Source organism: Streptomyces incarnatus, from assembly GCF_001027185.1.
GTDB classification, from domain to species: Bacteria; Actinomycetota; Actinomycetes; order Streptomycetales; family Streptomycetaceae; genus Streptomyces; species Streptomyces puniciscabiei.
In genome coordinates this window covers 7,797,415-8,020,348 of the sequence record NZ_CP011497.1, presented here as the reverse complement: position 1 = coordinate 8,020,348, position 222,934 = coordinate 7,797,415, and the positions used below count along the sequence as shown (strand labels likewise).

Annotated in this window: 213 protein-coding genes, 1 tRNA gene and 6 pseudogenes (2 of these 220 running past the window's edge); 120 read left to right on the top strand and 100 right to left on the bottom strand. The window is 73.1% G+C overall.

Annotation, left to right across the window (positions count from 1 at the left end; genetic code table 11):
• Positions 1-3,019: the 3' portion of an amidohydrolase family protein gene (locus tag ABB07_RS36615; RefSeq protein ID WP_208902735.1), read on the top strand. The gene continues 143 nt to the left of window position 1, outside the view; the window shows 3,019 of its 3,162 coding nt (coding positions 144-3,162); its start codon lies beyond the left edge, outside the window; the stop codon is at positions 3,017-3,019.
• A gap of 68 nt (positions 3,020-3,087) precedes the next feature.
• On the opposite strand, the gene ABB07_RS36610 is transcribed toward ABB07_RS36615, so the two are convergent.
• Both ABB07_RS36610 and ABB07_RS36605 read right to left on the bottom strand, forming a co-directional pair.
• Complete coding sequence (locus tag ABB07_RS36610; RefSeq protein ID WP_208902734.1) at positions 3,088-3,531, bottom strand: DNA-binding protein; 444 nt, start codon at positions 3,529-3,531, stop codon at positions 3,088-3,090.
• A gap of 63 nt (positions 3,532-3,594) precedes the next feature.
• Positions 3,595-5,088 carry a long-chain-fatty-acid--CoA ligase gene (locus ABB07_RS36605; RefSeq protein ID WP_208902733.1) on the bottom strand — a complete coding sequence of 498 codons (1,494 nt, stop codon included), beginning with the start codon at positions 5,086-5,088 and terminating at the stop codon, positions 3,595-3,597.
• Between the two features lie 160 nt (positions 5,089-5,248).
• Here ABB07_RS36605 and ABB07_RS36600 point away from each other — a divergent pair, with 160 nt between their 5' ends.
• Positions 5,249-6,415, top strand: a complete 1,167-nt coding sequence (locus tag ABB07_RS36600; RefSeq protein WP_244189644.1) for a PucR family transcriptional regulator — start codon at positions 5,249-5,251, stop codon at positions 6,413-6,415.
• A gap of 79 nt (positions 6,416-6,494) precedes the next feature.
• Here the strand turns inward: ABB07_RS36600 and ABB07_RS36595 are convergent, their stop codons facing one another.
• Positions 6,495-7,238, bottom strand: coding sequence for a class I SAM-dependent methyltransferase (locus ABB07_RS36595; protein ID WP_208902732.1), 744 nt, complete (start codon positions 7,236-7,238; stop codon positions 6,495-6,497).
• A 419-nt stretch (positions 7,239-7,657) separates the two neighbouring features.
• Here ABB07_RS36595 and ABB07_RS41815 point away from each other — a divergent pair.
• From ABB07_RS41815 to ABB07_RS36570, 6 genes and pseudogenes are all read left to right on the top strand, one after another.
• Positions 7,658-7,756 (top strand): annotated as a pseudogene (locus tag ABB07_RS41815) (hypothetical protein); the annotation flags it as partial.
• Positions 7,757-7,850: 94 nt separating this feature from the next.
• Positions 7,851-7,958 carry a LamG domain-containing protein gene (locus ABB07_RS41200; RefSeq protein WP_244189838.1) on the top strand — a complete coding sequence of 36 codons (108 nt, stop codon included), beginning with the start codon at positions 7,851-7,853 and terminating at the stop codon, positions 7,956-7,958.
• A 77-nt stretch (positions 7,959-8,035) separates the two neighbouring features.
• Positions 8,036-8,995 carry a TIGR01777 family oxidoreductase gene (locus tag ABB07_RS36585; protein WP_208902731.1) on the top strand — a complete coding sequence of 320 codons (960 nt, stop codon included), beginning with the start codon at positions 8,036-8,038 and terminating at the stop codon, positions 8,993-8,995.
• Between the two features lie 78 nt (positions 8,996-9,073).
• Positions 9,074-9,988, top strand: a complete 915-nt coding sequence (locus ABB07_RS36580; protein WP_208902730.1) for a TIGR01777 family oxidoreductase — start codon at positions 9,074-9,076, stop codon at positions 9,986-9,988.
• Between the two features lie 178 nt (positions 9,989-10,166).
• A complete protein-coding gene (locus tag ABB07_RS36575) occupies positions 10,167-11,036 on the top strand; it encodes a class II glutamine amidotransferase (protein ID WP_208902729.1) in 870 nt (289 codons plus the stop codon).
• Positions 11,037-11,090: 54 nt separating this feature from the next.
• The gene (locus ABB07_RS36570; RefSeq protein ID WP_234357842.1) at positions 11,091-11,324 is read left to right on the top strand and encodes a hypothetical protein; all 234 of its coding nucleotides are present in this window, start codon (positions 11,091-11,093) and stop codon (positions 11,322-11,324) included.
• A gap of 19 nt (positions 11,325-11,343) precedes the next feature.
• On the opposite strand, the gene ABB07_RS36565 is transcribed toward ABB07_RS36570, so the two are convergent.
• From ABB07_RS36565 to ABB07_RS41605, 3 genes are all read right to left on the bottom strand, one after another.
• A complete protein-coding gene (locus ABB07_RS36565; RefSeq protein WP_244189643.1) occupies positions 11,344-13,047 on the bottom strand; it encodes an LCP family protein in 1,704 nt (567 codons plus the stop codon).
• A gap of 332 nt (positions 13,048-13,379) precedes the next feature.
• Entirely contained in the window at positions 13,380-13,742 is a 363-nt protein-coding gene (locus tag ABB07_RS36560; RefSeq protein ID WP_208902728.1) for an ArsR/SmtB family transcription factor, read from the bottom strand.
• A gap of 163 nt (positions 13,743-13,905) precedes the next feature.
• Positions 13,906-15,030 carry a TerD family protein gene (locus ABB07_RS41605; protein WP_208902727.1) on the bottom strand — a complete coding sequence of 375 codons (1,125 nt, stop codon included), beginning with the start codon at positions 15,028-15,030 and terminating at the stop codon, positions 13,906-13,908.
• 255 nt (positions 15,031-15,285) lie between these two features.
• On the opposite strand from ABB07_RS41605, the gene ABB07_RS36550 reads away from it, so the two are divergent.
• Both ABB07_RS36550 and ABB07_RS36545 read left to right on the top strand, forming a co-directional pair.
• Positions 15,286-15,552 (top strand): GlsB/YeaQ/YmgE family stress response membrane protein, encoded by a 267-nt coding sequence (locus ABB07_RS36550; RefSeq protein ID WP_208902726.1) that lies wholly within the window; start codon positions 15,286-15,288, stop codon positions 15,550-15,552.
• Positions 15,553-15,891: 339 nt separating this feature from the next.
• A complete protein-coding gene (locus ABB07_RS36545; protein ID WP_208902725.1) occupies positions 15,892-16,302 on the top strand; it encodes a hypothetical protein in 411 nt (136 codons plus the stop codon).
• 61 nt (positions 16,303-16,363) lie between these two features.
• Here ABB07_RS36545 and ABB07_RS36540 read toward each other — a convergent pair whose 3' ends face one another.
• Positions 16,364-16,606: a hypothetical protein gene (locus tag ABB07_RS36540; protein WP_208902724.1), complete on the bottom strand. Its 243-nt coding sequence runs from the start codon at positions 16,604-16,606 to the stop codon at positions 16,364-16,366.
• A gap of 408 nt (positions 16,607-17,014) precedes the next feature.
• Positions 17,015-17,617: an Rv1733c family protein gene (locus ABB07_RS36535; RefSeq protein WP_208902723.1), complete on the bottom strand. Its 603-nt coding sequence runs from the start codon at positions 17,615-17,617 to the stop codon at positions 17,015-17,017.
• Positions 17,618-18,072: 455 nt separating this feature from the next.
• Between ABB07_RS36535 and ABB07_RS36530 the strand changes: the two genes are divergently transcribed.
• Complete coding sequence (locus tag ABB07_RS36530) at positions 18,073-18,618, top strand: pyridoxamine 5'-phosphate oxidase family protein (RefSeq protein ID WP_208902722.1); 546 nt, start codon at positions 18,073-18,075, stop codon at positions 18,616-18,618.
• Here ABB07_RS36530 and ABB07_RS36525 read toward each other — a convergent pair.
• Positions 18,605-19,369, bottom strand: a complete 765-nt coding sequence (locus ABB07_RS36525) for a TIGR03943 family putative permease subunit (protein WP_208902721.1) — start codon at positions 19,367-19,369, stop codon at positions 18,605-18,607. The two genes, ABB07_RS36530 and ABB07_RS36525, sit on opposite strands and share 14 nt — an antisense overlap.
• Entirely contained in the window at positions 19,366-20,406 is a 1,041-nt protein-coding gene (locus ABB07_RS36520) for a permease (RefSeq protein WP_244189642.1), read from the bottom strand. Before ABB07_RS36520 ends, ABB07_RS36525 begins: the two co-directional genes overlap by 4 nt.
• A gap of 191 nt (positions 20,407-20,597) precedes the next feature.
• On the opposite strand from ABB07_RS36520, the gene ABB07_RS36515 reads away from it, so the two are divergent.
• On the top strand, positions 20,598-21,425 hold the full coding sequence (locus ABB07_RS36515) for a serine hydrolase (RefSeq protein WP_208902720.1): 828 nt from the start codon (positions 20,598-20,600) through the stop codon (positions 21,423-21,425).
• A 4-nt stretch (positions 21,426-21,429) separates the two neighbouring features.
• On the opposite strand, the gene ABB07_RS41600 is transcribed toward ABB07_RS36515, so the two are convergent.
• Positions 21,430-21,552, bottom strand: coding sequence for a hypothetical protein (locus tag ABB07_RS41600; RefSeq protein WP_279617412.1), 123 nt, complete (start codon positions 21,550-21,552; stop codon positions 21,430-21,432).
• A 70-nt stretch (positions 21,553-21,622) separates the two neighbouring features.
• Between ABB07_RS41600 and ABB07_RS36510 the strand changes: the two genes are divergently transcribed.
• Both ABB07_RS36510 and ABB07_RS36505 read left to right on the top strand, forming a co-directional pair.
• Positions 21,623-21,940, top strand: coding sequence for a sensor histidine kinase (locus tag ABB07_RS36510; RefSeq protein ID WP_208902719.1), 318 nt, complete (start codon positions 21,623-21,625; stop codon positions 21,938-21,940).
• Positions 21,941-22,130: 190 nt separating this feature from the next.
• A complete protein-coding gene (locus ABB07_RS36505; RefSeq protein WP_208902718.1) occupies positions 22,131-22,358 on the top strand; it encodes a response regulator transcription factor in 228 nt (75 codons plus the stop codon).
• A 96-nt stretch (positions 22,359-22,454) separates the two neighbouring features.
• On the opposite strand, the gene ABB07_RS36500 is transcribed toward ABB07_RS36505, so the two are convergent.
• A complete protein-coding gene (locus ABB07_RS36500; RefSeq protein ID WP_208902717.1) occupies positions 22,455-24,263 on the bottom strand; it encodes an alkaline phosphatase family protein in 1,809 nt (602 codons plus the stop codon).
• 247 nt (positions 24,264-24,510) lie between these two features.
• Here ABB07_RS36500 and ABB07_RS36495 point away from each other — a divergent pair, with 247 nt between their 5' ends.
• Positions 24,511-24,924: an SRPBCC family protein gene (locus ABB07_RS36495; protein WP_208902716.1), complete on the top strand. Its 414-nt coding sequence runs from the start codon at positions 24,511-24,513 to the stop codon at positions 24,922-24,924.
• Between the two features lie 199 nt (positions 24,925-25,123).
• On the opposite strand, the gene ABB07_RS36490 is transcribed toward ABB07_RS36495, so the two are convergent.
• Both ABB07_RS36490 and ABB07_RS36485 read right to left on the bottom strand, forming a co-directional pair.
• Entirely contained in the window at positions 25,124-26,698 is a 1,575-nt protein-coding gene (locus ABB07_RS36490; protein WP_208902715.1) for a hypothetical protein, read from the bottom strand.
• A 647-nt stretch (positions 26,699-27,345) separates the two neighbouring features.
• Positions 27,346-27,696: a DoxX family protein gene (locus ABB07_RS36485; protein ID WP_208902714.1), complete on the bottom strand. Its 351-nt coding sequence runs from the start codon at positions 27,694-27,696 to the stop codon at positions 27,346-27,348.
• A 61-nt stretch (positions 27,697-27,757) separates the two neighbouring features.
• Between ABB07_RS36485 and ABB07_RS36480 the strand changes: the two genes are divergently transcribed.
• The 9 genes from ABB07_RS36480 to hypA all read left to right on the top strand — a co-directional run bounded on the left by ABB07_RS36480 (position 27,758) and on the right by hypA (position 35,373).
• Complete coding sequence (locus tag ABB07_RS36480) at positions 27,758-28,654, top strand: LysR family transcriptional regulator (protein ID WP_208902713.1); 897 nt, start codon at positions 27,758-27,760, stop codon at positions 28,652-28,654.
• A 170-nt stretch (positions 28,655-28,824) separates the two neighbouring features.
• Positions 28,825-30,384 (top strand): hypothetical protein, encoded by a 1,560-nt coding sequence (locus ABB07_RS36475; RefSeq protein WP_244189641.1) that lies wholly within the window; start codon positions 28,825-28,827, stop codon positions 30,382-30,384.
• 93 nt (positions 30,385-30,477) lie between these two features.
• Positions 30,478-31,566 (top strand): NADH-quinone oxidoreductase subunit B family protein, encoded by a 1,089-nt coding sequence (locus ABB07_RS36470; RefSeq protein WP_208902712.1) that lies wholly within the window; start codon positions 30,478-30,480, stop codon positions 31,564-31,566.
• A gap of 63 nt (positions 31,567-31,629) precedes the next feature.
• The gene (locus tag ABB07_RS36465) at positions 31,630-33,423 is read left to right on the top strand and encodes a nickel-dependent hydrogenase large subunit (RefSeq protein ID WP_208902711.1); all 1,794 of its coding nucleotides are present in this window, start codon (positions 31,630-31,632) and stop codon (positions 33,421-33,423) included.
• A complete protein-coding gene (locus tag ABB07_RS36460; protein WP_208902710.1) occupies positions 33,416-33,976 on the top strand; it encodes a NifU family protein in 561 nt (186 codons plus the stop codon). Before ABB07_RS36465 ends, ABB07_RS36460 begins: the two co-directional genes overlap by 8 nt.
• Positions 33,973-34,569, top strand: a complete 597-nt coding sequence (locus ABB07_RS36455; protein WP_208902709.1) for a DUF5947 family protein — start codon at positions 33,973-33,975, stop codon at positions 34,567-34,569. Before ABB07_RS36460 ends, ABB07_RS36455 begins: the two co-directional genes overlap by 4 nt.
• A gap of 21 nt (positions 34,570-34,590) precedes the next feature.
• On the top strand, positions 34,591-34,797 hold the full coding sequence (locus ABB07_RS36450; protein ID WP_055704988.1) for a hypothetical protein: 207 nt from the start codon (positions 34,591-34,593) through the stop codon (positions 34,795-34,797).
• Complete coding sequence (locus tag ABB07_RS36445; RefSeq protein WP_244189640.1) at positions 34,794-35,009, top strand: hypothetical protein; 216 nt, start codon at positions 34,794-34,796, stop codon at positions 35,007-35,009. Before ABB07_RS36450 ends, ABB07_RS36445 begins: the two co-directional genes overlap by 4 nt.
• A 7-nt stretch (positions 35,010-35,016) precedes the next feature.
• Positions 35,017-35,373, top strand: a complete 357-nt coding sequence (hypA, locus tag ABB07_RS36440; protein ID WP_208902708.1) for a hydrogenase maturation nickel metallochaperone HypA — start codon at positions 35,017-35,019, stop codon at positions 35,371-35,373.
• Positions 35,374-35,396: 23 nt separating this feature from the next.
• Here hypA and hypE read toward each other — a convergent pair whose 3' ends face one another.
• The 10 genes from hypE to ABB07_RS36390 form a co-directional block, all read right to left on the bottom strand.
• Entirely contained in the window at positions 35,397-36,470 is a 1,074-nt protein-coding gene (gene hypE, locus ABB07_RS36435; RefSeq protein WP_279617411.1) for a hydrogenase expression/formation protein HypE, read from the bottom strand.
• On the bottom strand, positions 36,463-37,575 hold the full coding sequence (hypD, locus tag ABB07_RS36430) for a hydrogenase formation protein HypD (protein ID WP_208902707.1): 1,113 nt from the start codon (positions 37,573-37,575) through the stop codon (positions 36,463-36,465). Before hypD ends, hypE begins: the two co-directional genes overlap by 8 nt.
• Positions 37,572-37,862, bottom strand: a complete 291-nt coding sequence (locus tag ABB07_RS36425) for a HypC/HybG/HupF family hydrogenase formation chaperone (protein WP_208902706.1) — start codon at positions 37,860-37,862, stop codon at positions 37,572-37,574. The genes hypD and ABB07_RS36425 overlap by 4 nt, the downstream gene beginning before the upstream one ends.
• Before the next feature lie 3 nt (positions 37,863-37,865).
• Positions 37,866-40,283: a carbamoyltransferase HypF gene (gene hypF / locus ABB07_RS36420; protein ID WP_208902705.1), complete on the bottom strand. Its 2,418-nt coding sequence runs from the start codon at positions 40,281-40,283 to the stop codon at positions 37,866-37,868.
• Positions 40,280-41,002, bottom strand: a complete 723-nt coding sequence (hypB, locus tag ABB07_RS36415; protein ID WP_208902704.1) for a hydrogenase nickel incorporation protein HypB — start codon at positions 41,000-41,002, stop codon at positions 40,280-40,282. The genes hypF and hypB overlap by 4 nt, the downstream gene beginning before the upstream one ends.
• A 72-nt stretch (positions 41,003-41,074) precedes the next feature.
• A complete protein-coding gene (locus ABB07_RS36410) occupies positions 41,075-41,641 on the bottom strand; it encodes a hydrogenase maturation protease (protein WP_208902703.1) in 567 nt (188 codons plus the stop codon).
• Positions 41,638-43,344: a hydrogenase maturation protein gene (locus tag ABB07_RS36405; protein WP_208902702.1), complete on the bottom strand. Its 1,707-nt coding sequence runs from the start codon at positions 43,342-43,344 to the stop codon at positions 41,638-41,640. Before ABB07_RS36405 ends, ABB07_RS36410 begins: the two co-directional genes overlap by 4 nt.
• A 66-nt stretch (positions 43,345-43,410) precedes the next feature.
• Positions 43,411-43,779: a hypothetical protein gene (locus ABB07_RS36400; protein ID WP_208902701.1), complete on the bottom strand. Its 369-nt coding sequence runs from the start codon at positions 43,777-43,779 to the stop codon at positions 43,411-43,413.
• A 55-nt stretch (positions 43,780-43,834) separates the two neighbouring features.
• Positions 43,835-44,185, bottom strand: a complete 351-nt coding sequence (locus tag ABB07_RS36395; protein WP_208902700.1) for a phage holin family protein — start codon at positions 44,183-44,185, stop codon at positions 43,835-43,837.
• 118 nt (positions 44,186-44,303) lie between these two features.
• Positions 44,304-44,834 carry a hypothetical protein gene (locus ABB07_RS36390; protein WP_208902699.1) on the bottom strand — a complete coding sequence of 177 codons (531 nt, stop codon included), beginning with the start codon at positions 44,832-44,834 and terminating at the stop codon, positions 44,304-44,306.
• Between the two features lie 206 nt (positions 44,835-45,040).
• On the opposite strand from ABB07_RS36390, the gene ABB07_RS36385 reads away from it, so the two are divergent.
• Entirely contained in the window at positions 45,041-45,532 is a 492-nt protein-coding gene (locus ABB07_RS36385) for a DUF1360 domain-containing protein (RefSeq protein WP_208902698.1), read from the top strand.
• A 33-nt stretch (positions 45,533-45,565) separates the two neighbouring features.
• Here the strand turns inward: ABB07_RS36385 and ABB07_RS36380 are convergent, their stop codons facing one another.
• Positions 45,566-46,303 (bottom strand): MgtC/SapB family protein, encoded by a 738-nt coding sequence (locus tag ABB07_RS36380; protein WP_208902697.1) that lies wholly within the window; start codon positions 46,301-46,303, stop codon positions 45,566-45,568.
• A gap of 242 nt (positions 46,304-46,545) precedes the next feature.
• Between ABB07_RS36380 and ABB07_RS36375 the strand changes: the two genes are divergently transcribed.
• Positions 46,546-46,989 carry a DUF2267 domain-containing protein gene (locus tag ABB07_RS36375; protein ID WP_208902696.1) on the top strand — a complete coding sequence of 148 codons (444 nt, stop codon included), beginning with the start codon at positions 46,546-46,548 and terminating at the stop codon, positions 46,987-46,989.
• A gap of 202 nt (positions 46,990-47,191) precedes the next feature.
• Entirely contained in the window at positions 47,192-47,560 is a 369-nt protein-coding gene (locus tag ABB07_RS36370) for an ANTAR domain-containing protein (RefSeq protein ID WP_208902695.1), read from the top strand.
• Between the two features lie 53 nt (positions 47,561-47,613).
• On the opposite strand, the gene ABB07_RS36365 is transcribed toward ABB07_RS36370, so the two are convergent.
• Entirely contained in the window at positions 47,614-47,760 is a 147-nt protein-coding gene (locus ABB07_RS36365; protein ID WP_208902694.1) for a hypothetical protein, read from the bottom strand.
• Between the two features lie 270 nt (positions 47,761-48,030).
• Between ABB07_RS36365 and ABB07_RS36360 the strand changes: the two genes are divergently transcribed.
• Together ABB07_RS36360 and ABB07_RS36355 are read left to right on the top strand one after the other, a co-directional pair.
• Positions 48,031-48,717: a nitroreductase gene (locus tag ABB07_RS36360; RefSeq protein ID WP_208903772.1), complete on the top strand. Its 687-nt coding sequence runs from the start codon at positions 48,031-48,033 to the stop codon at positions 48,715-48,717.
• Positions 48,718-48,864: 147 nt separating this feature from the next.
• Entirely contained in the window at positions 48,865-50,034 is a 1,170-nt protein-coding gene (locus ABB07_RS36355) for an AI-2E family transporter (RefSeq protein WP_425264787.1), read from the top strand.
• Positions 50,035-50,194: 160 nt separating this feature from the next.
• Here the strand turns inward: ABB07_RS36355 and ABB07_RS36350 are convergent, their stop codons facing one another.
• On the bottom strand, positions 50,195-50,752 hold the full coding sequence (locus tag ABB07_RS36350) for a TetR/AcrR family transcriptional regulator (RefSeq protein WP_208902692.1): 558 nt from the start codon (positions 50,750-50,752) through the stop codon (positions 50,195-50,197).
• Between the two features lie 115 nt (positions 50,753-50,867).
• Between ABB07_RS36350 and ABB07_RS36345 the strand changes: the two genes are divergently transcribed.
• The 9 genes from ABB07_RS36345 (at position 50,868) to ABB07_RS36305 (ending at position 60,856) form a co-directional block, all read left to right on the top strand.
• Positions 50,868-52,025, top strand: coding sequence for an FAD-dependent monooxygenase (locus ABB07_RS36345; protein WP_208902691.1), 1,158 nt, complete (start codon positions 50,868-50,870; stop codon positions 52,023-52,025).
• A gap of 163 nt (positions 52,026-52,188) precedes the next feature.
• Positions 52,189-53,355: an aromatic acid exporter family protein gene (locus ABB07_RS36340; RefSeq protein WP_208902690.1), complete on the top strand. Its 1,167-nt coding sequence runs from the start codon at positions 52,189-52,191 to the stop codon at positions 53,353-53,355.
• A 430-nt stretch (positions 53,356-53,785) separates the two neighbouring features.
• Positions 53,786-54,421, top strand: coding sequence for a LysE family transporter (locus tag ABB07_RS36335; protein WP_208902689.1), 636 nt, complete (start codon positions 53,786-53,788; stop codon positions 54,419-54,421).
• 161 nt (positions 54,422-54,582) lie between these two features.
• The gene (locus ABB07_RS36330; protein ID WP_208902688.1) at positions 54,583-55,611 is read left to right on the top strand and encodes a 3-oxoacyl-ACP synthase III family protein; all 1,029 of its coding nucleotides are present in this window, start codon (positions 54,583-54,585) and stop codon (positions 55,609-55,611) included.
• Positions 55,608-56,348, top strand: a complete 741-nt coding sequence (locus ABB07_RS36325) for a glycosyltransferase family A protein (protein WP_208902687.1) — start codon at positions 55,608-55,610, stop codon at positions 56,346-56,348. The genes ABB07_RS36330 and ABB07_RS36325 overlap by 4 nt, the downstream gene beginning before the upstream one ends.
• Entirely contained in the window at positions 56,348-57,826 is a 1,479-nt protein-coding gene (locus tag ABB07_RS36320) for a class I adenylate-forming enzyme family protein (protein ID WP_208902686.1), read from the top strand. The genes ABB07_RS36325 and ABB07_RS36320 overlap by 1 nt, the downstream gene beginning before the upstream one ends.
• Entirely contained in the window at positions 57,823-58,596 is a 774-nt protein-coding gene (locus ABB07_RS36315; protein ID WP_208902685.1) for a glycosyltransferase family 2 protein, read from the top strand. Before ABB07_RS36320 ends, ABB07_RS36315 begins: the two co-directional genes overlap by 4 nt.
• A complete protein-coding gene (locus ABB07_RS36310; RefSeq protein WP_208902684.1) occupies positions 58,593-59,897 on the top strand; it encodes a cytochrome P450 in 1,305 nt (434 codons plus the stop codon). Before ABB07_RS36315 ends, ABB07_RS36310 begins: the two co-directional genes overlap by 4 nt.
• Positions 59,897-60,856: an NAD-dependent epimerase/dehydratase family protein gene (locus tag ABB07_RS36305; protein WP_208902683.1), complete on the top strand. Its 960-nt coding sequence runs from the start codon at positions 59,897-59,899 to the stop codon at positions 60,854-60,856. Before ABB07_RS36310 ends, ABB07_RS36305 begins: the two co-directional genes overlap by 1 nt.
• 131 nt (positions 60,857-60,987) lie before the next feature.
• On the opposite strand, the gene ABB07_RS36300 is transcribed toward ABB07_RS36305, so the two are convergent.
• The 4 genes from ABB07_RS36300 to ABB07_RS41190 all read right to left on the bottom strand — a co-directional run bounded on the left by ABB07_RS36300 (position 60,988) and on the right by ABB07_RS41190 (position 66,159).
• The gene (locus ABB07_RS36300; RefSeq protein ID WP_208902682.1) at positions 60,988-61,827 is read right to left on the bottom strand and encodes a lysozyme; all 840 of its coding nucleotides are present in this window, start codon (positions 61,825-61,827) and stop codon (positions 60,988-60,990) included.
• A gap of 87 nt (positions 61,828-61,914) precedes the next feature.
• Positions 61,915-63,771, bottom strand: a complete 1,857-nt coding sequence (locus ABB07_RS36295; protein WP_208902681.1) for a M1 family metallopeptidase — start codon at positions 63,769-63,771, stop codon at positions 61,915-61,917.
• A gap of 212 nt (positions 63,772-63,983) precedes the next feature.
• Positions 63,984-64,640 carry a maltokinase N-terminal cap-like domain-containing protein gene (locus tag ABB07_RS36290; protein WP_208902680.1) on the bottom strand — a complete coding sequence of 219 codons (657 nt, stop codon included), beginning with the start codon at positions 64,638-64,640 and terminating at the stop codon, positions 63,984-63,986.
• Between the two features lie 337 nt (positions 64,641-64,977).
• Complete coding sequence (locus tag ABB07_RS41190) at positions 64,978-66,159, bottom strand: hypothetical protein (protein ID WP_244189639.1); 1,182 nt, start codon at positions 66,157-66,159, stop codon at positions 64,978-64,980.
• A 383-nt stretch (positions 66,160-66,542) separates the two neighbouring features.
• Here ABB07_RS41190 and ABB07_RS36270 point away from each other — a divergent pair, with 383 nt between their 5' ends.
• Positions 66,543-67,460, top strand: a complete 918-nt coding sequence (locus ABB07_RS36270; protein ID WP_208902677.1) for an SGNH/GDSL hydrolase family protein — start codon at positions 66,543-66,545, stop codon at positions 67,458-67,460.
• Between the two features lie 142 nt (positions 67,461-67,602).
• On the opposite strand, the gene pgm is transcribed toward ABB07_RS36270, so the two are convergent.
• Positions 67,603-69,243: a phosphoglucomutase (alpha-D-glucose-1,6-bisphosphate-dependent) gene (pgm, locus tag ABB07_RS36265; protein ID WP_208902676.1), complete on the bottom strand. Its 1,641-nt coding sequence runs from the start codon at positions 69,241-69,243 to the stop codon at positions 67,603-67,605.
• 86 nt (positions 69,244-69,329) lie between these two features.
• On the opposite strand from pgm, the gene ABB07_RS36260 reads away from it, so the two are divergent.
• Together ABB07_RS36260 and ABB07_RS36255 are read left to right on the top strand one after the other, a co-directional pair.
• On the top strand, positions 69,330-69,719 hold the full coding sequence (locus tag ABB07_RS36260) for a hypothetical protein (RefSeq protein WP_208902675.1): 390 nt from the start codon (positions 69,330-69,332) through the stop codon (positions 69,717-69,719).
• A gap of 8 nt (positions 69,720-69,727) precedes the next feature.
• Positions 69,728-69,865 (top strand): hypothetical protein, encoded by a 138-nt coding sequence (locus tag ABB07_RS36255; RefSeq protein ID WP_208902674.1) that lies wholly within the window; start codon positions 69,728-69,730, stop codon positions 69,863-69,865.
• Between the two features lie 10 nt (positions 69,866-69,875).
• Here the strand turns inward: ABB07_RS36255 and ABB07_RS36250 are convergent, their stop codons facing one another.
• A complete protein-coding gene (locus tag ABB07_RS36250; protein ID WP_208902673.1) occupies positions 69,876-70,718 on the bottom strand; it encodes a chitosanase in 843 nt (280 codons plus the stop codon).
• A gap of 159 nt (positions 70,719-70,877) precedes the next feature.
• Positions 70,878-72,372 (bottom strand): annotated as a pseudogene (locus ABB07_RS36245) (MFS transporter).
• 230 nt (positions 72,373-72,602) lie between these two features.
• Between ABB07_RS36245 and mgrA the strand changes: the two are divergent.
• The 3 genes from mgrA to ABB07_RS36230 all read left to right on the top strand — a co-directional run bounded on the left by mgrA (position 72,603) and on the right by ABB07_RS36230 (position 74,683).
• On the top strand, positions 72,603-73,646 hold the full coding sequence (gene mgrA / locus ABB07_RS36240; protein WP_208902672.1) for an L-glyceraldehyde 3-phosphate reductase: 1,044 nt from the start codon (positions 72,603-72,605) through the stop codon (positions 73,644-73,646).
• A 162-nt stretch (positions 73,647-73,808) separates the two neighbouring features.
• The gene (locus tag ABB07_RS36235; protein WP_208902671.1) at positions 73,809-73,985 is read left to right on the top strand and encodes a hypothetical protein; all 177 of its coding nucleotides are present in this window, start codon (positions 73,809-73,811) and stop codon (positions 73,983-73,985) included.
• A gap of 74 nt (positions 73,986-74,059) precedes the next feature.
• Positions 74,060-74,683, top strand: coding sequence for a DedA family protein (locus tag ABB07_RS36230; protein WP_208902670.1), 624 nt, complete (start codon positions 74,060-74,062; stop codon positions 74,681-74,683).
• 143 nt (positions 74,684-74,826) lie between these two features.
• On the opposite strand, the gene ABB07_RS36225 is transcribed toward ABB07_RS36230, so the two are convergent.
• Positions 74,827-76,617, bottom strand: coding sequence for an MFS transporter (locus ABB07_RS36225; protein WP_208902669.1), 1,791 nt, complete (start codon positions 76,615-76,617; stop codon positions 74,827-74,829).
• Positions 76,614-77,036, bottom strand: a complete 423-nt coding sequence (locus tag ABB07_RS36220) for a MarR family winged helix-turn-helix transcriptional regulator (protein WP_425264786.1) — start codon at positions 77,034-77,036, stop codon at positions 76,614-76,616. The genes ABB07_RS36225 and ABB07_RS36220 overlap by 4 nt, the downstream gene beginning before the upstream one ends.
• A gap of 157 nt (positions 77,037-77,193) precedes the next feature.
• Between ABB07_RS36220 and ABB07_RS36215 the strand changes: the two genes are divergently transcribed.
• Together ABB07_RS36215 and ABB07_RS36210 are read left to right on the top strand one after the other, a co-directional pair.
• Positions 77,194-77,367 carry a CsbD family protein gene (locus ABB07_RS36215; protein ID WP_208902668.1) on the top strand — a complete coding sequence of 58 codons (174 nt, stop codon included), beginning with the start codon at positions 77,194-77,196 and terminating at the stop codon, positions 77,365-77,367.
• 266 nt (positions 77,368-77,633) lie between these two features.
• Positions 77,634-78,080 (top strand): ATP-binding protein, encoded by a 447-nt coding sequence (locus ABB07_RS36210; protein WP_208902667.1) that lies wholly within the window; start codon positions 77,634-77,636, stop codon positions 78,078-78,080.
• Between the two features lie 42 nt (positions 78,081-78,122).
• Here the strand turns inward: ABB07_RS36210 and ABB07_RS36205 are convergent, their stop codons facing one another.
• Entirely contained in the window at positions 78,123-78,887 is a 765-nt protein-coding gene (locus ABB07_RS36205) for a hypothetical protein (protein WP_244189638.1), read from the bottom strand.
• 561 nt (positions 78,888-79,448) lie between these two features.
• Between ABB07_RS36205 and ABB07_RS41185 the strand changes: the two genes are divergently transcribed.
• The 4 genes from ABB07_RS41185 to ABB07_RS36185 all read left to right on the top strand — a co-directional run bounded on the left by ABB07_RS41185 (position 79,449) and on the right by ABB07_RS36185 (position 83,389).
• Positions 79,449-79,724, top strand: coding sequence for a hypothetical protein (locus ABB07_RS41185; RefSeq protein ID WP_244189637.1), 276 nt, complete (start codon positions 79,449-79,451; stop codon positions 79,722-79,724).
• Positions 79,725-79,743: 19 nt separating this feature from the next.
• Entirely contained in the window at positions 79,744-80,760 is a 1,017-nt protein-coding gene (locus tag ABB07_RS36195) for a 4Fe-4S dicluster domain-containing protein (protein WP_208902666.1), read from the top strand.
• Complete coding sequence (gene nrfD / locus ABB07_RS36190; RefSeq protein WP_208902665.1) at positions 80,757-81,770, top strand: NrfD/PsrC family molybdoenzyme membrane anchor subunit; 1,014 nt, start codon at positions 80,757-80,759, stop codon at positions 81,768-81,770. The genes ABB07_RS36195 and nrfD overlap by 4 nt, the downstream gene beginning before the upstream one ends.
• 101 nt (positions 81,771-81,871) lie before the next feature.
• Positions 81,872-83,389: an MFS transporter gene (locus tag ABB07_RS36185; protein WP_208902664.1), complete on the top strand. Its 1,518-nt coding sequence runs from the start codon at positions 81,872-81,874 to the stop codon at positions 83,387-83,389.
• A 229-nt stretch (positions 83,390-83,618) separates the two neighbouring features.
• On the opposite strand, the gene ABB07_RS36180 is transcribed toward ABB07_RS36185, so the two are convergent.
• Positions 83,619-83,957: a hypothetical protein gene (locus ABB07_RS36180; protein ID WP_208903853.1), complete on the bottom strand. Its 339-nt coding sequence runs from the start codon at positions 83,955-83,957 to the stop codon at positions 83,619-83,621.
• A gap of 172 nt (positions 83,958-84,129) precedes the next feature.
• Between ABB07_RS36180 and fdh the strand changes: the two genes are divergently transcribed.
• Complete coding sequence (fdh, locus tag ABB07_RS36175) at positions 84,130-87,390, top strand: formate dehydrogenase (RefSeq protein ID WP_208902663.1); 3,261 nt, start codon at positions 84,130-84,132, stop codon at positions 87,388-87,390.
• Positions 87,391-87,410: 20 nt separating this feature from the next.
• Here the strand turns inward: fdh and selD are convergent, their stop codons facing one another.
• Positions 87,411-88,430 (bottom strand): selenide, water dikinase SelD, encoded by a 1,020-nt coding sequence (gene selD, locus ABB07_RS36170; protein ID WP_208902662.1) that lies wholly within the window; start codon positions 88,428-88,430, stop codon positions 87,411-87,413.
• Positions 88,431-88,467: 37 nt separating this feature from the next.
• On the opposite strand from selD, the gene ABB07_RS36165 reads away from it, so the two are divergent.
• Positions 88,468-88,560: transfer RNA gene (locus ABB07_RS36165), tRNA-Sec, on the top strand.
• A gap of 35 nt (positions 88,561-88,595) precedes the next feature.
• On the opposite strand, the pseudogene selB reads toward ABB07_RS36165, so the two are convergent.
• Both selB and selA read right to left on the bottom strand, forming a co-directional pair.
• Positions 88,596-90,338: pseudogene (gene selB, locus ABB07_RS36160) on the bottom strand (selenocysteine-specific translation elongation factor); the annotation flags it as partial.
• The gene (selA, locus tag ABB07_RS36155; RefSeq protein ID WP_208902661.1) at positions 90,338-91,816 is read right to left on the bottom strand and encodes an L-seryl-tRNA(Sec) selenium transferase; all 1,479 of its coding nucleotides are present in this window, start codon (positions 91,814-91,816) and stop codon (positions 90,338-90,340) included. The pseudogene selB and the gene selA, both read right to left, overlap by 1 nt.
• A gap of 132 nt (positions 91,817-91,948) precedes the next feature.
• Between selA and ABB07_RS36150 the strand changes: the two genes are divergently transcribed.
• Positions 91,949-92,335 (top strand): hypothetical protein, encoded by a 387-nt coding sequence (locus ABB07_RS36150; protein WP_244189636.1) that lies wholly within the window; start codon positions 91,949-91,951, stop codon positions 92,333-92,335.
• A 12-nt stretch (positions 92,336-92,347) separates the two neighbouring features.
• Here the strand turns inward: ABB07_RS36150 and ABB07_RS36145 are convergent, their stop codons facing one another.
• The 4 genes from ABB07_RS36145 to ABB07_RS36130 all read right to left on the bottom strand — a co-directional run bounded on the left by ABB07_RS36145 (position 92,348) and on the right by ABB07_RS36130 (position 96,099).
• Positions 92,348-93,382 (bottom strand): MASE1 domain-containing protein, encoded by a 1,035-nt coding sequence (locus tag ABB07_RS36145; protein WP_208902660.1) that lies wholly within the window; start codon positions 93,380-93,382, stop codon positions 92,348-92,350.
• A 145-nt stretch (positions 93,383-93,527) separates the two neighbouring features.
• Positions 93,528-94,358, bottom strand: a complete 831-nt coding sequence (locus ABB07_RS36140; RefSeq protein ID WP_208902659.1) for a PP2C family protein-serine/threonine phosphatase — start codon at positions 94,356-94,358, stop codon at positions 93,528-93,530.
• 120 nt (positions 94,359-94,478) lie between these two features.
• Entirely contained in the window at positions 94,479-94,799 is a 321-nt protein-coding gene (locus tag ABB07_RS36135) for a hypothetical protein (protein ID WP_208902658.1), read from the bottom strand.
• Between the two features lie 91 nt (positions 94,800-94,890).
• Entirely contained in the window at positions 94,891-96,099 is a 1,209-nt protein-coding gene (locus ABB07_RS36130) for a glycosyltransferase family 39 protein (protein WP_244189635.1), read from the bottom strand.
• 183 nt (positions 96,100-96,282) lie between these two features.
• Between ABB07_RS36130 and ABB07_RS36125 the strand changes: the two genes are divergently transcribed.
• A complete protein-coding gene (locus ABB07_RS36125; RefSeq protein WP_208902656.1) occupies positions 96,283-97,728 on the top strand; it encodes a glyceraldehyde-3-phosphate dehydrogenase in 1,446 nt (481 codons plus the stop codon).
• A gap of 73 nt (positions 97,729-97,801) precedes the next feature.
• On the opposite strand, the gene ABB07_RS36120 is transcribed toward ABB07_RS36125, so the two are convergent.
• The 3 genes from ABB07_RS36120 to ABB07_RS36110 all read right to left on the bottom strand — a co-directional run bounded on the left by ABB07_RS36120 (position 97,802) and on the right by ABB07_RS36110 (position 102,130).
• Complete coding sequence (locus ABB07_RS36120; RefSeq protein WP_244189634.1) at positions 97,802-99,763, bottom strand: collagenase; 1,962 nt, start codon at positions 99,761-99,763, stop codon at positions 97,802-97,804.
• Positions 99,764-99,911: 148 nt separating this feature from the next.
• Positions 99,912-100,865: a LysR family transcriptional regulator gene (locus ABB07_RS36115; protein ID WP_208902655.1), complete on the bottom strand. Its 954-nt coding sequence runs from the start codon at positions 100,863-100,865 to the stop codon at positions 99,912-99,914.
• Positions 100,866-101,206: 341 nt separating this feature from the next.
• Positions 101,207-102,130: an NAD(P)-dependent oxidoreductase gene (locus ABB07_RS36110; protein ID WP_208902654.1), complete on the bottom strand. Its 924-nt coding sequence runs from the start codon at positions 102,128-102,130 to the stop codon at positions 101,207-101,209.
• Between the two features lie 70 nt (positions 102,131-102,200).
• Here ABB07_RS36110 and ABB07_RS36105 point away from each other — a divergent pair, with 70 nt between their 5' ends.
• Positions 102,201-102,551 (top strand): winged helix-turn-helix transcriptional regulator, encoded by a 351-nt coding sequence (locus ABB07_RS36105; protein WP_208902653.1) that lies wholly within the window; start codon positions 102,201-102,203, stop codon positions 102,549-102,551.
• A gap of 531 nt (positions 102,552-103,082) precedes the next feature.
• On the opposite strand, the gene proS is transcribed toward ABB07_RS36105, so the two are convergent.
• Complete coding sequence (proS, locus tag ABB07_RS36100; RefSeq protein WP_208902652.1) at positions 103,083-104,495, bottom strand: proline--tRNA ligase; 1,413 nt, start codon at positions 104,493-104,495, stop codon at positions 103,083-103,085.
• A gap of 162 nt (positions 104,496-104,657) precedes the next feature.
• Between proS and ABB07_RS36095 the strand changes: the two genes are divergently transcribed.
• From ABB07_RS36095 to ABB07_RS36075, 5 genes are read left to right on the top strand one after another with little or no spacing between them, the layout of a single operon-like run.
• Positions 104,658-105,122 carry an alpha-L-arabinofuranosidase C-terminal domain-containing protein gene (locus ABB07_RS36095; RefSeq protein ID WP_208902651.1) on the top strand — a complete coding sequence of 155 codons (465 nt, stop codon included), beginning with the start codon at positions 104,658-104,660 and terminating at the stop codon, positions 105,120-105,122.
• Between the two features lie 12 nt (positions 105,123-105,134).
• A complete protein-coding gene (locus tag ABB07_RS36090) occupies positions 105,135-106,418 on the top strand; it encodes a glycoside hydrolase family 27 protein (protein ID WP_244189633.1) in 1,284 nt (427 codons plus the stop codon).
• A gap of 21 nt (positions 106,419-106,439) precedes the next feature.
• The gene (locus tag ABB07_RS36085; protein WP_425264785.1) at positions 106,440-107,600 is read left to right on the top strand and encodes a LacI family DNA-binding transcriptional regulator; all 1,161 of its coding nucleotides are present in this window, start codon (positions 106,440-106,442) and stop codon (positions 107,598-107,600) included.
• Positions 107,582-108,151 carry a TetR/AcrR family transcriptional regulator gene (locus tag ABB07_RS36080; protein WP_208902650.1) on the top strand — a complete coding sequence of 190 codons (570 nt, stop codon included), beginning with the start codon at positions 107,582-107,584 and terminating at the stop codon, positions 108,149-108,151. The genes ABB07_RS36085 and ABB07_RS36080 overlap by 19 nt, the downstream gene beginning before the upstream one ends.
• Before the next feature lie 23 nt (positions 108,152-108,174).
• A complete protein-coding gene (locus ABB07_RS36075) occupies positions 108,175-109,341 on the top strand; it encodes a GDSL-type esterase/lipase family protein (RefSeq protein WP_208902649.1) in 1,167 nt (388 codons plus the stop codon).
• Positions 109,342-109,357: 16 nt separating this feature from the next.
• Here the strand turns inward: ABB07_RS36075 and ABB07_RS36070 are convergent, their stop codons facing one another.
• The 3 genes from ABB07_RS36070 to ABB07_RS36060 form a co-directional block, all read right to left on the bottom strand.
• Complete coding sequence (locus tag ABB07_RS36070) at positions 109,358-110,092, bottom strand: class F sortase (protein WP_208902648.1); 735 nt, start codon at positions 110,090-110,092, stop codon at positions 109,358-109,360.
• Positions 110,093-110,295: 203 nt separating this feature from the next.
• Positions 110,296-111,090, bottom strand: coding sequence for a hypothetical protein (locus ABB07_RS36065; RefSeq protein ID WP_208902647.1), 795 nt, complete (start codon positions 111,088-111,090; stop codon positions 110,296-110,298).
• A gap of 179 nt (positions 111,091-111,269) precedes the next feature.
• Positions 111,270-112,154 carry an aminoglycoside phosphotransferase family protein gene (locus ABB07_RS36060; RefSeq protein WP_208903767.1) on the bottom strand — a complete coding sequence of 295 codons (885 nt, stop codon included), beginning with the start codon at positions 112,152-112,154 and terminating at the stop codon, positions 111,270-111,272.
• A 155-nt stretch (positions 112,155-112,309) separates the two neighbouring features.
• Between ABB07_RS36060 and ABB07_RS36055 the strand changes: the two genes are divergently transcribed.
• Entirely contained in the window at positions 112,310-113,188 is an 879-nt protein-coding gene (locus tag ABB07_RS36055; protein WP_208902646.1) for an SCO6745 family protein, read from the top strand.
• A gap of 173 nt (positions 113,189-113,361) precedes the next feature.
• On the opposite strand, the gene ABB07_RS36050 is transcribed toward ABB07_RS36055, so the two are convergent.
• Positions 113,362-114,573, bottom strand: coding sequence for a cytochrome P450 (locus ABB07_RS36050; protein ID WP_208902645.1), 1,212 nt, complete (start codon positions 114,571-114,573; stop codon positions 113,362-113,364).
• The gene (locus ABB07_RS36045) at positions 114,570-115,280 is read right to left on the bottom strand and encodes a cyclodityrosine synthase (RefSeq protein WP_244189632.1); all 711 of its coding nucleotides are present in this window, start codon (positions 115,278-115,280) and stop codon (positions 114,570-114,572) included. Before ABB07_RS36045 ends, ABB07_RS36050 begins: the two co-directional genes overlap by 4 nt.
• A gap of 188 nt (positions 115,281-115,468) precedes the next feature.
• On the opposite strand from ABB07_RS36045, the gene ABB07_RS36040 reads away from it, so the two are divergent.
• The 4 genes from ABB07_RS36040 to ABB07_RS36025 all read left to right on the top strand — a co-directional run bounded on the left by ABB07_RS36040 (position 115,469) and on the right by ABB07_RS36025 (position 118,657).
• A complete protein-coding gene (locus ABB07_RS36040) occupies positions 115,469-116,350 on the top strand; it encodes a fructosamine kinase family protein (RefSeq protein ID WP_208902644.1) in 882 nt (293 codons plus the stop codon).
• Between the two features lie 177 nt (positions 116,351-116,527).
• On the top strand, positions 116,528-116,719 hold the full coding sequence (gene tgmA, locus ABB07_RS36035) for a putative ATP-grasp-modified RiPP (protein WP_208030240.1): 192 nt from the start codon (positions 116,528-116,530) through the stop codon (positions 116,717-116,719).
• Between the two features lie 16 nt (positions 116,720-116,735).
• The gene (gene tgmB, locus ABB07_RS36030) at positions 116,736-117,716 is read left to right on the top strand and encodes an ATP-grasp ribosomal peptide maturase (RefSeq protein ID WP_208902643.1); all 981 of its coding nucleotides are present in this window, start codon (positions 116,736-116,738) and stop codon (positions 117,714-117,716) included.
• Between the two features lie 38 nt (positions 117,717-117,754).
• Positions 117,755-118,657: a Gfo/Idh/MocA family protein gene (locus tag ABB07_RS36025; RefSeq protein WP_208902642.1), complete on the top strand. Its 903-nt coding sequence runs from the start codon at positions 117,755-117,757 to the stop codon at positions 118,655-118,657.
• Positions 118,658-118,857: 200 nt separating this feature from the next.
• Here the strand turns inward: ABB07_RS36025 and ABB07_RS36020 are convergent, their stop codons facing one another.
• From ABB07_RS36020 to ABB07_RS36010, 3 genes are all read right to left on the bottom strand, one after another.
• Positions 118,858-119,703, bottom strand: a complete 846-nt coding sequence (locus ABB07_RS36020; RefSeq protein ID WP_208902641.1) for a lipocalin-like domain-containing protein — start codon at positions 119,701-119,703, stop codon at positions 118,858-118,860.
• Positions 119,704-119,789: 86 nt separating this feature from the next.
• Complete coding sequence (locus ABB07_RS36015; RefSeq protein WP_208902640.1) at positions 119,790-120,149, bottom strand: hypothetical protein; 360 nt, start codon at positions 120,147-120,149, stop codon at positions 119,790-119,792.
• 46 nt (positions 120,150-120,195) lie between these two features.
• Positions 120,196-121,104 (bottom strand): GNAT family N-acetyltransferase, encoded by a 909-nt coding sequence (locus ABB07_RS36010; protein WP_208902639.1) that lies wholly within the window; start codon positions 121,102-121,104, stop codon positions 120,196-120,198.
• Positions 121,105-121,376: 272 nt separating this feature from the next.
• On the opposite strand from ABB07_RS36010, the gene ABB07_RS36005 reads away from it, so the two are divergent.
• On the top strand, positions 121,377-122,483 hold the full coding sequence (locus ABB07_RS36005) for a PP2C family protein-serine/threonine phosphatase (RefSeq protein WP_208902638.1): 1,107 nt from the start codon (positions 121,377-121,379) through the stop codon (positions 122,481-122,483).
• 12 nt (positions 122,484-122,495) lie between these two features.
• On the opposite strand, the gene ABB07_RS36000 is transcribed toward ABB07_RS36005, so the two are convergent.
• Positions 122,496-122,936 (bottom strand): Lrp/AsnC family transcriptional regulator, encoded by a 441-nt coding sequence (locus ABB07_RS36000; protein WP_208902637.1) that lies wholly within the window; start codon positions 122,934-122,936, stop codon positions 122,496-122,498.
• Positions 122,937-122,978: 42 nt separating this feature from the next.
• Entirely contained in the window at positions 122,979-124,328 is a 1,350-nt protein-coding gene (locus ABB07_RS35995) for a transaminase (RefSeq protein WP_208902636.1), read from the bottom strand.
• A gap of 290 nt (positions 124,329-124,618) precedes the next feature.
• Here ABB07_RS35995 and ABB07_RS35990 point away from each other — a divergent pair, with 290 nt between their 5' ends.
• A complete protein-coding gene (locus ABB07_RS35990; protein ID WP_208902635.1) occupies positions 124,619-125,086 on the top strand; it encodes a hypothetical protein in 468 nt (155 codons plus the stop codon).
• 4 nt (positions 125,087-125,090) lie between these two features.
• On the opposite strand, the gene ABB07_RS35985 is transcribed toward ABB07_RS35990, so the two are convergent.
• Positions 125,091-125,318 (bottom strand): hypothetical protein, encoded by a 228-nt coding sequence (locus ABB07_RS35985; RefSeq protein ID WP_208902634.1) that lies wholly within the window; start codon positions 125,316-125,318, stop codon positions 125,091-125,093.
• Positions 125,319-125,613: 295 nt separating this feature from the next.
• Here ABB07_RS35985 and ABB07_RS35980 point away from each other — a divergent pair, with 295 nt between their 5' ends.
• Entirely contained in the window at positions 125,614-126,861 is a 1,248-nt protein-coding gene (locus ABB07_RS35980) for a serine hydrolase domain-containing protein (protein ID WP_208902633.1), read from the top strand.
• Between the two features lie 124 nt (positions 126,862-126,985).
• Here the strand turns inward: ABB07_RS35980 and ABB07_RS35975 are convergent, their stop codons facing one another.
• Positions 126,986-128,542: a helix-turn-helix domain-containing protein gene (locus tag ABB07_RS35975; RefSeq protein ID WP_244189631.1), complete on the bottom strand. Its 1,557-nt coding sequence runs from the start codon at positions 128,540-128,542 to the stop codon at positions 126,986-126,988.
• Positions 128,543-128,889: 347 nt separating this feature from the next.
• Here ABB07_RS35975 and ABB07_RS35970 point away from each other — a divergent pair, with 347 nt between their 5' ends.
• The 3 genes from ABB07_RS35970 to ABB07_RS35960 all read left to right on the top strand — a co-directional run bounded on the left by ABB07_RS35970 (position 128,890) and on the right by ABB07_RS35960 (position 131,732).
• Positions 128,890-129,510, top strand: coding sequence for an L-threonylcarbamoyladenylate synthase (locus ABB07_RS35970; protein WP_208902631.1), 621 nt, complete (start codon positions 128,890-128,892; stop codon positions 129,508-129,510).
• A gap of 113 nt (positions 129,511-129,623) precedes the next feature.
• Entirely contained in the window at positions 129,624-130,379 is a 756-nt protein-coding gene (locus tag ABB07_RS35965) for a dienelactone hydrolase family protein (protein WP_208902630.1), read from the top strand.
• 177 nt (positions 130,380-130,556) lie between these two features.
• Positions 130,557-131,732, top strand: coding sequence for a glycoside hydrolase family 64 protein (locus tag ABB07_RS35960; RefSeq protein ID WP_208903765.1), 1,176 nt, complete (start codon positions 130,557-130,559; stop codon positions 131,730-131,732).
• A gap of 47 nt (positions 131,733-131,779) precedes the next feature.
• Here the strand turns inward: ABB07_RS35960 and ABB07_RS35955 are convergent, their stop codons facing one another.
• Together ABB07_RS35955 and ABB07_RS35950 are read right to left on the bottom strand one after the other, a co-directional pair.
• Positions 131,780-134,185: a M4 family metallopeptidase gene (locus ABB07_RS35955; protein ID WP_208902629.1), complete on the bottom strand. Its 2,406-nt coding sequence runs from the start codon at positions 134,183-134,185 to the stop codon at positions 131,780-131,782.
• A gap of 430 nt (positions 134,186-134,615) precedes the next feature.
• Positions 134,616-134,903, bottom strand: coding sequence for a DUF1905 domain-containing protein (locus ABB07_RS35950; protein WP_208902628.1), 288 nt, complete (start codon positions 134,901-134,903; stop codon positions 134,616-134,618).
• A 93-nt stretch (positions 134,904-134,996) separates the two neighbouring features.
• On the opposite strand from ABB07_RS35950, the gene ABB07_RS35945 reads away from it, so the two are divergent.
• Together ABB07_RS35945 and ABB07_RS35940 are read left to right on the top strand one after the other, a co-directional pair.
• The gene (locus ABB07_RS35945; RefSeq protein WP_208902627.1) at positions 134,997-136,499 is read left to right on the top strand and encodes a metallophosphoesterase family protein; all 1,503 of its coding nucleotides are present in this window, start codon (positions 134,997-134,999) and stop codon (positions 136,497-136,499) included.
• 68 nt (positions 136,500-136,567) lie between these two features.
• Positions 136,568-137,596: an LLM class flavin-dependent oxidoreductase gene (locus ABB07_RS35940; protein ID WP_208902626.1), complete on the top strand. Its 1,029-nt coding sequence runs from the start codon at positions 136,568-136,570 to the stop codon at positions 137,594-137,596.
• Between the two features lie 24 nt (positions 137,597-137,620).
• Here the strand turns inward: ABB07_RS35940 and ABB07_RS35935 are convergent, their stop codons facing one another.
• The 3 genes from ABB07_RS35935 to ABB07_RS35925 all read right to left on the bottom strand — a co-directional run bounded on the left by ABB07_RS35935 (position 137,621) and on the right by ABB07_RS35925 (position 141,437).
• Positions 137,621-138,523 (bottom strand): NADP-dependent oxidoreductase, encoded by a 903-nt coding sequence (locus tag ABB07_RS35935; protein ID WP_208902625.1) that lies wholly within the window; start codon positions 138,521-138,523, stop codon positions 137,621-137,623.
• Between the two features lie 297 nt (positions 138,524-138,820).
• Positions 138,821-139,816 (bottom strand): TauD/TfdA dioxygenase family protein, encoded by a 996-nt coding sequence (locus ABB07_RS35930; RefSeq protein ID WP_208902624.1) that lies wholly within the window; start codon positions 139,814-139,816, stop codon positions 138,821-138,823.
• A 58-nt stretch (positions 139,817-139,874) separates the two neighbouring features.
• Positions 139,875-141,437, bottom strand: a complete 1,563-nt coding sequence (locus ABB07_RS35925; protein WP_208902623.1) for a glycoside hydrolase family 32 protein — start codon at positions 141,435-141,437, stop codon at positions 139,875-139,877.
• A 150-nt stretch (positions 141,438-141,587) separates the two neighbouring features.
• Between ABB07_RS35925 and ABB07_RS35920 the strand changes: the two genes are divergently transcribed.
• From ABB07_RS35920 to ABB07_RS35905, 4 genes are read left to right on the top strand one after another with little or no spacing between them, the layout of a single operon-like run.
• Positions 141,588-142,997 carry an extracellular solute-binding protein gene (locus tag ABB07_RS35920; protein ID WP_208902622.1) on the top strand — a complete coding sequence of 470 codons (1,410 nt, stop codon included), beginning with the start codon at positions 141,588-141,590 and terminating at the stop codon, positions 142,995-142,997.
• Positions 142,994-144,007, top strand: a complete 1,014-nt coding sequence (locus ABB07_RS35915; protein WP_244189630.1) for a carbohydrate ABC transporter permease — start codon at positions 142,994-142,996, stop codon at positions 144,005-144,007. Before ABB07_RS35920 ends, ABB07_RS35915 begins: the two co-directional genes overlap by 4 nt.
• Before the next feature lie 14 nt (positions 144,008-144,021).
• Positions 144,022-144,894 (top strand): carbohydrate ABC transporter permease, encoded by an 873-nt coding sequence (locus ABB07_RS35910; protein WP_208902621.1) that lies wholly within the window; start codon positions 144,022-144,024, stop codon positions 144,892-144,894.
• Entirely contained in the window at positions 144,891-146,291 is a 1,401-nt protein-coding gene (locus tag ABB07_RS35905; RefSeq protein ID WP_208902620.1) for a glycoside hydrolase family 32 protein, read from the top strand. Before ABB07_RS35910 ends, ABB07_RS35905 begins: the two co-directional genes overlap by 4 nt.
• On the opposite strand, the gene ABB07_RS35900 is transcribed toward ABB07_RS35905, so the two are convergent.
• On the bottom strand, positions 146,254-147,318 hold the full coding sequence (locus tag ABB07_RS35900) for a LacI family DNA-binding transcriptional regulator (protein ID WP_208903763.1): 1,065 nt from the start codon (positions 147,316-147,318) through the stop codon (positions 146,254-146,256). The genes ABB07_RS35905 and ABB07_RS35900 overlap by 38 nt on opposite strands.
• A 93-nt stretch (positions 147,319-147,411) precedes the next feature.
• Between ABB07_RS35900 and ABB07_RS35895 the strand changes: the two genes are divergently transcribed.
• Positions 147,412-148,242, top strand: a complete 831-nt coding sequence (locus ABB07_RS35895; protein WP_208902619.1) for an aldo/keto reductase — start codon at positions 147,412-147,414, stop codon at positions 148,240-148,242.
• Positions 148,243-148,256: 14 nt separating this feature from the next.
• On the opposite strand, the gene ABB07_RS35890 is transcribed toward ABB07_RS35895, so the two are convergent.
• Positions 148,257-149,132: a helix-turn-helix domain-containing protein gene (locus ABB07_RS35890; protein ID WP_208902618.1), complete on the bottom strand. Its 876-nt coding sequence runs from the start codon at positions 149,130-149,132 to the stop codon at positions 148,257-148,259.
• Positions 149,133-149,294: 162 nt separating this feature from the next.
• On the opposite strand from ABB07_RS35890, the gene ABB07_RS35885 reads away from it, so the two are divergent.
• From ABB07_RS35885 to ABB07_RS35870, 4 genes are all read left to right on the top strand, one after another.
• A complete protein-coding gene (locus ABB07_RS35885; protein ID WP_208902617.1) occupies positions 149,295-150,158 on the top strand; it encodes an oxidoreductase in 864 nt (287 codons plus the stop codon).
• Positions 150,159-150,244: 86 nt separating this feature from the next.
• Complete coding sequence (locus ABB07_RS35880) at positions 150,245-150,853, top strand: DNA polymerase ligase N-terminal domain-containing protein (RefSeq protein ID WP_208902616.1); 609 nt, start codon at positions 150,245-150,247, stop codon at positions 150,851-150,853.
• Positions 150,854-150,858: 5 nt separating this feature from the next.
• Entirely contained in the window at positions 150,859-151,869 is a 1,011-nt protein-coding gene (gene ligD / locus ABB07_RS35875) for a non-homologous end-joining DNA ligase (protein WP_208902615.1), read from the top strand.
• A 106-nt stretch (positions 151,870-151,975) separates the two neighbouring features.
• Positions 151,976-152,410 carry a cupin domain-containing protein gene (locus ABB07_RS35870; protein ID WP_208902614.1) on the top strand — a complete coding sequence of 145 codons (435 nt, stop codon included), beginning with the start codon at positions 151,976-151,978 and terminating at the stop codon, positions 152,408-152,410.
• A 96-nt stretch (positions 152,411-152,506) separates the two neighbouring features.
• Here the strand turns inward: ABB07_RS35870 and ABB07_RS35865 are convergent, their stop codons facing one another.
• The 4 genes and pseudogenes from ABB07_RS35865 to ABB07_RS35850 form a co-directional block, all read right to left on the bottom strand.
• Positions 152,507-154,837, bottom strand: coding sequence for a SpoIIE family protein phosphatase (locus ABB07_RS35865; RefSeq protein ID WP_208902613.1), 2,331 nt, complete (start codon positions 154,835-154,837; stop codon positions 152,507-152,509).
• Between the two features lie 105 nt (positions 154,838-154,942).
• On the bottom strand, positions 154,943-155,410 hold the full coding sequence (locus ABB07_RS35860) for a peroxiredoxin (protein WP_208902612.1): 468 nt from the start codon (positions 155,408-155,410) through the stop codon (positions 154,943-154,945).
• The gene (locus tag ABB07_RS35855) at positions 155,407-155,787 is read right to left on the bottom strand and encodes a DoxX family protein (RefSeq protein ID WP_208902611.1); all 381 of its coding nucleotides are present in this window, start codon (positions 155,785-155,787) and stop codon (positions 155,407-155,409) included. Before ABB07_RS35855 ends, ABB07_RS35860 begins: the two co-directional genes overlap by 4 nt.
• Positions 155,788-155,868: 81 nt before the next feature.
• A pseudogene (locus tag ABB07_RS35850) lies at positions 155,869-156,105 on the bottom strand (MarR family transcriptional regulator); the annotation flags it as partial.
• A gap of 172 nt (positions 156,106-156,277) precedes the next feature.
• Between ABB07_RS35850 and ABB07_RS35845 the strand changes: the two are divergent.
• The 3 genes from ABB07_RS35845 to ABB07_RS35835 all read left to right on the top strand — a co-directional run bounded on the left by ABB07_RS35845 (position 156,278) and on the right by ABB07_RS35835 (position 158,356).
• Complete coding sequence (locus ABB07_RS35845; protein ID WP_208902610.1) at positions 156,278-156,565, top strand: putative quinol monooxygenase; 288 nt, start codon at positions 156,278-156,280, stop codon at positions 156,563-156,565.
• Between the two features lie 177 nt (positions 156,566-156,742).
• Positions 156,743-157,354: an SH3 domain-containing protein gene (locus tag ABB07_RS41180; RefSeq protein ID WP_244189629.1), complete on the top strand. Its 612-nt coding sequence runs from the start codon at positions 156,743-156,745 to the stop codon at positions 157,352-157,354.
• Positions 157,355-157,540: 186 nt separating this feature from the next.
• A complete protein-coding gene (locus tag ABB07_RS35835; RefSeq protein WP_208902609.1) occupies positions 157,541-158,356 on the top strand; it encodes an XRE family transcriptional regulator in 816 nt (271 codons plus the stop codon).
• Positions 158,357-158,413: 57 nt separating this feature from the next.
• Here the strand turns inward: ABB07_RS35835 and ABB07_RS35830 are convergent.
• The 4 genes and pseudogenes from ABB07_RS35830 to ABB07_RS35815 form a co-directional block, all read right to left on the bottom strand.
• Positions 158,414-158,918: pseudogene (locus tag ABB07_RS35830) on the bottom strand (4-carboxy-4-hydroxy-2-oxoadipate aldolase/oxaloacetate decarboxylase); the annotation flags it as partial.
• A pseudogene (locus ABB07_RS35825) lies at positions 158,915-159,626 on the bottom strand (PIG-L deacetylase family protein). The pseudogenes ABB07_RS35830 and ABB07_RS35825, both read right to left, overlap by 4 nt.
• Positions 159,627-159,804: 178 nt before the next feature.
• Positions 159,805-160,455 carry a GntR family transcriptional regulator gene (locus tag ABB07_RS35820; RefSeq protein ID WP_208902608.1) on the bottom strand — a complete coding sequence of 217 codons (651 nt, stop codon included), beginning with the start codon at positions 160,453-160,455 and terminating at the stop codon, positions 159,805-159,807.
• Positions 160,456-160,544: 89 nt separating this feature from the next.
• The gene (locus ABB07_RS35815; RefSeq protein WP_208902607.1) at positions 160,545-161,402 is read right to left on the bottom strand and encodes a LysR family transcriptional regulator; all 858 of its coding nucleotides are present in this window, start codon (positions 161,400-161,402) and stop codon (positions 160,545-160,547) included.
• A 147-nt stretch (positions 161,403-161,549) separates the two neighbouring features.
• On the opposite strand from ABB07_RS35815, the gene ABB07_RS35810 reads away from it, so the two are divergent.
• The 3 genes from ABB07_RS35810 (at position 161,550) to ABB07_RS35800 (ending at position 165,082) form a co-directional block, all read left to right on the top strand.
• Positions 161,550-162,362 carry an EamA family transporter gene (locus tag ABB07_RS35810; RefSeq protein WP_425264832.1) on the top strand — a complete coding sequence of 271 codons (813 nt, stop codon included), beginning with the start codon at positions 161,550-161,552 and terminating at the stop codon, positions 162,360-162,362.
• Between the two features lie 662 nt (positions 162,363-163,024).
• On the top strand, positions 163,025-163,789 hold the full coding sequence (locus ABB07_RS35805) for an IclR family transcriptional regulator (protein ID WP_208902605.1): 765 nt from the start codon (positions 163,025-163,027) through the stop codon (positions 163,787-163,789).
• A gap of 99 nt (positions 163,790-163,888) precedes the next feature.
• Entirely contained in the window at positions 163,889-165,082 is a 1,194-nt protein-coding gene (locus tag ABB07_RS35800) for a PP2C family protein-serine/threonine phosphatase (RefSeq protein WP_208902604.1), read from the top strand.
• Here the strand turns inward: ABB07_RS35800 and ABB07_RS35795 are convergent.
• Positions 165,079-165,504: an ATP-binding protein gene (locus ABB07_RS35795; protein WP_208902603.1), complete on the bottom strand. Its 426-nt coding sequence runs from the start codon at positions 165,502-165,504 to the stop codon at positions 165,079-165,081. The two genes, ABB07_RS35800 and ABB07_RS35795, sit on opposite strands and share 4 nt — an antisense overlap.
• Positions 165,505-165,670: 166 nt before the next feature.
• On the opposite strand from ABB07_RS35795, the gene ABB07_RS35790 reads away from it, so the two are divergent.
• Positions 165,671-166,438, top strand: coding sequence for an IclR family transcriptional regulator (locus ABB07_RS35790; protein ID WP_208902602.1), 768 nt, complete (start codon positions 165,671-165,673; stop codon positions 166,436-166,438).
• A 44-nt stretch (positions 166,439-166,482) separates the two neighbouring features.
• Positions 166,483-167,997 (top strand): glycerol kinase GlpK, encoded by a 1,515-nt coding sequence (gene glpK, locus ABB07_RS35785; protein ID WP_208902601.1) that lies wholly within the window; start codon positions 166,483-166,485, stop codon positions 167,995-167,997.
• A 120-nt stretch (positions 167,998-168,117) separates the two neighbouring features.
• Here the strand turns inward: glpK and ABB07_RS35780 are convergent, their stop codons facing one another.
• Positions 168,118-168,774 carry a TetR/AcrR family transcriptional regulator gene (locus tag ABB07_RS35780; RefSeq protein ID WP_208902600.1) on the bottom strand — a complete coding sequence of 219 codons (657 nt, stop codon included), beginning with the start codon at positions 168,772-168,774 and terminating at the stop codon, positions 168,118-168,120.
• A gap of 268 nt (positions 168,775-169,042) precedes the next feature.
• Here ABB07_RS35780 and ABB07_RS35775 point away from each other — a divergent pair, with 268 nt between their 5' ends.
• The 5 genes from ABB07_RS35775 to hemC all read left to right on the top strand — a co-directional run bounded on the left by ABB07_RS35775 (position 169,043) and on the right by hemC (position 173,013).
• On the top strand, positions 169,043-170,020 hold the full coding sequence (locus ABB07_RS35775) for an ATP-dependent DNA ligase (RefSeq protein WP_208903761.1): 978 nt from the start codon (positions 169,043-169,045) through the stop codon (positions 170,018-170,020).
• Positions 170,021-170,162: 142 nt separating this feature from the next.
• On the top strand, positions 170,163-170,681 hold the full coding sequence (locus ABB07_RS35770) for a hypothetical protein (protein WP_208902599.1): 519 nt from the start codon (positions 170,163-170,165) through the stop codon (positions 170,679-170,681).
• Positions 170,678-171,154 (top strand): GNAT family N-acetyltransferase, encoded by a 477-nt coding sequence (locus tag ABB07_RS35765; protein WP_208902598.1) that lies wholly within the window; start codon positions 170,678-170,680, stop codon positions 171,152-171,154. The genes ABB07_RS35770 and ABB07_RS35765 overlap by 4 nt, the downstream gene beginning before the upstream one ends.
• Complete coding sequence (locus tag ABB07_RS35760) at positions 171,151-172,005, top strand: hypothetical protein (RefSeq protein ID WP_208902597.1); 855 nt, start codon at positions 171,151-171,153, stop codon at positions 172,003-172,005. The genes ABB07_RS35765 and ABB07_RS35760 overlap by 4 nt, the downstream gene beginning before the upstream one ends.
• A gap of 72 nt (positions 172,006-172,077) precedes the next feature.
• Entirely contained in the window at positions 172,078-173,013 is a 936-nt protein-coding gene (gene hemC / locus ABB07_RS35755) for a hydroxymethylbilane synthase (protein WP_208902596.1), read from the top strand.
• Between the two features lie 30 nt (positions 173,014-173,043).
• Here hemC and ABB07_RS35750 read toward each other — a convergent pair whose 3' ends face one another.
• From ABB07_RS35750 to ABB07_RS35735, 4 genes are all read right to left on the bottom strand, one after another.
• Positions 173,044-173,568, bottom strand: a complete 525-nt coding sequence (locus tag ABB07_RS35750; protein WP_208902595.1) for a hypothetical protein — start codon at positions 173,566-173,568, stop codon at positions 173,044-173,046.
• Positions 173,569-173,758: 190 nt separating this feature from the next.
• Complete coding sequence (locus ABB07_RS35745; RefSeq protein WP_208902594.1) at positions 173,759-174,619, bottom strand: ABC transporter permease; 861 nt, start codon at positions 174,617-174,619, stop codon at positions 173,759-173,761.
• Positions 174,579-175,427 (bottom strand): ABC transporter ATP-binding protein, encoded by an 849-nt coding sequence (locus ABB07_RS35740; RefSeq protein WP_208903760.1) that lies wholly within the window; start codon positions 175,425-175,427, stop codon positions 174,579-174,581. Before ABB07_RS35740 ends, ABB07_RS35745 begins: the two co-directional genes overlap by 41 nt.
• Positions 175,428-175,903: 476 nt before the next feature.
• Complete coding sequence (locus ABB07_RS35735; protein WP_208902593.1) at positions 175,904-176,389, bottom strand: MarR family winged helix-turn-helix transcriptional regulator; 486 nt, start codon at positions 176,387-176,389, stop codon at positions 175,904-175,906.
• A 263-nt stretch (positions 176,390-176,652) separates the two neighbouring features.
• Here ABB07_RS35735 and ABB07_RS35730 point away from each other — a divergent pair, with 263 nt between their 5' ends.
• Positions 176,653-177,444: an RNA polymerase sigma factor SigF gene (locus ABB07_RS35730; protein ID WP_208902592.1), complete on the top strand. Its 792-nt coding sequence runs from the start codon at positions 176,653-176,655 to the stop codon at positions 177,442-177,444.
• 47 nt (positions 177,445-177,491) lie between these two features.
• Here the strand turns inward: ABB07_RS35730 and ABB07_RS35725 are convergent, their stop codons facing one another.
• The gene (locus tag ABB07_RS35725; protein ID WP_208902591.1) at positions 177,492-177,806 is read right to left on the bottom strand and encodes an ANTAR domain-containing protein; all 315 of its coding nucleotides are present in this window, start codon (positions 177,804-177,806) and stop codon (positions 177,492-177,494) included.
• Between the two features lie 128 nt (positions 177,807-177,934).
• On the opposite strand from ABB07_RS35725, the gene ABB07_RS35720 reads away from it, so the two are divergent.
• A complete protein-coding gene (locus tag ABB07_RS35720; protein WP_208902590.1) occupies positions 177,935-178,744 on the top strand; it encodes a VOC family protein in 810 nt (269 codons plus the stop codon).
• Here ABB07_RS35720 and glgX read toward each other — a convergent pair whose 3' ends face one another.
• Positions 178,745-180,895: a glycogen debranching protein GlgX gene (gene glgX, locus ABB07_RS35715; RefSeq protein ID WP_208902589.1), complete on the bottom strand. Its 2,151-nt coding sequence runs from the start codon at positions 180,893-180,895 to the stop codon at positions 178,745-178,747.
• Complete coding sequence (locus tag ABB07_RS35710; RefSeq protein ID WP_208902588.1) at positions 180,892-181,437, bottom strand: pep a2; 546 nt, start codon at positions 181,435-181,437, stop codon at positions 180,892-180,894. The genes glgX and ABB07_RS35710 overlap by 4 nt, the downstream gene beginning before the upstream one ends.
• Before the next feature lie 330 nt (positions 181,438-181,767).
• Between ABB07_RS35710 and ABB07_RS35705 the strand changes: the two genes are divergently transcribed.
• The 6 genes from ABB07_RS35705 (at position 181,768) to ABB07_RS35680 (ending at position 190,665) form a co-directional block, all read left to right on the top strand.
• Positions 181,768-182,067, top strand: a complete 300-nt coding sequence (locus ABB07_RS35705) for a DUF5133 domain-containing protein (RefSeq protein ID WP_055708622.1) — start codon at positions 181,768-181,770, stop codon at positions 182,065-182,067.
• A gap of 106 nt (positions 182,068-182,173) precedes the next feature.
• A complete protein-coding gene (locus ABB07_RS35700) occupies positions 182,174-184,165 on the top strand; it encodes an alpha-1,4-glucan--maltose-1-phosphate maltosyltransferase (protein ID WP_208902587.1) in 1,992 nt (663 codons plus the stop codon).
• On the top strand, positions 184,162-185,880 hold the full coding sequence (treS, locus tag ABB07_RS35695) for a maltose alpha-D-glucosyltransferase (protein ID WP_208902586.1): 1,719 nt from the start codon (positions 184,162-184,164) through the stop codon (positions 185,878-185,880). Before ABB07_RS35700 ends, treS begins: the two co-directional genes overlap by 4 nt.
• A 31-nt stretch (positions 185,881-185,911) precedes the next feature.
• Entirely contained in the window at positions 185,912-187,276 is a 1,365-nt protein-coding gene (locus ABB07_RS35690) for a maltokinase N-terminal cap-like domain-containing protein (protein ID WP_208902585.1), read from the top strand.
• 4 nt (positions 187,277-187,280) lie between these two features.
• On the top strand, positions 187,281-189,482 hold the full coding sequence (gene glgB, locus ABB07_RS35685; protein ID WP_208902584.1) for a 1,4-alpha-glucan branching enzyme: 2,202 nt from the start codon (positions 187,281-187,283) through the stop codon (positions 189,480-189,482).
• Positions 189,483-189,576: 94 nt separating this feature from the next.
• Positions 189,577-190,665 (top strand): glutamate--cysteine ligase 2, encoded by a 1,089-nt coding sequence (locus tag ABB07_RS35680; protein ID WP_208902583.1) that lies wholly within the window; start codon positions 189,577-189,579, stop codon positions 190,663-190,665.
• Positions 190,666-190,761: 96 nt separating this feature from the next.
• Here ABB07_RS35680 and ABB07_RS35675 read toward each other — a convergent pair whose 3' ends face one another.
• A complete protein-coding gene (locus ABB07_RS35675; protein ID WP_208902582.1) occupies positions 190,762-190,995 on the bottom strand; it encodes a DUF6480 family protein in 234 nt (77 codons plus the stop codon).
• Positions 190,996-191,145: 150 nt separating this feature from the next.
• On the opposite strand from ABB07_RS35675, the gene ABB07_RS35670 reads away from it, so the two are divergent.
• From ABB07_RS35670 to ABB07_RS35650, 5 genes are all read left to right on the top strand, one after another.
• Positions 191,146-193,044 carry an AMP-dependent synthetase/ligase gene (locus ABB07_RS35670; protein ID WP_208902581.1) on the top strand — a complete coding sequence of 633 codons (1,899 nt, stop codon included), beginning with the start codon at positions 191,146-191,148 and terminating at the stop codon, positions 193,042-193,044.
• Positions 193,045-193,284: 240 nt separating this feature from the next.
• A complete protein-coding gene (locus ABB07_RS35665) occupies positions 193,285-193,719 on the top strand; it encodes an ATP-binding protein (protein WP_208902580.1) in 435 nt (144 codons plus the stop codon).
• 201 nt (positions 193,720-193,920) lie between these two features.
• The gene (locus tag ABB07_RS35660; RefSeq protein ID WP_208903759.1) at positions 193,921-195,294 is read left to right on the top strand and encodes an NAD(P)/FAD-dependent oxidoreductase; all 1,374 of its coding nucleotides are present in this window, start codon (positions 193,921-193,923) and stop codon (positions 195,292-195,294) included.
• Between the two features lie 59 nt (positions 195,295-195,353).
• Complete coding sequence (locus ABB07_RS35655; RefSeq protein WP_208902579.1) at positions 195,354-195,524, top strand: DUF4287 domain-containing protein; 171 nt, start codon at positions 195,354-195,356, stop codon at positions 195,522-195,524.
• A gap of 96 nt (positions 195,525-195,620) precedes the next feature.
• Positions 195,621-197,843 carry an FUSC family protein gene (locus ABB07_RS35650; protein WP_208903758.1) on the top strand — a complete coding sequence of 741 codons (2,223 nt, stop codon included), beginning with the start codon at positions 195,621-195,623 and terminating at the stop codon, positions 197,841-197,843.
• A gap of 19 nt (positions 197,844-197,862) precedes the next feature.
• On the opposite strand, the gene ABB07_RS35645 is transcribed toward ABB07_RS35650, so the two are convergent.
• Positions 197,863-198,717 (bottom strand): SigB/SigF/SigG family RNA polymerase sigma factor, encoded by an 855-nt coding sequence (locus ABB07_RS35645; RefSeq protein ID WP_208902578.1) that lies wholly within the window; start codon positions 198,715-198,717, stop codon positions 197,863-197,865.
• A gap of 235 nt (positions 198,718-198,952) precedes the next feature.
• Positions 198,953-199,384 carry an ATP-binding protein gene (locus ABB07_RS35640; protein WP_208902577.1) on the bottom strand — a complete coding sequence of 144 codons (432 nt, stop codon included), beginning with the start codon at positions 199,382-199,384 and terminating at the stop codon, positions 198,953-198,955.
• A gap of 123 nt (positions 199,385-199,507) precedes the next feature.
• Between ABB07_RS35640 and ABB07_RS35635 the strand changes: the two genes are divergently transcribed.
• Complete coding sequence (locus ABB07_RS35635) at positions 199,508-199,750, top strand: hypothetical protein (RefSeq protein ID WP_208902576.1); 243 nt, start codon at positions 199,508-199,510, stop codon at positions 199,748-199,750.
• A gap of 279 nt (positions 199,751-200,029) precedes the next feature.
• Positions 200,030-200,488, top strand: a complete 459-nt coding sequence (locus ABB07_RS35630) for a cyclic nucleotide-binding domain-containing protein (protein WP_208902575.1) — start codon at positions 200,030-200,032, stop codon at positions 200,486-200,488.
• 1 nt (position 200,489) lies between these two features.
• Here the strand turns inward: ABB07_RS35630 and ABB07_RS35625 are convergent, their stop codons facing one another.
• Together ABB07_RS35625 and ABB07_RS35620 are read right to left on the bottom strand one after the other, a co-directional pair.
• Entirely contained in the window at positions 200,490-201,788 is a 1,299-nt protein-coding gene (locus ABB07_RS35625) for an MFS transporter (RefSeq protein ID WP_208902574.1), read from the bottom strand.
• Between the two features lie 93 nt (positions 201,789-201,881).
• Positions 201,882-202,499, bottom strand: a complete 618-nt coding sequence (locus tag ABB07_RS35620; RefSeq protein ID WP_208902573.1) for a LysE/ArgO family amino acid transporter — start codon at positions 202,497-202,499, stop codon at positions 201,882-201,884.
• Positions 202,500-202,566: 67 nt separating this feature from the next.
• Here ABB07_RS35620 and ABB07_RS35615 point away from each other — a divergent pair, with 67 nt between their 5' ends.
• Both ABB07_RS35615 and ABB07_RS35610 read left to right on the top strand, forming a co-directional pair.
• Entirely contained in the window at positions 202,567-203,454 is an 888-nt protein-coding gene (locus ABB07_RS35615) for a LysR family transcriptional regulator ArgP (protein ID WP_208902572.1), read from the top strand.
• 355 nt (positions 203,455-203,809) lie between these two features.
• Positions 203,810-204,061: a WhiB family transcriptional regulator gene (locus ABB07_RS35610; RefSeq protein WP_055706487.1), complete on the top strand. Its 252-nt coding sequence runs from the start codon at positions 203,810-203,812 to the stop codon at positions 204,059-204,061.
• A gap of 152 nt (positions 204,062-204,213) precedes the next feature.
• Here the strand turns inward: ABB07_RS35610 and ABB07_RS35605 are convergent, their stop codons facing one another.
• The 5 genes from ABB07_RS35605 to ABB07_RS35585 all read right to left on the bottom strand — a co-directional run bounded on the left by ABB07_RS35605 (position 204,214) and on the right by ABB07_RS35585 (position 209,192).
• Entirely contained in the window at positions 204,214-204,666 is a 453-nt protein-coding gene (locus tag ABB07_RS35605) for a DUF6098 family protein (RefSeq protein ID WP_208902571.1), read from the bottom strand.
• A gap of 79 nt (positions 204,667-204,745) precedes the next feature.
• Positions 204,746-206,623, bottom strand: coding sequence for a sensor histidine kinase (locus tag ABB07_RS35600; RefSeq protein WP_244189627.1), 1,878 nt, complete (start codon positions 206,621-206,623; stop codon positions 204,746-204,748).
• Between the two features lie 140 nt (positions 206,624-206,763).
• Positions 206,764-207,468, bottom strand: coding sequence for a response regulator transcription factor (locus ABB07_RS35595; protein ID WP_208902570.1), 705 nt, complete (start codon positions 207,466-207,468; stop codon positions 206,764-206,766).
• A gap of 20 nt (positions 207,469-207,488) precedes the next feature.
• Positions 207,489-207,740: a hypothetical protein gene (locus tag ABB07_RS35590; protein WP_208902569.1), complete on the bottom strand. Its 252-nt coding sequence runs from the start codon at positions 207,738-207,740 to the stop codon at positions 207,489-207,491.
• 42 nt (positions 207,741-207,782) lie between these two features.
• Positions 207,783-209,192: a M1 family metallopeptidase gene (locus ABB07_RS35585; RefSeq protein WP_208902568.1), complete on the bottom strand. Its 1,410-nt coding sequence runs from the start codon at positions 209,190-209,192 to the stop codon at positions 207,783-207,785.
• A 170-nt stretch (positions 209,193-209,362) separates the two neighbouring features.
• Here ABB07_RS35585 and ABB07_RS35580 point away from each other — a divergent pair, with 170 nt between their 5' ends.
• Positions 209,363-209,719: a DUF488 domain-containing protein gene (locus tag ABB07_RS35580; RefSeq protein WP_208902567.1), complete on the top strand. Its 357-nt coding sequence runs from the start codon at positions 209,363-209,365 to the stop codon at positions 209,717-209,719.
• A 2-nt stretch (positions 209,720-209,721) separates the two neighbouring features.
• Here ABB07_RS35580 and ABB07_RS35575 read toward each other — a convergent pair whose 3' ends face one another.
• The gene (locus ABB07_RS35575) at positions 209,722-211,395 is read right to left on the bottom strand and encodes an FAD-binding dehydrogenase (protein ID WP_208902566.1); all 1,674 of its coding nucleotides are present in this window, start codon (positions 211,393-211,395) and stop codon (positions 209,722-209,724) included.
• Positions 211,396-211,412: 17 nt separating this feature from the next.
• Positions 211,413-212,039 (bottom strand): TetR/AcrR family transcriptional regulator, encoded by a 627-nt coding sequence (locus ABB07_RS35570; RefSeq protein ID WP_208902565.1) that lies wholly within the window; start codon positions 212,037-212,039, stop codon positions 211,413-211,415.
• A 103-nt stretch (positions 212,040-212,142) separates the two neighbouring features.
• Between ABB07_RS35570 and ABB07_RS35565 the strand changes: the two genes are divergently transcribed.
• From ABB07_RS35565 to ABB07_RS35555, 3 genes are all read left to right on the top strand, one after another.
• A complete protein-coding gene (locus ABB07_RS35565) occupies positions 212,143-212,772 on the top strand; it encodes an alpha-ketoglutarate-dependent dioxygenase AlkB (RefSeq protein WP_208902564.1) in 630 nt (209 codons plus the stop codon).
• 78 nt (positions 212,773-212,850) lie between these two features.
• Positions 212,851-213,597, top strand: coding sequence for an MBL fold metallo-hydrolase (locus tag ABB07_RS35560; protein ID WP_208902563.1), 747 nt, complete (start codon positions 212,851-212,853; stop codon positions 213,595-213,597).
• A 31-nt stretch (positions 213,598-213,628) separates the two neighbouring features.
• Positions 213,629-214,864, top strand: coding sequence for a DUF4032 domain-containing protein (locus tag ABB07_RS35555; protein ID WP_208902562.1), 1,236 nt, complete (start codon positions 213,629-213,631; stop codon positions 214,862-214,864).
• A gap of 1 nt (position 214,865) precedes the next feature.
• On the opposite strand, the gene ABB07_RS35550 is transcribed toward ABB07_RS35555, so the two are convergent.
• Positions 214,866-215,732 (bottom strand): universal stress protein, encoded by an 867-nt coding sequence (locus ABB07_RS35550; RefSeq protein WP_208902561.1) that lies wholly within the window; start codon positions 215,730-215,732, stop codon positions 214,866-214,868.
• Between the two features lie 240 nt (positions 215,733-215,972).
• On the opposite strand from ABB07_RS35550, the gene ABB07_RS35545 reads away from it, so the two are divergent.
• From ABB07_RS35545 to ABB07_RS35535, 3 genes are read left to right on the top strand one after another with little or no spacing between them, the layout of a single operon-like run.
• The gene (locus tag ABB07_RS35545) at positions 215,973-217,649 is read left to right on the top strand and encodes an NAD(P)/FAD-dependent oxidoreductase (RefSeq protein ID WP_208902560.1); all 1,677 of its coding nucleotides are present in this window, start codon (positions 215,973-215,975) and stop codon (positions 217,647-217,649) included.
• 16 nt (positions 217,650-217,665) lie between these two features.
• A complete protein-coding gene (locus ABB07_RS35540; RefSeq protein ID WP_208902559.1) occupies positions 217,666-219,135 on the top strand; it encodes an ATP-binding protein in 1,470 nt (489 codons plus the stop codon).
• A complete protein-coding gene (locus tag ABB07_RS35535; protein WP_208902558.1) occupies positions 219,132-219,494 on the top strand; it encodes a UBP-type zinc finger domain-containing protein in 363 nt (120 codons plus the stop codon). Before ABB07_RS35540 ends, ABB07_RS35535 begins: the two co-directional genes overlap by 4 nt.
• Before the next feature lie 49 nt (positions 219,495-219,543).
• Here ABB07_RS35535 and ABB07_RS35530 read toward each other — a convergent pair whose 3' ends face one another.
• On the bottom strand, positions 219,544-220,761 hold the full coding sequence (locus ABB07_RS35530) for an SGNH/GDSL hydrolase family protein (protein WP_208902557.1): 1,218 nt from the start codon (positions 220,759-220,761) through the stop codon (positions 219,544-219,546).
• Between the two features lie 58 nt (positions 220,762-220,819).
• Between ABB07_RS35530 and ABB07_RS35525 the strand changes: the two genes are divergently transcribed.
• On the top strand, positions 220,820-220,981 hold the full coding sequence (locus ABB07_RS35525) for a hypothetical protein (RefSeq protein ID WP_208902556.1): 162 nt from the start codon (positions 220,820-220,822) through the stop codon (positions 220,979-220,981).
• 235 nt (positions 220,982-221,216) lie between these two features.
• Here ABB07_RS35525 and ABB07_RS35520 read toward each other — a convergent pair whose 3' ends face one another.
• Positions 221,217-222,934 carry the 3' portion of a M4 family metallopeptidase gene (locus ABB07_RS35520; protein ID WP_208902555.1) on the bottom strand. It continues 67 nt past the right edge of the window, so 1,718 of the gene's 1,785 nt are visible here — the last part of the coding sequence; the start codon falls outside the window, past its right edge; its stop codon occupies positions 221,217-221,219.

Below are 222,934 nucleotides of genomic sequence, written 5' to 3'. Positions count from 1 at the left end.
CACCTACACCCGGATGACCGGGGGTTCGGTCACCGGCAGCCCCGTCGGCGGTGACCTGATCGCCGAGGTCCAGGGAGTGCTGTGGCGGGTGCCCCGGGACGGTGGGGCGGCCGTACAGGTGACGGGCTGGGAGCTGGAGGCGACGCGCCCCGCGCTGTCCTTCGACGGCAGGACGCTGGCGGTGTGCGGTTATCGCGAGGGCGGCTTCCGTCTGTGGTCGCTGCGGCCGGACGGCGGCGGGCTGCGCCGGTTGACGGACGGGCCCTGGGACGACCGCGGGGTCGCGTGGTCGCCGGACGGCACCCGCCTGGCCTTCTCCTCCGAGCGCGGCGGCGACGCCACGGCCGGTTCCTCCTACGGGCTGTGCGTACTGGACCTGGCCGACGGCCGGCCGCGCCGGCTCACCGGCGGGGACCACGAGGACTTCGATCCGGCCTGGTCGGCGGACGGGCGGTCGCTGGTGTGCGTGCGCGCCGCCCACACACCGGGCGGCGGCAACGACGGCGGGCTGTCGCTCGTCCGCGTGCCGCTCACGGGCGGCCGGGCCGAGGTCCTGCGCACGGTGACCGGGGGACGGCTGCTGTGCCCGTCCGTCTCGCCCTCGGGACGGGTCGCCTACCTGCACCTGACCGGCGCGAGCAGCCCCGGACTGCCGGCCGGCGCGGCCCGGCTGATGGTCGACGGTGAGGTCGTGACGGCGGAGGAGGACCTGGCGGCCGCCCCGCCGTGCTGGCTCGGCGAGGACGAGCTGCTGTACGTGGGTGACGGCCGGATCCGCGTCCGCTCCCTCGCCGGATCCTCCGTGCGGGAGGTTCCCTTCACCGCCCGGATGCCGGTGCCGGGTCCCTCCCGGGGCCCCCGACGGGCGCCGCTCGCACCGGAGTCGGCGGCCCCGGTGCGCGGTCTGCACCGGCCGGCCCTGTCCCCGGACGGCCGCAGCGTGGCCTTCGTCGCGCTGAACGCCCTGTGGCTGCGGCCGGCCGGCGGCACGCCGCGCAAGCTGCTCCAGGCAGCCGACGTGCACCTGGTGCAGATGCCGGCGTGGGCACCGGACGGGCGCAGCCTGCTGTACTGCTCGGACCGGGACGGGCTGGTGGCCGTACGCCGGCATCACCTCGGCAGCGGCGCCGACGAGCCGTTGACCGGGGGCGGCCGGCTGTATCCCGCGCTGTCACCGGACGGCTCGCGCCTGGCCTGCCAGGACGTGACCGGGAACCTGCTGCTGCGCACCCTGGCCACGGGCGCCGAGCAGGTGCTGGCCCGGCCGCTGGCCACCGACGGGCCGCCCGGCGCGCCCACCTGGTCGCCCGACGGCCGGTACGTGGCGTTCTGCGACCGCAACCGGCTCAACCAGCGGTTCCGCGAGGGGTACAACCTCATCCGCGTCGTCGACACCCGCACCGGCGGCGAACGCCGTCATCTGCCCGCCGAACACCAGTCGCTGTCCGACCGGGTCGCCTCCGGGCCCGTGTGGTCGCCGGACGGCCGCTGGATGGCGCTGGTCGCCGAGTCGGCGCTGTGGCTGCTGCCCGTGACGGCCGACGGCACCCCGGCCGGTCCGCCGCGCCGGCTCACCGACGAGCCGGCCGATCACCCCAGCTGGTCCGCGGACTCCGGCACGCTCCTGTACCTGTCGGAAGGCCGGCTGCGCCGGCTCTGCCTCACCACCGCACGAACCCACACGCTCCCGGTCCGCCTGACCACCGGACGCGGTGCGGGCCGGTCCGCCGAACCGCTGCGGATCCACGCCGGCCTGCTGTGGGACGGCACCGGCGCGCCGCCACGGCACGACGTCGACGTCCTCGTCACAGGCAAGCGGATCACCGCCGTCGAGCCACACCGTCCCCGCCGCCCCGGACACCGCACCCTCGACGCCTCCGCCCGGACCGTCCTCCCCGGCCTCGTCGACAGCCACACCCACCCGTACCCGGCCACCTACGGCGCCCGCCAGAGCCTGACCGCGCTCGCGTACGGCATCACGACCACGTTCTGCCTGGGCAGTCCGCTCTACGACGCGGTACGGCTGCGCGAGGCGGCCGGCGCCGGGGCCCTGCTCGGCCCCCGGCAGCTGGCCTGCGCCGAACTGATCGACGGCGCGCGCACGGCGTACAGCATGGGCCGCGCCCACCGCACCCGGGACGGTGTCCGGCGCACGCTGCGGCGCGCTGCCGCCCTGGACGTCGACTTCGTGAAGACGTATGTGCGCGCCCCGGGCGAGGTCATGGCCGAGGCGGCCGAGGTGGGCCACGCGCTGGGCGTGCCCAGCGGCAGCCACCTGTGCGCGCCCGGCCGGGCGGCGGGCCAGGACCTCACCACCCATCTGCAGGCCACCCAGCGCCTGGAGTACGGGCACGCCACCACCCCGCTCGGCCGCATCGGCGAGGATCTGGTGCAGCAGTACGCCGACGGCTCCTTCGCCCTGATCATCACGCCGTTCAGCGCGCAGATCCTGCTCGCCGCCGACCCCGGGCTCGCCGGGGATCCGCGCGTGACGCGCCTCATGCCGCCCTGGGACGTCGCCGTCGTCCGCACACACGCCCGGACCGCGCCCACGGACGCGCAACGGCAGGCCCTGGCCACCGAGATGGCGGACTACCGGCGGCTGGCCTCACACGGCGCCCGTATCGCCCTCGGCACCGACGCGCCCCTGGTCCCGGTCGGTCTCTCCCTGCATCTGGGCCTGCGTGCCCTGCACGCGCACGGCTTCACGGCCGCGGAGGCCCTGCACACCGCGACCGTGGAGCCGGCCCGCCTCCTCGGCCTCGACGCCGACCTCGGGACGGTGCGGGAGGGCAGGATCGCCGACCTGACGATCGTCGACGGGGACCCGTTCGCCGACTTCGGTTCGCTGATCCGCGTCCCGGTCGTCGTACGCGAGGGAGTCCCGTACACACAGGGCGACTTGACCTCGGCCCACCGGAGCGCCGTACCGCACGAGCCCCCCGGGAGGACGTCCTGGCTGGAGGTGGCCGAACGGCTCCGGCGGGGGGCGTGCTGCCATCCCGGCGCGGACGGGTGAGGCAGCCCGGCGGTGGCTCCCGAAGGCGCCGGCCGGCGGGTGCGGAGTCCGTGTCCCACCGGGCGGTGTCAGGCGTCCTCTTCGTCGGTGGCCGTGCGGTCGGCCAGCCGTTCATGACGCTGCCGGGCGGCCTGCGGAGTGCCGAGTCCGAGGCCGAAGGCGATCTCGGGCCAGGTCATGCCCCGGCCGCGGGCCATCTGCAGGAGAGAGGCCTCCAGTTCGTCCAGCTCCGCTCGCACCAGCGGCATGAGGGTCAACGCGGCCGTGATGTCGGCGCGGTCCACCTCCGGCTCGCCCTCCTCGAGCAGCGCGGCCCCGCTCAGCAAGAAGGTCACCAGCCGGACGGCCTCGTGCGGCGCGACGACCGACGGGTGGATCTGGCGACGCCGTTGCCCGTCGGTCGCCGCATGCCGCTCGGCGATGCGGAAGAGGGACGCGTGGACCCGCTGGGCGCGTGCCTGTTCCGGCCGCGGAGGGGTGAAGGGGTCGGTGTGATCGGCGGTGGATGACATGCGACAACGGTCGCGCTCAACACAACCTGTCGTCAACTGCTTATTGTGAACGGTCTGTTCACTTCAGCGAGCCGGCGCGGTGATCTCCCGCTTGAGGATCTTGCCGCTCGGGCCCATCGGCAGGGCGTCCGTCAGCCAGAGCCGGCGCGGGTACTTGTAGGCGGCCACCCGGTCGCGGACGAACCGCTGCAGCTCCTCGGTGTCCGCCCGGGCTCCCGGACGCAGGACGACCGCGGCGGCCACCTCCTCGCCGAGCCGTTCGTCGGGCACGCCGAGCACGGCGGCCAGCGCGACGTCGGGATGCTCGTGCAGCACCTCCTCGATCTCGCGCGGGTAGACGTTGTAGCCGCCGCGGATGATGAGGTCCTTCTTCCGGTCGACGATGTAGAGGTAGCCGTCCTCGTCCCGGCGGGCCAGATCGCCGGTGCGCAGCCAGCCGTCGGGGATGGCGGCGGCGGTCTCCTCGGGGCGGTGCCAGTACTCCTTCATCACGTTGGGCCCGCGCACGGCCAGTTCACCGACCTCGCCCGGCGCGACGTCCCGCCCGGAGTCGTCCAGCAGCCGGACCTCGACGTCGCGGACGGGGGTGCCGATGGATCCGGGCTTGCGCGGGCGGTCGGGGTGGTTGAAGGAGACGACCGGACTGGTCTCGGACATGCCGAAGCCCTCCAGCACCATGCAGCCGAAGCGCCGCTCGAACCCGTGCAGCAGCTCCACCGGCAGCGAGGCGCCGCCCGAGATGCACACGCGCAGGCTGGAGACGTCGGCCGCGGCGGCGCCCGGGTGCTGCAGCAGCGCCGCGTACATGGTCGGGACGCCCTCGAAGACGGTGGCGCGGTCGCGGGCGATGGCGTCGAGCACGGTCTGCGGCTCGAAGCGGGGGACGAGGGTGAGGGACGCCCCGCTGTGGACGGCGACGTTCATGGTGCAGGTCTGCCCGAAGATGTGGAACAGCGGCAGGCAGCCGACGATCACGTCGTCGGAGGTCAGCCGCTGCACCTCGGTGACGTTGACCTCGGTGTTGTGGCGCAGCCCGGCGTGGGTGAGCGCGGCGCCCTTGGGGCGGCCGGTGGTGCCCGAGGTGTAGAGCAGCACGGCGATGTCGTCGTCGGCGGCGGCCGTCACCTCGTACTCCGGCTCCAGGCGCGCCAGTTCGGCGGTGAAGGCAGCCGGCTCGACCGGCAGGTGCCGTACGCCGGCGGCGGCCGCACCCGCCGCGCCCCCACCCGGCGCCTGGTGCCACTCGAAGAGCAGCACCGCGCCGGAGTCCCGCAGGTGGTACTCGGTCTCGCGCTCCTTCAGCAGCGGGTTCATCGGCACCACGATGCCCCCGGCGCGCAGCACGGCGTAGTAGAGGACGACGAACTCGGGCACGTTCGGAAGCATCAGTGCGACGCGGTCGCCGGTGCGCAGGCCCTCGGTGCGCAGCAGCGCGGCGGCCTGGGCGCTGAGCCGGTCGAGCTCGGCGTAGCTGGTGGTCACGGTGCCGAGCCGCAGCGCCGGGCGCTCCGGCAGCCGTCGCGCCGTCCGGACCAGGAATTCCGCCAGATTGGCCATGATGCCTCCTCGCACGCATGCTCCCGCCGCGCTCACGGGTCCCGCCGCGAGCGCTCCCGGCATGGTCGCGTGCACGCTCGGGGCCGTCCATGGTGACGCCCACAGTTCGCCCGGGCCCGAGTTGTTCCCGGGAACAAACAAGTGGCCGTACGCTGCGGGTATGGGTCTGTCGAATGTGGGCGCGGCGTTGCGTGTGCGCCTTCCGGAGCTGGGCGTGCGGATGGCCGAGCGCATCCGGGCGGAGGTCGAGTCGTACGCGGACGACGCGCTGATCCCGTTCGCGTCGCTGAGGGAGTCGTGCGAGGGCAACGCCGATCTGCTCCTCGGGCGGTTCGCCCAGGACGCCGAAGCCGATGTGGGACCCGCTCAGCGGACCGGACGGCTGCGCGCCGAACAGGGCGTGCCGCTCGCGGACACGCTGCACGCGTACCGGGTCGGTTTCGAGCTGCTCTGGTCAGAGATGGTCGAGGAGGCGCGCAGGCACCCGGAGGTCACGGACGCGGAGCTGGTGGCCGGCTCCTCGGAGATCTGGGCGCTGTTCGGCCGGTACGCGGAGGCCGTCGCGGCCGCCTACCGCGAGGCCAGCGCGGAGCTGGCGCTGCAGCGCGAGGCCCGCCGGTCGGCCCTGGCGGAGGCGCTGTTCACGGGCGCCCTCGCCGATCGTACGACGCCGTGGGAGGCGGCCCGGCAGCTCGGCCTGCCGGAGCGCGGGCCGTACGCGGTCGTGGCCGCGGCGGTGCCGGATCCCGGCCAGGAGCCGCTGCCCGGGATCGAGGCGGCACTGCGCCGCTCCGGTGTGCCGTCGGTGTGGCGGCTGCTGCCGGACCAGCAGATCGGGCTGGTCTCGCTCGGGCACCGGGACGCGGAGACGGTGAGCCTGCGCGCGCTGCGCCGCCGGCGTGCCCGGGTCGGCGTCAGCCCCCAGTTCGACTCGCTGCGGGAGACGCCGCAGGCGCTGCGGTTCGCCCGGCTCGCCCTGGCCGGACCGCCCGGCGAGGGTCCGGGGGTCACCCGGTTCGACGACAGCCCGCTGGCGATGCTGGTGGCCGCCGCCCCGGCGGAGGCGAGCCGGCTGGTCGAGGTCGCGCTGGGACCGCTCCTCGGACTGCCGGAGGCGGAGCGGGCGCGGCTGCTGCAGACCCTCGGTCACTGGTTCACCGCGGGCGGGGTGGCCGCCGGGGCCGCGGAACGGCTCTTCGTCCACCCCAACACCGTGCGCTACCGGCTGCGTCGCATCGAGGAGCTGACTGGGCGTCCGCTCACCGACCCGATGGCCCTCGCCGACCTGGGCGCCGCGCTGTACGCGCTACAGCTGCTGCCGTCCTGACGGCGCCCCGGGCACCGGCCCGACCGGGGACGGCCGACCGCGCCTTACGGCGATGCCCGCGCGACGCGCCGCTCCCCGGCTAGCGCGGCACCGGCAGCCGGTACACCGAGACATGTGACCGCGACTCGGCGGTGAACTCGGTGCCGGACCAGTCGGCATGCCTGGACTCCCGCTGGAATCCGGCCAGTTGGGCCATGAGGTCGAGCTCGGACGGCCAGATGTAGCGGTGCGGGCTGCGGTACAGCCGGGCCTCCTCGGTCTCGTCGAAGCGGAAGTGGTGCGATACGACCCGCTGGTCGAGGATGTCGTAGGTGTCCAGCCCGATGTATCCGGAGTCGGTGCGCCACACGGTGGCCTCCTTGCCCGGGGGAAGCGTGCGCAGCTCCGGCACCCACAGCTCGATCACGAACCGGCCGCCGGGCGTGAGATGGCGGGCGGCGTTGCGGAAGCACTCGACCTGCTCGGCCTGTGTGAGCAGATTGGAGATCGTGTTGTAGACGAGGTAGACGAGGCTGTACGTCCCCGGGGCGCGGGTCGAGGCCATGTCACCCATGACGACGGGGATCGTGGCTTCGTCGGCCTTGGTCCGCAGTTGCTCCACCATCGGCCCGGACAGCTCGATCCCGGTGACGGGGACTCCTCGCCCGGCCAGCGGGACGGCGACGCGTCCGGTCCCGATCGCGAACTCCAGTGCCGCTCCGCCGTCCGCCAGCTCGGCGAGACGATCCACCGTGGGCGTCAGTACCTCGGGCGCGAACATGCCGGTACCGGGTGTGTCGTAGCGCCGGGCGGCGGCCGCGTCCCAGATCATTTCCTGCTCCATTCCCTCAACGCTGGCCCCGAGCAGAGAAGTTGTCCATCGAATTACCGCTTCGCGCTCCGCTTTCCCGGGTGCCTTTTACACCGGGAGACAGTCCTCGACTTTCTTCGACCGGTGGAGGCGACGTGGTGCTGGGCATGGGCGAAGGGGTCGAGGGCAGCCTGCCGATGCGTACGACCGTGCAGGCGACGCCGGACGACCTCGACGTGAAGGCCGTCCTGCACGGCCCGGTGGCGCCGGCCGGACCAACCAACCCGCTTCCCCGCCACCGGAGTTCGCCGCCTGGCACCGCTTCGACGAGACCTCCGGCACCGCGGTCGCGGACGCCACGGGCAACGGCAGGACGGCGACCCTGGCAGGCGGGGCCACGTGGACCAGGGGACACATCGGCGGAGCCGTGGCCCTCGACGCCGCGCTAGGCGATCACCACCGGCGGGGGCGGCGCCGGGCAGCGCATTGACGTCGGCCCGCTGCCCACCGACCGCTGGGTCCACGTGGCCGTCACCTACGGCTCCGGCACCGCCGTGGTGTACGTCGACGGCCGCGAGGCGGGCCGCGACACGGCGGTCACCGTCGAACCCCCGCCACTGCGGCAACCGCATCCGGGCCGCGTACGTGGGCAGGTCCCCGTACCCGGACCCGTACCTGAAGGCGGCGGTCGACTTCCGGGTCTGCGGCAGGACGCTGACCGCGGCCGAGGTCGCGGCCCTGGCCGGCTCCTGACGCCACGCCGCAGAACCCTGATTTTGAACGCGTTCAAATCTAGGGCTACCCTGAGGACTCCTGACCAAGGGGGCTCGATGAAGGTGGTTCTGCCGGGGGGAACCGGACAGATCGGTACGATCCTCGATCGCGCGCTGACGGCAGCCGGACATGAGGTCACCGTGGTGACCCGGCACCCGCCGGGTGAGCGGCAGGTCGGCTGGGACGGGGCCACGCTCGGCCGCTGGGCCGAGGTCGTCGACGGCAGCGATGTCGTCATCAACCTGGCCGGGCGCAGCGTCTCCTGCCGCTACACCGCCGAGAACCTGCGGGCCATGATGGATTCCCGGGTGGACTCGGCGCGCGCGGTCGGGCAGGCGATCGCCGCCGCCGCGCGACCGCCGCGCGTGTGGCTGCAGATGAGTACGGCGACGATCTACGCCCATCGCTTCGACGCGGCGAACGACGAGACGACCGGCGTGATCGGCGGCTTTGAGCCGGGAGTTCCCGGCTACTGGTCCTACAGCGTCGACATCGCCAGGAACTGGGAGCACGCCCAGGCCGAGGCGCCGACGCCGGCGACCCGGAAGGTGGCGCTGCGCTCGGCGATGGTGATGAGCCCGGACCGGGGCGGGGTCTTCGACGTCCTGCTGGGACTGGCCCGGCTGGGGCTGGGCGGCCCGGTCGCCGGTGGCGGGCAGTACGTCTCCTGGATCCATGACGAGGACTTCGTGCGCGCGGTGGAGTTCCTGATCGACCGGGGCGACATCGAGGGCCCGGTCAACCTGGCCTCCCCCGGCCCGCTCCCGCAGCGGGAGTTCATGCGGACGCTGCGCGCGGCACGGGGCGTCCCCGTGGGGCTGCCGGCGACCCGGTGGATGGCGGAGCTGGGCGCCTTCGTGCTGCGCTCGGACACGGAGTTGCTGCTCAAGAGCCGCCGGGTGGTGCCGGGCCGGCTGTCCGCGGCCGGGTTCGACTTCGCGTATCCCGAGTGGCGGCCGGCCGCCGTGGACCTCGTCGGCCGGGCCAGGCTGTCCCGGTCCCGAGCGGCCGGCTGACGTTTACTTGAAACTACAAGTAGTTGCTGTATCGTCCACCGTGGTTCAAATGTGAAGCGAGCTGCTCGGGAGGACGCCATGCGTGTCGCGATCACCGGATCCACCGGACTCATCGGCTCCGCCCTCACCCGCTCCCTCCTCGGGGACGGCCACCAGGTGGTCCGCCTGGTCCGCGACCGTTCCGCCGCCGCCCCGCACGACGGCAGCGAGTCCGCGCACTGGGATCCGGTCGCGGGCCGGGTCGCCCCCGGCGCGCTGGACGGCGTCGACGCCGTCGTGCACCTGGCCGGCGCGGGTGTGGGCGACCAGCGGTGGACGGCCGCCTACAAGCGGGAGATACGCGACAGCCGGGTGCGCGGCACCGACACCGTCGCGCGCGCCTGCGCCGTGTCCGCCGCCCCGCCGCGCGTCCTGATCTCCGCGTCCGCGACCGGCTACTACGGCGACACCGGCGAACGCACCGTCGACGAGAGCGAGCGGGCCGGGGACGACTTCCTCTCGTCCGTCTGCGTCGACTGGGAGGCGGCCGCCGACCCGGCCCGGCAGGCCGGCGTCCGCGTGGTGCACCCGCGCACCGGACTGGTCGTCTCCGCGCGGGGCGGGGCGTTCGGCCGGCTGTTCCCGCTCTTCCGCTTCGGACTGGGCGGCCGGCTCGGCTCCGGCGACCAGTTCTGGCCGTTCATCTCCCTGACGGACCACATCGCGGCGCTCCGCTTCGCCCTCGGCACCGAGGAACTCTCCGGACCCGTCAACTTCACGGCCCCCGAACCGCTGACGAACCGCGAGGTGACCCGGGCACTGAGCCGCGCCCTGCGCCGTCCCGCGGTCGCCGCCGTACCGGCCCTCGCCCTGCGCGCGGCGCTCGGCGAGTTCGCCGCGAGCATCACGTGCAGCGCCCGCGTCGTACCGGCCGCCCTGCACAAGGCCGGTTTCGCCTTCGCCCATCCGACGATCGGCGCGGCGCTCGACTCGGTGCTGCGACCGGCCGCCTGACGAGGCCGTCCGCAGGAGCGGAGAGCGCCGAGCGCGAGGCCGGATTCCGTCCGTGCCCGAGTGCGCGAACGCCCGGCGCACGGGACCATGGTCGTCCGGGCGGGGCGCGGGACCACGTGGCCCTGCGGACGGAACCGGACGACGTGGCCCGCGGACGACGGGTGACGAGGAGGAAGCCGTGTGCCGACTGTTCGGGCTGATCAGCTCCCCGCTGCGCACGCACGCCACGTTCTGGCTGCTGGACGCCCCCGACAGTCTCAGTGTGCAGAGTCGCCGCGAGCCGGACGGCACCGGGCTCGGGTTCTTCGACGCGGGCGGCAGGCCGGAGGTGCACAAGGCACCGATCGCCGCGTACGAGGACCGCGCCTTCGCCCGGGAGGCCCGGGAGGTGGAGTCGGCCACCTTCCTCGCGCACATCCGCTACGCCTCGACCGGCGGGCTGGACGTGCGCAACACCCACCCCTTCGAGCAGGGCGGGCGGCTGTTCGCGCACAACGGCGTGATCGAGGGGCTGGACGAACTGGACCGGCAGCTCGGCGAGGACCGTTCACTGGTGCACGGGGACACCGACTCCGAGCGCTTCTTCGCCCTCGTCACGCGGGAGACGGCGGCGCACGGCGGGGACGTGTCCGCCGGCATCGCGTCCGCTGCCCGCTGGGTCGCCGGGAACCTGCCCCTGTACGCCCTGAACATCATCCTCGTCACCGCCCGGGAGCTGTGGGCCCTGCGTTATCCCGCCACCCACGAGCTGTACGTCCTGCGGCGCCCGGCGGGCGGTCACCACGGATCGCGGCATCTCGACCACGCCGGCCGGCATGGCCACATGCGGGTGCGCTCGGCGCATCTGGGTGATCGTCCGGCGGTCGTCGTGGCCAGCGAGCCCATGGACGAGAGCCCGCACTGGCAGCTCATGGCGCCCGGCGAGTTGCTCCACGTCGACCCCGAGCTGCGGGTGACCTCCCGCATCGCCGTCGCCGATCCACCGGCCCACCCGCTGACCCTGTCCGACCTGCGCCCCGAGGCGGCCGCCTCCCAACGGCCCGCGTAGCGCGGTGACCGGGCTCACGAACTCGAAACTTGCGCAACCCGTAAACTTTCGGGCGTGGAGACTACCGAAGTGACGGGTTGGGAGACCGCCGTGCTCGAGGGCGGGCCGGCGGACGGGCTGCGGATGAAGGTCTCCGACCGGCCGCGCGTGATCCAGGTGACGTACCCCTGCCAGGTCGAGGCCGCACCGCCCGGCGGCGTACGCGCCGAGGCGGTGTACCTGTACCGCCGCGACTACGCCGTCACCAGCGAGCCCCTGCGGTACGGCTTCGACATCGCGAGCCCCTGACACACCGCGGGCCCACCGGTCAGGAATCGGAGTCGGGTGTGCTGCGCGCCGCCGCGTAGGCCTGGGCCGGGGTCATGGAGACGCCGTTGAGGCTGACCGTCCGGTAGGGGCTGACCTTGGCGCAGGTCTTGGCCTGGTCGGCGGTGGAGGCGTGGGCGCCTCCGACGGCGGCCTGGGTGTCGGCCGGCGCGGGCGAGGAGCTGCCGCCCGGGAAGGTGGTGCCGCTGGGCCAGTCGCTGCCGATCACCAGGGTCAGGCCGGTGCCGGTGCCCTGCTTCAGATGCGAGGAGGGCAGGCCGAGCGCCTTGGCGGCGGTCATCGCCTCGTCCTTCTGACCGGTGCCGTAGGTGAGGCTGGTGGTGGTCGCCGGGCTCGGCGCGTTGGCCGTGGTCGTCGCGGAGCTGAAGCCCTGGTCGGTCAGGGCGGTGGCGATGACCGAGGCGCGGCCGGTGACCGTGGTGCCGTTCTCGACGGTGACGGCGATCTGCGAGGCGGGCACGGCGGGCGTGGTGGCCTTCGCGGTCGCCGAGGCCGCCGCGGACTTCTTGCCGGAGCCGGTGGTCAGCGACTGGTCGTTGGCGATGGTGGAGAACAGCGTCCTGGCACCCGGTCCGACGACCACGCGCTCCTTGTTGTTCGGGTCGGGCGCCGTCTGCATCGTCGTGAACGTCATCCGTTTCGTCGGCACCTTGTTGACGTCCGACGCGAGCGAGATCAGCTTCTTCACGCTGTCCAGGCCGTCGTCCACGGTCAGCGCCTTGGTCGCGGCGTCGGCCAGGCCGTAGACCGCGGTCGGGTCGGTGAGCGTGCCCGCGCTCTTGAACTTGCGGATCATCGAGCTGAGGAAGATGTGCTGCGAGATCGTACGGCCGAGGTCACTGCCGTCGCCGAAACCGTGCCGGGACCGGACGAACTCCAGGGCGGCCTGGCCCTTGAGGGTGTGGGTGCCCTTGGACAGCTTCAGGTGGGAGTAGGTGTCGTACACGTCGTCGCTGACACAGACGGAGACACCGCCGACGGCGTCGGACATCTTCACGACGCCGGAGAAGTCGAGCTTGACGAAGTGGTCGATGGGGATGCCGGTGAGCTGGTGGACGGTGGCCACCTGGCAGGCGGGGCCGTACTGCAGAGCGCTGTTGATCTGGCCGTAGTAGCCGGAGGTGGACTGTCCCGACTCACTGTCCTTGCAGGCCGGGACCCGGGTCATGGTGTCGCGCGGGATGCTCATCACCGTCGCGTTGGAGCGGTCGGCGGATATGTGCACCACCATCTCCACGTCCGCGTTGCTGCCGGTCTGCACGCCGGTCTTCGAGCAGCCTCCGCCGAGCGCGCAGTCGGCCTTGCTGGTGCGGCCGTCCGAGCCCATGACCAGGATGTTGATCGGGGTGCGGCCGAAGGCGTCGGCCTTCTCGGTGCCGCCCTTGCCGTCGAGGGCGACGCTGTGGATGTTGCCGTTCAGGTGCTGGTAGAACCACCAGCCCGCACCGGCCGTGACCACGATGATCACCGACAGGCCTATCCCGAGGACCTTCAGCACCTTCCTGCCGCGGCCCGCCGGACGGCCCCGGCGCCCTCGCCTGCCGCGCTCGCGGGCGGCCGCCCGGGCCGCGGCCCGGCCACCCGGCCGCGGCGTCCCGCCGGACTCGGCCGTTCGCTGTCCGGGCAGCCGAGCGCTACGGCTGCGCGTGGCCTGCCCGGTGGGCCCGTCCCACGGGTCGCTCATCTCCCACTCCCCTGAACGGTCGGGCCCTCAGGCTGGGCCGTGGGGGGTACGGCCCGGCCCGCGCGGCGGTGTACGGGCGGCGGAGCGCACCGCTCCGCCGTTGCTTGCGTGGTTGCGCAATCTAACAAATCTGTGGGCCGAACAGCACAGATACACACATGATTCACAGGTGAGGCATCTCATGGAACAGCCGTGCGGTCCCGCGACGGTACGGGAGCGGGAGTCTACGCGCCTCAGATAAGAGCCACATATAGAGCTTTCATCAAAAGCGCAGTGCGGAGCCGCTGCGGAAGGGATCGTCACAGGGTCGAAAGATCCCCGCGCGGGCGCTCTCAGCCGCCGGTCCCGCGCAGCCCGCGGACAGGGCCGCAGGGGCCTGCCGAGCGCGCCGTCAGCTGACCCACCATCACCCGGACCAGGGTCACGACGTCGGGGTCCTCGATGTAGTAGACCTGCCGCCGGCCCTCACGGCGGGCGCGGACGAGTCCGGCGAGCTTGAGCTTCGCCAGGTGCTGGCTGACCGCCGGGAGCGCTCCGCCCACCCGGTCGGCGAGATGCGTGACATCGCTCTCCCCCTGCGACAGGGCCCACATCAGATGCAGCCGGGCGGAGGAGGCAAGCAGACCGAACGCCGCGGCGGCCTCGGCCAGCACCTCCGCGGAGGGGTCCTCGATGCCGGCGACGCTCTCCGTCACAGTCCTCTCCCGTCCCCGCCCTCGTCACAGCCGACGCACGCGCGCCCACCCAGTGTAGGCGCCCAGTCCCGGCGGCCAAGTGCCACCGGGACGGTCCGGCCGTCAGCGCCGGGACCGGGCGCACGCACGGAGGCGGCGGGAAGAGTCCCCTTCTAGCGAGGGCTCAGTCCTCGTAGAAGTTGTTGACCACGACCTCCGGCTCGTCGTCGTCGAACGCCTCGTTCAGCAGCGCGCCGCCGATGAGGCCCGCCGCACCGGCACCGATGAGCGCGCCCGTACCGAAGCGCCGGCCGCCGCCCTGCTGGTGCTGGTCGTGGTCCGCGTACGGCTGGCCGTACCCCTGCTGCGGGTAGCCCTGTTGCGGGTAGCCCTGCGGCACCGGCTGCGGATAACCCTGCTGGGGCGGGGTGTAGAACGGGGGTGCCGTGGTCTGTACGCGCTGCGCGCAGGCGCCGCAGGTCTGGACCGGCCGGGGCACGCCCCACTGCGGGGACCAGGTCACGGTCGTCACGCCCGGGCCGTGGTTGGGGTCGAAGAAGCAGGTCACGCTGGAACTCCCGGTGGTGGGTTGCGGGGACGAGGGGAACGCCGGGGCCGGCGGGGCGGCGACCGGCGGCTTCTGCGGGGCGGGCGGCCCCTGGTCGACGGCATGCGTCTGCGGCAAGGCGACCGGGTCCGGGTCGGGAGCCGGGCTCAGGTCGGGAACCGGGCTCGGGGGTGTCTCTTTCAGCACGGCCACGCCGTAGTCGGTGGCGATGCCGGCGAGTCCCGAGGCGTATCCCTGCCCGACCGCGCGGAACTTCCACCGCGCGCCGTGCCGGTACAACTCGCCGAAGACGAGCGCGGTCTCGGTCGACAGGCCGCCGGACGCGAGGTCATAGCGGGCCAGTTCGGTGCCGCCCTCCCGGTCGAGGACGCGGATGTGCGCGCGGTGCACCTGCCCGAAGGACTGGCCGCGGCTCGCGCCCTCGTACAGCGACACGGTGAAGACGATCTTCTCGACCTCGTCCGGGACCCTGGTCAGGTCGGCCTCGATCCGCTGGTCGTCGCCGTCGACCGGACCGCCGCCGCCCAGGTGGCGGACCGAACCGTCGGGGCTGCTCAGGTTGTTGAAGAAGACGAAGTGCCCGTCGGACGGCACCTTGCCCGACGCGGTGCACAGCAGGGCACCGGCGTCCAGTTCGTAGCCGGTGTCGGCCTGCCAGCCCAGCCCGACCGTCACAGCAGTCAGACCGGGGGCCTGCTCGCTCAGCGACACATTGCCGCCCTTGGTCAGGGACACGCTCATCCACGTCCTCCGCAGCCGCTCGTACTTACCGCGTTCATCATGATCGACGTCCCTGGGCCACTCCGGGTTCCTCGATTGCGCAATGTCTTAATCGTGTCGCAGAACCTCGACGGGTCATCACCAGAGGCCCGCGGGCGGCCAACAGCCCTTGTCCGGCTGCGTCGAGCTGCCCCTAGGCTTGCGCAAGCTGGCATAACACGTGTCGGTCTCCGGCGCACTCGACGCGGATCCCGACCCGACGGGAGGAACATCACCATGGGCATCATCGGCTGGATCATCCTCGGCCTGTTCGCCGGAGGCATCGCGAAGATCCTGCTCCCCGGCCGCGACCCGGGCGGCCTGATCGGCACCACGCTCATAGGCGTCGCGGGATCCTTCATCGGCGGCTGGCTCTCGGTCCGCTTCCTCCACCGCCCGGTGGAGAAGCACTTCTTCGACCTCTACACCTGGGGCGCCGCGATCGCCGGTTCCCTGGTGCTGCTCATCGGTTACCGCATCCTGTTCGGCAACTCCCGGGACTGACCCGGCTCCCGGGCGCCTGGCATCGCCTTCGGCCGCCACGCCGAGCGCTCGGGCTTCTCCTCCCTCTTCGCCGACGACTCGCCGACCCGACTCCGGTGCTGAAGGCGCCGGCCGTCACCGCGGCGGCGGAGACGCACGCCAGCCGGGCGCGGTGGCCTGAGCGGGACGCTCTTGCACCCTTCGGACGGCTCGTGGGGCAACCAGGCCACTTTTCATCCCTACGGGTGAATCGGCGGATGGATGTCCGGACTCCTCCCGCTCTGTGCGGTGTGCTGAGCCACGCAGCCCTGATGCCGTCACAGGGCCCGGCCGTACTCAGGACAGGGGGGAGCGGGTCGTATGGGAGTCTTCGTGCTGTGCGCGTGGCTGCTGACCGCCGGGCTCGGCGGATACCTCGGCACGGTGTGGGTCCGGCACGGCGGACTGCGGCAGCGCACGCCCGGTGTGACGCGGCTGCCGCTGTGGCTCGTGCTGGGGCACGTGGCCCTCGCGGTGACCGGGCTCGCCGCCTGGACCACCTACGTGGTCGGAGGGGTGCGGAGTTCGGCCTGGGCCGCGTGCGCGGTCGTGCTGATCGTGGCCGCGTTCGGCTTCATGATGCTGCTGCGCTGGCTGCCCAGTTCCGGGCGCCACTCCCACGGGGACGCCACGGCCGAGCGGCACTTCCCGCTCACGGCCGTGGTCGCCCACGGCACGACCGCCGGCGCCACCGTGCTGCTGGTGCTCCTCGTCGTCCTGCGCAAGGTGTGAGCGCCCGTGGCGCGCGCGGTTCGAGCCGCCGTACCTCAAGTGGCGTGAGCGGGAGCCCGGTTCACTTCCCGGTGGGCCTGCGGCGTACCGCGGCCGTACCGGAGGTGGCGGACGTACCGAAGGCGCCGGTGGCTCCCGTCGTGCCGGAACCGCCGACTGACCGACCGTGCGGAGCGTTCCCCCGGCCGCCGGTACCGGTGCCGCCGCCACCGGAGTCCCTACCGCCGCCGGACGGAAGGCTGAGCGCACGAGGGGTCTCCTCGGAGGCGTAGCGCATGTCGCGGCCTGCTGGACGGTTGATCATGTACTGGGTCCTCGGCGAGTCCCGGAGGTTGTACGAGCACCCCGGACCCGGCGGTGCCGGGTGGCAACGGCCCGCGCGGACCGGCAGGTTGGCGGTGCGAAAGTGGATGGGAAAGGTCTGACCGGCCCGTGTCCGGTCATGCGTTGCAAGCCCCCTGAGGTGCCGGAACGACTCCCTCACAGGGGGCGGGACAGGACGGGTGCACGACGGCACATGCTCGCTGGGCCTGGTGGGACGGCGGTTTCCGTGGTGTGCTGGTAGTGGCGGGAAGGACCGAGAACAGACGCGGGGAAGCGGCCGCGAGCCGTGCACCGCGCAATCCGGATCCGCGAGAAGCGGGTGGCCCTTCCCGCCCTGTCGTGCCCTCTCCGGCACGCGGGGCGGCGGACGCCGCCCGGTGTCGGGTGCTCAGCCCCGGCCGCCGCTGAGGTTCCCCCACCGGGGGCCGATCTGCTTCCACTCCTCGTCCCACTCGGCCATGCGCCGCTTGATCAGCCGGTTGCGGACCACCCAGCCCGCGCCCCAGACCACCGTGCCGGCCGTCGGTGCGACGAGGACGCCGGTGAGGGCCGCCTGGAGATCGGCGGCAGCGCCGGTGACGGGCGCGGAGACCACATGACCCGCGCGGTTGGTCCACACGGTCACCTGGGATCCGGTGGGGGCGCTGGGGGGCACCTTCGCGCGGTCGGTGTGCACGGTGCCGTGGACGTCCGTCCAGCGCACGGTGGCCCACACCCGCCCGTCGTCGTAGCCGGTCCCGGAGGCCGGGGTCCGCGCCGCGCCGTCGGTGAGCACGGCGGACACGGCGTGCACCTGGGCCTGCCGGGCGGAGAACGCCGCACCGGCGGTCTGGGCCGCCACGAGACCCGCCGCGGCCCCGCCGAGCACGGCGAGCACCCAGGTCAGGAGGACGATCCAGGCCTCGACGACGTCGCTGTGCCGCCGGAGCGGATTGCGTCGCCAGCGCCACAGCCGTACCTGGGCGACCGTCGTGGGAGGTGTCCGGGTCATCGTCACCGCCTCCTCTCGCGCACCGGCGGCTTCGCCGTACCGCTCCACGTACCCCTCGCCGGGCAGGATCGCGCCGGGCGGGCGGCGAGCGGGCTCGGGGCGGTCTCCCGGACCCGGCCGTCGAGTGTCACCACACCATCGTGCACCTCAATCCGGGAGTCGGCGGAGTGAGTGCGCGAGAGGCTCGGGACGACTTCCCGCCCCGCCCCCCGCCGACCGGCGGAGTCGGGACGTACGGCCCTGCCGCCGTGGGCCGAAGGACACTGGGTGGACGGCGTGGGACGGACGACAGTGGGGATCAGGAGCGGCACCGATTCCCCCGCGGTGTCGCTCCGTCCCCCGGCTGCCGCCGCGCGCCGGGGACCTGCGAGGCGGGGAGAGCCACCGACCCGCGAAGACGAGGCGGGGAGAGCCACCGACCCGCGAAGAAGCAGCCACCCGCGAGGAAGCCAGCCATGATCCGTGACGGCGAGCCGGCGCACCGGCGCATCGACCTCGACCCGGTGGAGGCGCTGCGGCTGCTGGACAGCGTGTCCCTGGGGCGGGTCGTGTTCACGCGGCAGGCGCTGCCCACCGTCCGCCCGGTCAACCACGTCCTCGACGGCGGCGACATCGTGATCCGCACCCACGAGGGCGCGGCGCTGACCACGCACGCGCGGCAGGGCGGAGGCGAGGGCGTGGTCGTCGCCTACGAGGCCGACGCGATCGACCCGGACACCCATCTCGGCTGGAGCGTGGTGGTCACGGGGTACGCCCGGCTCGTCACGGACCCCGCGGACCTCGCCCGGGTCCGGACGCTGCTCGCCCCTTGGGCGCCGCAGGAGGGCATGGACCACGCCGTACGCATCCACCCCTCGATGGTGACGGGCGTGCTGCTCACCGACACACCGGCCACGCCCGCCAAGGGCTCCGCCCGGCGGGCGCATGGAGGCAGGAGTCTGGAGGCACCACCCGGCCGCCGGCTTGGGGAGAGGTACGTGGCGGGCCCTACGACGGTGTGAGCGGCAGGTCGTCGGTGTAGGCGTTCACCGGCTGGGCGATGGGGCGGGTGGCCTGGGCGTCGAGGGCGGGCTGCGCGGTTCTGGTGCCGAGGGCGCCCTGGGAGTGCCAGGTGCCGGTCACCGCGAGCCAGGTGTTCGCGGGCGGGGTCTCGCTGCCGTACACGCGGATCTTGACGGTCTGGGAGTCCGCCGCACAGCACGTGAAGATGATGCGGGTCAGGTACCAGCCGTCGCCGCCCGCGGCCGGGGTGACGAAGCCCGTGAGCCGGACGAGTCTGGTCCTGATGGCCCGGCTGGGGTCCTGCTGGACCCGCTTGGTGAAGTCGGTGAGGGTCAGGGGCAGCGGGGACGTCGCGGGCAGCGGAGCGAATCCTTTCTGCACGGCGACCGGCTTGGCGTTCGAGCGTGCCGCGGTGTACGCGCCGAGGGCGGGCGGAGCGTAGAAGAGCAGGCTGAGCGCGGGGAGGAACAGCAGCCAGGCGACGGGCGGGGCTGCGGAGTGGGCGTGGCCGTGACCATGGCCGGGGCCCGGGCCGGGGCCGGGGTCATGGTCGTCGTGGGCGGCGCGTTCCGGTCCGCCCCGTGCGGCCGCCGCGGCCAGCCCGAGCAGCAGCAGGACCACGCCGGAGGTGATCAGCGGGGGACGCAGACCGGCCTTGACGTAGCGCAGGTAGAGGTCGGTGAAGAGGGTCGCGTGCAGCAGGCCGATGCCGGTCAGGGTCAACAGGAGGGTCTGGGCCGGGCGTCTCACAGCAGCGCGCCTCCGGTCAGGACGCTCGCGGCGACCGCCACGAGGGTGGTGGCCGTGGAGAACCGCCAGGCGAAGGCCCGCCCGAAGGTGCCCGCCTGAAGGGCGATCAGCTTCAGGTCGACCATTGGGCCGACCACCATGAACGCGAGCCGGGCGGCCGGGGAGAAGCCGGTGAGCGAGGCGGCGACGAAGGCGTCCGCCTCCGAGCAGACCGCCAGCAGCACGGCGAGCCCGGCCAGGAAGAGCACCGAGAGCCAGGGCGAGCCGGAGAAGGCGTCCAGGACGGAGCGCGGCACCGCGACGTTGAAGGTGGCGGCGGCCATGGCTCCGAGGACGAGGAAGCCGCCGGCGTGCAGGAAGTCGTGCTGGAAGCCGACCCGGAACTCGTGCAGGCGGCTGCGGCCGTGCCGGTGGCCGGTGTGCCGGTTTCGCAGCACCGGCCGCAACCACTTCTCCCTGCCCAGCCAGAGCCACAGCCAGCCCATCACGGCCGCCGTGGCGAGGGAGGCAAGCAGCCGGGCGGCGACCATCGCGGGGTTGCCCGGGAAGGCGACGGCGGTGGCGGTCAGCACGACGGGGTTGATGGCGGGCGCGGAGAGCAGGAAGGCGAAGGCGGCGGCCGGGGTGACACCACGCCGGATCAGGCTGTGCGCGACCGGGACGGAGGCGCACTCGCACCCGGGCAGCACCGCCCCGGCGGCGCCGGCGACGGGCACGGCGAGGGCGGGCCGCTTCGGCAGGACCTTGGTGAAGAGGTCGGCCGGCACGAAGGCGTTGATCGCGCCCGACAGGGCGGTGGCGAGGAGGAGGAAGGGGAGTGCCTGGACGGTGATGGCGAGGCACACGGTGCGCCAGGCCTGGACGGCGGGCTGATCCAGCCACCCGGTTCCGGCGAGCGCGAGCACGGCGACGGCACCGAGCGTGATCACGAGGGCGGCACCGAGCGGCCCCGGCCGGACGCGGCGTACGGACGGCGAACCGGCGGGGACGACCGTCACGCCCTCGGCCACGCCAACCAGTTCATCCGCTTTTTCCATGATCACTCCGGATGTCGGTGTCTGGCCGACGATAGGCGCGGCCCCGGCTGCCACCCCGCATCGACCCGCGCCCGGACGGCGGATGCGTCCCATTGGCGGCACCCGTGGCCCTTCTCACAATTTGCCATGAACAGGCCCGAAGGTGACCGCTGCCACGTCGCCCAGCACACGCTTTGTCTACGTTCGAGGCCATGCCGTCTTACCCCTTCCTCACCTTCACCTTCGCGCGCACGCGGACCTGTGCCCTGCTGGCCTCGGCCGCGGCCCTCGTCTCCGTCGGCGCGCTGCACCCGGCACCGGCCGCGGCCGCCCCCGCCCGGGCCGCCTCCCCGCGTGCCACGGCGGCCGTGCTCGACCTGGACGCCGCCGGCCGCACCCCCGTGGTGCACGGGAAGGACACCGCGTACGACACCGCCAGCATCGTCAAGGTCGACATCCTCGCGGCGCTGCTGCTCCGGGCGCAGGACGCGGGACGGCAGCTCACCGCCGCCGAGCGCGGCCACGCCGAGCCGATGATCGAACGCAGCGACAACACGGCGGCCAACGCACTCTGGCGCGAGATCGGCCAGGCCTCCGGGCTGGCGGCGGCCAACAAGCGACTGGGGCTGACGTCGACGACGGGCGGGACTGGCGTCAAGTGGGGCCTGACCCGGACGACCGCGAGCGACCAGATACGGATGTTGCGGGCCGTGTTCGACGGGGACGCAACGGGGAGGTCCGGCGCCACCGGGAAGTCGGCCCTGAACGCGCAGTCCCGGACCTACATCCGCGGCCTCATGGGCAAGGTCGTCCCCGAGCAGACCTGGGGTGTCTCGGCCGTCAGCGGCTCCGGAACCCCGCGGGCACTGAAGAACGGCTGGCTGCAGCGCAACACCTCCGGCCTCTGGGACGTCAACAGCGTCGGCCAGGTCACCGTGAAGGGACACCGCTGCCTCGTCGCGGTGCTGTCGAACGGCAGCGCCTCGATGAGCGACGGCATCTCCCTGGTCGAGCGGACGGCGCGCGAGGCAGTCGCATAGCGCCTCAGCGTTCCCCCGGCCGGTGGGGCCGGACGACGGCGGTGACCGCGAGCGACCCGAGCGCGGCCAGGCAGAGCCGGGCGAAGGTGTCCCCGATGCGGTCGTAGACCGTCGTGACGCCGTGCACGGGGTCCCGCTCCGCCGCGAGCCGCCGGTCTCGACCGGCTTGTGGGGTCGCGACCTCCGCGGGGTGCCGGGTGACCTGTGCCGTCGAGGTGGACGGGCGGGCGGCGCCGCCCGCCGGGATGCAGGTCTCGGCCTACCGGATCGTGCAGGAGGCGCTGGCGAACGTGGTCAAGCACGCCGGTCCGGTCGCCGTACGGATCGCCGTGCGCGGTGACGACGCGCGGCTCACGGTCGAGGTCGAGAACGACCCGCCGGCCCGGGCCACCGGCCGGTGCCCGGCAGCGGGCGGGGGCTGGTCGGGATGCGGGAGCGGCTGCGTCCTGACCGGGCTGGGCCTGGAGAACCGGGTCCAGGCTGCCCTGTACGCCCACCGGGCCGGCCTCGTCTGACCGGTGCACGCGGGTCCCTCAGGTGAGCCTGCCCCGCCGCCACCTCCGAGTGGTCCAAACCAATCCGCCACCCCTGTGACGCGCCTGTGACAGTCGGCGGACACCGTCATGACGTCCGGCAAGCAGTCTGGAGAAACAAGGGCAAATCGCCCTAAACGGTCAGACCCCTCGCCGCCGGAGGACAAGCACCATGAGCGCCACCCTCGCCACGCACACCGAAGCCCCCGCCCCCGCGCTGGCTCCGCGCGAGCGGGAGACGCTCCGGCACATCGCCGCCGGCCGCACCTATCTCCAGACCGCCCGCCACATGGGCCTGTCCACCCACACCGTGGACGCCTACCTGCGCCGCATCCGGGCCAAGCTCAACATCACCAACACGGCCGAACTGACCCGCGTGGCCATCTCCCTCGGCATGTGATCACGTCCCGGGCCCGGCCTCGGCGCGCTGATGCGCACGGACCCGGGGCGCTGCCGTCCGACGGCCAGGAAGCACGGCCGTTTTCGTCGTCGCCGGTCAGCCGACGGTCAGGGAGAACGGGCCGGCGAGGACCGAGTAGCCGTCATTGGCGAGGTAGTACACGTCGTACGTGCCCGCTCCGCCCAGTCTGCCGGTCGGGAAGGTGACGGCGCCGCTGGCGTTCGGGGCGTAGGACCAGGTCAGCGAGGACTGCTTGCCCGGGGTCACGCCCGCCGGGTAGACGCCGATCCAGTTCTTGGCGTTCACCTGGGTCGCCGACGGCACCGAGTAGCGGAAGGTGACGTTGCCGCCGCCGGAGACCGCGTTCAGGTCGCCGGTGAGCGTCGGGGTGGTCGCGGTGGCCGGGGCGAACGCGGCGTTGAGCGGTGTCGCGTAGGTGTCATTGGCCGTGAGACCCGGCAGGCCGAGCGCGGCCTCGACGGTGCGGCCGATGCCGTAGTGGTCGTAGTGCGACGGACTGCTGGTGCCGGCCGGGACGGTGCCCTGGGAGCCGACGAGGGTGGTGACGATGTGGTTGTAGCCCTCGTTCTGGCTCTCGTCCCAGGTCAGGATCAGCAGCGAGCGCTCCTGCGTCCAGGCGGGGGAGGCCAGGACCGGGGCGAGGGTCTGCTTCAGCCAGCCGTCCTGGGTCTTCAGGCTGGTGCTGCTGCCGTTGCCGGAGGCCTCGCCGTCGTAGTAGTCGTCGGCGGCGATCCAGGAGAAGTCCGGTGTGGTGGCCGCGGACTTCAGGTCGGTGGTGAGCTGCGTGGTGTCGAACAGGTGGGCGGCACAGCGCGTCGCGTCACCGCTGATGTCGGTGTAGTTGATGAAGGGTGCGTCGTCGGGCTCGTAGTAACTGTCGTTGTTGTTCTTGGTGTTGCAGGGCGTGCCCATGCCCTGCTCGTACGCCTTCCAGGTCTTGCCGGCCGCCTCCAGGGTGTCGCCGAGGTTACGCTCGGGAGAGTTGATGTTCGGGAAGTAGGTGGCGCCCTTGGCGTAGGTGTCGCCGCCGGCTACGGCGAGGTAGTTCTCGTCGCTCGGGTGGTACACGCCGTGGAAGTCGGTGAGTGTGGCGCCCTGGGACATGAGGCCGTGCATGTACGGCGTGTCCGCGGGGTCGTTCATGACCTCGGAGTAGTCGGTGTTCTCCATCATGACCATGAAGACGTGGTCGTAGCCGGGGACCCTGGACACGGGCGGCGAGAGCGGAGTGGGCGCGGTGACCGGGGTGTCCAGGGTGAGGGAGAGGTTGTCGAGGTAGCCGGTCTCGCTGCTCGTCGACAGGAACTGCACCTCGACCTGGATGGAGCGGGTGCCGGCCGGGACCGCGCCGGTGGTGCTGCGCGCGAGGAACTTGGTGGCCAGGCCCCGGTCGCTCGCGGACACGGTGGGCAGCTTGGCGGCGGCACCGACGGGGCGTCCGCTGCCGTCGTGGAAGTGCAGGCTGACCGCGGCATAGCCGCTGTAGGTGGTCCAGCCGCCGAGCCAGCCGGAGAGGTTGTAGTGCACTCCCCCGCCGTCGATGGCCGAGGCGGCCGAGGAGACGTCGACGGTCTGTGTCATCGCTCCGTCGCCGAAGTTGCCGGGCCCGAAGAACGCCTTGCCCGCAGTGTTGCCGTCGCTCGGCAGTCCGAAGGAGGCGACGCTGTGGCACATGACGTTCAGGCCGCCCGCCTCCGTGGTCCAGCCGGGGACCGTCGTGGCGGCCGCCCAGTCGCCGGTGCAGTAGCCGCCGCTCTCCGCGTCGCCGTTGACGATCAGGTTGCCGCTGTTCCCGGCCGCCCGGGCGGCGGGGGCGGGAGCGGCGACGATCAGTGCGCCGAGGAGGGCGAGCAGCCCGCCGAAAGATCTCCAGCGCAGTCGCATACGTGGTACCTCGTCCCGTTGGTGAGGATGCCGTGACGGGTGGCGCCCGCACGGCCTGACTGTGCGCAACGAACGGGACATGAGTACTGGTCGTGGCTGTCGAGGGGAAGAACCGCGACCAAACTTGACCAGACAAGTTCGCGTCCGGCACCTCGCGGTCGAGGCAGGGGGGCGGGCGGGCTTTTCGGTCACCGCGGAAGGGGCACGCGGTCGGGGTCAGGACTTCCGAGCGGAGGGCGGTATCACCATGAGCGAGTACGAATGGTCCCGCACGATGCCCGCACAGCCCGAGCAGGTCTTCGACCAGGCGGCCAACCTCGGCCAGCTCGACGCCTGGCTCCCGGACGCCCTGCACGTGGAGGCCGAGGAGCCGCCCGCGGTCACGGTGCACGAGGACCGGTCCGGCCAGGACATGGCCGCCCTGCTGCGGGCCCAGCCCGAGCAGATGCGCCTGGAGTGGGGCACCCGGGAACAGGGCAGCTACACCGGCTGGCTCCAGGTGTCCGGCATCGGCACCGGGGCCAGCGAGGTGACCGTGCACCTGTCGTTCTTCGACCCCGGTCACGACCCGGGCCAGGAGGCGGTGTTCAACGCGCTGGACCACAGTCTGCGGCGCCTGGAGGAGCAGGTGCGGATGCGCGTCGACAACGGGGCCGGCTGAACTGCCGGATCCGCCGCGGCAACCGGTGTCTGCCACACTGGCCACCGGCGGCACAGAGTCGCCGTCAACTCATCGCCCCTCGGCGCCAGTTCGGCGGCAGCACCGTTGACGAGCCGCCTCCGGGCGCGGGGGGGCGCCGGCCGGGCGGGAGTGGTGCTCCGCGGGCAGGAGCACTGACCGGCGCGACCCCGGCCGCCCGTCAGATACCGGACCCGAACGACTGGGTCGTGTAGGCGCACTCCGTGTAGATGTAGCCGGGCCGCAGCTGGGCCGTGTCGGAGGCCGGGGTCGCGGTGCCGCCGGTGCCGTTCGGCTTGTGCACGAAGTAGGTGGTGCCCGCCGGGAGGCTGATGGTGCGCTGCGGGTAGTCCTTGCCGCCGCTGCACGGCTTGAAACCGGTCATCAGGGTGTCGGCGAACGTGTACGCCTTGCAGCCACTGCAGCCCCTGAGGGTGAAACTGCCCGTCACCGGGCCGGTGTAGAGCACGGTGATGTCGTGCGGGCTGTCGTTCTTCACCGTGACGGAGATGCTGCCGCCGGAGGCGGTGGTGGGCAGCTTCTTGCCGGCCTTCGGGAGGGTCTGGGCGACCTCGGCGGCTATGGCGATCTTCTGGGCGCGGGCCCGGTTCCTGTCGTTCTTGTTGCCGGAGACGAACTGCTCCATGGTCTTCTGGGCGGCGTCGAAGTCGCCCTGCTTGTACTGGTCGACTCCACAGGCGTACTCCCCCGCGTCGCCGCTCCTCCCGGCGCGGTCGGCGGACTTGTTCAGCGTGCCGTCCGTGTCACCCGAGGACTTGGCCAGTCCGCCGATCCGGGTGTCCAGGTCGCGCAACTGCGCCACCGCCGTGCAGGGTTCGCTTCCGCCGACGGCCTTCTCCGCACGCTGCACGGCCGCGTCGACGGCGGACGGCACCTTGGTGGCCGCCGCTGACCGCGGGAAGGTGTTCAGCAGGTCGCCGAAGCGCGTGTCCCAGTCCGTCCCGCCGGCCGTGAGGCGCTGGGATCCGCACTCGTACAGGGAGGTCGCGAGCCGGTCGTCGGGCCAGCCGGCCAGCGATCCGAGCTGGTCCTTCGGCATGGTGCCGGGCACCGTGCGCAGGTACTTGAGCGGCTCGATGGCGTCGCAGTACCGCTGATGGCCGTACGGAGCGCCGACGGTCGTGTAGTAGGTCCGCAGGCTGTCGGGGAGCCGTCGGGCCGCGCGGGAGGCGGAGTGGTGCTCCGCGAGGTCGCGGTAGACCTCCAGCGCCGAGCGGTAGTCCGGCTCGGCCGAGGTGAACGACCGACGGCCGCTCGTCGCCACCAGCTGGTCGGCCTTGTCGAGGCGGCCGAGGAGCGCCTGTTCCACGGCCTCGTCGTGGGCGTTCCGGTACCAGACCGTGCCACCGGCCGGCACGGCGAGGAGCAGCACGCCCAGCAGCAGGGCGAGCGGGACCCTGGGCGGCCAGGCGAGCCGGGTGCGCAGCCCGGCGATCCCGCCATGGAGGACGGCGAGCAGCAGGAGTACGGCGTAGCAGACGACCGCGGCGGCCGGGATGCCGTCGGCGTCGGCGGGCAGCGCCACGAGCAGCAGTACGGCGGTCGCCGTCCAGCACGCGGCCATGAGCACCCAGCGCCGCAGCAGCGCGTATCCGAGGCCGAGACCGCTCAGGTTCAGCAGGGCGACGGCGGCGGCACGCCAGGCGTCGGGGGGCGCGGGTGGCGGGCTCGACGGCATGGGCGGCAGCGGTGGCCCCGCGTACCCCTGGCTCGGACCGTACGGACTCCCGGACATGCTCGCTCCCCCCGTCACCAGCGCCCCCATGGCTGCGGACCCGCAGTTTACGGGTCCGGGGAGCGGCCCGGCAGAGGCTCGAACAGGGCGAAATTCATTGAGACTTGAACAGCCCACGTATAAGGCACACCACGAGGCATCTCTACAAATTCCTTATTTGCCTCACGCCCCATTTGTCCGATTATCCTGGGCGGCCGTGCCCGACCAACGAAATGCGACGAAATCCGACGCGATCCGACGGACCGGAGGGAAAGGGGACGGACGAGGCATGCACAGTTCACCGCTGTCCGCGCTCGGGGCGCGGATCGGACGGGCCGGCGGCGCCGAGGCCGCGCGCGCCACCGTCGCGGCGGGTCTGACCTGGCAGATCTGCGCGCGGCTGCTGCACATCTCCGCCCCCTACGCGGGCGCCGTCGCCGCCGTCCTCATCGTGGAGACGACGGTCGTGGCCACGGTCTCCGCCGCCACCCGCTACGCCGCCGGAGGTGACCGCCCTCCGCCGCGACCTCCTGCACCACGTCCACGGCGACCTCGGCGACGACGCCGCCCTGGTCGCCCTGGAACGGCTGCCGTGACATCGCCGCCGGGGAACGGTTGCCGTGACATCGCCGCCCGGGAACGGTTCCCGTGACACGGCCGCCCGCCGGTCACCGGGTGGCCGTCAGTGCGAGTGTTCCCGCCGCCAGGGCGAGGAACAGGCCCGGGAAGCCGATGGTGTGGAACACCCGCGCCCGGACATGGGCGATCACCGCCCCGGCGTAGAACAGCACCAGGCCGACGGCGGCCGCGATGCCCAGCGGGCGCACACCGAGCAGCCCGAGGAGCAGCCCGGCCGCTCCGGCCGCCTTCAGCAGGGCCAGGGTGGGGATCCAGGCGGACGGCACGCCGACCTCTGCCGAGTTGGCGAGCACGAACGGCGCCTTCGCGAGGTCGGCCGCCGCGATGCCCACGTTGGCGAGGACGGCCACGCAGATGACGGTCACAGAGACGATGTCCATGGCTCCACCCTCACCGGCAGGCCGCCATGACGTCCAATACCAGCATCTATAACCTGAAGGAATGGATGTCGACACGCGTCTGCTGCGTTCCTTCCTCGCCGTCGCCGAGGACGGCAGCCTCACCCGTGCCGCCGAGCGCGTGTTCGTGTCCCAGCCGGCCCTGACCAAGCAGATCCGGCAGTTGGAGAACACGCTCGGCGTACGGCTCTTCGAGCGCTCGCGCGCCGGCATGGCGCTCACCGAGGCGGGCCGGGAACTCGCACGCCGGGTCCCGGTGGTGCTCGCCTCCTGGGACGACGCGCTGCGCGCCGCGGAGGCGGCCGGCCGGCAGGCCGCGCGGGTCCTGCGCGTGGGGTTCCTGGCGAGCGCGGCCAACGAATCGACACCGGAGATCGTCGCCGAGTTCGCCCGGCGGCGGCCCGGCTGGCGCGTTGAACTGCGGCAGGCGGCCTGGTCGAACCCGAGCGCGGGACTGGCCGCCGGCGAGGTGGACGCGGCACTGCTGCGCCTGCCCTTCCCGGGCCAGGACGCCCTGCGGGTGGAGGTGCTGTTCAGCGAGGCGCGGTGGGTGGCGCTGCCGAGCGGGCATCCGCTCGCGGAACGTGCCGAGATCGCCTTCCGCGAGCTGTGGGACGAGCCGTTCGTCGCCGCGCCGGAGGAGACCGGCGCCTGGCGCGACCACTGGCTGGCCGCCGACGAGCGCGAGGGCCGGCCGGTCCGCGTCGGCGCGGTCACCGAGCACCCCGACGACTGGCTGAGCGCCATCGCCAACGGGTACGGCATCGCCCTCGCCCCCGAGTCCGCCGCGCGGTTCTACTCCCGCCCCGGCGTGGTGTACCGGCCGGTCACGGGAGTGAGCCCGACGCGGGTGGGCGTGGCCTGGGCACCGGCCGACGACCGCACCGATGCCGTACAGGACTTCGTCCGCTGCTGCCTGGACCTCGCGCGACGGGGGTGACGGTCGACACCGGGGCCGGTGCCGGACATGTCGTGTGCCCCTGAGGCCCTCTCGGACGCGTGTCGTCCCCCGCCCGGCGCAATCGGGGTGCGCCGGAGGAGCGAGGGGCCGTGACCGGTGTGACCGTGGTGGAAGGAGTGCGCGCAGGAGCCCTGCGATGAGGAGGCGGCATGCCCGAAGGAACCGGCGAGGGCGCAGCGGTGCGCGCGGCCGTGCTGGACGGCCGCGGTGCCGAGGTGCCGTACGGCCGGGCCGCCGACGCCTTCGCACAGGTCGGTGCGGTCGCGGACGCCGTGCTCTACGAGGGATACCTGCTCTACCCGTACCGCCGGTCCTCGCCGAAGAACCGGGTCCGCTGGCAGTTCGGCGTGCTGCTGCCGCGCGACTGGGTGGAGCGGGACGGGCCGGTCACACCGGGGCTCTCCGGCTCCGCGGACTCCTGGTACCAGCAGACCGAGTGCCTGCTGCGCACACCGCGCGCCGACGCGGTCGTACGGGTGCGGGTGCGCTGTCTGCAGATGCAGGACAAGCAGGTCGAGGCGGCCGGCCCGGACGGACGGTACCGTCCGGTCGAGTCGTTGCGGACGCCCGACGGCACGACGCATCTGTCGTTCGCGGAGGCGGTGCCCCGGGAGACCGACCTGGTGCTGCCGCTGCGGGAACTGCTGGACGGCGGGCGTACCGCCCGGGTGGGTGCGGACGCCGGCACGGAGGCCGAGGCTCTGCCGGACGGGACCGGGCGGACGGTACGGCGGCGCGGGGAGGTGCGGGCCGTGACGACCGTCGTGGCCGAACCGCTCGCGCCGGAGCTGTTCCGGTTGCGGGTGCGCACCGAGAACACCGGCGTGACGGCCGACCCGGGGGCCCCGCGCACCGAGGCCCTGCGGCACGCGCTGCTCGCCACACACACCCTCGTCGGCGGGGACGGCCTGGAGTTCGCCTCGCTGATCGATCCGCCCGCCGGTCTGGCGCAGCACGCGCGGGGCTGCCGGAACGCGTTCACGTTCCCGGTGCTCGCCGGCCCGCCCCAGCAGGGCACGACGGGTGCCGTCATGCTGTCCGCTCCGATCATCCTGCCGGACTGGCCCCAGGTGGCGCCGGAGAGCCCGGGCGATCTGCACGACGCGGCGGAGATCGACGAGATCCTCACCCTGCGCACGATGCTGCTGACCGACGAGGAGAAGACGGAGGCCCGGGCCACCGATCCACGGGCGGCGCAGATCCTCGACCGGGTCGAGAACATGCCCCCGGAGGTCTTCGCCCGGCTGCACGGCGCCATCCGGTCCCTGACTTCGGCTCAGACCCCGTCCGGCGCCGGGCGGCCCGCCTGGTGGCAGGAGGGCGGCGACGACGGACTGTCCCCGGCGACCGAACCGGTGCTGGTGGACGGCGTACCCGTGAGTGGCGGCAGCCGGGTCCGGCTGCGTCCGCGCGTCCGGGGCTCCGACGCCCAGGACATGTTCCTCCAGGGACGGACCGCGCAGGTCGCCGCCGTCCGCCACGACGTGGACGGCAGCGTGCACCTGGCGGTCACGGTCGACGACGATCCTGCCGCCGAACTGCACGGCTGGTACGGCCGTTTCCACTACTTCCGGCCCGACGAGGTGGAACCGCTCGGCCACGCGGACGTGTCCGATCCGGGCCCGGTGCGATCGGCCCGGCCGCAGTTCCCGCGGCCCCCGCGTCCGGCCGAACGGCCGGAGGAGGGACGGTGCGATGGATGCCCCTGAGGCACGCCCTGGCCGCCCCCAGGCCCGGACCGCCGTGGTCCCGGCCGTCCCCTACGACCGACCCCGAGACCGGCAGCGACGGAGGCCGCAGCGATGACCACACAGAGCGGTACCACCGATGTCCGCGGCGAGCCCAGCAGGGCCGAGGCGCGGAAGGGATTCGACGAGATCACCATCCTCTGGATCTCGGAGGGCATGAGCTGCGACGGCGACACGGTGTCGCTGACCGCCGCCGGCCAGCCGTCCATCGAGGACGTCGTACTGGGCCTCATCCCGGGCCTGCCGAAGGTCAACCTCGTCAACAAGGTGCTCTCACCGAGCCTGGGCGGCGAGGACTTCCTCGCTCCGTACCGTGCCGCGGCGCGGGGCGAGCTGGAGCCGTTCATCCTCGTCATCGAGGGTTCGATCCCGAACCAGAACATCATTCAGGGCGACGGCTACTGGACGTCGTTCGGCAACGACCCCGACACCGGCGAGCCGCAGACCCTGAACTGGTGGATCGACCAGCTCGCGCCCAGGGCCTGGGCGGTGGTGGCCGCAGGGACCTGTGCCACGTTCGGCGGCATCCACGCCATGGCCGGCAACCCGACCGGCTGCATGGGCCTCGCGGACTACCTGGGCTGGGAGTTCAAGGCCCGGTCGGGACTCCCGGTCGTCAATGTCCCCGGCTGTCCCATCCAGCCGGAGAACTTCATGGAGACCCTCGTCTGGGTCCTCCAGCACGCCGCCGGCGCCGCTCCCCCGCCGCCGCTGGACCACATGCTGCGCCCGCAGTGGCTGTTCGGGAAGACCGTGCACGAGGGCTGCGACCGGGCCGCGTACTACGAGCAGGCCGACTTCGCGAGGGACTACAACTCCCCCAAGTGCCAGGTGAAAGTGGGCTGCTGGGGGCCGGTCGTCAACTGCAACGTGCCCAAGCGCGGCTGGATGGCCGGCATCGGCGGCTGCCCCAACGTCGGCGGGATCTGCATCGGCTGCACGATGCCCAGCTTCCCCGACGCGTTCATGCCGTTCATGGACGAACCCCCGGGCGGCACGCTGTCGACCATGCTCGTCAAGCCGTACGGAGCCGTCGTCCGCCGACTGCGCGGCCTGACCAACGACGTGGTGAACCACGAGCCCAAGTGGCGCCACAACAAACGCAAGCTGACCAGCGGTTACGACCCGCACTGGCGTGCCTGACGCCGTCCGTGCCCGTCCCGCCACCGTTCCGCCCGACCCCAACAGCGAGGGGCAGTACCGCAGATGACCACCACCGAGTCCCGGCCCACGGAGCGCAAACCCGCCCAGATCGTCGACATGTCCTGGGATCCGATCACCCGGATCATCGGCAACCTGGGCATCTACACGAAGATCGACTTCGCCAACCAGGAGGTCGTCGAGTGCCACAGCACCTCGTCACTCTTCCGCGGCTATTCGGTGTTCATGAAGGGCAAGGACCCGCGTGACGCCGGTTTCATCACCTCGCGCATCTGCGGGATCTGCGGCGACAACCACACCACCTGCTCCAACTACGCCCAGCAGATGGCCTACGGCGTCAAACCGCCGAAGCTGGCCGAGCACATCACCAACCTCGGCGAGGCGGCGGAGTACATCTTCGACCACACGATCTTCCAGGACAACCTGGTCTTCGTGGACTTCTGCGAGGCCATGGTCAAGGCCACCAACCCCGGTGTCCTGGCCCGCGCCGAGCGCACCGACGCACCCCGCGGGGACGTCCACGGCTACCGGACCATCGCCGACATCATGAAGGCCTTCAACCCCTTCGAGGGCGAGGTCTACAAGGAGGCGCTGAAGGTCAGCCGGATCACCCGGGAGATGTTCTGCCTGATGGAGGGGCGGCATGTGCACCCCTCCACGATGTACCCGGGCGGCGTCGGCACGATGCCGCAGCCGAACACCTTCACCGACTACCTCAGCCGCCTGATGCGCGTCATCGACTTCATCAAGAAGGCGGTGGCGATGAACGACGACGTCTTCGACTTCTTCTACGAGGCCCTGCCCGGCTACGAGGAGGTCGGCAGGCGCCGGATCCTGCTGGGCTGCTGGGGCGCCTTCCAGAACCCCGACGTCGTCGACTACCGCTACGCGACGATGAACGAGTGGGGCCGGGCGATGTACGTCACCCCCGGCGTCATCGTGGACGGCAAGCTGGTCACCAACAACCTGATCGACATCAACCTCGGGCTGCGCATCATGCTGGGCAGTTCCTTCTACGAGGACTGGGTGAACGAGGACCCGTTCGTCACCCACGACCCGCTGGGCAACCCCGTCGACATGCGCCACCCGTGGAACCAGACCACGGTGCCGGTGCCGCAGAAGCGGGACTTCGACGGCAACTACAGCTGGGTGATGAGCCCGCGCTGGTACCAGCCCGAGACCGGTGAGCACCTCGCGCTCGACACCGGAGGCGGCCCGCTGGCCCGGCTGTGGTCCACCGCGCTGAGCGGCCTGGTGGACACGCCGTACGTCAAGACGACCGGCGGCGGCATCCGCATCACCCTGCCCAAGGGCGAGAAGCTGCCGGAGACCACCCTTGAGTGGCGCATCCCCCAATGGAGCAACACCCTGGAACGGGACCGCGCCCGCCCGTACTTCATCGCCTACGCCGCCGCCATGGCCCTGCAGTTCCTGGAGGAGGCCATGGGCATGCTCAGGAACGGCGACACCAAGGTGTACGAGAACTTCGAGGTGCCGGACGAGTCGATCGGCTGCGGCTTCCACGAGGCGGTGCGCGGGGTCCTCTCCCATCACCTGGTGATCCGGGACAAGAAGATCGCCAATTACCACCCGTACCCACCGACACCGTGGAACGCCAGCCCCCGCGACATCTACGGCACGCCCGGCCCGTACGAGGACGCCGTCCAGGGCCAGCCGATCTTCGAGGAGAACGGCCCCGACGACTTCAAGGGCGTCGACATCATGCGCACCGTGCGCAGCTTCGACCCCTGTCTGCCGTGCGGTGTCCACATGTACATGGGCAAGGGCAGGACCCTGACCACCGTGCACTCGCCCACGTACGGGGCGAACCATGGCTGACACCGCCGTACGGCTGCCCGACCCGGCGGTGGAAGCGCGGCTCGCCCGTCTCGACGAGGTGCTGGCAGGGCTGGAACCGGCACCCGGCCCGGCGCTCGAGGCGGTGCGGCTGCTGACCGAGGTCTACGGCGAGGCGCTCGCCCGCGTGCTGGACGGCGCGGACGAGCGGCTGCGCGAGCGGCTCGCCGACGACGAGCTGCTCGGGCACCTCCTGGTCCTGCACGACATCCACCCCGAGCCCGCTGAGCGCAGGGCCGCCCGCGCGGTGGAGAAGCTGCGGCCGGCGGTGCGCGAGCGCGGCGGTGACCTGGCGTGGGCCGGTGTCGACGGGCAGGTGGCGCGGGTGCGGCTGGCCTCCGGCGGCGGGTGCGGATCCGGGTGCGGCGGCGGCTCGGCGGAGATCGTCGAAGCGGTCCGGGACGCGGTGCTGGCCGTCGCTCCGGAGCTGACTTCGGTGGAGACGGTGCCGGACGCCGCCGAGCGGAAGCCGGCGCCCGCGTTCGTACCGCTGAGCACGATCAGGCGCCGGACCGTGCCCGAGGAAGTGCGGTGAGGGTGGACGGCGCCCTCGCCCGGGTCATCCGCTCCGCGGCCGACCGTGCGGCGACGGCCGAGGCCGAGCTCTGCGAGCTGTGCGCCGCCCGCCTGGCCGTCGGCCATCCGCACCTGTACGACACGGGCGCCGCAGAGGTGCGGTGCGTGTGCGGACCCTGCTCGGTGCTGTTCGCCGACGACGGGGCGGGCGAGGGCCGCTACCGGCTCGTGCCCCGGCGCCGGCTGCGGCTGCCGCCGGTCGACACGGCGGTGCTGGGCGTCCCGGTGGGTCTGGTGTTCTTCGTGCCGCGCTCCGACGGCTCGGTCACCGCGCAGGGGCCGAGCCCGGCCGGGGCCATGCGGTGGGAGGTGGACGCGGCGGCCTGGCGGCGGCTGGCCGCCACGGTTCCGCAGCTCGCCACCGTGGCACCCGATGTGGAGGCGCTGTTGGTGAACACCGTGCGGGGCCTCGACGAGCACTGGATCGTGCCGGTCGACGACTGCTACCGGATGATCGCCCTGGTCCGCCACGAGTGGCGGGGCCTGTCCGGTGGCGGCCGGGTCTGGCCGGCCGTAGAACAGTTCTTCAGGGAGCTGACCGAGCGGTCCTGAGGACCCGGAAGGAGAACCGACATGGGCAGCATCCGAGTGGGCCGCCCCCAGGCGAAGCCCGACACCCCGAGCCACGTGCCCGGACTGCACCAGGGCAACAAAGGCCCGTACAAGCACCAGACCGGACACCACAAGGACGGCAGCTCCGACGCGCGCCGCTCCACCGGTATCCACTGGAAGCGGCATGACGCCCTGGTGAAGGACATGCCGAACATCTCGCCGGGATGAGACAGCAGGAAGAGATCGCCATGGAGGCTGGTATGCGAAGAAGGACCACCGTACGGGCCGGGGTGTCCGGACGTCAGCTGCTCGTCGCGCAGGGGGCCATGATCGGCGGCCTGGCCCTGACCCTGTTCGTCAAGGAACTCCCGGGGATCGTACGTGAGTTGCGCATCTACCGGATGACGGGTGGCCTGCGGGCCCGCCGCCGGTACCCCTGAGCCGGCCGTGCACGAGCTGTCGATCGCGACCGCGATCGTGGAGCAGGCCGGCGAGCTCGCCCGGGCGGACGGCGCGGACGCCGTCTCGGCGGTGACCGTCCGCGTGGGCGAGCTGGCGGGCGTCGTGCCCGACGCGCTGCACTTCGCCTTCGAGGTGGCCCGGGAGGGTACGGCGCTGGCCGCGGCCGAGCTGGTCGTCGAGCCGGTCACGGCGCACGCCTACTGCGCGCCGTGCGCCGAGGAGTTCGCGGTGGGCATGCCGCCGTTCTTCTGGTGCCCGCGCTGCGACCGGCCCTCGCAGGAGCTGCGCAGCGGGCGGGAGCTGGAGATCACCCAGGTCGAGACGGTCCCGGCCCCGCGCTGACGGCGGGGCCGGGCCGGGTCCGCTCAGCAGATGCGGGGCAGCTGCTCCCCCAGCGGCAGGTCCACCACCCGGGTGCCGCCCAGACCGGTGGCGACGACCACCATGCCCGGGTGCTCCGCCACGCACTCGCCGATCAGAGCCGCGCCGGTGCCCTGCGGGTGTGCCCGCATCGCCGCCAGGACGGCCTCCGCGTGGGCCGGGGGCACGAAGGCGACCAGCCGGCCCTCGTTGGCGACGTACAGGGGGTCCAGCCCGAGGAACCCGCAGGCGTTCACGACCTCGTCCGGGACCGGGACGGCCCGCTCCCGCAGCCGCACTCCGGTGCCGGAGGCGCGGGCGATCTCGTTCAGGGACGCGCCCAGGCCGCCCCGGGTCGGGTCGCGCAGGACGTGGATGTCCCGCGTGACCGCCAGCATGGCCGCGACGAGGTCCGCCAGGGGCGCGGTGTCGGAGGCGATCTCCACACCGAACTCCAGGCCCTCGCGGACGCTCATGATGGCCACGCCGTGCAGCCCGATGGGTCCGCTGACGAGCACGGCGTCACCCGGCCGGGCGCGCTGGGGGCGGATGTCGACGCCGTCGGGGACGAGGCCGACGCCGGCGGTGGTGACGTAGACGCCGTCACCGTGCCCGGACTCGACCACCTTGGTGTCGCCGGTGGCGACGGTGACGCCCGCGGCCTCGGCCGCCGTACCGATGGCCCGCGCGACCCGGCCGACGACGTCCAGGGCCACGCCCTCCTCCAGCACGAAGGCGGTGGACAGGTAGGCGGGCCGGGCGCCGCTCATCGCCAGGTCGTTCACCGTGCCGTTGACGGCGAGGTCGCCGAGGCTGCCGCCGGGGAAGAACAGCGGCCGTACGACGTAGGAGTCGGTGGAGAAGGCCAGCCGGGCGCCGCCCAGGTCGAGGACGGCCGAGTCGGTGAGGGCGGCCAGGGTGGGGTTGCCGTAGGCGGGGGCGAAGACCTGCTCGATCAGCTCGGCGGACAGGGCGCCGCCTCCGCCGTGGCCCATGACGACGACCGGCTGGTCGCGCAGGGGTGCGGGGCAGGTCCAGTTCGCGGGGTCGACCGCGGCTTCGGTGGTCAGGTCAGCCAACGGGGTTCATCTCCGGGGTGTTCATCCGGCGGTACAGGTAGTAGGCCGCGCAGGCGCCCTCGCTGGAGACCATGGTGGCGCCCAGCGGGGTGCGCGGGGTGCAGGCCGTGCCGAAGGCCTCGCACTCGGTCGGCTTGATCAGCCCCTGCAGCACCTCCCCGGCGCGGCACACGGCGGGCTCCTCGGTGCGGATGCCGGTGACGTCGAAGCGGTGTTCGGCGTCGAAGGCACGGTAGGCGTCGGACAGCCGCCAGCCGCTGGCCGGGATGCGTCCGATGCCGCGCCAGTTGCGGTCGGTGACCTCGAAGACCTCCTCCAGCATGCGCAGGGCCGCCGGGTTGCCCTGCTCGCGCACGGCACGCGGATAGGCGTTCTCCACCCGGTGCTCGCCGCGCTCCAGCTGGTGGACGGCGCGGCGGATGCCCTCGAGGATGTCCAGCGGCTCGAAGCCGGTCACGACGATCGGCACCCGGTGCCGGTCCGCCAGTCCGGGGTACTCGGCGGTGCCCATGACGCTGCACACGTGTCCGGCGGCGAGGAAGCCCTGCACCCGGCATTCCGGTGCCGTCATGATGGCCTCGATCGCGGGCGGGACCCGGACGTGGGAGACCAGCAGGCTGAAGTTGCCGATGCCCAGGCGGCGGGCCTGGTGGACGGCCATGGCGTTGGCCGGTGCGGTCGTCTCGAAGCCGATCGCGAAGAACACGACCTGGCGGTCCGGGTTCCGGCGGGCGAGGTCGAGGGCGTCCAGCGGGGAGTACACCACGCGCACGTCGCCGCCCTCGCCCTTGACCCGGAACAGGTCGCGGTCGGTGCCGGGCACGCGCAGCATGTCGCCGAAGGAACAGAAGATCACCTCGGGCCGGGCGGCGATCTCCAGCGCCTTGTCGATGACGTCGAGCGGCGTGACGCACACCGGGCAGCCGGGGCCGTGGATCAACTCGACCTCCTCCGGCAGGAGTTGGTCGATGCCGTGGCGGATGATGGAATGGGTCTGACCGCCGCAGACCTCCATCAGCGCCCACGGCCGGGTGGCCGTGGCGCGGATCTCGTCCAGCAGCCGGCCCGCCAGCTCCGGGTCGTTGAACTCGTCGATGTACTTCACCGGGCCTCACTCCCGCTCTCCTGCCGGGCCGCCTGCTCCCAGGCGTCCCCGAACTCCTCCTCCAGCAGCCCCAGTTGCTCGAACAGCTCCAGGGACGCCCGGGCCGACTCCTCGTCCAGGCGCTGCAGGGCGAAGCCGACGTGGACGATGACGTACTCCCCCACCCGGACGTCGGGCAGGTACTCCAGGCACGCCTGTTTGCGCACTCCGCCGAAGTCGATCAGTCCGGTCAGGGGATCGGCGCCGCGGTCGATGGACACGACCTTTCCGGGCACTGCCAGACACATGGGTCACTCCGTCCCGTGATGGGTTGCTGTCCCGTGGTGGGTTGCTGTCCCGTGGTGGGTTGCTGTCCCGTGGTGGGTTGCTGTCCCGTGGTGGGTTGCTGTTCCCGCGACCATGAGCTGACCCAGCGCCAGCCCTCCGTCGTTCGGGGGTACTTCGCCGTGCCGGAGCACCGTGAAGCCGTCTCCGGCCAGCAGCGCGGTGCACTCCTCCTCCAGCAGGCCGTTGGCGAAGACGCCCCCGGTGAGCGCGACCGTGGCCAGACCGGTTGCGGCGCGGGCGCGGTGGCAGCACTCCGCGACGGCCCGTGCGACACCCCGGTGGAAGCGGGCCGCGAGGACCGGTGCGGGGGTGCCGCGACGCCGGTCCGCCAGGAGTGCGCGCAGCATCGGCGCCGGGTCGATCTCCCGCTGCCGGGTGAGACCGAAGGGGTACGCCACCACGTCCGCGTCCCTCGCCTCGGTCGCCGCCGCCTCCAGCTCCATCGCGGCCTGCGCCTCGTACCCCGCGCGGTGGCACACACCGGCCAGCGAGGACACCGCGTCGAACAACCGGCCCATGCTGGACGTCGGCACGCAGGCCACCTGCCGGTCCAACTGCTGCCGCAGTACGGCGAGTTCGGCCTCGGTGCACGCCCGCAGGCTCGGCAGGTCCGGGTCCCATTCGAGCCCGGCCGCCCACAGGCGGGCCAGCGCCAGCCGGCAGGGGTTGGCCACGCCGGCGTCCCCGCCGGGCAGCGGGGCGGGGCTGAGGTGGGCGAAGCGCCGGTAGCCGCGGTAGTCGGCGAGCAGGATCTCGCCGCCCCACACGGTGCCGTCGTCGCCGTATCCGGTGCCGTCGAACGCGACTCCGATCACCGGCGTGGTGCCGTCCAGCCCGTGTTCGGCCATCGCGGAGGCGATGTGGGCGTGGTGGTGCTGGACCAGCCGCGGGGAGCCGTCGGGCAGCCCGGAGGCCCGGTGGCGGGCCCGGCGGGTCGAGTGGTAGCCGGGGTGCCGGTCGGCGGCGACCAGGGCCGGGCTGACGCCGGTCAGCCGGGTCAGGTGCCGCTCGGCGCGCTCGGCCGCCTCCAGCGTGGCCAGCTCGCCCATGTCGCCGATGTGCGGCCCGAACCACGCGTGGTCGCCCTCGCCCAGGCACAGGACGTTCTTCAGGTCGCCGCCGGCCGCGAGCACGGGCGGTACGGGCACCGGGAGCCGCAGCGCGCGGGGGACGTAGCCGCGCGACCGTCTCAGGACCAGTTCGGTGCCGTCCGGGCGGACCCGCAGCAGGGAGTCGTCGCAGGGCGAGGCGATGGGCCGGTCGTGCGCGAGCCAGGCGTCGGCCAGTCCGGCGAGCCGGTCCAGGGCCTCGGCGTCGTCGGTGACGATGGGTTCGCCGGAGCGGTTGCCGCTGGTCATCACCAGCGCCCGGGGACCGGGCGGGTCGCCGGGCAGGCCGAACAGCAGCGTGTGCACCGGGGTGTAGGGCAGCATCACGCCCACGTGCGGGCTGCCCGGGCAGACCTGCCCGGCCAGGCGGAGGCCGTCCGGTGCGGCGCGCCTGCGGAGCAGGACGATGGGGCGCCGGGCGCTGGTCAGCGCGGCCCGCTCGGCGGCGGAGAGGTCCGCGATCCGCTCGGCGGTGGCGACGTCGGCGCACATCACCGCGAAGGCCTTGCCGCCGCGTTCCTTGCGGTCGCGCAGGGCGGCCACGGCCCGCTCGTCGGTGGCGTCGCAGGCGAGGTGGTAGCCGCCGACCCCCTTGACGGCGACGATCCGCCCGGCGGCCAGCAGCGCCCGTGCCGTGGCCAGGGCGCCTGCGTCCCGGGCGGGGCGGAGGCCGCCGAGGGCCGGGACCAGGGTGAGCCGTGGCCCGCAGTCGGGGCAGGCGACCGGCTGGGCGTGGAAGCGCCGGTCGGCGGGATCGCCGTACTCGCGGGCGCAGGAGGGGCACATCGGGAAGCCGGCCATGGTGGTGGCCGCCCGGTCGTAGGGCATCCGGGTGGCGATGGTGAAGCGGGGGCCGCAGTGGGTGCAGGTGATGAACGGGTGCCGGTGCCGGCGGTCGGCCGGATCGGCGAGTTCGCGCAGGCAGTCGGCGCAGGTCGCGGTGTCGGGCGGCAGCTGGGTGCGGCCGGCTGCCTGTTCGGTGGAGCGGATGGTGAAGGGGCCTCTGTCGCCGGTGGCGGGCAGGTCCTCGCCGGCGATGCCGGTCACGGTGGCGAGGGGCGGCGGCTGTTCGGCCAGCACGGCGCAGAAGCGGTCGACCCCGTCCGCGGGGCCCTCGACCTCGACGATCACGCCGTCGCCGGTGTTGCCGACGAATCCGGCGAGGCCGAGCCCGGCGGCCAGGCGGTGCACGTACGGCCGGAAGCCGACTCCCTGCACGGTGCCGCGCACCGTGAGGCGGCGCCGGACCAGGCCGGTCGCGGGGGCCGTCATACGGCGGGGGCGGGCGCGGGGTGGTGGTGGCCGTGCGGGTGCGGCGCGAGCGGTGGCCGGTGGAGCGTGCCGTCCCGGGCGGCCAGGGCGCGGTCCAGGAGGGTGCCGACGCCGTCCCCGGTGCGGGCGCAGGACCGTACGATCTCCACGCCCGGGTTGACCCGGTGCACGTGGGCCCGGAAGGCGCTCTCGTCGAAGCCGGCCGGTTCGGCGAGGTCCGTCTTGGTGATCACGACCAGATGGGCGGAGCCGAACGCGGTCGGGTACTTCAGCGGCTTGTCCTCGCCCTCGGTGACCGCCATCAGCACGATCCGCATGCTCTCGCCGAGGTCGTAGGCGGCCGGGCAGACGAGGTTGCCGACGTTCTCCACGAACAGCACCGAGGTGTCCGCAGGCAGCCAGCCGTCCAGCCGGGCGCGGACCTGACGGGCCTCCAGGTGGCACAGCCCGTCGGTGAGCACCTGCTGGACGGGGGCGCCGGACCGGGCCAGCCGTACGGCGTCGTTCTCGGTGGCCAGGTCGGCGGTCAGCGCGGCCACCGGCACCTCCCGCTCCACCGCGCGGGCCAGGACCCGGGCGAGGAGTTCGGTCTTGCCACTGCCGGGGCTGGACAGCAGATTGACGACGCTCACGCCCTGCCGGGCGAGATCGGCGCGCAGTTCCGCTGCCAGGCCGTCGTTCTTCGCCAGGACGGCCTGTTTGACGTCGGACCGGCACATGGGCGCTGCTCCTCGGATGCGGCGTGGAGCCCGGGGCACGTCCCTGCGCCCCGGGCTTCACCGATCTTCCGCTCAGCCGCCCGCCGCGCCGGGCAGCGCAGCCGGGCGCGGGGGCCCGGATTCCACCGGGCGGCCCAACGGGGGCGCGGGTGCGCGGGGGTCGGCGAGCAGGGCCGGGATCAGCGTGTGCAGCGCGTCCACGGCCCGGCCGACGGCGTCCCGGACCGTGCTGCTGATTCCCGGCTGGAGATCCTCGTCACCGCCGGGCAGCAGTTCGGGTTCGCAGGCCAGGACGAGCACCCGGGGCAGGGGCTCCTCGCCGAGGTGCGCGGCCAGCGCGAGGACCTTCACCGGGTCCATGCCGTGGGCCTCGGGTACGACACCGCCGTCGGGCGGTTCGGCCTCGATCAGGGAGAGGGTCCCGGGGGGCCGGCCGCGTCGCGCCGCGTCCACCAGGACGGCGGTGTCGTACCCGTCGAGCAGGGCGTAGGCGAGGTCCATGCCGCGGATGCCGTAGTCGTGGACCCGCACCTCGGGCGGCAGCGGGCGCGGGCCGAGGGCGCGGATCACCTCGGGGCCGAAGGCGTCGTCGGCGAGGAAGATGTTGCCGACTCCGGCCACCAGCAGGCGCGGCGTCACCGGACGTCTCCGGCGGGCGGGGCGAGGGGCCGGGGGGAGCCGGAGGGTGTCTTGCGGACGAAGGCGGAGCGCAGGGTGTGATAGGGGGCCGCGGGGTCGAAGAAGATGGCGTGCATGCGGGCCAGTTCGGCCTCGCGGTAGGCGGCGAGGGGGCGTTCGAGCTCGTCCTCGGCGCGGGCTGCCTTGGCGGCGATCCGGGCGTCCAGGAAGGGCGAGGCGGCGAGTTCGGCCGCGAGCTGCTCGACCTCGGCCGGGAAGTCGCCGGGCGCGGCCGGCACGAGCCGGTCCACGAGCCGCATCCGCTCGGCGGACGCGGCGCTCACGGGCAGGGCTTCGGTGGTGAGGCGCCGGGCGTGGTCCGCTCCGACGCGGCGCGGCAGGGTGCAGGTCCAGAACTCCGAGCCGTACAGGCCCATGCGCCGGTAGTGCGGGTTGAGGACGACGCCGGTGCGGCACCACACCTCGTCGGCGGCGAGGGCGAGCATGGCGCCGCCGGCCGCCGCGTTGCCGGCGAGGGCGGCCACGACCAGCCGGTCGGTGGTGCGCAGTACGGCCTCGACCAGGTCGTCCATGGCGTTCAGGTTGATCCACGACTCCTGGGCCGGGTCGGGGGCCGCCTCGATGACGTTCAGGTGGATGCCGTTGGAGAAGAAGTCGCGGGGCCCGCCGACCACGAGGACCCGGGTGGGCCGGGTGAGGGCGTGCTGGTAGGCGGCGAGCAGCCGCCGGCACTGGTCGGTGCTCATCGCGCCGCCCGGGAAGGAGAAGCCCAGGAAGCCGATGTCGCCGCGCTGCCGGTAGCGGATGTCGGTCCAGGTCCGCCGGCCGGACGGCAGCTCCAACGGGACGTCTGCTTCCGGGAGTTCGAAGGAGGGCTCCCAGGCGGCCAGCACGGAGGCGGCGGGGCGGCGGAAGGGCGCGGGGTCGCCGGAGTTCCTGCGGGGGCGCAGTTCCGGGATCCAGACGGCGCCGTCGCGGGTGGCCCGGCAGACGGCGCCCGCGCGCTGCGCGAGGAGGGCGCCGGGGCGGCCGCGCAGCCGGTCCTCGGGGTGCCCGCCGTGCAGGAACACCTCCCGGCCGAGGAGCTCGTCCAGGACACCCGGCTGCGAGTCGGCGCCGCGGAGTCTGCGCAGCACCGTTGCGGTGTCGTCCCGCTCCCAGTCGATGCGCCGCCGCTGCTGCCGGAAGGCGTCACGCCAGACCACGCCGACCGAGTCGTCGGTCTGCGGCCGGGGTTTGTAGGCGCCTTCGGCGTAGCGCCGTACGGCGGTGAGGACGGCGGTGACGGCGGCGTCGGAGGCCTCGTTGCGGTACAGGTCGCTCTTGCCGACGGTCGGTACGGGGAACGGCTCCGCCGCCCAGATCGGGCCCGCGTCCATCGCCGCCTCGGCCTGCAGGACGGTCACGCCCCATTCCCGCGCGCCCTCGGCGATGGCCCAGTCGAGCGAGGACGGGCCGCGGTCACCGGGCGGACCCGGATGGACGATCAGGCACGTGTGGTCCCGCCACACGTCCTCCGGGATGGCGGACTTCAGCATCGGCGCGATCACCAGATCCGGCCGCAGTTCGCGCAGGGCGGCCCGGACGGGGTCTTCGCCGTGCGAGGCGAGTACGACGTCCACCTGGTGCCCGAGATCCGACAGTTCGGCGTACACGCGCTGCGTGAGGCTGTTGAACGCGCTGGCGAGGAGCAAAATGTCCATGACATCGCATGGTCGACCCTGAGCGGCGCGCCGTGAAGAACCGCCGCGCCGTTTTGTCCGCCTCCGTCAGGTCTCTTCCTCCATCCGGATCGCATTGCGCAGTTCCTCGAAGGCCTGGCTCCGTTCGTCGGCGTGGGCCTCCAGCAGGGCACCCGCGATCGCGTCCAGCTTGCGCTGGATCGCGTGCTCGGCCCTCATCTCGGCGTTCTTCAGCAGGGCGAGCAGCAGCAGGGTGACCGCGGTCATCGACTCGCCCGCCAGCAGGAGCAGTTCGAGCCGCAGGTGCGCGACGTGCGCGGCGACGAAGAAGCCGACGAGGAGCAGGCAGAAGAGGAAGAACACCGGGGAACTGGTGAAGTTGGAGGCGTACTCCGCGAACTGCTCGAACCGGCCGCGGCCCGCCCCGCCGCGGTGCACGGGATTCTTGAAGGTCATGGCCAAGCCTTCGTTCACGCCGGGCGGCACCGGCCCACCGGCTGCCGCCGGCCCGTCATACGGCGGCCCGGGCCGCGGCGCGTGTCCGGCCCCGGGCCGCCATCGTGAGGCCCAGGGCCCCGGCACCGTAAGCGCCGCTCCGTACGGCCGAGGCCGTGGACTCCGGGAGGACCGGGCCGAGGGAGCGCAGCAGCGTCGTGTGCGCGGCCGCGAGGGCGAGGACACCGCAGGTGCCGGCCCCGGCGAGCAGCAACCCGCCCGCGCCGAGCCGCTTCAGCGCGGTCATGATCTCGTCCCGGACGGCGCCGATCTCCTTGCGGGCCAGTTCGCCGGTGTCCTGGGCCGGCCGGGCCGCCGCGTCCCCGGCCCCGCCGGCCGCCGGTGTCTCGTCGCCTTGCGCGCGCATCGCCTTCTCCTGCCTGCCGTCGCTCGGGATCGTCCGCCGTCGGCGCACGACCACGGATCAGCTCCGCAGTACCCCGGCGAGGGCGTACGACACCGGGCCGGTCCGGCGGGTCGCGCGCTCAGGCCGCGAGCGTACGGCCCGGTCCGAGCCGGTCCAGGAGCTGGTCGAGGTGGAGCTCGGCGACGGAGGCGAGGAGGTCGGGGTGGCGCAGCAGGGCGGCGGCACCCCGGTCGGCGTCGTCCGGGGCGAGCAGGCGCCGGAACTCGGCCATCGGCCCGGGGCCGTGCTCGCCCTCGGCGACCGCGGCCACGGCCAGGCCGGCCAGCTCGGGATCGGTGAGCAGTCCGGCCGCCCAGCTGGCCACGACCTCGTCCACCCAGGTCCGCCAGGCCCAGTCGTCGTCCGCGACGTCCTCGCCGGCGCGCTCGGCGCCCGTGATCCAGTCCAGCCGGGCGGCGCCGCCGGGGCCGGCCATCGTGACCAGCGCCGCGTCGATCTCGGTCGGGTAGCGCAGCCACGCGGCGACGGTCACCGCCTGCCGGGCCTGCGCCTCGCACAGCGCGGAGGCCAGCGCGCCGCCGCTCGGCGGGTAGGCGACCGTCAGCCAGCGCGTCGTCGCCGCGATGAGGGGGGACAGATCAGTGAGCACAGCCGGGCCGTCCGGGATACGAGGGGAACAGGGGCTCGACGCAACGGTAGCCCGGCACCGGGGGCGCCCGGGAGAGAGTGCGAACCAGGTCATATGTGGCATCGCCCACGTCGGCACGCCTCGCCGCCCGGCCGCCGCGCCGTGTCACTCCTTCCCGCCGGGGAACTCGTTGCGGGCCACGGCAGGACACGCACCGGAGGTCAGGCATGACGACGGGCTCGGGGCAGTACGACGACCAGGGCGACGTCCCTCTCGCCGGGTATGCCGCCCTCGCCTCCGTCTTCGCAGGGGGCGCCGGGGGGTACGCGGTGCTGGCCCGGCGCCGGGGTGTCCAGCTGCCGCAAGAGGTGCCGCCGTGGGACGTCGTACTGCTGGGCACGGCGGCGTACAAGGCGTCCAGGCTGCTGACCCGCGACCGGATCACGAGCTTCCTTCGGGCGCCGTTCACCCGCCGTGCGGACGAGGGCGAGGCCGGCGAGGTCATCGACGAACCCCGGGGCGACGGACTCCGGCGTGCCGTCGGCGACCTGCTGTCCTGCCCGTTCTGCACCTCCGCCTGGACCGCCGGCGCCTTGGTCTGCTCCTACGCGGCCGCACCCCGGCTCACCCGCCTGGTCTGCGGGGGCCTCGCCGCGCTGACGGTCGCGGACTGGCTGCAGTACGCCTGGACGTGGACCCAGCAGACGGCCGAGAGCTGAGCGGACGGCCGTACCGCCGCTGCGCCGTCCGCGCTATTCGTCGTCCGCGGCGGCGCTCACCTCCACGTCGAGCACGCCCGCGTCCTGGAACAGTTCCGACGCCAGCCCCGTCGGATCCGCGGCGCCCTCCAGTTCCAGCAGCACGCGGGCCGCGTCGTCCGTGCGGCCGGGCAGCCGTTCGACCCTGACCTGCACGATCCGGAAGCCGCGCCGGGTACAGGTCTCCATCAGCCGGGGCAGCAGTGCCGACCCCGTGCGGTAGGTCAGGCGTGCCTCGAACGCGGCGGCGGCGGTGCCGCGGATCAGCCGGGAGGTGAAGCGCGGATAGCCGCGTACGACCAGGAAGTGCAGGGCGGTCACGGCCAGCGCGAGGACGGGCAGCCCCCCGCCGCAGGCCATGCCGACCGCGCAGGTCAGCCAGATGGTGGCGGCCGTGGTCAGACCCCGGACGGCGTCTCTGCGTACGAAGATCAGGCCGCCGCCGATGAAGCCGATGCCGGAGACGATCTGTGCCGCGACGCGGGAGGGGTCGAAGGAGACGTTCTCCAGCCCGAGCACCGCGGTGAACCCGTGCTGGGACACCTCCATCATCAGCGCGCTGGCGACACCGACCAGCGTGTGCGTGCGCAGTCCCGCGCTCTTCTGCTGCGCCGCCCGCTCCCAGCCGATCAGGCTGGACAGCAGCAGCGCCAGCGCCAGCTCGGCCAGCTGCCGTGGCCCCTGGCCGTTGTGGACGTCCCACAACGGCGCCGCCAGCCCCGTTCCCGCCATGCGCACCTCGCCTTCGGCTCCGCCGGTGTCCGGCGTCGTTCCACGGTCCGCCGCCACGCCTACCCCGCGACGGGACCGCGACGCCCCTGGCCGGTACCCGCGGCGGCGACCGGGGTACTCGGCCGGGGCCGCGGAAGGCCCGGCCGACCCCGGTGACAGCGCCGCAGGCCGGGCCCGGCCGCTGCCCGGCCCCGACGGGGGGCAGCGCACCTTCAGGACCTCGCGCGGAAGGAACCGGCCTCATGCGGCACGACGAGATGATCGGAAAGGTGCAGGCGCTGGCCCAACTGCCGGACCGGGGTTCGGCCGAACGAGCCGCGCACGCCGTCGTGAGCACGCTGTCGGAGCGGCTGCCGTCCGGGCTCGCCCGGCATGTGGCCGCGCAGTTGCCACCGGACATGGCGGCGGCTATGCGGGAGGCGGCCGACGCCTCGGCCGGGGCCGACTCCGGCGTGTCGGCCGAGCGGTTCGGACTGACCGTCTTCGCCGGGCGCATCGCCGACCGGGCGGGCACCGACGAGGACATGGCCCTGCGGGAGGCCGCCGCCGTGATGGAGGTGCTCGACGCCGCGCTGGCCCCGGAGCTCACCGAGCGGATGGCCGACGCCCTGCCCGCGGACATCCGTGACCTGCTGCCGGTGGGCCGGGCGACGGAGCGCACCGGCCGTACCGCCCGGGGACACTGACCGGTCACCGGACGGCCCCCGGACGGACCGTGATCCGGCGCGCGAGCGGAGGGACCGACCCCGGGCCGGCGCACGGATGTTCACGCCCTGCGGCACGGCCCGCACGGCGCGACGGTGCCCTCCGTCGCTGGTTCAATTGGTGTGCAAGCGCCCATCGAGGGCAGGCGTGGTAGTGACGCCCCCCACCCCGCAAAGGTGCTCCATGGCATTCTTCGCCCTCTCCCGGCAGCAGCCGCTGGTCCTGCTCTCCTCGACCGAGCTCGCCGCGGAGTACGACCGGCTGGTGACCGAGAACGAGCAGTTGCGGCAGGCCGTGTCCTCGCACGCGGTGATCGACCAGGCCATCGGGGCCGTGGTCGTCCTCGGTCAGATCGCCCCGGAGGAGGCCTGGCGGGCGTTGCGGGACGTCTCCCAGCGCACCAACACCAAGCTGCGGACGGTCGCCGAGCACATCCTGGACTACGCCCAGGGCGGCACCCTCCCCGAACCGGAGCGGGTCGAACTCGGCAAGGCGATCATCCGCTACCGGCGGTGGGCCGATCCGGGCAAGGACACGACGACGGACCGGTGAGGCCAGGCTGGGAGCCTGCCGGCGGAGCCCAGTGGGAGCCTGTCGGCGGCGGCTCAGCGCCGGCCCGGCCGCATACGACGATGCCGGTGCGGCTTGGTGTGGCGGGCCGTCGGATGCAGGATCCACCGGTCCTCGACCTGGTCCAGGCCGAAGAGCAGGACGGCGAGGACGGGGAGCAGCAGTACGGCGATAGTGATCACTGGAGATCCCCTCTGCCGACGACACACCCCGGGTGCCCCGCCCCGGCCGGACGACCCGCGGCGGTTGTGAAGGTCCTGTGAGCTCCTTCTGACGACACCCCGGGGGCCCAGTGGCTATTCGTCTGCCTGGTGAGGCGTGTTGCCGACCGCGGGCCCGTTGCGGCTGGTCGCGCAGTTCCCCGCGCCCCTTGTGGGACGGCTCGGGTCACATCCGTCGGCCGGCTTTCGTCAGTGCGGCGGAAGCGCGGAGCGGGTCTGGAGGTCATGCGGGTGGATGTGTACGAGGCGGTGGCGAGCCGGCGGGCGGTGCGGGCCTTCACGGAGGAGCCGGTCCCGCGTGCGGTGCTGGAGCGGGTGCTGGCCGCCGCCGCGCGCTCACCGTCGGGCGGCAACCTCCAGCCGTGGCAGGTCTGCGTGCTCACCGGTGCCCCGCTGGCCGAGCTGAAGAAGCGCACCGGAGAGCGTGCCGCGGCCGGTGATCCCGGGGACGAGCGGCAGTACCGGATGTATCCACCCGAGCCGAGGTCCCCGTACCGGGAGCGGCGGTCCGCGGCGGCCGCCCAGCGTTTCGGGGCACTCGGGATTCGGCGCGAAGACGCGGAGGCCCGCCGGGCGGCCGTCGCCGCGAACTGGCGCTGTTTCGGAGCCCCGTGTCTGCTGCTGTGCTACATCGACCGCGCCATGGGCGCGGCGCAGTGGGCGGACCTCGGAATGTACCTGCAGACGGTGATGCTGCTGCTGCGTGCCGAGGGGCTGCACAGCTGTGCGCAGATGGCGTGGTCGGTGTACCACCGGTCGGTCGCGGAGGTGGTCTCGCCTCCGGAGGAACTGATCCTTTTCGCGGGTGTGTCGATCGGCTTCGCGGATCCGTCCGCGCCGTTCGCCCGCATCGACCGGGCACCGCTCGCGGAGACCGTCACGTTCCTCGGTGACGCAGCGGGCGCAGGGGACGCATAGGGCGACGGCGCTCCGGCGGTGAAACGTGCCCGCCTGCAGGAAACCGCGCACGGACGCGCTGAGCGCGCCCCGCCCGTCACGCGCGCTTACGGTTCCTTACATGTGACCGACCGTCATCAGGGTGGCGGAGAGGAGCCGGGAACGGTGGTGGGCGATGGGCGTCGGCGGGCGGCCGGGGCGGGCGGCCGGCGCCGCAGGGGCCGGGTGCTGGGCAGCCGGCCGGCGTACACCGTGCGGCTCCCGGCCGTCCCGCGCACCGAGCCGGTGCCGGCGGCCGAGCGGACGGTGCCGTGGCTGCGGGTCGGGGCGGCCTATGCCTGGCGGCTCATCCTCGTCGGGGTCGTCGTCTACGGCGTCTTCAGCATCCTCGGCAGCTTCCAGCTCATCGCCGTGGCCCTGTTCCTCGCGCTGGTCGTCACCACCGTCCTGCGCCCGCCGGCGGACCTGCTCAACCGGTTCCTGCCCCGGCCGCTGTCCGTCGCCGTGGCGCTGGTGGGCAGCATCCTGCTCCTGCTGGCCCTGCTCGCCCTGGTGGGCAACGCCGTGGCGGGCGAGTCGGCCAGACTGGCGGGTGAGTTCCGGGGCGGGGTGCACCGCATCGAGCAGTGGCTCCAGCGGCCGCCGTTCCGGCTGAGTCCCGGCCGGCTGTCCCAGCTGGAGGGACAGGTGACGCACTACCTGTCCGCGCACCGCTCCAGCCTGCTCAGCCGTGCCGTCAGCGGGTTGGGCCAAGTGGTCGAGTTCGTCACCGGGGGCGCGCTCGCGCTGTTCGCCTCGGTGTTCTTCATCCACTCCGGCGAACGCCTGTGGCGCTGGATCCGCGACCAGTTGCTGCCGGTCGGCGCCCGTCCGGCGTGGGACCGGGCGGGGTGGGCCGCCTGGCGGGCCTTCGCCGGGTACACCCGCGGCATCATCATCGTGGCCGCGACCAACGCCGTGCTCGTCGGTATCGCGCTGCTCGTGCTGCGGGTGCCGCTCGCGCTGCCGCTGACCCTGCTGGAGTTCTTCGCCGCGTTCGTGCCGCTGGTGGGCTCGCCGGTCGCGCTCGGTGTCGCCACGATCGTCGCGCTGGCCGGGCGGGGGCCGCTGACCGCGGTGGCCGTGCTGGCGCTGATCGTCGTGATCGGCCAGCTGGAGGGCCATGTGCTGCATCCCCTGGTGATGAGCTGGGCGGTACGGCTGCATCCGCTGGTCGTCGCGGTCTCGGTGATCGCCGGCAGCATCATCGCCGGGGTGATCGGCGCCGTGGTGGCCGTGCCCCTGGTGTCGGTGGTCTGGGCGGTGCTGCGCGCACTGCGTGCGGTGCCGCCGCCGTGACGGGCGCCTCCGGCCGGCCTCGGCTGCCGTGTCTCCGGGCGGGCGAAGGGACGCGGCCGGTGGTCCCGGCGCATGAGGCGGCGCCGCCATGGTCGTCGTACCGCTGCCGCCGGAGACCGCCCCGCCGGCGTGCCACCTTCGACCCCGCCGCCCGTACGGCTCAGCGCAGGGCCGCCGTCACCAGGCCGCGGATCTCCTCCGCCGCTACGCTCCCGCCGTTCACCAGGCGGTCGAACACCAGGCCGTCCACGCAGGTCAGCAGCGTCACCGTGCGTTCCTCCGGGTCGGCCACGCCCTGTGCGGCGAGGAAGTCGCACAGCGCCTGCCGGGCCAGGTTCTCGCGTGGCACCAGGATCTCCCGCAGTTCGGGGTGGCGCGCGCTCTCGACGGCGCACGCGTAGCGCGCCAGGGAGCGCCTGCGCCCGTCCCCGGTGAGCCTCGCCGCCGTGAACCCGGTGAGTCCCGCCACCACCTCGGCGGCGGTCCGCAGCGGCGGCGTCCTCGCCCCGATCTCCTGCAGTTCGGCCTGGTCGAGCGCCACCAGGCGCCGTACCAGGGCGGTGAGCAGGGCCTGGCGGGTGCGGTAGTAGGCGGACGTGGTGCCGGGCGGCACCTGCGCCGCCCGGTCCACCGCGCGATGGGTCAGCCCCCGCATGCCGGCGTCGGCGAGGACGGCGATGGCCGCGTCGGCGAGGAGAGTACGTCGGTCTGTGGACACCCTCACTTTCTACACCCCCGCTTCTACAGCCGTAGAACTCCGCTGTAAGGTCTTCGCCAGCGGTTTCTACATCTGTAGAAGTACCGGCGTTGACCGAGGTCGAAGGGGGTCCGGCATGGGCGGTACGGCGGTGGTGGTCGGGGGCGGCATCGGCGGGCTGGCGGCGGCGATCGGCCTGCGCCGGATCGGCTGGGACGTACGGGTCGTGGAGCGCGCCGGGACCCTGGACGACGCCGGGGCGGGCATCTCGCTCCACGCCAACGGCCTGCGCGCCCTCGACGCCCTCGGCGTGGGCGCGGCCGTACGCGCGGCGGCGCGCCCGCAGTACACCGGCGGCACCCGCACCCCCGCGGGCCGGTGGCTGGCGCGGATGGACGGCGCCGCCCTCGAACGCGCCCTGGGCACGCCGATCGTCGGCATCCGGCGCGCGGTGCTGCACCGCCTGCTGCGCGAGGCCCTGCCGGCCGAGAGCCTGCTCATCGGCGTCACCGTGCCCGCACTGGACCTCTCGGCCCCCGACCGGGTGGGCGTGCCGGCCGGGGCCGGGACGCTGGACGCCGACCTGGTCGTCGCGGCCGACGGAGTGGGCAGCCGGCTGCGTGGAATGCTCTTCCCCGACCACCCCGGCCCGGTGTACGCCGGCTCGACGGTCCTGCGGGCCGTGACCTCGGCGCCGCCGGCCCTGCGCACCGACTTCGAACTGACCTGGGGCGAGGGTGCCGAGTTCGGGCACATCGCCTTCTCCGACGGCCGGGCCGAGTGGCACGCGGTGCTCACGGCGCCGCCCGGTGTCCGCCACGCCGACCCCCTCGGCATGCTGCGCCGCCGCTTCGCCGGCTGGCACGATCCGATCCCCGCGCTCCTGGACGCGACCCGACCGGAGGCCGTGCTCCACCACGACATCCACGAACTGGTCACGCCCTTGCGGTCGTTCGTCGCGGGCCGGGTGGCGCTCCTCGGCGACGCGGCGCACGCCATGACACCGAATCTCGGCCAGGGTGCCTGCCAGGCCCTGGAGGACGCGGTCACGCTGGCCGCCGCGCTGGCCGCACAGCCCTCGGTCACCTCGGCGCTGGCCCGCTACGACGCCGAGCGCCGCCCGCGCGCACAGGCGGTCGCCCGTGCGGCCCGGCAGGCGGGCCGGATGGGCCAGCGGCTGTCCCGTCCGGCGGCCGTGGCCCTGCGCGACACCGCACTGCGGATCACCCCGTCGCGTCTGGCGACACGGGCGATACTCCGGCACGCCGACTGGACACCGCCCAGCCTGGGCTGACCTGCGGGCAGGGGTGTTTCGGGCCTGAGCGCGCTCCCCGGCCCGCGTGTGACGAGGAGACGAGGCGCGTAGGGGCTGGGCCGCTGGTCACCCGGGCGGTATGCGATGCGGGTGGACGGAGCGTGGCCGTGTCCGGGATGCCGGCCGGGGCACGGTGCGGCGCATGCGGGTGACGTGGCAGGCGCTGCGGCGCGAGGTGACGGCCGCGGGGCACGGTGCGGCACGGGCCTGGGCCGGGCCGTGCCGGGAGCGCGATCTGGCCGCCCAGGCGGTGAAGGCGGCCCTCGCCGCGTGGCTCGCCTGGGCGGTGGCCGGCTGGTGGCTGCACGCTCCGGTGGCGTTCGTCGCGCCATGGGTGGCGGTGGTCCTGGTGGAGTCGACCGTGTACCGGTCCCTCGCGCACGGGCTGCAGCAGCTCGCGGCGATCGCGGCCGGCACGGTCGTGGCCACCGCGGTGGCGCTGCCCCTGCACGCCACGATGGCCGCGATGGCCGTCGTCCTCCCCCTCGCGATGCTGCTCGGTCAGTGGCGGCGCCTGGGCAGCCAGGGCATCTACGCGGCCACCGGCGCCCTCTTCGTCCTGACCGGCGGGCCCGTCGCCGTCACCACCTCCGCGGCCCGGCTCGGCGAGGCCCTGTTCGGCGCCGTGGTCGGCATCGCCGTCAACGCGCTGGTGCGCCCGCCGCTGTACCTGCGGGACAGCCGGGCCGTACTGAAGGACGCGACCGAGGAGACCCACGGCATCCTGCGCGCGGTCGCCGAGGGGCTGGCCGAGGGACGCTGGGACGCCGAGCAAGCCGGCGCCCGGCACGAACGGGCCCTGCGGCTGCACCGGCTCGTGGCGCAGGCCCGCTCCTCGGTCGAGTGGAGCCGGGAGAGCCTGCGCGGCAATCTGCGCCGCCGGCGCGCCGGCCCGGAGCCACGGCCCGGAAAGGGTTACGACGACGCGGTCCTGGTGCTCGACTACGCCGCCGTACACACGACGGGCGTCACCCGCACGGTGCTGGAGGCGGCCACCGAGGGCCGCGCGGCACCCCGGCCACACCCCGAACTCGCCCGCCGCTACGCCGAGTTCCTGCGCCGCACGGCACACGCACTGCGGCTCTACAGCCACAGCCGGTTCGGCCACGAGCACGACGAACACGACGAACACGACGAGTGCGACGACGAGCTGCGCGCGGCCCTGGCACGGTTGCGCCAGACGCTGGACGGTCTGCGCGGGGAACTGGTCCGGGCCACGAGCGACGACCCCGACGAGGTCGCCACCTACGGCGCCCTGCTCGCCCAGGCCCACCGGCTGGCGGACCAGCTGGCCGTCTCGGGCACCTGACCGGCGTCCGGCCACCGGACGGCGAGGCCGCCGCGGGCACGCGACCGGATCCTCGACGCCATGCGCCCCACCTGCTGGGAGCGAACGGCACGGGCATCGCGCGCGGTACGGACGTCACCACGCGGGATCCGCGTCCCGTGTTCAAGCCCGAGCACGCCGACAACGGCGACGGCACCTGGAAGCCGACCGTCGGCGCCGTGGACGCCCGCCCAGACGCCGGGAGACGACCGGTGGTGGGGGCGCATGACCAGCACCCGGGCCCTCACGTGCGGATGCCACCGTCGGAAAAGGAGTTGTCCAGGCAGCCGTACTGCCGCCACGATCGGCCCATGACCTCGCTGATCGACCTGCTGCCGACAACCGCCGCCGACCGATCGGTGCGCGGCCGACAGCAGCGCGACCGGCGGCGGAGGCCCGCACCCGACCACGCATGACCGCGGCGCTGGTCGCGGGGCTGCTCGCGGGCTACGGCATCGCCGTGCCCGTGGGGGCCGTCGGGACGTATCTGGTGGCATTGACCGCTCGGACCTCGTTGCGGACCGGCGCATGCGCCGCGCTGGGGGTCGCCACGGCGGACGGCGTCTACGCGCTGATCGCCGTGCTCGGCGGCTCCGCGCTGACGCATGCCGTCGAGCCGATCGTGCACCCCCTGCGCTGGGTCGCCGGCGCGGTGCTCGTGGTGCTGGCGGTGCGCGGCGCGGCAACGGCCGTCACCCACTACCGCACACCGCCGACGGCCTCCCGGACCGAGGGGACTCCGCTCCGCCCCGCCCGGGACTTCCTGGGTCTGTGGGGCATCACGATGATGAACCCCCTCACCGTGATCTACTTCACGGCACTGGTGCTGGGCAGCCAGGCCTCGGCGGTACCGGACCGCCTCGAACGGGCCGTGTTCGTCCTGGCCGCCTTCGCGGCGTCGGCCAGTTGGCAACTGCTCCTGGCCGGGGGCGGAGCCCTGCTCGGCCGGCTCCTGACCGGCAGCCGGGGCCGGCTCGTCACGGCCTTGGCGTCCAGCGCCGTGATGACGGCACTCGCCCTCCGCGTGCTGGTCGCTCACGGCCACTAGTGCCCCGGCGCGGCGCGCACACATCACCCAATCCCTTTGATCTGGCACCGAGTTGGCGTCGTGTTCGGAGCGGAGGCGGTCGCCACAGCGGCCGTGTACCCAGGCCGGGTGAGTACGCGTGCTCAGGCACGGTGTCCGGGGCGGCTCGTAGCGTCCGACCCATGCACACAGACCATGCTGCTCGAAGTCCGCTGTGCCGGGTGGGCATCACATCGGTGGGGTCCTGCCTGCCGGAGCACGAGGTGTCGTCCCGGCACCTGCAGGAACGGATCTCCACCGCGTCCGGGCTGCGGTTGCCGGCGCGGATGCTCGAACGGGTCACCGGGATCGTCTCGCGCCGGGCCGTGGCGGAGGGCGAGTACGCCTCCACGCTCGCGGTGCGGGCGGCCCGGACCGCGCTGGCCCGGGCCGGGCTGGCCCCGTACGACGTGGATCTGCTGGTGTTCGCCTCCGCCACGCGGGACATGGCCGAACCGGCGACCGCCCACGTCGTCCAGGCCGAACTGGGCTCCAGGGCGCACGCGCTGGACGTGACCAACGCGTGCAACAGCTTCGTCAACGGCATCGACACGGCACGCGCGATGATGCTGGCCGGCCGGGCGCGCCGGGCTCTCGTGGTCACGGGAGAGACGCCGAGCCGGGCGGTCCGGCACGCCCCTTCCGGGGCCGGCCAGTTCCGGGACGCCTTCGCGGGCTACACCTTCGGCGACGCGGGAGCCGCGGTGGTGCTCGAGGCGGTGGAGCGGGGCGGCATCCTCGACGTGGACACCGAGACGCACTCCGAACACTGGCCCGTCGGCGGGATCTTCGGTGGCGGTTCGCGTCACCCCCGCGGGGAGGAGCACACGTACTTCCGCGGTGACGGGACGGAGCTGCGCGAGGTGTTCGAGAAGGTCGGCACGTCGGTGCTGGACCGGATGCGGCGGCGCACCGGGCTGGACTGGACGGACTTCCGGCACATCCTGGTGCACCAGGTCACCGTGCCGTACCTGGACCGCTTCGTGGAGGTCACCGGTGTGCCACGGGACCGGCTCGTGGTGACGGTGCCCCAGCTCGGCAACATGGCCAGCGCCACGCTGGGCGTGCAGCTCGACCGGGTCCACGAGCGGCTGCTCCCCGGCGACCGGGTGCTGTTCGTGGGCCTGGGCGGCGGCGTGAGCATCATGACGATGGTGTGGGAGAAGGCATGAGTTCCCTGTGGGTGGTGGTGCCCGCGCACCAGGAGGCCGGCCGGATCGGCGCCACGCTGGACGCGCTCGCGGCCCAGCGGGACCGCGATTTCACACTCGTCGTGGTGGACAACGCCTCGACCGACGCCACGTCGGCGATCGCGTACGACTTCGCCCGCTGGGCACCGTTCCCGGTCCATGTTCTCGACGAACCGGAGAAGGGCGTGGGGTGCGCGGTGGACACGGGTTTCCGGTACGCGATCCGCAACGGGGCGACGCTGCTGGCCCGCACCGACGCCGACTGCCTGCCGCATCCCGGCTGGACGGCCGCCGCGCGTGACGCCCTGCGGCAGGGCGCGGGCCTGGTGTGCGGGCGTATCGAGGCACGTCGTGACGAGCACGGCCCGCTGGGGCGTGCCGCCTTCCGCGGTCTGGTCCGCGGCGCCGCGTTCTTCGGCCGGGTGCGCCCCGCCCACTGGAGCCGGCACGGCTACCTCGCCCCGTACCGGATGCACGCCGGCAACAACATGGCCATGACGGCCGCCCTGTACGAGTCCGTCGGCGGCATGCCGCGCCGCCCCTCCCCCACCGACCGTGTCTTCCTGAACCGGGTCCGCCGCCGCACCACCGCCATCGTGCACGCCCGTGCCATGGTCGTGGAGAACTCCACCCGGCGGCTGCGCGCGTACGGGCTCGTCGGCACCGCCCGCTGGTACCTCGACCAGGGCCCGGGCCGTCATACGGAGGACCCGCGCTGATGCTCGACACGCTCGCCCATGCCTTGCGTACGGCCCCCGACCGGCCCGCCGTCCTCGGCACCACCCGGACCGGGGCGGTACGGGTCAGGGCCACCTGCGGGGAACTGACCGACCTCGCCGGCCGTTACGCCGCCGCCCTGCACGCCCGGGGCATCACGCGCGGCGGTACCGTCGGCGTCGCCGTCCGGCCCGGGCCCCGGGCGCTCGCCGTGCTGCTCGCCGTGCACCGGCTCGGCGCGCGGGCCGCGGTGCTCGACCCCGGCGCGGGACCGGACGTGCTGCGCGCCCGGCTCGCCCTCGCCCGGCCCGATCTCGTCCTGGCCGACTCCGCCGCCCAGGCGGTCGCCGGGTGGGCCCGTCCGCTGGCCCGCCGGGCCGGCCTCGACCTGCCCGCCCTCGGGGCGCTCGGGCCGGTGGCCACCGTCGGGCCTAGGCTGCCCGGCTGCGCGGCCGCCGTGGACGCCGGTGTCCGGGCGGTGGTCCCGCCGCCCGCGGTGGACGAGGACGGCGACGCCGTCATCGTGTTCACCTCGGGCACCACGGCCCGTCCCCGTGCGGTGGTGCACACCCGTTCCTCGCTCGCCGCGGGCATGGCCACGGTGGCCGGCCTGGTCCGGGTGGCGGCCGGCCGGCCGGTCCTCGGTGGCACGTTCTTCGTCCTCGTGCCGTCGCTGGCCGGTGGCGCGCCGGTCGCGCTGCCCGCCCGGTCACCGCGCGTTCTGGCCCGGCAGCTGCGCCGGCTGGGCCCGCAGGCCACGTATCTGACACCGCCTCAGCTGCGCGGGCTGCTGGCCGAGGGGGCCCGGTTCAGCGGGCGGGTGTGGACGGGTTCGGCGCCGGCGAGCGCCGGTCTGCTCACCCGCGTCAAGCAGGCGGGGGCCGAGGAGGCGTGGGGCGTGTACGCGCTGACCGAACTGTTCCCCGCCGCCGCGGTGGAACAGGCCGACAAGGCCGCCTTCACCGGCGGGGGCGATCTGGTGGGCGCTCCGCTGCCGGGCGTGACGGCCAGGACCGACACCTCCGGTGAGCTGCTGCTGTCCGGCCCCGCGGCCCGGGACCGCTGTCTGGGCGAGGATCCGGACCCCTGGGTCGCCACCGGTGACCGGGCCCACCTCGACGGCGGCCGGATCGTGCTGCGGGGCCGGCTCAAGGACATGGTCCTGAGGCACGCGGAGAACATCTACCCGGGCCTGTACGAGCCCGCGTTGCACGTGCCGGGCGTCGAGCTGGCGCTGCTGGTCGGGGTACCGGCCGAGGACGGCGACGAGCGCCTGGTGGCCGTCGTGCAGCCGGGCCGGGATGCCGACGTCGCGGCGCTGCGGGCCGCCCTGAACGGGCCGCTGGAGCGGATGGGATCGGCGCGGCCGGATGCGGTGCTGCTGGCCGACATCCCGCTGTCCGGGCGTTCCCGCAAGCCCGACCGCGCCGCCACCGCCCGTCTGGCCGCCGCCCGCCTCGCGAGGGGCGGCCGGGGATGACCGTAACTGGCGATGCGCCGCTGTGGGTCGTGGTGCCGGCCTACAACGAGGCGGCGGGTATCGGTGCCACCCTCGCCGCGCTCGCGGGCCAGAGCGACGGCGACTTCAGCCTGGTCGTCGTCGACAACGCCTCGACGGACGCGACCGCGGACGTCGTACGCCGTTTCGCCGCGGTCGCGCCCTTCCCCGTGCACCTCGTCCATGAGGCGGAGCCGGGCGCCGGGGCCGCGGCCGACAGCGGATTCCGGTACGCCATCGGGCACGGCGCCGCGCTGCTCGCACGGACCGACGCGGACTGTCTGCCCGCCGCCGACTGGATCGCGGCGGTGCGTACGGAGTTCCGGCGCGGGCGGGAACTGGTCTGCGGCCGGAGCGTTCCGCGCCGGGACGAGCACCCCTCGCCCGCCGAGCGGTACCTGCTGCCGGCGGTGATCCGGGCGGCCGCGCTCTACGGCCGGTACCGCCGGGCACACCGCCATCCGCGCTACCGCGCCCCCTATGTGCTGTGCCACGGCCACAACCTCGCCGTCACGGCCGCCCTGTACCTGCGCTGCGGAGGCACGCCGCGGGTGCCGCTGGAGGGGCCGCCGGAGGACGTGGTCCTCCTGAACCGGGCGCGCGAGCACAGCGACCGCATCGCGCGGGCCGAGCGGATGGTGGTCCACGCCAGCCTGCGCCGCCTGCGGGCCTGGGGCGCCCACCGGACCCTGCTGTGGTGCTGGGACCGCCGCTACCGCCCCGCCGACGCACGAGAGGTACACGTCCGATGACCGTCGCACCGAGCCCGAGCCCTAGCCCGTCCGGCGCCCGCGCGGCACGCCGCCGCGACCGGCGCGTGTACACCCGTTCCCACCCCGTGCTGTTCGCCCTGCTCGCGGCCACCCGCCGCCGGCCCGTGACCCGGATCGGCGGCACGCTGCTGGTACACGGCAGCGACGCCTACCGGCACGCCCTCACCGGTGTCCCGCTGGATCGCACCGCGGCCGGCACCACCGGCGGCGCCGCCCGGGAGATGTCCGTCGGCGGGCTGCTGTTCGACCAGGAGGGCACCGGTCACCGCGACACCCGGCGCGCGCTCGCCGGCGGTCTGGGCGCGGCCGGGGTGGAGCGGCTGCGGGCCGTGTGGCGCGAGGTGCTGGCCCGCCGGCTGGCCCCGCTCGGCGCCGGAGCCACCGTCGATCTGGTTCCGCTGGCACAGGAGTTGGCCGGGGTCACGGTGTGCGCGCTGCTCGGAGCCGGCGCGGACCCCGGGTGCGTCGCCGAGGCGGCCGCCCGTGCCGCGGCCACCGCCGTACGCGACCACCTGCCCGGCCCCCGGCTCCCCGGCACCACCCGCAAGTCCGCCGCCGCGACCCACCGACTGCAGACCTTGCTCGACCCCACCAGGCCTGCCACAGCCACCTCCAAGGCCGACCCCGGCCACGGCACGCCTGGCGAGGCTCCCGGCACACCCCGCGAACCCACCTCCACGCCCGGCAAAGGCCCCAGCACGCCCACCGCAGCACCCGACGCGCCCGGCGCGCGCGGCAGCGCTCCCTCCATGTCCGGCGACGGTGACCAGTCGGCCCTGTGGGCGATGCTCGCTGTCGCCGCCGTCAACACCACGGTGGCGGCGCTCCCCCGGGCCGCCGCCTGGTGTGCCGACGCCGCGCTGTGGGATCAGGCGGCCGACGACCGGCTGCGGCCGCTCCTGGTGGACGAGTTGCTGCGCGTGATCGCTCCCTCCCCGCTGCTGCCCCGTGCGGCGGCAGCCGACGCCCGACTCGACGGGTGCCCGGTGCGCGCCGGGGACCGGCTGATCCTGGTGGCACGCCACGCCGCCCGCGCCCACACCGATCCGCCGAACGCCCGTCACCCCGCGCCGGCCGCCGACGCCCAGCTCGTCTTCGGCGCCGGACCGCACGCCTGTCCCGGCGCACGCCTGGCCCGCGCGCAGCTCGACGACACCCTCGCCGCCCTGGCAGCCCACCGGCCCGCCGTCGTACGGGCGCGCGTCGACCGGGGCGCGGCACTGCCGAGCTGGCGTTCGCTCACCGTCCGCGCCACCGTCACCAGCCGTCCGGAGGATTGATGACCACGATCGCCGTCACCGGCGCGAGCGGCTTCTGCGGCTCCCATGTCGCCGCCACGGCCGCGGCCCGGGGCGCCGAGGTGCTGTGTGTCGGGCGCCGGCCCGGCCCGGTCGGCCGGCACGTCCCGTGGGACGCCGCCCGGGAGGTCCCGGACCTGTCCGGCGCCGACCTCGTGGTGCACTGCGCGGCCGCGGTCGGCGACCCGGTGCCGGGCTCCCGCGCCGCGGCCGCGATGCGAGCCGTCAATGTCGAGGGCACGGCGCGGCTCCTGCGGGCGGCCGCCGGACGCCCCGTGGTGTGGGTGAGCAGCGCCAGTGTCTACGCTCCGGGCCCCGGCCGGTCCCGGATGATCGCCGAGGACCACCCGGTGCGCAGCCAGCTGAACGCGTACGGCCGCACCAAGGCCGCCGGTGAGGCGCTGGCGCTCGCCGCCGGTGCCGTGGTGCTGCGTCCGCGGGCGGTCTACGGCAGTGGCGATCCGCATCTGGTGCCACGGTTGCTGTCCCGGGTGCGCGGTGGCCTGCTCCTGCTGCCCGGGCCGAGTGTCCGCCTGAGCCTGACGGCAGTGGAGAACCTCACCGAGGCGTGTCTCGCCGCCGCCGGCTGGCCGGCCGGTGCCTACAACATCGCCGACCCGGTGCCGTACGACCGGGACCAGGCGATACGGGCCGTCCTGCGGGCCCACGGCGTACGGGCGCGGCTCCGTCACCTTCCTGCGGCGGTCGCCCGCACCGCGGCGAACGCCGCGCAGACGCTGGCCCGGCTGCGTCCGGCCACGGAGCCGTACCTGACCCCCTACGCGGTCGACCAGCTGGCCCGTTCGGTCGTCCTGGACGTTTCCAGGGCCCGGTCCCAGGGGTGGACGGCACATCGCACCCTCATGGACTACACGGGCTCCGGCAAAGGGGACGCCGGGCGTTCGGCGTCCAGGCGTGCCGGGTCCTCCGCGCTCGGGTAGTCCCCGGGGCGACGCACTCGCTGTTCGACGGCGTGGACGTGGACGTGGACCGAGCCGCGGCCGGTGGCGCCTGGCGTGCCGGCGCGAGGTCGGGGTCCCGGGGCCCTGCGCCTCTCGCATCCGACGCGGGGTCAGCCCGTCGCGAAGATCTTCAGCCGGTCCAGGGCGCCGTTGAAGCGGTCGTGGTCCCCGACGGTCTTGCCGGCGGAGGTGTACTGCCACATCGTGTGGTACGACCAGCCGGCCGGCAGGGTCCCCGGGTCCGAGGCGTAGCGGGCGATCCAGAGCGGGTTCGCCGCCGCGAAGCCGCTGTAGTTGCCGGTGCACTGGGTCCACCAGCTGGTCGCCGTGTAGATGACGGCGTCCCTGCCGGTGCGCGACTTGTAGCGGTTCAGGAAGTCACGGATCCAGCCGACCATGCTGGTCTTGGACTTGCCGTAGCAGGCGTCGCCGTACGGGTTCCACTCGATGTCGAGCGCGCCGGGCAGGGTCTTGCCGTCCTTGGACCAGCCGCCGCCGTGCGCCAGGAAGTAGTCGGCCTGAGCGGCGCCACCGGCCGTGTCCGGGGTGGCGAAGTGGTACGCGCCGCGGATCATGCCCGCCTTGTACGAGCCCGTGTACTGCTGGGTGAAGTAGGGGTTGGTGTAGTAGGTCCCCTCGGTGGCCTTCGTGTACGCCCACTGCGTGCCGGCCTTCCACAGGGTCGCCCAGTCGACGGAGGCCTGGTGGCTCGCGACGTCGACGCCCTCGGGCTGCGAGGCGCGTCCCGCCGGGGGCCGGGTGCCGGTGTCCCCGTCATGGGCGAGGACGCCGATGCCCATGTACGCGCCGCCGCGCACGGGTCCGCCCCCGGCGGGTTCGGACACGGCCGGGGTGCTGGGCAGGAACAGGACAAGGACGGTCAGGGCGCCGGTGAGGCACCGGCGGGACCGGCCGCGGAAGGGGACTGTCAGACTTCGCACGGAATACATCTGACCCGTGGTCGGGTCGGATCGCACTCCGTGTCCCGCCCTAGGAAGCCATCCGCGGCCGGATTTTCAGCCTTGTGGGTGTGCCGGTCACCCTTCGATGCGGTGCTGGGCCCAGAAGGAGGTGAGGTCGGTGCTCGTGACGGCCTGGGCGGCGGCCTTGAACTCCGCCGTGGTCGACACGCCGTACCAGTGCGCGGTCGCGTAGTCCTTCAGCAGCTTGGCCATGGCGGTGTCACCGAGGACGCGGCGCAGATCGTGCAGGGCACACTTGCCGTAGCCGTAGACGACGGTGGAATAGCGGGAGGAGTGCGCGTCCCAGTAGGCCATGGAATTGGTGATCTTCTCGGCGCTGGACGCCCAGGAGACACTGCTCCAGCAGTTGGTGCCGGTCTTGCCGAGGGCGAGGTCGGTGGCGTAGTCCGTGAACGCCTCGTCCAGCCAGGGGCTGTTGTACTCGTCGTCGCCGACGATGCCGTACCACCACTGGTGGCCGATCTCGTGGGTGAGGGCGGTGGAGCTGACCACGTCGAGGACGAACCCGGGGTACTCCATGCCGCCGAACCAGTAGTTGTTGTCGAGCACGGCGTCCAGTTCGCCGTACGGATAGGCGCCGAAACGGCCGGCGTGGGCGTCCACGGCGCTCTTGGCGGTGCTGAGCATCGACTGGGCGCTGGAGGAGCTGATACCGGACACCGAGTAGACGTTCACCGCGACGCCGGCCGGCGAGGTGCCGGAGATCCTGGTGAAGGGCCCGGCGGCCCAGGCGAAGTCGCGGACCTTGGACGCCGTCGCCGTCGTCACCGTACGGCCGCTGGAGCCGGGTGTGTCGGTGGAGGTGCCGGTGGCCGGGACCAGCAGGCCGCTGGGATGGTCCAGGGTCACCTTGAAGTCGGCGGCCAGAGAGTAGAACGACTCGCCGTTGTCCGTGTACGGGTCGAGGTGCCAGCCGGCGCCGTCGCGGACGGCGAGGACGGGCAGGGCGTTGCCGATGAAGCTGTAGGCGCCGTCGTGGCCGAACCGGTCGGCCCCGCTGGGCACGGTGATGCCGAGGTCGAATCCGATGGTGGCGCTCTGGCCCTGGGCTAGCGGGGCGGGCAGGTCGATCTTGAGCGCGGTGCAGGCCCCGGAGGGCGCGCCGGCCGTGCCGCCGGTGACGTTCGTGACGCGGACCGGCATGGCGTCACAGGTGCCGTGGTAGTTGTCCCACAGCCGCAGATAGACCTCGTTCAGCGCGGTGGCGGAGGCGTTGCTGAAGGTCACGCTCTCGTGCCCGGTCCATTCGGTGCCGCTCGTGTCGCTGCTGAGGTCCACGGTGTACGACGGAGCGGCCGGGGTGCGCGTGGAGTCGCCGGGCGGTGGCGCGCCGCCGCCCGAGGTGTCGAGCGCTATGTCGTCGAGGACGAAGCTGGTCTGGAGGCTTCCGTCCTCGGTCCCGGTGAAGGAGAGGGTGACGGTCTGCCCGGCGTACGCCGACACGTCGACCGACTTCTGGACGTACCCGGTGTTCGCGTCGAGGTTCGACCAGGTGCCCAGCGTCGTGCTGCCGATCCTGGCCGTGAGCTTGTCGTAGGCGACGGAGGAGGTCGTCTCGTCCGTGTCGATGTGCAGCCAGAAGGTGAGGGTGGCCGCGTCGCAGCCGGACGGGACGGTGACGCTCTGGCTGAGGGTGTCCGTATGGGTGCTGCCGACTCCGTCCAGCCACGCGTAGGAGCTGCCACCGTGGGCGGTCTGGCCGGAGCGGCTGGTGATGACGGTGGAGGAGGACGTCGACCAGGGCGATGTCCCGCTCTCGAAGCCGCCGTTGCCGACGACCTGCGCCGGGGTGCAGGCGGCGGGTGCCGCGGCCGGCCGGGCCGCGGCGGGCGTGCCGGGGAGCACGAGGGCGGCCACCACGGCGGCGGTGAGCGCACCGGCGCCGAGGACCTTGTGGGGGGTCGATCTCACACGCTACTCCTTTGCGGCGGCCGGGATTCCCGGCCTGCTCGATGGCCGTCGCGGGCTGGGGTACGCCGGGGCGGCCGCTGACAGGGCTTGCGCGATCGCTGTACGAAGTGGTGCGCCGCGCCCTCATGGGGTCAGGGTGCGGACTGCCGAAAGCGTGACAGATTTGACCGGGCCATGCCAGAAGGATGCGCGTGCTTCGGGCTGCGGGACGGTCAGCCGGCGCGCAGCGTCACGAAGACCGCCGCCAGATCGGCGCCCCGCGGATCCCGCCAGCCGCGCGCCACATGCCCGATCGCGCCCTCGGGGCGCAGCGGCGGGTTCCCGGGCACGGGGGTCAGGACCCGGTGGACGTGCAGGACCGTGCCGTCCGGCGCGGGGATGCGGGTGCCGTCCTGGTCATCGGCCGGCTCGGGGGCGAAGCCGCCCGGAGCGAAGGGGGCGCCGGCGTAGGAGCGGATCACCTCAGGGTCGGGGGCGCCGTCGATGCTCTGGGCCTGCGCCTGGGCCCTGCCCTCGATCAGCGACAACAACTCGGCGACCAGCACCGGGTCGTGGCAGCCGTCGTAGGCCCAGCGCTTGCCCAGGACACCGTGCTCCATCGTGCCGACGAGCGCGTGCTCCGCGCCGTCCAGCGGCGCGCCGCGATAGGTCAACGGAACGAAGTAGGCGGTCGGTTCCGCGGTGGACGTGTCGGTGGCCACCATGAACTCGATGCCGACCTCGCCCTCCGGGTCGTCCAGCCGGAATCCCCCGGACTTGGTCAGCACCGGAGCATCCGCGCCGCCGCGGTACCAGGGGCGCGAGGGCAGCCAGTCGGCGAGCAGCTCCAGCTTCGTGGGCTTGAGCGTGGTGTGGTGGATGATGGCCATGCCGTCGGTGCTCCTCCGTCGCGCGGATGTGCTGACCACGGCAGCTTCTCACACCGTCACCGCAGGTCAGCGGCATGCCCCTGGCTGGTGCAGGGCCCAACTCGCCGCTGTTTTCGGAGGGTGGACGGATCATCGCCCCGCGGCCGGTCGCGCTGCGTTCGTGCACGGGTCCGTACCGCGGCGCGGGGGCGGGGACTTCGTGTACGCGGCGCGGGGCCGGGCCCGCTCGTCGGCTCGAGGCCGGCCCGCTCCCCCTTGCATGCCGCTGGGCCGCCCACTGCGGGCGGCCCAGCGATCTCCTGTGTCCCGGCTTCCTCAGATGGCCGTCGTCACCTGCTCAGTCCTCGTGCGAGTCGTGGCCGTGGCCCGACTCCTTGTGCGACTGGTGCGACTTCGACGGCTTCGACGGCTGAGCGGGCTTCACCGGCTTCTGCGGGTAGGACGGCTTGACCGGCATCGCCGGGTACGCGGGCTTGACCGGGTGCTCCGGGTACGCGGGCTTCACCGGGAGCACCGGCTTCTCCGGGTAGGCGGGCTTCACCGGCAACACCGGCTTCTCCGGGTACGCGGGCTTCACCGGCAGCACCGGCTTCTCCGGGTACGCAGGCTTCACCGGCAGCACCGGCTTCTCCGGGTACGCAGGCTTGACCGGCTTCTCCGGGTACGCGGGCTTCACCGGAAGCACCGGCTTCTCCGGGTACGCGGGCTTCACCGGGAGCACCGGCTTCTCGGGGTAGGCAGGCTTGACCGGCTTCTCCGGGTACGCGGGCTTCACCGGCAACACCGGCTTCTCCGGGTAGGCAGGCTTGACCGGCTTCTCCGGATACGCAGGCTTCACCGGCAGCACCGGCTTCTCCGGATACGCAGGCTTCACCGGCAACACCGGCTTCTCCGGATACGCAGGCTTCACCGGCAACACCGGCTTCTCCGGATACGCAGGCTTCACCGGGAGCACCGGCTTCTCGGGGTACGCAGGCTTGACCGGCTTCTCCGGGTAGGCAGGCTTGACCGGGAGCACCGGCTTCTCCGGGTACGCGGGCTTCACCGGCTTCTCCGGATACGCAGGCTTCACCGGCCGTTGCGGATACTCGGGCTTGACCGGCAGCACCGGCTTCACCGGGTATTCGGGCTTCACCGGCTTCTCCGGATAGACCGGCTTCACCGGAAGAACAGGCTTCTCCGGATACACCGGCTTGACCGGGTGGACCGGCTTCTCCGGATAGACCGGCTTCACCGGAAGAACAGGCTTCTCCGGATACATCGGCTTGACCGGATGAACAGGTTTCTCCGGGAAGACAGGGTGGACCGGCTTCTCCGGATAGATCGGATAGGTCGCCTTCACCGGATACGCCGGGCTCTCGGGATGGAGCGGGTAGGCGGGTTTCTTCGGGTAGGGCGGCTGCGGGTTGGTGTGGTCCTGCGCGTACGCGGCACCCGGGTTCGCCAGCGCGACTGCGGTGATCGCGGCGATGGTGGCAGCTGACGCCAGAACGGATCGCCGTCGCGGCGATGTCGTCATTCTCTCCACTCTCCTCGACTTGGGTCAGAGCTTGAAGACGTCTGGTCAGTCCTGATGGGTCGTCAGTGGAATGATCAGGAAATCGGGGCCGTGAATAACGCTCACGCGGCCAGAAGCCACCGGATGGTGTAGCGCACAGGCATGACGGCAGCCTGACGCCCCATCAGGGACGGCATTGCGGCGGCCACGCCCGAGGGCAGGCCGGTTCGCAGATGCGGACCGGCCGCACGCCGACAAAGGTGTCCGTTCTCGCGCCCGCAACTCGTTGCTTCCCGCTTCTGGTCGGCGAGACCTACCGGACGGTATACAGACCCAGTCGAACGCGCGAGGGCCGCTCTCCGGTGCCGGCGCCGCGCGATGAACCGGCCTCAGGGGGAGGATCCATGACGAACGGCACACGTGCGGCGGGTGGGGCGAGAGGCCGGCGGGGAACCGCCGTACTGGGGGCGGCGCTGGGCGGTTGCGTCCTCGTCGCGGCCGCCACCGCGCCGGCCTCCGCGCGCTCCACGGGACACGACCACCGCATCGACTACGTCGCCCTCGGCGACTCCTACACCTCGGGCCCCGGAATCCCGCAGCAGGTGGACGCCAACTGCGCCCGGTCCGACCACAATTACCCCTCGCTGGTGGCGGACCGGCGTCAGGTGAGGACCTTCGAGGACGTCAGCTGTGCCGGCGCGACGACCGCCGAGATGTGGCAGGCGCAGGGCACCAACGCGCCCCAGCTCGACGCCGTGCAGCGGGACACGGACCTGGTGACGGTGCAGATCGGCGGCAACGACGTCGGCTTCGGCCCGATCATCAGCACCTGCGCCCACCTGGCCGCCCAGGACCCGATGGGCGACCCCTGTGAGCGCTCGTACAAGGCGTCCGGCTACGACCGGTTGGCCCTCGCGATCGTGCGGACCGCGCCGAAGGTGGACCGGGTCCTGCGGGCCGTGCGCGCGAGGGCGCCGCACGCGCGCGTGGTCGTCGTCGGCTATCCGGACCTGTTGCCCGACGACGGCAGCGGCTGCTTCCCGCAGGTGCCGTTCGCGCGGCAGGACTTCCCCTACCTGCGGGACACCGAGAAGCGGCTGAACCTGATGCTGCGCCTGGTGGCCGCGGTGAACCGGGCCGACTACGTGGACACCTACGGCCCCACGGTCGGCCACGACATGTGCAAGGCGCCCGCGGACCGCTGGATCGAACCGCTCCAGCCGGCCGCGCCCGCCGCCCCGGCGCATCCCAACGCCACGGGTGAGCAAGCCATGGCACAGGCGGTGCTGGACAGCCTGGACGAGGACCGCGGGCGCGGCTGATCCGGCCGGCCGGCATCCAGCGCGGGGCCGGACCCGGCCACGGGCACCAGGCCCGGCCGGGTGGCATCCGCGGCCGGGGCGGAAGGGGGCGCGCGGCCGGCCGTCCGCCCCGCCACCCGGATGCCACCCGCCCCGGTGTCGGTCAGCCGCCGAGCGCGCTCAGCACCACGGACCGGGCCTCCTCCTGTACCCGGGCGAGGTGGGCGCGGCCGAGGAAGGACTCGGCGTAGACCTTGTAGACGTCCTCGGTGCCCGACGGGCGGGCCGCGAACCAGGCGTGGTCGGTGGTCACCTTGATGCCGCCGATCGCGGCGCCGTTGCCGGGCGCCTCGGTGAGGACGGCCGTGACCGCCTCCCCGGCGAGCGTGTCGGCGGTGACCTGGGCCGGTGACAACGTGCCGAGCAGTGCCTTCTGTTCGCGGGTCGCGGGCGCGTCGACGCGGGCGTAGGCGGGCTCGCCGAAGCGGGCGGTCAGGCCGGCGTAGTGCTCCGAGGGGGTCCGGTCGGTGACGGCCGTGATCTCGGAGGCGAGCAGCGCCAGGATGATGCCGTCCTTGTCGGTGGTCCACACGGAGCCGTCCCGGCGCAGGAAGGAAGCGCCGGCGGACTCCTCCCCGCCGAACCCGATGGCACCGCCGGCCAGTCCGTCCACGAACCACTTGAACCCGACCGGCACCTCGACGAGTCGGCGTCCGAGATCGGCGGCGACCCGGTCGATCATCGTGGAGGAGACCAGCGTCTTGCCGATGCCGGCACCGGCGGGCCACTGGTCGCGGTGGCGGTACAGGTAGGAGATGGCGACCGCGAGGTAGTGGTTGGGGTTCATCAGGCCCGCGTCCGGAGTGACGATGCCGTGCCGGTCCGCGTCGGCGTCGTTGCCGGTGGCGATGCGGAACCGGTCGCGCTGCTCGATGAGCGAGGCCATCGCGTACGGCGAGGAGCAGTCCATACGGATCCGGCCGTCCCAGTCCAGCGTCATGAACCGCCAGGTGGGATCGGTGTGGGGGTTGACCACGGTGAGGTCGATGCCGTGCTGTTCGGCGATGCGTCCCCAGTAGGCGACGGAGGCCCCGCCGAGCGGGTCGGCGCCGATGCGCACACCGGCCGCGCGGATCGCGTCCAGGTCCAGCACGCTCGGCAGATCGCCGACGTAGGCGCCGAGGAAGTCGTACCGCCCGGTGGTGTCCGCGGCGAGGGCCTGCGGGTACGGCACCCGGCGCACGTCCTTCAGCCCGCCGGTGATGATCTCGTTGGCCCGGTCCTGGATCCAGGAGGTGGCGTCGGAGGCCGCCGGGCCGCCGCTCGGCGGGTTGTACTTGAAGCCGCCGTCTGCCGGCGGGTTGTGGGAGGGGGTGACGACCACACCGTCGGCGAGGCCGGAGGTGCGGCCCCGGTTGTGGGTGAGGATCGCGTGCGAGACGGCGGGGGTGGGCGTGTAGCCGTCCGCGCTGTCGATGAGCACCGTGACGCCATTGCCGGCGAGCACCTCCAGCGCGGTGACCTTCGCCGGCTCGGACAGGGCGTGGGTGTCGGCGCCGAGGAACAGGGGGCCGTTCGTGCCCTGGGCCGCGCGGTACTCGCAGATGGCCTGGCTGGTGGCGGCGATGTGGTCCTCGTTGAAGGCGCTCGCCAGGGACGAACCCCGGTGCCCGGACGTGCCGAACGCCACCCGCTGCGCCGGGTCGGCCGGGTCCGGGTGCAGTGCGTAGTACGCCGTGACCAGCCGGGCCACGTCGACAAGGTCCTCGGGACCGGCCGGCCGGCCGGCTCGCTCGTGCGGCATGAGTCCTGTCCTCCGCGTCGTCGGATCGATCGCTCACCGCCCATCTTTCCTCGTCAGGGCCCTGACATGCGAGTACGCCCCGCCTTATGGTCCGGTCCTTCGATCTGCGCGCTGCCCCGCAGCCTGTGCTGGGCGCCTTCACGGACGGGTCTTCCACCGTGACCGGTTCCGCCGCCGGGGTTCCTTGGTTCCTCGCGTGTTGCGCTCAGTTCGCCGTGCCGGCGGCGGCCGGTGGCGAACTCGTCCGGGCGCTGACGGTCCGTGCTCATCCGCTGCATCCGGCGACGACCACGGCCTCCGGCACCGGCCGTGTGTCAATGATCTTCGTGAACGTGATGACGGCGGAGATCGTGCTGTTCCTCCTCTGGTTCGCCCGCTGCCGGCGCAACGCCGAGCTGCTCTCGCCCGGCCGGCTTCCCGGTTCCGTAACCCGCTGCCCCTGGCCGCCGCGAACCTGGGCGGCGGCACCTCGCTGACCCTGCTGGTGGCGGCGGAAGACCTCGACCTGCTGGCCGCCGCCCTCTCGGTCGTCGTGATCCAGCGCATCACGGTGCGGCAGGCCGCCGGGCTCGGCGCGGGGCCTCAGGTGCCCACGCCCGCCGGCCTGCCGCACGCCTCGTGACACCGGTGCGTCAGCCGATGTGGTAACTGTCCCCGTACACCTTCCAGTCGAGCGGGGTGTTCAGGTCGAGGTTGCCCTTGCGCAGGAACACCCGCTGCTCGGTGTCGACGCGGCTGGTGTCGCTGTGCGCCTCCTCCTGCTTCATGGCCCACACCCGGGCGTCGAGGAAGGCGTTGAGGTAGGTCTTCTCGTCGCCGCCCTGCGCCGGCGGCTTGGCGCTGCGCAGGGCCCGCCCCCGGATGTTGCGGAAGCTGGTCGGGTCGTCGCCGTCACCGTGCATGACGAGGGCGTCGTAGTAGCAGAACTGGCCGAGGGCGCGCAGGCCGTCGGCCTTGCCCCGGGCGACCGCGGGGTTGAAGTAGACGCGGTCGCGCTCGTCGTTCTGGCACTGCTGGAACACGGCGTCCTGCGCGGCCTTGCGCCAGTCCTTGGGGAAGTTCGGGTCCAGGCCGTCGTGGGAGTCGCTGCCGTTGACCTTGCGCAACGCGGGCAGGTACTTGGCGAGGACGTTGCCCGGCTCGCGGTCGGCGTAGAGCTGGACGACCTCGAGCATGTCGCCGGTGCCAGAACAGAAGCCGATGATGCCGGCGGTGTAGCCGCGGCCGTCGCCGATGTCCTCGATGTACTTGTACTGGGCCTTCCAGTCGAGCGAGGAGTTCTCCGCGCTCGACACCAGTTCCATGGCGATCTCCTTCTTCGCCGGGTCGTCGAGACCCTTCGCCGCCGCCGGTGCGGCGGTCGCGCGCTGGGTCGCGAGCAGGGCACCGGAGGCGGCGGTGGCGCCGAGCAGGGCGACGACGGTCCGGCGGGATATGCGGGCGGGGGCTGCTGTCTCGCGGTCTGTGTTCACCACAGGGCTCCAAGCGGGAGTGGGGGGTGGTCAGTTGGTCCGTGCTGGTTCCACGCCCGGACACTGGTAGGAAAGTTTCCTATCAAACACTGCGGCGCAGGGTAAGCAGGCTCGCGAGAAGTTCGTACGATCGAACGAGGATATGACCGTACGGGGCGTGCCTCAGGTGCGCCGGGCCCCGTCCCGCTGCCGCACGAGGGTGTACAACTCCCGTGACACGGTGATCAGTTCGCGCCGCTCCTCGCGTGAACCGACCATCGGCTGCGAACCCTTGAGCGGCACCTGGGCGGTCTCGGGCAGGAACCTCACCGTCAGGAGGCCGATGAACCCGGCCAGCATCAGGTAGTAGGCCGGCATCAGGTCGTCACCGGTGGCCGTGACCAGCGCGGCCGTCACGAGGGGGGGTGGTGCCGCCGAAGGCGGAGACGGCGACGTTGAAGCCGATGCCCATCGCCGCGTAGCGGACGGCGGTCGGGAAGAGGGCGGGCAGCGTGGCCGCGCTCGGTGCGGCGAAGCAGGCCAGCAGCGTGGCCAGCAGCAGGACGCCGAGCACGGGCGGCCAGGTGCCGTGCGCCTTGATCAGCAGGAAGGCGGGCACGGCCAGCACGATCATCGCGGCGGCGGCGACGGCGTAGACCGGCCGCCGGCCGACGCGGTCGCTGAGCCGGCCGAGGAAGGTGATCAGCACGACGATCCACAGCATGCCGGCGAGCACCAGGAGGTCCGCGGAGCCGCTGGAGCGGTGCAGGACCTCGGTCTGATAGGTCGGCAGATAGCCGGTGACCATGTAGTTGGTGACGTTGTACAGCAGCACCAGCCCCATGCAGACCAGCAGCTCTCCCCAGTGGTTGCGGACGATGTCCTTGAACTCGCTGCCCGCCGATTCCTGCGCCAGGGCCTTCTCGTGTTCGTCCAGCTGCTGCTGGAAGGCCGGGGACTCCTCCAGCCTGAGCCGCATGTAGAGACCGATCACCCCGAGCGGTCCGGCGATCAGGAACGGGACGCGCCAGCCCCAGGACAGCATCTGAGCGTCCGTCAGGGCCAGGTTGAGCAGGGTGACCAGGGCCGAGCCGAGGGCGTAGCCGACGAACGTGCCGAAGTCGAGCCAGCTGGAGAGGAAGCCGCGCCTGCGGTCCGGCGAGTACTCGGCGACGAAGGTGGTCGCACCGCCGTACTCGCCGCCGGTGGAGAAGCCCTGGACCATGCGGGCCAGCAGGAGCAGCACGGGCGCGGCGACGCCGATCGTGCCGTACCCCGGGATGACGCCGATGGCGAAGGTGCCGGCCGCCATCATGATCATGGTGGTGGCGAGCACCTTCTGCCGGCCGATCCGGTCGCCGAGCGGCCCGAAGACCAGGCCGCCGAGCGGCCGGACGACGAAGGCGGCGGCGAAGGTCGCGAAGGAGGAGATGACCTGCGCGGCCGGGGAGGCGCCGGGGAAGAACACCTTGCCGATGGTGGCGGCCAGGTAGCTGTAGACGCCGAAGTCGAACCACTCCATGCAGTTCCCGAGGGCGGAGGCGCCCACGGCGCGCCGGAGCAGCGGCGGCTCGACGACCTGGATGTCGTCCTCGCCGAACGCGCGGCGGTCGCGGCGGAGCCTGCGGGTCAGCTCCTCGCGCACCTGGCGGGGCAGCCGCGCCACGGCCTGCGGCACCCGAGGGCCGCCCCGGCCCTCCCGCCGCCCGTCCGAACCGGCACCGCTCACCAGGCCCCTCCTTCCGTCGCCCACCGGTCACCGCCTGCCCCCATGGCCGATTCAGAAACGGAACCGCTCAATCCCATCCGGTACGGCGGTTGGACTTGCGGTGGCGTGCGGGCGCAGGGTGGACGGGCCCGTCCGCACCCGGAGGGGCGACCGCCACAGCACCACCCGGAGAGGACCCGATGACCCACGTCGCGGACCCCGCACGCTACGACGGCACCATGCGCTACCGGCGCACCGGCCGCTCGGGGCTGGACCTGCCCGTCCTGTCCCTGGGCTACTGGCACAACTTTGGCGACGACCATGCCTTCGACACCCAGCGCGAGATCGCGCTGCGCGCCTTCGACCTCGGGATCACCCACCACGACCTGGCCAACAACTACGGCCCGCCGTACGGCGCGGCCGAGCTGAACTTCGGCCGGCTGCTGCAGCGGGACCTCGCGCCGTACCGGGACGAGCTGGTGATCTCCACCAAGGCCGGCTGGGACATGTGGCCCGGCCCCTACGGGCAGGGCGGCGGCTCCCGGAAGTACGTGCTGGCCTCGCTGGACCAGTCGCTGCGCCGGATGGGCGTGGACTACGTGGACATCTTCTACTCCCACCGGCTGGACGCGAGCACGCCGCTGGAGGAGACGATGGGGGCGCTCGACACCGCCGTACGCCAGGGCAAGGCGCTGTACGTCGGCATCTCCTCCTACGACGCCGAGCGCACCCGGCAGGCGGCGGCCATCCTGCGGGAGCTCGGCACCCCCCTGCTGATCCACCAGCCGTCGTACAGCATGCTCAACCGCTGGATCGAGACCGACGGCCTGCTGGACGCGGCCGAGGAGGAGGGCTTCGGGGTCATCGGGTTCACGGCGCTCGCCCAGGGCCTGCTGACCGGCCGTTACCTGGAGGGCGTGCCGCAGGACTCGCGGGCGGCCCGCGGCACGTCCTTCGACGCCTCCTGGCTGACGGACGACATGCTGCGGCGGCTGCGCGCCCTGAACGACATCGCGGCGCGGCGCGGTCAGACGCTGGCGCAGATGGCGCTGGCCTGGGCGCTGCGCGACGAGCGGGTGACGTCGCTCGTCATCGGCGCCTCGCGCACGGAGCAGCTGGAGCAGAACGTCGCCGCGCTGGAGAACCTCCGGTTCGACGCCGAGGAGCTGGCCGAGATCGACAAGTACGCGACCGAGGGCGGCGTGGACCTGTGGCGGGAGGCGCGGCTGGGCCGGCTGGGGTGATCCCGGCCGCCGGGCGGTCCCGGGGAAAGGTGGCACTCGGTGACACACACTCTGGACAAGAGGAATAAAGCCGACATAATGGATGTCATACGGACAGCGTTGTCAGTGCGGACGACAGCCCCCTCACGTTGACTCGCGACTTCCAAGGAGCCGCTCCCCCCCATGGCACACGGAGCCCACCGCACCCTCATGCCTCCCCGTCCCGATCTGGATCTCGCCCGCGACTGCGAGGTGTGCCTCGGCTGGGGCACCGTCGTCACTCGCGACGGGGATCACGAACTGTGCCACATGTGCCAGGGCATCACCGATGACGAGGGCGCCGTCCGCTCCGACTGGTAGCCGGACACCGCCGGGCGGCCGTGAGCCGTGCCGGGCGGACCGGAACGCTGATCGCGCGGACGTACCGTGGAGGCATGGCCGCCCCTCCCCTTCCGGGTCCGCTGGCGCATCTCGCGCCGTTGCTCGGTCACTACGGCTACTGGGCCGTGGGGGCCGTGGTCCTGGTGGAGGACTTCGGGGTGCCCGCGCCCGGTGAGACGATGCTGCTGGCCGCCGGGGTGTACGCGGGCGCGGGGCGACTGAACGTCGTGGGCGTGGCGGTGATCGCGTTCGTCGCGGCCGTCGTCGGGGACAACATCGGCTATGTGATCGGGCGCTGCGGCGGGCGGGCCTTCGTGCACCGGTGGGGGCGGTACGTCTTCCTGACGCCGAAGCGGTTCCAGGCGGCCGAGGAGTTCTTCGGCCGGCACGGCGGCAAGATCGTGACCGTGGCCCGGTTCGTCGAGGGGCTGCGCCAGGCCAACGGCATCATCGCCGGCACCACCGGCATGCACTGGCTCCGCTTCCTCGCCTTCAACGCACTCGGCGCGGCCCTGTGGGTCGGCCTGTGGACCACCCTGGCCTACCTCGTGGGCAGCCACATCACGACCGTCTACGACGAGGTCTCGCGCTACCAGCTCTACGTCCTCGTCGCCGCCGGCGCGCTGGTCGCCGCCCTCGTCGTACGGCACCTCGTACGGCGGCGCCGCGAGCGCTGAGGGTGGTTTGCGCCCGTGTCCGCGGCGCACTCGGGAAGGAGACCGCGACCGGCGGTCGACGGTCCGGGGCTCCCCTGGTTCGGAACAGATGCCGGGGGAGCTTCGACGTGTCCGTCCCTCCTGGACGCGGCCGCCGCGGGCCTCTAGGGGGAGGTGCGCGTGGACCGGGCCTTCGCCGCGTGGTCCGGCCCGGCCTGCCGGGTGTCGTCGTCGGCGCGCGTGTGGCCGCCGCGCAGGGCGGAGGCGAGCGCGGCGACCAGGGCCATGCCCGCAGCCACGCCGAAGACGATGGTCAGGCCGTGGTGGAAGGGCCGGGAGACCAGTTCGGGGAAGAAGGCGTGGCCGGTCAGGGTGGCCCGCTGGGCGGCGGTCAGGTGGTCCAGGGCGCCGGCGCCGAGCAGATGACCGATCGGGTTGTCGCCGAGGAACGTGGCGAACAGCGTGCTGACCGGCGGCAGCGAGGCCACCTCGTGTGCGGTCGGCGCGGGCACGCCGTGCGCCTGGAGCCCGCCGCCGAGCGTCCTGGGCAGCGTGCTCGCCAGGCCCGAGACCATCAGCGAGAAGAAGACGCCGATGGACAGGGCCGTGCCGGAGTTCTGGAAGGTGGAGCGCATACCGGAGGCCACACCCCGGTCACGGGCCGGCACGCTGCCCATGATGGAGGACGTGTTGGGCGAGGAGAACATGCCCTGGCCGAGGCCGTTGAGCAGCAGCAGCGCGGCGAAGACGCCGTAGTCGAAGTCCACGGGGAGGGCCAGCAGGCCGAGGAAGGAAACGGCGACGACGACCAGTCCGGCGGTGGAGAAGAGGCGGGCGCCGAACCGGTCGGACAGATAGCCGGAGACCGGTCCGGCGACGAGGAAGCCGACCGTGAGCGGCAGCATGAAGATGCCGGCCCACAGCGGGGTGTCCTCGAAGTCGTAGCCGTGCAGCGGCAGCCAGATGCCCTGCAGCCAGATGATCAGCATGAACTGCAGTCCGCCGCGGGCGATCGCGGTGAGCAGGGCGGCCAGGTTGCCGGCGGCGAAGGCCCGCACCCGGAACAGCGACAGCCGGAACATGGGCTCGGCGATCCGTGTCTCGACGAGGCAGAACACCAGCAACAGGAGCACGCCGCCGACGAGGCCCGCGAGCACCCAGGGGTTGGTCCAGCCGGTGGGACGGCCGCCGTACGGCTGGATGCCGTAGGTGATGCCCGCGAGCAGGATGCCCGCGCCGGAGGCGAAGGTGAGGTTGCCGAGCCAGTCGATCCGGCCGCGACCGCCGGCCGAGGTCTCGCGCAGGCTCAGGTACGACCAGAGGGTGCCGGTGACGCTGACCGGGACGCTCACCCAGAACACCGCACGCCAGTCGACCGCGGCCAGCAGGCCGCCGGCGAGCAGGCCCAGGAACTGCCCGGCGAGCGCGGTGATCTGGTTGATGCCGAGGGCCATGCCGCGCTGCCGCGCGGGGAAGGCGTCGGTGAGGATGGCGGCCGAGTTGGCGGTGAGCATGGAGCCGCCGAAGGCCTGCACGATGCGCCACAGGATCAGCCAGAGCGCGCCCGCGCCCGCCCGGAACGGGTCGAGGGACAGCGCGACGGAGGCGCATGCGAAGACCAGGAAGCCCAGGTTGTAGATCCGCACCCGGCCGAACATGTCGCCGAGCCGGCCGAGGACGACCACCAGGACGGCCGAGACCAGCAGATACCCGAGGATCATCCACAGCAGGTAGCCGATGTTGCCGGCCGCCAGCGGGTCCAGGCCGATCCCGCGGAAGATGGCCGGCAGCGAGATGATCACGATGGAGGCGTCCATCGTGGCGATGAGGACGCCGAGGGTGGTGTTGGACAGCGCGACCCATTTGTAGCCGGGGCCGGGGGGCGTCTCCCGGAGGCGGGCCGGGCGGGCGAGGAGGCGGCCGCGTATGCCGGCGGCGGGCGTACGGCCGGTCACAGTCGTTCCGCCAGCCGGTCGAGCAGGGGCAGCGCGTCGTGCAGGGCCTGCCGTTCCTGCGGGGTGAACTCGTCCAGGGCGCGGGCGAGGCGGGCCACGGACTCGGAGCGGCGCTGCTCCAGCACGGCCCGGCCCTCGTCGGTGAGGGAGACGATGGCCCGGCGCCCGTCGGCCGTGTCGGGGGTACGGCTGACCAGTCCGCGTTGTTCGAGTCCGGCGAGGGTGCCGGCCATCGCCTGCGGCCGGACCCGTTCCAGTTCGGCGAGCGATCCGGGCGAGTCGGGACCGGTGCGGGCCAGCCGGGCCAGCACCGAGACGCCGGACAGTGTCACGTCGCCGACCGCGTGTGCCTGGCGCAGCCGGCGGACGATCCGGCCCATGGCCAGCCGCAGTGCGGCGGCGAGTTCAACGGTGTCCACGGTTACTAACAATAGGTTTATCAGTCTGGACTGTTCAACCAAGGGGAAGTAATCGGGGCCCGTATCGACGAGATGTCCGCGTTTTCCTGTTTGGGCGGCCGCTCGCTGGCAAGCCGACTGGGGACCGGATCCGCACGACGTTGGGATGTGACACCCGATGGCAGGCAACCAGAAGGCGAAGGGCAAGAAGGAGCAGGTCAAGGGGAGGGCGAAGGAGGCCGTGGGCCGCGCCGTCGGCAACGAGCGGATGGAGGCCGAGGGCCGTGCGGAAGGCGCGCGCGGTGACGCGCGGCAGGCCAAGGAGAAGGCCAAGGACACCTTCAAGCACTGAGCCGTGTTCAGGCACGGGGCCGCGCCGGATCCGCGGCTCCGCCGATTCCGAACGGGCCCGGGACATCCGGCGGACGCCGGCTTCCCGGGCCCGTTCCGCCGTGCGCACAGCGGGTCGGCGGCCGGTGGCCTGGGGCTCGTGTGCAACCGGAGGATTCGCGGCGTACGTGCCCTTGATCGAGGGCCCAGCGGGTATCCGAGCAACGACGGGAGGATCCCGTATGCACAGGAATGGTCCCCGGCGCCGCAGGAAAAGGGCAACGACGCATGGACATCCCGTTCGGGACGCACACGAGAACGCAGGCCCGCCCCGCGCCCCTGCGCTACAGCCGCACCTGGGACGACGCCGTGGCGGGCATCGGTGACGCCCGGGACGCCGTCGCCGCCCTGCTGGCACGGGTACGCCCGGCACCCACCCGGCGGTCGGTGCAGGACGCCCGGCTCGTCGTGAGCGAACTCGTCACCAACGTCGCCAAGCACGCCCCCGGCCCGTGCACCCTGAGCCTGGAGCTGCTGCCCGGGGCCGGTGCCCTGCGCATCACGGTGTCGGACACCTCCACCGACCCGCCGCTGCGGCGCCCTCCCGATCCCCGGCGGGTCGGCGGGCACGGGCTCCACCTGGTCGCGATGCTCTCCCGCGCCCTGGAGGTGACCTGGCTGCCCCACGGCAAACGGGTCACCGCCACCGTGCCCCTCACCGCCGGGCAGGGATAAGCATCCGAACGGGTCACGCCCGGGCGTGGACGCGGACGGTGATCAGTTCGCCACGGCGTAGGGCACCGCGGAACCGGGCAGGCCGAGGTGTCCGGACAGCAGGGACCTCATGTCGTAGCGGAGCCGGAGATGGCGGGTCCACCAGTGCAGTGAGGTGCCCGAGTCGGTGACGACGACGGTCCGGTCGGGCAGCCGCTCGGACAACTCGGCGACCACTGAACGGGGGTTGACGGACGTGCGGAAGTAGCGGCTCGCCCGCGTGTGTCCCTCGTCCCGCCAGGACCGCACCGTGTCCTCGACCCGCGCCCGCCACGTCCGGTCGGTGGCACGGTGCAGCAGCGGGATGAGCGCTTCCAGTGCCCCGGTGACGTCGCCGGTCACCCGCACGGCCGGACGCGCCCGGTGGAGCAGGCAGTCGGCCGGCTCGCGGTCGACGGTGACGATCCGGCAGCCGGCGGCGGACGGCAGGAGGGCGGGGGCCAGGTCCTCCGCGCCCACGAGGAGCAGCGTGTCGCACTCCCGCAGCAGCGCGGCCGCCGCCCCGCTGCCTAGGGGGCCGGCCACGCCCGTGCCGTAGGACAGGTCGTCGGGTAGGGCGTCGCGGGCCAGGGCGGCCGATTCTCCGCCCAGGCGGGCGCCGGCCGTCTCCTCGCCCACGACGGCCGGCAGCGGTGTCCGGTCCGCCTCCGCGTCGTGGAGCCCGCCCAGCAGCCGCAGCGCGGCTCCGCCGGGCGGAGCCGCGCCAGCAGCCGAGGCGGCCGGTGAGCTTGGCGTCGGCGCACGCCATGAGGGCGGCGGACTCCGCACCGCGCGCCTGCCCGAACCACGGCGCCCGCGGCCCGCCGCGCAGGGCGCCGGCCAGCGGGGCGACGTCCAGCCCCGGCACGCCGTACACCCGTTTCCACGCCCCAGGCCCGAAGCCGGGCCGCGACGGCCCCGGGCACGATCACCACGCCCGCCTCCTCGTACCCGCACACCGTCCGCGCGACCGGGTAGCCCCGCGCCGGTCCGGCAAAGAGCCGGGGCGCCGTTTCGGGCGCGCGGAGTCGGGGCACCCGTGCCACGCTCGAAGGAGAGCACCGAGAGTGAGGGACCCAGCACGGGCGGAAGGCGAGCACGCGGTGGCGGTGTCCGAGGAGCGGCGGTCGGCCCGGGCCGAGGGACGCGGTGAGCGACTGGTGTCCGCGCTGGACCGGCGGCTTCCGGTCTCCTCGATCCTCAACGGCTGTCCGTTCTTCGAGCGCCGGCTCACCGGCCCGCTGCCCGGGCAGCACCTGTGCGACCGGCCGCGCAACCAGCCGACCCGTACGGCGCTGGGCGCGGCGGCCGTCTCGACAGGATGTGCTGGCGTACAGGTTCCGCCCGCCGGTGGAACTGCTCACGCGCACCTTCCGCACGGCGCTGTTCGTTGTGCCCCTGCTGTCCCGCGCGGAGGCCTACCGCATCCTCGTGCGCGACACGCCCCGGCCGCGTGCCGAGGGCACGGAGGCCTGGCGCTGGTTCCATCGGCACCGGCCGCGCAACGCCCTGAGCCGCTGGTGCTTCGGCAGGAGCGTGGAGATGCCGGCCACGGCCTCGCAGAAGCGCCGGGTCGCGGTCGTGCGGGCCGCGCCCGGCGAGGTACCCGGGGAGGGCGAGGAGTGAGGAGCGAGGAGGTACGGCGATGAGCGACGGCGACGAGGTCCGGGGACATCTGCTGTACGGCCCGCAGCCGGACGTGGCCGGGGCCTCCGGCTGGCCGGACGCCCCGCCGAGGATGGGCTTCTTCACCGACACCTCGGTGTGCATCGGCTGCAAGGCGTGCGAGGTGGCGTGCAAGGAGTGGAACGCCATCCCGGAGGACGGTCTGGTGTGGACCGGCATGTCGTACGACAACACCCAGGGCCTGGGCGCCGACACCTGGCGGCATGTGGCCTTCATCGAGCAGCGCGGGCCGTTCGGCGGGCAGCAGCCCGGGGTCGCGCACGACGACGTCGACGTGTTCGCCGCGGCGGCCCGCCTCGGCACCGATGCCTCCTCCCCCGTCCCGGACGCCACCGCTTCCCCGCACGGGACGGCCCCCGAGGGCGCGCACGCCGGGCAGATCGCTCCCGTCGCCCCGGACGGCCGCACCGAACTGCGCTGGCTGATGGCCTCCGACGTGTGCAAGCACTGCACGCACGCCGCCTGTCTGGACGTGTGCCCCACCGGCGCGCTGTTCCGCACCGAGTTCGGCACGGTGGTCGTGCAGGAGGACGTCTGCAACGGCTGCGGCTACTGCGTGCCCGCGTGCCCCTACGGCGTCATCGACCAGCGCGAGGACGACGGCCGGGTCTGGAAGTGCACGCTCTGCTACGACCGGCTCGGCGTCGGCATGGAACCCGCCTGCGCCAAGTCCTGCCCCACGGAGTCCATCCAGTTCGGCCCGCACGAGGAACTGCGGGAGCGGGCGCGGGCCAGGGTGGAGCAGCTGCGGGCGGCCGGCGTGACCGGGGCACGGCTGTACGGCGAGAGCCCGGACGACGGGGTCGGCGGCGACGGCGCGTTCTTCCTGCTGCTGGACGAGCCGGAGGTCTACGGCCTGCCGCCCGACCCGGTGGTCACCACCCGGGACCTGCCCGACATGTGGCGGCACGCGGCGCTGGCCGCCGGCTCGCTGGTGGCGCTGGCCCTGGGCAGTTTCGCGAGGAGGCCGCGATGAGCGACTCGGACGTCACCCGGGACGGCGTGCGGGGCGAAGGGCCCGGCAGGCAGGCGCCGGGCGATGCCGGCGCGGGACGCCGCCGGCACCGGCGCGGACGGGGCGAGCAGCCGATGGTTCCGGAGGCCGCGTTCTCGTCGTACTACGGCAAACCGGTGCTGAAGAAGCCGACGTGGAAGCCCCTGGACATCGCCGGATACCTGTATCTCGGCGGACTGGCCGGGGCGTCCTCGCTGCTCGCGGCCGGGGGCCAGGTCACCGGGCGGCCGGGGCTCGCGGCTCCCGCGAAGCTCGCGGCCGCCGGGGCCGTCTCGCTGTCACTGGCCGCGCTCGTCCATGATCTGGGCAGGCCGGCCCGGTTCCTGAACATGCTGCGCGTCCTCAAGCCCACGTCGCCCATGAGCGTGGGCTCGTGGCTGCTGGCGGGGTACGCGCCGCTGACGCTGACCGCGGCGACGACTCAGGTGGCGGGCCGGTACCGGCTGCTGGGCTCGGCCGCCACCGCGGCCTCCGCCGTCCTCGGCCCGGCCGTGGCCACGTACACGGCGGTGCTGCTCTCGGACACGGCGGTGCCGTCCTGGCACGAGGGCTACCGCGAGCTGCCGTTCGTCTTCGCGGGCTCCGCCGCCACCGCGGCCTCCGGCCTCGCGCTGGCCACGGCCCCGGCCGCCCAGGCGGGACCGGCCCGCCGGCTGGCCGTGCTCGGGGCGGCCCTGGAACTGGGGGCGTTCCGGGCGATGAAGCGGCGCATGGGCCTGACCGCGGAGCCCTTCGAACAGGGCAGGCCGCACCGGCTGCTGCGCGCGGCGGAGGCGCTGACCGCGGGCGGGGCGGCCCTCGCCCTGTGCCGCGGGCGGGACCGGCGCGTGGCGGTCGCGGCCGGAGCCGCGCTGCTCACCGGCTCGGCGGCCCTGCGCTTCGGCGTGTTCCACGCCGGGGTGGCCTCCGCCGAGGACCCGAAGTACACCGTCGTACCGCAGCGGGAGCGGCTGGCCGGGCGCGGCGGCTGAGGCAACGGCGACTGAGTCGCGGCGGATGAGTCACGGCGGCTCGGGTCGCCCGGGGCGGCGCCGGTGTTCCGGGTCCGGGCCCGGGGAGAGGAGCGCACCAAGTGGCAGCGTCGGCGTCAGCGGCGGACGGCCGGAACCCGGGCGCCCAGCAGGCCGGGTACGAGCCGGATCCGCGGCGGTGGCGTGCCCTGTGGGTCACCCTGGTGGCCGGCTTCATGAGCCTGCTGGACGTGACGATCGTGGCGGTCGCCCTCCCCACGATCCAGCGCGATCTGCACGCCTCGCCCGCGCAGGTGCAGTGGGTGGTGTCCGGATACGCCCTCGCCTTCGCCCTGGCCCTGGTCACCGCGGGCCGCCTCGGGGACGCCCTGGACCGGCGCCGCATCTTCCTGCTGGCGCTCGGCGGCTTCGTGGTCTGCAGCGCGGCCTGCGGAGCGGCTCCCGGCATCACGCTGCTGGTGGTGTCCCGGCTGGCGCAGGGACTGGCGGCGGGCTTCATGGCCCCGCAGAACTCCGCGCTCATCCAGCAGATGTTCCGCGGCGCCGAACGCGGCCGCGCCTTCGGCTTCTTCGGCGCCACCGTCGGCGTATCGTCCGCCGCCGGGCCCGTCACCGGTGGCGTCATTCTCGCGCTGGCCTCCGGCGCCCAGGGCTGGCGGTGGATCTTCTACGTCAACGTGCCCATCGGCATCCTGGCCGTCCTGCTCGGCCGCCGCCTGCTGCCCCGCACCCGTCGCTCCGGCCGGGGGCACGTGGACCTGCCCGGCGTGCTGCTGCTGGGCCTCGGTGTCCTCGCGGTGATGTATCCGCTGGTCCAGGCGGACTCCGGCGGCATCGGACGCGTGTGGTGGCTGTTCCTCGCCGGCGCGGCGGTCCTCGCCGTCTTCGTCCGGCGGCAGCGCCGTCTCGTCGCCCGGGGTGCCGAGCCGCTGCTCGATCCGCGGCTGTTCACGACGGTGCGCGGATACGCGGTCGGCGCCGGGGTGGGCACGTTGTACTTCATCGGGTTCAGTGGCGTGTGGCTGGTCTTCGCGCTCTTCTACCAGCACGGTCTGGGCTTCTCGCCGCTCCGGTCCGGGCTCGCCGTGACTCCCTTCGCCCTGGGTTCGGCCGGCGCGTCCGTGGTCGCCGGCCGGCTGGTGGACCGCTTCGGCCGGCTGCTCACGGTGTGCGGCCTGACGGGCGTGATCGTCGGTCTGGGCGGCACGGCTCTGCTGCTCGGCCTCGCTCCCCTCGGCTTCGCTCCCTGGGTCGCCGCTCCGGTGCTGTTCCTCGGGGGTGTCGGCAGCGGCTGCGTGGTCTCGCCGAACATCACCATGACGCTGCGGGACGTGCCCGTGCGCATGGCCGGTGCGGCGGGCGGCGCCCTGCAGACCGGTCAGCGGCTCGGTGCCGCGGTCGGCACCGCCGCCCTGCCCGGCTTCTTCTACCTGGTGCTCGGCAGGAGTCACGACTACCGCGGCGCCCTCGTCACCGCGCTGGGCGCCGCCCTCGTCGGCATGGTGGCGTCGCTCGCGCTCGCGACGGCGGACTGGCGTCGCGACCGGCGACTGCGTCCCGCGCACCGGAAGTGTCCGGACGAGGTCGCCAACAGCCCGGTGCACGCCCGGCAGACCTGACCCGGCCGGCCGGAGGACGGCCGCGATGGGCCGTGCGGCCGACCCGGTCGCCGCGGACCGGCGAACCGCTTCAACGACACGGTCTTCCCCCGAGCCGCCGACGCACCGCTGCGGCACGCGGTCGCGAGCGGGCGATGCCTCGCGGGGCCGGCCTCGGACGGTCCCCCGTGGCCCGGCGTCCCGCTGCTCGTCCATGCCTCAGCGGACCTCCCCCGGACGGCCGTACCGCTCACGTAACGCCGAGCCGCGCCGCCGGATCCGGCAGGGCGGCGACGGTCAGGCCGGCGGGGTGCGCCGTCGCGTTCCCGATCGCTGGCGCCCGCTGCGGAGGCAGCCGGCGTCCGCAGTCCCGTCCCCTCGGTGAACGTCTCGTCGACGTCGAACACCAGGACGCGGAGCCGGTCAGCGGGCAGGGGGTCACCTCCCGGCGCGGGCAGAGGCCGAAGGCGCTGCCCGCGAAGAGCACGTAGTGCGGATGGGCCACGACGAAGTAGACGAAGTAGCTGTCGGTGACGTGGTGGTCGATCACGGGGGTGCCGACCATGATGCCGGTGAGGCCGCCGATCAAGAACTGCGTGCGCCGACACACTGCGGCGGCGGGGTCCCCCGGGCCCGTCCCCTCACACCTTCCGGGTCCGTTTGGCCGTGCCCGGCCGGGGTACTCCGCGGCTCGCCGGGGTGAGAGATGCCCCGGCCGCGCGGATCCTGGAGAAGAGGGTCCCCGAGCGGGAGGAGTGGCCGTGGGCGTACGCACCTGGATCGACTCCTGGCCGGTCTACCGCCAGCTGACCGGCAGCGATCCGCTGGGCCGGGGCGCCGCGGCGAAGAGCGGGCCCAGTGAGCGCCTCCAGCCCCGGGTGGCCACGGCGGACCGGGTGGTGAAGTCCGTCTGCCCGTACTGCGCGGTGGGCTGCGGCCAGAACGTGTACGTCCAGGACGGGAAGGTCACCCAGATCGAGGGCGACCCGGACTCCCCGATCTCGCGCGGCCGGCTGTGCCCCAAGGGCGCGGCGAGCCTGCAGCTGACCACCGGGGACGCCCGCGAGCACCAGGTCCTCTACCGGCGCCCGCACGGTACCGAGTGGGAGCGCCTGGACCTGGACACCGCGATGGACATGATCGCCGACCGGGTGATCGAGGCGCGCCGGGCGGGCTGGCAGTGGGAGGTCGACGAGACCCGCACCCGGCGCACCCTCGGCATCGCGAGCCTCGGCGGGGCCACGCTCGACAACGAAGAGAACTACCTGATCAAGAAGTTGTTCACCGCGCTGGGAGCGATCCAGATCGAGAACCAGGCGCGTGTTTGACACTCCTCCACCGTTCCCGGTCTGGGAACCTCGTTCGGACGCGGCGGCGCGACCACCTTCCAGCAGGACCTGCAGAACGCGGACTGCATCGTCATCGAGGGCTCGAACATGGCCGAGTGCCATCCGGTCGGGTTCCAGTGGGTGATGGAGGCCAAGGCGCGGGGTGCGAAGGTGATCCACGTCGACCCGCGGTTCACCCGCACCAGCGCGCTGGCCGACCTGCACGTGCCGCTGCGCGCGGGCACGGACATCGCCTTCCTCGGCGGAATCGTCAACTATGTGCTGGAGCACGAGAAGTACTTCCGCGACTACATCGTGGCTTACAGCAACGCCCCGGTGATCCTCCGGGAGGACTTCCGCGACACCGAGGACCTGGCGGGTGTGTTCTCCGGCCTGGACGCCCGGAACCGCTCCTACGACAACACCAGTTGGCAGTACGAGGGCGCCGAGATCCAGGCGGCCTCCGGGGAGCGCGACCAGGAGTACGAGGAGCGCACCCGCGGCGGCAGTTCGGTGACCGAGGCGGCACGCGGCGAGGCGCACGGGTCCGGCGGCGCCGTGATCCCCGAGGGGGAGCCGGAGCGCGACGAGACGCTGACCCATCCGCGCTGTGTCTTCCAGGTGCTCAAGCGGCACTACGCCCGCTACACACCTCAGATGGTCGAGGAGGTCTGCGGGGTGCCGCGGGATCTGTTCCGGCGGGTGTGCGAGCTGGTCACCGAGAACTCCGGCCGCGACCGGACCACCGCCTTCGCCTACGCGGTCGGCTGGACCCAGCACACGGTCGGCGTGCAGTACATCCGGGCGGCCTGCGTCCTGCAGACCCTGCTCGGCAACATCGGCCGGCCGGGCGGCGGCATCCTGGCCCTGCGCGGACACGCCTCCATCCAGGGCTCCACGGACATCCCGACCCTGTTCAACCTGCTGCCGGGCTACATCCCGATGCCGCACGCCCACCAGAACCAGGACCTGGAGGCCTTCGTACAGGCGGAGGCCGCCCACAAGGGCTACTGGGGCAACATGCGCGCGTACCTGGTGAGCCTGCTCAAGGCGTACTGGGGTGACGCGGCGAGGGCCGACAACGACTTCTGCTTCGACTACCTGCCCCGGCTGACCGGCAGCCACTCGGCGTACGAGACGGCCATGGCCCAGCGGGAGGGCACCTGCAAGGGCTACTTCCTGTACGGCGAGAACCCGGCGGTCGGCAACGCCAACTCCAAGCTGATGCGGCTCGGCATGGCGAACCTGGACTGGCTGGTGGTCCGCGACTTCTCGCTGATCGAGTCGGCGACCTGGTGGCAGGACGGGCCCGAGATCGAGACCGGTGAGCTGCGCACCGAGGACATCCGCACCGAGGTGTTCTTCCTGCCGGCCGCCGCGCACACCGAGAAGGACGGCAGCTTCACCAACACCCAGCGGCTGCTGCAGTGGCACCACCAGGCGGTCGAGCCGCCCGGTGAGGCGCGCAGCGACCTGTGGTTCGCCTACCACCTGGGGCGGATCATCCGGGAGAAGCTCGCCGGGTCCGCCGACGAGATGGACCGGCCGCTGCTCGACCTCACCTGGGACTACCCGACGAAGGGCCGGCACGCCGAGCCGGACGCGGAGACCGTCCTCGCCGAGATCAACGGCCGCGACGCCGGCGGCCGTCCGCTCTCCTCCTACGAGGAGCTGAAGCCGGACGGCTCGACGTCCTGCGGCTGCTGGATCTACTGCAGTGTGTACGCCGACGGCGTCAACCAGGCCGCCCGCCGCAAGCCCGGCAGGGAGCAGGACTGGGTGGCCGCCCAATGGGCGTGGGCCTGGCCCGCCAACCGGCGGATCCTCTACAACCGCGCCTCCGCCGACCCCGAGGGCAGACCGTGGAGCGAGCGCAAGGCACTGGTGTGGTGGGACGCGGAGAAGGGCGAGTGGTCCGGGCACGACGTACCCGACTTCAAGAAGGACAAGTCACCCGATCACCGGCCGACCGGCGACGCGACCGGTCCGGAGGCGCTGTCCGGCACGGACCCGTTCATCATGCAGGCCGACGGCAAGGCCTGGCTGTACGTGCCGTCCGGGCTCACCGACGGCCCGCTGCCGGTCCACTACGAGCCGCAGGACTCGCCGTTCCCGAACCTGCTCCACGACCAACAGCGCAATCCGGTACGGCAGTTGATGCCGTCGCTCCCCGACAACCGCTACCAGCCGAGCGGTGCCGAGCCCGGCTCCGAGGTGTTCCCGTACGTGGCCACCACCTACCGGCTCACCGAGCACCACACGGCGGGCGGCATGTCCCGCTGGCAGCCGTATCTGGCCGAGCTGCAACCGGAGTTCTTCTGCGAGGTCTCCCCGGAGCTGGCGGCCGAGCGGGGCCTGGAACACGCGGGATGGGCGACGATCGTCAGCGCCCGCGGGGTGATCGAGGCGCGGGTGCTGGTGACGGACCGCATGGCGCCGCTGACGGTGCAGGGGCGCCGGCTGCACCAGGTGGGGCTGCCCTATCACTGGGGTCCCAACGGCTACAGCACCGGGGACGCGGCCAACGAGCTGCTGCACCTGTCGCTGGATCCGAACGTCCACATCCAGGAGTCGAAGGCCTTCGCGGTGGACATCCGCCCGGGACGGCGACCGCGCGGTCCGGCCTCGGTGGAGCTGGTGCGGGCGTACCGGGCCCGGGCGGGCATCGACGAGCACACCGGAACGGAGCCGTAGGGGCCCTGGCCGTAGGGGTCCTATCGGAGGACGATCGAGTGGGCTCCGCGCGGCACCAGCTCCCCCACCACCGGCGCCCCGGGCACTTCGCCGGCGACCAGCAGGCCGCCGGAGGTCTGGGCGTCGGCCAGCAGCAGCCGGGTGTCGGCGTCGCAGCCGCCGAAGTCGGTGTGCGGGGCGACCCACGCGAGGTTGCGCCGGGTGCCGCCGCTGACGTACCCGTCCCGGACGGCCTCGCGGGCCCCGTCGAGGTACGGGACGGCGGCGGTGTCGACCACGGCGGTCACGCCGGAGGCCCGTGCCAGCTTGTGCAGATGGCCGAGGAGACCGAACCCGGTCACGTCGGTGGCACAGGTGGCCCCGGCCGCGAGGGCGGCCCCGGCGGCGTCCCGGTTGAGCGCCGTCATGGTGGCGATCGCCTGCTCGAACCGCTCACCGGTGGCCTTGTGCCGGTTGTTGAGCACCCCCACGCCCAGCGGCTTGGTCAGGCAGAGCGGCTGCCCGGGCCGGCCGGCGTCGTTGCGCAGCAGCCGCTCGGGGTCCGCGAGGCCGGTGACGGCCATGCCGTACTTGGGTTCCGGGTCGTCGACGCTGTGCCCGCCGCCGACATGACAGCCGGCCTCGGTGGCGATGTCCAGGCCGCCGCGCAGCACCTCGCGGGCCAGCTCGAAGGGGAGCCGGTCGCGCGGCCAGGCCAGCAGGTTCACGGCGAGCACCGGCCGGCCGCCCATGGCGTACACGTCGGACAGCGCGTTGGCGGCGGCGATGCGTCCCCAGTCGTAGGGGTCGTCCACGACGGGGGTGAAGAAGTCGGCCGTGCAGACGACCGCGGTTCCCCCGTGCCTGACCACGGCGGCGTCGTCACCGGTGGCGAGCCCGACGAGCAGCGGCGTGTCGCCCCCGGCGAGCCGGGGCTCGCTCAGCCCCGCCACCACCTCCTCCAGCTCTCCGGGCGGGATCTTGCAGGCGCAGCCGCCGCCGTGCGCGAACTGGGTGAGCCGGACGGGCGCCGGGTGGACCGGCGGGGATGTCGATGTCATGGCGGCGGTCTCCTGGGGCAGTAGCCTGACGAGCGGTGGAGGCGTGTGGGTGCCTGGTGGCCCTCCCGGTCTTCAAAACCGAGGGGCCCGAGGATCTCGGGCCGGCGGGTTCGATTCCCGTCCGCCTCCGTTCAGCGCCTCCGCGCGGCAGCGGCGGCGCCGGTCGTCGACGCGCTCGGTGTGCCCCCGGGCGTCCAGGAACTCCAGCAGCGGTACGGCGACCCGCCGGGTGGTGTCGAGTGCTCGCCGGGCCTCTTGCACCGTGAACGGCTGGGGCAGGGTGCGCAGCACGGCGGCGGCCTCGGCGTCGGCGCCGGGCAGCAGCACGATGCCGTCGGCGATCCGCAGCAGCGCACCGGCCGTGACGGCGGCGGCCAACGCCCTGCGGTCCAGGCCGAGTTGGGCGAGCCGACCGGCCTCGGGGGCGCGGAACGGCGTACGGGCGAGGTCCTCGCGCACGGCGTCCACGGCGGCGCGGACGGGCGGGGGCAGGGCGGGGGGCGTGCCGCCGGTGGCGTACAACCGCCCTTGCCCGGTGCGGAGTCGGGGTGTGGCGTCGGCCAGGGCGTCGACGAGGGCCCGGTCGGGCAGGCCGAGCAGCCGCCGGGCCGCCTCGGCGGGCAGGCCGGGGTCCAGCGGGTGTTCCCTCGCATGCCGCTCGACCGCGCCGGCCAGCCGGTCCTGCAGGGCGGTCCAGTACGTGCGGTCCGCCAGCCAGTCGCCCGCGACGGGTTCGGCGGGGGCCGGGATGCCCATGGCCAGCAGGTCGGCGCGCCGGATCAGTCTGCGCCGGCGCAGTTCGGCGGCGCCGTCGGGGCGGCCGGTCAGGGCGGCCAGTTCGGCGGCACGGGCCCGGCCGGCGCCGCGCCGGGTCAGCCGGGGTGGCCGTACGTCGAGGACGGTGGCCCCGCAGGGCATGCGGGTGCCGCCCGGTTCGCGCAGCACCGCGCGGTCGCCGACCCGCAGCGGCAGACTCCGGGCGAGGGTGAGCCGGGCGGTGTCCTCGCCGAGCGGGCGGACGGTGACGGGCACGGCGGCGGTGCCGATGTGCAGGGTGACGCGGCGGGGCAGGTCAGCGGCCGGCTCGCCGGTGATCCGTACGTCGAGCACCTCGCTGTGCAGCCAGCGGTCCGGGGTCAGCAGCACGTGCCCCCGGCGCAGGCCGTCGGCGCCCCGGCCGTGCAGGTTGACCGCCACCCGGGCCACCCCGCTGACCGCCGTACGGTCCTCGTGCAGGGTCTGCAGCCCGCGCACCCGGAGCACGGCGGAGCCGTCCCCGGTGACCAACCGGTCGCCGACGCGCAGGGTGCCCGCGCCGAGGGTGCCGGTCACCACGGTGCCGTGTCCGCGCACCGAGAAAGCCCGGTCGAGCCACAGCCGTACGTCGGCGTCGGGGTCGGGATCGGTCAACTCGCCTGCCAGCCGGGCCAGTTCGCGGCGCAGATCGTCCAGTCCCGCACCGGTGACGGCGCTCACCGCGACGGCGGGAACCTTGCCGAGGGAGCTCCGGGCCAGCCGGTCCAGGGACTCGGCGCGTACGGCGTCGGGGTCGGCGAGGTCGCTGCGGGTCACGACGAGGACGGCGTGCCGGACACCGAGCGCGTCGAGGACGGCCAGGTGTTCCTCGGACTGCTGCTGCCAGCCCTGGTCGGCGGCGACCACGAACAGCACGGCGGGCACCGGTCCGACCCCGGCCAGCATGGTCGGCACGAAGCGCTCGTGTCCCGGCACGTCGACGAAGGCGAGGTGGTCCCCGTCCGGGCCGAGCCGCGTCCACACGAAGCCCAGGTCCAGGGTGAGCCCCCGGCGGCGCTCCTCCTCGTAGCGGTCGGGCTCCATGCCGGTGAGGGCCCGTACCAGGGCGGACTTGCCGTGGTCGACATGGCCGGCGGTGGCGAGCACCCGCATCACGTCCCCCTCTCCTCGCCCGGCCGGGCGGACCGGACGGCAGCGGCCAGCCGTTCGTCGTCCCGCTCGGGCACCGCGCGCAGATCCAGCAGGCAGCGGCCCGCCTCCAGCCGGCCCACGACGGGGACCGGGCCGGTGCGCAGCGCGGCGGCGTACGGCTCGGGCAGGGAGAGTGCCGCGCTGGGCAGGGTGACCCCGGGGGCGCCTCCGCCGCCGACGGTGGCACAGGAGTCGACGGCCCGTACGTCGATGCCGTCGGCGGCGAGACCGCCGGCGAGCCGGTGGGCGCGGGCGCGCAGGCCGTCCGGGTCGGCGGTGAGGGCGAGGGCGGTCGGGGTGGGCGGGCCGGTGAGGGTGGCCTCCAGGGCGGCGAGGGTCAGCTTGTCGACGCGCAGGGCGCGGGCCAGCGGGTGCCGGGCGAGGGCGCGGACCAGGTCCCTCTCACCCAGCAGCAGTCCGCACTGGGGGCCGCCGAGGAGCTTGTCGCCGCTCGCGGTGACGAGGGCGGCGCCGGCGCGGAGTTCGGTGTCGGCGTCGGGTTCCTCGGGCAGCGCCGGATGCGGGGCGAGCAGTCCGGAGCCGATGTCGACGACGACCGGCACGCCCAGACCGGTGAGTTCCGCGGTCCCGGCGGAGCGGGTGAAGCCGGTGATACGGAAGTTAGACGGGTGCACCTTGAGCACGAACCCGGTGTCGGGACCGATCGCGGCGGCGTAGTCGGCCGGGGCGGTGCGGTTGGTCGTGCCGACCTCGCGGAGCCGGGCGCCGGTCGTGACCAGCAGGTCGGGCAGCCGGAAACCGTCGCCGATCTCCACCATCTCGCCCCGGCTGACGACGATCTCCCGGCCGGCCGCGAGGGCGGTGGCGGCGAGCACGAGGGCGGCGGCGCCGTTGTTGACGACGTGCGCGGCCCCGGCGGACGGCACCCGCGCGTGCAGGGCGGCGAGGGCGGAGCGGCCGCGGCGGGCGCGTACCCCGGTCGCCAGGTCCAGTTCGACGTCCGTGGGTCCGGCGGCCTCCTGGACGGCCTGCCGGGCGGCGGCCGACAGCGGGGCCCGGCCGAGGTTGGTGTGCAGCAGCACCCCGGTGGCGTTGATCACCGGGCGCAGTCCGCTCGCGGTGGCGGGCAGCAGGGCCACGGCCGTCTCCGGCACCTGCTCGGGCGGGATGCCACCCTCGCGGGCCCGTTCCTGCGCCGCGCGCACGGCGCCCTTCACCACACCGGCACCGAGCCGCTCCACCGCGGCCGACAGCCGGGGATCGCGCAGCAGGTCGTCGGTGCGCGGGATACGGCGGCGGGCGTCGGCGCCGTCCGATAGCCGTACGGCGGGGTCCGATGGCCGTACGGCGGGGTCCGGCGACCGTACGGATTGCTGCGAGGGTCGTACGGCCGTGTCGTCGCGCCCTTCCGCACGGCCGGAACGGGGCTGGGCCGCCCCGGTCCGCTGCTCCGCCGCGCTCGCCGTCCGCCGCTCCATGCCGCGCCTGTCCCTCCGGTCCGGCCCGGGGCCCGCCCGGGCTCCGCCCATCGTCCCCCAGTGCCCCCGACCGGCCGTTCGACACGCCGGAAGCGTGTTGGCGCGGGCCACGGCCCGGGTACTCGGCGCCGCATGAAGGACAAGGACCGCATGCACGACGAAGGCCGTCCGCCCGGCGAGGACCGCGGCCGGCAGGGCGAGAGCGCGACGGCCGCCGAGCGGGCCGCACGCCGGCAGCGCGAGCGGGACCGCGAGCGCGCCTCGGTCGAGCCGTTCGACTACCCCTATCCGGAGCGCCGGGCCGGGGTCCGGGCGCGGCGTCATGTGAGCGGGGCCGAGGCCGCCGCGGACATGCCGCCGGGCATCCCCGGCGGCTACGGCACGACCGGCGGCGGCCAGTCCGGCGCCACCGGCACCGCACACCCGCCGGCTCCCACTCCCCGGGACGTCAGGTCGCGCAAGGGCTCCGCCGAGCCGGGCGGGGACGACGAGGGTCCGGTGCACCGGTCCGGCCGGTGACCCGGGACGCCGTTACGGGGGTGTGGTCGGCCAGGGCCGGTTGTCGTCCGTGCCGTCGGCGTCCCCGGGGTGCGGCTGTTCCCGGGGCGGTGGGGGTTCGCCCGCGGTGAGGTGTTCCAGGACCTCGGCCAGTTCCTGGCACGCTCTCTCCACCGATCTGCGGGTGTTGCGCTGCTCGGTGATCAGGGCGGACAGCAGGAGCGCGGTCAGTGCCATCGCGCCGTTGAACGCCTGGAGCTTCGCCATGATCTCGATCCGGCTCAGCCCCTCGAAGGCCCCCGCACGGTCCGTCGCCGCGACGGTGGCCAGCACGGACATCAGCAGCGCGCACAGCACGCTGCCCGCGAGCTGGAAACGCAGGGCGGCCCAGATGAGCAGCGGGTAGACGAGGTAGAGCACGCTGATCGTGCTGTAGACGGCCACCGGCACGACAGCGCAGGTGACGACGGCCAGGGCGGTCGCCTCCGGCCAGCGGCCCAGGGGCGGCGGCCAGCGCGCGCGGTGGAGCAACAGCAGCAGCGGGGTGACGAGCAGCACCCCCATGACGTCGCCCACCCACCAGGCCAGCCAGACGGGCCAGAAGCTGTCCGGGTTCAGCTTGTCCAGGAGGACGAGGAGGCCGACGCCGATCGTCGAACTGATCAGCATGGCGGTCAGCGCGGCCAGGAACACCAGGGCGACACCGTCCCTCAGCCGGCCGAGATCGGTGTGGAAGCGGGCCCGGTGCAGCATGAGCGCCGCGCACACCGGGGCGCCGGTCTGGCCGACCAGGGTGACGAGCACGTCGGGGCCGGGGGTGCTGACGGCCATCACGGCGAAGAAGGCGCCGATCGTGATGCCGGGCCAGCAGCCCAGGCCGAGGATCAGCAGGGCGGCGACCGCGACGCCGGTCGGCGGCCAGACGGGGCTGACGACGGCGCCCTCGACGGAGAGTTCGCGCAGGAGTCCGAGCCGGGCCGCGGCGTAGTAGCAGGCCGCGACGGCCAGTACCTGGACGGCGTAGCGGCCGGGCCGGCGCAGATCGTCGATACCCACCACAGCAGCCATCTCACACCGGTGGCCCCGGGTCGGCGAGGCGAGAGCGGCGCGGTCCGGCCCTATGGCTGAATCGCGGGGCGCCGCGCGGGAACGTTCCGGACGGTGGGCGCCGGATCCGCGTACCGTGTCCCGGCCGTCGTGGCCGGACCGGTGGTCAGGGTGGGGGGTGGGGCCCGTCGAGGCCCACGACGAGGACGGCCGCGTCGTCCTCGTGGCCGACGCTCTCGGCGCCCTTGATCACGGCGGCGGCCAGGGCATGGGCCTCCAGGCTCGCCACGGCGGCGATGCCGGCGAGGCGTACCACCTGTTCGAGGCCGTCCTCGATGGTCAGCGAGGGGCCCTCCACCACGCCGTCGGTGAGCAGCACGAACACGCCGCCCGTGGTGAGCCGGTGCCTGCTCACCGGGAACTCCATGCCCTGGTCGATGCCGAGCGGCGGCCCGCCTTCGTCGTCGACGACGCCCGACTTGCCGTCCGCCGTGGCCCACACGAACGGGATGTGGCCGGCCCGTGCGCTCTCCAGCACTCCGCTGGCCGGGTCGAGGCGCATGAAGATGCAGGTGGCGAACAGGTCGCCGCCCAGCGACAGCAGCAGGTCGTTGGTGCGGGCGAGGAGTTCGCCGGGCTCACCGGTCACGGAGGCGAGGGCGCGGAGCCCGGCCCGAACCTGGCCCATGAACGCGGCGGCCTCGATGTTGTGCCCCTGGACGTCACCGATGGCCAGCCCGATCCGCCCGTCGGGCAGGGTGAACGCGTCGTACCAGTCGCCGCCCACGTTCAGGCCGAGGTTGGCCGGCGTGTAGCGGACGGCGAGGTGCAGGCCCGGTGCGCTGGGCAGGTCACGGGGCAGCATGCCGCGCTGCAGGGCGATGGCCAGTTCGACCTGGGTGCGCTGCAGCACCGCGCGCTCCCGTGCCTGGGCGGTGAGCGAGCCGAGTCTGGCCAGCAGCTCATCGCCTTCGTCCGTGGAGCGGTTGCGGGGCATCGGTCACTTCCGGCGGGGCGGTGGCCGTCGAGGACCAGCCGCCTGAATTCTCAGCAAACGCCTAGATTTTACCTATACCGGATGATCCTGCCCCGCGAGTGGCCGCGGTACGGCTCCCGGTCAGCGCACCTCGGAGTCGATGCCGGTGATGACGGCGGACCCCAGCGATGCGCTGCGCTCGTCCAGTCCCGCGTCCCGCAGGGCGGAGCCGGCGAGCCGGTGGGCCTCCTGCTCGGCGTGCGGGCCGGTGTCCGCCTGCACGGTCAGACGGAGGGTGAAGGTGTTGTCCTCGTTGACGCTGAGCACGTCCAGGCCCTCGGCGCTGCCCATCCGGGTGCCGTGCGGATCGGTGGGCCTGAGCGCCGTGGCCAGACGGGTACGGGTGTCCGCCCCGATGTCCGCGGTGAAGGTGCCGGGGACGCTGATCACGTAAGTCGTCATGACGGTCCTTTCCTCGGGCGTCCCCCCGCCTACCCCGATTCCGGGCCTTCGCACCAGGAGGCGGCAGCCCGCGTGACCAGCCGGTGGAGGCTCACAGCGGGGAGTGGGCCACCACCGTCACGAAGGCACCGAACAGCAGGGACATGACGGTGAGGCCGCCGTAGACGACCACGGCATGGGCCGGCCGGACCCGCCAGGTCCGGGTCAGCGCCCGGGCCATGGGGATGAGCAGCGGGAAGGCGGGCAGCAGGAACCGCGGCTTGGAGGAGAAGGAGCCGGAGCCGCCGACCACGAGCAGGACCAGGATCCCGGCGAAGACCACCAGGGCGAGCGGGGCGCGTTCCAGGCACAGCAGCGCGAACAGCAGCACACCGGCCGCCACGATCACCAGGGCCGCCGGATAGACGGCGCCGCCCCCGTGCAGGAGCAGGGCCTTGGTGAAGCGCGCCGAGCCGACACCGAAGTCGAAGCGGGAGTCCCAGGCGCTCTGCACCTTGAAGTAGCCGCCGAGGAGGTCTCCCGTCCGGCTGCCCACCCAGAGCACATAGCCGAGCCAGCCCAGCGGGGCCAGCATGGCACCGGCCCACACGCCCGCGGGGGCCCGGCCGCGCTGCCGCACGACCTCGTACGCGGCCGCGATGCAGACCGCCCCCGCCACCGCGAAGCCGCTGGGCCGGGACAGGCCCGCCAGCGCGGCCAGCGCACCGGCCCACACCCAGCGCCCCTTGAGGACGCAGTACAGGGACCAGACGGCGAGGGCGGCGAACAGCGACTCGGTGTAGGCGATGGTCAGCTCGACGGAGTGCGGCATGACGGCCCACAGGGCGACCAGCGCGGTGGCGACCCCGCGTCCGTAGAGGTGGTGGCCGATGACGTACACGCCGTACGCCGCGACACCCGCGGCGATCCAGGAGATGAGCAGCGCGGCCTGGCCGGGAGTGAAGGGCAGGACCGTGGTCAGCGCCCTGATCAGCCCCGGGTACAGCGGGAAGAACGCCCAGTCGCTCTGGACGGCGCCCTGCGGGGTGATCCAGATCTTGTGGCCGTAGCCCTGGGCGGCGATGTGCAGATACCAGCGGGAGTCCCAGGAGTGGGCGAGGCTCTTGAGGAGGGGATGCCCCCGGACGGCGTTCGTGACGATCACCAGGATGATCCCGGCGACCCGCACGGCCGCGAACAGGGCGAGGGCCGGAAGCGCCCCCTCGGGGATGCCACGCCGGGCGATCCGGGGCAGGGCCGGGGGGCGCAGGGGTCGGGACGGGGCGGCCGGCTCGGGCCGCGGTACTGAGGAGGTGCTCACTCTCTTGACCTTGGGCACGCCAGGTAAGACGGGCAAACCACGACCCGGGTTTCTTACACTCTTCCACCCTGATTCAGGAATTGGTCAAGGAATGGGTGCAAATCCCTTACTTGCCACCCCCTGAAGGAGCACGTGAGAGGTGTGGTTACCATATGAGCGCTGCCTAGCTCGAAAGATGGATCCGTGACTGTCAACGACGACTCGTTCACCAACTGGAAGATCCGCGAGGAGATCGCGGAGTCGATGATCCCGCTCATCGGGAAGCTGCACCGCGAGCGGGACGTGACCGTCCTGCTGCACAGCCGCTCCTTGGTGAACAAGTCGGTGGTCAGCATCCTCAAGTCCCACCGCTTCGCCCGGCAGATCGACGGCGCGGAGCTGTCGGTCACCGAGACCATGCCGTTCCTCGAGGCCCTGACCGCCCTCGACCTCGGGCCGTCCCAGATCGACCTGGGCATGCTGGCCACCACCCACAAGGCCGACGACCGCGGGCTGAGCGTGGCGGAGTTCACCGCCGAGGCCGTCGCCGGTGCCACCGGTGCCAACAAGATCGAGCGCCGTGAGCCGCGCGACGTCGTCCTGTACGGCTTCGGCCGCATCGGCCGGCTGGTCGCCCGCCTGCTGATCGAGAAGGCCGGCTCCGGCAACGGCCTGCGCCTGCGCGCCATCGTGGTGCGCGGCGGCGGCGCCCAGGACATCGTCAAGCGCGCCTCGCTGCTGCGCCGCGACTCCATCCACGGCCAGTTCCAGGGCACGATCACCGTCGACGAGGACACCAGCACGATCGTCGCCAACGGCAACGCCATCAAGGTGATCTACGCCGACGACCCGTCGTCCGTGGACTACACCGAGTACGGCATCCGGGACGCCATCCTCATCGACAACACCGGCAAGTGGCGCGACCGCGAGGGCCTGTCGAAGCACCTGCGCCCCGGCATCGAGAAGGTCGTGCTGACCGCCCCGGGCAAGGGCGACGTGCCGAACATCGTGCACGGCGTCAACCACGACACCATCAAGCCGGACGAGCAGATCCTGTCCTGCGCCTCCTGCACCACCAACGCCATCGTCCCGCCGCTGAAGGCGATGGACGACGAGTACGGCGTGCTGCGCGGCCACGTGGAGACCGTCCACTCGTTCACCAACGACCAGAACCTGCTGGACAATTACCACAAGTCCGAGCGCCGCGGCCGCTCCGCGCCGCTCAACATGGTGATCACCGAGACCGGTGCCGCCTCCGCCGTCGCCAAGGCGCTGCCGGACCTCAAGGCGAAGATCAGCGGCAGCTCGATCCGCGTCCCGGTGCCGGACGTTTCTATCGCGATTCTCAACCTGCAGCTGGCCCGCGAGACCACCCGCGAGGAGGTCCACGACTACCTGCGTGAGGTCTCGCTGACCTCGCCGCTCAAGCGCCAGATCGACTTCATCACGGCGCCCGACGCGGTCTCCAGCGACTTCATCGGCTCGCGCCACGCCTCGATCGTGGACGCCGGCGCCCTGAAGGTCGACGGCGACAACGCGATCCTCTACCTCTGGTACGACAACGAGTTCGGCTACTCCTGCCAGGTCGTCCGGGTCGTCCAGCACGTCTCGGGCGTGGAGTACCCGACGTACCCCGCGACGGCGGTCTGATCCCTCTCGCCGGCACGCGTACGGCCGCCGACCGGTGTTCCGGTCGGCGGCCGTTGTGCTGGGGCGCGTGCGGTCAGGACCGGGCGGGCCCGGCGCAGGCGCCCGCGGCACACGCGGTGAGCCACTGGTCGAAGTCGGCGTCGTAGCGGGTGCCGATGCCGTCGTGGTAGACGGCGTATCCGCCGGCGTAGTCACCGACGCGGAAGCGGGCGAGCATGCGCTGGATGTCGTCGGGGTGGTTCTCGGCCACGTAGCGCACGGCGAGATAGCCCCACGGGTAGGTGCGGATCACATCGCTGTTGTCGTAGGTGTTCTCGAACAGCGTGCTCAGCCGGTACGTGTGCTTGCCCGCCTCCTGGATCGCCTGGTCGTCGGCGATGCCCCGGTAGCTGTAGGACACGTACTCGGCGAGGCCCTCGATCCACCACACGTCCGGCACGGTGGTCTCCTGGGCGAAGTCGCCCTTCATGTCGTCGCGGCCGTCGAGGAAGTGCGTGTACTCGTGGTTGAGGTTCCAGATGCGGGCGGGGAAACCGTCGTCGGAGGGCTTCTGGTACATGATCGACGTGACGTGGTTGGCCGGGTCGGACGGGTCGCCGTCCAGGGTCATGCCGCCGTTGTCGGTGCTGATGCCGTAGATCGGGCCGGCGTAGGTCTGGTAGTCGGCGCGACTGGCGAAGACCACGAGCTGGATCGTGGACACGTACTGGCCGGGTATCGCTCCGTCGGCCTTGACCAGACCGCGGAAGTACGCGCTCTGGTCCAGCACGCTGGCGCAGGCGGCGTCGAGGTCGGCGGCGGTGAGCGACTGGGCGAGGACGGAGACGTCCGCGTCGCACCGGCGGCTGACCGGCAGGACGGCCCTGGTCAGCTTGGCGGGCAGGTCGCAGACGTCGTAGTAGGCGCAGTCGGCGCTGTCGTAGGCGTTCGCCTGGGTGGCCACGGCGACCCAGAGCCCGGCCGTGGGTCCGGTCATCGCGGTCGCGTCCAGCAGCTCCCTGGTCAACGGCCGGACATCGTCCCGCAGTTCGGGGTGCTCGACGTAACGCGCCAGGTTCATCCCGGCGTTGGAGTCCAGGAAGGCCTGATCGGTGCCGAGCAGGTCGGTGTTGGCGAGCGCGAAGTCGTGCAGGGTGTCGATGATGGCCGGGTGGGCCTCGACCGCCTTGACGTAGTCGGGGTTCCAGTTGCCGCGCCACAGCGGCGTGTAGACGTCGTTGACGGCCCTGACCATGCTGTCCACGGAGTCGTACGAACTGTCGTAGTCGTTCAGCAGCCGCCGGTAGACGGAGAGATAGCGGCCCTGCCGGTCGGCGCTGTCGGTGAGGATGACGCTCTCGCCGAGGATGTCGCCGTTGACCGCGGTCACGTCACGCGAGTGGGACCGGGCGAAGAAGGCGTCCAGTCCGGTCGTGACGGCGGTGGTGAGGCGAGAGCTGTACGGGCCGACGTCCGCGGAGTGGTTGAACTGCACGTAGTAACCGGCCCGCAGGAAGAGGACCAGCTGCTCCAGGCCGCCGGAGTCGTCGCCGCGGTACAGCTTCGCCGTACGGGTGTACGCGGCCGCGACGCTGAGCATCTGGGCCTCGCGGAAGACGTCGTGCGCGTCCTTGCCGGTCACCGAGAACAAGGTGTTGACGCAGTCGGTGGACGAGGCCTTCACGAAGGCGACGAGGGCGGAGCCGGTACGGTTGCCGAAGTCGCCCGGAGTGCAGGACTCCGCCTTGGGCGGCCTCCGGGCCGGGTGGGCCGACAGGGGCTGCAGGGGTGGGAGTTGAGCCGGGCTGAGGCGCCGGGGCCGGCTCGCGGGACGCTCGGTGACGGCGGTGGTCGCGCCGGCCGGCGACGGCTCGGGCGCGTGCCGCCGGGGCGCGGCGGCGGCGCGGGTCTGCGGGTGCTGCGGGGCCGCCGACACCGGCGTGGACAGCAGTCCGGCCACGGTGACGCAGACGGCCGCGGCGCCGGCCATCCTCGCGGCCGTACGGGGGTGGCCGCGGCCGGGCATGCGTCTGGGCAGCGCGAAGCGATAGCGCATCTGGATTCCTCCACGAAGGGATGCGCCTCGGTGGGGAGTTGAGGCGTGTGAGGCACTGTCTCAGCGGGGCACCCGCACCAACAATGCCGTGTGACATAGCACATGACACCGTCCGCGCATAACATCGCGGGGTGCCCTTGACCAGCCGCTACGCCCCGGTGACGCTCCAGGTGTGCGAGGCCCACGCCCGGAGATGGGGCGCCTGCGCGACGAGGTCGCGGTAGGCGGCGTGGGCGGACTGGGACAGTGCCTCCACGGCCTCGCCGGTGACGGTGTCGGGCCGCCAGGCCAGCACATAACGGCACCACAGCGGCGAACCGGCGAGCGGCTTGACCACGACATGCGGGATCGGCCGCAGCGTCGGCTGGACGAGGGACACCCCGAGACCGTCGGCGATCATGCTCTGCAGCTGGCCCTGGTCGCCGAGGAACTCGTGCACGGTGACCGGTGTGAACCCGGCCGCCGCACAGGCCTCGTAGAACACCCCCGGCCAGCCGGCGCCGTCGTCCGGCGTCACGAACCACGCGTCCTCGGCCAGGTCGGCGAGCTGGACCTGGGCGCACTGGCGCAGCCGGTGCCGGGCGGGCAGGGCCACGAACGTCGGCTCGGTGACGATCCCGCGGTGCCGCACCGCGGCCGAGTGGCGCAGCTCCATGCCCGGATAGTCGGCGGCGATGGCCGCGTCCACCGCGCCCTCCTCCAGCAGTTCCACGATCCGCGAGGAGGCGTAGACGCTGGTGACGGCGAGGGACACCTCCGGCAGCCGGGTCCGGACGCGGGAGACCGTCCCGGACAGCATGGGCGAGTTCGTCGCCGCCACGCGCAGGGTACGGCGGACCCGCGCGGCGGTCCGGCGGTGGCCGATGGCGTCGGCGCGGGTCAGCACGTCACGGGCCTGGGCGACGACCTCGGCGCCGTAGCGGGTGGGGCGCACTCCGCTCGTGCCGCGCTCGAACAGCGGTTCGCCGAGGTGCCGCTCGATGCGCCGCAGCTGGGTGCTCACGGCGGGCTGCGAGTAGCCGAGCTGTGCCGCGGCGCGACCCACACTGCCCGCGTCGGCGATCGCGCACAGCACCCGCAGGTGCCGCAGCTCCAGCTCCATCGCTCCACTCCCCGTTTCCGGCCCGGGGAGATCCTTCCGCCTCGCCCGGGAAACCAGTGCTCACAGCCATGACCGGCCGTGGTCGCGACCGGCGGACCGAAGCGTCGCACCACGCCGCGCCCCGCACAAGTCGCAGGTCCGCCGACCTGGGGCCGTCGGGTCCCCGGGCCGGGCGGCTCCCTCGCGCCGCCCAGGGCACGGCAGTACGCGCCGGGCGGGTGGGGGGGCGGGCAGCGTGGCGAGCCGGCCCACTCCGTGCTGACCGTTCCCACGACCCCGACCCGCCCCGCCCGCCTCGGCACCGGACCTCCCCACGACCCCGACCCGCCCCGTCGGCCCCCCTACCGCCCCCTCGATCCCAACCCGCCCAGAGCACCTCGTTGGCGGCCCAGCACCTCCGCGACCCGGATGAAACCGTCCGTGCCGTGGCCGAGGCCGATGGTGCGCCGGGCCATGCCTTCCACCGCGCGCATCACGCCCGCGTCGATGCCGTGGGCCTCGGAGACGGCGACGACATGGGCCATGGCCGCGGCGGCGGAGGTGAGGGGGTTGATCGCCCCGGAGTAGGAGCCGTCGTCGGCGTCCCGCGCGAACTCGGCGAACAGCGGCGGCAGGATCGCGCCGATGCCCTGGGCGAAGGGTGCGAGCTCCCGGGCCGTGACGCCCTCGGCTCGGGCGATCGCCACGGCGTGGGCGAAGCCGGCCATCGCCGTCCAGAAGAGGTCGAGCAGGGCGATGTCGAAGGTGGCGGCGCGTCCGATCTCCTCACCGAGGTGGGTGTGTGTGCCGCCCAGCGCTTCCAGCACGGGCCGGTGCTCCTCGTACAGGGCCCGAGGCCCGCTGTGCAGGAAGACCGCCTCGGGTGTGCCGATGCCGGGGGCGGGGGTCATGATCGCGCCGTCCAGGTAGCGGATGCCGTGGGCGGCCGCCCAGTGCGCCGTCTCGCGGGCCCGGCCCGGGGTGTCGGCGGTCAGGTTCACGACGGTGCGGCCCTTGAGCGCATCGGTGACGGGCTCGGGCCGCAGGAGCGCGTCGACCGCGTCGTAGTCGACCACGCAGACCACGGTCAGGTCGCCGGCCGCCACGGCCTCCTCGGCCGATGCGGCACTGGCAGCCCCCTGCCCGATCAGCTCCCGGTCCTTGCCCGGTGTGCGGTTCCAGACCGTGGTCCGCAGGCCTGCCCGCAGGAAGGCTCCGGCCAGCGAGCGGCCCATCGGGCCGAGACCGAGCACGGTGACAGCGGGAAGATTCGTGGACGTGGGCATGTTTCAACTCCCGTACATGCAAAGGAAAGTGGCCGTACGGCCTGACAACGGGGAACAGAAGAGGTCGCCGATGACGCGCAGCCGTGCCCAGGATCCGGACGTCTGTGGCGTGACCGCCGCGATCGCCGTGATCGACGGCAAGTGGAAGACGTCCCTGCTGTGGCTGCTGGAGTCCGGCCCGCACCGGCCCGCCGAACTGCGGCGCCGGCTGCCGGGGTTGAGCGAGAAGGTGCTGACTCAGGCGCTGCGCGAGCTGGAGGAGGACGGCCTGGTGCACCGGCAGGTGTACGACGTGCTGCCGCCGAAGACCGTGTACACGCTGACCGGCTTCGGCCGCGACCTGTCCGACGCCCTCGGCCCGGTGTCCGACTGGGGACACCGCCGCCTGGAACGGCTCCGCGACCGTGGAACGGCGTCCTGACCCACCACCACCGCCTGCTCCTCCCGAGCTCCCGCCGTCCCCCTGACCTCGCGAAACAGGTTCTCCCGACCGGGGGCAGGCTGCCAAGTACGCACAAAAAAGTGGGTATGCGGGGGTCGCGGCCTGCCGCGGAGGTGAGGGGAGTCAGCCCGACCGAATCGCCCTCACCGCCGAAGCCGGCAGCGCCGCCCGCCTCCTGGACGGTGCCGGTGCCTCACGGGCCACCGAGCGCATCGCCGCGTCCGGAGCGGTCTCCGCACGGTTCGCGGATGGTCGGCTCACGGCCGGCAGCCGGGGTCGGACAGGTACAGGTACCAGCGCCGTCGCCGACCGGCGCTCGGCCGACCGCATCCGACGGATGAGCGCGCCGTGCGAGCCCTGCAGGCGACGAACGCAACGCACCTGCCGACGGTGCCCCGCGGACACCGCCAGGTGCGCCGGAGCCCGCGGCGCGCCACACCTGCCCGCCGTCCGGCGCCCCATGACGCCGGCCCAGCGCGGCGCGCCCGGCGCCGCACGCCCCCGCTCCCGTCAGTACGCCCGCGCCACCACCGCCACGTTCCCCCGCTGGTCCTCGGTCTCCGGCACCGAACCGTCCGCCGCGACCAGGCACCGTACGGTCACGCCCCGTTCGGCGAGCCTGGCCTCTCCCTCCGGGCCCAGCGTGGCCCAGGGGATGCGGGCCCAGCCGCCGGCGGCGGCCTCCGCCGCCTCCTCGATGGTGGTCGCCTCGACGGTGTGGTCCTCGCGACGCCGGCGGGACTGCTCCAGCAGCAGCGCCTGGTCGTCCTCCAGCACCCCGGGCAGAAGCGCGGACAGCGCTCCGGCAGCAACCGGCTCCTTGGTGCCGGGGATGCGGCGGACCAGCACGGCGGTGCCGCGTTCCAGATCGCGGGGCCCCACCTCGATCCGTACGGGCACGCCCTTCAGCTCCCAGTCGACGGCGCGCCGGCCGAACGGGACGTCCGTGCGGTCGTCCACGTGGACGCGTACGCCCACCTCCCTCAGCCGGTCGCCGATCGCGCGGACGCCGGCCAGCACCCCCTCGTCGCCCTTGACGGCGAGGACCACCGCCTGGACCGGGGCCAGGCGGGGCGGGACGCGCAGCCCGTCGTCGTCGCCGTGCGTCATCACCAGCGCGCCGATCATGCGGGTGGTGGAGCCCCAGGAGGTCTGCCAGACGTATTCCTGCCGGCCGTCCTGCGTCAGGAACCGCGTGCGGAAGGCCTGGGCGAAGTTCTGGCCCAGCTCGTGGCTGGTGACCATCTGAAGGGCCTTGCCGTCGCCCATCATGCTCTCCAGCGTGAGGGTGTTGATCGCTCCGGCGAAGCGTTCCCCGGCCGTCTTGCGTCCGGAGACGAAGTCCATGGCGAGGACGTCGCGCAGGAAGGCGCCGTAGACCTCGCTCTGCACGCGTGCCGCGAAGGCGCGCGCCTCCTCACAGGTGGCGTGCGCGGTGTGGCCCTCCTGCCACAGGAACTCGGTCGTGCGCAGGAACAGTCGCGGGCGCAGCTCCCAACGCACCACGTTGGCCCACTGGTTGATCAGCAGGGGCAGATCGCGGTAGCTCCGCACCCACTTGGCGAAGTACTCGTTGACGATCGTCTCGGAGGTGGGGCGGACCACGACGGGCTCCTCCAGCTCCTTGCCACCCGCATGGGTGACGACAGCGAGCTCGGGCGCGAAGCCCTCGACGTGCTCGGCCTCCTTCGTCAGATAGGACTCCGGGATGAGCAGCGGGAAGTAGGCGTTCTGGGTGCCGGTCGACTTGATCCGGGCGTCCATGTCCTGCTGCATCCGCTCCCACAGGCCGTACCCGTACGGTCGGATGACCATGGTGCCGCGCACCGGGCCGTTGTCGGCCAGCTCCGCCTTGGTGATCAGTTCCTGGTACCAGCGCGGGAAGTCGTCCGCCCGGGGTGTGAGAACGGGTGCCTTTGCCATGCCCGGCAGGGTAGGTCCCGGTTCCTGCCCTCTGCGAACCGTTTTCGGCCCGCGTCGCCTCCTCGCTGCGACCTCTCCTGCGGCCCTCGCGGCACCCTTGACGCTGCTCCGCGCCGATGCGACTTTTTATCGGTACAAACGATCTCGGATCGGAGTACGCCGGTGCCCACCGCCACCGCGATCATCAACCTCGACATCGAGGGGCCCGGGATCAGCCGTCACCTGTACGGGCACGTCGCCGAGCATCTCGGGCGGTGTGTGTACGGCGGGTTCTGGGTCGGCGAGGACTCCCCGATCCCGAACGAGGGCGGTATCCGCCTGGACGTCGTCGAGGCGCTGCGTGCCCTGCGCGTCCCCAACCTGGTCCTGGTCTCGCTGAGCAACCTGGACGCCGACGAGGGCGCCGAGGTGACCCTGGACCTGCGCGGCGGCCGGATCGGCGAGGCACGGGCGCGGATTCTCGCGGCGGACAGGCTCCAGGCGCACAACACCCCGCGGACGCCCGAGGCGGTGGCCCCGGGCTCCTTCGACGGCGACGGCCTACGGGTCACGGACCGGGGGCTCGAGCTGACCCTGCCCCCGCACTCCTTCGTGACCGTCCAGGCACCCATGAGCCTGGCGGGCTGAGCGATGGCGACAATGGACCGACCCCTTCCGGACCGGCGGCTGCGTCCCCCGATGGGCTGGAACAGCTGGGACTGCTACGGCACGACCGTCACCGAGGACGAGGTGCTCGGCAACGCGGAGTTCATGGCCTGCCACCTGCTCGCCCACGGCTGGGACACGGTGGTGGTGGACATCCAGTGGTACGAGCCCACGGCCCGCGCCCACGGCTACAACGCGGACGCGCCGCTGGTCCTGGACGCGTACGGCCGCCAGCTCCCGGCGCCGAACCGGTTCCCGTCGGCCGCCGGTGCGGCCGGCTTCGCCCCGCTGGCCCGGCGGGTGCACGATCTGGGACTGCGCTTCGGCCTGCACATCATGCGCGGTATCCCGCGTCGCGCCGTCGCCGCCCGGCTCCCGGTCCTCGGTACGGAGTTCACCGCCGACGAGATCGCGGACACCGGCTCGGTGTGCCCCTGGAACCCCGACAACTTCGGCCTGGACCACGACCACCCGGGCGCCCAGGCCTACTACGACTCCCAGGTCGCCCAGTTCGCGGCGTGGGGCGTGGACTTCGTCAAGGCCGACGACATGCTCTTCCCGTACCACGAGCGGGAGATCGCCGCCTACGCACGGGCGATCGAGCGCTGCGGCCGGCCGATCGAGCTCAGCCTGTCCCCCGGCACCGACGTGTCCCTGGCCCGGCTGGACCACCTGCGCGAGCACGCCACGATGTGGCGGGTCTGCGACGACCTGTGGGATCGGTGGGAGGACGTCGAGGCCCAGTTCGCCCGGATGGCGCGCTGGGCCCCCTGGCAGGGCGAGGGCGGCTGGGCGGACGCCGACATGCTGCCGCTCGGCCGCGTCGGCATCCGTGCCGAACGCGGCGAGGACCGCCTGTCCCGGCTCACCCGGCCCGAGCAGATCAGTCTGCTCACCCTGTGGCTGATCTCCCGTTCCCCGCTGATGATCGGCGGCGACCTGCCGACCAGCCCGCCGGAGACCATCGAACTCCTCACCAACGGCGAGGCGTTGGCCGTCCTCATGCACAGCACCGGGAACCGCGAGGTGCTGCGCGAGGGCGACCTGGTGCTGTGGACCGCCCGCGACACCGACGGCCGTACCCGGTACGCCGCCGTGTTCTCCCTGGCCGACCGGCCCCGGCGGTTCGAGGTGCCGCTCGGCTCGATCGGTGCCCGCCCGGCCGATCGCGTCCGGGAGCTGTGGACCCGCACCGGCGTGGCGCACGACGGCCGGCACCTGGCGGTCGGCCTGCCCGCGCACGGCGCCGCGCTCTATCGTCTGGCGCAGGACGGCTGACGGGCGGGCACCCGCGGCGCTGTGCGCAGGACACCGGGCGGCAGTGCGGGTGGCGACGATCCAGGACGCGGCGAAGGCGGCCGGCGTGTCGGCGTGTCGGCGTGTCGGCGTGTCGGCGTGTCGGCGGTGACGGTCTCCCACGTCATCAACGACCATCCCCACGTCCGGCCCGCCACCCGCGAGCGCGTCCTCGCGGCAATGGCCCGGCTCGACTACCGGGTCAACGTGGCGGCCCGCAACCTCCGCAAGGGCCGCACCGGCACCATCGGCCTCGCGGTGCCCGAGGTGAACCGCCCGTACTACGGCCGGCTCGCCGAGGCCATCATCACCGCGGCGGGCCGGCACGGCCTGCGGGTGAGCATCGAGCAGACCGGGGCCCGCCGGGAGAACGAGCCGGCGGCGCTGTCCCGGTCCCGCAACCGGCTCTACGACGGGCTGATCCTCAGCACCGTCGGCATGGGCCCCGCCGACGTCGAGGCGCTCAGGACGGAATACCCGGTGGTGATCCTCGGCGAGCGGATCTTCGGCGGGCCCGTGGACCATGTCGCCATGCCCAACGTCGAGGCGTCGGCGGCCGCCACCGGGCATCTCATCGAGCGGGGCTGCCGGCGCGTGGCCGTCGTGTGCGGGGAACCGCGGGACGAGGTCGACGTGTCCGGCCTGCGGCACAGCGGCTACCGTCAGGCGCTGGCCGCGGCCGGTCTGCCCGAGGACCCGGAACTGGTGCGGAGCGTGCCCGCGCTCACCATGGCGGCGGGGGCCCGGCAGGCGCGGGCGATGGTCGCGGACGGGCTGGATTTCGACGGTGTGTTCTGTGTGACGGACACCGTGGCGATGGGCGTGCTGCGCCCTCGCGGACGCGGGGGTGCGGGTGCCGGAGCGGGTCAAGGTGATCGGTTTCGACAACGTCGACGAGAGCGCGTTCCTCGTCCCGTCGCTGTCCACGGTGGATCCGGATCACGACCTGATGGCGGAGCGGGCCGTCGCCCTGCTCGTCGCGCGGCTGGGCAGTGCGGGTCCGCCGATGGCGCAGGAGGAGTTCGTCGGCCCGTTCTCGCTGGTGATCCGGGAGTCGACAGGCGACTGATCCCTTCATCTCTCCCTGATTTGCCTAAAGTCTTTAGGCAAGCCCATAATCGCTTATGGCAGAGGGGAGAAACGCGATGGTGCGCGCAGGCCTGACCACCGAGCGCCTCGTCCGCGCGGGTGCGGACCTCGCCGACGAGGTCGGCTTCGACCAGGTGACCGTGTCGGCGCTGGCCCGGCGGTTCGACGTCAAGGTCGCGAGTCTGTACTCGCACCTGAAGAGCTCCCAGGACCTCAGGACCCGGATCGCGCTGCTCGCGCTGGAGGAGCTGGCCGATCGCGCCGCCGACGCGCTCGCCGGCCGGGCCGGCAAGGACGCCCTCGTCGCGTTCGCCGACGTGTACCGCGACTACGCCCGCGCACACCCCGGCCGCTATGCGGCGGCCCGGCATCCGCTGGATCCCGAGGCGGCGGCCGCGAGCGCGGGGGGCCGGCACGCGCAGATGACCCGGGCGATCCTGCGCGGCTACGACCTGGCCGAGCCCGACCAGACCCACGCGGTCCGGCTGCTCGGCAGCGTCTTCCACGGCTTCGTCGGGCTGGAGACGGCCGGCGGATTCAGCCACAGCACCCCCGACTCGCAGGAGTCCTGGACCCGGATCCTGGAGGCCCTCGACTCCCTGCTGCGCAACTGGCCCACCCACTGACCCCGACCACACAGGCCGACATCATGCAGACCACCCCGCTCACCGCCGAACTCGTCCGTGGCGCCCTCGATCTGGAACGCACCGCCCACGGACTGCTGCCGCACCGGCTGCCCGCCCGCGCCCGCGCGCAGTGCGCCGATCCGCAGCTGGCCATGGCGGAGTCCCAGCCCTCGGGTGTACGGCTGGTCTTCCGCACCCGTGCGACCACCGTCGAGCTGGACACCCTGCCGACCAAACGGGTCTACGCCGGTGCACCGCCGCGCACGGACGGCGTGTACGAGCTGCTCGTCGACGGACGTCCGGCCGGCAGCGGCCGGGTCACCGGCGGCAGCACGCTCACCATCGACATGACCGCCGGCACGACCGAGCACCGGCCCGGCCCGGTCGGCACCGTGCGCTTCTCCGGGCTGCCCGGCACCGCCAAGGTCGTGGAGATCTGGCTGCCGCACAACGAGACGACCGAACTCGTCGCCCTGCGCACCGACGCGCCCGTCGAGGCCGTACCGCATCAGGGCCGCACGGTGTGGCTGCACCACGGCAGTTCCATCAGTCACGGCTCGGACGCCGCGAGCCCGACCACCACCTGGCCGGCGCTCGCCGCGTCCCTCGGCGGGGTGGACCTGATCAATCTGGGGTTGGGCGGCAGTGCCCTGCTCGACCCGTTCACCGCTCGCGCCCTGCGCGACACCCCGGCCGACCTGATCAGCGTCAAGCTCGGCATCAACGTGGTCAACGCCGATCTGATGCGGCTGCGCGCGTTCGGCCCCGCCGTCCACGGCTTCCTCGACACCATCCGCGACGGACACCCCGACACGCCGCTGCTTGTCGTCTCGCCGATCCTGTGCCCAGTCCATGAGGACACGCCGGGCCCCAGTCTCCCGGACCTCGCCGCCCTGAGCGAGGGAAGGCTGCGGTTCCGGGCCGCCGGCGACCCGGCCGAGAAGGCGAGCGGCAAACTCACCCTGCGGGTCATCCGGGACGAGCTGGCCCGGATCGTGCGCGAGCGGTCGGCCGAGGACCCGCGGCTGTCCTACCTGGACGGCCGCGAGCTGTACGGCGAGGCCGACTTCGGCGAACTGCCGCTGCCCGACGGCCTGCACCCGGACGCCGCCGCGCACCGCCGGATGGGCGAACGGTTCGCGGCGCTGGCGTTCGCGCCGGGCGGGCCCTTCGGGGAGGGCACCGCCTGATCCGCACGGGGCCGGCTCACACCAGGTGGGCGAAGACCACGAGGTTGTCCTTGTAGTCCTTCGCCTCGTGGTCGTACTCCCCCGCGCAGGTGATCAGCCGCACCTCGGGGCGCTCGGCGTCGGCGTAGACCCGGTCGCTGGGGAAGGCGTCCTTGGCGAAGGTCTCCTTGTCGTCCACGACGAAGTCGGCGTCGCGTCCGTCGGCGCGTTCCACGGTGAAGCGGTCGCCGGGCTGCAGCTCGTTCAGGTTGGCGAAGACGGCCGCGGAGGTCTTCGTGTCGACGTGCCCCGCGATGATCGCGGTCCCCTTCTCGCCGGGGGAGGCGCCCTTGGCGTACCAGCCGACGAGGTTGGTGTCCCCCGCGGGCGGCGGCTCGAGGTGTCCCGAGGCGCCGATGGTCAGCGTGGTGAAGGGGGCGTCCACGGCGATCTTCGGGATGAGCAGCCGGGTCGGTGTGGATCGGGGCAGCTCTGTGTCGTCCTGCTGCGGATCCGTCCGCTGCGGTTCGATCAGCTTCGGGTCGGCTTTCAGCGGGTCGGTCTGTTGCGGGTCGGCCTGGGCGGCGGCGCTCGAGCCCGCCGCACGGGACACCTGCGGGGAGCCGTCCGAGGTGCGGTGGCCGCCGAACAGGCTGACGGCGAGGACGACGATCGCCACGCCCCACAGCGTCAGCCGCCGCCCGCCACGGCCGGAACTCCGCCCGTCCGCCCGCGGTTCCGCGGAGGTCGGGGAGGAGGGATCTGCTGCCATCGGACACCACCTCACTCGGGCACGGCAGCACGGGGAACTGGACAGGGGCGCCGGAACAGGTCCCGGCGCGCGGGGAGGACGTACGGGGGCGCCTGCGCAGGGGGACCTGTGTGCGCGCAACCGTCGGGGAGGGCCAGCGGGTGCGGGCCGCCGACACGGTGGGGCATCGGCGGCGGCCGCAGCCTCTGGAACGAGTCGTGCGGTCAGGACGCCGGCTGGCCGGCCTTCTTGCGGCGCAGCAGGTACATGCCGCCGGCGCCCACGGCCAGCACGGCCAGGCCGCCCGCGGTGACGCCCGGCGTGGCGAGCGCGCCGCCGCCGGTGTGCATGCCACCGTGCGGCCTCTCGTGGTCGCCGTGCTCTTCGTGGTCGCGGCCGCCTTCACGCCCGCCGTCACGACCCTCGTCCCGGCCACCGTCACGGCCGCCGTCCCGGCCGCCGTCCTCGTGGCCCGAGCCCCAGTCGTCACCGCGCAGCGTGGCGAGCGCACCGCCACCGGTGTGCACGCCGCCACGCGGCCCGCGGCCCTTGTCGTGGCCGCCGCGGCCCTTGTCGTGGTCGCCCCGGCCGTGCTCGTCGCCCTGGCCGTGGTCGTCATCGCGGCCGTGGTCGTCGTCACCGCCGTGGTCCTCGCCACGGCCCTCCTCCTGACCGTGGTCGTCATCGTCGCCCCGGTCGTCGCCGTGGCCGTCACCTCGCACCGCGGCCAGCGCTCCGCCACCCGTGTGGATTCCACCGTGCGGCTCGCCGTGTCCACGGCCCCTGCCGTGGTTGTCGCCGTGATCATTGTCGTGGTCGCGGCCCGAGTCGTGGTCGCGACCGGAGTCGTCGTCGCGGCCGTGGTCCTCGCCGGAACCACGGTCGTGGTCCTGGCTGTAGGAGGAGTCGTCTCGGCCTCCGTCGTCACCCGCGGGAACGGCGAAGGCGGCACTGGGCGCGCCGAAGGTCAGTGCGGCGGTCGCTGCCGCCGTGGCCAGAAGCATGCGGGCAGAACGCATAGCTGTGTCCTTCCGCCGTGGCCGGGCAGCGGAATCCTCATCAGCTGGACAGACCCGGCCTCGACATGAACCACCGTCAGCGAGTACGCGGGCTCCCACCATCCGAGCCACCCAGCCGGGTCATCGCGCCACCCGTATGTCCCAGCGCTCCGGCCCGAACGGCCCCTCGTCCGGGCGAATCACCCGGCGCGTCGCGCCGCTCCCAGCCGGCCGAGTGCCGCACGCCCCGCCCTCGCCCACCCCGGCTGCCCGCCGGGCAGTCCCCGCTCGTGCGCCCGGCCGATCCCCAGCAGTGACAGGGCCCGCAGCACGGCCCAGCCCCGGGCACGCCGGAGGGTCGCCTCGTGGACCGTCCCGTACGACCGGAAGAACCGGCGAGCCGTCCCCGCGGGCAACAGCAGCCACACGGCCGCGAGATCTGTCGCCGGATCACCCGCGCAGACGTCCCCGAAGTCGAGCACACCGGCCAGGGTGCCGTCCGCGACGACGACATTGGCCGGGTGCAGGTCGCCGTGCAGCCAGACCGGTGCTCCGGACCACGCGGGCGCGGCGACGGCCTGCTGCCACAGGGAGCGCGCGTCGGACAGCTCCGCTCCGGTCAGCAGGTCCGCGACAGCCCCGAACCGCTCCTCGAACTCGGCCGTACGGCCACAGAGGGTTCCTCCGCGCACCTCGTTGACCGGCGCCTCGGCGGGCGCGGACGCGTGCAGCGCGGCGAGGAAGCCCGCCAGCCGGACGGCGGCATCGTCGCCGCGCGTGAGAACGGCCCTGTCCCCGGGTTCTCCGGGGACCCAGGTCACGACGGCCCACGGGCGCGGGAAGGCGGCGGAGGGCGTACCGGTGCGCACCGGTACCGGTACCGGCAGGGGCAGCCGCGGAGCGAGCACGGGCAGCCACCGCTGCTCCTTGCGCAGGAGCTCCGGGGCGCCCGGCGTCCGCGGCAGCCGTACCGCCAACCGGCCGCCCACTCGCCACACTTGGTTGTCCCAGCCCCCCGGTACGGCACGGATCTCCAGGTCGGCGAGATCCGGATGCTGTGCGCGCAGCAGCGAGCGGACGACGATGTCGTCGACGTCCGTGCCGCCCCCTTTCCACTAGTGTTCGCGAACCAGTCGACCCTGGGATCGCCTTCCGCCCGGCCACGCCCTTGTTATGACCGCCGTCATAACGCAGTCTGGTGTCGACAGTACGCAGTGGATCCGGAGGCGGGGAGGAAACGGTGGCGGACGCGATGGCGCGGGCCCTGTGGGAGCGGTACGAACCGGTGCACGACCTCGTGTACTTCGCACCGGAGGTGCGCCGTACGGCGGACGCGCTCGGGATGCGCGGATTCTGGATGGGGTACTTCGCGCTGCGCGCCGCACCGCTCGGCGCGGTTCCCCCGTCCGTCGTGACGAGCTGCTTCTACGTCTTCCACCCGGACAGAGTGGCCCGGGCCCTGCCGGACGCCTGGACGTACGCGGCGCCCGCCGATGTGCTGGCCGCCCGCCAGGACGCCCTCGACGCGGCGCTGACCCGCCTGTTCGGAGCGGACACCGTCGGCTCGGCCGCGTTCGCGGAGGCCGCCGGCCTCGCCTGGGAAGCGGCTGCCGCGGCGGACACCACGGGCCGCGTGCTGGCCGCGGCCAACCAGGCACTGGAGCGCCCGGACCGCCCCACCGCGCGGCTGTGGCAGGGCCTGACGACCCTGCGCGAACACCGGGGTGACGGGCACGTCGCGGTCCTGGTGAGTCAGGGAATCGGGCCGGTTGAGGCCATGGTGCTCAAGGCTGCCGCGGGCGAGTCCGACGGGGTGTTCCTGAGGGAGACACGCAGGTGGGAGGAGGCGGACTGGGCGGCGGCGGGGGTACGCCTGCGTGAGCGGGGCCTGCTCCGGGCCGACGGGGCGCTCACTCCGGCCGGCGCGGCCGTGCGCGCTGAGGTGGAGGCGCTCACCGACGCGGCGGCGGAACGGCCCTGGGCCGCCCTCGGTACCGACCGCACCGCACGCCTGGCCGACCTGCTGGATCCCCTGGCCCGCATGGTCGAGACCTCGGGCCTGCTGCCGCCGGGCAATCCGGTGGGGCTGCCGCGGCGGACCCACGCGGCCGGCCGCTGACCGGGCCCCGAACCGCCGAGGTGGACCCGCCGTCCCGAACCGCCGAGGGGGACCCACCGTCCCGAGCCGCCGAGGTGGACCCGCCGTCCCCAACCGCTGATGGTGACCCGTACGGCACCCCCTTCCCGGGATGCCGGGCCGGGGGCGCCGTACGGACGGCGGGTGCGTGCCGGTTACCAGGTCACCGGCAGCCGTTCGGGGATCCGCTTCATGAACCCGGTGCGCCATACCAGCTGGCCCGGGGGTACGGCGAGGGCGAGGTCCGGCAGGCGGTCGAGGAGGACCTCCAGGGCGATCCGGGCGTGTGCGCGGCCGAGTGCGGTCGCGGGGCAGTAGTGCGCGCCGGCGCCGAAGGAGAGGTGGTCGGCGGTGTTGTCGCGGTGCACGTCGAAGCGGTGCGGGTCGGGGAACTTCTCCGGGTCCAGATTGGCGCCCTCGACCAGGACCAGGACCAGTTCGCCCGCCCGTACGTCGACCTCGCCCAGCCGGACGTCCTCCAGGGCCAGGCGGGGCAGGGCGTCGCCGATGGAGAGGTTGACCCGCAGCAGCTCCTCGACGCCGGGGCCGATCAGGTCCGGCCGGTCGCGCAGGAGGTCGCGGGCGATGGGGTGGGTGAGCAGGTAGACCAGGGCCATGGCGAGGAAGCCGGAGGTGGAGATCACGCCGGCGCCGAACATGGTGACCCCGACGGTGGCCAGCATCTCGTCGGTGAGGTGGGCGTAGTCGGGGTCGTCGCGCAGCGCGGCGAGTTCGCCCATCAGGCCGCAGGTCGACGGGTCGTCGAGCAGGGCCGTCATCCGGGCGATGTCCCGGTCCCAGTTGATCTTCGCGCCGGTGATCGGGCACGGCGAGTTCATGAAGGCGATGTCGAGGCTGCGCAGAAAGGGCGGGGCCTCGGTCTGCGGGATGCCGAGGATGCGGCAGTGCATCCCGGCGGAGTACGGCTCGCAGAAGGCGCCGCGCAGGTCGGCCGTCGGTCCGTCCTCGGCCATCCGGTCCACCAGGCGGTGCGCCTCCTCGCGCAGCCACTCCAGCAGGCCCGGCGTCTTCGGGTTGAGCGCCTTCAGCACCGCCCTGCGCAGCCCGGCCCCCGTGATGTTGCCCATGTTGTTCACGACTTCGGGCGGGATCGTGAGCGCATACTGCCGGGGGACCCCGGGGGCGGAGGTGTCCTTGAGGGAGAAGCGGTCGTCCTTCAGGACCTGGGCGCACAGGTCGTACGACGACACGAGCCAGGCCTCGTCGCCGGCGATGGTCCGCACGCGCCGCACGGGGGTGGTGGCGCGCAGGTCCGCGACCTCGGCGGGAACCCTGGTGCCGTCCCAGGAGAACGGGAAGTCGAGCAGGGGCGGGTGGTCGGCGCGGACGCCGGGGGCGGTGGTCATGCGGCGGTTCCTTCGAGCGCGGCGGGGGTGACGATGGCGTGGCCCTGGTTGCGGGAGGCGCGCAGTCCGGCGCCCCGGGAGTACAACAGCTCGGCCATCGGCAGCAGTTGGTGGTAGCAGTTGAGCGAGGAGGGCACCTTGAGGATGGCGGGGGTGTCCAGGAACAGGGGCGCCTCCGCGCACACGTACTCCAGGCACACGGCCCGCTGCCGCTCGGTCGGCGTCTCGCCACGCGCACTGAGGAAACGATTCACCAGGGCGTCGCAGACGGCCCGGAAGGCCCCGTCGGAGGCCAGACGCGCCGTCAGATGCCGGTGGATGTCCTGGTAGGCGGGGTTGGTGCGGAACTCGGACATCGGGTGCCAGTCCATCCGCAGTCCCTCCGGGTCGGCGGCCGACACCGCGTCCCGGACCTTGGCGCGCACGCCCCGCAGGTTCTTCACCGCCTTGCGCCGGGCCTCGTCCGGTGGATAGCCGGACGCCTCGTACATCTCGGCGACGTACAGGTCGGTGTAGACGAAGTCGACCTTGTCGAAGTGGTCCAGTCCCCAGCGGGCGAGGTCGTGCAGGCGGCGGGCGGAGAAATAGCTGTTGCCCGGGGAGACGCCGATCACGGCGTGCGCGCCCTCGCCGAGGATGACCTCGCAGTGGGAGGTGTAGGGCTGGACTTCGAAGACGTCGGCCATCAGCACGGATGCTGTGGTCAAAGGGGAAATCCTCCGCCGCGCGCTAGTCCCGGCGGGGCCCTGTGCCCCTGGTGTGGCGACGCGGCGCCCTCACGCTAGCGCTACGGAATCAGCACGTGCAGTTACTGCTTGGTTTTGGCTGAAAACAGTCGTATCAATGGTCGAAGTCGCCTACCGCGGACCTCCGTTGCGGAACCTAGGCTGGGGCCGTGGTCAAGGGATACGACGACAGCGAGGATCCGGTGCGGGCGGCGTCCCGGCTCACCGGACGCCCGGTCACCGGCGCGGGGGCGGGCTCCGGATCACCGGCCGAGGTCACCCTGGACAGTGGCGCTCCGGTGATGGTCAAGCGGGGGCACGCTCCCGGGGCCGTACGCGCGGAGGTGGCGGGGCTGCGCTGGCTGGCCGCGGCGGACGCGGTCCGGGTGCCGGCGGTGCTCGGGCACGACGAACGCTGGATGGTGATGGAGCGGGTGCGGACCGGACGTCCGGACCCTGGGGCGGCGCATCGTTTCGGCCAGGCCCTGGCCGCCCTGCACGCCTCGGGGGCTTCGGATTTCGGAGCCGCGCCGCCCGGCGGCCCCGAGGACGCCTTCATCGGTCTCGCCCCCATGCGCAACACGCCGGGCCGTGACTGGCCCGGCTGGTACGCCGAGCACCGCGTGCTGCCGTATGTGCGCGGCGCGGTCGACCGCGGCACGCTCCGCCCCGGCGAGGCCGCACTCTTCGAGCGTGTCTGCGCGCGGCTGCCGGATCTGGCGGGACCCGCCGAGCCGCCCGCGCGCCTGCACGGCGACCTGTGGAACGGCAACGTGCTGTGGGGCGCCGACGGTGAGGTTCGCCTCATCGACCCGGCCGCGCACGGCGGACACCGGGAGACGGACCTGGCGATGCTCCAGCTCTTCGGCTGCCCCCATCTGGACCGGGTGCTCGCGGGGTACGAGGAGACGGCACCGCTCGCGCCCGGCCGGGCCGACCGAGTGGGCGTGCACCAGCTGTTCCCGCTGCTGGTCCACGCCGTGCTGTTCGGACGCGGGTACGCGGAGCAGGCCCTGACGGTGGCACGGGGCGCGCTGTCGCTCACGGAGTGACCCGCTTTCCCGCCGCGGCAGTGCAACGTCCTGGGCTTCATCGGCGTCATCGGCCATGCAGGCACGCCGTCCGTCGGGGTTTTCGGGACCCCCTTCGGCCTACGGTTACTCAGCGTAAGGAAACCAATCACCCGTTCGATTCGTATAAGGACGTGAAAGCCTAATCAGGGAGAGACCATGCAACCGTTCACGCTCAACTACGCGCGCCCCGCTGTGCAGTTGGACGTCACCACTCCGTATGCGTACGACTCCGGACTGCAGTTGAACGTCCTCCCGGACGGGCGGATCGCCGCCACCGACCACGTGACGCTGAGGGCTCTGGGAACCACGACCTCGACGGCCGGTTCCAAGACGCACTTCGACGACTGAACGCGGGTTCTGGAAGATGACCGTGCTCATCCTGACCAGTGAAGAGGACGTGACGGCGGACATGGTGGTCCTCCGGCTGGGCGAGACGGGCGTGCCCGTGGTCCGGCTCGACCCCGCCGATCTGACCAACGGGGTGGCGCTGTCGGGCGAGTACGTGCAGGGTGCCTGCCGGGGACATCTGTCCGTCGGCGGGCGCCTGGTGAGCATGGGCGGCCTGCGCTCCGTCTGGGTGCGCAGGCCCGGCGACGCCGCCGCCCGCGCCGCCCAGCCGTCCGCCTGGCTGACCGAGGAGTCGTCACAGGCGCTCTACGGCATGCTGCGCACGACCGGCGCGCGCTGGATGAACCATCCGGACGCGGCCCGCCGCGCCCGCCACAAGCCCTGGCAGCTGCGCCTGGCCCAGGACAGCGGCCTCGCGGTGCCGGCCACGCTGATCACCACGTTCCCGCAGGCGGCCCGGGAGTTCGCGGAGCGCTTCCCGGATCTGGTGGTCAAGCCGGTCTCCGGCGCGCATCCGCAGGAGCCGCCGCGTGCCGTGCCGACCAGCCGGGTCGCACCGGACACCGACTTCTCGGCGGTGGCCTACGGCCCGACGCTGCTGCAGCGCCGGATCGCCAAACGGGCCGACATCCGGCTCACCGTCGTCGGCGACACCCTGCTGGCCGCCCGCAAACCGGCCGACCCGGACGCCCATCCGGACGACGTGGACGTCCGCTTCGCCCCTTCGGGCTCTCCCTGGCTCCCCGCTGACGTGCCCCCGCGCGTCGCCGAGGGCGTACGGCGGTACATGAGGGGCGCGGAACTGGCTTACGGCGCATTCGACTTCGCCGAGGACGCCGACGGGATCTGGTGGTTCCTGGAGTGCAACCAGTCGGGTCAGTTCGGGTTCGTCGAGATGGACACGGGTCAGCCCATCGCCGCGACGATCGCCAACTGGCTCGCCGCGGACGCGGATCCGGACGGCAGGTGTGCGCGGAGCGGCCGGAGCGCAGGCTGAAGACGGTGCGGGGATCGGCTCGGAGAAAGGAACGCCACATGCGCATCGGACTGCTGGGGACGGGCCCGTGGGCCCGGGCGGCCTACGCCCCCGCCCTCGCCGGACACCCCGGTGTGGAGTTCGCCGGGGTGTGGGGCCGCCGTCCGGAGGCCGCCACCGCGCTGGCCGAGCGGTACGACGTCCCGGCGTACGACGACGTGGACGCGCTGCTGGCCGGCGTGGACGCCGTCGCCGTGGCCCTGCCGCCGTCCGCACAGGCCGAGTTCGCGGTGCGGGCCGCTCGGGCGGGCCGCCATCTGCTGCTGGACAAGCCGCTCGCGGTGTCGGTGGCCGACGGGCGGGCCGTCGTGGCCGCGGTCGAGCGGGCCGGGGTGGCCTCGGTGGTCTTCTTCACCGCCCGCTTCCAGAAGGAGCCGGACGCCTGGATCGAGGAACAGGCCGCCGTGGCGGGCTGGTTCACGGCCCGCGCGCAGTGGCTGGGGGCCGTGTTCACCACCGACAGCCCGTTCGCCGCCTCGCCGTGGCGGCGGGAGAAGGGTGCGCTGTGGGACGTGGGTCCGCACGCCCTGTCGGTGCTGCTGCCGGTCCTCGGCGACGTACGGCAGGTCGTGGCGGCGGCGCACGGTCCGGCGGACACCGTGCATCTGGTCCTCGACCATGCCACCGGCGCGTCGAGCACGCTCACGCTGAGCCTGACGGCGCCGCCGGCGGCGGCCGGGGCCGATGTGGAACTGCGGGGGGATGCGGGAGTGACCCTGATGCCGGGGAGTTCCGAGGGAGCGATCCCGGCGCTCTCCCGCGCCACCGACGCCCTGCTCACGGCCGCCCGGACGGGCCGCCCCCACGCCTGCGACGCCGCGTTCGGGCTCCGGGTCACCGAGATCCTGGCAACGGCGCAGGCCCGCCTGGTGGACGGCAGGGACCTGCCCCCGGCCGACTGACCGGTGACCGGGCCGGCGGAGCCCTGGTGTCCCGAGGCCGGTCGGCCGGCTGCCGGCGCCGGTCGCCCGTCGCCGGACCCGGCCGGTGTCCCCTTGCCGGCCGCCCGGCCGTGGACGCGGGCGCTCGGGGTGGGACGGAGCCGCTCCGGCTCACCCCGAGGCCGGTGTCCCGGCGCCCCGCGGCCCCAGGACACGGGGCCTCAGTAGCCGATGACGTCCGTGAAGCCGTGCCCGGATATGTCCTCTCCGGCGAGCGTGCCGGTCACCTGACACGCGCCGGTGTAGGCGCCCTGCGTGGCGAACAGCTCCCGACGGGTGATGTCGAGGGACGCGTCGAGGCTCGGAACGGTCAGGACCCAGTGCCCGTCCCGCTCGGTTCGCCGAGCCCGGGTGATCAGGTGTGAGCCGTCGGGCTTGAGCTCGGTGAGCCAGGAGGTGCCGTCTCCCACCGCGTCCCAGACGCTCAGGTACCGGCCCGCACCGAGGTCGAGTCCGAGCCAGGTGAAGCGCGGTGCCTCGGTGGCGCCGGACACCCACTGGCGGTCGAACCAGGTGCGTCCGCCGACCTGGTGCGTGACCCCGTCCACGGTGACGGTCCCCGACGTGGTCAGGCCGGGCAGCGCGTACTGCCCCGTCGTCCCGCCGAAGAAGGGGAACACTCCGGCGCCGCCGTTGTAGAGCACGGGGCCCTCGCGGCGCAGGGTGAGCCGGATCGAGGCGGTGTCCGTGGCACCGGACAGCTCCAGCTCGTCCAGGTCCCCGCTCATGGTCAGGATCGACGTCCTCACGTCGAGCGAGTCCGCGGACAGCGTCACACCGTCCTTGGTGTCGATCGCGTGCCGGTCACCGGTGTGGCCGTCCGGTTCCCGGAGCAGCGCGACCGTGCTGAGACAGGCGCCGTTCATCTCCATCGCGTGGATCTTCACCCAGAAGACCTTCTCGTGGTCGTGCAGCCTGGCGCCGAACCACCAGGAGTCGGCGTCGACGGCGGAGTTCGCGGCGAGTCCGCTGGCGGCGTCGATCAGCGTGGGACGGGTCGTGGTCATCCAACTCTCCTGTCACGGGCGGCCGTTGACGGCCGGGCTTCATGATCAAGAGTAGATCGCCGGCCGTACGGCGCGGCGCGCCCGTGTCAGCCTTCCGTCCGTCCCTCCCCTCCCGGCTCCTCGACCGGCTCGTCGCTCCAGCGGAACCACGCCCGGTCGCCCTCGATGTGCAGCAGGAACGCGGGGACCGGGCCGTCCGGCGACGACAGGGAGACTCGGCGGGCTATGTCGTCGTACGCCCTCTCCCATTCCTCCCAGCCCTGTTCGTCGTCGTCTGCTCTTTCCAGCAGGGCCAGTTCACCGGCGAAGAGGTCCCGCACGGCGGCGAAGCCGGGGCCCGCGGTGAAGGCGCCCGACAGCCACGGGAAGTCGGCCTCGTCGACCAGGATGTCGCCGACCGCCTCCTGCCCCGCGCACACCCGCCACACCTCTCCGACGAATCCCATGGCCCCTCCCCCGTCTCGCCACCGGTCACCACTGACGCCCAGCATGTCACCCGCCACTGACAACGCGGTCGGACCAGAAGTTGATGCGCTCCCGTACGACGGGGTAGCCGACCCTGGTGAAGTGCGCTGCCATGGGGAAGTTGGACCGATCGGTGGCGGCGGCGATGAAGCCGGCGCCCTGGGCCGCCAGGAAGTGGGTGCACTCGGTGAGCAGGTCGAAGGCGTAGCCGTGACCCCGCTGTTCCGGCACGACACCGATGAAGCCGACGCAGGGTCCGGACGAGTTGCGCGCGGGGATGTGGATGCCGACCGGCTCGCCCTCGGGCGTGCGGGCGATCTGCCACCAGTCACGCGGGGACGGAAACCAGTGGAAGACGTCCAGTTCCCGCTGCGCGGCCAGGTCCGGCCCGCCCTCTTCGAGCGCCCGGCGGGCGTGGGCGTCGAGGGTGACCGAGTGGATGCGGCGCAGCAGGTCGTGGAAGACGGCGTCGTCCGGCTCGGCGGCGAAGACAAGACGGCCGGGGCGCTCGGGCAGGCCCCGGTCCGGGGTCCAGCGGTACAGGTAGCGCTCCACCAGCGGCGTGTAGCCGGCCGCCCGCGCGGCGGCGGCCCGGATGTCCACGGCGGTCCGCAGCCCGGGATCGGTCCGCCAGCCGGCGGGCGGGTCGAGTTCGAGTTCGTCGGTCTGCCAGGGCGCCGTCCGCAGGAGTTCCGCTCCGGCCTCCTCCTCGCCCTCGGCCACGTCGAACCAGTTGATCAGGAGCGGCTCGGGGTCCTCGGGCCGGCCCCACCAGGCGGCGCGGGCGACGGTGCGGCCGTCGCGTACGGCGATGCGCTGCCAGTCGGGGCGGTAGCGGGTGTCGCGGTGCTTGTCACGCAGCGCCAGCGGGTCGGGCATGGTGTCGAAAAGGTGCGCGGTGCTCTCGTCGAGCGCGCGGATGACCGGGGTGGTCATGGATTCCTCCGGGAGGCGTGCCGCGGTGCGGCGGCGGGGACGCGCTCCCGGTCAGGCGTGGCACACCCGGGTGACAGGGAGGCGGGAGCGCGGGATGACAGTGGCCATGACGCTCGCCTCCTTCCGTCCGTCTCGGGCGTGCCGGGCACAGGCTATGCGGGCCGCACCCGGGCGTCCACCGCTTTTCGCGGGCCACGGCCGGGACCGGGGCCCGGGCGCCGGGTGCCGGTGAGGAGGAGGCCCTGGCGCGCGGGGCGGCGTAGCTTGGGGATGTGAGATCGGTGCGCGGCGGGTCGTCGCATCGGGACCTGGAGAATCGCGGCTGGTTGCGGGGCGCGCCGCCGCCGTGGTGGGTACGGGTGCTGCCCGTGCTGCTGCTCGTGGCCGTCACCGTGGCCACGGTGATCACTCCGGCCGCGCGCGACGCCGGATTCCTGCTGGGCGCGATTCCGCCGCTGGCCGTGCTGTCGTACGGCCCGCTGGCGACGGCGGTCCTCGGTCTCGGGGTGGTCGCGGTGCTGAACATCCCCGCCACCCATCTCAACCGCCCCGGCAACACCGATCTGCTCAGCATCGTGTTCGTGGCCGCGCTGAGTGTGTTCGTGTCCTATGTGCGCAGTCGCCGGGACGCCCAGCTGGACACGGAGCGGGCGATCGCCGAGGCGGTGCAGCGGGCCGTGATGCCGCCGCTGCCGGAGCGGGTCGGGCACGTGGGCTGCGCAGGCTTCTACCGGGCCGCTCAGGACGGGACGCTGGTGGGCGGGGACTTCTTCGACGTACGGGACGGCCCGTACGGTGTGCGCGCGGTGATGGGCGATGTGCAGGGGCACGGGCTGTCGGCGGTCGCGACGGTGGTGTCGCTGCTGGGCGCCTTCCGCGAGGCGGCGCTGGAACAGCCGGACCTGGAGTCGGTCGCCGCGCGGATGGACCGCAGGCTCGCGGTGGACTCGGCGGGCGTGCGCCATGCGGAGCTGTTCGCCACCGGGGTGCTGCTGGAGTTCTCCGCCGACGGCCGTGCCGTACGGGTGGTGGCCTGCGGTCATCCGGCACCCGTGCTGCTGCACGAGGAGGACGCCCTGGAGGTGACGGTCACGCCGGGACCGCCGCTGGGGCTCGGGCTGGTCGGCGCCGGCCCGCCGAAGGAGGTCACTGTGGCGCTCGGGCCGGGCGACCGGCTCTTCCTGGCCTCCGACGGGGTGTGGGAGGCCCGGGACGCCCAGGACGCCTTCTATCCGCTGCCGGCGCGGCTGGCCGCCCTGACCGGCACGGCGTCCGCCGAGCTGCCCGGGGCGGTGTGGACGGACCTCGTACGGCGGGGCTACGTGGTCCAGGACGACGTCAGCATGCTGGTGCTGGCGCCCGCGCCGCCGGTCGCGTGACCGCCTTGCCGGTCAGCCCACGTCCCACAGGAAGCGGTGGGTGTGAATGCCGAAGTACGGGAACGACTGGATCTCGCGAACGCCCTCCAGGGGCCGTACCACGTCGTTGACGAAGTCCAGCAGCGCCTTCGGACCGGGGGTGACCACCTCGGCGAACAGATCGAATCCGCCCGAGGTCAGCACCGAGTAGACGACCTCCGGGCGCTCGGCGAGGGCGTCGGCGACGGCGCGGGGATCGCCGTCGGCGGCGATGCCGAGCAGGGCCATGGCCTGTCCGCCCATGGCCATCGGATCGGTGACCCCGACCACCTGGACGGCCCCGGAGTCCAGCAGCCGCTGCAGCCGCTGCCGCGCCGCCGAGGCGGACAGGCCGACCTTCGGGCCGAGGTCGGCGTAGGCGATGCGGCCGTCGGTCTGCAGCTCGCGCAGGATGGCCCGGTCGATCTCGTCCACGCGCGTCCTTTCGTGCTCTCGTGTGGGTGTGCCCCTGGTGCTTCAGTCCGCGAGCTCGGCGAGCGCCGCGGCGAAGACCTCGGTGTGGGTGTCGACGTCCTGCTCGGTGGTGTCCGGGCACATGAGCGCCATGTTGTGGAACGGCGTCAGCAGGATGCCCCGGTTGGCCAGGTAGAGGTGCAGGAAGTCCTCCAGCTCCGGGTCGGAGACGGCTGCGGACTCGGTGCCGGTGCGCGGCGCCGGGCTGGTGAAACGGTACTCGGTGCGGGCGCCGAGCCGGCTCACGGACCAGGGCAGTCGGTGGGCCTCGATGCCTGCCCGGACACCCGCCTCGAAGCGCTCGGAGAGCTTGGTCATCCGGGCGAAGGCCTCGTCGGTGAGGACGTGTTCGAGGGTGGCCCGCATCGCGGCGACCGAGAGCGCGTTGCCGGCGAGGGTGCCGCCGACCCCGCCCATGTCGACGAGGTCGAGGTCGGAGCGGGCCAGCAGCCGGTCGGCGAGCTCGGCGGACAGCCCGTAGGCGCCGGCCGGGATGCCTCCGCCGATGGCCTTGCCGATGGTCAGCAGGTCGGGTTCCAGGTCCCACGCGGCGGTGCAGCCGCCCGGCCCGGCGGAGAAGGTGTGGGTCTCGTCGTTGATGAGCAGGCTGCCGTGGCGCCTGGTCAGCTCGCGGACGCCGGTGAGGTAGCCGGGCTCCGGCAGGACGATGCCGATGTTGGTGAGGGCGGGCTCCATCAGGACGGCGGCGACGTCACCGTGGGCCAGCTCGCGCTCCAGTCCGGCGAGGTCGTTGAACTCGGCCACCCGGCTGGTCAGGGTCACGTCGCACGGCGCGCCGACGTTGCCTGGGCGGGCGGTACCCGCGCCGTCCGGGCCGACGACGATCAGCGACTCGTCGACGCTGCCGTGGTAGCAGTAGCTGTTCACCAGGATCTTCGGGCGCCCGGTGACGGCCCGGGCGAGCCGGATCGCCCAGCGGTTGGCGTCGGTCGCGGTGAGCGAGAAGCTCCAGCGCGCCAGGCCGAACCGCCGGGTCAGCTCGGCGCCGACCCACTCCGCGTCCTGGGTCGGCAGCATGGCCGTGGCCCCGCCCAGCTCGGAGAACCGGCGCTGCACGGCCTCGGTGACCGGGGCGGGCGAGTGGCCCGCCATCGCGCCGGTGTCGCCGAGGCAGAAGTCGATGTACTCGTGCCCGTCCACATCGGTGACCCGGGCCCCGCGCGCACCGGCCAGGTAGCGGGGAAAGGCACCGGCCGTCTTGTTCATCCAGGTCATCGGCACCCGGCCGAAGAGGTGCCCGGCCCCCGCATAGGCCGCGCGCGAGCGCGGGCCCAGGCGCTCGGCCTCGGCACTCTCGCGGGCCAGGAGGGCGGGCAAGCGCGTGCGGTCCATGGAGTACCTCGCTGGGGAAGGTGACGATTGCGGTGACTCTACGCCTGAAACAGCAGCTGACTCAACATATTGCACGCGATTCGATTGTCAGCACGCTCGAATCGAGCGCCGACGTCCATGTCCAGCCACCTCGCGGATGACGCGCCACCCTCCCCCAACTGGCGAACCCGCGGCCGGAGTTCGAACGTTGCGGCGCAAACGCCAGGGTTCGCCACCCCTTCCGCCGCGTAGAAATATCTACGAGCATGCATATGCCGAGGGCAGGCGGACGAGGACACCCGGAGCGGTGCATGACGAACACGATGTGGACGCGGGGCGTGGAGTGGCTGGCCGCGGCGGCGGCGGACCCGCGCTCGTGCAAATGGGAGTGGGATCACGGCGAGGGCATCGCCCTGCTGGAGGCGGGCCGCTTCTGGGACGTGCTGAGCGTCCCGGAGCGGCTCGGCCTGCTCACCCTCGACCTGCTGTTCCGGCCCGGAATGCCCGTGCCGGGGCCGACGCTCGTCGACACGGCGGCGGGCCGGGTCGGGTTCTTCCTGCCGCCGGACCCCTCCGGGGGCTGGGTGGGCGCGGGTCTGCGGCACACGACCAAGGGGGCCTGGGTAGCCGTACCGCCGCCGTACCGGCCCGCGCGTTTCCTGGAGTGGCTCGTGCCGCCGGACGGCTCCGGCGCGCTGCACTCGCCCGGTGTCCTGGAGGAGTCCCTGCGCCAGGCCAACGGCGCCCTCGCGGTCCTCGCGCCGGTGTGCGGGCAGTGACGGTTCAGGCGCGCCCGGACGTGTGCCGCGCACCCGGGCCGGCTCCGGGGCGGGCGGCCGACAGCGCGCCGGTGTCCGCGGGCACGGCCCGTCCCTGCGCCCGCCACTCGGCGACGAGGCCGGCGTAGATCGGCTCGCGGGCCCCATCCACCTGCGCCGGCCGGCCCGCGCGGCGCATCCGGTCCAGCCGGTCGAGCCAATCCAAGCGGTGCGCCGGATCGAAGCGGTTCATGCCGGGGCAACGCCCGGTGTCCGTCACCGGTACGGCCCGCCCCCAAGGCTCACCGGGTCGGGTGAGGCCGTCGCCCGAACGGGGCGTTCCGCCCGTCGGACAAGCATCCCATCGACAGGCGTCTCGGCAGCCTTCTCGCCAGGCTTCTCGGCAGGCTTCTCGGCAGGCTTCGAGGGGGGCGGCCGCCGGTTCCGCCCGGCGGGCGCGGCGGGGGGTGCGCTCCTATGCTGGGTGGGTCAGGGCTCCGACATCCCGCTCAGCGCACGCCCACCTCCCACGTGCTTGGAGTCAGCCCATGTCGCACACGTCCGCACGCCTGAGGGGGGCCGCGGTCGCCGTGGCGGTGGGGGCGCTGCTGGCGCCGGTCGCCGCCGGGCCGGTATGGGCGTCCCCGGCCGCCGGGCCGGCCGCCCTCACCGCCGGCTCGCCCGGGCCGAGCCCCTCGGGCACCGCCGTCCGCGACCTCACCCCCGGCGTGGCACGCCAACTGGACGCCGCGGTGCGCACGGTGATGCGCGCGGCGGACATCCCCGGTGTGACCGTGGGCATCTGGACGCCGGGACAGCCGAGTTACGTCCGCTCCTTCGGGGTCGCCGACAAGGCCACCGGCCGGCGGATGGCGCCGGACCTGTACATGCGCATCGGCAGCGAGACCAAGACGTTCACCGTGACCGCGCTGCTGCAGCTGGTGGACCGGAGGAAGGTGGGCCTCGACGACCCGATCGGCAGGTACGTCGACGGCGTGCCGAACGGCGGCAGGATCACGCTGCGTCAGCTCGCCGACATGCGCAGTGGGCTGTTCAACTACTCCGAGGATCCGGACTTCTACAAGGCGCTCACCTCCGACCCGCAACGGCCCTTCACACCACGTCAGTTGCTCGCCTACTCCTTCAAGCACCCGGTGCTGTTCCAGCCGGGGCAGAGGTTCTTCTACTGCAACACCAACCTGATCCTGCTCGGACTCGTGGTGGAGAAGGAGAGCGGACAGCGGCTCGGGGACTACATCAGGCAGCACGTCCTCGATCCGGCCGGCATGGATCACACGCTCTTCCCGGCCGGCACCGAGTTCCCCGCCCCACACGCGCAGGGCTACACCGGGCAGACGGCGAACGGCGAGGAAGCCGACGCCGCCGACTGGAACCCGTCCTGGGGCTGGGCGGCCGGCGCGATCATCTCGGACCTCCGGGACCTGCACACCTGGGCGCCCACGGTCGCCACGGGCAGGTTCCCGGACGGCAGCCGGATGGTGGGTGCCGCCACCCAGAAGCAGCGGCTGACCACCCCGGGGACCGGCACGATCAAGGGTGCGGGATACGGCCTGGGCATCTTCGACGTCCAGGGCTGGATCGGCCACAACGGCTCCCTGCCGGGCTACGAGACGCTGACCGTCTACCTGCCCGCGACTGGGACGACGCTGGTCGTGCTGCTCAACACGGACACCGCCTACCGGTCGCAGGAACCCAGTACCGTGCTGGGCGAGGCCATCACGAAGGTCATCTCACCGGCGCACGTGTACCGCCTCCCCGTCACACGGACCGGATGAGGCGGGCGGGCACGCGGGGCCGCGACCGGTCCCCCGTTCCGGTCGTGCCCCGCGGACTGCCGAAGCTACGCGCGCTGCCGGACCTGGGGTAGTGCACCCGTGCCCGGCACGGCCCGCACGGGGCTCACCGCTGCACAGACGCGTCCGGTTGGTCCGCCTTCGCCGCGCCGGGGCCGGGCGCGCCGAGGCCGGGCACGGGCAGCTCGCCCGTGACGAGCTGAGCGAGGACGACCTCGTACAGGCCGGTGCCGCCGGCCGTCAGTCTGCGTTCCAGGACCCCTTCGGCGGCGCGGACGTGTTCGCGCACGGTCTGGGCGTGTACGCCGAGGGCCCGGGCGGCGTGTTCGGCGTGCGCGTCGGCCCGGGTCCAGGCGCGCAGGGTGCCCCGCAGATCCCGGCCGTCCTCGTCGAGGCGGCCGAGCAGCCCCTCCGCCCAGGAGCACAGCACGTCGGTCGCGAGCAGCTCGGTGAGCCGGATCCGGGCCGGCGGACCGGATGCGCCGCCGGCCTGGCCGTACGAGCCGTGCGCGGCTTCGGTGTTGAGGGCGGCGTGGACGACGGCGCGGACGGGCAGCCGGGTGAGGTCGGCGCCGAGCAGGGCGGCGACCCGGTCCATCCGGGCGCGGACCGTGTTGCGGCTGACGCCGAGCACCTTGGCCGCGTTCACGGCGGTGAACTCCAGGCCCAGCCGGGTGGTGGCGAGCAGTTCGGCGCGCACGTGGTGCGCCAGCGCATCGAGCGGGTGCAGCACGGCCGCGGCCCAGGCCCGCAGCGCCTCGGGGTCCATGAGCTGTGCGGGGCGGGTGCGGGCGGCGTAGACGGCGTACCGGTCGGGCCGGAAGCGGGCCACGGCGAGCGCGGTGACGGCCTGTCCGTAGGCGGTGGCGGTCAGGGCGAGGCGCTGCCGGGGACTGCCGCCGAGGAAGGTGCCGGGCCGGCCGCCGACGAGGGACCGCAGCCGCTCCTCCACCTCGGCGGACGGCCCGAGGACGATGACGTGTTCGTCCACCGCGGGGCAGCGCACGACCAGCGCCCGGCCCTCGGTGGCGGCCACGCACGCGTCGGCGAGCCGGTCGCGTTCCACGGCCGTGTCCTCCAGGACGTAGACACGGGCGGTGTCCTGCTCCAGCAGGCCCGGCCAGAGCCCGGCGGCGACCCGGCGGGCGGAGACGGTGTCCTCCACCATGAGCAGTTGCAGGATCGCCAGCCGCAGATCGGCCGTGGCCCGCCGCAGCCGCCGCGCGGACTCGGCCGACCCCCGTTCCCCGAGCAGCAGTTCCAGTACGCCGGCGGTGTGGCCGAGGATCTCGGTGGTGCGCCGGTCGAAGGGCTCCGTGCGGGCCACGGCGAGGACGGCTCCGGCCGCCGGGCCGGGCCCCGGCTGCCGTATCCCGACCAGCCGCACGTGCCGTGCCCCGTCGCCGAGGGACGCGGCGGAGACCCGGCCGGTGGCGACGCCGGCGACGACGGCGGGGTCGAGCGGCAGCCGCTCACCGGCGAGCAGTGCACCGCGGTCGTCCTGCAGGCACACCGACGCGCTCACGGTCCGGGCGAGCCAGTCGACGAGCCGGCGCGGATCGCGCCCGGCGGGCCGCAGCTGGTCCAGCAACTCCTGCGCCCAGGCGCTGTCCCCGCCGTACGGCTGCTGCAACGCCGGGCCCTCGTCCGGTCGGCCGGCCACCTGCCGCTCGCCTCGCCTCCGTGTTGACCTGGACCTACGCATCCGCACGTTACCGGACGCGGCTGTGCACCCGCGCCGGACACGGCTCCGCCGGCGGCCCGGGGGGGTGGGCCGCCGGCGGAGACCTCGCGTCCGGGGCCGGGGGGAGGCCTCGGACTGCTCACGGGGCGGCTGCCCCGAAATCCGGGAAGTACGCGAACGACACCGAGGAGGCCCGTCCCGGGCGCGCCCGGCATGCTCCGGCGGACGGGCGCCGGGCGCGCACAGGTATGAGGCCATGGCGGTGCCGCAGTGCCCACGCGACCGCGGTGCGCGCCCGCCGCCCGCTCACGGCATAAGCTCGGTGAATGGCGAAGTACTTCGACGTTCACCCCGAGAACCCGCAGCCGCGCAGCATCACCCAGATCGCCGACGCGGTCCGCTCGGAGGCGCTCATCGCATACCCGACCGACTCCTGTTACGCGCTGGGCTGCCGGCTGGGCAGCCGGGACGGCATGGACCGGATCCGTTCCATCCGCCAACTGGACGACCGGCACCACTTCACCCTGATGTGCCGGGACTTCGCCCAGCTCGGCCAGTTCGTACGGGTGGACAACGACGTCTTCCGGGCCGTGAAGGCGTCCACGCCCGGCAGCTACACCTTCATCCTCCCGGCCACCCGCGAGGTGCCGCGCAAGCTGCTGCACCCGAAGAAGAAGACCGTGGGCGTCCGCATCCCCGACCATGTGGTCACCCAGGCGCTGCTGGCGGAGCTGGGCGAGCCGCTGCTGTCCAGCACGCTGCTGCTGCCGGACGAGGAGGAGCCGCTGACGCAGGGCTGGGAGATCAAGGACCGGCTCGACCACGTGGTGGACGCGGTGGTCGACTCGGGTGACTGCGGCACCGAGCCGACCACGGTCGTGGACTTCTCCGGCGGCGAAGCGGAGATCGTGCGGCGGGGCGCCGGGGACACCGGCCGTTTCGAGTGAGGGTGCGGCCCACCGTGCGGTGGCGCCGATCTTGCGTGACAGCATGGGCCGCAGTCCCGGCGCCGGGGGCCACCGCCGCCCGGCGCCCGTCCCTCCAGGGAGGCCTCCTCACCATGACCGATGTCCAGGGAACCGACCTCGACATCCAGACCGAGGACGGCGTCGCCGACGCCTACCTCGTCCGCCCGGCGGACGGACGTCCCCGTCCGGGTGTGCTGTTCTACATGGACGCCTACGGCCTGCGCCCGCACCTGAGGTCGATGGCCGACCGGCTGGCCGCCGCCGGCTACACGGTGCTGGTGCCCAACGTGACCTACCGCCTCGGCCGGGCGCCGGTCATCGAGCTGCCGGAGTTCATCGACCCGGGCGCCGACCCGACCATCTGGGAGCGGCTCGGCCCGATCGTGTTCTCGCTCACCCAGGACCTGATCGAGCGTGACTCCGCCGCCTATCTGCGCTGGATGGCCGACAGCCCGCTGGTCGCCGACGGGCCGGTCGGGGTCACCGGCTACTGCATGGGCGCCCGGCTCGCCCTGTGGACGGCGGCGGCGCACCCGGACCGGGTGGCGGCCGCTGCCGGGTTCCACGGAGCCGCGCTCGCCATCGACGATCCGACCAGCCCGCACCTGGGTGCCCCGCGCATCGCCGCGGAGCTGTACCTCGGACACGCCGACAACGACCCCTCGCTGCCCCCGGAGCAGATCGAGCGCTTCGAGAAGGCCCTGACCGAGGCGGGAGTCCGGCACACCTGTGAGGTCTACGCGGGTGCCCGGCACGGCTACACGCAGGCGGACACGACCGCGTACGACCGAGAGGCCACCGAACGGCACTGGGCGGCCCTGCTCGACCTGCTCGCGCGCACCTTCTGACACCGGCTCACGGCGCCTGCCGGTCGGCGGGCGCCACAAGCGGATCTGTTCATTGCATTGACATGAACGCGTACCAGTATCAGCCTGAGAGCGCTCTCAGAACAGGTACGGACCAATATCCGTACGACCCCGACCCCACACGGAGGCAAGAGAGTGCCACATCAACTCACCCGCCCCATGCTGCCCTTGGCCGCCACCGCAGCCCTGGTCGGCGGAGTGCTCGCCCTGGGCACCCCGGACCACGCCGGTGCCGCCGTACCGGACACCGTCCCGCTGAAGATCACCAACAACTCGGGCCGCTCCGAACCTGTCTACGTCTACGACCTCGGCACCCAGCTGTCCTCCGGGCAGCAGGGCTGGGCCGACGCGAACGGCGGCTTCCACGCCTGGCCGGCGGGCGGCAATCCGCCGACGCCCGCCCCGGACGCGGCGATCGCCGGCCCGGCCCCCGGGCAGTCCAAGACGATCCGGATACCGAAGTTCTCCGGCCGGATCTACTTCTCCTACGGCCGGAAACTGGACTTCCGGCTGACCACCGGCGGCCTGGTGCAGCCCGCCGTGCAGAACCCCTCCGACCCCAACCGGAACATCCTGTTCAACTGGTCCGAGTACACCCTCAACGACTCCGGGCTGTGGCTGAACAGCACCCAGGTGGACATGTTCTCCGCCCCGTACGCGGTCGGCGTGCAGCGCTCCGACGGCAGCGTGAGCAGCACCGGACACCTGAAGTCCGGTGGTTACAACGGCTTCTTCGACGCGCTGCGGAGCCGGCCGGGCGGCTGGTCCGGGCTGATCCAGACCCGCTCCGACGGCACGGTGCTGCGCGCCCTGTCACCGCTGTACGGCGTGGAGACCGGGGCCCTTCCGGCGAGCGTGATGGACGACTACGTCAACCGGGTCTGGCAGAAGTACACGACGTCGACGCTGACCGTCACGCCGTTCGCCGACCAGCCGAACACCACGTACTACGGCCGGGTCTCGGGCAACGTCATGAACTTCACCAACGCCTCCGGCGCGGTCGTCACCAGCTTCCAGAAGCCGGACGCGGACAGTGTCTTCGGCTGCCACAAGCTGCTCGACGCGCCGAACGACAACGTGCGCGGCCCCATCTCCCGTACGCTGTGCGCCGGTTTCAACCGCTCGACCCTGCTGGTCGACCCGAACCAGCCGGACACCTCGACGGCCGCCTTCTACCAGGACGCGGTGACGAACCAGTACGCGGGTGCGGTGCATGCCCAGATGGCCGACGGCAAGGCCTACGCCTTCGCCTTCGACGACGTCGGCAACCAGGAGTCGCTGGTCCACGACGGCAGCCCGCAGCAGGCGTACCTCACGCTGGATCCGCTCAGCTGACATGCCACGGCCCCGCACCGCGCGGGTGCGGGGCCGCGTCGGGTGACTCAGCCGGTCGTCAGGGCGGTGTCGTCCACGACGAAGCCGGTCTGCAGCGAGGAGTCCTCCACGCCGTTGAACTTCAGGGTGACCGTCTGGCCCGCCAGCGAGGACAGGTCGAAGGTCTTCTGGCCGTAGCCGAAGGCGGCGTTGAGGTTCGAGTAGGTCGCGAGGGTCTTCGAACCCGCGGTCACCGTCAGCTTGTCGTACTGGGTGCTGGTGGTGGTCTCCGAGGTGTCGATGTGCAGGTAGAAGGTCAGCGTCGCCTTGCAGCCCGCGGGGATGGTCACCGACTGGGACAGCGTGTCGGTGTGCGAGGAGCCGTAGCCGTCGAGCCAGGCCTTGTAGGAGCCGCCGTGGGCCGCCTCACCGGAGTCGTTGGTGATGACGCCGCTGGTCGCGCTCCAGCCGGTGCCGCCGGACTCGAAGCCCGGGTTGCTCAGCAACTGGGCCGCGGTGCAACCGCCGCCGCCACTGGAGTTGACCGTCCAGGTGAAGGTCGCCGTACCGGTGGCGCCGGTGGAGTCGGTCACCGTCACCGTGGTGTTGTAGGTGCCCGCGGTGGTGGGCGTGCCGGTGATCAGGCCGGTGGAGCTGTTGATCGACAGGCCCGCGGGCAGGCCGGAGGCGCTGTAGGACAGCGCTCCGCTGTTGGTGCTGCTCGCCTGGACCTGCAGGCTCACGGCGGTGCCGACGGTGGAGGTCTGGCTGCCCGGGTTGGTGACCGTCACTCCGCTGCTCGGCGGTGTGATGTGGCTGCCGACGTTGATGCCGGCGAAGGCGTTGCCGACGCCCGCGTACTGCGTGGAGTTGGTGCCGTACAGGGCGGCTGCCGCGTTCAGGGCGGCGGTGCGGGCGCCCGCGTAGTCGGTGCTCGACGTCATGTACGACGTCAGCGCCTTGTACCAGATCTTCAGGGCGGCGTCGCGGCCGATGCCGGTGACGGCGACGCCGTCGGAGGTCGGGCTGTTGTAGGTCACGCCGTTGATGACCTTCGTGCCGCTGCCCTCGGAGAGCAGGTAGAACATGTGGTTCGCCGGGCCCGAGGAGTAGTGCACGTCGAGGTTGCCGACGCCGGAGTACCAGCTGTCCGCCGAACCGCCGTCCTTGCTCGGCTTGTCCATGTACCGCAGCGGGGTGCCGTCGCCGTTGATGTTGATCTTCTCGCCGATGAGGTAGTCACCGGGGTCGGAGCTGTTGTTGGCGTAGAACTCCACGCCGGTGCCCATGATGTCGCTGGTGGCCTCGTTCAGGCCGCCGGACTCACCGGTGTACTCCAAACCCGCCGTGTTGGAGGTGACGCCGTGGCTCATCTCGTGCCCGGCGACGTCGAGCGAGGTCAGCGGGTCGTTGTTGTTCGAGCCGTCGCCGTAGGTCATGCAGAAGCAGCTGTCGTCCCAGAAGGCGTTGACGTAGTTGCTGCTGTAGTGGACGCGGCTGTAGGCGGCGACGCCGTCGTTGCGGATGCCGCTGCGGCCGAAGGTGTTCTTGTAGAAGTCCCAGGTCTCCTGCGCGCCGTAGTGGGCGTCGGCGCCCGCGGTGGCGGCGTTGGAGTTGGTGCCGTCGCCCCAGGTGTCGTTGCTCTGCGAGAACAGGGTGCCGGTGCCCGAGGTGCCGTGGTTCAGGTTGTACGTCTTGTGGCCGCCGCGTGACTGGTCGTTGAGCGTGTACGTCGAGCCCGACTGGGTCGTGGTCAGCGTGACCTGCCCGCTGTAACGGGTGTTGCCGACACCGGTCTCGACCGCCTGGTACCGGTACAGCTCCTTGCCGGTGGTGGCGTCGGTGATGACGTGCAGCCGGCTGGGCGTGCCGTCGTCCTGGAAGCCGCTGACGACCGTCTCCCAGGCGAGCCTCGGGGTGCCGGTGCCGGCCCAGATCACCTTGCGGGCGCTGTCGGCGGCGGGCTTCTTCGCGTCGAGGGACTTGGCGGTCTGCAGCGCCTTGGCCTCGGCGGCCGACCTGGCGAAGGTAGCGGTGGTGGAGGCGACCTGGATCCTGTGCTTGTTGTTGAAGGTGGTGGTCACGGTGCCCGCGGCGAGGGAGGCCGGCGGGATGTGCACGACGAGGTCGCCGCCGAGGACGGGAAGTCCGGCGTAGGTGCGCTCGTACCGGGTGTGCAGGGTGCCGTCGTTGTCCTTGACGACGTCCTTGACGACCAGCTTCTCCTTCGCCCCGAGCCCCAGGGTACGGGCGGTCGCGGCGGTCTTCTGCTGGGCGCTGCTGATCAGCGCCTGGTGCTGGGCCGGGCTGAGCCTTGCCTCCAGGCCGCCGGTGCGCAGCGCGCTGGGGTGGGGAGCGGCCGGCTTGGCGACGGCCGGGGCGGCCTGCATGCCGAGGGCGAGAAAGGCCGCGGCGGAGACCAGGGCGGCTCCTGCCGTGGCACGCTTGTGGGGAAGGCGTCTGTGGGGTCTCACTCGTACTCCTCCTGCTGCGGCCGCTGGGTCGCGACCGGTGACAGACGGGCAGCCGGGTCTGCTGCCCGGGTGAGCTGAGCTGTGCGGAGCGTGGATCCGTGTACGGGTTGTGAAGGATCGACGTGCGCACGCGGAGGATGACAGGCTTGACTAGGCCATGTCATCACAGGCGCGGTCAATCGAGGGTTTTCCCTACGAGGCGGCTCGGGGCTCCACTCAGATGCCGGCGCAGGAACCGCGACCACCGCCCGTGCCCAGCGGCGCCCGGGCAGGCCCCCGGCGGGTGCGGACCGGCCCGCCCGCTGGGCGGAGCACCCGCCTCGGTTCCCCAGTGACGACCGCACACGAACGCCTGGCGAGGGCAGAGCGCGGTGAGTGGGCCGGTGCCGGAGGGGAGCCGGGCGTCACGCCTCCGGTCTCGCCGCAGGACTCACAGGCGTACCGTCATCGCGACGGTCACCTCGTCACCCGGCGCGAGGCCCTCCGGCCGGCGCACGGCGCTCTTGAGCGGCAGCAGGTACCCGCCGTCCTTGGGGAAGAGGGACGTGGTGAAATCCGTGCCGCCGATTCTGGCCTCGACCGGGATCACGCCCCAGCCGTAACTGGCCAGCGCGGCCACCTCACGGATGTCGGCGCACTCCGCCTCCGGCACGGCGACGAAGTAGTACGGCGCCGGCCCCCGCCACTGAACGACCCGTCCGGCGAAGGCGAGTTCCATGGTCTGCCTACCCCTTTCCCGAAGCGGCTTCCCAGCGTACCGGCCGCGACCCCGGCAACCGCCCCTGACCGGCGCGTTGTTACGGTGCACGGTGTGTCTGACTCCTCGCGCGATACCGCACAGGGCGCCGGCTGGGGCTCGGCCGAGCCCGGCGCCTACAAGCAGCTGATGCCGGACCACGTCGAGAAGCTGTCGTGGCTGAATCCCCGGACCCTGTGGGCCGCCCGCAACGGCGTGCTGGCGTCCTGGTTCGGCGATCCCACGGGTCGTACCCGCAGCCGCTGGGTGGCGCGCCGGGAGGCGGCGGGGGCACCCGCCGACAAGGTGATCGAGCGGCAGGCCGGCGACCGGTTCTCCTTCATGGTCATCGGCGACACCGGCGAGGGAGACGACCCCCAGTACGCCGTCGTGCCAGGCTTTCTGAAAGTGAGTCAGGGCACGGACTTCGCGGTGATCGCGAGCGATGTCATCTATCCCGTCGGCAGCACCGACGACTACGGCAGCAAGTTCTTCCGTCCCTACCAGGACTATCCGGCGCCGATCTACGCGATACCGGGCAACCACGACTGGTACGAGGATCTCGGCGCCTTCATGCGCGTCTTCTGCGCCGACACCCCGCCGCTCGACCCCGAGCCCCGGCCGCGCCCGCTCGGCCGCGCCTGGTGGCGGTCCCTGCTGTGGCACCGGCCCCGGCCGGCCGACGAGCAACGGCTCGCCGCCGCACGGGAGTTGCGGTCCGCGCCCGCCCAGCAGGCCGTGCAGCCGGGGCCGTACTGGGCGATCGACGCGGGTCCGCTGCGGATCGTCGGCATCGACACCGGTCTGCTCGGCACGATCGACGCCGAACAGGGCGCGTGGCTGCGCGAGGTGTCCCGGGGCCCCCGCCCGAAGATCCTGATCACCGGGTCGCCGCTGTACGTCGACGGCGAGCACCACCCGTGCGCGATCGAGGGCGGTGGGACGGTCGACGCCATCGTCCGGGACCCGGAGCACCACTATGTGGCCGCGATCGGCGGCGACATCCACAACTACCAGCGCTATCCGGTCGACGTGGGCGGCCGCACCATCCAGTGCGTCGTCGCGGGCGGCGGCGGGGCGTTCATGCACGCCACGCACACCATCCCGCGGATCTCGGTCGCGGGGGTCACCGAGCGGGACTTCCGCTGCTACCCGCTGCGCGGCGATTCCCTGGCCTTCTACAGCCGCCTGTACGGCCGCCGGCTGCTGCTGCGCCGCTTCTTCACCCTGACCGAGGCGGAGGCCACGGCGGTCGTCGCCGAACGCCTCGGCATCGAGCCGGGCCGCAAGCCCGCCCCCGGCGCCCGGGTCACCCGGCGCGCCCGGCTGGTCGCGAGCCTCCTCGGCACCGGTGGCCGCCCCGACCGTACGTCCCGGGTCCGGCTGCCCGTGCGCAAGGCCTACACCCAGCTGTTCTCGCCGGGCTCGGCGACCTACAGCCCGCCCTTCTTCAAGTGCTTCCTGCGGCTGGACGTCACCCCGGACGCCGTCCGGCTGCGCTGCTTCGCCGCTACCGGCAACCGGGCGCAGGAGGTCGATCCGCCGGTCGAGGACGAGGTCGTCATCCCGCTGAAGTGATCACACGGTTGTCACACCCGCCTGCCAGAATCGAGGGGCGAAGCGCCGTACGACCGCTGGAGGAGCCCATGCCACCCACTCCCCGCCCGCTGCGCAAGCTGGGCTTCCTCACCATCGGCCTGTTCGACCCGGCGGATCCGGCGCGGGGCCACGAGTCCACCCTGGAGATCATCGAGCTGGGTGAGCGGCTCGGCTTCGACAGCGCCTGGCTCCGCCACCGCCACCTGCAGTACGGCATCTCCTCCCCGGTCGCCGTCCTCGCCGCCGCCTCCCAGCGCACCCGCCGCATCGAGCTGGGCACCGCGGTGATCCCGCTGGGCTGGGAGAACCCGCTGCGTCTCGCCGAGGACCTGGCGACGGTGGACGTCCTGTCCGGGGGCCGGCTGAACCCGGGCGTCAGCGTGGGCCCGCCGATGCACTTCGAGCAGGTCAAGGACGCCCTCTACCCGGACACGGCCGACACCGAGGACTTCTCCTACGAGCGGGTGCGGCGGCTGCTGGACCTGGTGCGGGGCAAGCCCGCGACCGACTTCAGCGGGGTCGAGGGCTTCGAGGTGTTCAGCGATGTGGTCCAGCCGCACTCCCCCGGGCTCGGCCGGCGGCTGTGGTACGGCGGCGGGAGCCTGGGCTCGGCGCGCTGGGCGGGCGAGCACGGCATGAACTTCCTGACCAGCAGCGTGGTCAAGGCGGAACAGCCGGACGGGCCATGGGACTTCGCCGAGATCCAGCTCTCCCTCGTCCAGGAGTTCCGCGACCGTCACCCCGACGGCGAGGCGGCCCGGGTCTCGCAGGGCTTGGTCGTGATACCCACCGACTCCGCGAGCGAGGAGCAGCGCGCCAAGTACGAGGCGTACGCGGCCAAGCGGCTGCCCCGCACGGCCTCCCCGCAGGGCCCGGGCCGGCTGCTGTTCGCCCCGGACCTGGTCGGCACCTCCGAGGAGATCGCCGAACGGCTGCACGCGCACGCCGCGTTCCGGGAGGTGGACGAGGTGGCCTTCGCGCTGCCGTTCACCTTCGACCACGAGGACTACGTCCAGATCCTCACGGACATGGCGACGAAGCTGGGACCCGCACTGGGGTGGAAGCCGACGAGCTGAGACCAACCCCCCTTTGAAAACAGGTCAGTCCACGAGCAGCACGAGTTTGCCGCGCACCGTCCCGGCTTCGCCGACGCGGTGCGCGTGGGCCACCTCGGTCAAGGGGAATGTCTGGCCCACCCGGATGGAGAATCGTCCCCTCTCGGCCATGTGGGCGACCTGGGCCAGCGCATAGGTGGCGCGGCCGGTGTCGCCGCGGCTGAAGCGGACGCCCGTCTGCCGCGCGCCGCGGAAGTCGGCGACCGTGATCACCCGCTCGGGTGCGCCCGCGAGGGCCACGAGTTCGGGAAGGACGCCGCTGCCCGCGACGTCCAGTGCGAAATCGACACCCGACGGCATGATCTGCCGGACTCGCTCCGGCATCCCGTCGCCGTAGGCCACCGGCTCCGCTCCGAGTGAGCGGAGGGCAGCGTGCGTGCCCGGACTGCCCGTGCCGATGACGCGCGCGCCGCGCTCCGCGGCGAGTTGCACAGCGGCACTCCCGACGCTGCCGGATGCCCCGTTGATGAGCACGGTGCTGCCCGCTGTGACGCCCAGCTGGTCGAGCGAGCGCGCCGCGGTCTCGGCTGCCGCCGGGATCGCCGCAGACCGCGCGCAGTCGAGCGAGTCCGGGATCGGGGCCCAGGAGGACAGCACGGCCAACTCCGCCTGGGCGGCTCCGTAGGGTGAGGCTCCGAAGACCCGGTCGCCCACCGCGACACCCGAGACGCCGTCGCCGATCTCGTCAACGACGCCCGCGGCCTCGTAGCCCAGGGTCTGTGGCAGTTCCTGGTCCATCAGGCCCTGACGCTTCTTCCAGTCGCTGGCGTTGATCCCCGCGGCACGAACCCTGATCCGTATCTCCCCCGCGCCGGGGCGGGGATCGGGGAGGTCGACGATCTCAAGGACCTCAGGGCCGCCGAACCTGCTGAACTGTGCTGCCCTCATGACGCACTCCTTCCGCGGAAGGAGTGGCGGATCGTCCGACACCGCGTGTGCGCGTACTCCCAGTCCGGCCATCCGCCCGGCCCAGAGCACGTTTCTACTCCGATGCACGGACCCTACGTCATGGCCGCCCGCCGTGGCGAGCTGCGTCCGGAGCCACCTCGCCCCCCACAGCCGGGACCGGACCAGCTCCGGGCGATCCGGGGTGAGGCCGCCGAGCAGAGCGCGAACGACACGCACGGGTGGGAGGAGCTGCCGGCCGCTCTCCGGCGCCCCGCTCGGTCGCCGCGCCGGGCCGGTTCACCAGCGGCCCGCTTTCGTGCCCACCACCGCCTCCGACCGCCTCCCGTCCACTCCCACCGGTACCTCCCCGGCGAGCATCACCCGGTGCATGATCCGGGGGGAGCCGACGTGGGCGTTGTCGCTCGGGGCCAGGTGGATGGTGGCCCGGTTGTCCCAGAAGGCGACACTGCCCGGCTCCCAGCGGAAGCGCACGGTGTACTCGGGGCGGACGGCCTGCTCCAGCAGCATCTCCAGCAGTGCCGCGCTCTCCGGGCGGGAGACGTCGGTGATCTGTTCCAGGTAGTAGCCGTTGACGAACAGCACCCGCTCCCCCGTCTCCGGATGCACCCGGACCAGCGGGTGCACCGAGGCCACCTGGTGGTCGAGGAGATGACGCAGGTAGGCGTCGTCGCCGGGCCGGGGCTGGTAGCCCACGCCGAGCCGGTGCTCGGCGCGCAGCCCGTCCACGAAGGCGCGGACCGGTGCGGACAGGCCTGCGTAGGCGGCGGCCAGGTTGGCCCAGGTGGTGTCGCCGCCGTACGGCGGGACGGTCTCGGCGCGCAGGACGGTCGCTGCGGGCGGGTCGATCCGGGCGCCGTGGTCGCAGTGCCAGCCGCGCAGCAGCGTGTGCCGGCGCCGCCGCAGCCACTCCTCGTGCTCCATGCCGAACCGCCCGCCCAGCTCCAGCCGGTCGGCGGTGGTCTCCACCTCGGGGAAGCCGGCCGGTGAGGCGCTGCCCCGCCGGCCGAGCACGACGGGTTCGCCGAACCGGCGGGCGAAGGCGACGTGCCCGGCGTGGTCCAGGTCCTGTCCGCGGAAGAAGACCACCTTCCAGCGCAGCAGGGTCCGCCGGATCAGGGCCACCACGGCGTCGTCCAGGGGCCTGGCGAGGTCGACGCCGGTGATCTCGGCGCCGATGTGCCCGGCGGCCGGCCTCACCTCCACGCCCGGCACCTCGAGCTCCACGCCCTCGGCCCGCTCCGTCTGATCCGCGGTGGCCCTGTGCGTCGTCATCGCGCGCTCCCGTGCTCGTCCGAACCGGCTCCACCGAAGATCGTGGCACCCCCGGCCCTCACACGGCGAACTCCCGGACGACCGTGTTCCGGAACACCGCCGTGCCGCCGGCCGCGAAGAGGGCCAGCCGGTCGTCGACCAGGTACGGGAACACCTCGCTGGAGTGCACGTACCGGCCGTCGTCCACGAACATCTCGACCGAGGTGCGGTCCACCAGGATGCGCAGCCTGACCCGGCCGGCGCCGGGGTCGAAGGGCGTACGGCTCTCCTGCCGGTTGCCACTGGTGTCGGGGCCCACGGTGCCGCGCCGGTTGAGGAAGGCGTAGTCGCTCCACACCCCCGCGTCGATGTGCCGCCCGCCGTCGGGTGAGCGGCGCAACTGCACGCCGGCTCCGGTGAGTTGTGACCAGGTGATCTCCGTCGTCAGCTCGTAGGAGATGCCCGTGTAGTCGAGGAGGCGGGTGCCGTCGACGGTGAGGTCGCCGAGGTCCACCGTGTGAGAGACGTAGGAGTCGAGCGCGGGGACGGGGCGGGAGGCCAGGTAGTAGGCGCCGGTGGCGGACTTCACCAGCGTGATCTCGCGGACGATCGAGTCGGTGCCGTTGAAGCCGTCCGCGTCGATGGTGGGTGTGGTGTGGGCGTACGCCCAGCTGTTGAGCCAGCCGAGGGCGTAGCGCGCCGCCGGGTCCGGTGAGCCGTCCGCCAGCCGTTTTTCGAAGGTGACCGCCGCGTACCAGTCCCAGCCGTGGTCGAGCCACTGCGGGTCGGCGGAGTCGGGGGTGAACGAACCGCCGTCGAAGGAGCCCGTCCAGTAGGCGTACGTGGCCGGCTGCCCGGACCCCGTACCGTCCGCGCTCGCCCCCAGCACCCACTTCGCCGTGCCGTCGTCGGCGGTGATGCGGAACAGGTCGGGGCATTCGAGCACGCCGATGCCGTCCTTGACGTAACCGCCCGCTTGGGTCCAGGACTTGAGGTCGGCCGAATGGTAGAAACCGATCCTGTCGCCCTGGGCGAGGGCCATCACCCAGCGGTCGTGCTCGTCGTCGCGGACCACCTTCGGGTCGCGGAAGTCGGCACCCACACCCGGACTGGCCAGTACGGGATCGGTGCCGTGGTTCGTGAACGTCCGGCCGCCGTCCGTGGAGTAGTACAGGAACTGCTCCTGGTGGTCGGTGCCGCCGCCGGGTGACATCGTGACGACGGCGACCACCGCACCCGCGCCGAAGCCGGCCGTGTCGCCGCTGTCGACCACGGCCGAGCCCGACCAGACGTCGCCGTTGACGGTGGTGTCCTTGGGCACGGCGATCCCCCGGTCGGTGAAGGAGACCAGGTCGGTGCTGGTGGCCAGGCGCCAGGCGGTGCCCACCTCGCCGCCGTCGAGGTAGTCGGCGTTGTAGAGGTAGTAGTAGTGGTACTCGCCGTCGATCCAGACCGGGCGCTGGGGGTCGTTCTTCCACTGGTCGGGAACCGTGAAGTGGTAGTCCGCGCGGTAACTCAGGCACTTCCGGGCCGACTTGGGTCTCGGCTTCGGCCCGGCGCCGGCGGGTGCCGCGGGCAGCAGTGCCGCGCCGGCTCCGGCGGCGGTCGCGGCGAAGAGGGATCTTCTGGTCGGGCCACGCATCACGCATCGGTCCTCTCGTGGCGGTTCATGGCACCAGGACTGTGGGACCTAACTCGTTAAAGGTCAAGCGTCCTGACGCCTTGACAGGGACGTAACACGCTTCTCATCATCTGGGTCATCTCACCTTTCCTAACACGAGTTAGGCACCTGATGACCGACTCGCACCTCTCCCGCCGCGCACTGCTGCGGTACGGCGCCTACGGCGCGGGGGCCGCGGCCCTCGCCGGTACCGCCGCGAGCTGGGACCGCCTCACCGGAGCGGACATTCCGGGCCGCGACGACGGCTCCCTGGTCGTCGCGACCCTGGGCTCCGCGTTCTCCCCGGACGGAATCCGCGCCCTGGTCGCCGGCTTCCGCAGGCTGCACCCCGACATCAAGGTCCGCATCAACGCCGTACAGGCCGTTGACTGGTCGGACTTCTTCGCCAAGATCCTCACCCAGATCGCGGCGGGCACCGCGCCCGACCTGGTGTATGTGGCCACCGAGGGCGTGCAGTTGTTCGCCCGGCACCTGGGTGTGGCGCTGGACCGCTGGGTGCGGCGGGACGCGGCGGAGCTGAAGGAGTACTTCGCCGACGTCCATCCCTCGCTGGTGGAGTCGATGATGTACGAGGGCAGCCTGTACCAGCTGCCGATCGAGTTCAACGCGGCCGACATGTACCTCAACACCCGGGTGGTGGAGCGGGCGGGCGCGGACCTCCCGGCGGACGGCTGGACCCGGGACGACTTCACCGCCCTGCTGCGCCGGATGAAGAAGGCCAACGACGCGCACTTCACGCCGTACTTCTGGACGAACCGGCTGTGGGGCGGGGTGGTGCCGTGGCTGTTCGCGAACGGCACCAACCTGCTCGCCGAGTCCAGGGCACCCGGCGGCCGCTGGCTGTGGGACGCCTTCTATCCGGCGGCGCAGCGGCAGGGCCGTGGCGGCGGCTTCCGCTGGACGACCCCGCAGGCCACCGGCGCCCGGGTCGAGGAGGCGTACGACTATCTCGCCGCCCTGATCGAGGAGGGGCTGTGCACCCGGCCCGAGGGCGGCAACGGCCAGAACCTCATCGGCGTGTTCTCCACCGGCCGGGTGGGCGTGACGCCCGCCGGCGGCTTCTGGGCGGGCGGTCTGCATCTGGCCGGCATGCGCGACGACGCCTTCGACGTGCGGTACTTCCCGCGCTGGCGCACCCAGCGGCACCAGTTCGGCGCGGCCGGCTACGCGCTGCTGCGCACGTCGAAGCGGCAGGACGCGGCCTGGGAGTTCATCAAGTACTCGGCCCGGCTGGACACCCTGACCGAGCTGTTCTCGACCAACCAGACCACCCCGGCCCGCCGTTCGATGCTGACCGCTGCCCGCTACCGGGAGACCGGCCCGGCGCACTGGCGGGTCTTCTACGACACCCTCGACAAGTTCCCCGACACCGGCCCCATTCCGGCCCCGCCGCAGGTCGCCGAGGTGACCCAGGTGCTGCTCAAGCACACCGGGACGGCCCTGGCGAGCCCGCGCTCGGTCGGGCCGGCGCTGCGGCGGATGCAGGGCGATCTGGAGAAGGCCATGGAGCGTGACGTATGACGGACACGACCAACCCGACCAACACGACCGGCACGACCGACGCAACCGGCGCAACGGACGCGACGGACGACCGGATCGCCGCCGTACCGACCCCGGCCGCGTCCCTCGGCGCGGCGGCCGGACGGCGCTCGGCGCGCGAGCGGGGCACGCGGCTGCTGGCGGCACTGTTCCTGGCCCCGACCGTGGCCGGGATCGTGGTCTTCACGGTCGTACCGATCATCGGCTCGGTCGTGTTGAGCCTGTTCCACTGGAACGTGATCGACGCGCCCGGCTTCGCCGGAACGGCCAACTACCGTGAGGTGTTCACCGATTCGACCGTGTTGGTGTCGTTCCGCAACACGCTCGTCTTCATGGTGTTCGCCGTCGCCGCACAGCTGCTGATCGCACTGTCGCTCGCGCTCACCCTGAACGGCCGGATGCCCACGTGGCTGCGCTCGGTCTTCCGCTCGGCGTTCTTCTTCCCGCTCGTATTGTCGGCCGCGTCCATATCGGTCGTGATGAAGTACCTGTTCAACCAGGACTTCGGAGTGGTCAACTGGCTGATCGGGTTGATCGGGATCGCTCCCGTGCCCTGGCTGACCTCCGAGCACGGTGCGATGGCCACGGTGATCATCGTGTACGTCTGGCAGCAGTTCGGCTTCTCGTTCCTGCTGTTCGTGGGCGGTCTGAACAACATCCCGAAGGAGATCCACGAGGCGGCCTCGCTGGACGGTGCGACGGGGCTGCGCAAGCACCTCGCCATCACCCTCCCGCTGCTCTCCCCCACCCTGCTGGTGGCCTCGGTGGTCGGCATCATCAACGCCCTGCAGGTCTTCGAGCAGCCGTACGTGCTCACCGACGGCGGGCCCGGCGACTCCACCCGCACGGTCGTGATGGTCATCTACGAGAAGGCCTTCGAGCAACTGCGCTTCGGTGAGGCGTCCGCGGTGGGCGTGCTGCTGTTCGTGCTGATCATGGCGGTGACCGCCGTCCAGTTCCGGCTCAGCCGGCGTTTCGTCCACTACCAGTGAGCCGGGTGATCCCCTTGAGCCAAGCAACCCTGTCCCGTCAGGCACCCCGTGCCGTCGGCCGCGCCCGGTACGCGCTCGGGCCGTGGGCGCGGATCGCCGGGCTGACCGTGTGCGCGCTGCTCACGCTCGGTCCGGTCGTGTGGACCGTCTCGACCTCGCTGCGCACTCCGGCGGACTCGTTCAATCTGCCCCCGCAGATCGTTCCGGCCCATCCGAGCACGGCCGCCTATCGCGGTGTCTTCGACCAGATCGACGTGTGGCTCCTGGCGCTCAACTCGACCCTGGTGACCGCTTTGATCGCGGTGGGCCAGATGATCACCGCCGGGCTCGCCGGTTACGCGTTCGCCCGGCTCGAGTTCCGGTTCAAGAAGCCGCTGTTCGCTCTGGTCCTGGCGACCATGATGGTCCCGCTCCAGGTCACGATCGTGCCGGTGTTCCTGGTGCTCAAGTCGATGGGCCTGACCGACACACTCCTCGGTCTGATCATTCCGGCGTTCCCGACCGCGTTCGGCACCTTCCTGATGCGCCAGTACTTCCTCGGCATGCCGAAGGACCTCGGCGAGGCCGCGATGCTGGACGGCGCCGGGCCCTGGCGGATCTTCCGGTCGGTGTACGCCCCACTGGCCACCCCGGGCCTGGCGATCGTCGGCGTCCTTGCCTTCAACTACCACTGGAACGAGTTCTTCCGCCCGCTGATCCTGGAGACCTCGGGCCAGAACTACACCCTGCCGCTGGGTCTGGTCTCCCTGCAGGGCAATCTCGGCACCGGCTCCATCTCCGTCGTGCTCGCCGGTGTCGTCCTGTCGATGATCCCCGCCGTCGCCGTGTTCGTCGTCGGCCAGCGCCCTCTCCGCGAGGGCATCACCTCCGCAGGAGTCAACCGTTGAGCCCCGCACGCCCCACCCCGGACCCGGCCGCGCCGCGCTTCCGGGTCCGCCCGCCCACGGGCTGGATCAACGACCCCAACGGCCCCTTCCGCTGGCGTGGCCGCCATCACCTCTTCTACCAGCACAACCCGGCGGCGCCGGTGCACGCGAACGTCCACTGGGGGCACGTCTCCAGCCCCGACCTGGTGCACTGGGAGCACCATCCGATCGCCCTGGCCCCGACCCCGGGCGGCCCCGACGAGGCGGGCTGCTGGTCGGGCTGTGTGGTGGACGACGACGGCGTTCCCACGGCCGTGTACACGGGCGTCGACCACACCCACACCGGTCTGGGCACCATCTGCCTGGCCCGCGCGGCGGACCCCGACGACGAACGGCTGCTCCGGTGGCGTCCCCTGCCCGAACCCGTGGTCGCGGCACCGCCGGCCGGGCTGGACGTGGTGATGTTCCGCGACCCGTTCCTGTTCCGGCACGCCGGGCGGCGCTGGGCGCTGGTCGGCGCGGGCCACGCGGACGGCACCCCGTCGGTCCTGCTGTACGACTGCGCGGAGCTGACCGCGTGGCGGTTCGCCGGCGTGCTGCTGGACGGCCACGACCCGGTCGCCGCGGAAGCGTTCGGTGACAAGGCGGTCGGCTGGGAGTGCCCGCAGCTGTTCGGGACGAGCGGCGGCGAGCACGTGCTGGTGGTGTCCCTGTGGGACGGTGCTCCCTGCTCGACCGCGTATCTGACGGGCCGTCTGGAGGCGGACGGCGAGGGCGGAACGAGGTTCACGGCCCGCGCCGGCGGCCCGCTCGACCTGGGCCGGGACTTCTACGCGCCCGCCGTCCGCCAGGAGCCCGACCGGGTGCTGATGTGGGGCTGGTCGTGGGAGGCGCGGGAGACGGCGGAGGTGCTGGCGGCGGGCTGGGCCGGCACGCTCACCGCGCCGCGCGTCGTCGACGTGCACCCGGACGGCACCCTACGGGTCGAGCCGGCCCGGGAGCTGGAACTCCTGCGCGCTCCGGAGCAGTTCGCGACGGCACCGGGCCGGGTGCCACTCCCGGCGTCGTACGACCTCACCGTCACCGCGCACGGTCCCACGACCGTCACCCTGCTGCGGTCGGCGGACCGGGCGCTCACGCTCCGGCTGGACCCGGCGGCCGGCACGGTCGTCCTGGACCGCGGCGGCCGGCCGCGCACGGGAGCCGGAGGATCGGCACCGCTCACGGTGCGCGTGCCGGCCGCGCCGACCCTCACCGTCCGGGTCCTCGGCGACGGCTCGCTGCTCGAACTCTTCGTCGGGGACCGGGCGACGGTGACCGAGCGGGTCTATCGCCGCCCGGACGACGTCGCCGAGCTGGAGGTCGCCGGGGACGCCGAGGTCAGCGCGTGGGAGCAGGTCCCACCGAGGCGCGGCTGACCACGGGGCAGGCCAGCCGCCGTACCGTGGCGGGCGGGGTGCGGCCGGTGTCGATGGCGTCCAGCAGCAGCCGGGCCGCCGCCTCGCCCATCGCCCGGTGCGGCAGCGCGACCGTGGTCAGGGCAGGGGTGAGGTAGGCCGCCATGTGTTCCTGGTCGTCGTAGCCGACCACCGACAACTCGCCGGGTACGGCGATCCCGAGCCGGGTCGCGGCATGCAGCACGCCTGCCGCGACCCGGTCGTTGTAGCAGAAGATCCCGGTGGGCCTGCGGTGCGGGTCGGTGCCCGCGAGCAGCCCCGTCGCGCCCTGGTGGCCGCCGGCGATCTCGCCCCCGGTGCGCACGACCCACTCCTTGGGCACGGTGACGCCCTCGGCGCGCAGGGCGTCCCGGAAGCCGCGCAGCCGCTCCACGGAGGCGATGTCGTCCTGCCCGCCGACCACGGCGAGCCTGCGGTGCCCCGCTTCCAGCAGCAGCCGCGCGGCCGTGCGCCCGCCGGCCCGCTCGGCCGGGATGACGGCGGGCAGCGAATCGTCCTCGGGCAGACAGTTGGCGAGCACCGAGTGGGTGCGGTGCAGACCCTCGAAGACCCGGACCCGGCGCAGGGACATGGCCGCGTAGATGATGCCGTCGACGCGCCGGTCGAGGAGTTCGGCGACGGCCGCGTCCTCCTTGGCCGCATCGCCGCCGGAGTCCACGGTGAGCACGAGGTGGTCACTCGCCCAGGCGGTCTCCATCGCGCCGCGCAGCAGCCGCCCGGCGAACGGGGACGAGGCGATCTCGTCGGTGACCAGCCCGATCACGGCCGTACGGCGGCGGCGCAGGCCGCGGGCGACCGGGTCGGGCCGGTAGCCGAGCTGGGCGGCGGCCTGCCGGATGCGCTCCTGGGTGGCGGGCGAGAGGTTGCCTTCGGCGCGGCCGTTGAAGACGAAGGAGACGGCGGTGTGCGACACCCCGGCGAGCCGTGCGACATCCCGTGACGTGGGCCGTCCGCCGCCCGTGCCGTTGCTGACCGCGCCGCCGCCCATGCCGTCCGCTGCCCTCTCCCCCACCGTCCGGTTGATCACGCTCACCCTATCCGTGAGGCTGTAGGGACGACACTGTGGAGGGAAGGTCCCATCGTGAACGGCATTCCGGTGCACACGCTCAACGACGGTACGACGCTCCCCGCCATCGGCCTCGGTACCTGGCCGCTGGACGACACGGCGGCCGAGCGGGCCGTACGCTCCGCGCTCGGCCTCGGCTACCGGCTGGTGGACACCGCGGTGAACTACCGCAACGAGACCGGTGTCGGGCGGGGCCTGGCGGGCAGCGGCGTGCCCCGCGAGGAGGTGGCCGTCACCACCAAACTGCCGGGCCGCCACCACGGCTACGAGGAGACGCTCGCGTCCTTCGAGGAGTCCCGGCGGCGGCTCGGCCTGGAGTACGTGGACCTGTATCTGATCCACTGGCCCAATCCCCGGGTCGGCAAGTACGTCGACTCCTGGAAGGCCATGATCAAGCTGCGCGAGGACGGGCTGGTCCGCTCGATCGGTGTCTCGAACTTCACGCCGGAGCAGATCATGCGGCTGGAGAAGGAGACCGGCGTGCTGCCCTCGGTGAACCAGATCGAGCTGCACCCGCTGTTCCCGCAGGAGGAGCTGCGCGCCTTCCACGCGGACCAGGGCATCGTCACCGAGAGCTGGAGCCCGCTGGGCCGGGGCAGCGATCTGCTGGAAGATCCCGCGGTGGCCGAGGTCGGCCGGGCGCACGGGGTGACCCCGGCGCAGGTGCTGCTGCGCTGGCATCTGCAGGTCGGCGCTCTGCCCGTGCCGAAGTCGGCCGACCCGGGCCGGCAGCGCGCCAACCTGGACGTCTTCGGCTTCGAGCTGGACTCGGACCAGCTGGCGGCGATCGGCCGCCGCTCCCCCCGGCGGCTCGGCGGCGACCCCGAGAAGCACGAGGAGTTCTGAAGCGGGCCGGGGCCCTACTGCTCCTCGATCCGTTCCTGCGCGCCGCCGGGCCGGGCGCGGTCGCCGGCCGGCGCGGCGAGGCTGCCGAGGATGTCGAGCAGTTCGGCACTGCGGCTGCCGGGCTCGGCGTGGAAGACGACCAGGGTGAGTCCGTCGGTGCCGTCCACGGACAGCTTGGTCGACCGCAGGTCGAGCTCGCCGACCTGCGGGTGGGTCAGGTGGCTCACCCGGCCGCGGCGGGGCCGTACCTCGTGCCGGGCCCACAGGGCGCGGAAGCGTTCGCTGCGCAGGGACAGCTCGCCGACCAGGTCGCGCAGCCGCGGGTCGTCCGTGTCCGCCCCCGCCTCGGCGCGCAGTGCGGCCACGCCTTCCTCGGTGAGGTCCGCCCAGTCCCGGCGCAGCTCGCGCTCGGCCGGGTCGAGCAGGACGGCCCGCAGGAGGTTGACGCCGGGCCGGTAGTTGGGGGTGAGCGCGGTGGCGAGGGCGTTGGCGGCCAGGCAGTCGGTGTAGCGGTTCTGGACGTAGGCGGGGTTGCGGGGCCAGCCGTCGATGAGCTCGAGCAGGCTCTCCGGGACCTGACGCGCAGGGCGCCCGGACCGCAGCCCCGGCCCGGGCCGGTCCTGGGCGAGGCCGACGAGGTGGGCGGTGGCGTCGGCGTCGAGCCGCAGCACACCGGCGATGGCCCGCAGGACCTGCACGGACGGGTTGCGGTCACGGCCCTGTTCCAGCCTCAGGTAGTAGTCGGCGCTGATGCCGGCCAGCATCGCGACCTCCTCGCGGCGCAGCCCCGGCACCCGGCGCAGCCCGCCGCCGGGCAGCCCCACGTCCTCGGGCCGTACCAGCGCCCGGCGGGCGCGCAGGAACTCGCCGAGCGCGTTCGTCCGGTCCATGGCCCCACCGTACGGCGGCCCGGCCGGCGGTGACTGGCCCTGTCACTCCCAGGATCGACGGGGTACTGCAACGGCGGGCGCGGGGGGCGCAGGGTGGAGAGCGTGGCCACCGGCGGGTCCGGTGGCCCGGACCTGGACGAGTGTCATCGGAAGAGGTACGACATGACTGCACAGCTCGGCGGCACCCTGACCCCGGCCGAGGGCCTGACCCTGACCCGGGTCGGCTACGGCGCCATGCAGCTGGCCGGGCCGCACGTCTTCGGCCCGCCGAAGGACCGGGGCCGGGCGGTGGCGGTGCTCCGCGCCGTGGTGGAGGCGGGCATCACGCACATCGACACCGCCGACTTCTACGGGCCGGTGGTGGTCAACGAGCTCATCCGGGAGGCCCTGCACCCCTATCATGAGGACCTGCACATCGTGACCAAGGTCGGCGCCCGCCGGGGAGCCGACGGCAGCTGGCTGCTGTCCCGGCACCCCGAGGACCTGAAGGCGCAGGTGTACGACAACCTGCGCAGCCTCGGCGTGGAGTCGCTGGACGTCGTCAATCTGCGGGTCGGCGATGTGGACTCCCCGAACGACGACTCCCTGGCCGAGCAGTTCGGCGCGCTGGCCGAGCTGCGGGAGCGGGGGCTGATCCGGCACCTGGGGCTGAGCACGGTGACCGCGGCGCAGCTGGACGAGGCCCTGGCGATCGCGCCCGTGGTGACCGTGCAGAACCTGTACAACCTGGCCGACCGGCGGGACGACGCCCTGGTGGAGCGCACGGCGGCCGAGAACATCGTCTTCGTGCCGTACTTCCCGCTCGGCGGGTTCTCCCCGCTGCAGTCCGAGACGCTGGCGAAGGTCGCCTCCCGGCTGGAGGCCTCGCCGCAGCAGGTGGCGCTGGCCTGGCTGCTGCGCCGCTCGCCGAACATCGCGCTCATCCCCGGCACCTCCTCGCCGGAGCACCTGCGGGAGAACATCGCCGCCGTGTCCCTGGTGCTGCCGGACGAGGCGGTCGCCGAGCTGGACGGCATCGCGGGCTGAAACGGCCCGGTCCTGGGCACCGGGCTGAACGGACCGGACCTGGGTACCCGGGGCCCCGTGAGGCGGTCGTACGGAAGGAGCCGCAGGTGGCAGCGGAGGACCGGCTGCGGACGTACCGCGGCAGGCGTGACTTCGAGCGGACCCGCGAGCCGTCGGGGCAGGAGCCCCGCGCCGGGGGTGCCGAGCCCCGTTTCGTGGTGCAGATCCACGACGCGAGCCGGATGCACTTCGACTTCCGGCTCCAGGTCGAGGACGTCCTGAAGTCGTGGTCGGTCCCCAAGGGCCCGTCCACGGATCCCGGGGACAAGCGGATGGCCGTGCCCACCGAGGACCATCCGCTGGAGTACGAGGAGTTCGAGGGCGTGATCCCGAAGGGCGAGTACGGCGGCGGGACGGTGATCGTCTGGGACCACGGCACGTACGAGCCGCTCAGTCACGACCGCAGGGGGCGCCCGGTGGACTTCGCCCGGTCGCTGGAGCGCGGGCACGCCACGTTCCGGCTGCACGGCAGCAAACTGCGCGGCGAGTACGCCCTGACCCGCTTCCGCGGGGACGAGGGTGAGCAGGAGGCCTGGCTGCTGGTGCGCAAGGGGTCGGCGCGGTCGGCCGGGCACGGCACCCCGGATCCCCGGCGGGCCCGCTCGGTGCGCACCGGACGCACCCTCGCCCAGGTCGCGGCCGCCGGCGAGGAGTAGGGGCGGTGCCGGGTCCGCTGGACGCGCTGTCGGCCGACGTGCGGGAGCTGCTGCGCCCTGCCGGCCCCGGGGCGGAGCTCGCCGCGGCCCCGATGCTCGCCACGCTCAGCGACCGCCGGGACTTCGGTGAGGGCTGGCTGTTCGAGCGGAAGCTGGACGGCGTCCGGCTGCTGGCGGTGCGCGAGGGGGACCGGGTGCGGCTGCTGTCGCGCACGGGTCAGCGGCTGAACGACACCTACCCGGAGATCGTGGCGGCGCTCGCGGCGCAGGAGTGCACCGACTTCACGGTGGACGGCGAGGTCGTCGCGTTCAGCGGCGGCCGTACCGACTTCGCGCGGCTGCAGCGGCGGATGGGGCTGACCCGGCGCCGGGACATCGAGGCGTCCGGGGTCGCGGTGACGTACTACCTCTTCGACCTGCTGCGCCTGGCGGGCGCCGACACCCGTCAACTCCCCCTGCGCGTCCGCAAGTCGCTGCTGCGGCGGGCGCTCTCCTTTCGCGCCCCGCTGCGGCTGACCCCGCATCGCAACGCGGGCGGCGCCGAGTTGCTGGCCGAGGCCTGCGGCCGGGGCTGGGAGGGGCTCATCGCCAAGCGGGCCGACGGGCCGTACCGGACGCGCAGGTCGCCGGATTGGCTGAAGCTCAAGTGCGCACGGGGGCAGGAGTTCGTGATCGGCGGCTTCACCGAACCGGCGGGCAGCCGCGTCGGGGTGGGGGCGCTGCTGCTCGGCCACTACGACGGGGACCGGCTCCGCTACGCCGGCAAGGTCGGCACCGGCTTCGACCGGCGGGCCCTGCTGGATCTGCGTGAGCGGCTGGACGCGCTGCGCCGGGAGTCCTCGCCCTTCGGCGACGCCGTGCGCGAGGCCCGCGCCCGCTGGGTGGAACCGGAGCTGGTCGCGCAGATCGCCTTCACCGAGTGGACCCGGGACGGGATGCTGCGGCACCCCCGCTACCTGGGACTGCGCGAGGACAAACGGCCACGGGACGTGGTCCGCGAGCGCGCGGCGGCCTGAGGCCCGCGCCCGCGTACGCATACGGATCACCCGGTTCCGCCCCCAATCACCTTGCGGTGCCTCTATGTTCACGGCGACACCCCGCTCGCCTGTCGAAAGGCCCCGCATGCGTACCGCGCTTCGTGCCGCCGTCACCGGCGCGCTGACCCTCGCCACCGTCCTGGCCTGCGGCACCGCGCAGGCGACCCCGCCGGGACCGGGTGTGACGGCCCGGATCATCGGCCGGACCACCGTCGGCGGCACCGACTACACCCTGCGGGAGATCACCGTCCCGCCCGGCCAGAGCACCGGCTGGCACTATCACGACGGCCCGCTGTACGGCGTGGTGAAGCAGGGCACGCTCAGCCACTTCGACTCCACCTGTGCCGCGGACGGCGTGTACCGGACGGGCGCGACGATCCAGGAGCCGGCCGGTGCGGACCATGTGCACATCGGGCGGAACCTCGGCGACACCCCGCTCGTGCTCGATGTGCTGTACGTGCTGCCGCACGGCGCCCCGTTCTCGGAGGACGCGCCGAACCCGGGCTGCCCGTTCCAGTGATCAGGCGCCGGAGAACCGGTCAGCTGCCGGAGGGCCGGTCAGGCGCCGGAGGGCCGGTCAGGCGCCGGAGGGCCGGTCAGGTGCCGGACAGGCCGGTCAGGCGCCGGGCAGGGCCTGTTCGGCCCAGATCGTCTTGCCCCGGCCGGTCTGCCGGCTGCCCCAGCGCTGGGTGAGCTGGGCGACCAGCAGCAGTCCGCGGCCGCCCTCGTCGTAGACCTGCGCCCGGCGCAGATGCGGTGAGGTGGAACTGGCGTCGGAGACCTCGCAGATGAGCGCGCGGTCGCGGATCAGCCGGAGCTGGATGGGCGGTTCGCCGTAGCGGATGGCGTTGGTGACGAGTTCGCTGACGACGAGTTCGGTGATGAAGGCGGCCTCGTCCAGCCCCCAGGCGGCCAGCTGTTCACCGGCCGCCTGCCGGAAGGCGGCGACCTCGGCCGGGTCCGGCGGGACGTCCCAGGTGGCGACCCGGTCGGCGCCGAGGGCGCGGGTGCGCACGAGCAGCAGGGCGACGTCGTCGCCGGGCTGATCCGCCAGGACGGCCTTCAGGACGCCGTCGCACAGGGCCTCCAGGGAGTCGGCGGGTGCGCCGAGGGCCCGGCACAGTTTCTCGGTGGCACCGTCGGCGTCGCGGCCGCGGTCCTCGACCAGGCCGTCGGTGTAGAGGGCCACGACGGAGCCCTCGGGCAGCTCCAGTTCCGTCGCCTCGAACGGCAGCCCGCCGACGCCGAGCGGTGGTCCGGCGCTCATGGTGACGGACTCGGCGGTGCCGCCCGGCAGGACGACGACCGGGGCCGGGTGGCCTGCGGCGGCCAGGCCGAGCCGCCGGGAGACGGGGTCGTACACGGCGTACAGGCAGGTGGCGCCCAGTTCGGCGACCTCTTCGCGGCTGTTCTCGGCGGCCAGGTGGGTGACCAGGTCGTCCAGGTGGGTGAGGAGTTCGTCGGGCGGCAGGTCGACGTCGGCCAGGGTGCGTACGGCCGTCCGCAGCCGGCCCATGGTGGCCGAGGACTGGATGCCGTGGCCGACCACGTCGCCGACGACCAGGCCCACCCGGCCGCCGGAGAGTGGGATGACGTCGAACCAGTCGCCGCCGATGCCGGCCACCGATCCGCAGGGCAGATACCGGTGGGCCACCTCGACCGCCGCCTGCCGGGGCAGGCCGCTCGGCAGCAGGCTGTGCTGGAGGGCGAGGGCGGTGCTGCGTTCGCGGGCGAACCGGCGGGCGTTGTCGATACAGACGGCGGCGCGGCTGCCGAGTTCCTCGGCGAAGACGGTGTCGTCGGGGCCGTAGTCGTCGGGGTGGGCGATGCGGACGCAGACGGCGACGCCGAGGGTGGTGCCGCGGGCCCGCAGCGGCACCGCGATCAGGGAGTGGGCGCCGTGCCGGTAGCGGCTGCCCTGGGGCGCGCGGGCGTTGCGCTCGGCGAGCCACTCGACGAACTCCGGCTCGCCGGCCTGGCTGAGCACCGCGCGGCCCTCGCGCAGGGCGCGGGTGGGCGGGGAGTCGGGTGCGTAGACGTCGGTCTCGCCGATGCGGACGGCCGCGCCGGGGTCGCCCTCGAAGGCCGAGCCGTGGGCGATGCGGTGCAGGACGACACCGCCCTCGGGGATCATCGGCGGCTCGTCCGCGCCGAGCACCCAGTCGAGCAGGTCGACGCCGGCGAAGTCGGCGTAGTGCGGGACGAGGACGTCGATCAGCTCCTCGGCGGTGCGCACCACGTCCAGGGTGGTGCCGATGCGGCTCGACGCCTCGTTGAGCAGGGCCAGGCGGCGCCGGGCCCAGTACTGCTCGCTGCTGTCGAAGGCCGCCATGGCGACCCCGGTCAGCTCGCCGGAGCCGGCGCGCAGCGGCCACATCTCGATGCTCCAGAGATGTTCCCGGTTCAGTGCCGGGGCGCCGGCGAAGCTCTCGTAGCGGACGGGCCGGCCGGTCTCGGCGACCTCCTTGAGGTGGCGCAGGAAGCCCGCGTTGTATTCGGCATCCGCCACGGTGTCCGGGAAGAACCGGCCCGTGAGCGCGGCCTCGGGCACGCCCATCACCTTGCAGGCGGCGTCGTTGAGCCGCACATAGCGCTGGTCGAGGTCGAAGACCGACATGGACATGGAGGCCTGCTCGAAGGCCTGGGCCGCCAGTGTGCGGCCGGGTGCGTCGGAGGTGACGACGAAGGAGGTGGGCTTCCCGTCGGCTCCGGCGACGGGACAGGCCGTGAGGGTCACGTCGATGCGGTGGCCGTCACGGTGGCGCAGCGCGACGGTGCCGGCCCGCGCGGCGAGTGTCTCGTCCGGGATGTCCCCGGCGAGCAGCTCGGCCGCGGGCCGGCCCACGACCTGCTCGGCCAGGTGACCGGTGAGCCGCCGCGCGCCTTCGCTCCACCCGGTCACCGTACCCAGGGCGTCGATGATCGCCACGGCGGCGCCATGCTTCATATGCCCAAGGATGTTCCGATTGCCCGGGCACATCAAGCGCGCGGGCGCGGCGGTCCGCCGGTGCGAGGGCCGCCCTTCAGCCCCATGGGCGCGCAGGGCGGCGAGTCAGCCCCGGTGGGCGCGCAGGGCGGCGAGCGCCCGGTCGGCGTGGGTGTTCATGCGCAGCTCGCTGCGGACGACCTCCAGCACCGTGCGGTCCTGGGCGATCACGAAGGTGACGCGCTTGGTGGGGGCGAGGGAGAAGCCGCGCTTGACGCCGAACCGCTCGCGGACCGCGCCGTCGGCGTCGGAGAGCAGCGGCATCCCGAGGCCGTGCCGGCCGGCGAACTCCTGCTGCTTGTCGACGCTGTCGCCGCTGATGCCGACGGGCCGGGCGCCGACGGCGGCGAACTCGGCGGCGAGGTCGCGGAAGTGGCAGGCCTCGGCGGTGCAGCCGAGGGTGAGAGCGGCCGGGTAGAAGAAGAGGACCACAGGCCCTTCGGCCAGCAGCTCGGTGAGCCGGCGGGTGGTGCCGGTCTCGTCGGGCAGGGCGAAGTCCTCGGCCTTGTCCCCGGCCTCGACGCGTTCCGTCATGACCGGCCCTCCTCGTTCCGGGCGACCGACCGGGCCCACAGCACCAGCGGCAGCTGCAGCGGCAGCCGCGCGAGGGCGGCCGTCCGCAGCGGCTTGGGCCGGTGCCGCCAGTCCACGGCCATCTGCACGTTCGCCGGGAACACGCCGACGAAGAAGGCCGCGGCCGCCTTCGCGGCGACCGCGCGGGTGCGGGGTGCGGCGATCCCGGCGGCCAGGGCGAGCTCCGCGACGCCGCTGCCGTAGGTCCATGCCCTGGGCGAGCCCGGCAGTGCGCGCGGTACGAGCGCGTCGAAGGGACGCGGGTTGGCGAAGTGGGCGACCCCGGCCGCGGCCAGCAGGCCGGCGAGCAGCAGGGGTGAGCGTTCGGACCGGGGCACGGTTCCTCCTCTGATGACCTGCCGCCGGATATTACTCGACGGTAGCCGCCGGGGTGGCCCGTTGCCGCGGAACGCCGGCCGTCACGCCGTGGGGACCGCGTCGTCCGCTTCCCGGCCGGAGTCCTCGTCGGTGGTGTACGCGAGGAAGTCGTCGACCATGCGGTGGAACAGGGCCGCCATCCGCCGCAGGTCCTCGGGCCGCCAGCCGGCGAGGGCGAGCCGCATGCCCCGGGCCCCGGCCTCCCGGACCCGGCCGACGGCCTCCCGGCCCGCGTCGGTCAGCTGGATCCGCTGGGCCCTCCGGTCGACGGGGTCCGGTTCACCAGCTCGTTGCGTAAGTCAAGTAATCACTCCGGCTCTCCCTCACTCCGTGATCGGCCGGTCCACTCCGCGATCGGCAGGCCGTGGATCGCGTGTCGGTCCGGCCGTCCCTCGGCGAAGCTGCTGGAATCGGCGAGTCCACCGCCGCCCGGAAACCCGGAGGAACCCCATGGCCTTCGCCGTCGTCGCCCAGTACCAGTGCGCCCCCGCCGACGCGGACACCGTGCGCGACGCGCTGCGCAAGATGCGCGAACTGGTCCCGTCGGAACCCGCGAACCTCGCCTACGAGGCCCACGAGGTCGTCGACCGGCCGGGGGCCTTCGTGCTGTACGAGCGCTACACGGACCGCGCCGGCTTCGAGGCGCACAAGGAGACCGGCCACTTCGCGGAGCTGATCCGGGGCACGGTGTTCCCGCTGCTGAAGGAGCGGACCATCACGTTCGCCGAGACGCTCTGACCGCGCGGAGGCCGCGGGCGCCCGTTCGGGACACGCCATCCGTCCGCGGGCGCCCGTCCCCCGGGACGTCCCGGGCGTCCCGGGGGACGCCGGAACGGCATTCCGGCGGCCCGTCGCGGAAACCCTGGCTCTCGTGATCACGGCTCGTGGTCACGAGAACGACAGCCGGAGGCTTCCATGATCCGACGGACTCTCCAGAGCGGGCTGCTGGCCGCGGTGGCGGTGCTCGCGCTCCTGCCCACGGCGGCCGGCGCCACCACGGCCGACGCCGCCGCACAGCGCCCGGTTCCCGGCGCCACCAGCCAGCACCAGGTCCACCGCGCCCAGCACCGCACCCACCGCACCGCCGGGCGCGTCCACCACCGCAGGTACGTCGCCCACCACCGGCACCACCGCGCCCACCTCCGCACGCACCACGCCCGCCGGACGCACCGGATCCACCGCCTCACGGCGCGCCGGACGGCGTACTTCATGCCGCAAACGGCGGCCTACCGTCTCGCCATGCACCGGCTGCAGTACCGGCTCGCGGCGCACTGGATGACACACCGTCACATCAAGCCGCTCACGGGCCGCGTCGCCACACGTCACACCGTGCTCAACGTCCGCTCCGGCCCCGGCACCGGCTACCGGGTGATCGGCCACCGGCAGCGGGGACGGGTCCTGGCGCTCACCTGCCGGACACGGGGCTCCTGGGTGCACGGGAACCGCACCTGGTACCGGCTGCCGCACCACGGGGGATACGTCTCCGCCCACTACGTCCGCCCCTCCCGCTCCGTCCCCTGGTGCTGACGGCACGTCACCGCAGCACCACCCAGCCACCGAAGGCCCGTTCGACGACCCCCGAACGGGCCTTCGGTACGCCCGCGCCTCACCCACCTCCTACCTCACCGCGTGTTGCAGTCGCCGTCCTCCCGGGAATCCATTCCGACAACAGGGGCGAAACCGCCCATACTGGAAAGGGAGTCGAGGACGCCGATGCGGCACCCCCAAGCATCGACCACGCCGGACGAGGCACTGGCGGTGGAACTGCGCGAGCTGAAGGACCGTACGGGGCTGAGCCTGGCGGCGCTGGCCGCACGCACCCCGTACAGCAAGTCCGCGTGGCACCGCTATCTGTCCGGCGGCGCACCGCCCCCCAGACAGGCCGTGGAAGCGCTCTGCCGGCTCGCCGGCGCCGCCCCCGAGGCCGTACTGGCGCTGTGGGAGGCGACCGGGACTCCCACGACCGCGGCCGACGCGCCCGACGCCGGGCCCGGGGAGCCCGGCCGGGGCCATCGGCCCGGGCGGCTCGCGCCCCGGCTGCCGAGGACCTTCCCGCCGTGGTTTCCGCTGTCCGTGTTCGCGCTGTGCGGTACGGCCACGGCGGTGGCCGCCGTTGCCGTCGCCCTGTCCGCGCGGCCGGGTACCGCGCCCGCCGCGCAGGCCCTGCCCTCGGCGGCCCACTGTCACGGCCGGTCCTGCCAGGGCGAGTTGCCCGACGCCACGGCGTGCGCCCGGGACGCGCGGACCACGAGCACGGTCACCGGCCCCGGCTACACCGTCCGGCTGCGCTGGTCGCCGGCCTGCGGGACCGCCTGGTCCGAGGTGCGGCTGCGGGCGCCCGGGGCCCGTGAGGTGTCGGTGCGCGCGGGCCAGGACGTGATGTCGGCCGGCTATCCGGCGGACGACTCCACCCGGAACAGCAGTCCCATGCTCTCGGTGTCCTCGCCGCGAGGCGTGGAGGCCTGCGCCGAGGTGGCCGGGGAGGTGGCCTGCACGGGCCTGGACGTGGAGCCCGGCGCGCCGGGGTGACACCGTGGCACGCGTGCGGCGCCGTACCCCGGGCGGGGCGCGGCGCCGTCTGCGCGGGGAGTCGTCGGCGAGGATCACGTCGCCGGGGCGGACGATCTGGCCGCCGATCGCGACCGGTACGTTGACCGAGCCGCCGGTCGTCTTCACCGTGCCCTGTGCGCAGACGGCCGCCGACCAGACGGGAGCCGAGGTCGCGCAGCTCCTGGGTGTCGCGGACGCCCGCGTCGATGACCAGGCCGCGCACCCCGCGCCGCTTCAGCGCGGTCGCGAACAGCTCGCCGAACATCCCGTCGGTGGACGGCGAGGTGGTGGTCACGACCAGGATGTCGCCCGCGCCGCACTGCTCGACGGCGGCGTGGATCATCAGGTTGTCGCCGGGCCAGGACAGCACCGTGACCGCGGTGCCGGCCACCCGCACCCCCTGCTGGACGGGGCGCAGCCGGGCGGGGCGCAGCCGGGTGCGGTCCATGGCCTCGTGCACGGTGGCGACGCCGTACCCGGCCAGGGCGTCGACGTCCTTCGCCTCGGCCCTGGGCGGGCCCGTGACGATCACGCCGCTCATGCCAGCTCCTTGGTGACCTGCGGGTAGGGGCGCATGTAGGCCTCGGCCATGGTCCTGTGCGGCAGGCCCAGGTTGGGGCCCGCGTTGCGCTTGAGCTGGACGCCCCGGCGGACGGCGAGGTCGGTGTAGTACTCCCACAGGTGCCGCTTGGGCCCCGAGGCACTCCATCGCCTTGCGCTTGGTCTCCCACGCCTCGGTGATGTCGAGGAGGACTTCGGGCCGGAAGCCGCTCATCTCGGGCTGGTGGGGCTCGAAGTAGAAGACGGGCGGTGCGCCGATGATCTCGCCTGGCCCCGGGTAACCGATGGCCTGGGCCAGGACACGGGCCTGAAGGGCCATGCGGTTGGCGGCCGGGTGGTCGCCGTTGTACGGGTCCTCCACCGGGTGGGTGAGGACGAGGTCGGGCTGGGTCTCACGGTAGACGGCGACGAGTCGGTCGGTGAGCTCGGCGGTGGCGAGGAGGGGGTAGTCGCCGGCGTCGGAGAAGCGGACCTCGGCGCCGAGGGTGGCGGCGGCCCGCTCGGCCTCCTCCCGCCGTATCGCCTTGATCTCCTCGAGGCCCTTCCCCTCGCGCCACGCCTTGGCGGACTCCCTGCGCTCACCGAAGGTCAGACAGGCGATGGTGACCTTCTCGCCGCGTGAGGCGGCCAGGGCGATGGCTCCGCCCGCGCGCCACACGAAGTCCCCGGCGTGCGCGGTGACGACCAGGGTGGAACGGGGCGGACCTGGGGGTCCCCCGGTCGAACGAAGTGGGGAGTGGAGGAGGGCGCGTCGGCGTGCGTCATGGCGGAGTTCTCCCTTTCGGGCTCGGTGCGCCGCAGCGATGTGTGTGCGGCGCCCTCGTCCCCGGTGGACAGGTGCGCGCCCGCCCCGGTGCCCCGCGTGCTCAGTCCTGAAGCGCCTCGATCACGCCGGCGAGGTGGGCGCGGACGGCCGCTTCGGCCGCCTGCGGATCCCTGGCCCTGATCGCCTCGATCATCGCCAGGTGCTCGTTCAGGGATTGCTGCGGACGCCCCGGGCGGAGTGCCAACTGGAAGCGGTGGCGGACCAGTTGGGCGTTCAGCCGCTCCAGCAGCTCGACCGCGGTGCGCTGTCCGGAGATGACCCGGATCCGGTCGTGGAGCCGGTGGTTGAGGTCGGAGTACGTCACCGGCTCGCCGTCGGCGACGGCCTTCTCCATCGCCGCGCCGAGGTCGGCCAGCTCGGTCAGCTGCTCGTCACTGGCCGCGACGGCAGCCTTGGCCGCGCAGAGTCCCTCCAGGACCATGCGGCACTCCGTGATGGCGACCGCTTCCTCCACGGTCACCACCCGCACCCGCGAGCCGCGGTTGCGGATCCTCTCGACCAGTCCCTGCGCCTCCAGATCGATCAACGCCGCGCGGATGCCGGCCCGCGTCACACCGAACTGCTCGGCGAGTTCGTTCTCCACCAGCCGCTGGGCCGGCGCCATCTCGCCGTGCAGGATCGCCTGCCGCAGCTGCGCGAGCGCATGCTGTTTGGCCTGCTCTCCGGTGGTCGGACGGGCTTCCTTCGGCATCGTGCCTTCCCTGAGTGAGTGCCTGTCGAAACTAAATCTAGCCAGACAAGATTGTCGACAATTTTGTTTGCGTTTCTCGGGCCGGCTGCTCAGCCCGTCCGGTACAGCTCACCGACCAGTTCGAGGACCGCCTGGAGCGCCGGGTGCGGGTCGTCGCGCCACCAGGCGAGCCGTACGGCGACGGGTTCGGCGTCGCGCACCGGCCGGTAGACGACGCCGGGTCTCGGGTACTGGTGCGCCGTCGACTCCGCGGTGACGCCGATGCCGCGCCCGGCGGCGATGACGGTGAGCCAGTCGTCGACGTCGTGCGTCTCTTCGACGGCGGGGCGGGAGCCCGCCGGCCACAGCTCGGGGGTGGTGGTGCCGGTGCGCCGGTCCACCCAGAGGATCCGGCCGGTGAGGTCGGCGAGCCGTACGGACCGGCGGCGGGCCAGCGGATCATCGGCGGCCAGGGCGCACAGGCGCCGCTCCAGGCCCACGATGGCCGTGTCGAACCGACGGTCCGCCAGCGGCCGGCGCACCACCGCGAGGTCGCAGGCGCCTTCGGCGAGGCCGGCGGACGCCGTGTTCACGCGGACGAGATGCAGTTCGGTCCCGGGGTGGTCGGCGGCCCAGCGCCGCTGCAGGGCGACGGTGTGGCGGCCGACGGCCGACCAGGCATAGCCGATCCGCAGCCGGGTGTGCCCCGAGGTGGCCTCCTGGACCAGGACGGCGAGGTCCGCCAGCACCCGCCGGGCCTGCGCCACCACCCGCAGCCCGGTCGCCGTCGGCGTCACCTCACGCGAGGTCCGCCTCAGCAGTCGTACCCCCAGCGCGCGTTCGAGTCCGGCCAGGGTGCGGGAGACGGCCGCCTGGGACACGCCCAGGGCGATCGCCGCGTCGGTGAAGGTGCCCTCGTCGACGATGGCGACGAGACAGCGCAACTGCCGGAGCTCGACCTCATCCATGCGCCAAGCGTATAGATCGGGTCGCGCATGCATTGTGCGCAAGCACCATGCCGGGCGGACGCTCCTCCCATGCGACGAGCTCTCGAACGTCCCGCGGCGACGGCGTCCCCCGCGGTCCGGAACCCGGCGCCGGCACAACTGACCGGCGTGGCGGCCATGTTCGGCAGCGGCCTGGCCAACCAGACCGGCGCGGCGATCGGCGCGCTGGCCTTCCCGGTCCTCGGCCCGCTCGGCGTCGTGGCGCTACGCCAGTACGTCGCCGCGCTCGTCCTGGTGGCCGTCGGCCGACCGCGCCCGCGCGACTTCACCCGGCGCCAGTGGTGGCCGGTGCTGCTGCTCGCCGGGGTCTTCGGCACCATGAACCTGAGCCTGTACAGCGCGATCGACCGGATCGGGCTGGGGCTGGCGGTGACCCTGGAGTTCCTGGGCCCGCTCGGCATCGCGCTGGCCGCCTCCCGCCGCCGGCTGGACGCGGGGTGCGCGGCACTGGCCGGGGCCGGAGTCGTGGTGCTGATGCGCCCCCGGCCGTCCACCGACTACCTCGGCATGGGGCTGGGCCTGGTGGCGGCCTGCTGCTGGGCCGCGTACATCCTGCTCAACCGGATCGTCGGGCGACGCGTCCCGGGCGCCCAGGGGTCGGCCGCGGCCGCGTGCGTGTCGGCGCTGACTTTCCTGCCGGTCGGCGCCGTCGTCGCCGTACGGCATCCCCCGACGGTCGGAGCCGTCCTGTGCGCGGTGGCGGCGGGTGTGCTGTCGTCCGCCGTGCCGTACCTCGTCGACCTGATCACGCTGCGCACGGTGCCGGCCCAGACGTTCGGCCTGTTCATGAGCGTCAACCCGGTGCTGGCGGCGGCGGTCGGCTGGGCGGTCCTCGGGCAGGGCCTCGGTCTGCCGGAGTGGGCGGGGATCGGGGCCGTGGTCGCCGCGAACTCGGTCAGCCTCGCGACCGCACGCCGCTGAGAACGACCGGCACGCTCGCTCCCGCGCACCGTCGAGAACAACAGGCACGCTGGATCCTGCGCACCGTCGAGAACAACAGGCACGCTGGATCCCGCGCACCGTCGAGAACAACAGGCACGCCCCCGCGTTCGCCGCGGGCGCCGGGTGCCTGCCTGCGGACAGCGGATCGCGGCCGTGGTCGCCGCGAACTCGGTCAGCCTCGCGACCGCGCGCCGCTGAGAACGACCGGCACGCTCGCTCCCGCGCACCGTCGAGAACGACCGGCTCGCTCCCGCGTTCGCCGCGGGCGCCGGGTGCCTGCCTGCGGACAGCGGGCGAAGCGGGTGGCCCCTGTCGGCGGCCGGCCGCCCTGGCTGGGCGTACCTCCCTGGAGGTACGCCCAGCCAGGGCGTGCCGCGGCTGTGCGCCGGGATCCCGGCCCACGCCGAGATGGCGGCGCGTCGGCGGCGGGAGCCGGCGGAGACGGGGGCGGCCGTGTCCCGCCGACATGAAGCAAGCCGGTCGTCGGGCAAACCGGCCCGCCGCTTCAGGTGGGCCGTGAGCGCGCAGGCCGAGTGCGGCGGCCGGCCGGTCCGCTCAGCGTCCGAGGGAAGGGCCGCGTCGTCCGCTCCGCGCGATGGCCCGGCATTGCCCAAGCCGGTCGCGCGGCGCAATCTGGTCGTATGGGTGCTCAGGACGGCCCCACGCTCATCACGTCCGTGCAGCGGGCCTTCCGGCTGCTGGAGGCGGTGAGCGCGCACGAGAACGGCGCGCCGGCGAAACAGCTGGCACGCGAGACGGGGCTGCCGCTGGCCACCGCCTACCACCTGCTGCGGACGCTCGTGCACGACGGATACGTGCGCAAGCTGGACGACGGCGGCTTCGTCCTGGGCGACAGGCTGACCTCCCTGCGCGGCGCCGGCGCGGGCCGCGCGCAGACGCTGCTCAGCCGGGTGCGCCCGACGCTGACCGCCCTGCGGGACGAGCTGTCCGCCGCCGCCTACCTCACGTTCTACGAGGACGGCGAGATCAGGGTGGCGGAGATCGTGGACAGCCCCCGCGTGCCCCGGGTGGATCTCTGGGTGGGTTTCGAGGATGCCGGACACGCCACCGCGCTCGGCAAGTCCGTGCTGCGCGAGCTGGACGAGGACGCCCGCCGGGAGTACCTGTCCAGGCACGACCTCGCCGACCTCACACCACGGACGGTCACCAGTCTTCCGGAGCTGCTCCGCAGGATCGAGGCGCCCCCCTTGGCGCCGGCCGTCACGGACCTGGAGGAGTACGCGCTCGGCACCGTGTGCGTCGCCGTGCCCGTCCACAAGGGGAGCACGCTCGGCTCGCTCGGCGTCTCCCTGCCGGTGGAGCGGCGGGCCCGGCTCGAGGAGATCCGGGCACGGCTGCTGCCGGTCGCGAGCCGGGTGACCAGGAGCCTCTCGCTCACTATCTGAAAATCCGCTCCTTGTGGCCGACCTCACCCAACCCGTTTTCTTGATGAAACGGACATTTTGGGTGTGCATCCCCCGACACACGAGGACTGCGGACAAGACATGCTCCAGGCCCGACACCATCGCGCCGACCACACGCCGATGCGGCTGTTCCGTGACCGGGCGTCCGGCGCCCGGCACTCGGTCCACCGGTGGGCCGTCGGGCTCCTGACCGCGGGGATGCCCCTGCTGCCGGTTCTGGTCCTCGCCGTGGTGGTGCTCCTGGACGTCGTCGGCGGGGCGGGGATGCCCTGGCTGCCGCTGCTGGCGGCCGGACCCGCGCTGGCTGCCTCCACCAACGGGCCGCGTGGTGTGGTCTGCGTCGGTCTCCTGGCCGTGGCGACGGGCGTGGCGCTGGCCATCGGGCACGCGGCCCCCGTACGCGAGCCGGCGGCCGTGGTGTCCGCCCTGCTGGCGGTCACGGCGGCGAGCGGCCTGGCCAGCGCGCTGCGCGGCCGCCGCGAACGGGTCCTCGCGGCCGTCCGCTCGGTCGCCGAGGCCGCCCAGCACGCCCTGCTGCAGCCGGTCCCCGACACGATCGGCCCGTTCCGGGTGGCCGTCCGCTACAGCGCCGCGGCGGCGGAGGCGCGGATCGGCGGGGACCTCTACGCCCTGGTGCCCACGCCGTACGGCATCAGGCTGATCGTCGGCGACGTGCGCGGCAAGGGGCTGCCCGCCGTCGGGACCGCCGCACTCGTGCTCGGCGTGTTCCGCGAGGCCGCCTGTGACGAGCCCGACCTGCTCGACGTCGTCGCGAGGATCGAGCGGAGCCTCGCGCGCAACCTCGGCCCCGACGACTTCGTCACCGCCGTGGTCGCCGGACACCACCGGTCGGGACACCTGGAGATCGTCAACTGCGGGCACGCACCGCCGCTGCTGATATCGGGCTCCGGAGAGGTCCGGGCGGTGGAGCCGACCCATCCCGCTCCGCCCCTGGGGCTGCGCGCCCTCGCGGGCCAGACCCCCCGCCTGCAGCGGCTGCCCTTCGCGGTCGGGGACCAGCTGCTGCTCTACACCGACGGGGTCACGGAGGCCCGCGATCACGCACGCGCCTTCTATCCGCTGGCCGCAGGGGTCGCCCGCCACGTGTGCGACGAGCCGGCGCGGACGCTCACCGCGCTCCATGACGAACTGCTGGCGCACGTCGGCGGCCGGCTGCACGACGACGCCGCCCTGCTCCTGCTCCGCAAACAGACCGCGGAGGAGCCGGCGTGCGCGCCGTCGTGGTGCGAGGCCGCCGCGGGCCGGTACGCCTAGGGCGCGACGAGTTCGGCCCAGCGGGTGACCGCGTCGAGGTGGGTGCGTATGCCGTGGCGGGTCGCCAGGGCGTGGACGATCGCCTCGCCCCTGCCGTGCTCGTCGGGGTCGATCCCGATGAGGGGCCGGCCCATCGGAAGGGCGGGTCCGGCGTCGGTGACCTCGACCCGCAGCGTGCGGCCACCGTCGCCCCGCACCCACGACAGCCGGAGCACGGCCGGGGGCCGGGCGTGCACGATCGCGTTGGTGACGAGCTCCGACACCACGAGCAGGGCGTCCTCGACGAGGTGCGGACACACACTCCAGTCCGCGAGGACCGCCTCCGCCCGACGGCGTACGGCCGAGACGGCGCCGGCGACGGGCGGCACCGGGCACACGTGTTCGTATGCCGCCTGAACCAGCGTCTTGAGCTGTGCCGCCATGGTCTCTCCCGGTGGTGTGTACGGCCGGTCCAGCGCCGCCGTAACGGCGCGTTCCGGGCTCGCATGCACGCTATGGAGACAAATCAGGCGGGTCAATGAACGGCGGTCGGCATTACCGAACGCCCTCCCGTGGGCACGGCGTCCGTACGGGTAATAGGCTCGCTTCATGGCCGGACCGGTCCAGTCGATCGAGCGGGCGGCGGCGATTCTGCGTCTGCTCGCCGGCGGGCCCCGCCGACTCGGTCTCGGCGAGGTGGCGGCCTCGCTCGGGCTGGCGAAGGGCACCGCGCACGGCATCCTGCGCACGCTCCAGCACGTGGACTTCGTGGAGCAGGACGCGGCGACCGGGAAGTACCAGCTCGGCGCCGCCCTGCTGCACCTCGGTACCAGTTACCTCGACGTCAACGAGCTGCGCTCGCGCTCGCTCAACTGGGCCGACGCCCTGGCCGCCCGCAGCGGGGAGGCGGTACGGCTGGGCACCCCCCTGGAGGGCAGCGTGCTCGTCGTCCACCATGTGTTCCGGCCGGACGACACCTTCCAGACCCTGGACGTGGGCTCGCTGCTGCCCCTGCACGCCTCCTCGCTCGGCAAGGTGCTGCTGGCGTTCGGGACGGCGAGCGTCGAGCCGGCCCAGGGGCGGGGGCTGGAGGCGTACACCCGGCACACCCTGGTCGATCCCGAGCGGCTCGCCCGGGCTCTCGCGGAGGTCAGGGAACTCGGGTGGGCGGCCGAGATCCAGGAAATGAGCATGGGCGAGGCCGGGATCGCCGCACCGATCCGCGGGCACGGCGGCCTCGTCGTCGGCGCCATCGGGCTGTCCGGGCCGATCGAGCGGATCTGCGACAGCCAGGGCCACCCCCGCCCGAGTCTGGTCACGCTGCTCCGCGAGGCCGCACGGGCGATCTCCAGAGACCTCGGAGCCGCCCGCTGGTAGAGCAGGACAGCCGCCCCTCGATCCGTCGGAAGGCAGACCCGATCATGGCCGAACGGTACGTAATGTCCATCGATCAGGGCACCAACTCCACCCGATGCATCCTGTTCGACCACCGCGGGCGGCTGGTCTCGGTCGCGCAGAAGGAGCACCAGCAGCACTTCCCCCGGCCCGGCTGGGTGGAGCACGACGCCATGGAGATCTGGCAGAACCTGCGGCACATCGTGCCCGAGGCGCTCTCCGACACCGGTGCCGGCAGGGAGCAGATCACTGCCATCGGCCTGGCCAACCAGCGCGAGACGACCGTGCTCTGGGACCGGCGGACCGGCGCCCCGCTGAGCCGGGCGATCGTCTGGCAGGACACGCGCACGGCACCGCTCGTCGAGGATCTCCGACGGCACCCCGGGGAGGAGTTCTTCCTTCAGCGGTGCGCCCTGCCGCCCTCGACCTACTTCTCCGCGCTGCGGCTCCGGTGGCTGTTCGACCACGTCAAGGGGGTCGAGCAGCGCGCCAGGGACGGCGAGGTGCTGTTCGGCACGATGGAGAGCTGGCTGATCTGGAATCTCACCGGGGGCGCCGCGGGCGGCCTGCACATCACGGACGTCACCAACGCCAGCCGCACCATGCTGATGAACATCCGCACGCTGACCTGGGACGACGAACTGCTGGCCTTCTTCGGGGTGCCCCCCGCGATGCTGCCCGAGATCCGGCCCTCCGCGGAGACCTACGGCGAAGCCCGCTCGCTGCTGCCCGGGGTCTCGATCACCGCCGCCCTCGGCGACCAGCAGGCCGCCCTCTTCGGCCAGACCTGCTTCTCCCCCGGCGAGGCCAAGTGCACCTACGGAACGGGCAGCTTCCTGCTGCTCAACACCGGCAGCGAGCTGGTGCGGTCCCGGCACGGGCTGCTCACCACCGTCGCGTACCGGATCGGGGACCAGCCGCCGGCCTACGCCCTGGAAGGGTCGATCGCCATCACCGGCGCACTCGTCCAGTGGTTCCGGGACCGCCTGGGGCTGATCAACAGCGCCCCGGAGATCGAGACCCTCGCGCGGACGGTCGAGGACAACGGCGGCTGCTACATCGTCCCCGCGTTCTCGGGCCTGTTCGCGCCCCGCTGGCGCAGCGACGCACGCGGGGTCATCGTCGGCCTGACCTCGTACATCACCAAGGGGCACCTGGCGCGTGCCGTCCTGGAGGCCACCGGTTGGCAGACCCGGGAGGTCGTCGACGCCATGAACGCCGACTCCTCGGTCTCCCTCCAGCAGCTCAAGGTGGACGGCGGCATGACCGCGGACAACCTGCTCATGCAGTTCGTCGCCGATGTGCTCGACGTGCCCGTCGTGCGCCCCATGGTCGCCGAGACGGTCTCGCTGGGCGCCGCCTACGCGGCCGGGCTCGCCGCTGGCTACTGGCCCGACCTGGAAGTGCTGCGCCGCAACTGGCACCGGGCCGCCCAGTGGCTGCCCGCGATGGACCCCGGACTGCGGGAGTCGGAGTACGACAACTGGCAGCGGGCCGTGGAACGGTCCTTGGGCTGGGTGAGACCACCACGCTCCGGCTGACGCCGGGTGATCTGGAAACCGAGGGCCCTTTCCCCAGGCGGCCCGGGCATTCGGGCCGGCGCTCACACCGGGGGCGGCGGAGAAGGTGGTGGTGACCTTCGGTGCGTGACGCGCGGGTGTTCAGCGAGACGGCCCGACCGGGGCCAGCCACAGCCCCAGGATCGCGTCCGCGAGTCCCGGGGCCGCCTCCGCCCAGGTCGCTCGCGGGGTCGGGGTGCCCTCGGCGAGGGCGCGTTCGCGTTCGCGTTCGGCGCAGGTGTGCAGGATCAGCAGGCGGACGATCTGGCCCCGTTCGGCGCGGACCTCGGGCGGCAGGTCGGGCAGGGTGCGGTTCAGCCCCTCGACCGCCTGCCGCAGCGCCGGCAAGGCCATGGACTCCTCGACCATGATCTCGTGCAGCGCCGGGTCGGTCATGACCTGGGCGCAGAACCGGGCGTACCACGTCGGACTGCCGAGCCCGGCCAGATGCCCGGTCACCGGGCGCACCAGGCAGTCGACCCAGTCGCGTACGTCGGTGGAGCCGGTGGCCGTGGCCAGGGCCTGCTCCCGGAGCACCTCGATGCGCTCGGCGTGCCGGCGGGCCACCGCGCGGACCAGGTCCGCCTTGGTGCCGAAGTGGTAGCCGACCGCCGCGTTGTTGCCCTGACCGGCGGCCTCGCTGACCTGCCGGTTGGAGACGGCGTAGACGCCGTGCTCGGCGAACAGCCGCTCCGCCGCGGTCAGGATCGCCTCCCGGGTCGCGCTCACCTGCTCGGCCCGCGCCGTCCTGCGCGCCATGCTCACCTCCGCTCCGGGACTGCGCACCGCCCCGGAACGGTCGGTCCCGCGCGCCGCCCCGGGCCCTCGCCCGGGCCCCGCCCGGCCACCCCGGCGCCCGCACCGGCGCCCGCGGAGTCCTCGGCGGAGGCGGTCGGCTGAGCCGGCGGGGGCCGGGCCGGCCGGGGTGCGGGCCCGTTCGCGGGGGGTGCGGGCCCGTTCAGGGGAACCGGTGGCCGAAGGCGCGTGAGGCGGGCGGAAGCGGTCGAGATCTTCAGCCGTGACCGCCGTGCCCCTGCCGCTCATCGCGCCGATGCTCGCTACTCCCGGCACCCTGCCGCCCACCGCCCAGGACCGGCGGTGGGCGTACGAGACCAAGCAGGACGGCCAGCGGGTGATGGTCTATCTGCCCGGCGACGGCAGCGTGCTGCTGCGGGCCCGCTCGGGCGAGGACATCACCGGGGCCTATCCCGAACTACGGCCGCTCGGCGGTGCGTTGGGCGCAGCGCCCGCCGTGCTGGACGGCGAGGTGCTGGCCCTCGACGAACACGGCCGGGCCGACTTCCAGCTGCTGCAGAGCCGGATGGGCCTGGCCCACGCCCCCGCGCGGGCGGCCCGCCGGGCCGCCCAGGTGCCGGTGCATCTGGTCCTGTTCGACGTGCCGTACTTCGAGGAGCCCCTGCTGCGGCTGCCGTACGTACGGCGGCGGGCCCGGCTGACGGAGCTGGGCCTCGCCGGGCCGTACTGGTCGACCCCGGGTGCGGTGACCGGACACGGCGCCGAGGCGCTCGCGGCAACCAGGGAACACGGCCTGGAGGGCCTGGTGTGCAAGCGGCTGGACTCGGTGTACGAGCCCGGGGTCCGCTCCCGCGCCTGGATCAAGATCCGGAACATGCGCGCGGAGGATGTCATCGTCGGCGGCTGGCTGCCCGGCAAAGGCCGCCTGAGCGGGCTGCCCGGCGCGGTGCTGGTCGGCCAGCGGGCCGGCGGGCGGCTGCGGTACGTCGGCGGGGTGGGCACCGGCTGGAGCGAGGCCGAGCGGACGGAGCTGGCCGCGCTGCTGCGGGACACGGCGAGCGAGCGGTGCCCCTTCGATCCGGTGCCGCGCGTGGCGGGCGCCCGCTGGGTGCTGCCCCGGCTGGTCGGCGAGGTCAGCTACAGCACCCGTACCCGGGCGGGGCTCCTGCGTCAGCCGTCCTGGCTGCGGCTGCGCCCGGACCTCACCCCGGAGGAGTCGGCGGCGGACCTGCCGGAGGGCTCCGGCTGAGGGCTCACACTCCCGCACGCCGTCATGCCGTACGGTGCGTCGGCGTGCCGTGCGGTACACCGATCGCGGTACGCCGCCCTGTCGTACGGTCCCCCGCCACCCCGCCGTGGACGCCCGCGCACCGAGCCCCCATGATGGCCGGATGGATCTTCATGTGGAGCTGCCCCCTTCGGTCGACACGGCCGGACTGCTCGCCCTCGCCGAGGGCCATCACGGCCGTACCGCACGGGCGTTGGGCATCAGGGAAGCCGCCGGTCACCTGGTCAAGGTGTACGCGCTGCAGGCGCCGGGGCGTACCGTCGGCCCGCAGGCCGTGGACACGGCACTGGACCTGGCCGCGGGGCATCTGGCCCTGGGGCGGGCACGCGGCTCGCTGGGCCTCGCGGTCCTGGTCGTGCACGCGGGCGGCGACGGCGACTACGTCCTCGTGCACAGCTGGATCGAGGGCCACATGTCCGACCTGGCCGTGTTCACCGGGCCGGCCGGGCGGCCTGCAGAGCTGCGGCCGGGCCGGGCGGGGCTCGCCCCCTGCGTGTGGGAGGCGGCGCTGCTCGCGCACGAACGGCAGGCGTACTCCCGGCACGTCCTGGACGGCAAGGGCCCGCTCGCCGAGCGCCTGGCCGCGTGGAGCACCGACACCCTGGCTGGCGAGGTCCGGTGACCGGCACGCCCCGGGTGCGGCACGCCGACCGCGCCGATCTGCCCCGGGTGGCCGAACTGGCCGCCCAGCACGCCGCGTACGAGCGCACCGCCCCGCCGGTGCCCGACCTCGCCGCCCGGCTGGCGGGCCTGCTGTTCGACACGCCCGCTCCGCGGCTGCGCTGTCTGGTCGCCGAGGCCCCGGACGGCGAGCTCGTCGGCTACGCCACCTGCGCGCCCGAACTGTCCACCTGGGACGGGCGGGAGTATCTGCACATGGACTGCCTGTTCCTGGCCCCCGGCCACCGCGGCCTCGGCCTCGGCCCGCTGCTCGTGGACGCGGTGGTCGCCGAGGCCCGGCGGCTCGGCGTCACGGAGGTGCAGTGGCAGACGCCCGCCTGGAACGAGGGCGCGGTCCGGTTCTACGACCGGCTCGGCGCCCGCGCGAAGCAGAAGCTGCGCTACCGCCTCCCGGTCGGCGCAGCCGGCGCATGAGCCGCGAACCGGTGACGGCCCGGGAGCTGTATGCGCGGCTCCTCGACCACACGGGTGCCGGCGCGTACGACGCCGTCGCCGCGCCATGGACGGCACGCGCCGGAGCGGCCTACCGGGAGCGGCTCACCGCGCTGGCCCAGCTGCTGGCCGGCCCGCTGCCGGAGAAGGGTGATCCCCGGCGCGCCCGGCTGTCGGCGGAGCTGTGGGAGCTGTACGCGCTCAGCCGGGTCGCCGACGCGCTGCTGCTCTCCTTCCAGCCGCCCGGGCACGACCACTGGGCGGGTCCCGGACTGAGCAGGGAGCGGTATCTGGCGCTCTTCACGGGTCTCGGCATGACGCCGGTCGGGCAGACCTCGGTGTTCGACCCGTTCCTGCACGAGATCGTGGAGGCCGAGCAGGCGGCGGACCCCGCGGAGCCGATCCGGGTCACCGGGGTCGTCTGGCCCGGCCTGTGGCTGGGCGGCGGGGTCCTGTTCGTCCGGGCGGGCGTGCGCGTACGGGCCGGGCTCCGGCACGCGGAGCGCGGCGTGGCCGACCGGTCCCCGCTGTACTGGACCTTCCGGCGCCGGCACCGGCCCACGGTCGATCCGTCCATGGGCTGGGGATCCGCCTCACAGTGGCGCACGGAGTTCCGCGTCGACGTCAGGACCACCGCCGGCGACCGTCTCAACGTGCTGGGCGACACGCACATCGACGCCGTCGAGGCCGGCGGCGCGGAGGCGCTGCTGACCCCGGCCGAGCGGCGTGACCTGCTGCGGCACCGATGCCTGCTGCGCACCCCGGAGCGGGCCGACGCACTCGCGGCCCGGCCCGGCTGGGCGGCGGACCTGTTCCCCTACGGCTGGCGGTGACCCGAGCGGGACGCCTGCGCAGCACGAGTGGGCCCCGGCCGGGCGCCCGGCTGGAGGGTCTATCGTGTCCTCATGTCCGTCCCGGAACTGATCCGAATCGTCTCCCGCGACTCCCCCATGGCCCTGGCCCAAGTCGAGCGGGTCCGCGCCGAGTTGGCCGTGCTGCACCCGGGTGTGCGCACCGAGGTGGTGCCGGTGAGGACCACCGGCGACAAGTGGCTCGGCGATCTGTCCAAGGTCGAGGGCAAGGGGGCGTTCACCAAGGAGGTCGACGCGGCCCTGCTGGCCGGGGAGGCCGATCTCGCGGTGCACTGCGTCAAGGACGTGCCCGCCGACCGGCCGTTGCCCGCCGGGACGGTGTTCGCCGCCTTCCTGAAGCGGGACGACGTCCGGGACGCGCTGATCCACCCGGGCGGGCTCACCCTGGACGAGCTGCCGGCCGGCACCCGGATCGGCACGTCCTCGGTGCGCCGCGTGGCCCAGTTGGCCGCCACCCACCCGCATCTGGTGTGCGTGCCGTTCCGCGGCAACGCCAACCGCCGGCTGGAGAAACTGGCCGCCGGGGAGGCGGACGCGCTGCTGCTGGCGGTGGCCGGCCTGGAGCGGATCGGCCGGACGGACGTGATCAGCGAGGTGCTGTCGGCCGAGACGATGATGCCGCCGATCGGCGCCGGCATCCTCGCCCTGCAGTGCCGGGAGGACGACATCGATGTGATCGACGCCGTCAGCGGGCTGGGCGACCCGGACACGTATCGCGAGGCGACGGCCGAGCGGATGTTCCTGCATGTGCTGCAGGGTCACTGCAACAGCCCCATCGCCGGCTACGCGCGCGTGGACCGCGGCGGGGAACTGTCCCTGCGGGCCTGTGTGTTCACCCCGGACGGCAAGACCCGGCTGAACGCCCACGAGTGGGCCGGACGGCTCGACCCGGCCACGCTCGGCACGTCGGTCGCGGTGGCGCTGCTGCGGCAGGGCGCGCGCGAGATCATCGACGGTATCCCGCACTGACCGTACTGACCCTACGACGGCGCCCCCGGCTCAGGCGGCGCCGGGCTCGGTCTGGTCCTTCAGGAAGGCGCTGACCTGGTGGGCCAGGCTGTGCTGCCCGGCGGCCGCGGGGGCGGCCGCCGTGGTCGCCTCCAGGACGCCGATGCCACCGGTCCACAGCCGGCGGTCGGTCCACTCCTCCTCCACCCGCAGCTGCACCTGCACGTCCACGTGGGTCAGGGCGCCCTCGGGAGCGGCGGCGTAGAGCACGGCGGTGGCCCGGCGCAGCGGATAGACGTCGAAGCCCTCGATGAACTGCGAGTTGCGCCAGTCGATGAACGCGCTCTCGCCGTCGGAGCCGACCCGGACGTCGATCTGGCCGTCCTCCAGGTGGATGCCGTAGTGCCGGGCACCGCGGTTCTCCACCGTCACCCGGACACTGAAGTACGTCAGACCCGCGGCGGCGTCGTCACGTCCGCGCGGCGGCTCCGCGGCCTCCAGACGGTGGACGCGGACCCGCAGACCGGCATGCTCGTCGTACTCGTGCCAGTCCCCGACCACGTTCGGCTCGTACACAGTGCCCCTCTCGACCTCCGAGAGCTGCTGTCTATCTGTGCGCCGAGCGCACTGTCAAATGCGCAGAATGCGCTGTGGCCAGGGAGTTCACCCGCTTTGATCGCTGATCAAGCGCTGCCCAGGAAGGATGCGTTCGCGGCGCTTTCGGCGGGGGTACGCGCGCGTGCCGCACATCACGTCCACGGCAAGATCACCGGGCCAGCCGGCCGAGCAGTGAGGAGGCCGCCGCGATGCCCAGCGCGGCGGCCACCGCGAGGACCGCGAAGTCGGTGCCGAGGTGCGCGGGCGTGCCGAGCAGCAGGCCGCGCAGGGCGTCGACCTGGTAACTCAGCGGGTTCACCGTGCTGACGGCCTGCAGCCAGCCCGGCATCACCGAGACGGGGTACAGGGCGTTGGAGCCGAAGAACAGCGGCATGGTGATGGCCTGCCCGAAGCCCATCAGCCGGTCGCGGCTGAGCACGATGCCGGCGATGGTCATCGACAGGCAGGAGAAGAACGCGGAGGCGAGGACCACCGCGAGGGCGACGCCGAGCAGCTTCAGCGGGTTCCAGGTCAGGGCGACGCCGAGCAGGGCGGCGATGACGAGCACGACGATCGCCTGGATCAGCGACTTCACCCCGGCGGCGAACGCCTTGCCGGTGATCAGCGCCGAGCGCGGGGTCGGGGTGACGAGGAGCTTGTTCAGGATGCCCGCGTCGCGTTCCCAGATGATCTGGATGCCGTAGAAGATCGCGATGAACATCGCCGACTGGGCGATGATGCCGGGCGCCATGAAGTCGATGTACGGGACGCCGCCGGTGGGGATCGCCCGTATCCGGGTGAAGGTCTGACCGAAGATCAGCAGCCACAGCGCGGGCTGGACCGCGCGGGTGTACAGCTCGGTGCGGTCGTGCCGCAGCTTCTGCAGTTCGACGGCGCACATGGCGGCGACGCGGGCGGGCAGCAGCCGCCAGCCGGCGCGCGGCTCGGGCGGACTGAGCAGCAGGGCGGTGCCGCTGCCGGGCGGGCGGTCAGCCGACGCGGCGCGCGGTGCGGCGGGTGCTGCGGACATCGCGGAAACCTCCTCCGGAGTGGTCGTCGAGGCCGCTGCCGGCGACGTCGCGGAAGACGTCCTCCAGCGTGGGCAGGGTGTCGGTGCCCTGGCGTTCGGCGAGGTCGCGGCGCAGCTCGGCCGGGGTGCCGAGGGCGCGGATGCGGCCGCGGTGCATCAGGCCGACGCGGTCGCAGTACTGGTCGGCCTCGTCCATGTAGTGGGTGGTGACGAGGACGGTCATGCCGGTGGCCGCGCGGACGGCGTTGATGTGGTCCCAGACGCCGGTGCGGGCGATGGGGTCGAGTCCGATGGTCGGCTCGTCGAGGATCAGCAGCCTGGGCGCGCTGACCAGTGCCTGGGCCAGCTCCAGGCGACGGACCATGCCGCCGGAGTAGGTCCCGGCGAGCCGGTCGGCGGCGTCCGCGAGCCCGACGGCGGCCAGCGCCTGGCCGACCCGTTCGGCACGCTCGCGGCGGGGCACGTCGAAGACCCGGGCGAACAGGGCCACGTTCTCCCGGCCGGTGAGCCCGCTGTCGGCGGACAGCTGCTGCGGGACGTAGCCGAGCAGCCGGCGCACCGCCATCCGCTCCTTCGCCGCGTCGTGCCCGAACACACCGACCGTGCCCGCGGGGACCGGCAGGAGCGTGGTGATACAGCGGATGGCGGTGGTCTTCCCGGCCCCGTTGGGACCGAGCAGCCCGAACACCTCCCCCTGCCGAACGGCCAGGTCGAGCCCGTCGACGGCGAGCGTGTCACCGAAGGCGTAGGCGAGCCGGGTACAGCTGACGGCGTCGGCGACCGGGGTGCCGGCGGGCCCGGGGCGCACGACTTCGGCGGCTGCGCCGACGGCGCCGACGGGGGCGGGGGCGGCCTCGGGACGCGCGGCCCCGGCGGCCGTACCGACGGCGTCGGTGACCGGGGCGGGGGCGGCTGCGGGGCGCGCGGCTTCGGCCGGTGGGGCGGTAGCGGCGGATGCGGAGGCCGCGTCGCCGGTGCTGGTGGAACGGGTGGCTGCGCCGGGGGGTTCGGCGGGCCGGCCGGGGGCCGCACCGGCGCCGCCGGCTGCGGCAGGTACGTCGGCGGGGTTCACGGCGTCACCAGTGGTGCCGGTGGTGTCCACCGCATCGCCGGGGCCGTCGGCGGTCTCCGCATCGCCAGGGGTGTCACTGGTGCCGACAGCGGCCGCCGGGGCGGCAGCGGTGCCGGTGTCGCCACAGCTGTCCGTGGGGCCGGCGTCGTCGGGGGTTTCCGTGCTGTCCCTCGTCATGGGTTCTGGACCTCCGTCATGGTCGTCGGCCTCCGTCATGCGTCCTCGGCCTCCTCGTGCAGGCCGGCCGCCAGCTCGCGCAGCGCGGGCAGGGCCGCGCGCAGGGCCTCCCGGTCGGTGTCGTCGAGGCGGGACACGTGCCGGCCGACCAGTTCGGCCCGGCGTCGCTTCCAGTCGCCGAGCCGCTTCTCGGCGGCCGCCGTCAGCTGCAGCCGGGCCGCGCGCCGGTCGGCGGGGTCGGTCTCGCGCAGCAGGTGTCCGCCCCGGACGAGCTGGTTGACCAGGGTCGACACGGAGTTGCCCGCCAGGTGCAGGGCCTTCGCCGCGTCCGAGACGCCGATGCCGGGGCGGGAGTCGACGAGCCGGAGCAGTTCCACCTCGGCGCCGCGCAGCCGGGGCCCGTCCAGCCCGCCGCGCAGCCGCCGCCGGATCAGCCGCTGGATGCGCACCAGCGCGTCCGCCAGTTCCTCCGGGAAGGCCTCGGACTCCGTTGCCGCTCGCCGCGCCGCCTCGGTCTCCATGCCAGAAGATTACCTCTGCTACAGAGGTAATGCCTCGCCAAGTGGGGCCAAGGGCAGGTCAAAGACGGGTGCGGTCGCATCCCATTTGTACTTAATTGTTTTGCGATGTCCGGGAGCGGGAAAACGAAGGACAGTGCTTCGGACCGGAGGCACGTCCGTGGGAGTCGGCTCCTTTGCCGCACGCCCCGCTTCCTCCTTTCCCGGTCCGAGCGCGCCTCCCACGGTGTCTGTAGATCCAGCACCTGCTGAGAGAGGTGCGCACCATGCGTGTCACCGGCAGTACGACCTCCCATCCCCACGACGACGCCCCCGACACGGCGCAGTCCTTCGAGCGGCTCGCGACGCTGCCCGAGGGCCCCGAGCGGCGGGCGTTGCGTGATGAACTGGTCCAGCTGTGGCTGCCCATGGCCGAGCGGATCGCCGTACGGTTCCGCGGCCGCGGGGAGACCCTGGAGGACCTGTACCAGGTGGCCGCCCTCGGCCTGGTCAAGGCCGTCGACCACTACGATCCCGGGCGTGGCCGCGCCTTCGAGGCGTACGCCGTGCCCACCATCACCGGTGAGATCAAGCGCCACTTCCGCGACCACATGTGGACCCTGCACGTGCCGCGCCGGGTGCAGGACCTGCGCAACCGGGTCCGCGCCGCCGGCAAGGAACTGGCCCAGAGCACTTCGGGGCGCCCGCCCACCGTGGCGGAGATCGCCGCCCACACCCGGCTCACCGAGGACGAGGTGCGCACCGGCATGGAAGCGCTCGAGTGCTTCTCCGCGCTGTCCCTGGACGCCGAGGTGGCCGGCACCGACGGCTACGCGCTCGGGGACTCCCTGGGCGGCCCCGACCCCGGATACGAGCTCGTGATCGACCGGACCGCCGTCCGGCCCTGTCTCGAGGCCCTGCCCGAACGCGAGCGCATCATCCTCTACCTGCGGTTCTTCCGTGGGATGACGCAGAGCCGGATCGCCCAGCAGCTGGGCATCTCGCAGATGCACGTCTCACGGCTGCTCAGCAGCTGCTTCGACCGGCTGCGCGAGGAACTGCTCGCCGAGGTCCGCTGAGCCCCGAGGTCCGCTGAGCCCCGAGGTCCGCTGAGCCCGCCGGGGCCTCACTCCGGCGAGGCCTCGGGCACCTGAGTGGGGCCGTACCGGTCCAGGGCGTCCTCCAGCGCGGTGAGCACATCGGCCGGGATCTCGCCGCGGCGGCCCCAGATGAGGATCAGCTCCGCGATGTTGCGCAGCTTGATGTTGGTGTGCTGGGAGACCTCCCTCAGCACCTCCCAGCCCTCGTCCGGAGTCACCCTGCCCAGGGCCACCACCATCCCGATCGCCTGGTCGACGACCGCGTGGGAGATCACGGCCTCCTTCATCTGGTCGACCTCGGCCTGCAACTCGGAGATCCGCTCGGACTCGCTCGCGCCCATGCCCCCATCGTGCTCGCCTGCCTGGACCGGTGCCACCGCGGGTACTCGACAGGCAGCCGACCCGCTTCCGGTCGGACACTGGTGCGAGAGCGGTGGCCGCCCGGCCCCGAGAGCAGGACGCGACTGACATGAACCACAACGCCCCCGTCAGTGGTGGACCGCGGACACGAGACGTCCTCTCCACGCACTCCGTCTTCGGCGCCCCGTGCTGGGTGAGCCTGACCAGCCGTGACCTCGAGGCCACCCAGGACTTCTACTCGGCCGTCCTGGGCTGGCGCTGGCGCGGCGCCAAACTCGGCGAGCACTTCCGTATCGCCCTGGCGGACGGGGTGCCGGTGGCCGGGATCGCCGCCGTCGCCGCCATGTGGCAGATGGCCGTGGCCTGGACGCCGTACTTCGCCGTTCCGGACGCCGATGTGGCGGTGTCCCGGGTCCGCGAGCGCGGTGGTACGGCGGCCGTGGGGCCGCTGTCCTTCCCGCCGGGCCGGGCCGCGCTGCTCGCCGACCGGGACGGGGCGACCTTCGGGATCTGGCAGGGGGAACTGGTCGGCAACTGGGAGGCCTGGCGGCGGGCGTCGCCGACGTTCATCCGGCTGCACACCCGCGACGCCTTCGACGCGGCGCTGTTCTACGGCGAGATCCTCGACTGGGCGTCCGGTAAGCCGGGCTGCTGCGAGGTGGAGTACGAGGGCGGTGAGGTGGTGCTGCGCAGCGAGGGCGACATCGTGGCGCGCATCGACTCGGGCGCGGTGGAGTCGGCGCCGGATCCCTCCGTACGGCCGCACTGGCAGATCCACTTCGCCGTCGCGGACGTCACGGGCTGCGCCCGGGCTGCGGAGAAGCACGGCGGCAGCGTGCTGAGCGAGAACGAGGACGAGGCGATCCTCCGCGACGCCGATGGTGCGCAGTTCACCGTCACCTCGCGCCGGCTGCGCTGATCAGCTCGCCGCCCGGGACGGACGCGACAGCAGAACGAGGCTGCGGGCCTCCACGCGGAGCCGCGTGGAGGCCTTGCGTTCGCGCTCGTCGGGGATGCCGTCCGGGTCGGCGGTGTCGATCAGGGTCGTCCAGCGCTCGCCGAAGGTGTCGTCGGGCAGGCGGAAGTCCACCGGTTCCCAGTAGCCGTTGACGAGCAGCAGGAAGGAGTCGTCGACCATCCGGCGGCCGTAGGGGTCGCGTTCGGCGATGGCGTCGCCGTTGAGGAACACGCCCACCGAGTGCGCGTCGCCGCGCTGCCAGTCCCGGGCGGTCATCTCGCGGGCGTCGGGCCTGAGCCACATCAGGTCGGGCAGCGGCTGCCTGGCGTCGGTCACGGTCTCGCCGCGGAAGAAGCGGCGCCGCCGCAGCACGGGGTGCGCGGCCCGCAGCGCGATCACGTGCCGTGTGAAGTCCGCGAGGCCGCGCTGCTCCTCGGTCAGCTCCCAGTCGATCCAGGAGATCTCGTTGTCCTGGCAGTAGGCGTTGTTGTTGCCCCGCTGCGTGCGGCCGAGTTCGTCGCCGTGGCAGAGCATCGGGATGCCCTGCGACAGCAGCAGCGTGGCCAGCAGGTTGCGCTGCTGGCGGGCGCGCAGTTCGAGGACGGCCGGGTCCTTGGTGGGGCCCTCCGCGCCGCAGTTCCAGGACCGGTTGTGGCTCTCGCCGTCCCGGTTGTCCTCGCCGTTGGCCGCGTTGTGCTTGTCGTTGTACGACACCAGGTCGCGCAGGGTGAAACCGTCGTGCGCGGTGACGAAGTTGACGCTCGCGCGCGGCCGGCGCCTGCTGTGCTGGTACAGGTCGGAGGAGCCGGTCAGCCGGGAGGCGAACTCGCCGAGCGAGCCGGGCTCGGCCCGCCAGAAGTCCCGTACGGCGTCCCGGTACTTGCCGTTCCACTCCGACCACAGCGGCGGGAAGTTGCCGACCTGGTAGCCGCCCTCCCCCACGTCCCAGGGCTCGGCGATGAGCTTGACGCGGCTGATCACCGGGTCCTGCTGGATCAGGTCGAAGAACGCCGAGAGCCGGTCCACCTCGTGGAACTGCCGGGCCAGCGTGGCCGCGAGGTCGAAGCGGAAGCCGTCCACATGCATCTCGGTGACCCAGTACCGCAGCGAGTCCATGATCAGCTGGAGCACGTAGGGGTGGCGCATCAGCAGGCTGTTGCCGGTGCCGGTGGTGTCGTAGTAGTGCGCCCAGTCACCGTCGACCAGGCGGTAGTAGGACGCGTTGTCGATGCCCCGGAAGGACAGCGTGGGGCCCCTCTCGTTGCCCTCGGCGGTGTGGTTGTAGACCACGTCGAGGATCACTTCGAGGCCGGCCGCGTGCAGCGCCTTCACCATCGCCTTGAACTCGTTGACCTGCTGGCCGCGACTGCCGAAGGCGGCGTAGGCGTTGTGCGGGGCGAAGAAGCCGATGGTGTTGTAGCCCCAGTAGTTGGACAGGCCGCGGTCCTGCAACACGCCGTCCTGCACGAACTGGTGCACCGGCATCAGCTCCACCGCGGTCACGCCGAGCGAGGTCAGGTGCTCGATGACGGCCGGGTGGGCGAGGCCGGCGTAGGTGCCGCGCAGCCGCTCGGGGACGTCCGGGTGGGTCATGGTGAGGCCGCGCACATGAGCCTCGTAGATGACCGAGTCCGAGTACGGCGTCCGGGGCGGGCGGTCGTCGCCCCAGTCGAAGTACGGGTCGGTGACCACGCCCAGCATGGAGTGCCCGGCGCTGTCGGCCGGGGCCGGGCCGTCCGGGGCGCGCTCGTACAGCGAGGCGTGGTTGTCGATCTGGCCGTCCACGGCACGGGCGTACGGGTCGAGCAGCAGCTTCCGCGGGTTGCACCGGTGGCCGAGCGAGGGCTGCCAGGGGCCGTGCACGCGGTAGCCGTAGCGCTGGCCCGGCGCGATGCCGGGCAGATACGAGTGCCAGACGAATCCGTCGACCTCGTGCAGGCGTACCGGGATCTCCTTGCCGGCGTCGTCGACGAGGATCAGCTCGACCCGCTCGGCGACCTCGCTGAACAGGGCGAAGTTGGTGCCCTGTCCGTCGAACGCGGCACCCAACGGGTAGGGCTGCCCGCTCCACACGGGCACGGGCAGCCCTTTGCGTCGCTTGCGGGCGGTCACCGGCTGCCCTCCAGGGCGTCGTCCGCCACAGCGGCCGGCGCGGCGAGCGTGTCGTCCACCGCTCCGGCCGGCCCGGCCAGTACCACCACCGGCGCCTCGCGCGGCACCTGGAGCCCCTCCCGCAGCGTCGGCGCGGGGGCGGTCGGCACCAGCGGGACGCGCTGGCCGGCGCGGGCGCGCTGCGAGAACCAGATGATCTTGCTTCCGGTGTCCGAGGCGCAGCACCCCCAGCCGTCGCTCATGGCGGCGATGTCCGCGAGACAGGCCCGCAGGTCCTGGTCGGGGCGCAGGTCCGGGTCGTCGTCGCCGAAGGCGGTGATGAGGTGCTGGCCGTTCCACCACATCTCGATGGAGGTGTGCTTGTCCTTCGCGTGCTCGTCGATCGCCCGCAGCAGCAGTTCCGCGCCGCGGCAGACGGGATCCGCGAGGTTCTCGAGGTCCCAGTAGCGGAGGTGGGCGGCCAGGATGCGGCTGACCTGACCCACCCGTTCCGGGCTGACTTCCACGTCGAGGTGGTAGTAGCAGGGCACTGCGGTCTTCATCGTCGCTTGCTCCTCACCGGCGAAGCTCTCGCTCCCCTCGCCCGTCCGGGAGGGATCCCGGATGCCCGTCCGGGAAAAGAGTCCCGGACACATAGCGTGAGCGCTGATCGCTTCTGAGTCACCTCCACGGTGAGGGCGCTACGCCATTCGTGCAACACGAGAGTCCGACACGCCATCCGTCGTTGAAGATCCAACAAGACGCTGCGTCGTCGTCCGTGCACCATAAGTGAAAGCCTCGATCGCCGTAACGGTGCCGTGCCCTCCCGCGCGCGGACACCACCCGACCGTCGGGAACGCGCCCAGTCGAGAGCGTGGAAGGTGAAGAGGGCAATGCTGCTACCCGCCAAGGCCGAAGTGGCCCGGGCGTTGCGGCGTTACCGGGCGTGGGAGCGCGTGATGCTCGCCTCGCCCCACGACCGCACGGTCCGGGCCACCTTCGAGGACTCGGGCTACACGCTGTGCGTGCTGATGGGCAAACGCTGCGCCCGCGAGGCCGCGGACGCCGCCGAACGCTATCTGCGCACCAATCTGGTCACCTACCTGCGCGAGCAGGACGGACGGCCGCGGCCGCACCGATCGGCCAGAAGAGCGCCGCCACCGGAGCGGCGTTCCACGGCGCCAAGCCCCTGAGCTGGCACCGTACAAGGCGTTCCCCCGGGGCCGGCGTGAGTCGGCCCCTCTCGGATCGCGAAGCCGGGCCGGGTGCCCGGCTTCGCGCACGGCGGAGGTGAGATACATGCCCAGGACCCCGGCCATCGGCCGCGTACCGGTACGTGACGTCCGGCCGGCCGTTGAGTGCGGCAGGCGCCCGGCGAAGGCGGTGGCCGGGGAGACCTTCCGGGTCACGGCCACCGTGTTCCGTGAAGGGCATGACGCCGTGGGCGCCAATGTGGTCCTGCGCGATCCCAGGGGCCGCCGTGGCCCGTGGACGCCGATGCGGGAGCTGTCCCCCGGCAGTGACCTGTGGGGCGCGGACGTCACCCCGGACGCGACGGGCCGCTGGACCTTCCGGGTGGAGGCCTGGAGCCATCCGCTGGCGACCTGGCGGCACACCGCCTCGGTCAAGGTGCCGGCCGGGATCGACGTCGGGCTCGTCCTGGAGGAGGGCGCCGAGCTCTACGAGCGTGCGGCCGCCGGAGTGCCGAAGGGCCCGGAGCGACATGTGGTCCTCGCCGCCGCACAGGCCCTCGGCGACGACTCCCTGCCGGTCGACGAGCGCCTGCGGGCGGCCCTGTCGCCCGAGGTGGACGCGCTGCTGAGCCGCTATCCGTTGCGGGAGCTGGTCACCACCTCCGACCCGATGCCGCTGCTGGTGGAGCGCGAACGCGCCCTGTACGGCTCCTGGTACGAGTTCTTCCCACGCTCGGAGGGCACCACCGAGCAGCCCCACGGCACCTTCCGTACGGCCGCGCGCCGGCTGGAGGCGATCGCGGAGATGGGCTTCGACGTCGTCTACCTCCCGCCTATCCACCCCATCGGCACCACCTTCCGCAAGGGACCCGACAACACGCTCACCGCCGGACCGGACGACGTGGGCGTGCCGTGGGCGATCGGCTCGCCGGAGGGCGGGCACGACGCCGTCCACCCGGACCTGGGCACGATCGAGGACTTCGACTGGTTCGTGGCCCAGGCGCGCGCCCACGGCCTGGAGATCGCCCTCGACTTCGCCCTGCAATGCTCCCCGGACCATCCATGGGTGCACAAGCATCCGGAGTGGTTCCACCACCGGTCCGACGGCACGATCGCGTACGCGGAGAACCCGCCGAAGAAGTACCAGGACATCTACCCGATCGCCTTCGACGCGGACATGGACGGGCTGGTCGCGGAGACGGTACGGATCCTGCGGCACTGGATGGACCACGGGGTGCGGATCTTCCGGGTGGACAACCCGCACACCAAGCCGGTCGTCTTCTGGGAGCGGGTCATCGCCGAGGTCAACGGCACGGACCCGGACGTGATCTTCCTGGCGGAGGCGTTCACCCGGCCGGCGATGATGCACACCCTGGCCCAGATCGGCTTCCAGCAGTCGTACACGTACTTCACCTGGCGCACCACCAAGCAGGAACTCACCGAGTACCTGGGCGAGTTGTCGGGGGAGGCGGCCACCTACATGCGGCCCAACCTCTTCACCAACACCCCGGACATCCTGCACGCCTACCTCCAGCACGGCGGGCGCCCGGCCTTCGAGGTGCGGGCCGTGCTCGCCGCGACCCTCTCCCCCACCTGGGGCATCTACAGCGGCTACGAGCTGTGCGAGAACACCCCGCTCAGGCAGGGCAGCGAGGAGTACCTCCACTCGGAGAAGTACCAGCTCAGGCCCCGCGACTGGGAGACGGCCGCACGCGAGGGCCGGACCATCGCCCCGCTCATCACCCGGCTCAACACCATCCGACGGCAGCACCCCGCGCTGCAGCGCCTGCGGAACCTCCGCTTCCACCAGACCGACAACGATGCCGTGCTCGCCTACAGCAAGAGCACGGGGACGGACACGGTCGTCGTGGTCGTCAATCTCGACCCGCACCACACCCAGGAGGCCACGGTCTCGTTGGACATGCCGCAACTCGGCCTGGACTGGAACTCCGCCCTGTCCGTGCACGACGAACTGACGGGCGAGACGTACCACTGGGGCAGGACCAACTACGTGCGCCTGACGCCCGGCAGCGCGCCGGCACACGTGCTCCACGTCGGGCGTCCGGCGCCCCGGAACGGAGGGCCCGCAGCCTCATGACCGTCAACGAACCCGTGCACGACACCTTCGAGGACACACCCGCCAAGGACCGGGACCCGGAGTGGTTCAAACGCGCCGTCTTCTACGAGGTCCTGGTCCGCTCCTTCCAGGACAGCAACGGCGACGGCATCGGCGACCTGAAGGGTCTGACGGCCAAGCTGGACTATCTGCAGTGGCTGGGGGTGGACTGCCTGTGGCTGCCCCCCTTCTTCAAGTCGCCGCTCAGAGACGGCGGTTACGACGTCTCCGACTACACCGCCGTCCTTCCGGAGTTCGGTGACCTCGCCGACTTCGTGGAGTTCGTGGACGCCGCCCACCAGCGCGGCATGCGCGTGATCATCGACTTCGTCATGAACCACACCAGCGACCAGCACCCGTGGTTCCAGGAGTCCCGCAGGAACCCCGACGGCCCGTACGGGGACTACTACATGTGGGCCGACGACGACAAGCAGTACGAGGACGCCCGGATCATCTTCGTCGACACCGAGGCCTCCAACTGGACCTTCGACCCCGTGCGCGGCCAGTACTACTTCCACCGCTTCTTCTCGCACCAGCCGGACCTCAACTACGAGAACCCGGCGGTCCAGGAGGAGATCCTGGCGGCCCTCAGGTTCTGGCTGGACCTCGGCATCGACGGCTACCGGCTCGACGCGGTCCCCTATCTCTACGCCGAAGAGGGCACCAACTGCGAGAACCTGCCGGCGACCCACGAGTTCCTGAAGCGGGTCCGGCGCGAGATCGACGCGATGTACCCGGACACCGTGCTGCTGGCGGAGGCCAACCAATGGCCCGAGGACGTCGTCGACTACTTCGGGGACTACTCCTCCGGCGGCGACGAGTGCCACATGGCCTTCCACTTCCCGGTCATGCCGCGCATCTTCATGGCCGTACGGCGCGAATCGCGCTACCCCGTCTCCGAGATCCTCGCCAAGACCCCGGCGATCCCGTCGAACTGCCAGTGGGGCATCTTCCTGCGCAACCACGACGAGCTGACCCTGGAGATGGTCACCGACGAAGAGCGCGACTACATGTGGGCCGAATACGCCAAGGACCCACGGATGCGCGCCAACATCGGCATCCGCAGGCGCCTGGCCCCCCTCCTCGACAACGACCGCAACCAGATCGAGCTGTTCACCGCCCTGCTGCTGTCCCTGCCCGGCTCGCCGATCCTCTACTACGGCGACGAGATCGGCATGGGCGACAACATCTGGCTCGGCGACCGCGACGCCGTCCGCACCCCCATGCAGTGGACCCCCGACCGCAACGCCGGCTTCTCGACGTGCGATCCGGGGCGGCTCTATCTGCCGACGATCATGGACCCGGTCTACGGCTACCAGGTCACCAACGTCGAGGCCTCGATGTCCTCCCCGTCCAGCCTGCTGCACTGGACCCGCCGCATGATCGAGATCCGCAAGCAGAACCCCGCCTTCGGACTGGGCTCGTTCACGGAACTGCAGTCCTCCAACCCGGCGGTCCTGGCGTTCCTGCGCGAGTACGGCGACGACCTGGTGCTGTGCGTCAACAACTTCTCCCGGTTCGCGCAGCCGACCGAACTCGACCTGCGGACCTACGACGGCCGGCACCCGGTCGAGCTGATCGGCGGTGTCCGCTTCCCCGCGATCGGCGAGCTTCCCTACCTGCTGACCCTGCAAGGCCACGGCTTCTACTGGTTCCGGCTCACCCGAGTCGCATCCCGCATCGGCCGCCGTCGCTGACCGACCGGCGCCGAGGAAAGGACGCGTCACCATGCCGAAGACCATCACTGTCCGACCGAGAACGGTGGCGGGTCTCGACGGGCCGCTGGCCTCGCTCGGCGGGCTGCTGCGCCAATGGCTGCCGAGGCAACGCTGGTTCGCGGGCAAGGACCGGCCCGTCACCGACCTGTCGGTGCTCTCCGTGACCGAACTGTTCCCGGGGTGCCTGCACCTGCTGGTGCACGCCTCGCACGCGCCCGTCCCCACGCCGGGCGGCAGCTCCCCGCCCGGTGACTGCTACCAGCTGCTGCTCGGCCTGCGCGAACACCTCGCCCCGCGTCTGGAGCGGGCGTACATCGGCCGGGCCGAGCAGGGTCCGTTCGCCGGGCTCGCGGTCTACGACGCGCTGCACGACCCGCGCTCGGCGAACCTGCTGCTGGAGCGGCTGCGGCAGCCCGGCGCGGCCGGCCCCCTGCGGTTCGAGGCCGACCCGGCCGCCCCCGTGCCCGGCGGCCTGCCGCCGCGCCTGCTGGACGCCGAGCAGTCCAACTCGTCGATCGTCTACGGCGACGCGTACATCCTGAAGGTCTTCCGCCGGATCCAGCCAGGCGTCAACCCGGACCTGGAGGTGACGGCCGCGCTCGCCGCTCAGGGGTGCACCCGGGTGCCGGCGCCGGTGGCCTGGTTCGGTACGACCGCGCCGCAGCAGGCCACCCTGGGCGTGCTGCAGCCCTTCCTGCCGGACGCCACGGACGGCTGGACGCTGGCGCTGCGCGCGCTCGCCGCCGGTGACGACTTCACCGCCGAGGCCCGCGAACTGGGCCGGGCCATGGCCGAGGTGCACCTCGCGCTGGCCGAGGCGTTCGGTCCGGCCGGGCCGGGCGAGAACGGCCGTACGGCCGAGGCGATGTGCGCGCGGCTGGACGCGGCCGCGCACGCCGTGCCGGGGCTGGTGCCCTACGTGCCGGGACTGCGGGCCGCGTTCCGGGCGCTCGCCACCTGCGACACCGGGCCGCCCGCCCAGCGCATCCACGGCGATCTGCACCTCGGGCAGGTGCTGCAGGCCGGCCGCGACTGGTTCGTCATCGACTTCGAGGGCGAACCGTCCCGGCCGCTCGCCGAGCGGCGGGCCCCGCACTCCCCGGTACGGGACGTGGCGGGGATGCTGCGCTCCTTCGACTACGCGGCCCGGCAGCGCCGCCCCTGGCGACCCGAATGGGCGCGCCGCTGCCGGGAGGCGTTCTGCGCGGGCTACGCGGCCCGCGCCGGCTGGGATCCACGCAAGAAGCACGCGCTGCTGCGCGCGCACGAGACGGACAGGGCGGTCTACGAGGTGCTGTACGAGGCAAGACACCGGCCCGACTGGCTGCCGGTACCGATGGCGGCGATCAAGCGGCTCGCCGTGTGGGGAGGATGACGTCATGGCCCTGCGCGACACCTCGCGCCCCGAGGCCGCCGGCCCCGCGCCGGCCCTGGCCCCGCCGCTCGACCCGGCCGACCGCGGCCGGCTGCTCGGCGGCGCCCACCACGATCCGCACGCCCTGCTCGGCGCCCACCCGGTCCCGGGCGGCGTGCTGTTCCGGGCCCTGCGCCCGAACGCGCGCGCCGTGCAGGTCGTGGTCGGCGGAGTGCACAGCCCCCTCCGCTCGGAGGGCGACGGTCTCTTCGCGGCCGTCCTGCCGTACCCGGAGATCCCGTCGTACACGCTGCTGGTGACGTACGACGACGCCGAGCAGGAGGTGCACGATCCGTACCGCTTCCTGCCCGCCCTCGGCGAGCTGGACCTGCACCTGATCCGGGAGGGCCGGCACGAGCAGCTGTGGCAGGCGCTCGGCGCCGAGCCGATGACGCACCAGGGCGTGCGAGGCACCCGCTTCACCGTGTGGGCGCCCAACGCCCAGGGCGTGCGGGTGGCCGGGGACTTCACGTACTGGGACGGCACCCAGTACCCCATGCGGTCGCTCGGCGCGTCCGGGGTGTGGGAGCTGTTCCTGCCCGGGATCGGCGAGGGCGCCCGCTACAAGTTCGAGATCACCTCGCGGTACGGCCACCGGTTCCTCAAGGCCGACCCGATGGCGCGGTGCACGGAGGTGCCGCCGGACACGGCGTCGATCGTCACGGCCTCGGCGTACGAGTGGGGCGACGCGGAGTGGATGGCCCACCGGGGTGACACGCCCGTGCACCAGGCGCCGTTCTCCGTGTACGAGGTGCATCTGCCGTCCTGGCGCCCGGGACTGACGTACCGTCAGCTCGCCGAGGAACTGCCCGCCTATGTGCAGGAGATGGGCTTCACGCACGTCGAGCTGATGCCGGTCGCGGGGCATCCGTTCAGCGGTTCCTGGGGCTACCAGGTGACCTCCTACTACGCCCCGACACCCCGCCTCGGTTCGCCGGACGACTTCCGGCACCTGGTGGACTGCCTGCACCGGGCCGGCATCGGCGTGATCATGGACTGGGTGCCGGCGCACTTCCCCAAGGACGACTGGGCACTGGCCCGGTTCGACGGGGATCCGCTCTACGAACCCGGGAACGCGACACGCGCCGAGCACCCGGACTGGGGGACGTACGAGTTCGACTACGGCCGCACCGAGGTGCGCAACTTCCTGGTCGCCAACGCGGTGTACTGGTGCCAGGAGTTCCACATCGACGGACTGCGGGTGGACGCGGTCGCCTCCATGCTCTACCTCGACTACTCGCGGGATTCCGGCCAGTGGGAGCCGAACGTGTTCGGCGGCCGGGAGGACCTGGACGCGGTCGCCTTCCTGCAGGAGATGAACGCCACCGTCTACCGGCGCTGCCCGGGCGTGGTGACCATCGCCGAGGAGTCCACCGCCTGGGACGGGGTGACCCGGCCGACGGACAGCGGCGGGCTCGGCTTCGGGCTGAAGTGGAACATGGGCTGGATGCACGACTCGCTGCAGTACATCCAGAAGGAGCCGGTGCACCGCAAGTACCACCACAACGAGATGACCTTCTCGATGGTGTACGCGTACAGCGAGAACTACGTCCTGCCCATCTCCCACGACGAGGTGGTGCACGGCAAGCAGGCGCTGGTGTCGAAGATGCCGGGCGACTGGTGGCAGCGGCGCGCCAACCACCGCGCGTACCTGGGCTTCATGTGGGCTCATCCGGGCAAACAGCTGTTGTTCATGGGGCAGGAGTTCGCCCAGGGCGCGGAGTGGTCCGAGGCGCACGGCCCCGAGTGGTGGCTTCTGGGCGACGACTACCACTCGGCCGGGGACCACCGGGGCGTGCGGGACCTGGTGCGGGACCTGAACACCGTGTACCGGGCGACCCCGGCGCTGTGGCAGCGGGACACCGATCCGGGCGGCTTCCGGTGGGTGCTGGGCGACGCGGCGGACGACAACGTCTTCGCGTTCCTGCGGTTCGCCGCCGACGGCTCCCCCCTGCTGGCGGTGTCGAACTTCTCCCCGGTCGTCCGGTACGACTACCGGCTGTGGACCGGTGACGAGATCCCGGCCTGGCAGGAGGAGCTGAACACCGACGACCTCTGCTACGGCGGCAGCGGTGTCGGCAATCAGGGGCCGCTGAAGCCCGAGGACGGGTTCCTGAGGCTCACGCTGCCGCCGCTCGCCACGGTCTGGCTGGCGCCGGAGCGCTGAAACCACAGGTGTCGGCTGCCCGCCCAGGGGCAGTCGGGGGTCGTACAGAGCCTCGACTGCCCGTCGTGGCATGGACACGGAAGGGTGGCACCACGTGCGCACCGTGGGAGTGGAGGAAGAACTCCTTCTGGTCGACCCGGACAGCGGCGAACCGAAGGCGCTGGCGGCGGCCGTCCTGGCCCGGGTCGCCCACGACGATCCGGGGCAGGAGGTCTTCGAGAAGGAGCTGTTCCGGCAGATGCTGGAGTTCGCCACTCATCCGCAGTCGGACATGGCGGACCTCGGCGAGGAGATCGTGCGCTGCCGCAAGGAGGCGGCGCGGCACGCCGGGGAGCTCGGCTGCGCGGTCGTGGCGCTGGCCACCTCTCCCCTGCCGGTCAGCCCCGCCCTCAGCGTGAACGACCGCTACCAGTGGCTGGCCGAGCACTACGGGATACCGACCTGGGAGCAGCTGGTGTGCGGCTGCCATGTGCATGTGTGCGTGGAGTCCGACGAGGAGGGCATCGCCGTCCTCGACCGGATCCGCCCCTGGCTCCCGGTCCTCCGCGCGATCAGTGCGAACTCGCCGTTCTGGCAGGGCCGGGACACCAGCTACGCCAGCTACCGCAGCCAGGTGTGGAACCGCTGGCCGTCGGCCGGGCCGACCGAGCCGTTCGCGTCGGCCGAGCGGTACCACCAGCGGGTGGCGGAGATGGTGGCCACCGGGGCGGTGCTGGACACGAGGATGGTCTACTTCGACGCGCGGCTGTCCGCCCGCTATCCCACCGTCGAGGTCCGGGTGGCGGACGTGTGCCTCGGCGCGGACACAGCCGTACTGATCGCTACGCTGACCCGCGCGCTGGTGGAGACGGCCGCACGCGACTGGCGGGCCGGCCGGCCGGCGCCCGGCCACAGCGTGAGCCTGCTCCGGCTCGCCGACTGGCAGGCCGCCCGGTTCGGCCTGGAGGAGAACCTGCTCGACCCGGCGGCCATGCGGCCCGAGCCCGCGCCGCAGGTGCTGCGGTCGCTGCTGGCGTACACCGGGGACGCGCTCACCGCCACCGGTGACGTGGAGCGCGCCGAGCAGGGCGTCGGAGAGCTGCTGCGGCGGGGCAACGGCGCACGGGAGCAGCGCCGGCTGCTGGAGCGGGCCGGCAACCTGCGCAATGTCGTCACCGAGTGCGTGAGGCGCACCCAGGCGTAGGGCCTGCTCGCGCAACAGGCGCACCTTCCCCCTGTAACAGGCGCACCTCTCCCCTGCCCCAGGCCGACGGCCCGGGGCTGCGAAGGCCGGGCCCGCTCAGACCATCAGCGCCACGGCGTACGCCACGAAGCCCGCCGCGATCAGGACGACGACCAGAAGGATCAGCGTCAGCGGCGTCACGGCCCAGCCCCTGCGCTGAGCATCGGCCTGCCGGGGCCCCGCCTCGGGCATGCTGCTCTCGGCGGGCGGCGTCTCGCCGGGCGGTACCGAGCCCCCGGGCTCCAGCCCGGTGGTCCGCTCCGGTTCCGGATCGGGGTTCACATGACTCATGTCCGCCGAGTCCCCAGGACACGGCCGCATCATCAGCCGATCACGACTTCCTCGTTCCCGGCCCCGAACGCGTTCCGCTGGGCTACATTCGAGCACCGCCGACACCGAGCCGGTCGGCGGTGTGACCCTCTGTACATCCAGGAGCAGCGCATGCGCGACGTCGCCCTCGCTCCCGCCGTTGCCCCGCTGCTCACCGGCGGTCTCGCCGACAGCGTCTTCGACACCGCGGAGCGCAGTCCCACCCTGCCGGTGCTCGCCCACCGGGTGGACTCCGCGGCCACCGTGTGGCAGGAGGTGACGGCCGTCGAGCTGCGCGACGAGGTGGTCGACCTGGCCAAGGGGCTGATCGCCGCCGGCGTCTCCCCCGGCCACCGGGTGGCCCTGATGTCCCGCACCCGCTACGAGTGGACGGTGTTCGCCCACGCCCTGTGGGCCGTGGGCGCCGAGATCGTGCCGATCCATCCGGCCTCCTCGCGGGACCAGGTCGAGTGGATCCTGCGGGACGCCGGCTGTGTGGCCGTGGTCGTGGAGGACGAGCAGGGCGTCATGACCGTCGGCACGGTGTGCGCCGGGCTGCCCCGGCTGCACCACGTCTGGCAACTGGACGCGGGGGCGCTGCCCGAACTCGTCGAGCGGGGCACGGTCGTGCCGTACACCACGGTGGAGTCGCTGCGCCGGATCGTGCTGCCGGACGCCACGGCGGCGGTCGTGTACACCTCCGGCACCTCCGGCCGTCCCCAGGGCTGCGCGCTGAGCCACCGCGGCCTCGCCTACCCCTGCGACACGCTGCTGGCCGGCTGGCTGCACACCGCGGCCCCGCCGGGCGTCCAGCCGTCCGTGCTGGCGTTCCTGCCGTTCTCCCATGTGTACGGCCTCATGATCATGCTGGTGTGCGTGCGCGGCGGTGCCCTGATGGGGCACGAGCCCGAGCTGACCGAGGCGTCGCTGGCGTCGGCGCTGACCACGTTCCGGCCGACGTACCTGTACGGCGTGCCGTCGGTGTTCGAGAAGCTCTACAAGAAGTTCCTGCAGGCGGCCGGGCAGGGGGGCCGGGGTGCCCTGTTCGAGCGGGCGGCGCAGACCGCGCGGGACTTCGCCGAGGCGCAGGAGCGCCAGCGGCTGGGCACCGGGCCGGGACCGGGGTTCGAGCTGAGGCTGCAACACGCCCTGTACGAGCGGACGGTATACCGCAGGCTGCGCGCGGCGCTCGGCGGGCGGGTGGTGCGCGGCACCTCCGGCGGTTCCTCGCTCAGCCGGGAACTGACCCTGTTCTACGAGGGCATCGGGGTGTTCGTGCACGACGGGTACGGCCTCACCGAGGCCTCCGGCGGGATCACCATGCAGCCGCTCGGCCGGGAGAAGTCCGGTACGGTCGGCCGGCCGCTGCCGGGCACCGAGGTCCAGGTGGCCGACGACGGGGAGATCCTGGTGCGCGGCCCGTCGGTGTTCCAGGGCTATGTCGGCGACGAACCGGCGACGCGGGCCGCGGTGCGCGGCGGCTGGCTGGCGACCGGCGACATCGGGCGGCTGGACTCCGAGGGCTATCTGACGATCACCGGGCGCAAGAAGGAGGTCATCGTCACCAGCGGCGGCAAGAGCGTCGCCCCGGCCCCGCTGGAGCAGCGGCTGCGCATGCATCCGCTGGTCCACCAGGCGGTCGTGATCGGCGACGACCGGCCCTGTGTCGGCGCCCTGATCACCCTGGACCCGGACTTCCTCGCGCACTGGCGGGGCACCCTGGCGCTCCCGGGCGACAGTCCCGGCCGGGAGAGCCGTGAGGAGAGCGCGCTGCGGGAGGAGATCGCGCGGGCCGTCGCCTCCGCCAACAGCGCCGTGTCCCGGGCGGAGTCCATCCGGGTCTACCGGGTGCTCCCGGAGCCGTTCGCCGCGGACAACGGACTGCTCACCCCGTCGCTGAAGCTGCGCCGGGACGCCATCGTGCGGCACTACGCCGCCGAGATCGACGCCATGTACCAGGCGCGGTCCCGGGCGGCGCGGTGGCCGCAGGAGCCGGCGGACTGGGACGAGCAGGACGACGTCTTCCGCTGACGCCCGCCGTCCGGGAACATCGTCCGGATCACCAGGCGATGGTGCATGGCGTCGTGCGGCCGGGGCACCTTCGGTCCGAAGGCCGGCAGGAGGGAGTTCGACGGCAGGAGCGGCCCGAGGCGGACGGATATCCGGCCCGGCTGCGGGAACTCGCAGGCACAGAATGAGATCAGCACCGACAGCCGTCCTGGTCACAGGGCCGAGCCCCGGCCCTGACCGCCCAGGACCGGGGAATGCGAGATGGCGACGGAGCCACGTGGGGACGACACACCGCCCTCGGAGGACGGGTACGAGCGCACCTTCTCCTTCGACGGAGAGCTGCGCAACGTCACGGAGGCCCGGCTCGCGGCGGAGGACTTCCTGTGCGCGCTCGCCACCCAGGCACCGCCCGCCGCGCCCGAGTACTGGGACGACATCCTGCTCGTCGTCACGGAGCTGGCCGCCAACGTGATCCAGTACGCGCCCGGGCCGTTCGGTCTGCGGATGCGCCGCACGTTCGACGGCGTGCACGTGACGATGCGCGACTCGAGCACCACCAAGCCGGAACCGCGGCCCTTCCACCCGCGCACGGGCGGCGGCGGCATCGGCTGGCACCTGGTGCACACGCTGTGCACGCAGGTCAGCGTGGTCGTACACGACGAGGGCAAGGACATCCATGTGTTCCTCCCCTGGTGACGGCACCACGTGTACGACGGGTATCTGTGCGACAACCGGTTACTCCCGCCCCAGCGGGGGCATGCTGGTGCCCACGCGTTCGTCTGCCTGCCGCACCCGGCTGGCGGGACGGCTCGGGGCACGGTGGGATCAAAGGTGGTGCGCACCGATCCAGGGCAGACGAACGGCGTGGAGTCGGACCGCCTGGAGCCGCAGAAAGGGATGAACACCGTGACACGACCCAGGATCCTGGTGGTTGGCGCAGGCTTCGCCGGAGTCGAGTGCGTCCGCCGCCTGGAGCGCAAGCTCGCGCCCGCCGAGGCCGACGTCACCCTGGTGACGCCGCAGTCCTACCAGCTGTACCTGCCCCTGCTGCCCCAGGTCGCCTCCGGCGTGCTCACGCCGCAGTCGATCGCCCTGAGCCTGCGCCGCAGCAAGAAGTACCGCACCCGGATCATCCCGGGCGGCGCGATCGGCGTGGACCTGAAGGCGAAGGTGTGCGTCGTCCGCACCATCACCGACAAGATCGTCAACGAGCCGTACGACTACATCGTGCTGGCACCAGGCAGCGTGACCCGCACCTTCGACATCCCGGGGCTGACCGAGCACGCCTTCGGCATGAAGACCCTCGCCGAGGCCGCCTACATCCGCGACCACGTCATCTCCCAGCTCGATCTCGCCGACGCCAGCGACGACCCGGCGGAGCGGGCGGCGCGGCTGCAGTTCGTGGTGGTCGGCGGGGGCTACGCCGGCACCGAGACCGCCGCCTGTCTGCAACGGCTGACGCACGCCGCCGTACAGCGCTACCCGCGGCTGGATCCCGGCCTGATCAAGTGGCATCTGATCGACATCGCGCCCAAGTTGATGCCGGAGCTGGGCGAGAAGCTCGGCCGCAGCGCGCAGGAGATCCTGGGGCGGCGTGGCATCGAGGTGTCGCTGGGCGTGTCGATCGACAAGGCCGGCGCGGAGGAGGTCACCTTCACCGACGGCCGGGTGGTGCCGACGCACACGCTGATCTGGACGGCGGGCGTGGTCGCGAGCCCGCTGATCGCCACGCTCGGCGCGGAGACGGTGCGGGGCCGGCTGGCGGTCACCCCCGAGATGTGCCTGCCGGGCCACGACGGGGTGTTCGCGCTCGGCGACTCGGCCGCCGTGCCGGACCTCGCCAAGGGCGACGGCGCGGTGTGCCCGCCGACCGCGCAGCACGCCATGCGGCAGGGCAAGAAGGTCGCGGACAACGTCATCGCGACGCTGCGGGGCGCGCCCATGCAGCCGTACGTGCATCACGACCTGGGCCTGGTCGTCGACCTCGGGGGCAAGGACGCGGTGTCCAAGCCGCTCGGCGTCGAACTGCGCGGGGTGCCGGCCCAGGTGGTCGCCCGCGGTTACCACTGGTCGGCGCTGCGCACCAATGTCGCCAAGGCCCGGGTGATGACCAACTGGCTGCTGAACGCGGTCGCCGGCGACGATTTCGTCCGCACGGGCTTCCAGGCCCGCAAACCGGCCCGGCTGAAGGACTTCGAGTTCACCGACGCGTATCTGACACCGGAGCAGGTACGGGCCCGGGTGGAGGGCGAGGCGGCGGGGAGCCCGTGAGGTGACACAGGTCACCGAAGACCGCCGATCACTTCGGAGCGGATCGGCGGTCTGACCGGGTGACCGACCGACGTCACACGGATGGGACACACCGACATGGCCAGGAGCTGATCCGCTCCTCGCCGCTGACGAAGCACAGGGAACTGGTCGGCTGGCTCACGTCCGAGCACGGCCTCGGGCACGGACACGCCAACGCCCTGGTGGCCGCCACCCTCGCCGAGGGCAAGTAGTCCGCACCGGCGTGCGATGCTGGGCCGGAGATCGAATTCCGGCACGGGAGAGAGCGCGGCGGCGTGAGCACAGCGGGACGACCTGGGCGGGTACGGATGCGGGACCGGCTCGCGGCGTCCGATCCCGGGCTGCTCCGGCTCACCGCGGGACTGCGCACGGTCACCGCGATCGCGCTCACCCTCGCCGTCCTGGCCGTCCTGCGGGTGCCGGTGCCCCAACTGGTCGCCGGCGCCATGGCGGCGATGGTGTCGACCTTCGCCATCCGGGAGAAGCAGCGCCCGGCGCAGGCCCTCACCCTCGCGCTCGGGCTGCCGGTGGCCCTGGCGTCGGTGTCGCTGGGCGCGCTGCTGAACGGGCGGGTCGTCGCCGGGGACCTGTTCTTCGTCGCCCTCATCTTCTGCGCGGTCTACGGCCGCAGGTTCGGCGACCGCGGCACGGCGCTCGGCCTGATCGGCTTCCAGATCTACTTCCTCTCCCTGTTCGTGCACGCGACGAGTTCGACGTTGCCCGCCCTGTACGGGGTCATCTGTGTGGCCTTCGCGTGCAGCGCCACCGCCCGCTTCGTGCTGCTGCCGCAGACCCCGGCGGGCACCCTGGACCAGCTGCGGCGGGCGTTCCGCGCCCGGCTCGCGCAGCTGATCGCCGTCCAGGCCGAGTTGCTGGACGCCGGGCCGGACGACGTGGACAAGGTCCTCTCGGAGCTGCGCACCGCCACCGCGCGGCTGCACGAGACGGCACTGCTGATCCAGGGGCGGCTGGAGGACGGCACCTCCGACCCGGCGGTGGCCCGGCTGCTGCAGCGCCGGATCGCGGACGCCGAGATCGCCTCCGAGCGGCTCGGACTGCTGCTGCTGACCGCGCGCAGCGCCGAGCGGACCGACACCCTCACCCTGCATCTGCCGGGCGCCGGGCTGCCGTCGGGCGGGGAGCTTCCGGTGCGGGAGGAGGCGACGGAGGCGCTGCGCCGGGATCTGCAGGCGCTGCGGCTGCTGATGCTGCGGCCGGTCGGTGAGGCCCGGGGCACCGCGCTCGCCCAGGTGCGCAACCGGCTGCTCGGCTACCGCGAGGAGGAGCGACTGCCCAAGGCCTCGCCCGCCGTGCAGGACGTCTTCCGCGGGCTCGGTGAGGCCGCCCGGGCAGCGCTGGGTCTGCGGGTCGCGCTGGACGGGCCGCAGGACGAGTCCGACGACACCCCGGCGACGGCCCGCTCACGCGAGGAGCTGGACGCGGAGGACGCCGCGATCGAGGCGGGCGAGGAGGCCGAGGCCGGGGAGCCGGGTCCGAGCGGTCTGCAGCGGCCCACCACGCGCGCCGCGGTCCAGGTGGCCGTGGGCTCCGCGCTGGCCATCGCGGGCGGCGAGCTGTTGTCCGCTCAGCGCTGGTACTGGGCGGTGCTGACCTGCTGGATCGTTTTCCTCAACACCGCCTCGACGGGCGAGATCCTGGTCAAGGGCTACCGGCGGCTGCTGGGCACGGTGCTCGGCGTGGTGGCCGGCATCCTGCTGGCCGGTCTCGTCGGGCACCACACGTGGACGGCGTTCGGCCTGGTGCTGGTGTTCATCTTCGCGATGTTCTACACCGCGCCCCTGTCGTACACGCTGATGTCGTTCTTCGTCACGGCGATGCTGGGGCTGCTGTACACACTGCTGAACACCTACAGCATGGCGGTGCTGGTGCTGCGGGTGGAGGAGACGGCGCTCGGCGCGGCCTGCGGGGTGATCGCGGCCGCGGTGGTGCTGCCGGTCCACACCGACCGCCGTACGAACGAACTGCTCGTCACGGTGCTGGACCGGCTCGCCGAGGTGACCCGGGCCGCCGTGGACCAGCTGAGCGGCGGGGCGGGGGCCGATCTGGTGGAACAGGCGCGCGATCTGGACCAGGCGCTGGCGGACCTGCGCGCGGCCACCCAGCCGCTGACCCATCCGATCACCCCGCTGCGCTCGCGCCGCGACACCGCCCGGTACGTGGTGGCGCTGCTGGAGACCTGCGCCTACCACGGGCGTTCGCTCGCGGCCACGGCCGAGCTGCTGCCGACGCATCCGTCGATCGCCGCGGATCCCCGGCTGCGCGGGGCGTGCGGGCGGATCGTGCACAACATCGAGGCGATCGCCGCGCATGTCGCGGACCCGCGTGCCACGGCGCGGATCGAGACCGGCCCCAGCATCGCCTCGATGCTGGAGCCGGGGACGCCGCGCACCCCGCGCTACGGCCGGGTCACCGACCGGGTGCTGCGCCATCTGCAGCGGCTGGACGAGGCGGTCTCGGGTCTGGCCCGGCCGCTGGGCATCACCACCCAGGCGGACCGGCCGGGCACGTGACGGCCCGTCGGGCGGGCTCTCACGCCGGGCCGGGCCCGTACGCGCGCCGGCCCATGGCCTCGTCGCGGACGCGGGCGCAGCTGCGGCTGATCAGCCGGGAGACGTGCATCTGGGAGATGCCCAGCTGGTCGGCGATGCGGCTCTGCGTCATGTCCTCGAAGAACCGCATGTAGAGGATGGCCCGTTCCCGTTCGGGCAGCCGGCGCAGCCCTTCCTTGGCGGCCTCGCGGTCGACCACGACGTCGTACGAGGTGTCCGCCGCTCCGAGGGTGTCGGCGAGGCTGTAGCCGTCCTCCCCGCCGGCCAGTTCGGCGTCCAGGGACAGGGTGCTGAAGCTCTCCAGCGCCTCCATGCCCGCACCGACCTCCTCCTCGCTGAGGCCGGTGTGGGTGGCTATGGCGGTGACGGTGGGTTCGGGGCTGCCGGGGTGCTGGGTGAGCTCGCGGCGGGCCACGCGCACCCGGTTGCGCAGTTCCTGCACCCGGCGCGGCACCCTCAGGGCCCACATGCGGTCCCGGAAGTGCCGCTTGACCTCGCCGGTGATGGTCGGCACGGCGTAACTCTCGAAGGCCCCGCGGGACGGGTCGTACCGGTCGACGGCCTTGACCAGCCCGAGCGCCGCCACCTGCCGCAGGTCCTCGACGGACTCGCCCCGGTCGCGGAAGCGGCCGGCGATCCGGTGGGCCATGGGCAGCCAGGCGGCGACGAGTTCGTCGCGTACGGCGTCCCGCTCGGGGCCGTCCTGCAGGTCCGCGAGCCGGTCGAACAGCGCGGCGGTGTCGGGGGCGTCGTCATGGGACCGCCGCGCCGGAGCTGCGGCGGCGGAGTCCGTGGTGGGCGTGCCGGGACGGCTTGTCGACATGTCGGTCAGCATGCGGAATCGCTCCTGAGACGTGGTGCCGGGGCACAGGGCCGGAAGGGGATTCCGGGCCGGGCCCGAACGGTTGTGTCAGGGGTCGCCGCGGGTCGGTCGCCCGGTCCGCCGATAGGGGGACCCAGGCGGTCCTGCGATTCCCGCTGGGCGCGCGCCTCCGGTCCGAAGCACGAGTTTCCGCCTGCCCCTTGCTCCGGGGGGCAAACACCACGGGGGCGGAACTTCCCGCACGGTTTCAGCGCAGCGGTACGACGGCCGTGATGCGCTTGCCCCCGCAGGGCAGCTGCGCGACCCGGACGTCCCGGGCCAGGCGGCAGACGATGGGCCAGCCACGCCCGCCCGGCCGGGTGCGGCCACGCTCGTCGCCGGGCGGGGCGGCCACCGGCAGCTCGTCGCTGCGGTCGCTCACCGACACCCGTACGCCGCCGGAGTCGACGTCGACGTCGAAACCGGTGATGCCGCCGCCGTGCAGGATGGCGTTGGTGGTGAGCTCCGAGGTGACCAGCAGGGCGTCCGCCATGGCCGCGGCATCGCAGCGGATGGCGCAGGCCCGGCACCGCTCGGCCACCACGCGCCGCACGGTACTGCGGGCGTCGGCCGGCCGGCACGGCACTCGGCGAGGTTCCCGCAGGGTCCCGGAGCAGCTGGTCCGGTGCTTTTCGCGCATCCCTTCCTCCCTGAGCGATGCCCGGATTGCCAAGCTCTCTCCTTTTCGCCTGACCTTTTCCCGCGCTGTCAAACACGCTCGGTGCCGGTGTCATCACCGCGGTCTCGCGGGTACCCGAGGTGTATGACCGATGTCGTGGACGCGGACGAACTGCTGCGGCGCATCCAGCGTGGCCGGCACCACGCGGCCGAGGCGGAACGGGCCTGGCGGGAACGCGCGCGGAGCCTGACGGCGACGGATCCGGACGGCGCACGGGAGGCGGCGGCCCGGGCGTGGGCGTTCGAGGCCGTGGCGCGGGTGCTGGGGGAGATCATCCGCCCGGGCGGGCCGCCGGTCGCCGGGGAAGGCGTGAAACAGGTCACCTGACCGGCTACCGATTGGTAGAACAACCGCGAGATGGTTTATCGTTCATACATACGTGATGCCGGAGGTGACCGGAACCGTCCTTCCTCCCTCCCTGGCGTCACCGCATACGGCCCTGGCTGGCCTCCCCCGTCCAGCCAGGGCTTCTTGCTGCCCGGAACCGGCGGCGGCCCGGGCTCCTTCCGGGAAATCCGCGTCCCTCGAGGTGCCCGCGGGGGCGGCAGCGGCTGAAATGGGCTTAGCGAAAGCACCCCCGAACCGCTCGGCGAGGAGCCCCGCGCCATGACCAAAGCGATAAAACTGCTGACCGCCCTGCCCCAGGCACAGCGCGAGCGCCTGATGGAACTGGCCAAGGAGGTCTCGTTCCCGGAGGACACCCGCATCTTCGAGGCGGCCGGCACCGCCGACCGGTTCTGGGTGATCCGTTCCGGCGCGGTCCACCTGGACCAGCAGGTCACCTCCCGGCAGCGGGTCACCGTGGCCACACTCGGCGCGGGCGACATGCTCGGCTGGTCGTGGCTGTTCCCGCCGTACCAGTGGGACTTCGGCGCGGTGGCCTTCACCGACGTACGCGCCTACGAGTTCGACGGCCCGTCGGTGCTCGCGCTGTGCGTGGAGGACCCGCTGCTCGGGCTGTCGCTGGTGCGGACGGTCGCCGAGATCCTCGCCCACCGCCTGGAGACGACCCGGGGCAAGCTGATGGACCAGTACACGAGCCGGCGGCGTCCCGGCCTGATCTGAGTCAGACCCGGTAGCGGCGCAGCGCCGGCACGGCGGCGGCCAGGGCCAGCATCACCACGACGACCAGGACGCCGCCGCCCGCCACCGCGGCCCGCGGGCCGAAGGCCGAGCCCGCCGTGCCGTGCAGGACGTCGGCCAGACGCGGGCCGCCCGCGACGACCACCGTGAACACGCCCTGCATCCGGCCGCGCATCTCGTCGGTCGCGGCCGACAGGAGGATGGCGCCGCGGAACACCATCGACACCATGTCGGCGACGCCGGCCGCGGCGAGGAAGGCCAGGGCCACCCAGAGATCGCGGCTCAGCCCGAACCCGGCGACGGCCACGCCCCAGCCGACGACCGCCCCGATGACCATCCAGCCGTGCCGGCGGGCCCGGGAGAACACGCCGGAGAACAGGCCCCCGAGGACCGCGCCGACGGGGATGCCGGCGAACAGCACGCCGAGCGCGAGCCCTTCGCCGTACGAGTGGTAGGTCTGCGCCGCGAGCTGCGGGAACAGGGCCCGGGGCATGCCCAGGACCATGGCGACGATGTCGGCGAGGAAGGACAGCAGCAGCACCTTGTGCCGCGAGATGTACCGGAAGCCGGCGGCGATCTCGCGCACGCCCGCCCGACGGGCCGCGCCCTCGCCGAGCGGTGGCAGCGCCGGCAGCCGGAAGACGGCCCACACGGTCACGCACAGCGCCACCGCGTCGATCAGGTACAGCTCGGGCAGTCCGATGACCGGGATCAGCGCACCGGCGAGCAGGGGGCCGGCGACCAGGCCGGTCTGCATGACCGTGGAGCCGAGCGCGTTCGCGGCGGGCAGCTGCTCGGCGGGCACCAGCCGGGCGATGGAGGCGTTGCGGGCCGGGGAGTTGAGCCCGAAGAACGCCTGCTGGCACGCGAGCAGCACCATCAGGACGGCGACGGAGTCCATGCCGGTGACGGCCTGGGCCCAGAACAGCAGCGAGGTGACCGCGATACCGGTGTTGGTGACCAGCAGCAGCTTGCGCCGGTCCACGGTGTCGGCGACCGCGCCGCCCCACAGCGCGAACGCCACCATCGGCACGAGGCCGGCCAGACTCGCGTAGCCCACCCACGCCGAGGAGTGCGTGACGTCGTAGATCTGCTTGGGCACGGCGACGGCGGTGAGCTGGCTGCCGACGGCGGTGACGATGGTCGACGACCACAGGCGCCGGTAGGCCGGGATGCCGAGCGGACGGGTGTCCATGGCCCACCGGCGCCAGCCGCGCCGGGGCGGGGCCGCCGCGTCCGTCGCGGCGTCGGGTGGGGCGGTGCTGCTCTCGCTCGTGTCCACGGGTGTCCTGTTGCCGGTAGAGGTTGCTCGCTACATCTTTTCGATTCGAGCCTGACTATCTCAGGAACGGCCGCGCACATCGAACGGGTTTGCTCATGCTCCGGTCATGAGCGTGGCTCCCAGCGCCGGCATGGTGAGGGCGACCAGGCCGTCCAGGACCCGCCAGGCCGCCGGCCGGGCCAGGAAGCGGCCGAGCAGCCGGGCGCCGAAGCCGAGCGCGGCGAACCAGCACAGGCTGGCCAGCGCGGCGCCGAGCCCGAAGGTCCAGCGCAGTGCGCCCCGGTCGGCGGCCAGGGAGCCGAGCAGGAACACGGTGTCCAGGTAGACGTGCGGATTCAGCCAGGTCATCGCCAGGCAGGTCAGCACCGCCCGGCGCCGGGAGCCCGCGGCCTCCCCCTCGGTGCTCAGCCCGGCCGTGCCCGGCCGGATCACCCGGCGGGCGGCGAGGACGCCGTAGCAGAGCAGGAAGAGACCGCCGACGATCCCGACCGCCCGCAGAGCCCCGGGCCACGCCACCACGACCGCCCCGACCCCGCCGACGCCGAGCGCGATGAGCAGCGCATCGGACAGCGCGCAGATCCCCACCACGGCGAGGACCGCGTCCCGGCGCACCCCCTGCCGCAGGACGAAGGCGTTCTGGGCGCCGATGGCGACGATCAGGGACAGGCCGGTGCCGAATCCGGCGGCCGCGGCGGTCAGGGCGTGGTTCATGCGCTCGACGCTAAGGAGCGCCGGGTACTCAAGTACAGCTAAAGATTCTTAAGTATCCTTAGCCTCTGTGATGCCCGAACTGCCGCTGGACCAGATCAGGACGCTGCTCGCCGTGGTGGACGAAGGCACCTTCGACGCCGCGGCCGCCGCCCTGCACGTGACGCCGTCGGCGGTCAGCCAGCGGGTCAAGGCGCTCGAACAGCGCACCGGCCGGGTACTGCTGCAGCGCACCAAGCCGGTGCGGCCCACCGAGTCCGGCGCGGTGCTGGTGCGGTACGCCCGGCAGCTCGCCCGGCTGGAACGGGACGCCTGGGGCGAACTCGGGCTGAGCGGTGCCGGGGAGCCGACCCGGGTGTCGGTGGCGGTGAACGCGGACTCGCTGGCGACCTGGTTCCTGCCGGCGCTGACCCGGGTGGCGGGGCTCTGCTTCGAACTGCACCGGGAGGACGAGGACCACACGGCGGCCCTGCTGCGCGAGGGGCTGGTGATGGCGGCGGTGACCACGGCCGCCGATCCGGTGCCGGGCTGCACGGTCCGGCCGCTCGGCCGGATGCGCTATCTGCCGGTCGCCGCACCGGAGTTCACCGCGGCCCGCCTGGGCGAGCGGCCGCTGCCCGAGGCACTGGCCGAGGCCCCGGCCGTGCTGTTCGACCGCAAGGACGACTTCCAGGACGCCTTCGTGCGCCGGCTGGGCCGGGGCTCCGCCGGCCCGCACCGGCATCTGGTGCCCACCTCGGAGGGCTTCCTGGACGCGGTCGCCGCAGGGCTCGGCTGGGGCATGGTGCCGGAGGTCCAGGCGCATCCGCTGCTGGCCGAGGGCCGGTTGGTGCTCCTCGCGCCCGAGGAGTGGATGGACGTCACGCTGTACTGGCAGCAGTGGAGACTGGACTCCCCCGCCCTGGCCGCACTGGCCGAGGCGGTGACGGCGACGGCCGCCGAGACGCTGCGCCGCTGACCGCCACGTCACGTTTCATCCGTTTCGCACCCCAAGCGGGGCACTACGGGAGTACGGTGGTCGGGCGGTGGCGCGGCGGACGGCGGTCCCGGCCGGATCCCCGCCCCCAACTCCGCGCCCCCGGTGCCCGGTCGGGTACGGGTGCCCGCGGCCCGGTCGCCCGTCCGCCCCCGTTTCCCGGCCTGTTGCACGCAGACGACCCGCTCCCGGGCCGTGCGCGCGCCCGTGGCCGGATCGCGGCCGTCGCCCGATCCCCTGTCGCCCACGCCGTTTCACCCGGCCCCGACCGGTCACCCGAACCCGCAGTACGCATTCGACAGGCACGGACGACTTCGATCGGATCCAGGAGACTTCCATGGACAACTGGCGCGACCATGCCGCGTGCCGCCATGAGGACCCCGACCTGTTCTTCCCCATCGGCACCACCGGTCCGGCGCTCGTGCAGACCCAGCGGGCCAAGGCCGTCTGCGGCCGGTGCCCCGTGCAGGAGGAGTGCCTGGACTGGGCGCTGGAGACGGGCCAGGGCATCGGCGTCTGGGGCGGGACGACCGAGCTGGAGCGCCGGGCACTGCACCGTCGCGCCCGCTCCCGGCCGCGCTCCGGCTGACCGGGGCGGCGCGGGCCGGCCTCGGCGGCTCCGCCTGACCGAGCGGCGCGGGCCGGCCTGGGTGGCTCCGGCTGACCGAGCGGCTCCGGCTGACCGGGTGGCTCGGGATGACCAGGCCGGCTCCGGCCGACCCGGTGCCCGCGTTCCGGGGCTCAGCGGCCGCCGCGCCGCAGGGTCCCCCACTCCCGCTCCTGCCGGGCCACCGCCTCCTTCGCCGCGTCGATCAGCTCCTCCGCGATCCAGCACAGCGGCTCCGCATCGGTCACGAGCGGCTCGTTGTCGGGGCCCCGGCCGGTCTCCCGGCCGCGCAGGACCCAGGGTCGTACGCCTGGGCCCTTGTCGTGCGGCAGGTGCGCGTAGTCGTACAGGCGGCGGGCCACCCACAGCTCCAACGACCGGTCCGCCCACCAGTCCTCGACATCGAGCGGATTGGCGGACAGCCCGGGCATGGGTACGCCGGTGAGGTCGTCGGTGCTGGAGGCCTCGGCCAGGTCGGCGCCGGGCCCCTGGGACCAGCGGACGTACAGGCCCTGCTGCTGCGCCACCAGGCGGGCCACCTCGGCGAGCGTGGACAGGACCGGCAGGTCCTCCTCCGGTGCGCTCATGGCATGACCTCCCTCGACGGCGCCGCGCGATCGGAGTACCCCCGGTCGCGGGCGCGGAATCCGACGGCGGCCCGCGCCTTCAGCGATCCTCGCGCGGCGGCTCCCGGCCGGGCAGCCGCAGGGTGAAGACCGCGCCCGCGCCGGGCTCGCCGGCGGCCTCGGCCGTCCCCGCGTGGGCGGCGAGCAGGTGGCGCACGATCGGCAGGCCCAGGCCGCTGCCGCCGGTGCGGCGGCTGCGGGACTTCTCGGCGCGCCAGAACCGGTCGAAGACGTGCGGCAGATCCTCGGGCGCGATGCCCGCGCCGGTGTCGGTGACGGTCAGCACGACATCGGCGCCGTCCCGGCGGGCGGCGAGCGTGACCGTGCCGTCGGCCGGGGTGTGCCGCAGCGCGTTGGAGACCAGGTTTCCGAGGGCCTGCCGCATCCGCACCGGGTCGGCGTCGAGCCAGGCGGTGGCGTCGGCCTCGGTGCGCAGGGCGACTCCGGCGGCGTCGGCGGCGACCCGGTGGGCGGCGGCCACCTGCTCCAGCAGATCGCCGGCGCGCAGCGGCTCGCGGTGCAGCCGCAGGGTGCCGGCGTCGGCGGCGGAGAGGTCCTGGAGGTCGTCGATGATCCGCTGCAGGACGAGCGCCTCCTCGTGCAGCGAGTCCAGCAGCGGCGGGTCGGGCTCGACGACCCCGTCGCGGACGACCTCCAGCCAGCCGCGGATGTTGGTGAGCGGGCTGCGCAGCTCGTGCGCGATGTCGCTGACCATCGCCTTGCGCTGGGCCTCCAGGCGCTCCCGGCGCTCGGTCAGGTCGTTGAAGGCCTCGGCGAGGATGCCGGTCTCGTCCCGGGTGGTCACCGGGACCCGTACGTGCAGTTCGGGCGGCTGCTGGGCGGCCTCGGTCAGGGCGCGCAGCGGCCGTACCAGGCGGGTGGCGACGAGGGCGGTCACGGCGACGGTCACCGCGAGGACCGCCCCGGCCGCGCCGATCACCTTGGCCTTGTTGGCCGGGGACATGTCGAAGCGGGAGGGGTTCTGGTCGCCGATGCCGAGGAACAGGTCGGCCACCGGGGCGACATAGGGCTCGAGTTGGGTGCGGCGGGCGGCCAGCAGGCATTGCTCGGCGGCCCGCGCCGTCTTCACCCTGCCCGCCGCGGCGTACTTGGCGGCGAGGTAGCCGCCGCCGAAGGGGTCCTTGCCGCTGGGGTCGAAGGTGAGGAACAGCGGCCCGCCGAGGTCGAGTCCGGCCTGCTTGAGGCAGGGCCGGGTGAGGCCGGTGAGGCCGGTCAGGGCGGTGCGTTCGGTCGGGGTGGCCGTGTCGAGCCGTCCGTCCTCGCACACCGACGCGCCGTAGGCGGCGGGATCGGGGCCGCCCGGGAGGGTGATGACGGGCCGTCCGCTGGTGGTGTGGACGACATCGGGCTGGAGGCCGAAGCGCTCGTAGCACTGCTTGCGCCGGGCGGCGAGCCGGTCCAGCTGGGCGCGTTCCTTCGCCGGCAGCCGGTAGGGGCCGACCACGCGTGGGTCGATGCCGCTGAGCTGGGCGCCGGTCTCGCTGTAGGTGTCGGTGTGCAGCGGGTCGACGGTGGCGGCGGGCCTGGGCGGCAGGGGCGTGCCGCGCGGCGCGGAGTCGGCGACGAGGGTGCGGTCGGCGGTGGTGAGCGCGATCCGGCGTCCGGTCTCGGCGGCCAGCTGCCGGACGGTGCGCCGGACGTCCGTCCAGTCGGAGTGGGTGGCGGCGTACCCGCTGAGCCGGGCCAGGATGCTGTTGTCGGCCGCGAGGTCCTGGCCCTGTTCCTCCTTCAGGGCGCTGGTGGTGGTGGTCACCGCGAGCCAGGCGGTGGCGGCCACCGAGCAGACGGCGATCAGGGCGGAGACGGACAGCAGCCGGACGAGCAGCCGTTTGCGCAACGGGATCCGCCGCCGTTTCCCGGGCACCTGCCGCCGGGCACCGCCCTGCCCGCGCCGCACGGCCGCACCCGGCCGCACTCGAACCCACCGGCGCCGCACAGCCGCCTCCGCCCGTCCCGCATCCGCCGACACCTCGAGGACACCTCCCACCCGGCCCTGCCCCGCGACACCGCCCGCCCCGCCCCGGGCCTCCCCGTGCCTCACACGCGGTTGCCGGTCAGCTTGTAGCCGACGCCGAACACCGTCAGCAGCCGGGACGGCCGACGGGGGTCGGGCTCGATCTTGCGGCGCAGGTTCATGATGTGGACGTCGACGGCCCGCTCGGTGGAGGCCCGGTCGAAGCCGCGGGTGCGGTGCAGCAACTGCCGCCGGGTGAACACCCGTTCCGGCTCGGCGGCCATGGCCAGCAGGATCTGGAACTCGGCGGGCGTGCAGTCGACGGTCGCGCCGTCGCAGCGCACTTCGTGCCGTACGGGGTCGACGGTGATCCCGGCGGCCCGGACCACGGGGTCGCCGTCCCGCGCGCCGGTGCCGCGCCCGCTGCGCCTGAGCACCGTGCGGATCCGGGCCATCAGCTCGCGCGGACTGTACGGCTTGGTCAGGTAGTCGTCGGCGCCCAGTTCGAGGCCGAGCAGCAGGTCGTCCTCGGCGGAGCGGGCGGTGAGCATCACCACCGGGATGTCCGGGTCCGCGCCGCCGCGCAGCGCCCGGCACACGCCGAAGCCGTCGACGACCGGGAGCATCAGGTCCAGGACGACGAGGTCGGGTGCGAGGCCGCGGGCGGCTTCCAGCGCGGCGGCGCCGTCGTGCACCACCGTGGCGGTGTGTCCCTCGGCCAGCAGGGAGCGGCGGATCAGTTCGGCCTGCTTCTCGTCGTCCTCGGCGACCAGTACATGTGCGCACACGAGTTCGGATCCTAGGCGGCTCAGGCGGCGAGCCGGTCGGCGTGTCCCATGACGACGACGGCCTGTCCGCAGCGCTCGGGGCTCGCCGCCGATCTGACGGGGCCGAGGCCGGGTATGCCCTGGGGTGCCTGCGCCGCCCGGACCTCGGGGGTGGCGGTGGATGCCGGGCGGGTGGGGGGTGTCCGGCGCTCGGTGGCCTCGGCTCCGCCGCCGCGGCCGGTGAGCAGCGGCGGGGAGGCGAGGACGGCGAGCGCGGTTCTGCGACGGATCATGGTGTCGACCATGGCCGACACTTGTTGGGAACTGGTCAGAGTTCAGGCGTTCTTCGGCTTTCCCTCGGTGAACAGCCAGGTGCGGAACAGCCCGTCCAGCCGCTTCCCGGAGATCCGCTCGGCCAGCCGCTCGAACTGCGCCGTCGTACCGTGCGCCTCGCGGTGTGCCGCGGCCCAGGCGCGCAGGATCCGGAAGAAGTCCGCGTCGCCGACGGCCTTGCGCACCTCGTGCAGGGTCATGGCGCCGCGGGCGTAGACGGGCGTGTCGAAGATGTTCCGGCCGCTGCCCGGGTCACCGGGCGGGAAGGCCCACAGGTGGTCGCCCGCCGAGCGGGCGTACAGGGCGTCGAAGGTCTTCTGGGCGCTGTCGCCGCCGTGCTGCTCGGCGTACAGCCACTCGGCGTAGGTGGCGAAGCCCTCGTTGAGCCAGATGTCCTTCCAGGCCGTCAGCGAGACGGAGTCGCCGAACCACTGGTGGGCGCTCTCGTGGACCAGGGTGCTGATGTCGGGCGCGGAGTCGTAGAGCGGCCGGGTCTGGGTCTCCAGGGCGTACCCGACGCCCGGGGCGTGGTCGACGACCGACCCGGCGGAGCGGAACGGGTACGGCCCGAACAACCCGCTCTCCCAGGCCAGTACGGACGGCAGCTTCTTCAGCACCGGAGCGGCCGCGCTCGCCTCGCGCGGGTCGACGGCATTGTAGACGTGGATACCGTCGGGGGTGGTGTACTGCTCGACCCTGAACGTTCCGACGGTGGCGGTGGCCAGGTAGGCGGCCATCGGCCGGCTCTCGCGCCAGTGGAAGGTCGTGCGGCCGTGCTCGGTGCGCCGGCCGAGCAGCTCGCCGTTGGAGACGGCCGTGCGCCCCTGCGGCACGGTGATGGTGATGTCGTACGACGACTTGTCCCTGGGGTGTGCGTTCGCCGGGAACCAGGTCATCGCGCCCTGCGGCTCGCCCGCGACGAAGGCGCCGTCGTCGGTGGGTATCCACCCGTCCGCGCTGCCGTCGGGGTCGGTGACCGGCTGCGGAGTGCCGTCGTAGGCGACGGTGACCCGGAAAACGCGGCCGGTGCGCAGGGTGTGGCCGGGGGTGACGACGAGTTCCTGGCCGGCGCGCCGGAAGGCCGCGGACGTGCCGTCGACGGTGACGCCGGTGACCTTCAGGCCCGTCAGGTCGAGGTCGAAACGGCTGAGGTCCTGGCCGGCGCGTGCGGCGAGGACGGCCCTGCCGTCGAGGTGCCGGGAGGAGGTGTCGTAACGGAGCGTCAGGTCGTAGTGGCGGACGTGGTAGCCGCCGTTGCCGCTGAGCGGGAAGTAGGGGTCGCCCGCGCCGGGCGCGCCGGGTGCGCCCGCCGCCGTGGGTCCGGTGGCGCCGACGAGTGCCGCGAGGGCGACGGGGACGGTGGCGAGGAGCGCGGTACGGCGTCGGGCGGGCGGTCTGTGGGCTGGCGTCACGGGCGCTCCTCGGGGGTGGCGGGTGATCGGCTGGCCGACAGACTAGGGGCGCCGGCGCTCCGTTCTCCCTCCCATTCTGGTCAAGTCCGGCCGCGGCGCCGCCGGGCGGACCGGGCGCGCCCGGCGTACGCTCGCAGCACCGACCGCCGTCCCGAGAGGGAGTGACGACCGTGAGCGTGCGTGTGCGCCGGATCTACGACCCGCCCGAGGCCGACGACGGCCTGCGCGTCCTGGTCGACCGGCTGTGGCCGCGCGGCCTGGCCAAGGACGAGGCGCACATCGACGAGTGGCCCAAAGGGCTCACGCCCTCGACCGAGCTGCGCAAGTGGTATCACGCCGGCGAGGGCTCGTACGAGGAGTTCCGCCGCCGCTACGAGGCGGAACTCGACGCTCCTGAGGCCGCCGAACTGCTCGACGGCCTCAGGAAGTCGGTCCGCGAGGGCAGGGTGACCCTGCTGACGGCGTCCAGGGCGCCGGAGCGGAGCCAGGCCGCGGTGCTGGCGGAGCTGCTGAAGCGCACCCGCTGAGGTCAGCCGGTGTGCGTGGCCGCGTGCCGCCCCGCGGCCCGCCCGGAGAACAGGCAGCCGCCGAGGAAGGTGCCCTCCAGCGCGTTGTAGCCGTGCACCCCGCCGCCGCCGAAGCCGGCCACCTCGCCCGCCGCGTACAGCCCCTCGATCGGCGTGCCGTCGGTGGCCAGGGCGCGCGAGTCGAGGTCGGTCTGGATGCCGCCGAGGGTCTTGCGGGTCAGGATGTGGAGCCTGACGCCGATGAGGGGGCCCGCGGCCGGGTCGAGGATGCGGTGCGGCGTGGCCACCCGGCCGAGCCGGTCGCCGATGTAGCGGCGGGCGTTGCGGATGCCCTGGACCTGGGAGTCCTTGCTGTAGGGGTTGGCCATCTGCAGGTCGCGGGCCTCGATCTGGCGGCGCACCTCGGCCGCGTCGAGCAGCGGCTTGCCGGTCAGCGCGTTCATCTTGCCGACCAGCTGCTCCAGGTTGCCCGCGGTCACGAAGTCGGCCCCCTTGTCGAGGAAGGCCTGCACCGGTGCGGGTGCGCCCTTGCCGAGCAGCCGGTCGCGCAGCACCGCCCTGCGGTCCTTGGCGGTGATGTCGGGGTTCTGCTCGGAGCCGGAGAGCGCGAACTCCTTCTCGATGATCTTCCGGGTGAGGATGAACCAGGAGTGGTCGTGTCCGGCGATGTCCTCGGTGGTGCGCAGGTACTTGAGGGTGCTGAGGGTGTCGTAGCCCGGCAGGCAGGGGTCGGGCAGCCGGCGGCCGAGGGCGTCCAGCCAGATGGACGACGGGCCGGGCAGGATGCGGATGCCGTGGCCGGGCCAGACCGGGTCCCAGTTCCGCAGGCCCTCGGTGTAGTGCCACATGCGGTCGCGGTTGACCAGCCGGACGCCGGCCTCGGCGCTGATGTCGAGCATCCGGCCGTCGACGTAGGCCGGGACGCCGGTGACCATCTCGGCCGGCGGGGTGCCGAGCCGGGCGGGCCAGTAGCGGCGGACGATGTCGTGGTCGGCGCCGATGCCACCGGTGGTGACGACGACCGCCTGTGCGGTGAGTTCGAAGTCGCCGGCGCGGTCCCGGTTGGAGGCGACGCCGCGCGGCGAGCTGTCCTCGGCCAGGACGGTGCCGCGCACCCCGCGTGCCGTGCCGTCCTCGATGACCAGCTCGTCGACCCGGTGGCGGTGGTGGAAGGTCAGCAGTCCGTCCCGGGCGGCCTGGCGGGCGTGGCGGACGAAGGGTTCGACCACGCCGGTGCCGGTGCCCCAGGCGATGTGGAAGCGGGGTACGGAGTTGCCGTGCCCGCCCGCCCTGAGGTCGCCGCGCTCGGCCCAGCCGACGGTCGGCAGCAGCTCGATGCCGTGGCCCTTGAGCCAGGTCCGCTTCTCGCCGGCCGCGAACTCGACATACGCGCGGGCCCAGCGCACCGCCCACGAGTCCTCGTCCTCGAGCCGGTCGAACCCGGCGCTGCCCCGCCAGTCGTTCCAGGCGAGGTCGAAGGAGTCCTTGATGCCGAGGCGGCGCTGCTCGGGCGAGTCGACGAGGAAGAGCCCACCGAAGGACCAGAAGGCCTGTCCGCCGAGGTTGGCGGCGTTCTCCTGGTCGACCAGGGCCACCCGGCGGCCCCGGCTGGTGAGCTCGTGCGCCGCGACCAGGCCGGCGAGGCCGGCTCCGACGACGATGACGTCCGCGTCCATGGCGACTGTGTCCTTCCTCAGATCCTCGATGGGGAGCTGCTGCCGTCGGTGAGAAGTGCGGTGAGCAGTTGCTTCAGCCAGGCCCGGGCGGCCTCGACGTCCTTGTCCAGCAGCAGCTGGACGGTGACGCCGTCGTACGCGGCGACCACGGCGTGCGCGGCGCCGTCCGCATCGCCGAGCACGGCGGGCAGTTCGGTGTGGCCGCGGGCGCGGAACAGGCGGTCGGCGATGGCCTCCCGGAGCCGGGCACGGTGGTCGAGGAGGACGCGGGCGACCTCCTCGTCGCGCGCGGCGTGCACCAGGAAGTCGGTCTTGACCAGCAGCCAGTCCACGTCGAGCAGCAGCACCTCGGTGACCCGGTCCACCGAGGCGGGCACGTCGAGACCGGGGCCGTCCTGGGCGAGGGCGTCGGCCACCTGGGCGGCGATGAGGTCCGCCCGCTCCTGGTAGAGGGCGAAGAACAGTTCGTCCAGAGTGGCGAAGTTGGAGTAGAAGGCGCCGCGGCTGAAACCGGCCGCGTCGCAGATCTCCTCGATGGAGACCCGTCCGAAGCCCTTGGCCGCGAACACCTCGAACGCGGCCTGAAGCAGCCTGGCCCGGGTGCGGACGCGGCGGCGGGTGACGCGCTTGGGGGTGTCTTCCATCGGCCCTCACTTTCGATACGCGAATGTATCCGATACATCGATGCATCGAAACCCCTCGCGATCACATGGGAACGCATATTCGATTCAGGAGTACGCTGGGCCCATGTCCACGCATCTCCAGGGCTCCCTGTTCGACCAGACCGACGAGCTGCGGCTCGGCCCGCTGGACGGGCTGCGCCGGACCGAGCTGGGGTCGGGCGCCTGGATCGACGTCCTGCCGGGCTGGCTGAGCGGGGCCGACGCCCTTTTCGAGAAGCTGGCGGCGGACGTGCCGTGGCGCGCGGAGCGCCGCAAGATGTACGACGCCGTGGTGGCCGTACCGCGCCTGCTGGCCTTCTACGCGGCCCACGACGCGCTTCCCCATCCGGTGCTGGACGAGGCCCGCGACGCCTTGTCCCGGCACTACGCCGAGGAGCTGGGCGAGCCGTTCACCACCGCCGGGCTGTGCTTCTACCGCGACGGCCGGGACAGCGTGGCCTGGCACGGAGACCGGATCGGGCGGGGTGCCCGGGAGGACACGATGGTCGCGATCCTGTCCGTCGGCACCCCCCGGGACCTGCTGCTGCGTCCGGCGGGCGGAGGCGGCGCGGCACTGCGGCGGCCGCTCGGACACGGCGATCTGATCGTGATGGGCGGCTCCTGCCAGCGGACCTGGGAACACTGCGTACCGAAGACCACCCGGGCCACGGGGCCGCGCATCAGCATCCAGTTCCGGCCGCACGGTGTGCAGTGACGCGCCCCACCGGTGCGGCACACCGGCACATCTGGTTGGCTGTCCCCGACGGTCGGCCGCACAGGGCTCGGGGAGATCATGCGGACAGAGGTACACCAAGTCGCCGAAGGCACCTACCTGGTGCACGGCAACCACGTCAACTGGGTCATCCTGAAGGACGGGGACGCCGTCACCCTGGTGGACACCGGCTATCCGGGAGACCGCGAGGGAGTCCTCGCGTCCCTGGCGGAGGTGGGCAGTTCACCGGACGCGGTCGCCGCCGTGCTGATCACCCACGCGCACAACGACCATCTGGGCTCGGCCGAGTACCTGCGCGCCACCCACGGCACGCCCGTGTACCTGCACCCGGCCGAAGTGCCGCACGCGCGGCGGGAGTTCCTGCAGCAGGCCTCCATCGGCGATGTGGTCCGCAATGCCTGGCGGCCGGGCGTCGTGCCCTGGGCGGTGCACGTGATCCGCGTCGGCGGCACCGACCACAACCCCGTCACCGCGCCCGAGCCGTTCCCGGCCGAGGGCCCGCTGGACCTGCCCGGCCGCCCCGTGCCCGTGCACACCCCGGGGCACACCGACGGCCACTGCGTCTACCACCTTCCCGAGGCGGGCATCGTCATCTCCGGTGACGCCCTGGCCACCGGGCACGCGACCTCGCGGATCAAGGGCCCGCAGATCCTGCCCGGCTTCTTCCACCACGAGCGCGCCGGAGTCCTGGCCTCCCTCGGGACGATCGGCGCGCTCGACGCCGACACCCTGCTGCCCGGACACGGGCCGGTCCACCGGGGTCCGGTACGCGCGGCGGCCGAGCTGGCCCGGGACCGGGCCTCCTAGAACACCCGGCCGGGGCCTTAGGGTTCGTGCCATGGCCTTGCAGATCAGCGCCACGAACCCGGAGCACCCCGCGCTCCTGCTCGCCCTGCCCTGGGACGTGCCCCTCGAGGAGTGGCCCGAGGAGTACCTCGTGCCGCTCCCCCGCGGCATCTCCCGGCACGTGGTGCGCTACGCGCACGCCGGCGACGAGGTGATCGCCGTCAAGGAGCTGGCCGAACGGCCCGCGCTGCGCGAGTACGGGCTGCTGCGCGACCTCGACCGGCTCGGCATCCCCGCGGTCGACCCCCTCGCGGTGGTCACCGGCCGCACCGACCGCGTGGGCGCCCCGCTGGAGCCGGTGCTGATCACCCGGCATCTGCGCGGCTCGATGCCGTACCGCTCGATGTTCGAGACCACCATGCGCCCGGCGACCATGCACCGCCTGATGGACGCCCTCGCCGTGCTGCTGGTCCGGCTGCACCTGGCCGGGTTCGCCTGGGGCGACTGCTCGCTGTCGAACACCCTCTTCCGGCGGGACGCGGGCGCCTACGCCGCCTATCTGGTCGACGCCGAGACCGGCGACCTGCACCCGCGGCTCAGCCCCGGGCAGCGGGAGTACGACCTGGATCTGGCCCGGGTGAACATCAGCGGGGAGCTGCTGGACCTGGAGGCGTCCGGGGCGCTGCACCCGTCCGTGGACCCGGTGGAGTTCGGGCACGAGATCTGCACCCGGTACCAGGGGCTGTGGCAGGAGCTGACCCGCACCTCGGTGTACCCGGCGGGCAAGTACCACTACATCGAACGCCGGATCCGCCGCCTGAACGACCTCGGTTTCGACGTGGCCGAGATGCAGATCGAGCACTCCACGGGCGGCGACACGGTCACCTTCGTGCCGAAGGTCGTCGACGCCGGCCACCACCAGCGCCAGCTGCTGCGGCTGACCGGCCTGGACACGGAGGAGAACCAGGCGCGGCGGCTGCTGAGCGACCTGGAGAGCTGGATGGCCACCCAGGACGACTACGCGCCCGGCGATCCGCTGGCCGCCCGCCCCGAGGTCCTGGCCCACCGGTGGGTGCGGGACGTGTTCCGGCCCACCGTGCGGGCCGTGCCGCCGGCGCTGCGCGGCTCCATGGACCCGGCCGAGATCTACCACGAGCTCCTCGAACACCGCTGGTACCTGTCCGAGCGCGCCCAGCACGACATAGGCCTGGACACCGCCGTGCAGGACTTCATCGACAACGTCCTGCCGAAGGCGCGGGCGGCCCTGGAGCCGGCCGAGACCGAGTGACTCACTCGTGCGGGACCACGGCGACCGGGCACGCGGCGTGGTGCAGCATCCCGTGCGCGACCGAGCCGATCCGGGCACCCACGGCCGTACGGTGCGCCCGGCGCCCGACGACCACCAGCTGGGCCGCCCCGGCCGCCGCCAGCAGCACCTGGCCCGCGCTGCCCAGCTCGACGTGCTCGGCCACGGGCACCTCCGGGAACCGCTCCCGCCACGGCCCGAGCGCCTCGGTCAGCGCCTGCCGCTCGTAGGGTTCGAGACCGCCCGCATCGTCGAGGAGCCTGAGCGAGCCGGGGCTGTAGGCGAAGACCGGCGGCAGGGTCCACGCCCGTACGGCCCGGACGGCCGCGCCCCGGGCCGCGGCCGTCTCGAACGCGAACCGCAGCGTGGCCGCGCTGTCCTCGGGGTCGCCGTGCTGGCCGACCACGACGTCCCGCCCGGCGGCCTCGGCAGCCGGCTGGTCCCCGGCACGCACCAGGACCACCGGCCGGGCCGCCCCGGCGATCACCTGCTGTCCGACCGAGCCCAGCAGGAACCCGACCACGGGCCCGTGCCCGCGCGAGCCCAGCACCAGCATCTCCGCCTCCGCCGCGGCCCGGGCCAGCGCGTGCACCGGCTCGCCCTCGACCACGTCGACGCTCACCGCGAGCCCCGGATGCCGCCCCGACACGGCCCGCACGGCCTCCGCCACCCCGTCCGACGCCCAGCCGTGCTGGGTGTCCCGGTCGGCGGCGGCGAGCGACTCGGCGTACCGCCACGCGTGCACCACGCGCAGGGGCAGCCCACGGCGCACGGCCTCCCGGCCCGCCCACCCCAGCGCGGCCAGGCTCTCCTCGGTGCCGTCCACCCCTGCCGTGATCGGGCGTGCCATGCGCGGGCCTCCTCGTCGTCGCCGCTCCCCTGGTGCTGGTGCCCACTATCGGGCACGGCCGCGCACGGGCACGGCGATCTCTCCTGCCACGTGCCGCCGGTGATCCCCTTGGCCGGGCCGAGCCGGGCGGCTGTCGTATCCGAGGGCGGATCGGGGCGATCGAACATACGATGGCCGGGAACGGGTGCGGTGGTCCCCACGACACCGGCCCGTGGAACCGACGCTCGGGGTGGGAGACGCATGGCACAGGCCGCCGAGGCAGCGCGGACCGTCATCCTGACCGTGGACGACGACCCGGGGGTCTCCCGTGCCGTCGCCCGCGATCTGCGGCGGCGCTACGGCGAGTCGTACCGGATCGTGCGCGCGGAGTCCGGGGAGTCCGCGCTGCAGGCGCTGCGCGAGCTGAAGCTGCGCGGCGACCTGGTCGCGGTGATCCTGGCCGACTACCGCATGCCGCAGATGAACGGCATCGAGTTCCTGGAACAGGCGCTGGACGTCTATCCGGGGGCGCGGCGGGTGCTGCTCACCGCGTACGCGGACACCAACGCCGCCATCGACGCGATCAATGTCGTCGATCTCGACCACTATCTGCTCAAGCCCTGGGACCCGCCGGAGGAGAAGCTCTACCCGGTGCTCGACGACCTGCTTCAGGCCTGGCGCAGCAGCGCCTACCGGCCCGTGCCCAGCACCAAGGTCGTCGGACACCGCTGGTCGGCGCGGTCGTCGGACGTGCGCGAGTTCCTCGCCCGCAACCAGGTGCCGTACCGCTGGTACTCGGTGGAGGAGCCGGAGGGGCAGCGGCTGCTGGCCGCCGCCGGGCAGGACGGGCGGCGGCTGCCGCTGGTGATCACCCCGGACGGCACGGCCCTGGTCGAGCCCGAGGCGCCCGAGCTGGCCGCCCGGGTGGGGCTGGCGACGACTCCGACCGCCGACTTCTACGACCTGATCGTGATCGGCGGCGGGCCGGCCGGGCTCGGCGCCGCGGTGTACGGGGCCTCCGAGGGGCTCAGGACCGTCCTGGTGGAGCGGTCGGCGACCGGCGGGCAGGCCGGGCAGAGCTCCCGGATCGAGAACTACCTGGGCTTCCCCGACGGTGTCTCCGGCGCCCAGCTCACCGACCGGGCGCGGCGGCAGGCGGCCAAGTTCGGCGCCGAGATCCTGACCACGCGCGAGGTGACGGGGCTCGAGGTGAACGGCGCCGCCCGGGTCGTACGGTTCGCGGACGGTACGGCGATCGCCGCGCACAGCGTGATCCTCGCGACCGGCGTGCAGTACCGGCAGCTCGAGGCGCGGGGCTGCACCGACCTCACCGGCTGCGGCGTGTTCTACGGCTCGGCGCTGACCGAGGCCGCCTCCTGCCAGGGGCAGGACATCTACATCGTCGGCGGCGCCAACTCGGCGGGCCAGGCGGCGATGTACCTGTCCCGGGGCGCGAAGTCGGTGACGCTGCTGGTGCGCGGACCCGACCTGTCGGCCTCGATGTCCCACTACCTGATCCAGCAGATCAACGAGGCGCCGAACATCTCGGTGCGCCCGCACACGGTCGTGGACGCGGCGCACGGCTCGGACCACCTGGAGCAGCTGACGCTGCGTCACACCGTGACCGGGGTGAGCGAACGGGTCGACGCGCAGTGGATGTTCGTGTTCATCGGTGCCGCCCCGCTGACCGACTGGCTCGGTGACGCGGTGCTGCGCGACGAGCGCGGGTTCATCCTGGCCGGGCCCGATCTCACCGCCGACGGGCACCCGCCGGCCGGCTGGGAACTGGACCGGCCCCCGTACCACCTGGAGACCAGCGTCCCCGGGGTGTTCGTGGCGGGGGACGCGCGTGCCGAGTCCGCCAAGCGGGTCGCGTCCGCCGTCGGCGAGGGAGCCATGGCCGTGATGCTCGTCCACCGGTATCTGGAACAGTCATGAACGATCAGGAGCAGTCATGAGCGGGCAGATCGTGCCGTGCAGCCCCAAGGAGATCGGCTCGCTGTTCCTCTTCGAGAAGCTGAGCCCCGAGCAGCTGGGCCGGTTGTGCAGCGAGGGGCGGGTGGAGCTGTTCCAGCCCGGTCCGGTGTACACCGAGGGCGACCCGGCCACCTGCTTCTTCGTGATGATCGAGGGTACGGTGGTGATGTCCCGCCGGGTCGGCGGCGACGACGTGGAGGTCGGCCGCACCTCGCAGCGCGGGGTGTACGCGGGCGCGATGCAGGCCTACCTCGGCGACCGGGTGCCGCAGGTCTACAACAACTCGATGCGGGTGACGGAGCCGACGCGGTTCTTCGTGCTGCCGGCGGACATCTTCGCGGACGTCATGACCGAGTGGTTCCCGATGGCCGTGCACCTGCTGGAGGGCCTGTTCTTCGGGTCCAAGCGCACCCAGGCGGCGATCGGGCAGCAGGAGCGGCTGCTGGCGCTCGGCTCGCTGTCGGCCGGGCTCACGCACGAGCTGAACAACCCGGCCGCGGCAGCCGTCCGGGCCACCGCGACCCTGCGCGAACGGGTCGCGAAGATGCGGCACAAGCTCGCCGTGGTCGCCGAAGGGCCCTTCTCCCGGGACGCGTTGGCCGGCCTGATCGAGATCCAGGAGCGCACCGCCGAACGGGTCGCCAAGGCCCCGGTGCTCAGTCCGCTGGAGGCCGCCGACCGGGAGGACCTGCTCACCGGCTGGCTGGAGGACCACGGCATCGACTACGGCTGGCAGCTGGCGCCGACCTTCGTGCAGGCCGGGCTCGACGTCGACTGGCTGGAGCAGGTCGCGGCGGCCGTGGACGAGGAGATCCTGGGCGGCGCGGTCGCCTGGCTCAACTACACCGTCGAGACCGAGCTGTTGATGAACGAGATCGAGGACTCCACCACCCGTATCTCGCATCTCGTCGACGCGGCCAAGCAGTACTCGCAGCTGGACCGGGCGCCCTACCGCGTGGTCGACGTGCACGAACTCCTCGACAGCACCCTGCTGATGCTCTCCGGCAAGATCGGCGCCGGCATCGGGGTCGTGAAGGAGTACGACCGCACGCTCCCGCCGGTGCCCGCCTATCCGGCGGAGCTGAACCAGGTGTGGACCAACCTGATCGACAACGCGGTGTCCGCGATCAACGACGCGGGCGGCACGGGCACGTTGACGGTACGGACCGCGCTCGACCACGAGCGGCTGCTGGTCGAGTTCCGGGACACCGGTCCCGGAGTGCCGCCGGAGATCAAGGACCGGATCTTCGACCCGTTCTTCACCACCAAACCGGTCGGCGAGGGCACCGGGCTGGGCCTGGACATCTCCTGGCGGATCGTCGTCAACAAGCACCACGGCAGCCTGCGCGTGGAGTCGGTGCCGGGCGACACCCGCTTCCAGGTGCTGCTCCCGCTGACGGCCGAGCTGCCGGACACATCCGTCGAGCGAGCGGAGGAATCCGTATGAGCACCAGCGACAAGGCCGACGCGATCGACCCGGGCATCCCGCCCAGCGGCACCGGCTGCGTGGAGTGCGAGGAGGCCGGCGGCTGGTGGTTCCATCTGCGCCGGTGCGCGCGGTGCGGGCACATCGGGTGCTGCGACGACTCCCCCGCGAAGCACGCCACCGCGCACTACCACGCCACGGGGCATCCGGTGATCCGGAGTTTCGAGCCGGGTGAGGAGTGGTTCTGGGACTACACCACGGACGAGTTGTACACCGCCGGGCCCGAACTGGCGCCGCCCGAGAGCCATCCCGTCGATCAGCCGGTGCCGGGTCCTGCCGGGCGGGTGCCGGCGAACTGGGCCGAGACGCTTCGGGGTTGAGTGCCCGCTGGTTCGGGCCCTGCGTCGGTGAGCCGGCCGGAACTCCCGGTCAGCGGGTGCAGTCGAGACCGCGGAGGTCGACGGCGTCGGCCAGTGCGCGCATGCCCTTGTCGTCGGGGTGGAGGTGGTCACCGCCGTCGAGGAGCGGCAGCAGCCGTGCGGGGTCGTGGGGGCTGCGCAGGGTGCGGTCGAAGTCGGTGACCGCGTCGAACTCCCCGCTGGTGCGCAGGAATCGGTTCACTTCCCGGCGTACGGCCTCGGCGGGCGGGTCCCATCCGGGCCGGCCTTCGAAGGGGGCGATCGTGGCGACGGCCACGCACTTGCCCGCCGCGTGCACCCGCTCGGCGATCTTCCGGTACCCCTCGATCAGGTCCCGCGCGGTGACGCCGGTGTGCGCCCTGAGGTCGTTCACCCCCTCGAAGACGAAGACGGTGCGCACTCCGGGCAGGGACAGCACGTCCCGGTCCAGCCGGTGCAGGGCGCTCTGCCCGGCGCCGTCGGCGAGCACCTGGTTGCCCCCGATGCCTTCGTCGGCGACGCCCTGGACGGCCGTGCGGGCGGTGTGCAGGCGCCTCGCCAGGTAGTCGGGCCAGCGGCGGTTCAGATCCGCGGTGGAGTGCCAGCCGTCGGTGAGGGAGTCGCCGAGCGCGGCCACGCCACCGGTGGCGCTGCGGGAGGGCCGTACGGACACGGCGTCGAGGTACCACCAGGAGCCCGTGGTCCGCTTCCAGTCGGTACCGCCCTCCTCGGCGGTGTGGTCGCCGCTGTCGGTGTAGGACGTCTGCATCGCCAGCAAGTGGCCGGTCACCGGCCCGGCCGCGGCCGGGGTGTGCAGGCTGACCACCAGGTCGGTGCCGGCACGCAGCCGGGCGGGCAGGGGGTCGCTCCAGGCGGCGGCGCCCTCCGGGACGACGACGGTACGGGCGCCGCCGAAGGTCAGCGGCCGGTTGCTGCCCGGCCGCAGGGCCGCTCCCTCGCCGCGTACTCCGGCGTAGACACTGTCCACGGTCAACGGCCGGTCGCCGAAGGCGTTGCTGAGGCGGACGCGGAGATCGTCGCCGCCGACGCTGGTGTGCACGATCAGCCGGTAGCCCTCCGCGCCGGTGCCCTCGCCCATGCGGTCGGCGCTCGCCGCCCAGGTGACGACCCCGGAGGCCTGCTCGGCGGACGCGGGCAGAGCGGTCCTGGGCGCGGGCGCGGACTGGCAGACGACGGCCGTGAGCAGGGCGGCGGCGACGCGGCGGACGCGTCCGAACCGGCCGGTCATCGCGCGGGGTCCCGGGGCATGACGGACCCGCCGGGGTGGCATGCGGACCGTCCGGGACGTGTCTGCGTATCCCACGCAGGTCATGGTCGCGCCGACCGGGCGGACGCGCACCTCGGTGGGTGGTCGCCGCCCGGCGGCGCGGGTCGCCGACGAACCCCCGCGAGCGGCTCCGGTCCTGGTCATCGGGCGGGCGCTCGGGCCGCCGCCCGCCGAGGGGTGAGCGGACCGTACCTGGTCGCAGGGCACGGCCCACGGCGGTCGAGCCGACCGTGCGTGGTCGCGCCGGGACCGCCCGGGGACATCGCCTTCCGGGGCCGGTCAGGGCGCTCACCACACCCAGGAGCGGCAGCCCGGGCATCACGCGGTGACACCGGCGGCGGTCGGGGCGGTCCGGGCCGCCCCGGACGTGCGGATGCCCCGCGCAGGGCGGGGCATCCGGTGGTGCGGCGGCTGCGTCAGTGGTGCGCGGCCGGCGTGTTGGCGGCGGTGACGTTGACCGCGGCCCACGCCTTGTCCACCGTCTTGTACTCGGTGCTGTTCGCGCCGTACAGGTCCTTGGCCGCCTTCAGCGTCGCGAGGCGCGCGTCGTGGAAGTCGGTCGTGGAGACCATGTAGCGGGTCAGCGCACGGTAGAAGATCGCGGTGGCCTTGGCGCGGCCGATGCCCTTGACCGTGGAGTGGTCGTAGGTCGGCGAGTCGTAGGTGACCCCGTTGATGGTCTTCTTGCCGCTGCCCTCCGCGAGGAGGTAGTAGGCGTGCGAGGAGACACCGGATCCGGCGTGCACCTCGGTGTAGTAGGTGTCCGGCGACCAGTAGTCGATCGTACCCTCGAGCTTGTCGAGCGACGGGTGGTCGAGACGGCGCAGGAACTTCTGGGCGAGGCCCAGCTTCTCGCCGATCAGGTAGTCCGGCGTGTCCTTCTTGTTGTTGGTGTAGAACTCGACGTTGGAGCCGAAGATGTCCGCGAGCGACTCGTTCAGCGCGCCGGGCTCGCCGTACTGGTTGCCGTCGGAGTCGACGTAGGTCGGCTGCAGCTTGGCGGTCGCGTCCACCACCCCGTGGGTGAGCTCGTGACCGGTGACGTCGAGGACGACGAGCGGCTTCTTGAAGGTCTGGCCGTCGCCGTCGCCGTACAGCATGCAGGTGCAGGTCGGGTCCCAGAAGGCGTTGGCGACCTTCTTGCCCCAGTGGACCATGCCCTGGGCGGCCTTGCTGTTGTTGGCTATGCCGTTGCGGCCGAAGGTCTTCTTGTAGAAGTCCAGCGTCTGGGTGATGCCGTACTGGGCGTCGGCGGCGGCGCTCGCACGGTTGCCGGTCGTGCCGTTGCCCCACACGTTGGTGGTGCTGGTGAACTTCGCGCCCGCGCCGAACTTCTCGGTGTACGAGCCCTTGGCGTCCCTGGTCTCGGTGCCGTACCGGCTGGGGTCCTTGAGCTGGTAGTGGCCGCGCGAGGTCGCCGTGGTGGTCAGGCCGACGTTGCCCACGAAGAGGGTCTTGCCGGTGCCCTTGGCGGCCGACGGGTAGCGGGTGGCGCCGGAGACGCCGGAGCCGAGGAGCGACTCGGGGGCGGCGGAGGCGGTGCCGGTGGCCGGGTCGATCGTCTCGCCGTGCTCGCGCAGGTTCTCGAGCAGCTTCGGCGACAGGAACTCGTCGCTGTCGGGCGTGTTGCTGCGCACCTTGCCGGTGACGGCGTCGATGACGACGGTGTTGGTGCCGTCCTGGCCGGTCACGGTCACCTGGTAGGCGAGGGCGGACGATCCGCCGCGCGCGTCGACGACGAGCTGGGCGGTGCCCGCGTCGCCCTTGGCGGCCTGGGCGGCCTTGGCGGCGGCCTGGTCCGCGGTCAGCTTGGCCTGGGTGGTGGCCGGCTGGACGGCGTGGCCGGCTGCGCGGGTCACGCCGGTGTAGGCCAGCTGGTGGTCGAGGTGGACGATGAGGTCGCCGCCGAGCACGGGCATGCCGCCGTGCGTGCGGACGAACCGGACGTGCCGGGCGCCCTCGGGGTCGAGCATGACGTCCTGCGCGTGCAGTTCGTCGCCCTGGGAGACGCCGGTCGCCGAGGCGTGGGCGAAGGCCGCGGTGCGCGCCGCCTCGACCACCGCGGTGGCGTTCGTGGTGGTGGACGCCGAGGACCGCTCCGCCCCCGTGGAGGGACCCGCGAAAGCCGTTCCGG

Coding starts and splice junctions, on each gene's coding strand:
- ABB07_RS35700 (WP_208902587.1), top strand. CDS start 182,174: ATGCCCAGGACCCCGGCCATCGGCCGCGTACCGGTACGTGACGTCCGG.
- ABB07_RS36480 (WP_208902713.1), top strand. CDS start 27,758: ATGGATGTCGACACGCGTCTGCTGCGTTCCTTCCTCGCCGTCGCCGAG.
- ABB07_RS36110 (WP_208902654.1), bottom strand. CDS start 102,130: ATGCCCACGTCCACGAATCTTCCCGCTGTCACCGTGCTCGGTCTCGGC.
- ABB07_RS35865 (WP_208902613.1), bottom strand. CDS start 154,837: ATGAAGCATGGCGCCGCCGTGGCGATCATCGACGCCCTGGGTACGGTG.
- ABB07_RS35550 (WP_208902561.1), bottom strand. CDS start 215,732: ATGGCACGCCCGATCACGGCAGGGGTGGACGGCACCGAGGAGAGCCTG.
- ABB07_RS36605 (WP_208902733.1), bottom strand. CDS start 5,088: ATGGCCAATCTGGCGGAATTCCTGGTCCGGACGGCGCGACGGCTGCCG.
- ABB07_RS35815 (WP_208902607.1), bottom strand. CDS start 161,402: ATGGATGAGGTCGAGCTCCGGCAGTTGCGCTGTCTCGTCGCCATCGTC.
- ABB07_RS35940 (WP_208902626.1), top strand. CDS start 136,568: ATGCCACCCACTCCCCGCCCGCTGCGCAAGCTGGGCTTCCTCACCATC.
- ABB07_RS36380 (WP_208902697.1), bottom strand. CDS start 46,303: ATGGCGGGAACGGGGCTGGCGGCGCCGTTGTGGGACGTCCACAACGGC.
- ABB07_RS35630 (WP_208902575.1), top strand. CDS start 200,030: ATGACCAAAGCGATAAAACTGCTGACCGCCCTGCCCCAGGCACAGCGC.
- nrfD (WP_208902665.1), top strand. CDS start 80,757: ATGAGCGACTCGGACGTCACCCGGGACGGCGTGCGGGGCGAAGGGCCC.
- ABB07_RS35560 (WP_208902563.1), top strand. CDS start 212,851: ATGCGGACAGAGGTACACCAAGTCGCCGAAGGCACCTACCTGGTGCAC.
- ABB07_RS36610 (WP_208902734.1), bottom strand. CDS start 3,531: ATGTCATCCACCGCCGATCACACCGACCCCTTCACCCCTCCGCGGCCG.
- ABB07_RS36385 (WP_208902698.1), top strand. CDS start 45,041: ATGACGACGGGCTCGGGGCAGTACGACGACCAGGGCGACGTCCCTCTC.
- ABB07_RS36145 (WP_208902660.1), bottom strand. CDS start 93,382: ATGGCTGCTGTGGTGGGTATCGACGATCTGCGCCGGCCCGGCCGCTAC.
- ABB07_RS36140 (WP_208902659.1), bottom strand. CDS start 94,358: ATGCCCCGCAACCGCTCCACGGACGAAGGCGATGAGCTGCTGGCCAGA.
- ABB07_RS36010 (WP_208902639.1), bottom strand. CDS start 121,104: ATGACCACCCCGGTCATCCGCGCGCTCGACGAGAGCACCGCGCACCTT.
- ABB07_RS36550 (WP_208902726.1), top strand. CDS start 15,286: ATGGGCATCATCGGCTGGATCATCCTCGGCCTGTTCGCCGGAGGCATC.
- ABB07_RS36330 (WP_208902688.1), top strand. CDS start 54,583: ATGCACACAGACCATGCTGCTCGAAGTCCGCTGTGCCGGGTGGGCATC.
- ABB07_RS35690 (WP_208902585.1), top strand. CDS start 185,912: ATGCCGAAGACCATCACTGTCCGACCGAGAACGGTGGCGGGTCTCGAC.
- ABB07_RS35760 (WP_208902597.1), top strand. CDS start 171,151: ATGAGCCGCGAACCGGTGACGGCCCGGGAGCTGTATGCGCGGCTCCTC.
- ABB07_RS36585 (WP_208902731.1), top strand. CDS start 8,036: ATGAAGGTGGTTCTGCCGGGGGGAACCGGACAGATCGGTACGATCCTC.
- selA (WP_208902661.1), bottom strand. CDS start 91,816: ATGGAGCGGCGGACGGCGAGCGCGGCGGAGCAGCGGACCGGGGCGGCC.
- ABB07_RS35635 (WP_208902576.1), top strand. CDS start 199,508: ATGACCGATGTCGTGGACGCGGACGAACTGCTGCGGCGCATCCAGCGT.
- ABB07_RS36600 (WP_244189644.1), top strand. CDS start 5,249: ATGGGTCTGTCGAATGTGGGCGCGGCGTTGCGTGTGCGCCTTCCGGAG.
- ABB07_RS36300 (WP_208902682.1), bottom strand. CDS start 61,827: ATGTATTCCGTGCGAAGTCTGACAGTCCCCTTCCGCGGCCGGTCCCGC.
- ABB07_RS36215 (WP_208902668.1), top strand. CDS start 77,194: ATGGCAGGCAACCAGAAGGCGAAGGGCAAGAAGGAGCAGGTCAAGGGG.
- ABB07_RS35960 (WP_208903765.1), top strand. CDS start 130,557: ATGCTGCCCTTGGCCGCCACCGCAGCCCTGGTCGGCGGAGTGCTCGCC.
- ABB07_RS35925 (WP_208902623.1), bottom strand. CDS start 141,437: ATGCGTGGCCCGACCAGAAGATCCCTCTTCGCCGCGACCGCCGCCGGA.
- ABB07_RS35590 (WP_208902569.1), bottom strand. CDS start 207,740: ATGATCCGTCGCAGAACCGCGCTCGCCGTCCTCGCCTCCCCGCCGCTG.
- ABB07_RS36490 (WP_208902715.1), bottom strand. CDS start 26,698: ATGTCCGGGAGTCCGTACGGTCCGAGCCAGGGGTACGCGGGGCCACCG.
- ABB07_RS35980 (WP_208902633.1), top strand. CDS start 125,614: ATGTCGCACACGTCCGCACGCCTGAGGGGGGCCGCGGTCGCCGTGGCG.
- ABB07_RS35800 (WP_208902604.1), top strand. CDS start 163,889: ATGCTCCAGGCCCGACACCATCGCGCCGACCACACGCCGATGCGGCTG.
- ABB07_RS36470 (WP_208902712.1), top strand. CDS start 30,478: ATGACCACACAGAGCGGTACCACCGATGTCCGCGGCGAGCCCAGCAGG.
- ABB07_RS36460 (WP_208902710.1), top strand. CDS start 33,416: ATGGCTGACACCGCCGTACGGCTGCCCGACCCGGCGGTGGAAGCGCGG.
- ABB07_RS35570 (WP_208902565.1), bottom strand. CDS start 212,039: ATGGAAGACACCCCCAAGCGCGTCACCCGCCGCCGCGTCCGCACCCGG.
- ABB07_RS36335 (WP_208902689.1), top strand. CDS start 53,786: ATGACCGCGGCGCTGGTCGCGGGGCTGCTCGCGGGCTACGGCATCGCC.
- ABB07_RS36595 (WP_208902732.1), bottom strand. CDS start 7,238: ATGGAGCAGGAAATGATCTGGGACGCGGCCGCCGCCCGGCGCTACGAC.
- ABB07_RS41605 (WP_208902727.1), bottom strand. CDS start 15,030: ATGAGCGTGTCCCTGACCAAGGGCGGCAATGTGTCGCTGAGCGAGCAG.
- ABB07_RS36375 (WP_208902696.1), top strand. CDS start 46,546: ATGCGGCACGACGAGATGATCGGAAAGGTGCAGGCGCTGGCCCAACTG.
- ABB07_RS36400 (WP_208902701.1), bottom strand. CDS start 43,779: ATGACCTTCAAGAATCCCGTGCACCGCGGCGGGGCGGGCCGCGGCCGG.
- ABB07_RS36545 (WP_208902725.1), top strand. CDS start 15,892: ATGGGAGTCTTCGTGCTGTGCGCGTGGCTGCTGACCGCCGGGCTCGGC.
- ABB07_RS35735 (WP_208902593.1), bottom strand. CDS start 176,389: ATGGAGACCGAGGCGGCGCGGCGAGCGGCAACGGAGTCCGAGGCCTTC.
- ABB07_RS36050 (WP_208902645.1), bottom strand. CDS start 114,573: ATGACCACCGCCCCCGGCGTCCGCGCCGACCACCCGCCCCTGCTCGAC.
- ABB07_RS36450 (WP_055704988.1), top strand. CDS start 34,591: ATGGGCAGCATCCGAGTGGGCCGCCCCCAGGCGAAGCCCGACACCCCG.
- ABB07_RS36500 (WP_208902717.1), bottom strand. CDS start 24,263: ATGCGACTGCGCTGGAGATCTTTCGGCGGGCTGCTCGCCCTCCTCGGC.
- ABB07_RS35660 (WP_208903759.1), top strand. CDS start 193,921: ATGAACACCGTGACACGACCCAGGATCCTGGTGGTTGGCGCAGGCTTC.
- hypB (WP_208902704.1), bottom strand. CDS start 41,002: ATGTGCCGGTCCGACGTCAAACAGGCCGTCCTGGCGAAGAACGACGGC.
- ABB07_RS35605 (WP_208902571.1), bottom strand. CDS start 204,666: ATGAGCGCACCGGAGGAGGACCTGCCGGTCCTGTCCACGCTCGCCGAG.
- ABB07_RS35790 (WP_208902602.1), top strand. CDS start 165,671: ATGGCCGGACCGGTCCAGTCGATCGAGCGGGCGGCGGCGATTCTGCGT.
- ABB07_RS35565 (WP_208902564.1), top strand. CDS start 212,143: ATGTCCACGCATCTCCAGGGCTCCCTGTTCGACCAGACCGACGAGCTG.
- ABB07_RS36325 (WP_208902687.1), top strand. CDS start 55,608: ATGAGTTCCCTGTGGGTGGTGGTGCCCGCGCACCAGGAGGCCGGCCGG.
- glgB (WP_208902584.1), top strand. CDS start 187,281: ATGGCCCTGCGCGACACCTCGCGCCCCGAGGCCGCCGGCCCCGCGCCG.
- ABB07_RS36395 (WP_208902700.1), bottom strand. CDS start 44,185: ATGCGCGCGCAAGGCGACGAGACACCGGCGGCCGGCGGGGCCGGGGAC.
- pgm (WP_208902676.1), bottom strand. CDS start 69,243: ATGCCGCACGAGCGAGCCGGCCGGCCGGCCGGTCCCGAGGACCTTGTC.
- ABB07_RS35575 (WP_208902566.1), bottom strand. CDS start 211,395: ATGGACGCGGACGTCATCGTCGTCGGAGCCGGCCTCGCCGGCCTGGTC.
- ABB07_RS36345 (WP_208902691.1), top strand. CDS start 50,868: ATGGGCGGTACGGCGGTGGTGGTCGGGGGCGGCATCGGCGGGCTGGCG.
- ABB07_RS35705 (WP_055708622.1), top strand. CDS start 181,768: ATGCTGCTACCCGCCAAGGCCGAAGTGGCCCGGGCGTTGCGGCGTTAC.
- ABB07_RS35720 (WP_208902590.1), top strand. CDS start 177,935: ATGAACCACAACGCCCCCGTCAGTGGTGGACCGCGGACACGAGACGTC.
- ABB07_RS35640 (WP_208902577.1), bottom strand. CDS start 199,384: ATGCGCGAAAAGCACCGGACCAGCTGCTCCGGGACCCTGCGGGAACCT.
- glpK (WP_208902601.1), top strand. CDS start 166,483: ATGGCCGAACGGTACGTAATGTCCATCGATCAGGGCACCAACTCCACC.
- ABB07_RS35665 (WP_208902580.1), top strand. CDS start 193,285: ATGGCGACGGAGCCACGTGGGGACGACACACCGCCCTCGGAGGACGGG.
- ABB07_RS35900 (WP_208903763.1), bottom strand. CDS start 147,318: ATGGGCGGCGGCGCGGTCAGCAACGGCACGGGCGGCGGACGGCCCACG.
- ABB07_RS35745 (WP_208902594.1), bottom strand. CDS start 174,619: ATGTCCGCAGCACCCGCCGCACCGCGCGCCGCGTCGGCTGACCGCCCG.
- ABB07_RS35725 (WP_208902591.1), bottom strand. CDS start 177,806: ATGGGCGCGAGCGAGTCCGAGCGGATCTCCGAGTTGCAGGCCGAGGTC.
- ABB07_RS36260 (WP_208902675.1), top strand. CDS start 69,330: ATGGTCCGGTCCTTCGATCTGCGCGCTGCCCCGCAGCCTGTGCTGGGC.
- ABB07_RS35535 (WP_208902558.1), top strand. CDS start 219,132: ATGAGCACCAGCGACAAGGCCGACGCGATCGACCCGGGCATCCCGCCC.
- ABB07_RS36070 (WP_208902648.1), bottom strand. CDS start 110,092: ATGGCAGCAGATCCCTCCTCCCCGACCTCCGCGGAACCGCGGGCGGAC.
- ABB07_RS36405 (WP_208902702.1), bottom strand. CDS start 43,344: ATGGACATTTTGCTCCTCGCCAGCGCGTTCAACAGCCTCACGCAGCGC.
- ABB07_RS35770 (WP_208902599.1), top strand. CDS start 170,163: ATGGATCTTCATGTGGAGCTGCCCCCTTCGGTCGACACGGCCGGACTG.
- ABB07_RS35710 (WP_208902588.1), bottom strand. CDS start 181,437: ATGAAGACCGCAGTGCCCTGCTACTACCACCTCGACGTGGAAGTCAGC.
- ABB07_RS35730 (WP_208902592.1), top strand. CDS start 176,653: ATGCGTGTCACCGGCAGTACGACCTCCCATCCCCACGACGACGCCCCC.
- ABB07_RS35935 (WP_208902625.1), bottom strand. CDS start 138,523: ATGAGGGCAGCACAGTTCAGCAGGTTCGGCGGCCCTGAGGTCCTTGAG.
- ABB07_RS35920 (WP_208902622.1), top strand. CDS start 141,588: ATGACCGACTCGCACCTCTCCCGCCGCGCACTGCTGCGGTACGGCGCC.
- ABB07_RS36290 (WP_208902680.1), bottom strand. CDS start 64,640: ATGGCCATCATCCACCACACCACGCTCAAGCCCACGAAGCTGGAGCTG.
- ABB07_RS36230 (WP_208902670.1), top strand. CDS start 74,060: ATGGCCGCCCCTCCCCTTCCGGGTCCGCTGGCGCATCTCGCGCCGTTG.
- ABB07_RS36120 (WP_244189634.1), bottom strand. CDS start 99,763: ATGCGCTATCGCTTCGCGCTGCCCAGACGCATGCCCGGCCGCGGCCAC.
- selD (WP_208902662.1), bottom strand. CDS start 88,430: ATGACATCGACATCCCCGCCGGTCCACCCGGCGCCCGTCCGGCTCACC.
- ABB07_RS35670 (WP_208902581.1), top strand. CDS start 191,146: ATGCGCGACGTCGCCCTCGCTCCCGCCGTTGCCCCGCTGCTCACCGGC.
- ABB07_RS36580 (WP_208902730.1), top strand. CDS start 9,074: ATGCGTGTCGCGATCACCGGATCCACCGGACTCATCGGCTCCGCCCTC.
- ABB07_RS36530 (WP_208902722.1), top strand. CDS start 18,073: ATGATCCGTGACGGCGAGCCGGCGCACCGGCGCATCGACCTCGACCCG.
- ABB07_RS35950 (WP_208902628.1), bottom strand. CDS start 134,903: ATGGAACTCGCCTTCGCCGGACGGGTCGTTCAGTGGCGGGGGCCGGCG.
- ABB07_RS36535 (WP_208902723.1), bottom strand. CDS start 17,617: ATGACCCGGACACCTCCCACGACGGTCGCCCAGGTACGGCTGTGGCGC.
- ABB07_RS36425 (WP_208902706.1), bottom strand. CDS start 37,862: ATGTGTCTGGCAGTGCCCGGAAAGGTCGTGTCCATCGACCGCGGCGCC.
- ABB07_RS35970 (WP_208902631.1), top strand. CDS start 128,890: ATGGCGAAGTACTTCGACGTTCACCCCGAGAACCCGCAGCCGCGCAGC.
- ABB07_RS41190 (WP_244189639.1), bottom strand. CDS start 66,159: ATGACGACATCGCCGCGACGGCGATCCGTTCTGGCGTCAGCTGCCACC.
- ABB07_RS35885 (WP_208902617.1), top strand. CDS start 149,295: ATGACTGCACAGCTCGGCGGCACCCTGACCCCGGCCGAGGGCCTGACC.
- ABB07_RS35965 (WP_208902630.1), top strand. CDS start 129,624: ATGACCGATGTCCAGGGAACCGACCTCGACATCCAGACCGAGGACGGC.
- ABB07_RS36320 (WP_208902686.1), top strand. CDS start 56,348: ATGCTCGACACGCTCGCCCATGCCTTGCGTACGGCCCCCGACCGGCCC.
- ABB07_RS35610 (WP_055706487.1), top strand. CDS start 203,810: ATGGACAACTGGCGCGACCATGCCGCGTGCCGCCATGAGGACCCCGAC.
- ABB07_RS36520 (WP_244189642.1), bottom strand. CDS start 20,406: ATGGAAAAAGCGGATGAACTGGTTGGCGTGGCCGAGGGCGTGACGGTC.
- ABB07_RS35795 (WP_208902603.1), bottom strand. CDS start 165,504: ATGGCGGCACAGCTCAAGACGCTGGTTCAGGCGGCATACGAACACGTG.
- ABB07_RS35650 (WP_208903758.1), top strand. CDS start 195,621: ATGCGGGACCGGCTCGCGGCGTCCGATCCCGGGCTGCTCCGGCTCACC.
- ABB07_RS35545 (WP_208902560.1), top strand. CDS start 215,973: ATGGCACAGGCCGCCGAGGCAGCGCGGACCGTCATCCTGACCGTGGAC.
- ABB07_RS36540 (WP_208902724.1), bottom strand. CDS start 16,606: ATGATCAACCGTCCAGCAGGCCGCGACATGCGCTACGCCTCCGAGGAG.
- ABB07_RS36495 (WP_208902716.1), top strand. CDS start 24,511: ATGAGCGAGTACGAATGGTCCCGCACGATGCCCGCACAGCCCGAGCAG.
- ABB07_RS35780 (WP_208902600.1), bottom strand. CDS start 168,774: ATGGCGCGCAGGACGGCGCGGGCCGAGCAGGTGAGCGCGACCCGGGAG.
- ABB07_RS35540 (WP_208902559.1), top strand. CDS start 217,666: ATGAGCGGGCAGATCGTGCCGTGCAGCCCCAAGGAGATCGGCTCGCTG.
- ABB07_RS36315 (WP_208902685.1), top strand. CDS start 57,823: ATGACCGTAACTGGCGATGCGCCGCTGTGGGTCGTGGTGCCGGCCTAC.
- hemC (WP_208902596.1), top strand. CDS start 172,078: ATGTCCGTCCCGGAACTGATCCGAATCGTCTCCCGCGACTCCCCCATG.
- ABB07_RS35990 (WP_208902635.1), top strand. CDS start 124,619: ATGACGAACACGATGTGGACGCGGGGCGTGGAGTGGCTGGCCGCGGCG.
- ABB07_RS36135 (WP_208902658.1), bottom strand. CDS start 94,799: ATGACGACTTACGTGATCAGCGTCCCCGGCACCTTCACCGCGGACATC.
- ABB07_RS36115 (WP_208902655.1), bottom strand. CDS start 100,865: ATGGAGCTGGAGCTGCGGCACCTGCGGGTGCTGTGCGCGATCGCCGAC.
- ABB07_RS35805 (WP_208902605.1), top strand. CDS start 163,025: ATGGGTGCTCAGGACGGCCCCACGCTCATCACGTCCGTGCAGCGGGCC.
- ABB07_RS35860 (WP_208902612.1), bottom strand. CDS start 155,410: ATGACGGAACGCGTCGAGGCCGGGGACAAGGCCGAGGACTTCGCCCTG.
- ABB07_RS36210 (WP_208902667.1), top strand. CDS start 77,634: ATGGACATCCCGTTCGGGACGCACACGAGAACGCAGGCCCGCCCCGCG.
- ABB07_RS36080 (WP_208902650.1), top strand. CDS start 107,582: ATGGTGCGCGCAGGCCTGACCACCGAGCGCCTCGTCCGCGCGGGTGCG.
- ABB07_RS36515 (WP_208902720.1), top strand. CDS start 20,598: ATGCCGTCTTACCCCTTCCTCACCTTCACCTTCGCGCGCACGCGGACC.
- ABB07_RS35995 (WP_208902636.1), bottom strand. CDS start 124,328: ATGGACCGCACGCGCTTGCCCGCCCTCCTGGCCCGCGAGAGTGCCGAG.
- ABB07_RS35870 (WP_208902614.1), top strand. CDS start 151,976: ATGCGTACCGCGCTTCGTGCCGCCGTCACCGGCGCGCTGACCCTCGCC.
- ABB07_RS41180 (WP_244189629.1), top strand. CDS start 156,743: ATGATCCGACGGACTCTCCAGAGCGGGCTGCTGGCCGCGGTGGCGGTG.
- ABB07_RS35675 (WP_208902582.1), bottom strand. CDS start 190,995: ATGAGTCATGTGAACCCCGATCCGGAACCGGAGCGGACCACCGGGCTG.
- ABB07_RS36075 (WP_208902649.1), top strand. CDS start 108,175: ATGCAGACCACCCCGCTCACCGCCGAACTCGTCCGTGGCGCCCTCGAT.
- ABB07_RS35915 (WP_244189630.1), top strand. CDS start 142,994: ATGACGGACACGACCAACCCGACCAACACGACCGGCACGACCGACGCA.
- proS (WP_208902652.1), bottom strand. CDS start 104,495: ATGGCAAAGGCACCCGTTCTCACACCCCGGGCGGACGACTTCCCGCGC.
- ABB07_RS35835 (WP_208902609.1), top strand. CDS start 157,541: ATGCGGCACCCCCAAGCATCGACCACGCCGGACGAGGCACTGGCGGTG.
- ABB07_RS36235 (WP_208902671.1), top strand. CDS start 73,809: ATGGCACACGGAGCCCACCGCACCCTCATGCCTCCCCGTCCCGATCTG.
- ABB07_RS36465 (WP_208902711.1), top strand. CDS start 31,630: ATGACCACCACCGAGTCCCGGCCCACGGAGCGCAAACCCGCCCAGATC.
- ABB07_RS36105 (WP_208902653.1), top strand. CDS start 102,201: ATGACGCGCAGCCGTGCCCAGGATCCGGACGTCTGTGGCGTGACCGCC.
- ABB07_RS36485 (WP_208902714.1), bottom strand. CDS start 27,696: ATGGACATCGTCTCTGTGACCGTCATCTGCGTGGCCGTCCTCGCCAAC.
- ABB07_RS36020 (WP_208902641.1), bottom strand. CDS start 119,703: ATGACCACGACCCGTCCCACGCTGATCGACGCCGCCAGCGGACTCGCC.
- ABB07_RS36565 (WP_244189643.1), bottom strand. CDS start 13,047: ATGAGCGACCCGTGGGACGGGCCCACCGGGCAGGCCACGCGCAGCCGT.
- ABB07_RS36310 (WP_208902684.1), top strand. CDS start 58,593: ATGACCGTCGCACCGAGCCCGAGCCCTAGCCCGTCCGGCGCCCGCGCG.
- ABB07_RS35530 (WP_208902557.1), bottom strand. CDS start 220,761: ATGACCGGCCGGTTCGGACGCGTCCGCCGCGTCGCCGCCGCCCTGCTC.
- ABB07_RS36065 (WP_208902647.1), bottom strand. CDS start 111,090: ATGCGTTCTGCCCGCATGCTTCTGGCCACGGCGGCAGCGACCGCCGCA.
- ABB07_RS36195 (WP_208902666.1), top strand. CDS start 79,744: ATGAGCGACGGCGACGAGGTCCGGGGACATCTGCTGTACGGCCCGCAG.
- ABB07_RS35985 (WP_208902634.1), bottom strand. CDS start 125,318: ATGAACCGCTTCGATCCGGCGCACCGCTTGGATTGGCTCGACCGGCTG.
- hypF (WP_208902705.1), bottom strand. CDS start 40,283: ATGACGGCCCCCGCGACCGGCCTGGTCCGGCGCCGCCTCACGGTGCGC.
- ABB07_RS36340 (WP_208902690.1), top strand. CDS start 52,189: ATGCGGGTGACGTGGCAGGCGCTGCGGCGCGAGGTGACGGCCGCGGGG.
- tgmB (WP_208902643.1), top strand. CDS start 116,736: ATGACCGTGCTCATCCTGACCAGTGAAGAGGACGTGACGGCGGACATG.
- ABB07_RS35845 (WP_208902610.1), top strand. CDS start 156,278: ATGGCCTTCGCCGTCGTCGCCCAGTACCAGTGCGCCCCCGCCGACGCG.
- ABB07_RS36370 (WP_208902695.1), top strand. CDS start 47,192: ATGGCATTCTTCGCCCTCTCCCGGCAGCAGCCGCTGGTCCTGCTCTCC.
- ABB07_RS35555 (WP_208902562.1), top strand. CDS start 213,629: ATGGCCTTGCAGATCAGCGCCACGAACCCGGAGCACCCCGCGCTCCTG.
- ABB07_RS35645 (WP_208902578.1), bottom strand. CDS start 198,717: ATGCTGACCGACATGTCGACAAGCCGTCCCGGCACGCCCACCACGGAC.
- ABB07_RS35890 (WP_208902618.1), bottom strand. CDS start 149,132: ATGGACCGGACGAACGCGCTCGGCGAGTTCCTGCGCGCCCGCCGGGCG.
- mgrA (WP_208902672.1), top strand. CDS start 72,603: ATGACCCACGTCGCGGACCCCGCACGCTACGACGGCACCATGCGCTAC.
- ABB07_RS36305 (WP_208902683.1), top strand. CDS start 59,897: ATGACCACGATCGCCGTCACCGGCGCGAGCGGCTTCTGCGGCTCCCAT.
- ABB07_RS36150 (WP_244189636.1), top strand. CDS start 91,949: ATGAAGGACAAGGACCGCATGCACGACGAAGGCCGTCCGCCCGGCGAG.
- treS (WP_208902586.1), top strand. CDS start 184,162: ATGACCGTCAACGAACCCGTGCACGACACCTTCGAGGACACACCCGCC.
- ABB07_RS35930 (WP_208902624.1), bottom strand. CDS start 139,816: ATGACGACGCACAGGGCCACCGCGGATCAGACGGAGCGGGCCGAGGGC.
- ABB07_RS36445 (WP_244189640.1), top strand. CDS start 34,794: ATGAGACAGCAGGAAGAGATCGCCATGGAGGCTGGTATGCGAAGAAGG.
- ABB07_RS36090 (WP_244189633.1), top strand. CDS start 105,135: ATGGACCGACCCCTTCCGGACCGGCGGCTGCGTCCCCCGATGGGCTGG.
- ABB07_RS35620 (WP_208902573.1), bottom strand. CDS start 202,499: ATGAACCACGCCCTGACCGCCGCGGCCGCCGGATTCGGCACCGGCCTG.
- ABB07_RS36025 (WP_208902642.1), top strand. CDS start 117,755: ATGCGCATCGGACTGCTGGGGACGGGCCCGTGGGCCCGGGCGGCCTAC.
- ABB07_RS36505 (WP_208902718.1), top strand. CDS start 22,131: ATGAGCGCCACCCTCGCCACGCACACCGAAGCCCCCGCCCCCGCGCTG.
- ABB07_RS36475 (WP_244189641.1), top strand. CDS start 28,825: ATGCCCGAAGGAACCGGCGAGGGCGCAGCGGTGCGCGCGGCCGTGCTG.
- ABB07_RS35820 (WP_208902608.1), bottom strand. CDS start 160,455: ATGCCGAAGGAAGCCCGTCCGACCACCGGAGAGCAGGCCAAACAGCAT.
- tgmA (WP_208030240.1), top strand. CDS start 116,528: ATGCAACCGTTCACGCTCAACTACGCGCGCCCCGCTGTGCAGTTGGAC.
- ABB07_RS36270 (WP_208902677.1), top strand. CDS start 66,543: ATGACGAACGGCACACGTGCGGCGGGTGGGGCGAGAGGCCGGCGGGGA.
- ABB07_RS36015 (WP_208902640.1), bottom strand. CDS start 120,149: ATGGGATTCGTCGGAGAGGTGTGGCGGGTGTGCGCGGGGCAGGAGGCG.